At 52.7% G+C, this 180,207-nt stretch carries 142 protein-coding genes; 78 read left to right on the forward strand and 64 right to left on the reverse strand.

The genetic code is table 11. From position 1 onward, the window contains the following. The 3 genes from ABD920_RS24200 to ABD920_RS24210 all read right to left on the reverse strand — a co-directional run. The coding region (locus tag ABD920_RS24200) for an NAD-dependent epimerase/dehydratase family protein (RefSeq protein ID WP_345163469.1) at window positions 1-565 on the reverse strand (565 nt) is incomplete at its 3' end. Window positions 566-684: 119 nt separating this feature from the next. Further along, window positions 685-3,081, reverse strand: coding sequence for a polysaccharide biosynthesis tyrosine autokinase (locus ABD920_RS24205; RefSeq protein WP_345163474.1), 2,397 nt, complete (start codon window positions 3,079-3,081; stop codon window positions 685-687). A 28-nt stretch (window positions 3,082-3,109) separates the two neighbouring features. Further along, window positions 3,110-3,892: a polysaccharide biosynthesis/export family protein gene (locus ABD920_RS24210; RefSeq protein ID WP_345163477.1), complete on the reverse strand. Its 783-nt coding sequence runs from the start codon at window positions 3,890-3,892 to the stop codon at window positions 3,110-3,112. A 733-nt stretch (window positions 3,893-4,625) separates the two neighbouring features. Between ABD920_RS24210 and ABD920_RS24215 the strand changes: the two genes are divergently transcribed. The 3 genes from ABD920_RS24215 (at window position 4,626) to ABD920_RS24225 (ending at window position 8,619) form a co-directional block, all read left to right on the forward strand. After that, window positions 4,626-5,108: a hypothetical protein gene (locus tag ABD920_RS24215; protein WP_345163480.1), complete on the forward strand. Its 483-nt coding sequence runs from the start codon at window positions 4,626-4,628 to the stop codon at window positions 5,106-5,108. A gap of 324 nt (window positions 5,109-5,432) precedes the next feature. Beyond that, window positions 5,433-6,086 (forward strand): HD domain-containing protein, encoded by a 654-nt coding sequence (locus ABD920_RS24220; RefSeq protein ID WP_345163483.1) that lies wholly within the window; start codon window positions 5,433-5,435, stop codon window positions 6,084-6,086. A 535-nt stretch (window positions 6,087-6,621) separates the two neighbouring features. Continuing rightward, window positions 6,622-8,619 (forward strand): monovalent cation:proton antiporter family protein, encoded by a 1,998-nt coding sequence (locus ABD920_RS24225; RefSeq protein ID WP_345163487.1) that lies wholly within the window; start codon window positions 6,622-6,624, stop codon window positions 8,617-8,619. A gap of 571 nt (window positions 8,620-9,190) precedes the next feature. Here the strand turns inward: ABD920_RS24225 and ABD920_RS24230 are convergent. Beyond that, window positions 9,191-9,778 carry a DUF4136 domain-containing protein gene (locus ABD920_RS24230; protein ID WP_345163490.1) on the reverse strand — a complete coding sequence of 196 codons (588 nt, stop codon included), beginning with the start codon at window positions 9,776-9,778 and terminating at the stop codon, window positions 9,191-9,193. A gap of 304 nt (window positions 9,779-10,082) precedes the next feature. On the opposite strand from ABD920_RS24230, the gene ABD920_RS24235 reads away from it, so the two are divergent. From ABD920_RS24235 to alr, 6 genes are all read left to right on the forward strand, one after another. Then, window positions 10,083-11,372 (forward strand): acetyl-CoA hydrolase/transferase family protein, encoded by a 1,290-nt coding sequence (locus ABD920_RS24235; RefSeq protein ID WP_345163492.1) that lies wholly within the window; start codon window positions 10,083-10,085, stop codon window positions 11,370-11,372. Window positions 11,373-11,448: 76 nt separating this feature from the next. Beyond that, entirely contained in the window at window positions 11,449-12,279 is an 831-nt protein-coding gene (locus ABD920_RS24240) for a DUF1206 domain-containing protein (protein WP_345163494.1), read from the forward strand. Between the two features lie 406 nt (window positions 12,280-12,685). Then, the gene (locus ABD920_RS24245; RefSeq protein WP_345163497.1) at window positions 12,686-14,044 is read left to right on the forward strand and encodes a sigma-54-dependent transcriptional regulator; all 1,359 of its coding nucleotides are present in this window, start codon (window positions 12,686-12,688) and stop codon (window positions 14,042-14,044) included. A 232-nt stretch (window positions 14,045-14,276) separates the two neighbouring features. Continuing rightward, complete coding sequence (locus tag ABD920_RS24250) at window positions 14,277-18,926, forward strand: PAS domain-containing hybrid sensor histidine kinase/response regulator (RefSeq protein WP_345163500.1); 4,650 nt, start codon at window positions 14,277-14,279, stop codon at window positions 18,924-18,926. Window positions 18,927-19,147: 221 nt separating this feature from the next. After that, on the forward strand, window positions 19,148-20,308 hold the full coding sequence (locus tag ABD920_RS24255; protein ID WP_345163503.1) for an amidohydrolase: 1,161 nt from the start codon (window positions 19,148-19,150) through the stop codon (window positions 20,306-20,308). 6 nt (window positions 20,309-20,314) lie between these two features. Then, window positions 20,315-21,466, forward strand: a complete 1,152-nt coding sequence (gene alr, locus ABD920_RS24260; RefSeq protein ID WP_345163506.1) for an alanine racemase — start codon at window positions 20,315-20,317, stop codon at window positions 21,464-21,466. A gap of 42 nt (window positions 21,467-21,508) precedes the next feature. On the opposite strand, the gene ABD920_RS24265 is transcribed toward alr, so the two are convergent. The 14 genes from ABD920_RS24265 to ABD920_RS24330 all read right to left on the reverse strand — a co-directional run bounded on the left by ABD920_RS24265 (window position 21,509) and on the right by ABD920_RS24330 (window position 39,157). Further along, window positions 21,509-22,345 carry an ion transporter gene (locus ABD920_RS24265; RefSeq protein ID WP_345163509.1) on the reverse strand — a complete coding sequence of 279 codons (837 nt, stop codon included), beginning with the start codon at window positions 22,343-22,345 and terminating at the stop codon, window positions 21,509-21,511. Between the two features lie 86 nt (window positions 22,346-22,431). Next, entirely contained in the window at window positions 22,432-23,772 is a 1,341-nt protein-coding gene (locus ABD920_RS24270; protein ID WP_345163510.1) for a DUF2254 domain-containing protein, read from the reverse strand. Between the two features lie 767 nt (window positions 23,773-24,539). After that, on the reverse strand, window positions 24,540-25,460 hold the full coding sequence (locus ABD920_RS24275; RefSeq protein ID WP_345163512.1) for a universal stress protein: 921 nt from the start codon (window positions 25,458-25,460) through the stop codon (window positions 24,540-24,542). Window positions 25,461-25,628: 168 nt separating this feature from the next. Continuing rightward, window positions 25,629-26,270, reverse strand: a complete 642-nt coding sequence (locus tag ABD920_RS24280) for a sulfite exporter TauE/SafE family protein (RefSeq protein WP_425568694.1) — start codon at window positions 26,268-26,270, stop codon at window positions 25,629-25,631. A 74-nt stretch (window positions 26,271-26,344) separates the two neighbouring features. Further along, window positions 26,345-26,815, reverse strand: a complete 471-nt coding sequence (locus ABD920_RS24285) for a FixH family protein (RefSeq protein ID WP_345163518.1) — start codon at window positions 26,813-26,815, stop codon at window positions 26,345-26,347. Window positions 26,816-26,880: 65 nt separating this feature from the next. Beyond that, on the reverse strand, window positions 26,881-28,284 hold the full coding sequence (ccoG, locus tag ABD920_RS24290; RefSeq protein WP_345163521.1) for a cytochrome c oxidase accessory protein CcoG: 1,404 nt from the start codon (window positions 28,282-28,284) through the stop codon (window positions 26,881-26,883). A gap of 300 nt (window positions 28,285-28,584) precedes the next feature. After that, complete coding sequence (locus tag ABD920_RS24295) at window positions 28,585-29,793, reverse strand: c-type cytochrome (protein WP_345163524.1); 1,209 nt, start codon at window positions 29,791-29,793, stop codon at window positions 28,585-28,587. Next, a complete protein-coding gene (locus ABD920_RS24300; RefSeq protein ID WP_345163527.1) occupies window positions 29,790-29,984 on the reverse strand; it encodes a hypothetical protein in 195 nt (64 codons plus the stop codon). The genes ABD920_RS24295 and ABD920_RS24300 overlap by 4 nt, the downstream gene beginning before the upstream one ends. An 82-nt stretch (window positions 29,985-30,066) precedes the next feature. After that, window positions 30,067-32,253 (reverse strand): cytochrome-c oxidase, cbb3-type subunit I, encoded by a 2,187-nt coding sequence (gene ccoN / locus ABD920_RS24305; RefSeq protein WP_345163530.1) that lies wholly within the window; start codon window positions 32,251-32,253, stop codon window positions 30,067-30,069. A gap of 167 nt (window positions 32,254-32,420) precedes the next feature. Continuing rightward, window positions 32,421-32,600 (reverse strand): cbb3-type cytochrome oxidase assembly protein CcoS, encoded by a 180-nt coding sequence (gene ccoS, locus ABD920_RS24310; RefSeq protein WP_345163533.1) that lies wholly within the window; start codon window positions 32,598-32,600, stop codon window positions 32,421-32,423. Between the two features lie 140 nt (window positions 32,601-32,740). Beyond that, the gene (locus ABD920_RS24315) at window positions 32,741-35,146 is read right to left on the reverse strand and encodes a heavy metal translocating P-type ATPase (RefSeq protein WP_345163536.1); all 2,406 of its coding nucleotides are present in this window, start codon (window positions 35,144-35,146) and stop codon (window positions 32,741-32,743) included. Between the two features lie 593 nt (window positions 35,147-35,739). Further along, window positions 35,740-36,165: a helix-turn-helix domain-containing protein gene (locus tag ABD920_RS24320; protein WP_345163539.1), complete on the reverse strand. Its 426-nt coding sequence runs from the start codon at window positions 36,163-36,165 to the stop codon at window positions 35,740-35,742. Window positions 36,166-36,804: 639 nt separating this feature from the next. Further along, on the reverse strand, window positions 36,805-37,362 hold the full coding sequence (locus tag ABD920_RS24325; RefSeq protein ID WP_345163542.1) for a plastocyanin/azurin family copper-binding protein: 558 nt from the start codon (window positions 37,360-37,362) through the stop codon (window positions 36,805-36,807). 52 nt (window positions 37,363-37,414) lie between these two features. Next, a complete protein-coding gene (locus ABD920_RS24330; protein ID WP_345163545.1) occupies window positions 37,415-39,157 on the reverse strand; it encodes a L,D-transpeptidase family protein in 1,743 nt (580 codons plus the stop codon). 457 nt (window positions 39,158-39,614) lie between these two features. Here ABD920_RS24330 and ABD920_RS24335 point away from each other — a divergent pair, with 457 nt between their 5' ends. After that, window positions 39,615-41,417: a M1 family metallopeptidase gene (locus tag ABD920_RS24335; protein WP_345163548.1), complete on the forward strand. Its 1,803-nt coding sequence runs from the start codon at window positions 39,615-39,617 to the stop codon at window positions 41,415-41,417. 147 nt (window positions 41,418-41,564) lie between these two features. On the opposite strand, the gene ABD920_RS24340 is transcribed toward ABD920_RS24335, so the two are convergent. Next, the gene (locus ABD920_RS24340; protein ID WP_345163551.1) at window positions 41,565-42,056 is read right to left on the reverse strand and encodes a YciE/YciF ferroxidase family protein; all 492 of its coding nucleotides are present in this window, start codon (window positions 42,054-42,056) and stop codon (window positions 41,565-41,567) included. 322 nt (window positions 42,057-42,378) lie between these two features. Here ABD920_RS24340 and ABD920_RS24345 point away from each other — a divergent pair, with 322 nt between their 5' ends. Further along, window positions 42,379-43,269 carry a cyanophycinase gene (locus tag ABD920_RS24345; protein ID WP_345163554.1) on the forward strand — a complete coding sequence of 297 codons (891 nt, stop codon included), beginning with the start codon at window positions 42,379-42,381 and terminating at the stop codon, window positions 43,267-43,269. A gap of 98 nt (window positions 43,270-43,367) precedes the next feature. Here the strand turns inward: ABD920_RS24345 and ABD920_RS24350 are convergent, their stop codons facing one another. Beyond that, a complete protein-coding gene (locus tag ABD920_RS24350) occupies window positions 43,368-44,303 on the reverse strand; it encodes an isoaspartyl peptidase/L-asparaginase family protein (RefSeq protein ID WP_345163557.1) in 936 nt (311 codons plus the stop codon). 165 nt (window positions 44,304-44,468) lie between these two features. On the opposite strand from ABD920_RS24350, the gene ABD920_RS24355 reads away from it, so the two are divergent. After that, window positions 44,469-44,840: a DUF3127 domain-containing protein gene (locus ABD920_RS24355; protein ID WP_345163560.1), complete on the forward strand. Its 372-nt coding sequence runs from the start codon at window positions 44,469-44,471 to the stop codon at window positions 44,838-44,840. A 318-nt stretch (window positions 44,841-45,158) separates the two neighbouring features. Beyond that, window positions 45,159-45,779, forward strand: a complete 621-nt coding sequence (locus ABD920_RS24360) for an AlbA family DNA-binding domain-containing protein (RefSeq protein WP_345163563.1) — start codon at window positions 45,159-45,161, stop codon at window positions 45,777-45,779. A 76-nt stretch (window positions 45,780-45,855) separates the two neighbouring features. On the opposite strand, the gene ABD920_RS24365 is transcribed toward ABD920_RS24360, so the two are convergent. Then, on the reverse strand, window positions 45,856-46,338 hold the full coding sequence (locus ABD920_RS24365) for a toxin-antitoxin system YwqK family antitoxin (RefSeq protein ID WP_345163566.1): 483 nt from the start codon (window positions 46,336-46,338) through the stop codon (window positions 45,856-45,858). Window positions 46,339-46,614: 276 nt separating this feature from the next. Between ABD920_RS24365 and ABD920_RS24370 the strand changes: the two genes are divergently transcribed. Continuing rightward, entirely contained in the window at window positions 46,615-48,045 is a 1,431-nt protein-coding gene (locus ABD920_RS24370) for a PhoH family protein (RefSeq protein WP_345163569.1), read from the forward strand. Between the two features lie 118 nt (window positions 48,046-48,163). Here ABD920_RS24370 and ABD920_RS24375 read toward each other — a convergent pair whose 3' ends face one another. After that, window positions 48,164-48,694 (reverse strand): DinB family protein, encoded by a 531-nt coding sequence (locus ABD920_RS24375; protein ID WP_345163572.1) that lies wholly within the window; start codon window positions 48,692-48,694, stop codon window positions 48,164-48,166. After that, window positions 48,678-49,262, reverse strand: a complete 585-nt coding sequence (locus ABD920_RS24380) for an SRPBCC family protein (RefSeq protein ID WP_345163575.1) — start codon at window positions 49,260-49,262, stop codon at window positions 48,678-48,680. Before ABD920_RS24380 ends, ABD920_RS24375 begins: the two co-directional genes overlap by 17 nt. Window positions 49,263-49,552: 290 nt before the next feature. Here ABD920_RS24380 and ABD920_RS24385 point away from each other — a divergent pair, with 290 nt between their 5' ends. Further along, window positions 49,553-49,921, forward strand: coding sequence for a YkvA family protein (locus tag ABD920_RS24385; RefSeq protein WP_345163579.1), 369 nt, complete (start codon window positions 49,553-49,555; stop codon window positions 49,919-49,921). A gap of 61 nt (window positions 49,922-49,982) precedes the next feature. Here the strand turns inward: ABD920_RS24385 and ABD920_RS24390 are convergent, their stop codons facing one another. Both ABD920_RS24390 and ABD920_RS24395 read right to left on the reverse strand, forming a co-directional pair. After that, complete coding sequence (locus ABD920_RS24390) at window positions 49,983-50,864, reverse strand: alpha/beta hydrolase (RefSeq protein WP_345163582.1); 882 nt, start codon at window positions 50,862-50,864, stop codon at window positions 49,983-49,985. Window positions 50,865-50,990: 126 nt separating this feature from the next. After that, window positions 50,991-51,368, reverse strand: a complete 378-nt coding sequence (locus ABD920_RS24395) for a hypothetical protein (RefSeq protein ID WP_345163585.1) — start codon at window positions 51,366-51,368, stop codon at window positions 50,991-50,993. 405 nt (window positions 51,369-51,773) lie between these two features. Here ABD920_RS24395 and ABD920_RS24400 point away from each other — a divergent pair, with 405 nt between their 5' ends. The 9 genes from ABD920_RS24400 (at window position 51,774) to ABD920_RS24440 (ending at window position 63,989) form a co-directional block, all read left to right on the forward strand. Beyond that, on the forward strand, window positions 51,774-52,355 hold the full coding sequence (locus tag ABD920_RS24400; protein WP_345163587.1) for a TetR/AcrR family transcriptional regulator: 582 nt from the start codon (window positions 51,774-51,776) through the stop codon (window positions 52,353-52,355). Between the two features lie 210 nt (window positions 52,356-52,565). Further along, complete coding sequence (locus tag ABD920_RS24405; protein ID WP_345163590.1) at window positions 52,566-53,894, forward strand: TolC family protein; 1,329 nt, start codon at window positions 52,566-52,568, stop codon at window positions 53,892-53,894. A gap of 22 nt (window positions 53,895-53,916) precedes the next feature. After that, window positions 53,917-55,053, forward strand: coding sequence for an efflux RND transporter periplasmic adaptor subunit (locus ABD920_RS24410; RefSeq protein WP_345163592.1), 1,137 nt, complete (start codon window positions 53,917-53,919; stop codon window positions 55,051-55,053). A gap of 29 nt (window positions 55,054-55,082) precedes the next feature. After that, window positions 55,083-58,283, forward strand: coding sequence for an efflux RND transporter permease subunit (locus ABD920_RS24415; protein WP_345163595.1), 3,201 nt, complete (start codon window positions 55,083-55,085; stop codon window positions 58,281-58,283). A 378-nt stretch (window positions 58,284-58,661) separates the two neighbouring features. Further along, a complete protein-coding gene (gene nirK, locus ABD920_RS24420) occupies window positions 58,662-60,143 on the forward strand; it encodes a copper-containing nitrite reductase (protein WP_345163598.1) in 1,482 nt (493 codons plus the stop codon). Between the two features lie 12 nt (window positions 60,144-60,155). Further along, a complete protein-coding gene (locus ABD920_RS24425; RefSeq protein WP_345163601.1) occupies window positions 60,156-60,977 on the forward strand; it encodes a formylglycine-generating enzyme family protein in 822 nt (273 codons plus the stop codon). Window positions 60,978-61,003: 26 nt separating this feature from the next. Next, the gene (locus ABD920_RS24430) at window positions 61,004-61,651 is read left to right on the forward strand and encodes an SCO family protein (protein ID WP_345163604.1); all 648 of its coding nucleotides are present in this window, start codon (window positions 61,004-61,006) and stop codon (window positions 61,649-61,651) included. Between the two features lie 98 nt (window positions 61,652-61,749). After that, window positions 61,750-63,168 carry an alginate export family protein gene (locus ABD920_RS24435; protein ID WP_345163607.1) on the forward strand — a complete coding sequence of 473 codons (1,419 nt, stop codon included), beginning with the start codon at window positions 61,750-61,752 and terminating at the stop codon, window positions 63,166-63,168. Between the two features lie 191 nt (window positions 63,169-63,359). Further along, window positions 63,360-63,989 (forward strand): hypothetical protein, encoded by a 630-nt coding sequence (locus ABD920_RS24440; protein WP_345163610.1) that lies wholly within the window; start codon window positions 63,360-63,362, stop codon window positions 63,987-63,989. 81 nt (window positions 63,990-64,070) lie between these two features. On the opposite strand, the gene ABD920_RS24445 is transcribed toward ABD920_RS24440, so the two are convergent. Further along, window positions 64,071-64,946: an SDR family oxidoreductase gene (locus ABD920_RS24445; protein WP_345163613.1), complete on the reverse strand. Its 876-nt coding sequence runs from the start codon at window positions 64,944-64,946 to the stop codon at window positions 64,071-64,073. A 122-nt stretch (window positions 64,947-65,068) separates the two neighbouring features. Between ABD920_RS24445 and ABD920_RS24450 the strand changes: the two genes are divergently transcribed. After that, window positions 65,069-65,476, forward strand: a complete 408-nt coding sequence (locus tag ABD920_RS24450; RefSeq protein ID WP_345163616.1) for a nuclease A inhibitor family protein — start codon at window positions 65,069-65,071, stop codon at window positions 65,474-65,476. A 274-nt stretch (window positions 65,477-65,750) separates the two neighbouring features. Here the strand turns inward: ABD920_RS24450 and ABD920_RS24455 are convergent, their stop codons facing one another. Further along, window positions 65,751-67,205 (reverse strand): phytoene desaturase family protein, encoded by a 1,455-nt coding sequence (locus ABD920_RS24455; protein WP_345163620.1) that lies wholly within the window; start codon window positions 67,203-67,205, stop codon window positions 65,751-65,753. A gap of 238 nt (window positions 67,206-67,443) precedes the next feature. Between ABD920_RS24455 and ABD920_RS24460 the strand changes: the two genes are divergently transcribed. The 3 genes from ABD920_RS24460 (at window position 67,444) to ABD920_RS24470 (ending at window position 70,266) form a co-directional block, all read left to right on the forward strand. Then, window positions 67,444-68,271, forward strand: coding sequence for an SDR family oxidoreductase (locus tag ABD920_RS24460; RefSeq protein WP_345163623.1), 828 nt, complete (start codon window positions 67,444-67,446; stop codon window positions 68,269-68,271). 219 nt (window positions 68,272-68,490) lie between these two features. Next, window positions 68,491-69,717 carry a BaiN/RdsA family NAD(P)/FAD-dependent oxidoreductase gene (locus ABD920_RS24465; protein WP_345163626.1) on the forward strand — a complete coding sequence of 409 codons (1,227 nt, stop codon included), beginning with the start codon at window positions 68,491-68,493 and terminating at the stop codon, window positions 69,715-69,717. Between the two features lie 96 nt (window positions 69,718-69,813). Next, window positions 69,814-70,266: a ferritin-like domain-containing protein gene (locus ABD920_RS24470; RefSeq protein ID WP_345163629.1), complete on the forward strand. Its 453-nt coding sequence runs from the start codon at window positions 69,814-69,816 to the stop codon at window positions 70,264-70,266. A gap of 324 nt (window positions 70,267-70,590) precedes the next feature. On the opposite strand, the gene ABD920_RS24475 is transcribed toward ABD920_RS24470, so the two are convergent. Next, on the reverse strand, window positions 70,591-72,417 hold the full coding sequence (locus ABD920_RS24475) for a DEAD/DEAH box helicase (RefSeq protein WP_345163632.1): 1,827 nt from the start codon (window positions 72,415-72,417) through the stop codon (window positions 70,591-70,593). A gap of 666 nt (window positions 72,418-73,083) precedes the next feature. Between ABD920_RS24475 and ABD920_RS24480 the strand changes: the two genes are divergently transcribed. The 6 genes from ABD920_RS24480 to ABD920_RS24505 all read left to right on the forward strand — a co-directional run bounded on the left by ABD920_RS24480 (window position 73,084) and on the right by ABD920_RS24505 (window position 84,001). Continuing rightward, window positions 73,084-73,620: a hypothetical protein gene (locus tag ABD920_RS24480; RefSeq protein WP_345163634.1), complete on the forward strand. Its 537-nt coding sequence runs from the start codon at window positions 73,084-73,086 to the stop codon at window positions 73,618-73,620. A gap of 454 nt (window positions 73,621-74,074) precedes the next feature. Then, complete coding sequence (locus tag ABD920_RS24485; protein WP_345163637.1) at window positions 74,075-77,476, forward strand: UvrD-helicase domain-containing protein; 3,402 nt, start codon at window positions 74,075-74,077, stop codon at window positions 77,474-77,476. A gap of 319 nt (window positions 77,477-77,795) precedes the next feature. Then, window positions 77,796-80,054: an ATP-binding protein gene (locus ABD920_RS24490; protein WP_345163640.1), complete on the forward strand. Its 2,259-nt coding sequence runs from the start codon at window positions 77,796-77,798 to the stop codon at window positions 80,052-80,054. 240 nt (window positions 80,055-80,294) lie between these two features. Beyond that, a complete protein-coding gene (locus ABD920_RS24495; RefSeq protein WP_345163643.1) occupies window positions 80,295-80,729 on the forward strand; it encodes a VOC family protein in 435 nt (144 codons plus the stop codon). A gap of 46 nt (window positions 80,730-80,775) precedes the next feature. Beyond that, the gene (locus ABD920_RS24500; RefSeq protein WP_345163646.1) at window positions 80,776-81,057 is read left to right on the forward strand and encodes a hypothetical protein; all 282 of its coding nucleotides are present in this window, start codon (window positions 80,776-80,778) and stop codon (window positions 81,055-81,057) included. Between the two features lie 37 nt (window positions 81,058-81,094). Further along, a complete protein-coding gene (locus ABD920_RS24505) occupies window positions 81,095-84,001 on the forward strand; it encodes a PD-(D/E)XK nuclease family protein (RefSeq protein ID WP_345163649.1) in 2,907 nt (968 codons plus the stop codon). Between the two features lie 171 nt (window positions 84,002-84,172). Here ABD920_RS24505 and ABD920_RS24510 read toward each other — a convergent pair whose 3' ends face one another. Beyond that, window positions 84,173-85,726 (reverse strand): S8 family peptidase, encoded by a 1,554-nt coding sequence (locus ABD920_RS24510; protein ID WP_345163651.1) that lies wholly within the window; start codon window positions 85,724-85,726, stop codon window positions 84,173-84,175. Between the two features lie 481 nt (window positions 85,727-86,207). On the opposite strand from ABD920_RS24510, the gene ABD920_RS24515 reads away from it, so the two are divergent. The 3 genes from ABD920_RS24515 (at window position 86,208) to ABD920_RS24525 (ending at window position 88,875) form a co-directional block, all read left to right on the forward strand. Next, window positions 86,208-87,311 (forward strand): FUSC family protein, encoded by a 1,104-nt coding sequence (locus ABD920_RS24515; RefSeq protein WP_345163654.1) that lies wholly within the window; start codon window positions 86,208-86,210, stop codon window positions 87,309-87,311. Between the two features lie 180 nt (window positions 87,312-87,491). Beyond that, the gene (locus ABD920_RS24520) at window positions 87,492-88,370 is read left to right on the forward strand and encodes a helix-turn-helix domain-containing protein (protein WP_345163657.1); all 879 of its coding nucleotides are present in this window, start codon (window positions 87,492-87,494) and stop codon (window positions 88,368-88,370) included. Between the two features lie 94 nt (window positions 88,371-88,464). Next, complete coding sequence (locus ABD920_RS24525) at window positions 88,465-88,875, forward strand: DUF983 domain-containing protein (RefSeq protein WP_345163660.1); 411 nt, start codon at window positions 88,465-88,467, stop codon at window positions 88,873-88,875. Between the two features lie 138 nt (window positions 88,876-89,013). On the opposite strand, the gene ABD920_RS24530 is transcribed toward ABD920_RS24525, so the two are convergent. Further along, a complete protein-coding gene (locus ABD920_RS24530; RefSeq protein WP_345163663.1) occupies window positions 89,014-89,838 on the reverse strand; it encodes a ZIP family metal transporter in 825 nt (274 codons plus the stop codon). 416 nt (window positions 89,839-90,254) lie between these two features. On the opposite strand from ABD920_RS24530, the gene ABD920_RS24535 reads away from it, so the two are divergent. After that, window positions 90,255-91,307, forward strand: coding sequence for an N-acetylmuramoyl-L-alanine amidase family protein (locus tag ABD920_RS24535; protein ID WP_345163666.1), 1,053 nt, complete (start codon window positions 90,255-90,257; stop codon window positions 91,305-91,307). 120 nt (window positions 91,308-91,427) lie between these two features. Here the strand turns inward: ABD920_RS24535 and ABD920_RS24540 are convergent, their stop codons facing one another. Beyond that, complete coding sequence (locus ABD920_RS24540; protein ID WP_345163669.1) at window positions 91,428-92,174, reverse strand: SDR family NAD(P)-dependent oxidoreductase; 747 nt, start codon at window positions 92,172-92,174, stop codon at window positions 91,428-91,430. A 621-nt stretch (window positions 92,175-92,795) separates the two neighbouring features. Here ABD920_RS24540 and ABD920_RS24545 point away from each other — a divergent pair. Beyond that, window positions 92,796-93,398 (forward strand): hypothetical protein, encoded by a 603-nt coding sequence (locus ABD920_RS24545; protein ID WP_345163671.1) that lies wholly within the window; start codon window positions 92,796-92,798, stop codon window positions 93,396-93,398. 62 nt (window positions 93,399-93,460) lie between these two features. Here ABD920_RS24545 and ABD920_RS24550 read toward each other — a convergent pair whose 3' ends face one another. From ABD920_RS24550 to parS, 3 genes are all read right to left on the reverse strand, one after another. Beyond that, the gene (locus tag ABD920_RS24550) at window positions 93,461-94,720 is read right to left on the reverse strand and encodes an alkaline phosphatase family protein (protein ID WP_345163674.1); all 1,260 of its coding nucleotides are present in this window, start codon (window positions 94,718-94,720) and stop codon (window positions 93,461-93,463) included. An 85-nt stretch (window positions 94,721-94,805) separates the two neighbouring features. Beyond that, window positions 94,806-95,273 (reverse strand): RES family NAD+ phosphorylase, encoded by a 468-nt coding sequence (locus tag ABD920_RS24555; protein WP_345163677.1) that lies wholly within the window; start codon window positions 95,271-95,273, stop codon window positions 94,806-94,808. Next, window positions 95,270-95,692 carry a type II RES/Xre toxin-antitoxin system antitoxin gene (gene parS, locus ABD920_RS24560; RefSeq protein ID WP_345163679.1) on the reverse strand — a complete coding sequence of 141 codons (423 nt, stop codon included), beginning with the start codon at window positions 95,690-95,692 and terminating at the stop codon, window positions 95,270-95,272. Before parS ends, ABD920_RS24555 begins: the two co-directional genes overlap by 4 nt. Before the next feature lie 598 nt (window positions 95,693-96,290). Here parS and ABD920_RS24565 point away from each other — a divergent pair. From ABD920_RS24565 to ABD920_RS24580, 4 genes are all read left to right on the forward strand, one after another. Further along, window positions 96,291-97,001, forward strand: coding sequence for a tetratricopeptide repeat protein (locus ABD920_RS24565; RefSeq protein WP_345163682.1), 711 nt, complete (start codon window positions 96,291-96,293; stop codon window positions 96,999-97,001). A 78-nt stretch (window positions 97,002-97,079) separates the two neighbouring features. Continuing rightward, window positions 97,080-97,808 (forward strand): tetratricopeptide repeat protein, encoded by a 729-nt coding sequence (locus ABD920_RS24570; RefSeq protein WP_345163685.1) that lies wholly within the window; start codon window positions 97,080-97,082, stop codon window positions 97,806-97,808. A 99-nt stretch (window positions 97,809-97,907) separates the two neighbouring features. After that, window positions 97,908-98,789 carry a methylated-DNA--[protein]-cysteine S-methyltransferase gene (locus tag ABD920_RS24575; protein ID WP_345163688.1) on the forward strand — a complete coding sequence of 294 codons (882 nt, stop codon included), beginning with the start codon at window positions 97,908-97,910 and terminating at the stop codon, window positions 98,787-98,789. 119 nt (window positions 98,790-98,908) lie between these two features. After that, window positions 98,909-99,787, forward strand: coding sequence for an OmpA/MotB family protein (locus tag ABD920_RS24580; protein WP_345163691.1), 879 nt, complete (start codon window positions 98,909-98,911; stop codon window positions 99,785-99,787). Window positions 99,788-100,080: 293 nt separating this feature from the next. Here ABD920_RS24580 and ABD920_RS24585 read toward each other — a convergent pair whose 3' ends face one another. Further along, the gene (locus ABD920_RS24585; RefSeq protein ID WP_345163692.1) at window positions 100,081-100,575 is read right to left on the reverse strand and encodes a DUF2062 domain-containing protein; all 495 of its coding nucleotides are present in this window, start codon (window positions 100,573-100,575) and stop codon (window positions 100,081-100,083) included. Between the two features lie 455 nt (window positions 100,576-101,030). On the opposite strand from ABD920_RS24585, the gene ABD920_RS24590 reads away from it, so the two are divergent. Beyond that, on the forward strand, window positions 101,031-103,853 hold the full coding sequence (locus tag ABD920_RS24590) for an outer membrane beta-barrel protein (protein ID WP_345163694.1): 2,823 nt from the start codon (window positions 101,031-101,033) through the stop codon (window positions 103,851-103,853). 462 nt (window positions 103,854-104,315) lie between these two features. Here ABD920_RS24590 and ABD920_RS24595 read toward each other — a convergent pair whose 3' ends face one another. Beyond that, window positions 104,316-105,410 (reverse strand): AI-2E family transporter, encoded by a 1,095-nt coding sequence (locus ABD920_RS24595; RefSeq protein WP_345163696.1) that lies wholly within the window; start codon window positions 105,408-105,410, stop codon window positions 104,316-104,318. 194 nt (window positions 105,411-105,604) lie between these two features. On the opposite strand from ABD920_RS24595, the gene ABD920_RS24600 reads away from it, so the two are divergent. The 4 genes from ABD920_RS24600 (at window position 105,605) to ABD920_RS24615 (ending at window position 111,772) form a co-directional block, all read left to right on the forward strand. After that, window positions 105,605-106,984: a DEAD/DEAH box helicase gene (locus ABD920_RS24600; protein WP_345163698.1), complete on the forward strand. Its 1,380-nt coding sequence runs from the start codon at window positions 105,605-105,607 to the stop codon at window positions 106,982-106,984. A 262-nt stretch (window positions 106,985-107,246) separates the two neighbouring features. Continuing rightward, window positions 107,247-108,239: a zinc dependent phospholipase C family protein gene (locus tag ABD920_RS24605; RefSeq protein ID WP_345163701.1), complete on the forward strand. Its 993-nt coding sequence runs from the start codon at window positions 107,247-107,249 to the stop codon at window positions 108,237-108,239. 174 nt (window positions 108,240-108,413) lie between these two features. Further along, entirely contained in the window at window positions 108,414-109,748 is a 1,335-nt protein-coding gene (locus ABD920_RS24610; RefSeq protein ID WP_345163704.1) for a DNA recombination protein RmuC, read from the forward strand. A gap of 191 nt (window positions 109,749-109,939) precedes the next feature. After that, window positions 109,940-111,772: a M2 family metallopeptidase gene (locus ABD920_RS24615; protein WP_345163707.1), complete on the forward strand. Its 1,833-nt coding sequence runs from the start codon at window positions 109,940-109,942 to the stop codon at window positions 111,770-111,772. 80 nt (window positions 111,773-111,852) lie between these two features. Here ABD920_RS24615 and ABD920_RS24620 read toward each other — a convergent pair whose 3' ends face one another. The 9 genes from ABD920_RS24620 to ABD920_RS24660 form a co-directional block, all read right to left on the reverse strand. Beyond that, window positions 111,853-113,121, reverse strand: coding sequence for a pyridoxal phosphate-dependent aminotransferase (locus tag ABD920_RS24620; RefSeq protein WP_345163710.1), 1,269 nt, complete (start codon window positions 113,119-113,121; stop codon window positions 111,853-111,855). A 398-nt stretch (window positions 113,122-113,519) separates the two neighbouring features. Continuing rightward, window positions 113,520-113,864 carry a 50S ribosomal protein L20 gene (gene rplT, locus ABD920_RS24625; RefSeq protein ID WP_345163713.1) on the reverse strand — a complete coding sequence of 115 codons (345 nt, stop codon included), beginning with the start codon at window positions 113,862-113,864 and terminating at the stop codon, window positions 113,520-113,522. Window positions 113,865-113,947: 83 nt separating this feature from the next. Then, the gene (gene rpmI, locus ABD920_RS24630; RefSeq protein WP_345163716.1) at window positions 113,948-114,142 is read right to left on the reverse strand and encodes a 50S ribosomal protein L35; all 195 of its coding nucleotides are present in this window, start codon (window positions 114,140-114,142) and stop codon (window positions 113,948-113,950) included. A 23-nt stretch (window positions 114,143-114,165) separates the two neighbouring features. Next, window positions 114,166-114,729, reverse strand: coding sequence for a translation initiation factor IF-3 (gene infC, locus ABD920_RS24635; protein ID WP_345163880.1), 564 nt, complete (start codon window positions 114,727-114,729; stop codon window positions 114,166-114,168). Between the two features lie 79 nt (window positions 114,730-114,808). Next, the gene (gene thrS, locus ABD920_RS24640) at window positions 114,809-116,746 is read right to left on the reverse strand and encodes a threonine--tRNA ligase (protein WP_345163719.1); all 1,938 of its coding nucleotides are present in this window, start codon (window positions 116,744-116,746) and stop codon (window positions 114,809-114,811) included. 7 nt (window positions 116,747-116,753) lie between these two features. Continuing rightward, the gene (locus ABD920_RS24645) at window positions 116,754-117,851 is read right to left on the reverse strand and encodes a tetratricopeptide repeat protein (RefSeq protein WP_345163721.1); all 1,098 of its coding nucleotides are present in this window, start codon (window positions 117,849-117,851) and stop codon (window positions 116,754-116,756) included. Between the two features lie 130 nt (window positions 117,852-117,981). Beyond that, window positions 117,982-118,770 carry a tetratricopeptide repeat protein gene (locus ABD920_RS24650; protein ID WP_345163724.1) on the reverse strand — a complete coding sequence of 263 codons (789 nt, stop codon included), beginning with the start codon at window positions 118,768-118,770 and terminating at the stop codon, window positions 117,982-117,984. Between the two features lie 65 nt (window positions 118,771-118,835). After that, window positions 118,836-121,589, reverse strand: a complete 2,754-nt coding sequence (locus tag ABD920_RS24655) for a DNA gyrase/topoisomerase IV subunit A (RefSeq protein ID WP_345163727.1) — start codon at window positions 121,587-121,589, stop codon at window positions 118,836-118,838. After that, entirely contained in the window at window positions 121,582-123,447 is a 1,866-nt protein-coding gene (locus ABD920_RS24660; protein ID WP_345163730.1) for a DNA topoisomerase IV subunit B, read from the reverse strand. The genes ABD920_RS24655 and ABD920_RS24660 overlap by 8 nt, the downstream gene beginning before the upstream one ends. A 343-nt stretch (window positions 123,448-123,790) precedes the next feature. Between ABD920_RS24660 and ABD920_RS24665 the strand changes: the two genes are divergently transcribed. The 5 genes from ABD920_RS24665 (at window position 123,791) to fbaA (ending at window position 130,882) form a co-directional block, all read left to right on the forward strand. Beyond that, window positions 123,791-124,927 carry an AI-2E family transporter gene (locus tag ABD920_RS24665; RefSeq protein WP_345163733.1) on the forward strand — a complete coding sequence of 379 codons (1,137 nt, stop codon included), beginning with the start codon at window positions 123,791-123,793 and terminating at the stop codon, window positions 124,925-124,927. A gap of 123 nt (window positions 124,928-125,050) precedes the next feature. Then, on the forward strand, window positions 125,051-126,466 hold the full coding sequence (locus ABD920_RS24670) for an exonuclease domain-containing protein (RefSeq protein ID WP_345163736.1): 1,416 nt from the start codon (window positions 125,051-125,053) through the stop codon (window positions 126,464-126,466). Window positions 126,467-126,909: 443 nt separating this feature from the next. Then, on the forward strand, window positions 126,910-127,884 hold the full coding sequence (locus ABD920_RS24675; protein WP_345163739.1) for an ABC transporter ATP-binding protein: 975 nt from the start codon (window positions 126,910-126,912) through the stop codon (window positions 127,882-127,884). Further along, the gene (locus tag ABD920_RS24680) at window positions 127,881-129,440 is read left to right on the forward strand and encodes an ABC transporter permease/substrate-binding protein (RefSeq protein WP_345163742.1); all 1,560 of its coding nucleotides are present in this window, start codon (window positions 127,881-127,883) and stop codon (window positions 129,438-129,440) included. Before ABD920_RS24675 ends, ABD920_RS24680 begins: the two co-directional genes overlap by 4 nt. Before the next feature lie 362 nt (window positions 129,441-129,802). Further along, a complete protein-coding gene (gene fbaA / locus ABD920_RS24685; RefSeq protein WP_345163745.1) occupies window positions 129,803-130,882 on the forward strand; it encodes a class II fructose-bisphosphate aldolase in 1,080 nt (359 codons plus the stop codon). A gap of 134 nt (window positions 130,883-131,016) precedes the next feature. Here the strand turns inward: fbaA and ABD920_RS24690 are convergent, their stop codons facing one another. The 6 genes from ABD920_RS24690 to ABD920_RS24715 all read right to left on the reverse strand — a co-directional run bounded on the left by ABD920_RS24690 (window position 131,017) and on the right by ABD920_RS24715 (window position 140,199). Continuing rightward, window positions 131,017-131,961 carry a 1-phosphofructokinase family hexose kinase gene (locus ABD920_RS24690; RefSeq protein ID WP_345163748.1) on the reverse strand — a complete coding sequence of 315 codons (945 nt, stop codon included), beginning with the start codon at window positions 131,959-131,961 and terminating at the stop codon, window positions 131,017-131,019. A 78-nt stretch (window positions 131,962-132,039) separates the two neighbouring features. Next, entirely contained in the window at window positions 132,040-134,442 is a 2,403-nt protein-coding gene (locus ABD920_RS24695; protein WP_345163751.1) for a glycoside hydrolase family 65 protein, read from the reverse strand. Next, window positions 134,435-135,268, reverse strand: coding sequence for a trehalose-phosphatase (otsB, locus tag ABD920_RS24700; protein ID WP_345163754.1), 834 nt, complete (start codon window positions 135,266-135,268; stop codon window positions 134,435-134,437). Before otsB ends, ABD920_RS24695 begins: the two co-directional genes overlap by 8 nt. Window positions 135,269-135,274: 6 nt before the next feature. Next, window positions 135,275-136,033, reverse strand: coding sequence for an HAD family hydrolase (locus ABD920_RS24705; protein WP_345163757.1), 759 nt, complete (start codon window positions 136,031-136,033; stop codon window positions 135,275-135,277). Window positions 136,034-136,263: 230 nt separating this feature from the next. Then, complete coding sequence (locus tag ABD920_RS24710) at window positions 136,264-137,034, reverse strand: HAD family hydrolase (RefSeq protein ID WP_345163760.1); 771 nt, start codon at window positions 137,032-137,034, stop codon at window positions 136,264-136,266. Between the two features lie 417 nt (window positions 137,035-137,451). Beyond that, window positions 137,452-140,199, reverse strand: coding sequence for a cation-translocating P-type ATPase (locus ABD920_RS24715; RefSeq protein WP_345163763.1), 2,748 nt, complete (start codon window positions 140,197-140,199; stop codon window positions 137,452-137,454). Window positions 140,200-140,580: 381 nt separating this feature from the next. Between ABD920_RS24715 and pgi the strand changes: the two genes are divergently transcribed. Both pgi and ABD920_RS24725 read left to right on the forward strand, forming a co-directional pair. Next, window positions 140,581-142,227, forward strand: coding sequence for a glucose-6-phosphate isomerase (gene pgi / locus ABD920_RS24720; protein ID WP_345163765.1), 1,647 nt, complete (start codon window positions 140,581-140,583; stop codon window positions 142,225-142,227). A 128-nt stretch (window positions 142,228-142,355) separates the two neighbouring features. Then, entirely contained in the window at window positions 142,356-143,930 is a 1,575-nt protein-coding gene (locus ABD920_RS24725) for a hypothetical protein (RefSeq protein WP_345163768.1), read from the forward strand. 62 nt (window positions 143,931-143,992) lie between these two features. Here ABD920_RS24725 and ABD920_RS24730 read toward each other — a convergent pair whose 3' ends face one another. Further along, window positions 143,993-144,994, reverse strand: a complete 1,002-nt coding sequence (locus ABD920_RS24730) for a 2-hydroxyacid dehydrogenase (protein ID WP_345163771.1) — start codon at window positions 144,992-144,994, stop codon at window positions 143,993-143,995. A 173-nt stretch (window positions 144,995-145,167) separates the two neighbouring features. Further along, complete coding sequence (locus tag ABD920_RS24735) at window positions 145,168-146,250, reverse strand: DNA topoisomerase IB (protein WP_345163774.1); 1,083 nt, start codon at window positions 146,248-146,250, stop codon at window positions 145,168-145,170. A 160-nt stretch (window positions 146,251-146,410) separates the two neighbouring features. On the opposite strand from ABD920_RS24735, the gene ABD920_RS24740 reads away from it, so the two are divergent. The 6 genes from ABD920_RS24740 (at window position 146,411) to lepB (ending at window position 154,401) form a co-directional block, all read left to right on the forward strand. Then, window positions 146,411-146,815 (forward strand): hypothetical protein, encoded by a 405-nt coding sequence (locus ABD920_RS24740; protein ID WP_345163777.1) that lies wholly within the window; start codon window positions 146,411-146,413, stop codon window positions 146,813-146,815. Between the two features lie 83 nt (window positions 146,816-146,898). Then, on the forward strand, window positions 146,899-149,748 hold the full coding sequence (locus ABD920_RS24745; protein WP_345163780.1) for a M16 family metallopeptidase: 2,850 nt from the start codon (window positions 146,899-146,901) through the stop codon (window positions 149,746-149,748). Window positions 149,749-149,978: 230 nt separating this feature from the next. After that, window positions 149,979-150,815: a M48 family metalloprotease gene (locus tag ABD920_RS24750; RefSeq protein WP_345163783.1), complete on the forward strand. Its 837-nt coding sequence runs from the start codon at window positions 149,979-149,981 to the stop codon at window positions 150,813-150,815. A gap of 50 nt (window positions 150,816-150,865) precedes the next feature. Beyond that, a complete protein-coding gene (locus ABD920_RS24755; RefSeq protein ID WP_345163786.1) occupies window positions 150,866-152,005 on the forward strand; it encodes an App1 family protein phosphatidate phosphatase in 1,140 nt (379 codons plus the stop codon). An 879-nt stretch (window positions 152,006-152,884) separates the two neighbouring features. Next, window positions 152,885-153,157 carry a Sec-independent protein translocase subunit TatA/TatB gene (locus tag ABD920_RS24760; RefSeq protein WP_345163789.1) on the forward strand — a complete coding sequence of 91 codons (273 nt, stop codon included), beginning with the start codon at window positions 152,885-152,887 and terminating at the stop codon, window positions 153,155-153,157. Between the two features lie 137 nt (window positions 153,158-153,294). Then, window positions 153,295-154,401 carry a signal peptidase I gene (gene lepB, locus ABD920_RS24765; protein ID WP_345163792.1) on the forward strand — a complete coding sequence of 369 codons (1,107 nt, stop codon included), beginning with the start codon at window positions 153,295-153,297 and terminating at the stop codon, window positions 154,399-154,401. Between the two features lie 65 nt (window positions 154,402-154,466). Here the strand turns inward: lepB and ABD920_RS24770 are convergent, their stop codons facing one another. Beyond that, the gene (locus tag ABD920_RS24770; RefSeq protein ID WP_345163795.1) at window positions 154,467-154,922 is read right to left on the reverse strand and encodes a YybH family protein; all 456 of its coding nucleotides are present in this window, start codon (window positions 154,920-154,922) and stop codon (window positions 154,467-154,469) included. Beyond that, the gene (mtgA, locus tag ABD920_RS24775; protein WP_345163798.1) at window positions 154,912-155,646 is read right to left on the reverse strand and encodes a monofunctional biosynthetic peptidoglycan transglycosylase; all 735 of its coding nucleotides are present in this window, start codon (window positions 155,644-155,646) and stop codon (window positions 154,912-154,914) included. The genes ABD920_RS24770 and mtgA overlap by 11 nt, the downstream gene beginning before the upstream one ends. Before the next feature lie 186 nt (window positions 155,647-155,832). Here mtgA and ABD920_RS24780 point away from each other — a divergent pair, with 186 nt between their 5' ends. Together ABD920_RS24780 and ABD920_RS24785 are read left to right on the forward strand one after the other, a co-directional pair. Further along, complete coding sequence (locus ABD920_RS24780; RefSeq protein ID WP_345163801.1) at window positions 155,833-156,468, forward strand: LON peptidase substrate-binding domain-containing protein; 636 nt, start codon at window positions 155,833-155,835, stop codon at window positions 156,466-156,468. A gap of 151 nt (window positions 156,469-156,619) precedes the next feature. Beyond that, the gene (locus ABD920_RS24785; protein WP_345163804.1) at window positions 156,620-157,846 is read left to right on the forward strand and encodes a metallophosphoesterase; all 1,227 of its coding nucleotides are present in this window, start codon (window positions 156,620-156,622) and stop codon (window positions 157,844-157,846) included. Here the strand turns inward: ABD920_RS24785 and ABD920_RS24790 are convergent, their stop codons facing one another. Then, entirely contained in the window at window positions 157,847-158,758 is a 912-nt protein-coding gene (locus ABD920_RS24790) for a diacylglycerol/lipid kinase family protein (RefSeq protein ID WP_345163807.1), read from the reverse strand. Window positions 158,759-158,989: 231 nt separating this feature from the next. Beyond that, window positions 158,990-159,790 carry a M48 family metalloprotease gene (locus tag ABD920_RS24795; RefSeq protein ID WP_345163810.1) on the reverse strand — a complete coding sequence of 267 codons (801 nt, stop codon included), beginning with the start codon at window positions 159,788-159,790 and terminating at the stop codon, window positions 158,990-158,992. A 295-nt stretch (window positions 159,791-160,085) separates the two neighbouring features. Between ABD920_RS24795 and ABD920_RS24800 the strand changes: the two genes are divergently transcribed. Continuing rightward, the gene (locus ABD920_RS24800) at window positions 160,086-160,277 is read left to right on the forward strand and encodes a hypothetical protein (RefSeq protein WP_345163814.1); all 192 of its coding nucleotides are present in this window, start codon (window positions 160,086-160,088) and stop codon (window positions 160,275-160,277) included. Between the two features lie 103 nt (window positions 160,278-160,380). Here ABD920_RS24800 and ABD920_RS24805 read toward each other — a convergent pair whose 3' ends face one another. Further along, entirely contained in the window at window positions 160,381-161,205 is an 825-nt protein-coding gene (locus ABD920_RS24805) for a murein L,D-transpeptidase catalytic domain family protein (protein WP_345163817.1), read from the reverse strand. 268 nt (window positions 161,206-161,473) lie between these two features. On the opposite strand from ABD920_RS24805, the gene ABD920_RS24810 reads away from it, so the two are divergent. Then, window positions 161,474-161,875, forward strand: a complete 402-nt coding sequence (locus tag ABD920_RS24810; RefSeq protein ID WP_345163820.1) for a hypothetical protein — start codon at window positions 161,474-161,476, stop codon at window positions 161,873-161,875. A 36-nt stretch (window positions 161,876-161,911) separates the two neighbouring features. On the opposite strand, the gene ABD920_RS24815 is transcribed toward ABD920_RS24810, so the two are convergent. After that, on the reverse strand, window positions 161,912-162,310 hold the full coding sequence (locus ABD920_RS24815; RefSeq protein WP_345163823.1) for a hypothetical protein: 399 nt from the start codon (window positions 162,308-162,310) through the stop codon (window positions 161,912-161,914). Window positions 162,311-162,622: 312 nt separating this feature from the next. Between ABD920_RS24815 and ABD920_RS24820 the strand changes: the two genes are divergently transcribed. Beyond that, the gene (locus ABD920_RS24820; RefSeq protein ID WP_345163826.1) at window positions 162,623-162,856 is read left to right on the forward strand and encodes a hypothetical protein; all 234 of its coding nucleotides are present in this window, start codon (window positions 162,623-162,625) and stop codon (window positions 162,854-162,856) included. A gap of 91 nt (window positions 162,857-162,947) precedes the next feature. On the opposite strand, the gene ABD920_RS24825 is transcribed toward ABD920_RS24820, so the two are convergent. After that, window positions 162,948-163,406, reverse strand: a complete 459-nt coding sequence (locus ABD920_RS24825; protein WP_345163828.1) for a DUF4199 domain-containing protein — start codon at window positions 163,404-163,406, stop codon at window positions 162,948-162,950. Window positions 163,407-163,477: 71 nt separating this feature from the next. Beyond that, a complete protein-coding gene (locus ABD920_RS24830) occupies window positions 163,478-163,948 on the reverse strand; it encodes a DUF4199 domain-containing protein (protein ID WP_345163831.1) in 471 nt (156 codons plus the stop codon). A gap of 329 nt (window positions 163,949-164,277) precedes the next feature. Between ABD920_RS24830 and ABD920_RS24835 the strand changes: the two genes are divergently transcribed. Both ABD920_RS24835 and ABD920_RS24840 read left to right on the forward strand, forming a co-directional pair. Next, window positions 164,278-165,903, forward strand: coding sequence for an ABC-F family ATP-binding cassette domain-containing protein (locus tag ABD920_RS24835; protein ID WP_345163833.1), 1,626 nt, complete (start codon window positions 164,278-164,280; stop codon window positions 165,901-165,903). A gap of 33 nt (window positions 165,904-165,936) precedes the next feature. After that, a complete protein-coding gene (locus tag ABD920_RS24840) occupies window positions 165,937-166,662 on the forward strand; it encodes a hypothetical protein (RefSeq protein WP_345163836.1) in 726 nt (241 codons plus the stop codon). 72 nt (window positions 166,663-166,734) lie between these two features. Here ABD920_RS24840 and ABD920_RS24845 read toward each other — a convergent pair whose 3' ends face one another. Next, entirely contained in the window at window positions 166,735-166,884 is a 150-nt protein-coding gene (locus ABD920_RS24845) for a lmo0937 family membrane protein (protein ID WP_115566706.1), read from the reverse strand. 59 nt (window positions 166,885-166,943) lie between these two features. Then, complete coding sequence (locus tag ABD920_RS24850; RefSeq protein ID WP_345163846.1) at window positions 166,944-167,096, reverse strand: lmo0937 family membrane protein; 153 nt, start codon at window positions 167,094-167,096, stop codon at window positions 166,944-166,946. 403 nt (window positions 167,097-167,499) lie between these two features. Between ABD920_RS24850 and ABD920_RS24855 the strand changes: the two genes are divergently transcribed. Then, on the forward strand, window positions 167,500-168,393 hold the full coding sequence (locus ABD920_RS24855) for a 3-hydroxybutyryl-CoA dehydrogenase (RefSeq protein WP_345163849.1): 894 nt from the start codon (window positions 167,500-167,502) through the stop codon (window positions 168,391-168,393). A 112-nt stretch (window positions 168,394-168,505) separates the two neighbouring features. Here the strand turns inward: ABD920_RS24855 and ABD920_RS24860 are convergent, their stop codons facing one another. Next, on the reverse strand, window positions 168,506-169,318 hold the full coding sequence (locus ABD920_RS24860) for a 2,3,4,5-tetrahydropyridine-2,6-dicarboxylate N-succinyltransferase (RefSeq protein ID WP_345163850.1): 813 nt from the start codon (window positions 169,316-169,318) through the stop codon (window positions 168,506-168,508). Window positions 169,319-169,369: 51 nt separating this feature from the next. Here ABD920_RS24860 and ABD920_RS24865 point away from each other — a divergent pair, with 51 nt between their 5' ends. The 9 genes from ABD920_RS24865 (at window position 169,370) to ABD920_RS24905 (ending at window position 179,580) form a co-directional block, all read left to right on the forward strand. Next, window positions 169,370-170,506: a glycosyltransferase family protein gene (locus ABD920_RS24865; protein ID WP_345163853.1), complete on the forward strand. Its 1,137-nt coding sequence runs from the start codon at window positions 169,370-169,372 to the stop codon at window positions 170,504-170,506. Window positions 170,507-170,582: 76 nt separating this feature from the next. Further along, the gene (locus ABD920_RS24870) at window positions 170,583-171,581 is read left to right on the forward strand and encodes a 3-oxoacyl-ACP synthase III family protein (RefSeq protein ID WP_345163857.1); all 999 of its coding nucleotides are present in this window, start codon (window positions 170,583-170,585) and stop codon (window positions 171,579-171,581) included. A 158-nt stretch (window positions 171,582-171,739) separates the two neighbouring features. Then, the gene (locus tag ABD920_RS24875; RefSeq protein ID WP_345163860.1) at window positions 171,740-172,396 is read left to right on the forward strand and encodes a metal-dependent transcriptional regulator; all 657 of its coding nucleotides are present in this window, start codon (window positions 171,740-171,742) and stop codon (window positions 172,394-172,396) included. Window positions 172,397-172,649: 253 nt separating this feature from the next. Further along, on the forward strand, window positions 172,650-174,533 hold the full coding sequence (locus ABD920_RS24880; RefSeq protein ID WP_345163863.1) for an Nramp family divalent metal transporter: 1,884 nt from the start codon (window positions 172,650-172,652) through the stop codon (window positions 174,531-174,533). 209 nt (window positions 174,534-174,742) lie between these two features. Continuing rightward, entirely contained in the window at window positions 174,743-175,333 is a 591-nt protein-coding gene (locus ABD920_RS24885) for a thioredoxin family protein (protein ID WP_345163865.1), read from the forward strand. 286 nt (window positions 175,334-175,619) lie between these two features. Then, a complete protein-coding gene (gene mnmE / locus ABD920_RS24890) occupies window positions 175,620-176,999 on the forward strand; it encodes a tRNA uridine-5-carboxymethylaminomethyl(34) synthesis GTPase MnmE (protein ID WP_345163868.1) in 1,380 nt (459 codons plus the stop codon). A gap of 241 nt (window positions 177,000-177,240) precedes the next feature. Continuing rightward, entirely contained in the window at window positions 177,241-177,831 is a 591-nt protein-coding gene (locus tag ABD920_RS24895; protein WP_345163871.1) for a helix-turn-helix domain-containing protein, read from the forward strand. Continuing rightward, a complete protein-coding gene (locus ABD920_RS24900) occupies window positions 177,828-178,988 on the forward strand; it encodes a site-specific integrase (RefSeq protein ID WP_345163874.1) in 1,161 nt (386 codons plus the stop codon). The genes ABD920_RS24895 and ABD920_RS24900 overlap by 4 nt, the downstream gene beginning before the upstream one ends. Window positions 178,989-179,238: 250 nt before the next feature. Then, window positions 179,239-179,580 (forward strand): helix-turn-helix domain-containing protein, encoded by a 342-nt coding sequence (locus ABD920_RS24905; protein ID WP_345163877.1) that lies wholly within the window; start codon window positions 179,239-179,241, stop codon window positions 179,578-179,580. Window positions 179,581-180,207: the final 627 nt, after the last annotated feature.

Consider the following 180,207-nt stretch of genomic DNA (forward strand, 5'->3'; position numbering starts at 1 on the left):
AGCGGCGCAGCAGGGCCGGCAGCACGTGCGAGTTCTGCGGGTGGTAGTTGTCGTTGTAGCCGTAGAGGTTGGTGGGCATCACGCTCACGAAGTCGCAGCCGTACTGGTCTCTATAGGCCTCGCAGAGCTTGATGCCGGCGATCTTGGCCACGGCGTAGGGCTCGTTGGTCGGCTCCAGCTCCCCGGTCAGCAGGTACTCCTCCTTCAGGGGCTGGGGGGCTAATTTAGGGTAGATGCAGGAGGAGCCCAGGAACATCAGCTTCCTTACCCCCGCCTCATAGGCGGCGTGGATGAGGTTGACCTCGATCATCAGGTTCTCGTAGAGGAAGTCGGCCCGGTAGGTGTTGTTGGCGATGATGCCCCCCACCTTGGCGGCGGCCAGGAAAACGTACTCCGGCCGCTCCTCTGAGAAGAAGGCCCGCACCGCCGCCTGCTCCCGCAGGTCCAGCCCGGAGGAGGAGCGCGTCACGATGTTGGCATAACCCGCCGCCTCCAGCTTCCGCACGATGGCCGAGCCCACCATCCCCCGGTGCCCCGCCACGTAAATCTTTGATTTTTTTTGCATATAGGTAGTGAGTCCTGTCATTTCGACCATAGGGAGAAATCTGGGTACTTAGAAAAACATTATTATAAGCAGATTTTTCTATATGGACGAAATGACAAACGTTTAATCAAAAATTTAACTTATACTAGTCGCTTCCACCAAACCTTTTGCTGTGCATCTTCGGCATAATACCCATATCCATAGCCATAGCCATAGCCATAGCCATACCCATAGCCATAGCTAAGCTTTTCATAATCCACATCATTAAAAAGAATCGCAGTGTTTCTGATCTTGCCAGACTCATACTGCTGCTGAATACTTTTCAGGAAAGCTTTCTGGGTATAACCCTGCCGAACCATAAAAATGCTGGCATTTGCAATCTGCATCAATTCAAAACCATCTGATAGAATCCCAACAGGCGGAGTGTCCACGATAATATAGTCGTATTGGATTTTGAGTTCGGACATAAGGTCTTCCATTTGTTTGCTGAGCAATAACTCGGAAGGATTAGGCGGTATCTCACCAGAGGGCAAAATATATAAATGTTCCTGTAAGGTCGGATGAATGATCTCATCGAAGCCGGCATGCCCCGCCAGAAAGTTGCTAAGGCCCAGGCTGCTAGTCACTCCGAAATCAACATTGCTGTTCGGTTTACGCATATCAGCGTTGATAAGCAGGGTACGCTCACCCGAAATCGCCAGTATATAAGCTAGGTTTTTAGCTGAAAAAGTTTTGCCTTCCCCACTGATGGAAGAAGTAACTACATAAATTTTACCGTTAGAGCCTGCCTGTGAGGAGGCTCCTGTCATAAAGCGCAGGTTAGAACGTACCGTCCGGAAGGCCTCAGACATGGCTGATTTAGGACTCTGATCAATCAGGTTTTTATCCTCGGCTTTATTATGGCCTACCATCCCTAATAATGGAATATTAGTCAGAGCGGCAATATCTTCTGCTGTAGTGACTTTGTTATTCAGAAAGTCCTTTAGAAACAGGAAAGCAATAGGTATAGCCAACCCTAATAAAATGCCCACGATGTAATTCTTAGAATCATTCGGGGATACTTTGTTCCCCTTAGATGCTTCTGTCAGAATGGTGACGTTTGAAGTGTTGGCTGCTTTGGCGATCCCTGCCTCTGCCTTTTTTTGCATTAGCAGCACATACAGGTTTTCGCTCAGGTTATACAGGCGATTTATATTCACAAGTTGCCGCTCAGCGGCTGGTAACCTGTTTAGGGTAGCAGACTCACGAGCAATTTGTTGATTAAGCCCCCGCAATGCAATTCGGTTTGCTGCCTCAGTATTCGAAAGGCTTTCCAGCAAGTTCTGCTTCAGTTCCTGCAATTGCTGCTGCTTCACCCGTAATTGACTTATTAACAATGGATTGCTTTGGTTCTGATTCTGTTTCAATACAGTGATCTCTGCCTGCAAAGAAACTAATTCCCCGATCAACCCATTCAGAACAGGGTCTGTTATCCCAAAACTTGATGGTACGACTACTCCCCCCTCGTCCTCACTACTTCCAAGATAGTTACGTAAATACTTGTAATACTGCTCGTTCAACAGAAGTCCTGCTTTCTGTTGTTCCAGTTCTTCTACTCGCTGCGAGATCCTGCCTCCTCGAGCGCTTATATCAACAGCAGCATTATTTTGTTTGAAAGATTCTAACCTGCTCTCAATAAAATAAAGAGAATCACTTATTTGCTGTAACTGTTCATCAATAAAATTAATAGTATTGACGGCATTGATATTTTTTGTATCCAGGTTATACTGCCGGTAGGTTAGCATGTGCTGATTCAAAAAATCAACTTCTTTTTCTGGAGTTGCACTGATCAGACGCAATTGCAGCACAGAAGCCCCTTGTGCATTAGGACTTACATTTAAAGCACCAGCATACTGCCTCGCTAACTGATCTAAATTATTGATTTTGAAAAGCTGTTCGCTTTCATCATTGTGAAGCTCTCTTTCTTTTAAAGCTATACTAAAATTAAAGCCGTTAATATTGTGCGGTTTTTCATAAGCAAATCTTTTCCCTTCCACAAATTTGTTCCAACCAGGATTTTCGGAAGAAAGCTGGAAGTAACCATCTAGTGCAATAATCTTAAAGAGAATATTGTAAGGAAGATTAGAGGAACTGGTATCAACAGTAACTTTATAAGGTGCCCCAAATTTATATAGTTCTGTTAGTTTAATATTGCCTTGTTGTAAATATGAAACATCAAAATCAAGCTTTTGGAGCGTCTGCAGGGTTAGCGCTTTAGTTCTCAAAGTGATTGCCTCATTTGTGAGACTGTTGGAACTTTGGAAAAGCTCATTTCCATATAGTAATGCAGTAGCTGAAGAGGCTTCGCTTACAGATTCGCTTAACATTACGGATGAGTTTACTTCGAACTGCGGAATAGTATACCTATTGGTCAAAAAGGCCACTAATATACCTATAAGCAAACAAACTGATATAAGCAGCCAGTTCGCAACTAGTTTATTAAGCAGTTTAAGTATATCAAGCCCAACTTCCTGCTGCTTTTGATGATTTGTCTCCAAGTTCGTTTTTTAATGTATATGTACTTCTTTATTGCAAAAGTCGTATTATAATAAAAGTCAGGGTGGATACCAGGGAAAGAGTAAGTGTCGCATTTGCCAAAAGATTCTCTCGCGCAAATTTAGCAGGTAATGGATCTACTACAATCATGTCATTTGGCTGCAGGTAGAAGTTGTTTTGAGCTAGTATGTCATCATCCAGCATACTGAATTTATAAAGCTTGGCCACCCCGTTCTCGTAGCGAACAAGTTTTATGCTGCTTCGGTTCGAGTATGGGCTAAATCCCCCTGCTGTTGCGATGGCCTCCATCACGTTGATATTGTCCTGGTACGTAGTGTACTGCCCCTGGCCTGGAACTTCGCCTATAACTGTATAGCGGAAGGTCAACAGGCGCAGATTAACTGTAGGATCTGACAAGAAAGGTTGTAAGGCCTCTGTTACTTTGATTCGAGCTTCTGGCATGGTAGAACCGCTCAACTTTACTTTACCAACAGCTGGCAATAATATATTCCCATCTGCATCTAGGGTATAGCCGCTCAGCACCGGATCCTGTGCCCCAAAAGTTGTGGTACCGGATGCCAGGAAGTCAAATTCGGCGGGTGTGGTGCTCTGCACTCTTAAAGACAACACATCACCCGGCTTTAAAGCGTATGCCAGAGGCTTCAGGTCAAATGTTCGTAGCAGTTCATCGGCACTCGATTGATTCTTTACCTCCGGATTCTCCTGTAGCAGTACTATTTTCTTCTGTGGCACACAAGCGGAAAAGAGAAAGATCCCGATAAAAAGCCACAAAGCAATAAGGGTGTTGCGCATCTTAATTAACTACACGTTTTTAGCAAAAGGTGGCGTCATATTGCACCGGTTACTTCTTTTCAAAGGGCAAAATTAAGTAAATATTGTTTGAGTCCGCTGCTTAAATCTGAAATATATTATGCTCCTTCCACAGAACTGCACCTGCACGCCATTCGAGACAGCGTAAACAAACCTAGTGTTGGGCACTACCGGCTCATCCTCGAAGGGGTAGTTGAAGTTGGTGCGCAAACTAAACCTGCTGGTCAGTTTCACCTGCAGTGTTACCTCGCCACTCAAGCGGTTGCGGAAACGGCGAGACCCCTCATAGATACCGCCTGGTAATTAAAATTCCGTCGATACTCATCTGCTTGCTCAGTTTTGCTTTTATATCAATGTAATTCGTGAATTTCAATGCATCTGAGTGCATGAAGTTTTTGTACTGCGCCGCATCCTTCTACTCCTCTTGCTCGTGCATAAGCCATTTGTAGCCAATGCTTTAGTGCTAAGCAGAAAATTAAAAAAATCAAAACACAGGCACTCAATTTAACTAGTACTGAACATATTGCAAAGCGTACAGGTACTATATAGGAGCAGTTGAGGCAGGGGTTTATTTTACACGCTGCTCTTGACTGAAACAATTCAGCAATTATAATTCTTTATATGTTAGGTTTATAAAGAGATAGACTCCATTATTTTGATTTGAGGCCACACAATGTAGAGAACACGCAACCTGAAAATCTAACTTCACTTACTTATGGCAAGAGCTTCCATTCAACTCATACAGGCGCTCCGGGAGACAGCACGGCGCCTCGCGCAGGGCGACCCCTACCAGTGGGGCCATATGGGCAGTTGCAACTGCGGGCACCTGGCGCAAACCATCACGCACTTTAGCAAAGACACCATCCACGGCGCGGCCATGTGGCGCCACGGCGATTGGCGGGAGCAGTTGCGCGACTACTGCCCGCAGAGCGGCCTGCCTATGGATGAAATCATTGACCATATGGTGGACTTTGGCCTGACGCGGGATGATCTGACGCATCTGGAGCGGCTGTCGCACCCAGCCATCAAGCAGCGACTTCCGCAAAATCGGAAACACCTGCTACATAACCGTCGGGATGATGTGGTGCTTTACCTGGAGACATGGGCCTTGATGTTGGAGGCGGAACTCCAAAAGGAGGCGCGGAAAGGCACACCGGTTGCTCAGCGCAAGCCACAGGAAGTGCTGATTCCAGCATAATGACAGCCTGCTGATTAAATATCTTTTTACTATGATGTTTCAAAGGCTACATAAACTATTCTATTACAAGTGGTTAGCACTTTCCTCTTTCATTGCATAGTCTGCTTCTGCTGTTCTCTTAGCCTCTGCTTTGAAACGATAACCTGACCTCATCGCTTTCGCAGCGCCTGCTATTGTCTGACCCGGCGCCTGACGCTCGCGGGAGCTGCGCACGCTGCGAGGTCTTTTTTATTTACCCCTTCATTGCTGAACAGCACGTTAAAAAAGCTTGCGCCTGCCACGATTTATCCTCAGTTTTGAAGACACAAAATTTCAACCTGAAGGATGACTGAACAGGAAACCCTTGCTGCTACCGCTGCCTATGTACAGGAACTGCTGAACGGGGAGGGCTCCGGGCACGACTGGTGGCACATCTACCGCGTCTGGAACAATGCCAAACACATCGCGGCGCATGAAAACGTGGATCTCTATATAGTGGAGCTAGCGGCGCTGCTGCATGACATCGGCGACCATAAATTCCATAACGGTGACGAGACGGTGGGTCCGCGCATGGCCCGGGAATGGCTACTTACATGTGAAGTGAACGCTGAAACAACAGACCATATCTGCGAGATCATCAAAGATTTATCATACAAGGGAGCGGGTACTTCTTCTGAGATGAAAACCTTGGAGGGCCGTGTGGTGCAGGATGCCGACCGGCTGGACGCCATCGGCGCCATTGGCATCGCCCGCACCTTTGCGTACGGGGGGTATAAAAGCAGGGAGTTGTACAACCCGCACGTAAAGCCGGAGTTGCACGACTCTTTCGCGCAGTACAAGGCTAGCACCGCTCCCACCATCAATCATTTTTACGAGAAGCTTTTGTTGCTGAAAGACCGTATGCATACGGACACAGCCCTTCGGCTTGCAGAAGAGCGCCACCGCTATATGGAAGTCTTCCTGGAGCAGTTTTACGCGGAGTGGAACGGGGAAAGGTAGATATCAACTGGTTGAATGGGCTGCAAGACTAAAGGTGCCAGCGAAGGTATAACCCTGGTTACGATTACATTGCTTTGTTAAAAAAAACCACCCCTGCCCCTCCGAGGAGAGAAATAAACTACTCCTGAAGAAGATTCCCCTCCTCGGAGGGGTTAGGGGTGGGTTCAAGTAGCGTACAAAATATTGAACAGCTTCATTGCGCATTTTTAATTGATAATGGTATTACATGTATATAGCAGTTATGGTCCTGTATTAGGCTATATATAACTATAAATCAGCAATAACCAAACTGAAAACTTTTGTAAATCATCATGGTAAGTGATTTTACTTCCTATGAATGAACTAATACAAGCAGCAAGGGCATAGATGCAGTAGAAGACAAGCTGCTTCTTGTGCCGTAAGGGGCTTGTTTCGCATCAGGAATCAGCCTGTTTACCTGCTTTCTTCACATAGGCATGCTACTTATATAAATAGCGCTTAAATTACCTTTGTTACCAAACAGTCGTTGCGCAAGTCACAAATTCAAAGTTAATCGATGGAGATACCTTTACTCTCAGACATAGTCATCATCCTGGGGCTGGCTGTTGTAGTAATTCTGCTGTTTCAGCGATTCCGGTTCCCCACCATCCTGGGATTCCTGGCCACTGGCGTAATTGCCGGTCCACACGGGCTAAGCCTGATCAACGCCACCCACGACATTGAGATCCTCGCCGAAATAGGCGTCATTCTGCTGCTCTTCATCATCGGGATGGAGTTTTCGCTCCGGAGCCTCGCCCTGATCAAACGCACGGTGCTGCTGGGCGGCACTACGCAGGTGCTTGCAACGATCGGTTTGGTGTGGCTGGTGATGCTGCTGCTTGACTTCAGCAATGCGGAAGGGATCTTCATGGGTTTCCTTGTCGCCCTGAGCAGCACCGCCATTGTGCTGAAACTGCTACAGGACAAAGGTGACATCAATGCGCCACAGGGCCGGGTTGTACTGGGCATTCTTATCTTCCAGGATATCATCGTGGTGCCGATGATGCTGCTGACGCCATTGATGGCCGGTGGATCCGAGGATGTCGGGACTGCTTTGCTCTTGATGGCCCTGAAGGGAGCCTTTGTGATTATATTCGTGTTGATCAGTGCCCGTTACCTGGTGCCGATGCTGCTTTATGCGGTAGCCAAAACAAAAAGTAAGGAACTCTTTATTTTGAGTGTGGTCGTGATTTGCTTTGCGGTAGCATGGCTTACTTCAAGCTTAGGTTTATCCCTGGCACTGGGGGCCTTTATGGCGGGATTGATCATTTCCGAATCAGAGTACAGCCACCAGGCTACCAGCAACATTCTGCCTTTCCGGGAGATATTCACCAGCTTTTTCTTTGTGTCGATCGGGATGCTGCTGGATTTTAGCTTCATGCTGCAGCACCTGCCCATCATCCTGTTCTTTACGCTGCTCACTTTCCTCATCAAGGGCACCGTGGCGACGCTGGCGGCCCGGATGCTGCAGTTCCCCCTCCGCATCTCGCTGCTGGTGGGGCTGTCCATTTTCCAGGTGGGTGAGTTCGCGTTCATCCTCTCCAAAACGGGCATTGAGTTTGGCTTATTATCTGAAGAAACATACCAGTATTTCCTGTCCGTGTCGCTGCTGACGATGGGCGTCACGCCTTTTGTGGTGGAATACTACCAACGCATAGCCACTTTTATTGGCGCCCCTTTTTCATCCGGGAAGGAGGCCATGCCGTTCAACCCCGCCCCCGCAGGGGAGCATGCCGAGTTTCCGCCCCTCGATGACCATATCGTGATTATCGGCTACGGGATTAACGGGCGTAATGTGGCCAGGGCCGCCCGGCATGCGAAAATACCTTATGTTATTGTAGAGCTGAATGCGGTTACCGTGAAGCAGGAACGCAAGTTGGGCGAGCCGATCATCTATGGCGACGCGGTGCACCCGGTGATTCTGGCGCATATCAACATCCAGCGGGCGCGTGTGGTGGTGGTGGCTATTTCTGACGCGGAGGCAACGAGGCGCATCATTGCCAGCATCAGGGAAGTATCAGACAAGGTACACATCATTGTCCGCACGCGCTTTGTGCAGGAAATGGAGGAAAATTACAGGATCGGGGCCGACGAGGTGATTCCGGAGGAGTTTGAGACCTCTATTGAAATTTTCACCCGCGTGCTGAACAAATACCTGATGCCGCGGGACGAGATCGAGAGCTTTACCCAAACGATCCGGTCCGACAACTACGATATGCTGCGGAGCATGGCGGGCCGGAAAAACAGCCTTACCTCCACCATCGACCTTGAACTGCCGGAAATAGAGGTCGCCAGCCTGCGCGTCTATACGAATGATGCTGAGATCATCGGGAAGCCATTGATGGAGTCTGGTGTCCGGCAGCGTTTTAATGTAACTGTGGTAGCCATCAAGCGGGGCAGCGAGACCCTCCTTAATATCAACCCCAACACCTATATAAAACAAGGAGACATTTTATATGTGGTAGGCAAGCCGAATGAGGTGATGCGCTTCAACAATTACCTGAAGGCAGATTAGGTTTATATATAACGATCCCTACCACTGATTCTTGAAAGTATAAGAGAAAGTTGTGCTTCATGTAACGGAACCAAATAAACTGCTCAAAGTAAAGTTCCTGGTATCTCGACCGGCCCAAAGAATATTTGCTTCAAAACAAGGCACTGTACTGACTAATAGAGAATCAAGCCGTCCTACCCCAGTAGGGACAGGTCGCGACCTGTCCAATCGTTCCCGATCCAATCGTTCCTGAACCAATCATCCGCTTACCAGTCTGTGCAGCATCCTCCCCCCACTATTCATACACGCGCCATCATGGGCTAAATACCTCACTCCAAAGCGATTGTTTAAGGATCAGTTATATTCGCGGCAGTAAAAAAGGCATTGCTGGATGATCGGCCGATGCGCGGACAGGTCGCGACCTGTCCCTACGAAGGGAGGTTTATATCAGCTGAATTTTGCGTATCAATACGCAAAAGTTGCTGGATCAGGGGTGCTTAACGATCAGGCATATAAGTCCTTCCACTGAGGTCAACTGTGAACCTGATTCAGAGCCTTATGAAGCCTGGCGCAGGAGATGTCGTAAAAATTTCTACAATTTCTCCAGCACCTCCTCCACCTGGCTGTGCACACTGTTGTAGCCGGCCTTGAAATTACTGATGCCTCCTTCGGCCCATCCGCGCCATAGCAGCATGTTCGACTGCGGGTGCACCAGGTCGATGATCAGGGTGCCTTGCTTGAAGAGGTCAACGCTGCGGTATCCGGGCATATCGGCATGGCCGTAGTTGTAGCGGTAGCCAGCCATATAGCCATAGCTGTAGCCAAAGCCCGGGCGCGCCTTAGATGACTTGTCCTTCTCCTCCGGCACCGACACGCTCACATCATAGGCCACCAGCACATCCGGCTTCTTCGTGTCCTTGCGATAGCCCCGCTCCTGCAACTCCTCCTCTACTGCCCGCAGAATATGCTCGTTCAGATCCTCATTATAGCCCTTGTCGTAGTCCGGTTTGTCGGCCGGGGCAGGCTGGTACCAGTCGTAGGTCTTGTACCTGTCGGGCGTGGCGTAAGGTGTTTTAATGGCCGTAGCCCCCATGGACCCGGAGGTGGTTACGCAGGAGTTCAGCGAGAGGGCCACTGCAAACAGGCAGAGCAGTTTCAGCAAACGGGAGGTCATTTTCATAGTTTAAAGACATATGGGTTTGATACGGACGCAGGCACAGCACCGGTGACAAGCGTCATTTTTTTGCCTGCTGCCAGCCTTTACATTTGTCGCAGTTGTGCCCTGCAAAGGTATAACGAAGGCTTGAGCATCGCAAAAGCATATATAACGTTATGCAGCAACTTCAAGTAAACAGGGAAACAAGCGCGAAGCGATGCATTTGCCTTGACATAAACGTAAAAAAAGGGACACAGATTTTTAAAGCCAATTCGCCTTGTGTCTTTATTATATAACTTTCTAACAGCTACAGCTTAACAACCTATATATGCCTGACAACACCGCCATCTATAAAACAGCTGAAGAAGCACTTTCCGTCATCCGATCGGGAGACCGTGTTTTTATCCAGGGCAGCGCCGCCACCCCACAGTACCTGATCCGGAAGCTGGCGGAGCGGGCCGATGAGCTCCGGAACGTGGAACTGGTGAGCATTACCACCTACGGCGAGATTCCGCTGGCCGAGGAGCGCTACAAGAACTCCTTTTTTATCAATTCCCTGTTTGTGTCAGCGAACGTGCGCGACGCCGTGAACTGTGGCCGCGGCGACTATGTGCCGATTTTCCTGAGCGAGATCCCGCACCTGTTCCGGTCGGGTATATTACCCCTGGATGTGGCCATCGTGCATGTATCGCCCCCCGATAAGCACGGCTATTGCTCGCTGGGGGTTTCGGTAGACGTGACTCGGGAAGCAGTGGTGAGCGCCAAACACGTGATTGCGCAGGTGAACCCCCGCATGCCCCGCACGCACGGCGACGGCCTCATCCACGTCCGGCGCTTTGATGTGCTGGTGGAGGTAGACGAGGAGCTGCCGGAGGTGGATTACAGCGCGCGCATCACCAGCACAGAGGAAAAGATCGCCCATTATATAGCCGAAATGGTGGAGGACGGCGCCACCCTGCAAATGGGGATCGGGGCGATACCGGATGCGGTGCTCGGCAGCCTCACGAACCACAAAGAGCTGGGCATCCACACCGAGATGTTTTCGAATGGCGTGATGCCGCTGGTGGAGAAGGGCGTGATCACAAACGAGCACAAGTACCGGCACCCGGGCCGCATCGCCACCGGCTTTATCGTAGGCAACCGGAAACTGTATGATTTCGTGGACGATAACCCGCTCATTCTGATGCAGCGCACCGACTATGTGAACGACACAGCCATCATCCGCTCTAACCCGAAAGTGACCGCCATCAACAGTGCCATCGAGATAGACCTGACGGGTCAGGTAGTGGCTGACACCATCGGGACGTACCAGTACTCCGGGATTGGCGGGCAAATGGACTTTATGCGGGGAGCTGCTCTGTCGAAGGGCGGCAAGCCGATCATCGCGCTTCCATCCGCTACCAACAAAGGCATCTCGCGCATTACCCCTTTCATCAACCAGGGAGCAGCCGTCACTACCACGCGGGCGCATGTGCATTATGTGGTGACAGAGTACGGCGTGGCTTACCTCTACGGTAAGAACCTGCGCCAGCGCGCCAAGGCCCTGATCGAAATCGCGCACCCGCATCACAGGGAGCGTCTGGAGGAGGAAGCCATCAAGCGGTTCAGGTATATATAAGCCGGCTATTACAACGATAATATGATTTTTACGTGTATGAGAGGAAATGAAGTTCTAAAAACATAATTCTACTCATATGGCTGACATCTCTTATCATGTACCCTCTGCCCCGCCAGAGTGGGTAAAAAACTTCGCCAAAGTTGGTCTCACCGCCAAGGGCATCGTCTATTGCCTGGTGGGCATTATTGCCTTTATGGCGGCGTTTGAGCTTGGCGGGCAATCGACACAGGGAGCCGGCAAATCCGGCGTTTTTCAGTTTATCCTGGAGCAGCCTTACGGCAAGTGGATGCTCGGGCTGGTGGCGCTCGGTTTGCTGTGCTACGCGATCTGGCGTTTTATTCAGGCCGTGCAGGACACCAGCCACGAAGGCTCGGACGCCAAAGGCTCCGCGAAGCGCCTGCGGTATGCTTTCAGCGGGATCATCTATGCCGGTCTGGCGTTTCTGGCTGCCAAGCTGGCGCTGGGTAACGGCGGCGGGGGCGGCGACTCCCGGCAAACGCTGGTGCGTGAGCTGCTGCAGCAGCCGTTCGGACAGTGGCTGGTTGGCATTCTGGCAGTAGCCATCATGCTGACAGGTGTGTACCAAATCTACTTCGGTCTGTCGGAGAAATATAAAAAGAAGATCAGTGGCGCCGGCCTGAAGAGCGACATCGAAAGCAAGATGATCAAGGCCGGGAAATTGGGGTATGTCGCGCGAGGTATTGTTTGGCTGGTGATCGGGTACCTGTTTCTCAAAGCAGCGATGCAGTCCAATGCCGAGCAGGCGGGCGGCAGCAGCAGCGCGTTTGCCTTTTTAGAGAATTCCTCCTACGGCTCCTACGTTTTGGGCGCCGTTGCGCTGGGCCTCATTTGCTACGGCGTGTTTATGTTTATGCGCGCCAAGTACCAGCCCATCTATTCCAGGTAACGCACCTTCAGCGTATCTGCAGCCAGCCCTGCCCTGTACCCGCCCCGGATGACAGGGCAGGGCTGGCTGTTTAATGCGACGGCAGCCGGTGCTCCCGGCATGTGTCCCAGCTCCTCTAACAGGAGTTATATATAGAATTAGTACCATTCCTCTTCCTGATTATGTCAATTATAACACAATAACTACCTCACTTTTTCTTTTCAAATCTTCACAAATATTTCAATTACTATATAGGATTATATTTTTCATATTATCCTCCATAATCTTCTAAAAATAAACTTTTTAGAAATGAATTATTAATTCCTGCCGATTAACTTTGGATCAGAGCTGCAATCCACCTAATGTTATAGATGCTCGGCGATGCAGCAGGTGCCAGGTGCAGCCAATCCTTTTAGTGCAATTTGCGATGAAGAATACGCCTTTTAAGATTTATATATTAGATGACGATGTCTGGTACAGCGAGTTACTGGAGTATCATCTCTCGTCTAACCCGGATTACGAGCTCACAAAATTTCACGCTGCCAAAGACTGCCTCAGCAGCCTGTACCTCCGCCCGAACGTGGTGACGCTGGATTATTCCCTGCCCGACAAGACCGGTGCCGAGGTGCTGAAGAAAATTAAAGAACTAAGCCCTGACACGCAGGTGGTGGTGATCTCAGGCCAGGAGGATGTGGCCACAGCCGTGGACCTGCTGAAGAAAGGGGCCTACGATTATATAGTCAAAGACGAAGACACACCGGAACGCCTCTGGAACGCCATTAACAAAATCCGTGAAAACGACTCGCTCCGCAAGGAAATCGACCACCTGCGCGAGGAAATCGGCCAGAAGTATGATTTCTCGAACTTTATCATCGGCAACAGTGAGGCCATGAAGCGGGTGTATATGCTGCTGGACAAGGCGGCCAAAACAAACATCACCGTGTCGGTTACCGGGGAAACGGGCACAGGCAAAGAACTGGTGGCAAAAGCGGTGCATTATAACAGCACCCGCAAAAAAGCGCCCTTTGTGGCCGTGAATGTGGCAGCCATCCCCCGCGAACTGATCGAGAGCGAGCTGTTCGGCCATGAGAAGGGGGCTTTTACAGGGGCGCTCTCACGGCGGCTGGGCAGGTTTGAGGAGGCGAACAAGGGCACAATTTTCCTGGATGAGATCGGGGAACTAGACATAAGCCTGCAGGCCAAGCTCCTGCGCGTGCTGCAGGAAAAAGAGATTACCCGGGTGGGTGGCAACAGCATCGTGCCAGTGGATGTGCGCATCATTGTGGCTACGCATAAAAACCTGGCCGAGGAGGTAAAGAAAGGCGTTTTCCGGGAGGACCTGTACTACCGCCTGCTGGGCCTCCCCGTGCAGTTGCCCCCTTTGCGCGAGCGTGGGGGCGATGTGCTGGTGCTGGCGAAATCCTTCTTGCAGGGCTTTATCAAAGAGAACAGCTTGCCTAAAAAATCACTCTCGGCTGGAGCGCAGGAGAAACTGCTCTCCCACTCCTACCCCGGCAACGTGCGCGAACTGAAGGCTATCATCGAACTGGCCGTGGTGATGGCAGACGACGCAGTGATACAGGCGGATGACATCCTCTTTATGGTAGAGTCGAAAGAGGTGCCTTACCTGGCCCGCGAGAAAACGCTTAAAGCCTACACCACAGAAATCATTCAGCGCTTCCTCAACAACTACAGTCACAATGTGCTGCTGGTGGCCGAAAAACTGGATATCGGCAAGTCAACCATTTACCGCATGATCCAGGACAAAGAGCTGAAGGTAGATTAAGCGCTTCTATCTACTGGGGATGCAGGACATAAAAGCTCACAGAACTGTCATATAGGGCTATGGGACAATGCCATTGCAGTTTATATATAGATTGTGCCATATCATCCTTTAGCAAAGCCAGGAAAGTGCGCATGCGGCAGGCATCTGCGCGGGGCAGTATTCGTTTTAAAAGCAGGAGCAGCTACAGTCTTACTTCAACAGGAGCACAGTATATCATTATCAACCAGACATTATGAACACAATAATGGAGGAGGCGCTGCTCCACGAGCTGTCGGCAGAACGCAAGGCACGACAGGCAGCAGAGAAACTTGCAGCAGACCGGGAACGGGAACTTAAGCAACTGCATGTAGCAGCTACGCCTCCGGCCCGGCCGTCACTGGAGCGGGAGAAGCTGCCGCTGTACCTGCAGGCCCCTGCGCTCACAACAGATGCGGATGAAAAAATTGTGCTCCTGAATGCTGCTTTGCACACTTTGCTGAAGCTTCCGCAGCCAGCAGAGTTTTATACAGGCATCGCGTTGCAGGAATTTGAGCGCACGACGCTGCTCCGGCCCCAGCAGGGCTTGCCTGAACTGGCCCGGTTTACAATTACATATAACGGAGAAGCGCAGCAGAAGCGCCTGGTGCTGGAGCGTGAACGCGTGCCGCTGGCGGAAGGCGGCGAAGCCTATGGAGCCATGTGGCTTTACCGCGACGTGACCCTGAAGCACCTGAAACAGCGGGAGCTGGAGATGCAGTCGGAGCTGCAGGAAGAGTACCCCAACCCTATCCTCCGCCTCAGCTTCTCCGGGGAGCTCCTTTTCGTGAACGTGGCCGGCACCGAACTCTTAAACTCGCTCACCGAGCATCGGCTGGCGGGCTTCCGGCGGCTGCTCCTGCTGCACATCAGAAAACTCGGCATGGATACAACGTCCAAACCTGGTTCCTTCGAATCCCATATAGCCAGGCGCTATTACGCCACCCTCATCACGCCACGGCCGGACAAAGGGTATTTCAATATCTACATGTCTGACATCACCACGCGGAAAAATGCCGAGCAGGCCCTGCAGGAGTCGCAGAACCTGGCGCGCACCATCACGCACACCATCCCCAACATGGTGTATATATATGACCTGGAAGATGGGATGCATGTATTTGCGAACGAGCAGGTAAGGCATGTGCTGGGGTACACCCTGGAGGAAGTCGCCGCGCTTGGCGACAACGTGCTCGCGTCGCTGGTGGTGCCGCAGGACCTGGAGAAGGTGTATGCCCACGTCTGCAGCATCATGCTTGCCAGCGACGGCGACATCGTAGAATTAGAGTACAGGGCCCGCTGCAAAAACGGGGACACCAAAATAATGCACTGCCGCGAAAGCGTGTTCAAGCGACGGGACAACGGGCAGGTGAAGCAGGTGATAGGCTGCGCAGAGGACGTGACGCGCGTACGGCAGCAAAGCATGGCACTGCGGCAGCAGAAGGAGTTTTACGAAGCCATCCTGAATCATATCCCCTCTGATGTGGCCGTATTTAACAAGCAGCTGCAGTATTTATACCTGAACCCGGCCGCCGTGGGCGACGCCGCGCTTCGCCAGTGGCTGATCGGGAAGACAGACGAGGAATACCGCCTTCACAAGGGGTACCCGGAGGAGCGCATGCAGGCGCGCAGAAAAGGGCTGGCACAGGTGCAGCAAAAAAAACTGCTCGTAGAGTACGAGGAGCAACTGCAGGATAAAAACGGCCATACCACCTCGTCGCACCTGCGCCGCCTGAATCCGGTATTTGACGAAACCGGCGAGCTGCAGTATATCATCGGGCATGGGCTCAACATCACCGAGCTGAAGCGCGCGCAGGCGGTCATCTCCGCCAGCGAGGCAAAGAACAGGGCCATCCTGGCCGCCATCCCCGACCTTATTTTCATTGTCAATGACCAAGGCGTCGTGGTTGACATGAACGATGTGGACCAGAAACACCTGAACGTGCCCAAAGGCGAGGTGATCGGTGGAAACATCAGAAGGCTGCTGCCTGAGCAACTGACCCAGGAAATGATGGCGCTGCTGCAGAAAGTGCTCCGGACGGGGCATCATGAGAAAAAAGACTATGAACTGAGCCTGGCAGAAGGCACCCGCTACTACGAAAGCCGCATTGTAAAATACAGCGAGCGCGAAGTGCTGGCCATCATTCGCGACACCACCGAGGAGCGCCATGCCACGCTGGAGGTAAAGGCCAAGAATGAATTTATCCAGCTGGTGCTCGACGCCAGCCCCAGCCTGATCTATGTGAAAGACGGGGAGGGCAATTTTATTCTTGTGAACGATGAGTTTGCCGCGCTCTTCGGCCTGACAGTGGAAGAGGTGGAAGGCCGGAAAGCGGCAGACTTCTACCCGAATCAGAAAGAAGCGCGCTTTTACCTCGACACGGACCAGCAGGTAATCAGGGAGCACAGGGAAATAAAGCTGCAGGAGCGCTTTACGGGCAGCAACGGCGATGTGATCTGGTTCAGCACCACCAAAAAGCCCCTGGTGACGGCCGACGGACAGGTGCATGTGCTGGGCATCTCCACGAACATGACGGAGCAGCGCCTGGCGAACAAGCGCCTGCAGCACAGCGAGGAGCTGCACCGCCTGCTCTCCGAAAACTCCAGGGACCTGATCAGCCTGCACAACCCGGACGGCAGTTATATATACGCATCCAAAGCCGTGGAAGAAATGCTGGGCTACGCGCAGATCGAGCTACTCTTGCTGGAGGCCTTTAAAGTCATTCACCCCGAAGACCGGGACATGGTGCGCGAACAGGGCTTCCAGGAGGCGTTGCGGCAGAAAGTAAGCGTTACGAGGCAATACCGGCTGATCCATAAGAACGGCACAACCTTTTGGGTGGAGACAAACCTGAAGCCCATCCTCGACGCAGCAGGGAACGTGACGAAGATACAGTCTGCAACGCGCGACATCACTTCCCGCAAAAAAGCCGAGCAGGCCCTGCAGAATAGCGAGAAGAAATACCGCGAGCTGATCAACTACAGCCAGGCCTTTATCTGCACCCATGACCTTGATGGCAACATACTGGCCGTAAACCCCTACCTCCAGAATATGCTCGGATATACCGCTGACGAGATGATCGGCAAGAGCCTGAGTGCCTTTTTCCCTGTCAACCATCAACCGCTGATGGAGAGCTACCTGCGCCAGTTTGACGCCAACAAGGTGGTGGATGGCGTGCTGACCATCCTGAACAAGGAAAAGGAGGAGCGGAACCTGTTTTACCAGAACTACAAGGTGGAAGAGCCGGATACGGCACCCTATATCATCGGCATCGCCCAGGACATCACCGACCGCCTGCGCACCGAGCAGCACCTCAAGAGCGCCAAGGAGGCAGCCGAAGAGTCGGCCCGGGTGAAGGAGAATTTCATGGCCAACATGAGCCACGAGATCAGAACCCCGATGAACGGCATCCTGGGCATGGCGGGGCTGCTGCATAAAACAGGCCTGGATGATGCGCAGCAGAACTACCTGAACATCATTCAGCAGTCAGCGGACAACCTGCTGGTAGTCATAAACGACATTCTGGACATTGCCAAGATAGAATCCGGCAAAATGGAGCTGGAGGAGATCCCGTTCGACTTGGCGGAGGCGGTAAAGGGGGCTTTCCAGACATTTATTTACAAAGCGGAGGAAAGGGAAATCGCTTATGTGCTGCATCCGCTGCAGTTGCCAGGCACCATGCTACTCGGCGACCCGTACCGGCTGCACCAGGTGCTGCTCAACCTCCTCAACAATGCCATAAAATTCACAGAGGATGGCGCTGTGACCCTCTCCTGCCAGGTGCTGCAGGAAACGGAGGAGGACCTGACAGTTGAGCTAGCCGTGACGGATACCGGGATCGGGATTCCAGAGTCAAAACTACACATGATCTTCGACGGCTTTACCCAGGCCTACTCCAGCACGACCCGGAAATACGGCGGCACCGGCCTTGGCCTGAGCATCTGCAAAACACTGGTCGAAATGCAGCAGGGCAAGATTGTGGTCGAGAGCGAGGAAGGCAAGGGCAGCTCGTTCAAAGTGCAGATCACGTACCCCAAAACGCAGGAGCAGGTGCTTTTACAAAAGGAGGAGAACATAGACTATAACAGCCTCAGCCATATAACGCTATTGCTGGCAGAGGACAATGAGGTGAACATCTTTTTGGCCCAGTCCATCATTGAGGGTTGGGGAGCAAAGGTGGATGTGGCGCGCAACGGCCGGGAAGCCGTGGACATGGCAGACCTTCGGCTTTACGATGTGATTCTGATGGATATACAGATGCCGGACCTGAGCGGGATTGACGCGACGCAGCTAATACGCCAACACACTGACAAGGCAAAGGCCAGCGTCCCTATCATCGCCCTGACTGCCAATGCCCTGAAGGGAGACGCCGAGAAATACATCAGCGCCGGGATGAATGATTATATATCCAAACCGTTCGAGGAGGAGAAACTGTTCCTGAAAATCGCGTCGGTGCTGCCGCAGCCTATCGTGGAGCGTATTGACGCAGCAGATTCCCCGTCGGCGGCACCGCAGGCGCCGGACGAGCCTTTGTACGACCTGGCCGTGCTTCTGAAACTGTCCCGTGGCAACGAGGCTTTTATCCAGCGGGCGCAGCAGCTGTTTATCGAAACCGTGCCCGTTACCGCGACTGACATGCAGCAGAAGCTTGTAGCGGTTGACTGGCCCGGCGTGAGTGCCGCAGCCCATAAGTTAAAGTCAACCATCGACACCATGCGCATCGAATCGCTGAAGGATGCAGTACGGCGCATCGAAAGCAACGCCAAACAGCAGACTGACCTGCTCACGGTGGACCAGGACGTTTCGCAGGTGAAGGAGGTGCTGGAGCGGGTAGTATCGCAGATGAAGGTTAACCTGGAAACTGTTTAAAACTTCCTATTCAAGATAAGTTACACGATTCTTTTCTTTCATTCAAGCAGCCTTAGCTATATATAAATATACGCGAAGGCTGCTTTCCTATATGTAAAGAAAACTCCCGTGTCTGCCTTTCCGGCACCTTCTCCCCCGGTTGCTATAACATAAAGGCTCGATTTCGTATCTTATGATAGCCGCTTTGCATAAGCGGCTATATAGGCTAACGAGATGTATATATGCCCCCCTTCAAGCTGACAGACTTACAGCCGTTCACCCAACTTCGCCACGACCTTCACCGGCAGCCGGAACTTTCAGGCAAGGAAAGCGAAACGGCAGAACGCATTGCCGCCTTTTTGCAGCCATACCGGCCAGACCAGCTTATCCAGGGATTGGGTGGCACAGGCGTCGCCGCCATTTTCCAGGGTGTTGTGCCGGAGGGGCCGGTGGTGCTTTTCAGGGCAGAGTTAGATGCCCTGCCCATCGCTGAATCCAGCGGCGCCCTATATAAATCTGAGCGTAATGGAATCGGGCACCTGTGCGGCCACGACGGGCACATGGCTATCCTGGCAGCGCTGGGAAGCATGCTGCACCAGCAAAAAATGAAGCGGGGCAAGGTGGTTCTTCTGTTCCAGCCAGCCGAGGAGACAGGGGCCGGGGCCTGGGATGTATTGCAGGACGAGCGGTTCGGACGGCATATAAAGCCTGATTATGTGTTTGCCTTGCATAATCTGCCGGGCATGCCCCTGCACCAGGTGGTCATGCGGCAGGAAGTATTTGCGGCGGCCTCCACGGGTATGGTGATTGAGTTGTTCGGCAAATCCTCTCATGCGGCAGAACCGGAAAAAGGGCTAAACCCCGGGCAGGCCATGGCTGAGCTGATCCTTTCATTCAACCGAATCATATCAAAAAAGGAGCAATTCGAAGACCTCACCCTGCTCACGGTCATACACGCCCGCCTCGGCGAAGTAGCCTTCGGCACAAACCCGGGATATGCCACCGTCATGGCTACCCTCCGCTCCTACAGCCCCGAAGATCTCCAAAAGCTGAAGCACCTTGCGCAGCAGGCTGCAGCAGAGGTCGCGGCTAAACACCAGGTGAGGCATGAGCTGCGTTTTGTGGAAGAGTTTCCGGCAACAGTCAACCTTGCGGAGGCGGTTGAACTGGTAAGGCGCGCAGCAGGAAAGTTGTCTCTGGAGGTGCAGGAGGCGGAGCAGCCCTTCCGTTGGTCAGAGGACTTCGGCCATTTCACGCACTTATATAAAGGAGCCCTCTTCGGGCTTGGTTCGGGGGAGTCGCAACCCCAGCTGCACCACGCCGATTTTGATTTCCCGGATGAACTCATCCCGACCGGAGCGGCCCTGTTTTACCAGATCGCTTCCGACATACTGAACGAATAACTCCTTATGCTCCACTCATCTTATATAGAAATAAGTAAATCCGCGCTTCAAGCAAACCTCGACTTTATCAGGCGGCAGGTAGCACCCGGGGTGCAGGTTTCGTCTGTGATCAAAGGGAATGCCTACGGGCACGGCATAGAGCAGTTCGCGCCGCTCGCACAGGACTGCGGCATCGGTCACTTCTCTGTTTTCAGTGCCGACGAGGCCCAACGGCTGCTGCAGTCCCTTACTGCTCCGGCCACTGTTCTCATCATGGGCTATATAGGTAATGCAGCACTGGAATGGGCTGTAGCGGAAGGAATCGAATTCTATGTCTTTGACCTGGACCGGCTGGCAGAGGCTGCCCAGGTTTCGGAAAGGTTAGGCAAGCCCGCGAAGATACACCTGGAGCTGGAAACCGGGATGAACCGGACTGGCTTTGCCCCTGCCGACCTGAATGCTGTGCAAAAAATGCTTCACAAAAACCGCCGGCACCTGGTGCTGCAGGGCTTATGCACCCATTTTGCTGGCGCAGAAAGCTATCAGAACCACGAGCGCGTGCTGACACAGCTCAGTAGATTTCAGGCGCAGCGGCAACGCCTGAGTCAGAGCGGAATTATCCCCAAGCAGCTGCACACGGCCTGCTCGGCGGCGATGATGCAGTACCCGGACACGCACATGGATATGGTGCGCATCGGCATCATGCAGTACGGCTTCTGGCCCAGCCCCGAAACGTACAGCGCTTTCAGGAGCCGGCACCCCGAAAGCCCCGACCCATTGCGCCGCCTGATCAACTGGAAAAGCAGCATCATGAGCCTCAAGCATGTTCCGCAGGGGGAGTATGTCGGCTACGGCACCTCCTTCCAGGCTCCCCGCGACATGGTGCTGGCGATGGTGCCGGTAGGCTACGCCTGGGGCTACAGCCGCACCCTCAGCAACCAGGGGCAGGTACTCCTGCACGGGCAAAAAGCCAATGTGGTGGGCATCGTGAACATGAACGGGATGATGGTGGATGTGACCGATATACCGGCGGCGCAGAAAGGCGATGAGGTGGTGCTTTTAGGAAAGCAGGGCGACCACAGCATTTCGGTCGCCTCCTTTGCGGAACTGAGTGAGCAGCTCAACTATGAGCTGCTTACGCGCCTCCCGCTCAATATCCCCCGGTTTATCATCGACTAACGCTTTAAGCAAAAGCCGGTATATGACAGCCTTTGAGGACTATTAGTTCAGACCTGCATTCTTTCCAAACTCATACCCGCAGTTAAAACAGTAGTTGGCATCTAGCTGGTGGCCCTCCTTGTGGCAGTTGGGGCAGGTGCGGGTTGTGGCTATCTCCCGGTCTGAACGCGCCATCTCTACGGACACAATCCCGGTGGGAACCGCAATTATCCCATAGCCCATCACCATGATAAAGCTGGCGAGTATCTGCCCTAAGGGGGTGACCGGTGCTATATCCCCGTAGCCAACGGTGGTCAGGGTCACGATGGTCCAGTAAATGCTGATCGGGATGCTGGTAAAGCCGCTTTCGGCCCCCTCAATAATGTACATCAGCGACCCCACGATGACCACCACCGTCAGCACCACACCCAGAAAAACCATGATTTTGGTCACACTTGCCCGCAGTGCCCGCGACAGCACCTGGCCCTCGTTGATGAAGCGCGTGAGCTTGAAAATCCGGGCGATGCGGAGCAGCCGCAGTACCCGCACCACCAGCAGGTACTGGCTCCCGATCACTAGCAGGCTCAGGTAAGTGGGGATAATAGAAAGCAGATCAACTATCCCGAAGAAAGAGAAGATATACTTCAGAGGCCTGGGCGTGCTATAGATCCTTAGCAAGTACTCGATGGTAAAGATGATCGTGAAGGACCACTCTAAAAAGCGGAAAAGCGGCAGGTACTGCTGGTTAAGCTCCGAAATACTTTCAAGGGTCACCACCAGCACGCTCGACAGAATCAGCACCAGCAGCACGACATCGAACACCTTCCCTTCCACCGTTTCGGCTTCGAAAATGATTTCGTAAAGTTTCTGGCGGTAAGTGCCCTTCAGTTGGTGTGTCATGTAGCAAGAGGTTGAGCTGCCTGTGAATAACCATTATACGCATATCAGGTTCTGAAACATAGCTTTGAAAGGAGCTATGTCCACTTCTATTCCACCTGCAGCAGCGGCAACTCCTTTTCCAGCACCCTTGTTTCGTTCAGTTCCTGTACCTTTAAGTTGATCTTGCGCCTGTCGCCGGGATTGCAGATGGCCTCCCCGGCATCATGCAGCACCAAAGCGGCATCCTTGTAGAGCACCGGTTTCAGGTGCGGATAGGCCGGAACTTTATAGAGCAGGCTGCGCACCAGGTACAGCAAGCGCAACACGATAGTGGCATCGCCCTTGCCATATAAGCGGATCGGGCTCAGGCACATAGCAGACAGGTCTTCGAATGTTTCATGCTGAAAGGCAATCCTGGCTGCGCCCTTGCTGTCGTAAAGCACCTTTTCATCCGTCAGTTGCATGCGCAGCGCAAACAGGGCACTGAGATACTCAATGGCTTTGAGGGCAGTGCCTGGGTCGTTAATGCCCGGGCTCAGCGCTTTCACGGCGCTTTCGGTAATATGCTTAAAGCCGAAAATGTAATTGACACTTGGCCGCTCCTCCCTATAGAAACTCACATGGCCAAAGAAATTCTCTGTAAACTCCTCCATGTTCTCAAGTCGCCTGCTCACCCGCGCAAAGGGAGTACCCTCCAGGAGGAAGGTGCCCAAAGGCTGTTCAAAGTAAAGCACCACGTCATACTCGCAGCAGATTTCCAGCACAGCGCCCTCGTCCAGGCTTTGCAGGTATCCGGTTTTAGGGCTCTGCAGTGTCTGCCAGTTAGCTGTTTGCGCGAACACATTCGGGATACCCGGCCCCTTGTCACGCTTTATCTCCTCCTTCAGCTTCTTTTGCGTCACGGCATATATGCTGTCCAGGATGCTCTCGATCTGTATAGCCTGCGAAATAGAATGGATGAAATAGACGAAAAAGCCAAGACAGACAATCGTGAAGCACATTGCCAGGAAAACCGAGAACCCGGGCAGCGTGATACTGTAATACTCCGCCCGCACGTTCACCATGATCACCAGGGTATAGATGAGCGTGCCCAGATAAAGGCCCAGCACCCGCTGGTTCGATTTATAGGAAATGAGTCCGGGAATGACGCGGGGCGTAAAATTGGCAGCCGCCTGGTTCAGCACCAGCATCACCATGGTAAAGGAGAAAACGGTCAGGGAGATGATGCCGGTCGTAATGGAGCTGAGTATGAGCCGGGCTGTTTCATGGTTCGTGATGATCATGAAAGGCAGGTCATCCAAAACCCTGTTGCTGAGGCCGTGGGCCTCCAGGTACAGCATCAGGAGCGCAAACGCAAAGAAAAAAACAGAAATGAGGGTGGTATGGAAGCCAATGCTGTTAACGATGTAGGTGTAAGCGAATTTTATCCGGCTGATGATGGTGTTCATGGGCGCGTCTGAGTGCTGCAGTTTAGCAGCTTTATTTGCTCATGTACTTGTACCGGGCCCTATAGGTTATATCGTGTTGCTGCAGCACCGCCGCCGCCTTATATATATGAGGGCTGGCTTTGGTCCTCTCTTTTATCTTTGATGCACGGAGCTGTAAAACAGCCTCTCCCCCTATCTCTTCCTGTAACAATGGAGGAGGCAGGGGGAGAGCCCGCATCTGAGTTTTACCGATCAGTTAATATTTAAGGATAAGCCTTTTCCCGAAGCTAATGTTTAAAAAGTACGCTTTGGGTGATGTTCATCTAATACTCCTATCACCTTCATACGGCGCACAAACCCCTTTTAAAGAACCCACCCCTGCACCTCCAGGGAGGGGAATCCGCAGTCAGACTAAATTTTAAGTGCATAAACCAAATGATATGGGTGTTAAGGAAGGTGTAAATTGCTTCAATATAAGAACACATTCATCCTTCGGTAGTGATAAAGAAGTAATGTTATGCCCTCGCTCGCCTCTGGCGAGTGTGAGTTATCAGGAGGCGTCCCGCCTCGTTTAACTCTATATTATGGTTGCTCAGCGGCCAGAGACCGACCTATAGCTCACACTCGCCAGAGGCGAGCGAGGGCAGCCGTAGCTGTATTTTTGAACCAGCATTACTTCTTTATCACTACCCACCTTCATATATAAAAAAGCCATATATCCGTAAAAAGATTTCCTACTGACCTCCCCTTTTATATAATATATACTTCGTTTCTCCGCTACTATTAAATCAGAGCAGTGGGAGTTGCAGAGGAGTAGTCTCCTGATGCTCTTGCTTAGCTTTTTTGCATGCCGTACAGCAACCTGAACAGGGTTTGCTTTTGTGCTGCCGGTAAGTGAGCAGCGGAATGTGGGTATGGTAGGCTTTCATTTCTATATATGCCTCGCTGAAAAGGCGCTGCATCAGGTAGCTGTCCTGGGTAGCCAGCACCACCAGGTCTGCCTGCTCGCGCTCTGCAAAGCTGCTGATGCCCTCCAGGGTGTCTTCTGCCTCCAGCAGTTGCAGCGAAACCTTCCGGCCGCCCAGTTGCTTTTCGATGCCGGCCTTGGCCTCCTTCATTTGGTTTAGCTGGCCCCGCTCCGCCGCACTGTATACCTGCACCAGCGACATAGCTGCGCCCGCCTGATCCGCAAAATGCTTGATCTGTGCCAGCACCTTCGGGTCTGAGTCGGTGAAGTCGGTAGCGAAAACCAGGTGCTTCATCCTTTTGAAAGGCTGTGCGGTCGGCACGACCATGACCGGACAGCTCACCTGTTCCATAACCCCCGCGGCATTGTTAGCGGCTCCTACTTTGCCTGCCTCCGGGTAAGCCTCCGCCTGCATGAGCACCAGGTCTACACCGGCCTCCTGCACCACCGCTTTCACGCCATCCTTCAGTTTGCCCGGCCGCACGAGGCAGTCGAAAGGCACAGCTGTATTGTTAGTAGGGAGCCTGCCCAGCACCCGCTGCCCCAGCGTGCGGAGATGGCTCAACTTACGGTTTTGCTCAGGAAGCGTGAGTTCTTCCGTGTTCGTTGAATGCAGCAACAGCAGCCCTGCCCCGAACACGGCGGCAAACTGGCCGGCATAGCTAAGCAGCAGTAAGCTTTCAGCCGGTTTGTCGACTGCAATGGGTACCAGTACTTTCTGTAAGGAATTGCTTGTGTCCATGTTTTCTCCAGTTTGATTGTTGCTATATAGGTCTTGTTCTAAGCAATAGGCGCATCAGATCCTCAAATCTTTATTTGATATTTCTGCTTAACAAAGTAGGGCTGGTACCTATATGGGTAGCCTGCCATTTTTTACTCACTTCTGTTAACTTTAATAGATTGCCTGCTGCTACTCTGGTTTGGTGCAGCAGGTAATTTCGGTGGTATGTGCGGTGTGCGTGATTTCCGGGCTCAGGTACGGAATGCCCAGACTTAAACCGCGCATGATAAACAAGATGGCCAGCGTCATGCCTATATAGGGTACCGCCCTGTTAAAGACGCTGCGCATTCTCAGGCTGATCAGTTTGCCGGACAGCGACACCAGGAACATCAGCGGGAAAGTGCCCAGGCCAAAGAGCACCATATAGCCCATGGCCCCGCTTATGCCCGGCGCGCTGATGGCGCCCGCCAGCGCAATGTACACAAAACCGCAAGGCAGCAGGCCGTTCAGCAGCCCCACCATAAACAGGGCCCCCAGGGAGTTCTTCTGGAAGTAAAACCCCAGCTTTTGCCTTACCCAGGTCATTAGTATATCGGTACCCATCATACTGGCATACCGGCCTTTCAAAGTAGCGGGCAAAACGAGCAGCAGGAGTATGAGCAACCCGGACACGATGGAAACGGTTTGCTGCAGGCCCGCCATCTGCAGGGTCTGTCCAAAAGCGCCGGCCAGCGCACCTAATGAGGCATAGGTTACGATACGGCCGCTATTGTACAGGAGCCGGCCAGCATAATAGCGCCAGCCGGAACTCCCGACAAAGGGTAGCGCCATTGCTATTGGACCGCACATCCCGACACAATGAAAACTACCAACTAACCCAAATAAGAAACCAGCCCAGATCATGCCTATTTTACCTGAATGGTTTGCTCTGCGTAATACGATTCACTTTCCGCCGTAAAGCTCACACGCACTTTCCAAAGTCCTTTCTCCAACGCAGCTGCTTCAATCAGCTGGCTCTGGTCGCGGCCTAGCTGCAGGGGCAGTTCCTGGTCCAGTTTGTCGTTTGACGGGCGGAACAGGGTAATCGTGCCGTTCACTGCCTGCCCTTTGAAGCTCTCCGGTAGCTGCAGCAGGATATGCTGCGCTTCCTCGTTGTATGCCATGGCCACATCGCCGGCGGCCTTAGTTCTGCCTACCTTGTTCATGTGGTCCTGGTACTGGATCTCCTGCTCATAGTAGTTCTTGCTCACCAGGTCTACCTCCAGGTTCATCGCTTTATACACGAACATGGCTATATAGCTCATGAACAGCACCATGGCCACGACGATGGCATAGGGCCAGAGGGTAAAGCTTTTGTTTTTATCTGTAGTTGTCATTTTTGTCTTGTTTATGGCTGCTCAAGTTGGATGGTCTGCCGTGTCGCTCCTGTTTTATTCCTATACTACTTCGCCGGGCCCAGGAACTTGGTGTCCTGCGTGGTGATCAGTTCTTCACCGTGGTACACCCCTATCTCTATTTCAGAGTTCAGACCGGTTAACATCTCTTCGGGGATCTCAGTGAAGAACACGCCCTCTACAATCCCCTGGGCTGGCAGCACCAGCTCGTTACCGATCACTTTTATCGTTCCTTCCTTGTCCAGCAGCTTTAGCGTCAGCGGCATTTCGTGGTTGGTTTTGTTGATGACGGAGATGTTGTACAGGTTCTTGATGTGCCCGGCCTCTGTTTTCTGGTAGAGTTGCCCCGGTGTGCGCAGGATCGTTGCCTCCGCCTCATCCCGGGTCAACAGCAAAGTGGTAAGTGCCGTCAGCAGCACAGCCAGCACAGCGGTGTAGCCCATAACACGGCCTGTGAAAAACCTCCATTTCTTGCCCTCGGCTATTCCTTCCTCCGACTCATACCGGATCAACCCTTCCGGCTTGTCTATCATGCGCATGATGTCATTGCAGGCGTCGATACAGGCGGTGCAGTTGATGCACTCCAGCTGCTGCGCCCCGTTCCGGATGTCGATACCAGTTGGGCACACCTGCACGCACTGGTGGCAGTCGATGCAGTCGCCCTCGGTGCGTACCTGATTTTTGCGCAGCTTTCCGCGTGGCTCCCCACGCACATAATCGTAAGCCACCACCACAGTTTTCTTGTCCTGCATCACGCCCTGAAGGCGGCCGTAAGGGCAAACAATGGTACATACCTGCTCCCGGAAAGAAGCAAACACCCAGTAGAACACCCCTGTGAAAGCTATCAGTGAACCAAACCCGGCCAAGTGGTTAAGGGGGCCCTCCGTTACGATCTTCTGCAGTTCGTCTATGCCAATGATATAGGCCAGGAAAATGTTCGCGATGAGGAAAGAGATCAACAGGAAAACAGCTGTCTTGGCTCCTTTCTTCAGGATCTTCTCGGTGTTCCAGGGCATCTTGTCCAGGGCGCGCTGCTTTGTGAAATCCCCCTCAATGGCATACTCAATGCGACGGAACACCATCTCGAGGAAGATCGTCTGCGGGCATACCCAGCCGCAGAACACGCGGCCATATACCACCGTGAACAGGATGATGAACACGACAAGCGCCAGGAAAGCCAGCACCAGCAGGAAGAAATCCTGTGGCCAGAACAGCACCCCGAATATCACGAACTTGCGCTCCACCACGTTCAGCATGAGCAGCGGCAGTCCGTTGATCTTGATGAAAGGCCCTGCGACAAACAGCGCAAGCAGTACATAGCTCACGTATTTGCGGTAGTTGTAGAGTTTGCCTTTCGGCTTTCTTGGATAAACCCAGACGCGTTTACCCTGGTCATCTACAGTGGAAATATGATCCCGAAATTCATCGGTCGGTTTTGCTTTCGTTGCCATGGCAGTGGTAATTTGTGCGGAGATTAGTCCTGCCGGTTAGTGTATGTAAAAATTCAGACCGCAGCGATTGATGCAATCTGCTTTTACAAAATTCCGAAATCTGCCCCCGTTAAAAGATGACCTAAGTCATCTATGATGGTGATTGTCATCAACAACGTCTCAGTTTTGCCACTCCTGCCCCAGCTTTTAATATATGGCTGGCAGCACGGGTTATGTATAAACAAAAAGTTGCAGGCTGTTATATGCCTGCAACCCACTTTGTGGCCTCTACTTCAATTACCTGTATATAGCTGCTCTTCCTTACTCCTTCTCGCCCTGCGGCTCTTTGGCGTTGGCGGGGTTCGTGCCTTGCAGACTCAGGATATAGCTGGACACTTCCAGCATCTGTTCCTTCGTCAGCTTGCCCTGCCAGGGCACCATGCCTTTGGCCGGTACGCCGTACTTCACGGTTTTGAAGATTTCATTTATATCGTCGCCGTGCAGCCAGTACTCGTCTGTCAGGTTAGGGCCTACAGTACCCTGGCCTTCCTGGCCATGGCAGGCGGCGCAGTTAGTGTCAAATATAGACTTGCCGGATGCTAAAGCTGCGTCGTCTGTCAGTACCTCGAAATCTGTAACGGCGTTCGGGTCATCCGGCGTCAAGGCTGCAAGCAAAGCCGCCTGCTCCATCTCCGTTTCGTACTCCTCCGTCTGCAGCGCCCCGGTCCTGAACACGTGGTAGTGCAGCATATAGGCCACCGAAAATACGATCGTCACATAAAACATGGTCTTCCACCAGGGGGGCAGGTCGTTGTCGTATTCCTGTATGCCGTCGAAGTCATGGTGTGAGTGGATCACATCCTTTGCTTTGCCTGTCACGATCGTGGTATCGCCTTTCAGCAGCAACAGCAGCCTCCCGGCAAACGAGTGGCGGAAAGACTCGCTGTAGATCGAGTCGCCCATCATCGGCACAAGCAAGCGGAACAGCATCACCAGAACGACGATGACAAGCAGCACGATGGCCCCTGTCAGGGCAAGCGTGAACAGCAACATAGGCGGCAGGTCCAGGAAGGGGACTTCTTCCACCGCCACCGGTGCCCCTCCGGGCGCACCAGGTGCAGGTGTTGCCGGCACTTCAGCCACCGCTTCAGCAGGCTTTTCGCTTTCAGCTTTTATATAGGCGATGACGTTGGAGATGTCCTCGTCTGAGAGCGAGCCGCCGAATGCCGGCATCGGCACCTTGTTGAACTTCTCAAACAAAACGACGGCGTCTTTATCACCGGCCTGCACCATTTCCTGCGAGTTCTTAATGAAACTGACGAGCCATTCATCGCCGCGGCGCTTGTGGACGTCCTTCAGGGCAGGACCCACGATATCAGCCTCCAGGCTATGGCATGCCGTGCAATTCCCTTCAAAAATGGCCTTTCCGGCAACGGCATCCTGCGCCTGCGCCGCCGGCGAGCCCACCAGGAGCAGGCCGGCCACCAGGGCCAGGCTGCTTTTTCTGAAAATGTGCTTTAATGAGATCATCGTTTCTCTCTGTCTAAAGTGGTCTCCTCGTCTTCGTCGCCGCAGGCAATGCTGCTCATCGTCTGGGCATAGGTCTTGTCCATCAGGGCAACGTACACAATCAGCCCCAGGAAAAACACGAAGAAGATGCTGAATGAGATAAGCGGGTATATTTCGATGCCGTCGATGGCTTGCAATACGTTCTTATACATGTCTATATTTTTTGATGATGGATTCCAGCGATCAGGTGTAGGAGCCTTAGAGGGTTGCTATCTGTCGCCGCACATCTGCCTGCTAATTTTCCTCTTTCACTTTTATATCCGTTCCCAGGCGCTGCAGGTAGGCGATCAGGGCTACGATTTCCTTTTCAGGGGCCACTTCAATGCCTTCTTTAGCCAGGTCGGCAGACACGCCTTTTGCCTGTTGCATCAGCTCTTCGTTGGCGTTGGCGATATATTCGTCTTCGTAAGGCACGCCAAGCTTCTTGAGCACTTCCAGCTTTGTCTGTGTGGTGCTCATGTCCACATCCTGCTCAAACAGCCACGGGTAAGCCGGCATTATAGAGCCAGGCGACATGGAGGTAGGGTCCATCATGTGGTGGTAGTGCCACGAGTGCGGGTACTTCCCTCCCACGCGGTGCAAATCAGGTCCGGTGCGCTTCGAGCCCCACAGGAAATTGTGGTCATACACGAACTCCCCAGCTTTGGAGTACTCGCCGTAGCGCTCGGTTTCGGAGCGGAACGGACGAACCATCTGGGTATGGCAGTTCACGCAGCCCTCCTTTATATATAAGTCGCGGCCCTGCAACTCCAGCGAAGTATAGGGCTTCACGCTGGCAATGGTCGGCACGTTGGACTTGATCACGAAAGCCGGGATGAACTCGACCAGGCCGCCGATCAGGATCGCAACGGTCGCGAAGACAGCCATTTGTGTCGGGCGCTTCTCGATCCAGCTGTGCCAGTGGCCGGCGTTGCTGCTTTCAGTAGGCACCACCACAGGGGCCTCGGTGCGCTCGTTGGCAACCAGCTTACCTGATTTAGCCGTTTTGTACAGGTTGTATACCATCAGGAACACGCCGCTCAGGTAAAGGATGCCACCTACGCCCCGCATATAGTACATGGGCACAATCTGCAGCACTGTCTCCAGGAAGTTAGAGTACTGCAGTGTTCCTTCGGGAGTAAACTGTTTCCACATCAGGCCCTGCGTGAAACCTGCCCAATACATGGGGATGGCGTAGAAGAGAATGCCCAGCGTCCCCAACCAGAAGTGCGCATTTGCCAGCTTCTTGGAGTGCAGTTGGGTTTTATACAGGCGCGGGAACAGCCAGTACAGCATCGCGAACGTCAGGAAGCCGTTCCAGCCTAGGGCCCCCACGTGTACGTGCGCCACGATCCAGTCCGTGAAGTGGGCGATGGCGTTTACGTTCTTCAGCGACAGCATCGGCCCCTCGAAAGTAGCCATCCCGTACGCCGTGATCGCCACCACCATGAATTTCAGCACCGGCTCTTCCCGTACCTTGTCCCATGCCCCGCGCAGCGTCAGCAATCCGTTGATCATACCGCCCCAACTCGGCGCCAGCAGCATGATGGAGAAAACCACACCCAGCGACTGCGCCCAGTCAGGCAGGGAGGTATAAAGCAAGTGGTGCGGGCCGGCCCATATATAGATAAAGATGAGCGACCAGAAGTGAATGATAGACAGTCGGTAAGAGTATACCGGGCGGTTCGCGGCCTTCGGCAGGAAGTAGTACATCAGGCCCAGGAACGGCGTTGTGAGGAAGAACGCAACGGCGTTGTGACCATACCACCACTGCACCAGCGCATCCTGTACCCCGGCATAACCGGAATAGCTCTTGAACAGGTTTACCGGCATCTCATATGAGTTTACGATGTGCAGCACAGCCACCGTCAGGAAAGTGGCGATATAGAACCAGATGGCCACATACATGTGCTTCTCGCGGCGCTTGGCCAGCGTGCCGAACATGTTCCAGCCAAAAACCACCCAGATCAGCGTAATGGCAATGTCAATCGGCCACTCCAACTCCGCGTATTCCTTGGAGGTGGTCATTCCCAGGGGAAGCGTGATGACCGCCGCCACAATGATGAGCTGCCAGCCCCAGAAGTTGATCTTGCTGAGCAGGTCGCTGTACATACGGGCTTTGCAGAGGCGCTGCAACGAGTAGTAAACGCCCATGAAGATGGCGTTGCCCACGAAAGCGAAAATCACCGCGTTGGTGTGCAGGGGCCTCACGCGGCCGAAGGTGGTGTACTGGTTGCCCATGTTCACATCCGGGTTTGCCAGCTGGAACGCGATGATCACCCCGATTAGCATCCCGGCAATTCCCCAGAACACGGTGGCTATCCCGAAATCCCGTACAATCTTATTGTCATAAAAGAACGTGTCGATGATCCCCTGGTCCCTGCCTTTCGGCACTTCCCGGTCGGGTGCGTTCTTTAAGACTTCAGCTACATTAGTTGACATGTGCGGTGTCCTCCATTTTGTTAAAGTGTATGATGTGTTTGTTGTTGATTCTTTCGTTGTTTTCAACCCTACAAAATTGTGAAAGCGCAGGGACTGAAAAGATGATGAAAATCATTTCCAGGATTGATTGATATCAGCAGCAGGAGCAGCCAGGGCATTCGGTTCGCTTACTCTTTCGCTTTAGCCTCTGCTTTCCTGCCCTCGGGAACTTCGTTCTCGAACAGCATCCTGACGGCGGGCGTATAGTCGTCCTCGTACTGTCCGGAGCGCACTGCCCAGAGGAATGCCACCAGAAAAAGAGCGGCTACTGAAACACTTATGGCGATCATCAAAAAGATTATATACATGGCAAGAGCATCTTAGATTTATATATAAATGATGTGGTTCGAGCTTATAGGACCCGCCTTTTCAGCACGCCCCGTGTGCGTGAGGTTCAGAATCCACCAGCCGCTCGAGTGGGCTGCGCCCGCTTAGAGGTCTTTTGTCGTTACAGCCCGGCCCTTTTCGCCGCCAGCCGTACCGAAAGGGTCGCGAACACGATGACGCTGATGGAACTGATGGGCATGAGGATAGCTGAGGCAATCGGCGTGAAAAGCCCTTGCACCGCCAGCGAAAGCCCCACCACGTTGTAGACCAGCGACAGGGCAAAGCTTGCCAGGATAATGCGCATGCTCTTTTTAGAGAACCCGATAAACTTGCTCAGCTTTTCAAAAGCAGTGGCATCCAGAATCGCGTCGCAGGATGGCGAGAAGTTGGTGATGCTGTTGGTGAGCGCGATGCCGGCGTCGCTCTGCTTCAGGGCGCCTGCGTCGTTCAGCCCGTCGCCGACCATCAGCACATGCCGGTGCTCGCTTTTCAGGCGTTGTATATACTCCAGTTTCTGCACCGGCGACTGGTTGAAGTTCAACTCAGCCCCCGTGCCCAGCAACTCTTTCAGCCGGGCCTCCTCATGGTCATTGTCGCCGGAGAGCACCGCTATCTTTTTGTCGCCAAGCTGTTGCAGCACCTGCCGCAGCCCCGCACGATACACGTTGAAAAAGGTATAGTATCCCAGGATCACCCCGTTCACCGAAACATATACCGAGGTATGAAGCGCTTCTTTCACCTTCTCAACCGAAACGCCTATATAGGAAGCAGATCCGATGCGCACCAGCTGTCCGTTCACCTCTCCTTTCAGTCCTTTCCCGGCAAACTCCTTAAAATTGGTCACGGCCATAGTCTCCCCTGACAAGTGCTGGAAAATGCGCTGGCTGAGCGGGTGCGTGGAATGGCGCAGCACAGATTTGATGCTTAGCTGCTGGATTGCCGTCAGCGCTTTCCCGGTATAGGTCAGCTCAGAGGCGCTCGGCTCAGTGAGCGTACCGGTTTTGTCAAAAACGACGGTGTCAATTTTTGCCAGTGTTTCTACCACGGCGGTGTTCTTCAGGTAAAACTTGTTCTTGCCGAAGATGCGGAGCGTGTTGCCATGCACAAACGGGGTAGACAGAGACAAGGCGCAGGGGCAGGCTATAATCAGCACGGAGGTGAAGGCTTTCATGGCCATATCCATGTCACGGGGCACCCAGAACAGGAGCGCACCGGCTGCCACCAGCAGTGTGACGATGATAAACCACTTTCCGGCCACATTCGCATACGACTCCATGCGCTGCCCCTCGTTTTTAGAGAAGACGTTGTCGTTCCAGAGTTGCGTCAGGTAGCCTTGCGACACCTCCTTCACCACCTCCAGTTCCACGCTTTCCCCCACCTGGCGTCCACCCGCATAAATCACCTCGCCCACTACTTTCTCCACCGGCTCCGACTCCCCGGAGACGAAACTATAGTCGATGAGGGCACTGCCCTGCAGCAGCATCGCGTCTGCGGGGATCAGTTCCTGGTTACGGATGCGGATGCGGTCTCCGACCTTCAGGTTGCGCACCGCCACCGCCTCTTCTTCCCCCTGCTCCCGCAGCACCGTTACCGACACAGGGAAATATGAGGTATAGTCCCTGTCAAATGAAAGCGTGTCGTAGGTCTTCTGCTGGAAGTACTTCCCGATGAGCATGAAGAACACCAGGCCGGTAAAAGAATCGAGGTAACCGGGACCGGAACCGGAGACGATCTCAAAGGTGCTCACGCAGAACAATGCCAGCAGCCCCGTTGCAATCGGTATATCGATGTTGACCATGCGCTGCCGGATGCCCTGCCAGGCGGAAGTGAAGAAGCCCCGGGCGCTATAGAAAAACACGGGCAAGGACAGCAGCAGGCTCAGGTACCCGAAGAATGGACCATAGTCCCGCTGTACCTCCTCGCCCAGCGCCAGATAATCAGGGAAGGCCAGCAGCATGACGTTGCCGAAGCAGAAACCAGCGATGCCCAGCTTATAGGTGAGTGCGTTGCTTTGCTTGCGCTGCTTCTTCCCATCCGTGTCAGCGAGTGTGATCGCGGGTTCATAGCCAATGCGCGCCAGCAGTTGCACCACTTCACGAAGCGATGTTTTCTGATGATAATACGTGAGGGACACTTCCTTGCGCAGGAAATTCACGGTGGATTCCGCTACGCCCGGGTTAAGCTTGAAAAGGTTCTCCAGCAGCCAGATACAGGAGCTGCAGTGCATCTGCGGTATATAAAAGGTGAGTTTGCAGATGGCATCGCTCCGAAAGCTGATCAGTTGCGCCTCCACCCCGGCATCGTCCAGGTAAGCAAAGCGCGACTCCGCTAACGGCTTTTTGCCAGTGATACCCGGATTTTGTTCCAGGTTATAATAGGTGCAGAGGTTGTTCTCCTCCAGCAACTCATATACGGTCTTGCATCCGGTGCAGCAAAATGCCTTGTCGTCTGCTTCTATCAGCTCATCTATGCAGCTGTCACCACAGTGGTAGCACGTCTGAACATTGGGTTGGAGTGCGGTTTCCATCTCAATTTCATTTATAAGGTCCTGTACAAAAGTAGCGGAAGCCCTACCAGCGAAAGATGACGGAAGTCACCTGCTTATATGATTCTTGTCACTGCACTTTAGCCGCTAAAACGTGCCCGCTTGAACAGAAAGAAGGGAAAGTACAAGCTCGGCTATTAGTTGAATCTGGGATGCTGTATTACTGACAGAATTACCCGCAAGAGAGATCTGAAGCTATGTCCATTCGTAGCATGGAGCCAGCATCGGACAAGCTGGTAGTTCATGCTGGGCAGGCACAAGGCAGCAGGATTGCAGCTCTATGGCTGCTGTTAAAGCCAGCAGATACAGTATATGGTAGGTTATAAAATGGAGTTGCAGCTTCGGACAGAACGCAGACAGAATACTCTGTTTTACATTCAGCCTGCCTGCCAAACCTTAAGCTAATCAATAGGATGAAATACTTTAATCTATTGCATTAGAAGTTATGGCTTTATATATTATTAGTTCCTGATACCTTGTGTTTCTGTGAATCATACTCAGGAAAGAAATCATATCCCGCATATATTAAAGAAGGATGGACTGCCCCCGCTTGCCTTCTGATTTTTATTAAGGCTTTAGGAAGAGGGCCTGTAAGTGGTGAAGGACTTATCGCTGTAGAATATCATGACCTGCTCAATCGATCTTTCAGGTGCGGCAGGCTTTTTTTCAACAGAAGGTGCTTCTTGTACTTTTTCTACTGACGGTGCTGGCATAGGAGCTTCTTCCTGCACGGCAGAAGCCCTTTCAGCAACAGGTGGTTGCGGTTCTTTTTCCTTAACTGCTGAAGCTAAACTCATTAGCATGCTCCCCTCCCCCAACAACAGCCAGTTCCTGTCCACATCACGGTAGGTGCTCACGATCTTCAGAATCACGTCCAGACTCGGCTTGTTACGGCCACTGAGGATATGGCTGACAATCGCGCGCGGCACTTCAATGCTGTCAGCGAGTTGTGTAGAAGTCAAGCCCTTGTGCTCCATTATTTGCCGGATACGCTCCACCATACTGCATGAATTTATCTGATTCTATAGGTTACATTTGTAATATACATAATGTTTAAATAAGAACAAGCGCTAAAGGAAAGGATATAACAACGATCTACTTTATCTTCGTTAAAATACTGTAAACGATTTATTAACAACGCTTTATAATGCATCTATATTAGTCTGTGTTTCCTGTTTACAAATGTATATACAATTGTAAACAGGAAACACAGACTGAGGGAAACAGATCTGTATCAAATAGGGTTGGCGCAGGAGCAGGTAGCTGTAGAAGTTAAATTGAGAGAGGTGAAAATACTGCTTTTAATCAAACGGAATTTGATTATGTGACACAATGTCAGGACAAAGCGATGCGTTTGTGGATAACTCGAGTTATCCACAAACGCATCGCTTTCAACAATTTAAGCATATCAGCTTTACCTAATGCTCACATCGTTTAAAAGGTGACACTTACTTGCAGTGACAAAAATGGTGGCTAAGGGGTGCCCTAAAGAAGGCATGGCGCATTTTTACCAGTAATTGAACTTTATTGTTAGAACTCTTTTGATTCAGCTCAAATCATAGCAATAAGGAGGCCCCTGCCCAAAGAAATAATTTCCCTGGGCAGGGGCCTCCGTATGTCTCTAAAATTCTAAAAGTTTGTTATTTCACCAGCAGTATCCCATGCATGCGCTGCCAGTGGTCAGGGTAGGTACAGACAAAGTTATAGGCACCGGGTTTGGTAGGCGCCGTAAACTCCATCTCAATGGTCTGCCCTGGTAAGACCATAGGCGAGGCCGCGATCACAGCCGGCATTTCCGGCACATAGTTGCCAGAAGCCCCCAACTTTTCTCCGGCTACCGCAACCTGCTTGTATTTGTCGGGAGTCGTGAAAACAACATTGTGTACCATCGGCATGTCAACCCCTTCGTTGATAAAAGTTAACTTCACGAGCGACATCGCTTTTACCTCCAGCGTATCTTCGCTGAAAGCGATCTCCTCCAGCGTATTTCCGGTAGCCCGCAGGGTTATCTCTTCTATCTCCTGCAAGGTAGTATCCGTCTTCTCTTCCACCACAGGTGCACTGGAGGCTGTGGAAGTGTCTTCGATTGCAGCTTCTTCTGCTTCTGAAACCGCAGCCTCGTCTACGGTTGCCTGGTTGCAGTTCCAAAGCAGGAGGCAGCTGCCCGCAAGGCATAATTTATAAATGCGTCTGATCATTTCAAGGGTTTATCGGGTAAGAAAATGGTATGGTTTGAGATAAATAGCTTCTCTACCCAAAATACTCCTGCTCTAATTTTTTGTCGTGCCCATAGATATCATCCCGGAAGTGAATCACCCCATTCTCATCTACCCAACTGGTAAAGTACACGATGTATACCTGCACCTTGTTCGGCAAGGTGACCCAAGTTTCCTCATCCCCCGTCATGGTGCTCCTTATTTCAGACTCACTCCATTCGGACTGGTCCTGCAACAGGTATTTCGCCAGTTCTACCGGGTACTCAACCCGCACGCAGCCATGGCTGAAGTCACGTGAAGTCTGGCTGAACAAGGCGTCAGCCGGCGTATCGTGCAGGTAAACGGCATACTCATTCGGGAACAGAAACTTGATGGAGCCGAGGGAGTTTTTCGGACCCGGCTTCTGGCGCACGAGGTAATTGAAGTTCTTCTCCGTCACGTTCTCCCAATCAATCGATGCGGGCGACACGGGCTTTCTGGCCTTGTCGCGGGTAACGACTTCCATATTCTGCGTAGCCAGCCAATTTGGATTCGTCAGCATATGCGGCTTTATTTCAGCCTCAACAATAGTATTGGGTACATTCCAGTAAGGCGCCATGACCACATACTCGAGCTTATCGCTGAAGATAGGAGTTGAATGCATGGTTTTGCCCACGATCACCCGCATATCCATCACCTGCTTATACTGGCGCTCGGCGTCCGGCTCCCCGTCCGGGTCTTCATAAATATAAAGCTTGTACTCGGGTATGTTCACCCATATATACTTTTGCTCCAGGCTTTTAGGCACCATACGCTTCGGTATCCAGCGCCAGCGCTCCATGTTGATCATGATCTGCCGGATACGGTCCTCAAGGGGAATATTGAGCGTGGCGAGGGTTTTGCCTCCTAAAATGCCATCTTCCGCCAGGCCATTTTGCATCTGAAACTGCTTTACCTGCTGCACAAGCTTCTCATCATACTTCCGCATGTTGGGGTCAGCGGCATTTAGCTTGATCTCGGGGTCCAGGCGCTTGCGGAGCGTGACCACCACGGCTCCGGTGTCACCGGGTTGCAGCGTCTTGCGGTTGCCCAGTTCCACTTTTGGCCACCCCCCTTTTTCCTGCAGTGCACGGTATACCTGCAGCTTGTCGCGCAGCCTCGTATAGCCGGCGTGGAGGGCTTCAAATTCATAATAGGGGTAGGTGCTTTCGCGTTCCTTCAAAATCGTCTGAAGGGCCTTGTGTAGCTTTATTTTGTTCTTCTTCACATCCCACGTCACCTCGTTGGCATCGTCCGGGTTTACGCGGCCCCGGTAAAAGTCGGAGGCGTAGTTGAAGTAAGAGGCAGTGAGGGCCAGATCGATCTTTTGCTGCAGTTCAAGCCGCGCGGTATCGCTCGGCTCTAGGGCCTTGTACTGCCCCAGCATCTTATCGATTTCAGGCAGACGGTAATTTTTAGGGTCAAGCCCTTCCTTTGACGCATTGTCAATGGCGGCCATGAACTTCTGCGTCTCCGGCACCAGCTCATTCTCGCGGAACCAGGCCAGCTTGTAATCCCGATCGCCATAGAACAGAAACATCAGCTCCTCCTGTTTCTTGAATTCCGGCTTTTGCTGAATAAAGTTCTTCACAAAAACGCTGTCGGTGGTGGCCTGCGGCAGCTCTTCACTTCCGAACAAGCCGGATGTTATGCTTTTCTCCCCCTCCTCTGAACCAGACTGGTTGCAGCTAACCGCGGCAAAGAGGCCTACAACGGCCACAAGAGGAACAGACAGGTACTTTTTTATATAAGGGTTCATATTTAGGTTTACTGGTTTAGTTGCTGCTTCAGAACCGGAGTTTAAAGCCTGGCGCTGCTGCGGCGAGTACCACAACGATCTTGGTAATATCCAATTATAAAACAGCGTTATAGGTTTATTCAGGCATAATATCTCTTAGTACTTCAAAAGAACACAAAAAGTTATAAGGCTTCACCGGCCTTCCCTCTTATAAAAGGCTTGGTTGAACTGCCTGCAAAAAGCTCTCCATACTTTCTACTAAAACAGGAACAAACCAAGTAGTGTTAGATTTCGAGCGCTAGAACTGGCAGGGTGCTTGCGCAGGTTGATGGGAATCTTAATTTATGCTTACTTTACATTTCAAACCCCCTTTACCACCTATATGATCCGTTACCATCGCTTTTTAATGGGGCTGAGCATGGCCGGCAGCCTGCAGCTTGCCTCCTGCTCCACTCAAAGTAACATACATGACCAACCTATGACACAAGAACATATCGCGGCAACGGCGGCCCCCGCCGATGTGCACAGTTACGCACAACCGGAAGAAGCCGTGACTCGGCACCTGGACCTGGACCTTGCTGTAGACTTTGACAAAAAAATGCTGACAGGGCAGGCTTCCTACCTGATTGAAAACAAAACCGGCACAGACGAGATCGTGTTTGACACCCGGGGCCTGAACATTGAGCTGGTGTGGCTGGGAGAGGCGATGGAGGAAACCACCTTCCGGCTGGGTGAGCAAGACAAACTTCTGGGACGGCCACTGACGGTGCGCATCAAACCTGACACAAAAAAAGTGACGATCCGGTATAGCACCTCGCCCGATGCGGCTGCACTGCAGTGGCTGAACCCACAGCAGACCGCCGGAAAGGAGCAACCTTTCCTGTTCACCCAGTCGCAGGCTATCCTTGCCCGCACCTGGATCCCGATCCAGGACAGCCCTGGAATCCGGATCACCTACAACGCAAAGGTGACCGTGCCGCAGGAACTGCTGGCCGTGATGAGCGCCTCTAATCCCATGCAGAAGAACGACAGCGGGGTATATACTTTTGAGATGAAGCAGCCGATCCCGTCTTACCTGATGGCACTTTCGGTAGGTGACCTGGCCTTCCGGGAGATTGGCCCGCAAACGGGTATATATGCCGAACCCGCCACGATAGAAGCTGCGGCATATGAGTTTGCGGAGATGGACCAAATGCTGGCGGCCGCCGAGAAAATCTACGGCAAATACCGCTGGGACCGGTATGACCTGCTGGTGCTGCCTCCCTCCTTTCCCTTTGGCGGCATGGAGAACCCGCGGCTGACTTTTGTGACCCCCACCGTACTGGCCAAAGACCGATCGCTCACCAGCCTGATCGCGCATGAGCTGGCGCACAGCTGGAGCGGCAACCTGGTAACGAACGCCACCTGGGGCGACTTCTGGCTGAACGAAGGCTTTACTGTTTATTTCGAGCGGCGCATCATGGAAGAGCTATATAGCAAAGAATACGCGGACATGCTGAACGTGCTGGGCTACCAGGACCTGACCAATACCCTCGAAGAACTGGGCCGGGACAGCAAGGATACACGCCTGAAGCTGGAACTGGAGGGAAGGGATCCGGATGAGGGATTAACTGACATCGCCTATGAAAAGGGAAATTTCTTTCTCCAGAACATTGAGCGGGCGGTGGGGCGTGAGCAGTTTGACAAATTTGTGAACGCCTATTTCAGCACCTTCGCCTTCCAGAGCACCAGCACCGTGAAATTTCTGGACTTCCTTCGATCGGAACTAATTAAAGGGGATGAGGAACTTGCTCAGAAAATCAATATCGAGGGTTGGGTGTATACCACTGGCCTGCCGCAGGATTTCGTGGTGCCGACAAGTAGCCGCTTCGGCAAGGTTGAGGAGGCTTACCAGCAGTGGCAAAACGGCAAGTCCGCAGCGCAGCTTACCACCAAGGACTGGTCGAGCCACGAATGGCTTCATTTTATCCGGATGCTCCCCGAGCAGATGAGCCGGCAGCAGATGGCGGAACTGGACAAGGCCTTTGCTTTTACAGCCTCCGGTAATTCTGAAGTGTTGGCAGCCTGGCTCCTGCACGCCATCCGCAATAACTATACGTCCGCCGACGAGGCCCTCGAAACGTTTCTAACGCATGTTGGCCGCCGCAAATTCCTGGTGCCACTCTACAAGGAGCTGATCAAAACACCGCAAGGCAAGGAAAAAGCACTGGCTATATACGCGAAGGCAAGGCCAAACTACCATGCGGTGTCCACCGTTACGCTGGATGATCTCCTGAAGTAAGTAAGGGCAAAAAAAAAGGGGCAGCTATTTTATAGCTGCCCCTTTTTTTGTTTTGTTATTCGAAGTGAAAGACTCTGTTACCTTCATACCTGCTGGTTGAGCCAGGCGAAGGTACAGAGCCTTCCTTATGCTGTTACGATGGCCGCTTTATTTTTCGGCCTGAATATTCACCGTTTTTTCTGCAATTTTCGTTAACAAGGCATCTGTCTTCTTCTCTTCTTCCAGTGTCATTAACAACTGCTCGAGCACATCATTCATTCCGAGCTGCTTTGCATACGTACAAAGAGTACCATATGCCGCAATTTCGTAATGCTCGACTCTCTGAGCAGATCCAATGAGTGCGGCGTCCATTACACTCTTGTCGGCTTTTTCGCTCATCATAGATTCAGCCTCTTTGATGATGCCTTCCATGGCCTTGCACTTCTCACCCTTTACCTTTTCGCCCATCAGTTCAAAAACCTTTTCAAGGCGCTGAATCTGCTGCTCTGTTTCCTGCAGATGAGTTTCAAACGCCTGCTTTAGTTTATCAGACGAAGTGGCTTTGATCATCTTGGGAAGCGCTTTCGTGATTTGATTTTCAGCACTGTAAACGTCTTGGAGTTCGTGGAGCAAAAGGTCCTTTAAATTGTTTAGTTTCATAGCTTAGAAAGGTTACGCGTTAAAATAGTAAGTGGCTTTGCAGCCTTCTGTACATCCTATACGGCACACCATGCCCTGAGTTTACATATATGATTTTTTATTAGCAAAGCACCCTACATTTTATGCCATCACAGTATATAATATAACATTATTCATATAATAAAATGTAACTACACCTTTACTACTTTTTAATATTCGGGAATTACAGGCGCAGCAGGCGCATTTATGAAACGAATTTACATGAAAGGGGTACTCTTAGGGAGGCGAAGCAGCAGAATACTGCCCGGTTTAACAATTACAAATAACAACGTTATAGCATTCAGTGGATATACCCAAAGGAAAACTTATTGCCATCGGCGGGAATGAAGACAAGGGAACCTATCCGAACCCCAGGTCAAAGAGAAAGTATTACCTCGACTTTTTCGAGTTGGGAATCCTAAAGCGCTTTCTTCAGGAAATCCCGACCAAGAAACCTAAGATAGAGGTCATCACCACGGCTTCCATGATCCCGGAAGAGGTGGGCGAGCGCTACCTGAGTGCCTTCGGCATTCTGGGAGTGGAGGATGTGGGCCTGATGCACATCCGCACCGAGGAAGACGCGCTGGTGCCCGACTACCTGGCTCGGCTGAAAAAGGCGGACGGGGTAATGTTCAGCGGCGGCGACCAGTCCCGTATCACGCGTATGTTCCTGAACACCCAATTGCTGGAGGTGCTCCGGCACCGCTACTGGCACGAAGACTTCGTGATAGCCGGAACTAGCGCCGGAGCCATGGCCATGTCCCGGGTCATGATCAAGGGGGGCAGCGCCACGGAGTCGCTGCTGCGGGGGGCAGTCAAAATCGGGGATGGGCTTGACCTGATCAGCGGCGTGATCATTGATACGCACTTTGTCATACGCGGCCGGTTTGGCCGGCTGTTAGAGGCTGTGGTGACGCACCCTAAAACGATCGGCGTGGGGTTAGGTGAAGACACGGGGATACTTCTGACAGAGGGCCATTTGATCGAAACCATAGGCTCGAACCTGGTTGTAATCGCTGACGGGCATCATGTGCAGTACACCAACGTGCATGAGATAGAGAAAGGTAGGCCCCTTTCCATCGATAACATGGTGATGCACGTGCTCGCCAAAGGCAACCTCTACGACTTCAGTTCCAGGCGCTTTTACCAGAGCCACGAAGCTTACCAGCAGGCACAGTTGCAGGAGGTAAAATAACCTGCCAAACACCCAGCCTGTGCTGCCCGCGGCAAACCCGACGTTCTATAGTCAACTTCTGTTGAAGTTGCTGATAAGAAATGTAGGCCTCAAATACTTCATGCCTCTTTATATATACCGACAAACGTCCCTTCGCTGTTCTTCTTGCTGGCCCTGTACATGCCCTCTGAGTTGAAGGGTAGCGCCAACTCGCCTGCCCCGTTCACTGCAATCAGGCCACCTTCTCCCCCAAACTGCACCAGTTTGTGCATCACCACCTCGTCGCAGGCCTCCTGCAGCGTATACCCCTTGTACTCTACCAGGCAGGAGACATCATATGCCACCACGGCACGCATGAAAAACTCGCCGTGCCCGGTGCAGGATATGGCGCAGGTCTTGTTGTTGGCATAGGTCCCGGCCCCAATGATCGGGGTGTCCCCGATCCGACGATAGCGCTTGTTCGTCATGCCGCCGGTGGAGGTAGCAGCCGCCACATTTCCATCCTTGTCCACGGCTACCGCCCCCACCGTCCCGAATTTGTTATCCGGCTGCTCCGTGTGGTCCAGCATATATCCGTCAGAGTCGCGTACGTCGCTCCACTGCCTGTACCGAAAGGCGTCAAAGAAATAACTCTCCGGCGCAAAGGGGATGGAGTGGTTACGGGCGAACTCTTCTGCCCCGCCCCCGCTCAGCAGCACGTGGTCAGAGTGCTGCATTACCGCACGTGCCAGCGCCACCGGGTTCCGGACGCCCTGTACGCCCGCCACAGCCCCGGCATCGAGTGTTTTGCCGCACATAATGGCAGCATCCATCTCATGCTTCCCCTCCTTGGTGAAAACAGAGCCGCGGCCGGCATTAAATAATGGGCTGTCCTCCAGGAGCACCACCGCCAGTTCCACGGCTTGCAGGGCTGTCTTGCCTTCCTGCAGCAGCCGGTGCCCCGCCTCCACAGCCTGCTGCAAGGCTGCCCTGTACCCTTTTTCCTGCGCTGGCGTCAGGGACGACCGGGTGATGGTGCCGGCTCCTCCGTGTATGGCAATGGCGATGTCTTTCATAGGTATGCTGCTGTGATAATGGTTCCGCTACACTTTACGCCGATACCCAGGCGGGCGTTATTCCGACGCAAATTTTATCGATTATGCAGGCGTAAATGGAGCAAAGGCAGCAGAATTTTCGTTATCTTTGTTCTGATCTAGATAACTTATTTTAACAATTTTATTATGTCGTTTGATATTCAAGGTAAGCTGTACGAAACGTTTGAGGAGCAACAGGTAAGCGATAAATTCAGGAAACGTGAGTTTGTGCTGGAGATCCCGGATGGCTCTTTCACCCAGTATGTGAAATTCCAGCTAACGCAGGACAAGTGCAACCTTTTAGACCCATTCAAAAATGGCGATGAGGTGAAAGTGACGTTCAACCTGACTGGCAAGCCCTTCACAAAGAACGGCACCACGATGTACTTCACAAACCTGCAGGCCTGGAGACTTGAGCCAGCCGCCGGCAATGCCGGTGCACCTGCCGGTAACGCGCCGATGCAGCAGGACGCCCCGTCCTTCTACAGCAGCGACGCAGACAACGATCTGCCTTTCTAAAGCATATAGTAATTCAGCATAAGGAAGCGGGCTCTGCAGAGCCCGCTTTTTTTACGGCCGCCTGTTCTAATGTTAAGTCGCCAAAGAGTTTGATATCACTTGATTAATGCCATATCTATTTTAGCCGTTGCATGTGCTCTGTATGAAAGCTATAAGGAAGCAAGAGGCATATTCACTGGCTTTATTGGAATCAGTGATCTATCAAATGGTGTTATAACGTAAGGGCAATATTCGACAGCAGTAGCAGTAGTTTCTGTTTTGTGGCATCTGCCCTTTTTCTTCACTTTACGTTATATATAGCGCTCTGCACCGCAACCTATGGAAGAATTACAGCGCCTCATTCTCCAGGGCGAAAACGACAGGCTTGATTTTAAGCAACGCGTTACGCAACCGGAGAAGATTGCCCGCACGCTCGTCTCCTTCGCGAATACAAGAGGGGGTGTGATCCTGATCGGCGTCAAAGACAACGGCACCATTTCCGGCATTGACCCTGAGGAGGAGAAGCACACCCTGCAGTTGGCGGCGGACTTCTATTGCGACCCGCCCGTGAAAGTGCAGTACGAGGAAGTGGAGGACGACAACCGCACCGTGCTGAAAGTAATTATACCGGAGAGCACGCATAAACCGCACTATGCCAAGGTGAAGACAGACGACTGGCGGGGGTATGTGCGGGTAAAGGATACCAGCGTGCAGACAAGTAAAATTGTGGAAAGGGGACTTGCCCTGGAGCCGCCGCAGTTTGAGCCCCTTCCCCTCGACCGGCACGAGAATGCAGTACTGGTTTACCTGCGGGAGAGCCCGCGCATCACCCTGAAGCAGTATATGAAGCTGGCAAACCTTTCTGAGCGCCGCGCCTACCGCACCCTTGTGAAGCTGGTGATACACGGTTACCTGCGCCTGCACGATAAGGAGAAAGAGGATTTTTACACCCTCAGCTAAAGCCCTGGTTTCACCATAATGGAAATAGTATTTATATAGAGGGGCAGCAGGTATATAGTCCTGCTGCCCCTTCTGCTTATTCTTTCAACAACAACCGGTTTCCGTTCACATAGTACTCAGTGTGGCTGAAGTTCCCGCTGTCGTCATATACTTTCCACTCGCCAAACCAGAAGTAGCGGATTTTCTCTTTGGTATCCTCCACCCTCGCCTGTCCTTCCTTTTCAAGCGACCCGTTCTCATAATAGCGCTTCACGGGTATATAATCCAGCTTGCGCTTATGCCGCTCCACCATATATAAATTGCCGCTGGGATAGTAGAAGTAGCGCCAGGTGCCTACTTCCCGGCCATGCCGGAAGCGCCCCTTCCGGAGCATGGTCTTCTCATCGGGGCCCATGATTTTCCACATGCCATGGAACCTGCCGTTATCATCAAACCGGTTAATGCGAAAAGGCCAGATGCCCCGACCGTACGACTCCTTCGGCGCTCTGGCGATCAGTTGTGCCTCGGCCAGCAATGGCAGCAGCACGAAAGCAGAGAGAAAACATAACCTGATAAGCATATAGCTGAATTTTTTAAAGGTGGAGATCTTTACGAATTTAAAAATTATTTTATATCAACTAAGCATTTAGTTATACAGCGTTTAGCTTACTAAAGTTTTGAAAATTAACCTTGTATATCCAGGCGGGAAAGTGTAATATACCTAGCAAATGAACGCCCCTCCTGCTTCGCCTGCTGCTGGCGTAGCCGCCCCTCACAAACTCACGTAAAAAGGCTGAAACAGGAGCACCGAAACGTAAAATCAGCTATCACAAGTTTCACCCTTAGCCCTTAGCCTATGGCAAGCACAAAAACCTCTTCTGCCGCTTCCGGCAATTCGAAAGTCTCAAAATCCAACGCCACTGTCAGGAACAGTAAAACAGCCAGGGTGAAGCCAGGCGCCACAGAAGCAGGAACCAAAAAGGTATTCGTGCTCGATACTTCCGTGATCCTCTACGACCACAGCGCCGTCCAGAATTTCATGGAGCATGATGTGGCCATCCCGATTACGGTGCTGGAGGAACTCGACAACTTCAAGAAGGGCAATGATATCAAAAACTTTGAGGCCCGCGAGTTTATCCGCTATATAGACAAGCTGTCGGCGGAACACAAGCTGCAGGAGTGGCTCCCGCTGAACGGTAAAAACAAAGGCGCCTTTAAAGTGCTGATGAACGAGGCCACGTCCATGGATGCCACCACCATCTTCGGTGACAAAAACGACCACCGCATCCTGAACTCGGCCCTCACGCTGAAGCAGGAAATGCCCGGGAGCAAGATCGTGCTCGTGACCAAGGACATTAACCTGCGCCTGAAAGCCCGCGCCCTCAACCTCACCGCCGAGGACTACGAAACAGGCAAGATACAGGACGTGGCCGGCCTCTACTCCGGCAACGACACGGTGGAGGATGTGCCGGCGCCCGTGATCAGCGAGCTGTATGAGAAGGGGGTCTGCGATCCGGAGAAGGTACTACAGGCTGTTCCGAAGGACAACCACTTCTTTATCCTGAAAAGCTTTAAAAGCTCTTCGTTAGCGTTTTATAACGCGGCAGAGAAACAACTGGAGCGGGTAGACAAGCCAACTGCCTTCGGCGTAAAACCGCGCAACGCGGAGCAGACCTTCGCGCTGCACGCCCTGCTGAACCCGGAGATCAAGCTGGTATCGGTACAGGGCGTGGCAGGCACCGGCAAGACGCTGCTGGCGCTGGCCTCCGCCATTGAGCAGCGCCGCGAGTATAAGCAGATCTATCTGGCGCGCCCCGTGGTGCCGCTCAGCAACAAGGATATCGGCTACCTGCCCGGCGACATCAAATCGAAACTGAACCCCTATATGGAGCCGCTGTGGGATAACCTGAAATACATCCAGAACCAGTTCGCGGAAACAAGCAAGGAGTTCCAGAAGATCCGCGACATGGTGGACCTGGAGAAGCTGGTGATTACGCCGCTGGCCTATATCCGCGGCCGCAGCCTTTCGAACATTTACTTCATCGTGGACGAGGCCCAGAACCTGACGCCCCACGAGGTGAAAACCATCATCTCGCGCGCCGGCGAAAACACCAAGATCGTTTTTACGGGCGATGTGCACCAGATCGACACCCCTTACCTCGACTCGCAGAGCAACGGCCTCTCCTACCTCATCGACCGGGCGAAGGACCACCCGCTCTACGCGCACATTACCCTGCTGAAGGGCGAACGTTCGGAACTGGCAAACCTGGCCAACGAGCTTTTATAGGAAAGCCCCCCATTTGTATATAACAGCAAAGCCTGCGCTATGGACGCAGGCTTTGCTGTTATATATCTATAAGCTAAATAGTTAATGCGCTATATCTTTATTTTTGGTTTGATGATTCCTACTTCCGCTTCAGGTAACGGTCCTGTAAGATGAGCATGTGGTGGAGTTCATGCGCGGCCATCACATGGATGACGCCCCGCACGGAGATACGCCGGCCGTTCGCCACGCCGAAGTTATTCATCATCTCGTAGGTAAAGCTGCGGAACATGGCCATGTTGGAGCGGCGCGTCAGTTCATACTCATCCAGTATGTTTTCCAGGGGCCTGATGTTGGCCAGTGAATTGTACACGTATTTGTTTTCGTCCCAACCCGGCAACTCCACCTCCTCGTAACGGCTGATGCAAAGGGCTCGGTACCCGAAAATGCGCTCTGCGTCAATGAGGTGCTGCAACACCTCTTTCATCGTCCATTTGCCTTCGGCGTAGGTTTCCTCGGCACGTTCGTCCGAAATGTTCCTGAACATATACCGCAGGTCCACGGCCTGCTTCTCGAGCAAATACAAAATGTCCCCCTCCGGCAGCAGGCTCATGTAATCCTGGTAGATGGCCGGATATTCTTCTGCGGTTGGTCTGTTAATGGTGGTCGGCATAAGCGGTTCTTGTTTTAACTGCTTTTTTCTTACTGTTATTGAGGAGTAAGGTTTTAAGGCCGAGGAGCCCTTTCTCCACTTCATCCTGCTTGCGGTATTTCTGTACTGCGCCCAGCACCTTTTGCCAGGGGCTCTGCCCCACCACCGCCTGCTGCTTCCACACGACCTGCGTGCCGCCCGCCACAGGGGCCAGCGTAAACGAACCCAGGATGTTTTCCGCCGCTCCGTTCTCGCTTTGCCTGTAGGTAAGAGAGGAAGGGCTGATGCTCTCCGTGAAGACCACTTGGCCGTTCCCGACGCGGTCCCCGCTCCACTGCATGCGGGCGCCGGCACCCGCCATGGGTCCGCCGTACAGGTGGATCATCGAAGGGTCCTCCTGCTTATTCAGCACACTCCACTTCTGCCACTCCATCGGGTTATCCAGCAGTGCATACACCTCTTCCGGCGGGGCTTGCAGCACAATAGCCTGCTGAACCTCCAGCTCGGCCGGGAGCAGGTAATACGCAGCACCGGCCGCTGCCGCCAACAGCACAGGCAAGGGTAAAAGCACTTTGAACAGCAGCTTCATAAGAAGGAATGGGTTTAAGGTTTTATCCAGCCAGACGGCTGATTTCTACACCAAGTTAAGTTAGCTTTTAGGTAGGAATCAAGCAGGAAGCTATATATATTTTCAGGCGTGAATGGCCTGAGAAAGGGGGCCATTACGGCCGGGGCAGCCTAATAGATCTTTCGCACGTAGAGGGAAAGAAGAGACTATACAAAAAATATAAAGCAATGATACAAGATTGGATAACAAAGGGATTTAAATACTCTCAGAATCCTATATTTAAAAAGTTTCTCGGCAAAGCCGGCGGCTATATGACGAAGCCCCTTAAGCTGGGTGTGCTGCTGACATCGGCGTACGGCAAACTGGTGGATACCGACAGCAAGCAAAGCGGCTTTGACCAGCTCAAGGAATTCATGTTCACTTTTATCCGCCTGATAAAGGCATACTTCCGCGGCGACTACCGCCAGGTGGCGAACAAGTCTTTACTGATCGGCGTGGCGGTGCTCCTGTACCTGGTGACCCCGCTGGACATTATCCCGGACTTTATCCCGGGCATCGGCCTGCTGGACGACATCAGCCTGATGGCCTGGTTTGTGGATGCGTTCCAGAAAGAGATCACCCGCTTCAAGGAGTGGGAGGCTGACCGCAACTTTGACCATTCGCGCATCGGCACCTTCTAAGGGAGAGAACTATATATAAAAAGCCCCGCTTGCAGCTGCAGGCGGGGCTTTTTATATATAGTTAATGCTGATGAAAGGTTTTGGAGACGAAGGCGAGCACCTCGGGCAGCGCCTCGCGCCAGTAGGTCCAGTTGTGGGCGCCGTCACGTACGCGGTACTGGTGGGGAATATCTTTTTTACGCAGAGCAATATGCGCCAGGGCGTTGCCCTCATACAGGAAATCGTCGTCGCCGCAGTCTATATACCAATTCACCTGCTTCACAGAGTCGGCCGGCATGGTTTCGATTAACTCAAGGGCGCTGTGCCGTTTGTAGTAAGCCTCCACCTGGGCATCAGTCGCCGTCACCTCCTTGTTTCCGATGCGGGCCATGAACGTCTTCGCGTCCGCCAATGACAGCGGCCCCACCGCGGCACTCAGCGGGCAGGCCGACGAGAACAGCTCCGGGTGATGCAGCGCGTACATAAAGGAGCCCCCGCCCCCCATCGACAGGCCGGCAACAGCGCGGTAGCGCTTCTCGCCCTTGATGCGGTATTCCTTTTCTATATAGGGCATAAATTCCTCGAAAAAGAAATCCTCATAACGCCACTCGCCGGTGGCATCGTTAAAATAGCCGCGCTGCCCGGTGTTGGCGTCCGGCATCACAATCACCATGGGCGTGGCCGTGCCGTCTTCGATGGCTTTGTCCGTAATCCGGAGCACCTCCCCGAACTGCACCCAGCCGGTCTGGTCGTCGCCGGCACCGTGTAGCAAGTACAGCACCGGGTAGCTGCGCTGTGAGCTGTCGTAGCCCGGTGGCAGGTACACGGCGTACTTCCGGTTGCTCTTCAGGATCTTGCTTTTCACAGACAGGTTATCCATCACTTTTCCGGTTGTCTGGGCAAGGAGCGTAGCGGGGTAAAGCAGGCACGCCGCCAGTAGGCCGATCAGGTAATTTTTTCGCATAGGGTTCGATTTATATATGAGCTAAGATTTTCAGGGTTGGTGATAATTTTTTTCCGGTAGCCTGCGGGAGCAGCGGGTGCAGAAATCTATATAAAACTGTGCTGCTGCCTTCTATTGGATTCTATCTTATTCATGGATCCAGTAAAAGTCTGTTTCCTGCCCCTCCTCCACCATATTTACCTTTACTTTGAACAGTTCGTCAAACGCCAGCGCTGTGGAAGAAGCGTCCAGCCCCGGCACAATGATGTACGCCGCCGGGATCTTCAGTTTATCCATGCCCAAGAGTTTCTGGTCCTTCAGGTGGTTCAGCAGCGTTTTCACCTCGTCCTGTGGCGTATCACCCTCCTTTGCGTGCCAGATAAAGTCCTGTCGCTCATCCTCGTCTTCCGGGTCATATATCACGGTACCTGCAACACATTTCTCATCCTGGTACATCCACCGCACATGGCAAGCGCCCAAGGCACTGAAAAACGTTTCCAGAAACACCTGCCTCTTATTCTTCATTGGTTTTATCAAGTTGCTGGATTTAAGTTTAAACCTGCTGCCCTATGTATATATAAGCAGTTACCTTATATAGTATGCATTTATTTACGGTGTCGGTTGCCACTGAAACTGATTTCTGTTGCTCCCGCAGCCTCCGCAAATCAACCGGTAGCTAATATAGCCAATTCCACTAATTAAACAGAACTCATCCCTAATTCAAACTATACCCCATACGGCCTGTATAGTCTGCTATATATGGCTACACAATCCGGAGCATCTTTCTCCCCAAAGGACAACTCTAAGGCTTGTAAGCAGAACGGGTGTTAAGGCCCTCTTTCCTCCTTCTTGAAAATCTTTTTAGGACTATAGGGGCAAAACGTAAAATTAACCTACCTTTGCGGACCGAATGAACATTCAATTGAACGCATGAGCGAGACAGAGCAGTTAGCAGACAAGAAGAAGGCGATAATGGAAAGTACACTCGAGTTGATAAAGGAGAATGGCTTTCACGGCACACCGATGAGCCTGGTGGCGAAGGAGGCCGGCGTGGCCGCAGGCACCATTTACCATTACTTCGAGAGCAAGGAACGCCTGATCTGTGAACTGTATTCCTACGTAAACAGGCTGCGGATAGAGGCCGTACAGCAGGGCGACAACCCTGATCTGCCCTACACCGAGCGCTTTTTCTCCATCTGGCTGCGTCTTTTTAACTACTACCGCGACAACCCGAATGTGCTGCAGTTTTTTGAGCAGTTTGTGAACTCCCCTTACAGTGCGAAAAACCCGGAAAAAGGCTATGATGCCTTCTATGAAAAGCTGTTCAGGTTCTGTAGGAAGGGGATCGAGGAAGGTTACCTGCGGCCCGCCAACCCGGAGATATTAGGGGTGCTGGCGCATGGCAGTATCATCACCACCGCTAAAATACACCGCTACGGCAAGATCAAACTCGGGGATGAGGAACTAAGGCAAATTGCCCAGATCATGTGGGACGGGCTGTCGGTGCGGTAGGATGATTATCAAATGCCACGACTTAAAGGGCGTTTGGTCATACCAAGGCGGCCTTTCAAGCTAATCAACATTTTGAGTGCATTTACGATACCATAACCTATACCAAAACTATGACAAAGCCCCATTCCACACGCTTCCCGCAGCCGACCAGGCAATGCAGCGAAAATTCAGACTACCTCTCACAGCTCTAATTTATTACGTTATATTTTCATGAAATTTTTGAATAGACTAAAGCCACTGCTGCTTGGCCTGCTGCTGTTCCCGTCCCTGCTGCAGGCACAGGACAGTACCGCGACCGCCCCTGGTAAACTTACCCTGGAACAGTGCGTGGATTACGCGCTGACGAACAGGGCGGCGGTTGAGCAGGCGGTGATCGATGAAGAAATCGGGGAACACCAGATCAAGTCGAACCTCTCAGGCTGGTACCCCCAGATCTCGGCCAGCTACGCGGGCACCAAGTTTCTGAAGCTCCAGCAGCAGCCATTCGGTGACCAGCTTGTAACCTTAGGCCGCAACTATTCCTCCAACATCCTGTTTCAGGCGACCCAGAATATCTTCAGCAGTGATCTGCTGCTGTCTTCCCGGGCGGCGCGATATGTTAGAAGGGACCTGGATCTCAATACGCTGAACACCCGGATCAATACGGTGGTGGAGGTGAGCAAGGCCTATTACGACCTGCTGCTCACGCTGGAGCAGATCCGGATTCTGGACGAGAACCTTGTGCGGCAGGAGAAGCAGTACAACGACGCCCGGAGCAGGTTTGAGGTTGGCCTCGTGGACAAGACCGACTACCAGCGCGCCTCTATCACGCTGGCTAATATCCGCAGCGACCGCAACAGGGCTGCTGAGGCCGTGAAAGCCAAGCAGGCGTACCTGAAGCAACTGATGGGCTTCCCGATCGAATCGGAGGTGAACCTGGACTATGATTATGAAACCATGGCGCAGGCGGTGCTTCTGGACACGACCGAGCTAGTGGATTTTGCCAACCGGGTAGAACTGCAGCAGTTAAAAGTGCAGCAGGAGCTGCTGAGCCTGAACACCAGCTACAACAAGTGGGGCTTTCTGCCGACGGTGTCGGCTTTCATCAACCATAACTCCATCTTCTTTAACAACGATTTCTCGCAGCTGTACGACCAGTCCTACCCCACCTCGGCAGTGGGGCTGCAGGTTACGGTGCCTATTTTTCAGGGGACCAAGCGGATACAGAACCTGAAGATAGCCCAACTGGAGGAGCAACGCGCGGAGGTGGAGGTTGAAAACGCCCGCAAAGCCATCAACACGGAGTACCAGACGGCCCTCGCCAACTATAAAAGCGACTACTACGAGTGGGTGACGCTGCGGGACAATATGCAGGCGGCCCAGGAAGTATACGACATCATCCGGCTACAGTACGACGAAGGCGTGAAGGCCTATGTAGACCTGATCGTGGCGGAGACAGACCTGCGCACCACCCAGCTAAATTATTACAATGCCCTTTTTAGCGTGCTCGCCAGCAAGCTAGACTACCAGCGCGCCATCGGGGACATTGATATCAACTAATCATACAGAAATCATATATAGAATGAAAAGGAATTTATCTTGGCTGCTGGCTGCCCTGGTCGGGCCGTTTGTACTTGTATCCTGCGGTGGCGACCAGAATGCCCAACAGCAGAACCCTGCCGCCGCCGCAGTGCCTGTCAATACCTATACCGTAACCGAGGAGAGCGTTACCGGCACCGACACCTACCCTGGCACCGTAGTGCCCCTGAAGGAGGTGGAGCTACGGCCCCAGGTGTCCGGTTATATCACCAACATCTATGTGCAGGACGGGCAGCGGGTAACCAAAGGCCAGCGCCTGTATGAGATAGACCAGAGCAAGTACCAGGCGACGTACCAGCAGGCGCAGGCAAACCTGCAGAGCGCCAAGGCGAACCTGGAGCGTGTGAAGAAGGACCTGGAGCGGTACGAGCGCCTTGCGGAGAGCGAGGCGATTGCCCGGCAGCAGCTGGACTATGCCCGCACCAACGTGCAGACGGCGCAGGCGCAGGTAGCGGCGGCGCAGGCACAGGTAAACAGCGCCTCCACCGACCTTGGCTATGCCACGATTAATGCGCCATTCGATGGCACTATCGGTATTTCGCAGGTGCGGGTGGGCGCGCAGGTGTCGCCGGGGCAACCGCTCCTGAACACCATCTCCTCCACCGACCCGATCGCCGTGGATTTTGTGATCAACCAACAGGAGATCAGCCGCTTTAGCCAGCTGACCCAGGGCCAGCAGCCAGACTCGCTGTTCATGCTCATGCTCAACAACAGTACCACTTACCCCTATCCAGGCAAGCTCATCGTAATTGACCGCGCCATCGGCCGGCAGTCGGGTACCACCACCGTCCGGTTGCAATTCCCGAACCAGGACCGCACCCTGATCCCCGGCATGACGGTGAACGTGCGTGTCCTGAACGAGGATATCGGCGAGCAGGTGGTGATCCCTTACAAATCGGTGACGGAGCAGCTCGGGGAGTATTTCGTGTATGTGGTGCAGGGGGATTCCGTGGTGCAGCAGAACGTACAGCTCGGTACCCGCTTTGGGAGCAGCGTGGTTGTGCGCGAGGGCCTGGAGCAGGGCAAAACCATTGTGGTGGAAGGCTTGCAGAAGCTCCGCCAGGGCGCGAAGGTACAGACAGGGTCACAGCAATCCGAACCCGCCGCAGCGGCAAGATAATTTTCTAAAGCAAGACTTTCCAGCGTAACATGATATCAGAAGTATTTATAAGAAGGCCGGTCACCTCCATCGTGATCTCCGTGGTGATCGTGCTGGTGGGGCTACTGGCAATGATGAACCTGCCGGTTACCCAGTACCCGAATATCTCCCCTCCCGTCGTGTCTGTGACGGCCAACTACACGGGCGCGGATGCCTTGACGGTGGAGCAGACAGTGGCCACTCCTGTGGAGACGCAGATCAACGGCACGCCGGGCATGGCCTATATCACTTCCACCAACACCAGCACCGGGCAGATGAACATGGCCGTTACCTTTGAGTTAGGCACTGACATCGACATCGCCACGCTCGACGTGCAGAACAGGGCAAGCATCGCTGAGCCGAGCCTGCCGGAGGAAGTAAGGCGCCTGGGCGTGACCGTGCGGAAGCGAAACCCCAGCATCATGATGGTGGTGGGCATCTTCTCTCCAAAGGGGACGCATGACATTGAGTACCTCGACAACTACACGAACATATATGTCCGCGATGCACTGTTGCGGGTGAAGGGTGTCGGGGATATAAATGCGCTGGGCCAGGACTTCAGTATGCGCATCTGGCTGCAGCCGGACAAGCTCGCCCAGTACAGCATCAGCGCCAGCGAAATCACGGGGGCCATTCAGGAACAGAACCTGCAGGTGGCCGCCGGTACGGTTGGGGCGAAACCGCAGTACGATACTCAGGCGTTTCAGTACCCGATCACGGTAACCGGCCGCCTGTCAACCCAGGAGGAGTTCGAGAACATTATTGTGCGCACCAATCCGGCGGATGGCTCGCTCGTGTACCTCCGGGACGTGGCAAGGATTGAGTTTGGACGTTTTGACTACGGAAGGGCGGCTACCATCAATGGCAAGCCATCAGCGATCCTGCTGATGTACCAGGCACCGGGCAGCAACGCCCTCGAAACAGCGGAAGGTATCTACGCTGCCCTGAACGAGCTGAAGGAATCGTTTCCGGCCGATGTAGACTATGTGGTTTCCTTCGAGACGGTGTCTGTGGTGCAGGTGTCCATCAACGAGGTGGTACACACGCTGATCGAGGCCCTCATTCTCGTGATCATCGTTGTGTTCCTGTTCCTGCAAAGCTGGCGGGCCACGCTGGTGCCGATTTTGGCCATTCCGGTGTCGATCATCGGCACGTTTATCTTTTTTATCCCGCTTGATTTTACTATCAACACCCTGACCTTGTTTGGTTTCGTGCTCGCCATCGGTATTGTGGTGGACGATGCCATTGTGGTGGTGGAAGCGGTGCAGCATTACATAGATCATGAGCGGTTGTCGGCACAGGAGGCCACCCGGAAAGCCATGAAGGATATCACGGCCCCGGTTATAGCCATTGCGCTTATCCTGGCTGCGGTGTTTATCCCCGTGGGCTTCATCCCGGGTATTGTGGGCCGGCTGTACCAGCAGTTTGCCATCACCATTGCCATCTCGGTGCTGATCTCGGCGTTTGTGGCGCTGACACTCACGCCTGCGCTGTGCTCGCTGATGCTGAAGCCCATGAACGTGAACAAGAAATCGCGGGGGCTGAACAAGTTTTTCTACAAGTTCAACAACTGGTTTGCTAGAACCACGGAATCCTACTCGGGCGGAGTGCGCAGAAGCATCAAGACGGCTCCGCTTGTGCTCGTGCTGCTGGCCTGTTTATATGCGGGTACGGTCGGGCTGTTTGCCGCTAAGCCCACTGGCTTTATCCCGACAGAGGATGAAGGGCGTGTCTTTGTGTCCATTGAGTTGCCCGAGGGCTCCTCTGCCACCAGAACGGAAACCGTACTGGCAGAAATGGGCAAAATCATGGCAGATATTCCGGCCATCAAGAACTACACGGCCATTGGCGGCCTGAATGCCATTAACTTCTCCTTTAAATCGAACAGTGGCACCATTTTCATTCAGTTACACCCCTGGTCAGAGAGAGAGGAGGCATCGGAGCAGTTGGCTGGTGTGATGACTACGCTCAATCAGCGGCTTGCCGTCATGCGCGAAGCGAACGTGGTGGTAGTGGCTCCTCCGGCTATTCCGGGTTTGGGTAACTCCGGCGGATTCAGCTTTATGCTGGAACAACGCGCCGGGGGTGGAGACCTGAAGCAGTTCGAAGCCGTGCTTGGGCAGTTTCTGGGAGCCGTGAACCAGCGCCCGGAAATCGCGATGGGTTACAGCTTCTTCAACACCCGCACGCCCGGCTACCATGTGGAGGTGGACAGGGAGAAGGCAAAACAGCTGGGCGTGAATATCGCGGATATATACGCGACCATGTCTTCCCTGATGGGAAGCCGGTACGTGAACGACTTCACCCGCTACGGCCGTAACTTCCGGGTGGTGGCCCAGGCCGACACGGCGTACCGCATGGATATTGAAAGCCTGCGGCAGTACTACGTCATCAACAGACAGGGCGGGTCCGTGCCACTGAGTGCCCTGGTAACTTCGCGCGTCGTGGAAAATGCCGCGGTTATATCCCACTACAACCTGTTCCGCTCCGCTGAAGTACTGGGTAGCGCTGCGCCGGGCTACAGCAGCGGCCAGGCACTGGCCGCCCTGGAGGAAGTGGCGGCAGAGGTGCTGCCAACAGGGTACGGCTACGACTTTTCCGGCCTCAGCCGTGAAGAGAAAACCGCCGGCAGCAGCACCATCTATATCTTCTCGCTGTCCATCATCCTGGTGCTCCTGCTGCTGGCCGCCCTGTACGAAAGCTGGTCGGTGCCGTTCTCTATCCTGTTTGCGATACCGCTGGGCATGTTCGGGGCCATCCTAGCGCTCACGTTCCTGCCGAAGCTGGACAATAATGTCTATGCCCAGATTGGTATGATCACCCTCATCGGTCTGGCAGCGAAAAACGCCATCCTGATCGTGGAGTTCGCCAAGGAGCGCGTGGACCGTGGCATGGACCTGATCGAGGCGACGATTGAGGCTGTAAAGCTTCGTCTACGCCCGATTATCATGACCTCGCTGGCTTTCATATTAGGCGTGGTGCCCCTGGCCATGGCCACAGGCGCCGGTGCCGTATCGCGCCAGACAATCGGGTGGGTGGTGATCGGCGGTATGCTGGCGGCCACGTTCCTGGCCATCTTCGTGGTGCCGGTGCTCTTCGTGGTGATTACGAGAGTAGCCTATGGTAAAAAAGGATTAGCTGAGCTCCGCGATAAAAATTATACAGCTGAAGAGGACGAAGGGGGTGATCCGAGCTATGTAAGTCCGCACTAGGTTTTACTGACTACCTTTTATATATAGCCCCGGCTCATTCAGTCGGGGCTATTTTATTTTTTATTAAAGGGGCAAAATCAATATCAAAGTCTGCTGGTTTACGAGCTTCCACAATACAAAGCTAGAGCGCCGCTTTATATATGGCTATCATATAATCACATGCTGCATATATAAAAGCAGCTAATTTTCCCGGCTAACTATATATAAATCTGAGAATATTTTCAGCGTCTGAACATCAAATAATGCTATAGGCCTATGTAAAATACAGTATATGTAAATACAGTGATATAAGTCACTTATGCAGCTGATGCAAGTCATAAGAAAGGTGGAGGTCGTGCAATTAATTAGCATAAAAAAACAACCAAAATTCCACAACTTATGAAACGGTCACCTATACACAACGCAGTAGTGATGGCAGCGCTGGCTATATATAGCGCTGGCATTCTCAGTTCCTGCAGTACGCAAACATCGAAGGCCGAAACCACCGCCTTGACAGACAAGGCGGCTACTCCCCTTGAGTTGCCCATCGTCAAAGCAGAGCTCACAGACGCCCCCCTTGTTCCAGCCCCTATCACCCGAAAGCACGCGGCTAAAGTTGTGGTGCAGTTGGAAGTGACCGAAGTCGTTAAAAAGATGGCCGATGGTGTGGACTACACCTTCTGGACCTTCGGCGGCTCCGTGCCCGGCAAGTTTATCCGAATCCGCCAGCATGACGAGGTGGAGTTTCACCTCATGAACCACCCTGACAGCAAAAACCCGCACAACATCGACCTGCACGCCGTAACCGGACCGGGCGGAGGAGCGGCCTCTACGTTCACAGCCCCTGGCCACGAAACGGTCTTTAACTTTAAAGCCCTGAACCCCGGACTATATGTGTACCACTGCGCTACTGCTCCCGTGGGCATGCACATCGCCAACGGCATGTACGGCTTGATCATGGTGGAGCCTGAAGAGGGACTTCCTGCAGTAGACAAAGAATACTACGTGATGCAGGGTGACTTCTACACCAAAGGAGCATTCGGAGCACCCGGCCTTCAACCGTTCGATATGGAAAAAGCCCTGGATGAAAATCCTTCTTACGTGGTGTTTAATGGCTCTGTGGGCTCCCTGACAGGAGACAATGCCCTTACTGCCAAGGTAGGTGAGACTGTTCGCCTGTTTGTGGGTAACGGCGGCCCTAACCTCATTTCCTCCTTCCACGTCATTGGTGAGATCTTCGATAATGTATATGCGGAAGGCGGTTCTACTGCCAACAAGAACATCCAAACAACTCTGGTACCGGCCGGAGGCGCTGCCATTACAGAGTTTAAAGCAGATGTTCCTGGCAACTATGTGCTGGTAGACCATTCCATCTTCCGGGCATTCAACAAAGGTGCCCTGGGTATGCTGAAGGTAGAAGGCGCGGAAGACAAGAAGCTGTATTCAGGCCAGATTGTACAGAAGATCTACCAGCCGGAAGGCTCTACGGTGCAGGAAATGCCCATGTCTAAAACCCCGTTAGCGGCCGTGGCCTCCAGCAAAGACATGCGGCTTGAACTAGGAAAGACACTGTATGCACAGAACTGCCAGGCTTGCCACCAGGCAGAAGGCCAGGGCATCAAAGGCGCCTTCCCTCCGCTCGCGAAGTCTGATTACCTGAACGCTGACGTGAACAGAGCCATCGGGGTAGTCGCCCACGGCCTGGAAGGCCAGATTAAAGTGAATGGCGAGCTCTACAACAGCACCATGCCAAAGCTGAAACTCTCAGACGAAGAGATCGCCAACGTGATGACCTATGTGTTGAACAACTGGGGCAACAAAGGCGGCGAGGTGACACCTGCCCAGGTACGGTCAGCGCAAGCCACTGCAAGCAGCCACTAAAAGCTTAAAATAATGCTCTCCAGACTACTGATAGTACTGATGATGGCTGGGGTCTGCTATAAAGCGCAGGCACAAAAGTCGTTGCCCCAAAACATGGTAAATGTAAAGGGCGGCACTTTTGTGCCCCTTTATGGTGATGAGAATGGGCCGGTGGAGGTACAGAGTTTTCTGCTGGATGCTTATCCCGTGACAAATGCCGAATACGCGGCCTTCCTGGAAAAGAACCCGAAATGGAATAAGGGGGAGGTAAAGAAGATCTTTGCAGATGAAAACTACCTCCGCCACTGGGCAAACGGGCAAAACATTGGTCCGGACGCCGGGAAAATCAGCAACAGCCCTGTCGTGAATGTGTCGTGGTTTGCGGCCAAAGCTTACTGCGAGTGCCAGGGCAAGCGCCTGCCCACCGTAGCGGAATGGGAATACACCGCCCTTGCCAGCGAAACCAAAGCCAACGCGGCGAACGATGACAAGTTCTACCAGCGCAGCCTGGACTGGTACAGCCAGCCGAACCCCAAGTACCTGCCGCCGGTGCAGCAAGGCTTCCGGAACTACTACGGCGCCTACGGCATGATTGGCCTGGTATGGGAATGGACACAGGACTTTAACTCTGCGCTGCTGATCGGTGAGTCCAGGTCAGATGCCAGCCTCGACCGCCAGCTGTTCTGCGGCTCGGGTTCCAGCGGGGCCAAAGACGTGAAAAACTATGTGGCTTTTATGCGCTACGCCTTCCGCTCCAGCCTGAAAGCGAACTACACCGTTGGCAACCTCGGCTTCAGGTGCGCCCAAAGCAAAAAAAACGCATCTATAAAGCCAGCTAAAAGGCCCGCTATTTAATTTTTGTAATCACTTACCAAAGCATTATGAAACGCTATCTCACTATCCCTATACTTCTTAGCCTGGCACTCACGGCCTGCACTTCAGACGAAAGTCCCAGTTCTGCCCCACCAGAAACAGCGGCCCACGCGGCGCACCTGACGGCCGGTGGCGCGGCAGGTCCTGAATCTCTGGGCACAGTAACAGACATGTCTTTATATAATCTGGAATCAGATTGGAAAACGCAGGCCGGGGAAAGCATCCGCCTAGTGAACCTGAAAGGGAAAGTGCAGATCGTGGCGATGGTATATACCAGCTGCACCTATGCCTGCCCCAGAATTGTGGCCGACCTGAAGCGCATTGAAACCTCGCTGGAGAAAGTAAAGCGGCAAGACGTGGGTATCGTGCTGGTAACAATGGACCCGGCCAATGACACGCCCGCACAATTAAAAACGTTTGCCGCAGCCAACAAACTGGAAGCTGACAGGTGGGTGCTCTTAACGGGTGAGGATGCTGCCATACAGGAACTCGCCGTGCTGCTCAACATGAAATACAAAAAAGCACCCAATGGCGATATCGCCCATTCTAACATCATCTCGGTGCTGAACGCCAACGGGGAAATCATTCATCAACAGGAAGGGCTGGGTGTGGAGCCCGATGAGACAGTGAAAGCCATAGAAGGATTGCTGCTCTAAGGTTAACCCCGGCTAATTGTTCTCCTGCAATCCCTCCTGACACCTATATATAAACGCCTTTATTTCTGATATATAAACGCCTTTATTTCTGAAGTGATATGAAAGGAAAATTACTACAAAAGCTGCTCCTGTCCGGGATGGGTGTCGTTATTATCCATACCTCCTCCCTGGCCCAGGTGTCGCTTACGGGGCAGATCAGGACGAGGACAGAGCTTCGGGATGGCCAGGGAACGCTTCCTGCCAAAGATGCCAAAGCCAGTTTCTTCACAACCCAGCGCACCCGTTTAAACTTAGGCTATGCGGCAGAGCGCTTCCGATTTTTAACCTCGGTGCAGGAGGTGCGGGTCTGGGGTTCCGATCAGTCCACGATCAGCAACCTGGAGGGGAGCAAGTTTTTCCTGCACCAGGCCTGGGGCGAACTTATCCTGAGTGACTCGGTTACCATAAAAGTAGATAATCTCTCTGTGAAAGCAGGCCGGCAGGAAATCATATATGACGATTCCCGCCTGCTGGGCAACCTGGACTGGCTGCAGCAGGCCAGGCGCCACGATGCCGTGGTGATCAGATTCAGCCACAAAGGCTGGATAGCGGACGCGGGATTCGCTTTCAACCAAAACCACGGACAGGACACGCCAAACAAGAGCGGCAGCCTATATAACGGTATTCCGACAGCACCTGTGGTGCCAGGTACCAACGGCATCGGCATGCTGTATAAGTCCATGCAATACGGTTACTTCGCCAGAACGGGAAAGCTGGGGAAAGCAAGTCTCCTTTTCTTTAAGGATGATTTCCAGAAAACGACGACGGTAGAGAACACAACCACCTTTGTTCCGGGTGTAAACAGCCGTGTGACTGTGGGCGCAGCCGTATTCGCCACCCCTTCCGAGCATATCAAACTAACCTCTGCAGCCTACTACCAGGGCAATCAGGACAAACTCGGGAATCCGCTGGAGGCATATAACGTCACAGCCGCCGCTGCTTTTAAGGTCTATAAATTTACAACGAATCCAGGATTTGATTTTCTCTCCGGCAACAACACTGCCAGGCAAGGAAAAGTAAACCGCCGCTTTGATCCGCTCTACGGCACGCCGCATAAATTCTGGGGCATGATGGACTACTTTTATGCCGCAGATCAGTTTGGAGTGGATGGCAGCCTCTCCCGCTCCCCCGGTTTGCTGGATATATACCTAAAGAACACTTTTGCGGCGAAAGAGAACCTGGTATTTACCTTAGACCTGCACGAGTTCTATGCTGGAAACAAGGTCGCTGCTGCAACGGAAGGAGCAACGGCAGAAAAAACCGCTGCAGGGCGTTTAGGCACAGAGATCGACTTTGTGGTAAATTATAATATCCTTAAGAACGTGAACATCGAGGCAGGCTATGCCACCATGCTCGGAACTACAACACTGGATTTGCTGAAAGCACCCGCTGCAAACAAACAGAACACAGGGCAGTGGGCTTACCTCATGCTGAACTTCGCCCCCGATTTCCTGGCCAAAGCCAATCCGGGAAAATAATGCTTCCAAGCCCGGGTTATTTATAAGTTAACTTTTCCTTCCCCTTCTTTCCGTGAAGCAGCAAATTGGGTAAAGTAGCTGGAGAATGCTTCAGCATCGCAACCTGAACATTAATTTTTGTATCACTATATATTTATTTGTTATTTATATAATATGTGATACTTTTGGATTTCTATTCCACTACTTCTACCATGAAAACAAACACCCCATTTTTAAAAACTAATCTTTTGTTCAGTTTCCTGTGCCTGGTTTTGTTACAAGCAGTTCAGGCACAGGACACTATCACCAAACGATCCGGGGAGAGTGTGCAGGCTAAAGTGCTGGAAATTACACCGGGCGAGGTGAAGTACAAGCGGTTCGACTTGCTGGAAGGCCCCACTTATTCTGTAGCCAAAGCAGATGTCTTGTTGATACAATATGAGAATAAGACAACCGAAGTGTTTGAACTTGCTTCTTCGGAGCCCGCAGATGTGACAGCTTCTACCCAGGCAGCGCCGCCCGTAGCAACCGGCGCTAACCTCTATGGGCAGGGCCAGATGGACGCGGGCAACTACTACCAAGGTTATAAAGGAGCGAGCACAGGCACACTGGCAGTAAGCCTTCTGTCGCCACTGGTAGGGCTTATTCCTGCCATCGCCTGCTCAAGCACTACTCCTAAAGACAAGAATCTCGACTACCCAAGCCACGAACGGATGCAAAACCCTGATTATGTGAATGGGTATAAGCAGAGTTCCCGCAAAATCAAGTCCCGCAAGGTCTGGACAAATTGGGGAGTTGCATTAGGTGTAAATATTGCGCTGGTGTATATGCTCTCCCAATAAATAGTTTCAGAATACCTTTACCCAAAGCAAAAGCGCAGTTCACAGGCTGCGCTTTTGCTTTTATATATATCTAAGATAAGGCTATTGCCCCTTTCCGCGCATCTGCTTTTCCATGGCGTCCCACATTTCCTGCGGGATCTGGTCGAAGGCGTTGAACTCGCCGGCGCCATACAGCCACTCCCCTCCGTCTATGGTCACCACTTCCCCGTTAACAAAGGCCGCATAGCCTGATACCAGGTAAGCAGCCAGGTTGGCCAGTTCCTGGTGTTCCCCGAATCGCCCGACAGGAATTCGCTTCACCGGGTCCAGCTTCTCGGCCAGCTGTTTCGGGAAAAGGCGCGTCCAGGCCCCCTCTGTCGGGAAAGGGCCGGGAGCAATTGCGTTGGAGCGAATGCCATATTTCGCCCACTCCGAAGCGAGTGAGCGCGTCATGGCCAGCACGCCCGCCTTGGCACAGGCCGATGGCACCACATACCCGGAGCCGGTCCAAGCGTAGGTTGTCACGATGTTCAGAATGGCGGCCTCCTGCTTTTGTTCTATCCAGTGTTTGCCAAGGGCAAGGGTGCAATTATAGCTGCCCTTCAGCACGATGTCTGTGATCACATCAAAGGCTTTAGGGCTCAGCCGCTCGGTGGGGCTCACAAAATTGCCGGCAGCGTTGTTAACCAGCACATCCACCCTGCCAAACCGCTCCAGCGTCGCCTGCAGCATGGCTTCAATCTCATTATATTTGCGCACATCGCACGCAACAGGCAGCACCTGCCCACCCGTCTCCTGCTCCAGCTCCTTCGCCGATGCCTCCAGCACGTCCAGTTTGCGGCTGCAGATGACGGCATTCGCGCCGAGTTCCAGGAAATATTTCACCATAGAGCGACCGAGGCCCGTGCCGCCCCCTGTGACGATGATAGTCTTGCCTTTCAGGGCGCCTTCTTTCAGCATTGGTTCTGCTTTGATCATTTCTTTTACCTTTAGGTGCTATGTAAGGAATAACGTAAACGTAATAAAACACGACGTATAAAATTAAATGAACAGCAGGATATAATCAGATGGATTTCGTATTCCTTTGAACCTAAATTGATATGAAGATGGACTTACAGCAAATAGAATCTGAACTGAAGCAGGCCGTGAACGGGCTCCTGATGCGGAGCGAAACCGACGAGCCTTTCGAATTTTACTATGATGAGCAGCAGGATGGCGAAGCGCTGAACGAGGACACCGTGCACAAACTGTCAGGCATGCCGGCGCAATACCCGATGGAGGTGGTGGAGCTGGATTACTTCTTCCGCAACCAGACCCGGGCGGCAGAAGAAACCCCGGAGGAGCTTGCACGGGCCGAGCGGTTCCAGCAGCTGCAGGCAAAACTGAAGGAACTGCTGCCGGACGTGAAAGTGTACCGCATCGGCGAGAACCGCATCACGGCCTTCATCCTCGGCACCACACAGGAGGGGAAAATAACAGGGTTGAAAACGGTGTTGGTAGAAACCTAATCTATTTATCCCCTTCAGGCGCGCTTGTTATATAGTGTTTATATATGACTGCTGCGTCTGGAGGCCATGTTTAATCATACATAAACTCAGGTTGCGTTTCGGTTACTTAGTCAAAGGTTGCCCCACGCCTGCCCCGCCAAGAAGGGCAGGCGTGGGCTATCGGTCATGAAAAAATTAACAAGACATATTGCAACTGTAGTTATATATAAATAGCGTGAAGGGATAAACGCTTCCGCAGGTAGACCTTCAGGTAGGCATTGTCTGCCAAAATTGTCTAAAAGTGATCCTGAAGCAGTTTCTCTACGGCTATGATCCCGCTGAGGCAAACACCCACTATGCCCTGCCCCGGATACACCGTATCGCCGCAGAGATAGGCACCCTGGTGATCGAGTCGGGCGTCTTTCATTTGCCAGGGTTTTATGTGGCGGAATTGCGGGTAGCCTCCCACGGCACCGTAGGCGCGCCCGGTCCAGAAAATCCAGGCACCAGGCGTGGCCGACTGCTGCAGCTTTATATGCTCGCGCTGGATGAGCCCCTGCTGTGCCAGGGCGTCCACGATTGCCTCCTCGATCACCGCCTTGTCCTGTATATGGTTTTGCTGCGGGTGCTGCACATGCGTACTGATGCTGGCAACCAACTCCCCTGCCGGCGCCCGTAGCCTGTCCTCGGGGTGGCTGAAGCTTATAAAGATGCTTTTGCTCCCGATTACCGGCAGCCCCCCCGGCACGTGCACCTGGTGATGCAGCACCGCCGGCGGCTTTTGCCCCTGCAGTACCAGCCCCATCGTAAAAGCCCCGTTCAAGTGCGCAGAGGGTAGGATGTGGCGCTTCAGGCGTCTCCGGGTAGCTGCCTCCTCAAAAAGCTCCAGCGTGTTGTTCAGGGGAACCCCACTGATAACGAACCGGCTCTCAAAAGACCCTTTGCCCGTGCTGACCTGGTATCCGCCCTCCATCCGGCTGATGCGCTGCACCTGCTGCCCGTACTTTATATCCCCGCCTTTTCGGGTTATATAGTCCACAACAGGTTTCACGAGATTGATCAGCCCGCCTGGCACATAGTAGTTGCTGTATAAGGTGTAGCAGAGAGCGGTGGCCCCGAACAGCTCATTCACCTCCTCTAAGTGGTTTTGCGCCGTGATCAGCAGCTGTTCGTTCACAAAATCGACAAATACCTGATTAGTATGCAGGTCGTACTGTAGCAGCACGTCCTGCATGGTGCGAAAAGCGCCCCTCAGGAGCCGTAGCTGCGCCGGCCGCACATGTGCCGCTGACAGCAAGAGGTCCTTTAGGTTTGAAAACGGAAAGCTCCGTTGCTGCAGCGACGTGCGCCACACCGCCTGGCTGACTTTGTAGCAGTGTTCCCAGAACGGCCGCTGGTTGTGCTTCCCGAAAACTCGTTCTGCCTCAGCAATCCATCTCTCCAGGCTTTTATACCGCGTCAGAACCTCTCCGCCTGCCAGGTGAACCTGCATAGAAGGCTCCAATTGCTGCACCGGCACCGTGATTCCCGTGGCATCGAGCAGGTAGCGCAGGGGCATGTCCTCATCCAGCCCCACCAGCGTCGTTGCGCCCGTTTCAAACCAGTAGCCTTTGCGCTTAAAGGAAGAGGCGCATCCGCCGGGGTACTTCGCCTGCTCCAGTACGCACACCTTCAGCCCGCGTTTTGCGAGCAGTGCCGCAGCGGTCAGTGAACCAAAACCGGAGCCAACCAGTAGGACATCGTACCTCATTTATCTGTTACTTTACAGCGGCTATCACAGCGCAACCGCCGCACCTTAAACAGCAGCGCCTTCTAATTGTTAATCCAGAAATCAGGGTAACTGAATTGTGCGTGTTGGTGTGGAGTCGATAGTGTATTGTACCAGCAAGTCAAAATGATGCCTATCAAATCAACTAAGTACTTCATCTGCTTTATATAAGAGGGATATACCACACGTATGGCAGGAACAGGATATATAGTTTAACAATATGAGTGAAAAAGAGAAGATCAGCATCATGGGCTGCGGATGGCTTGGTCTGCCATTGGCCGCGCAACTTGTAAAGGCCGGCTATGAGGTAAATGGCTCGACCACCTCCCCGGAAAAGCTGGAACTGCTGCAAACGGAAGGCATAAGCCCCTACCTGTTGAACCTGCAAAGGGAGGCATCGGATTCAGAGGCTTTACAGCATTTCCTTCAGTCGAAGGTGCTGGTCCTGAACATACCGCCGCACCTGCGCTCCGACGGGGGCGAAAGTTATCTGAAACAGATGCACCTGCTGGTGAAGGCTTTGGCCTCGTCTCCGGTAAACCGCGTGCTGTTTGTCTCCTCCACCTCCGTATATCCAGATCTGAACCGCGTTGTGACAGAGGAAGACATTGCGTTTACAGCGGAGCAGCAGCCGGAAAACATGCTGCTACAGGCCGAAAAACTGTTTCAGCGCGGGGACGGCTGGATGACAACGATCCTGCGTTTCGGCGGTCTGGTTGGGGAAAACCGTAAGCCGGGGCGCTTCCTGGCAGGCAAGAAACATGTTCCAAATGGGGATGCTCCGGTCAACCTGATACACCTGGACGATTGCATCCAGATCATATACCGCATCATTGAGCAGGAGAAGTGGGGGGAGGTATACCATGCCTGCGCCGATCAGCACCCGCTCCGCAGGGAATTTTACACACAGGCTGCCCATGCGCTTGGGCTCACACCCCCGGAATTTGACGACATGCAGGATACCCACTTCAAGCTCATCAACAGCCAGAAATTGAAAGATGCCCTGTCCTACTCCTTCCTTCACCCCGACCCGATGAACTTCTTTTAGTATCTTTGCAAATAGTTGTTGGTTGCTGCTGGCAGCAAGGTTAAGGTATAATTTGCACTTGATGTAGCAGATAATGCCGTTGGGTTGTTTCCTGAAACCTTCTGTACGAATAAGTTTTTAGATTGAAATACCAACAGCAGCAGGCATATGATCTTTTCTATCATTTAATATATAGCGCTTATCAAGCAACAAGCATCAACAAGCAAACCTACCGTAGTAGTGGTAGGTGGTGGGGCGGCTGGTTTTTTTGGGGCCATCACCTGCGCCCAATTCAACCCGGAGGCAACAGTGTTGTTGCTGGAAAAATCAGGGAAACTGCTCTCAAAAGTGCGGGTGTCGGGCGGAGGACGGTGCAACGTTACCCACCATTGCTTCGTTCCGACGGTGCTGTCGCAACAATATCCCCGGGGTGGCAAACAGCTGAAGGAGGCGTTCAAGCTTTTCGGGGCGCAGGAAACCATCGACTGGTTTGCGCAGCGTGGGGTGCCGCTGAAGGCGGAAGCTGATGGCCGCATGTTCCCGGTAACGGACAACTCTGAAACAATCGTCCACTGCCTGATGCAGGAAGCACAGCGGGTGGGCGTGCAGATCCGAACGGGGGCGGGTGTAGAACGCATCGCCGCCGAACCTTCAGGTAACGGACAGTCGCTTTTCAGCCTTAAGCTGAGCTCGGGCGAATGCGTTATGGCAAACAAGGTGCTGGTATGCACGGGCGGCAATCCGAAAACCCAGGGCTATGACTGGCTGCGGGAACTGGGGCATGCCATCCAGGAGCCGGTGCCCTCGCTGTTCACCTTTAATGTGCCCGCCTCCCCTTTAAAGGAACTGCAAGGGGTGTCGGTGCCGCGGGCGAAGGTGCGCGTGGCGGGCCAGAAACTGGAGTATGAAGGGCCACTGCTGATTACGCACTGGGGCTACAGCGGGCCCGCCGTGCTGAAGCTATCAGCCTGGGGGGCGCGTTTTTTCCATGAGCAGCAGTATAATTTCACGGCACTCATCAACTGGATACCGGACTTTACGGAAGAAACCCTTCGGGAGCACCTGCAGGCTTACCGGCAGGCACACCCTAAAAAGGTGGTGAGCGCCAACCCACTGTTCGGCTTGCCACAGCGTCTTTGGAAGGTCCTTGCCGCTCTGGCCGAAGTAGCTGCTGAAACCCGCTGGGCCGAACTGCCCGGCAAGAGCACGAACAAACTGGTGGAGGCACTGCTTCGCATGCCAATGGAAGTAAAGGGCAAGACAACGTTTAAAGAGGAATTCGTAACCTGCGGTGGCTTGGACCTCAGTTCGGTGCACATGAAAACAATGGAGAGCCGTGTGCAGCCGGGTCTTTACTTTGCGGGCGAGGTGCTGGACATTGACGGCGTTACGGGTGGGTTCAATTTTCAGGCTGCCTGGACAACCGGTTACCAGGCCGGAAAAGCAATGGCCGAAAGCCTCGCGTAGTCAGCATCCTATATGCACCATGGCAACTATTTTGAAAAAATAGCAGTACATCAGCATAACAGAAACTGAAACCTTGAAAACAAAACCTATAAAACTATGGCAATCAATAAAGAAATAGGATCAACCATACATCACCTCATCGAGCGTTGTAAAGACGGTGCCAAAGGCTACCTGACTGCTTCTGAAGACGTGGAGGACAAAGACCTGAAAGACCTCTTCAAGAAGTATGCCGTGCAGCGCGACAGCATGATTACAGAGCTGCAGGACCAACTGGTGAAAATGGGAAGCCTGGATGATGAGTCAAGCTCAATCGAAGGAACCGTGCACCGTGCCTGGATCGACCTGAAATCTGCGCTGTCCTCACGAGACAGAAGGCGTGTACTGGAAGAGTGCGAGCGCGGTGAGGATTACGCGGTAAAGGCATATAAGGAAGCACTTGACAAAGACCTGCCAGCCACCCTCAAGCAAATCGTTCAGCAGCAATACGAAGATGTGAAAAGGGCGCACGACCATATCCGGTCGCTGCGCGATGCGGCTAAAACGCATTAAATTGCATCCGTTATAAATCTGAAAGGGGGCTTCGGCTCCCTTTTTTTATGATCTTCTAGAGGCAGCATAAAAAAACAAGGGCAGCACCCGTCTGATGTTACCCTTGTGACGGCCAGCTGTCTCACAACAGCCAGCGTTAATCTTCCAACCTTTTTATGCTTATTTTTACGTCCTGCTGCTGCAGATGTTGCGCCAATTGCTTTGAAGCGGGCCAAAACAAAAAGGCCGACATTTGAAGCCGGCCTTTTCTATCAGTTTTAAAGCTTTTCACACCTTAACCCTGCATGATTATATATACGGGGGAGTAAAAAGAAAGTTATTTTTTTAGAATCTTCTTTTGCGGAATCCACCGCCGCCGCCGCCACGGTTTCTGTCACGGTCGAAGCCGCCGCCGCCTCTGCGATCACCTCCTCTGCTGTCGCCGCCGCGGTCTCTGTCTCTGAAAGAGCCGCCTCCGCCGCCGCGGTTCCTGTCACGGTCGAAGCCGCCGCCTCTGCGGTCGCCTCTGTCGCCGAAACCGGTGTCATCTCTGTCGCCACGGCCGCCTTCACTGCCAGCGCCTTTCTTCTGCGATTTCTCAACCACCACAGATCGGCCCTGGTATTCGATGCGCCCCAGGTTAGCAACTATCTCTGCCGTATACTCAGAGGGCACTTCCACAAAGCTGAACTTGTCATACAGGTCGATATCCCCTACCCTTCCGGCCGGTATGCTGGCGTTCTGGGCAAGCAGGTCGATCAGGTCTTTCGGATGCACCTGGTCTTTCTTCCCGATGGTGATGAAGAGACGGTCCATGCCATCCTTGGTAGCGCTGAGCCCTTTTTCGGCCTCGGCACCTTTCTCCTTCACTTTCGCCTCTTTCATGCTCATCTTCAGCAAAGCAGACGCCACGTCAAGCGGCGTATAGCCGTCTGTCTCGTTCACGAAACGCTCAATGCGGGCAACCTGCTTGGCGAGGTGGCCTTTCTCCAGCACTTCTTTCACCTTATCAAAGAAAAGAGTGGTGCGGATTTCATTAACATCTTCCAGGGAAGGAACCTGCTGCAACACAATTTTCGCTTTGGTAAAGCGCATGATGTCTTTTATCTTGTACCCGTCGGTACGGCCTCCAACAAAGGAGAACGCCTTACCAGACTTACCGGCACGGCCTGTACGGCCAATGCGGTGCACATATGACTCTTCGTCCTGCGGAAGGTCATAGTTAATGACAGCCTCCACGTTTTCCACGTCGAGGCCGCGGGCAGCCACATCCGTCGCCACCAATATCTCGAGGGTTCCGTTGCGGAACTTGCCCATCACATTGGAGCGCTGGTTCTGGTTCAGGTCGCCGTGCAGGGCATCAGCGAAATAGCCGCGGGCCTGCAGGCCGCCTACCAGCTCATCCACCATACGCTTGGTATTGCAGAAAATGATGGCGGACTTCAGGTTATACATGTCGATCAGGCGTGAAAGCACGTCCTGCTTCGCGCTGCTGCGCACCTCGAAATAAACCTGGTCGATGTTGGTCACGGTTAGCTCCTGGTGTACCACTTTCACGATAACAGGGTCTGTCTGGTAACGCTTCGTCATCTCCATGATCGGCTTCGACATGGTGGCAGAGAAGAAAATCGTCTGGCGGTCTTCGGGGATGCGCTCAAGCACAAACTCAATGTCCTCGCGGAAGCCCATGTCCAGCATTTCGTCCGCCTCGTCCAGGATGATCTTCTTCACGTTGTCCAGCACCAGGGTACCGCGCTGGATGTGGTCCATTACGCGGCCGGGCGTTCCGATCACGATCTGCACTCCCTGCTTAAGGGCGCGCAGTTGGCGGTCATAGGGCTGCCCGCCATATATAGGAACCACGCTGATGCCAGTCTTGTACTTGGCCAGCTTCTGGATCTCACCTGAAACCTGTATCGCCAGCTCACGCGTCGGGCACAGGATCAGCGCCTGCACCCTGCGGTCAGTCGGGTCAATCTGTTCAATGGTCGGGATACCAAAGGCGGCCGTTTTACCGGTGCCTGTCTGGGCCTGACCAATAATGTCTCTTCCTTCTAAAACTACCGGGATGGCTTGGGTCTGGATGGGAGAGGCTTCTTCGAAGCCCATGTCAGCGATAGCACGCTGTACTTCCGGCGAAAGCGGAAGCTCATCAAATCTAATTTTGTTCATCTAAATTACTTATATACTTCAATACCTGGTGCAGTCTGCTATTCAACCTTATCTCCGTTTGTAAGAGAGAGCGACTCAAAAACGATAAACAACCAGGTTAGCCTACAGTGGGAGTATCTAGTTATCAGTAATTCAGACTGTTCCAATTCTGCTGCAAAAGTACGAAATAACACTCATTAAAGCTAAAGATGCCGCGAATTAAAAAATATATATTTTTTGTACTGTTTCAAGAGCATTCCGGCAGAATAGGTAGTACTCCCCTTAATCATTATATTTTGTTAAGTTGGTGTGGATTAACAAAAAACTCGTAATTATATAATTATAAAATTTCTTTTAAAAATAGCAACATAGAACACGTTCACCCGTTACATCAACCAGTTTACCCGCTCTATAAGCACATATACAATAAATGGAACTAAATCACGATTTCTTTGCAAAAAGTTGCCGTAATTAATTATTCTAAAGCAAGCGACAGCAGCGAATGCCGCAAAGTTCAAGCGCAATAATTGAACACAATATAGCGCAATTATATGCTTTACCCATTTGTAGCCCTGACAGATATCCAGTTTGTGCTGTTTTTTTAACAGCTTGAGGTATAGACGCTACTGTTAATGCTTGATGAAAAAGAATGTAAAAGATATACCCTAACCCTTAACACCATTCCACATGCTACACTTCTCCAAAATCTCATCACACGGAAAAGACTTCAATCTCATCGCTTCGGGTGCGCTGGCGTTTAAAATCCACAACAAAATTCTGAAGGACGAAAGCTTTCAGCAGAATTCGAAAATCCATCGCAACATGCTGCTCGGAAGCGCTCCCGCAAAGGCCGTGAACAAAGATCGCTGCAATGTTTTCTATGTCATCCTCTCCGACCTGGACAAAACGAACATTGAATCGCTTTGCAGTATGATTTCACAGGAACGCGCTAAAGGAAGTTACGCCGTTTGCCAGGTGATACCGGCCTATTACAACGAGCCTTCGTTCAAAGCCCTTAAAACCCTGCGGCAGAATTTTGATGAAGTAATTGAACTGAGCAAATTTAACCTGGGCAACAGCAAGGCCCTCATGAGCGCGGAGCAACAGCAATGCCTGATCACAGAATACTCGCTGTCTATGGCCCGTATCATGTACCATGTTTGCGTCAATGACTCCACCGGTTTCAATCATCAGCCAACCGGGCAATTAGCGTACGCTAGTTAATTTATCAACTAAATCGATCAACACCGGGACATCAAAGCCTATGGATTAAGCCGATACAGTGGCTTAATCCATAGGCGCAAAGTTTTCATCTCTACCTGAAGGGCATGTGGAAGCTATGCTGACATACGCCTCCTGCGTTTGGTCCAAATAATTTGCATTCTATTCTTTGGAAAGGATTGCTGTTCCAGGGAAAGAATCACATTGCCTTAAGGCTTGTTCCGCTATCAATAGAAAAGCAGATCCATCGCTTATATATAAACTGAATTACTATTCACTTGCCCTTGCCGTTATCTAAAGGGTTGGCATCACCTTATATAGTAATGCTGTTCCCCTTGTAGCTGTACAGAAAATGCAGGAGAGCGGGCATTCCCCCTGTCGCAAATCAAGGAAAGAATTTTTTCAGTGCTTGCCTGAAGGCGCTTCTATGCTGTATCTTTAGGAGACAGATACAGCGATGCCCTCTACCTTTAAGATCTACTCCTCCTCTGCCGGCTCCGGCAAAACGTACCACCTGACAAAGGAGTACCTGAAGCTGGCGCTGCACACGCCCAACCCGGACTATTACCGTTCCATCCTGGCCATCACCTTCACCAACGATGCCGCCGCGGAGATGAAGGAGCGGATTCTCGGGGCGCTGCGCCATTTTAATGACGTTACCCTACCGGAGAAGGACAAGGCGAAAAGCGAGCTGCTGCTGGCGGGCATAACAGCAGACCTACAGGACGAGTACCCGGAGGAGCAGCTTGACAAGGAGGAGGTGCGCCAACGCGCGGCAGCTTTGTTCCGCCAGATCCTGTATAACTACAGCGACTTCTCCGTCAGCACCATCGACTCATTCGTGAACAAGATCGTGCAGGCTTTTACACGCGAGCTCAACATACCCCACAACTTTGAGGTGGACCTGGACTCTAATACGCTGGTGAGCACGGCGGTGCAACTGCTGCTGGACAAGGTAAGCGACCAGAAGGGAGACCTGCTGTCGGAGACGCTGGAGCAGTATGCGCTGGAGAAAGCCCGCGAAGGCAAAAGCTGGACCATGCTGCCCGACGACCTGATGGACTTCGCGAAGAACCTGCTGAACGAGCAGGTATATGAGGCGGTGACGGACCTGCAGCAACTGACGCTGGAAGACTTTAAAACGGTGCGGGCTGAACTGGCGCAGGTCGTGCAGGACGTGGAAGCCGCCGTGAGAGAAACAGCCACACAGGCGCTGACGGCCATACATAGCGCCGGCCTCTCCCCCTCCGACTTTTACCAGAGCACACGCGGGCTCTACAGCTACTTCAACACGTTTGCGCGCACCGTGGACCTGAACTACGGCAACAATTTCGCCCGCCAGACCGTTGAGGACGACAAATGGTACGCCGGCAAGATCAACACCGCCACCAAGGCCCAGATAGACCAGGTGAAGCCGGAACTGACGGAGCTGTACCAGCAGCTCGAACACATCAAGGAACAGTACGCCGAAACCTTCACGCTGATCCAGGCGATCGTGCCGCACCTCTACAAAGTGTCGGTGCTGAACGAGCTGGAGAAGTGCCTGCAGGAGATCAAGCGCGACAAGAACACGGTGCATATATCGGAGTTTAACAAGCGCATCATCGACATTGTGCTGCAGGAGCCGGTGCCGTTTATATATGAGCGGCTGGGTGAGAAATACAACCATATCCTCATCGATGAGTTTCAGGACACCTCGGTGCTGCAGTGGAACAATCTGCTCCCGCTCGTGGACAATGCGCTGGCCTCTGGCCACTTCAGCATGGTGGTGGGCGACGCGAAGCAGGCCATCTACCGCTGGCGCGGCGGCGAGATGGAACAGATCCTGCACCTCTACAAAAAGACAACGGAGCACCTGTACCGGAACCGCCGGCACGGCCACCTTATCGAGGAGCGCTACCAGACGGTGGACCAAGCATTGGAGCCTGCCGGCCTGAACACAAACTTCCGGAGCCGTGCCGAGATCATCGACTTCAACAACGAGCTGTTTACCTATATAAGCAAGGGCCACCCCGGCTTCGGCGTGTTCACGGCTATATATGACGAGGCGTTTCAGCAGCAGGTGCCGCCGGGCAGCGACAAACGGGGCGGCCACATCCAGATCATGTTCACGCACCCCGAAGACACCAACTTTATATATGACCTGAACAGCTGCGGCCGCACGGAGAAGCTATACGACGGCTACACCCGACCGGAGATTCTGAGCTACGACGAGAGTACCCTGAACATGGTGCTGCAACTGGTGCGGGAGGCGCAGGCGGAGGGATACCAACTGCAGGACATGGCAATCCTGTGCCGCACCAACATCAAGAGCAAGCTCATCGCCAACTTCCTGAAAGAGCGAAAGTTCCCCATCATTTCCCAGGACTCGCTCTCGCTGCAGTTTGCCGAGGTCATCAACCTGATCGTCTCCCTGTTCCGGGTCTTTAACCGGCCAAATGACACGCTGGCCAAGTCGGAGGCCCTGTACCTGGTGTGCAAGGTGGCGCTGGAGACAACCCCGACCACAGAGATGACGCAGACCATCGCCGCCATCGCCAACGAGCCCGACAGCCAGCCGTTCTTCGACCAGCTGCGGGTGTTCGGCTTCGATGTGCAGGAGCGCCAAACGGGCAACCTCTCCATCTACGAACTCACTGAAAAGCTCATCCGCATCTTCAGCCTGCTGGACAAGAACAACGAGAGCGAGTACCTCTTCCGCTTCCTGGACCTGGTGCTGGAGTATAGCCTCAAGCACAGCAACAACCTCAACAACTTCCTCGGCTACTGGGACGTGCAGAAGGAGAAACTCAGCATCAACACGCCCAAGAACAGGAACGCCATCACCATCACCAGCATCCACAAGTCCAAGGGCCTGGCCTACCCGATCGTCATTATTCCCTTCGCCGACTGGAGCACCGAGCCGATGAACCGCGCCCTGATGTGGAGCCAATTGCCGGAGGAGGTGCGCGTAACGGGCAAGCTGCGGAGCGTGGCAGTTAACATAAGTTCTAAACTGGAGAAAACCATACTGGCGGAACAGTACAGCACGGAGGTGGAGAAAACGTTCATCGAGAACCTGAACATGCTGTACGTGGCCCTCACCCGCCCCATCGACCGGCTCTACCTGATCGGCAACAGCAAAGACCTGCTAGAGGAGAAAAAAGCGGCGCGCGCGCTGGAAGGTCCTGCTAAAAATATAAGTCACCTGCTGTACCGCTACCTCGTTTACAAAGAGCTCTGGGAGCCGGGCAGGTTCTGTTACCAGCTGGCCAAAGGGACAGCACAAGTGACACACACCGCCGATGCGGACAGCCATACCTACTCCCTCGACCACCTGACCTCGACGGACTGGGAGCAGCGCCTGAAGATAAAGCAGCACGCTAACAACGTATTCGACTTTGAGACGCAGGCCATTCAGCGTCAGCAGAACCGCAAGCTGCATTATGCCCTCGCCCGCATCGCATTTGCCCCCGAACTGGACCAGGTGCTCCGCCAGATGGTGTACGAAGGCATTATCAGCGACAGGGAAAAACCGGAGCTGAAGCAGAAACTCATTCGGGTGCTGCAACACCCGAAGCTGCGCCATTACTTCACAAACAAGGTCGCTGTGGAGCATGAGAAGGAGGTGCTCGATGCGCGGGCATACCTCTACAAGCCCGACCGCATTGTATTTGATGGAGCGGCTGTGGTGCTAATGGAGTTTAAAACGCCGCCACCGGAGCCGGAGCATCGCAACCGCCTCGACCACTATGCCGTGCGTTTCCGGCAGCTGGGATATGAGCAGGTGAAATGTATCCTTTACTATTTCGAGACAGAGGAGGTGAAGACCTGGAAGTATAGCGGCAAGAAAACGGAGCAGCTGGGGCTGGGACTTTAAGGGCCACTACTGAGACCAAAGACATCTTCTATATATGGCTTTAAACTTATGGGAGCGGCATTCCTCTGGGAAAGAAAATGAATTTTAATTTGTCTTTTGGATACCCTTGGCATGGGCTACCTCCGTATGTACTGCGGTATATTTAACGGATAATTTGCCGATGCCTGCCTCCTGAGGCTCCTCTTAGAACCGGGTATGAGATTGATTTAGAAAAAGTGGTTCGTGCGCGTTGGTTTCAGCCACCCTTGCCTTGCTTGCGCTCGCAGCAAGGCAAGGGTGGCGTGATGGAGACCATGCCGCCCGGTTCCTTTATTGAATTATGCAGAATTACAACAACCTGAAGGTAGACCTGTCCAACTGCGATACAGAGCCTATCCATATCATTGGCCGGATACAGCCACACGGCTTTCTCGTCATCATGGACGAGGAGACCCTGCAGATAGAGCAGGTAAGCCAAAACACCGGGCAGTTTCTTGACCTGTCCCCGACAGCTATAGTTGGAAAATCCATTCAAGAAGCTATATGCCGGGACGGGGAGCGGGAGCAGTTGGAAGTGCAGTTAACCAAGGCAAAAAAAGCCAGTCCGCAACTGCTGGAACTGCAGGGGAAGCAATACTTTGGCTTTGTGCACCGGTCAGAAAAAAAACTGGTGCTGGAGTGTGAGCCCGTGGCGCAAACCACAGGCCAGCGCAGGCTCGACAACTCCCTTGCCTTCTGCCACTTCCAGTATGAGCTGAACGAACTGGAATCGCTCCAGGCCCAGGCCAACCTGCTGGTGGAGTTCGTACAGGAAGTGCTGGCATATGACCGGGTGATGCTCTATGTCTTTGACCAGGACTGGCATGGCGAGGTGATCGCGGAGAAAATAAGGCCCGGGGTCCGCTCCTACCTGCACCACCACTTCCCTGCCTCAGATATACCGGGGCCGGCCAGGGCGCTGCTCATCAAAAAGCATATCAGGCAGATACCGGATGTGGATGCCGCCGCTGTTGACATCATACCCTATCTGAATCCAACAACGGGCGAGCCGTCCAACATCATCCGTTCAGAGCTCCGCAACCCCTCCGAAATACACATGGAATATCTCCGGAACATGGACGTCGGTGCGACCCTTTCCTTTTCCATCATGGTGCGCAACAAGCTGTGGGGGCTGATCGCCTGCCAGCACAAAACCCCGCTGTTTATAGATTACTGGAAGCGAATGACGTGCAACCTGGCTGCCATGGCCTTCTCCAACGCGGTGGTCGCTAGCCGCGAGAAGCGGGATGTGCAGGCTTTTGAGCGGCTGAAACAGGTTGAACAAACACTCATCAGGCAAATAGACAGCGCCGGCGATTTATTCGAAGGGTTGTTTGAGCGGGAACAGCAACTCCTGCACCTGGTAGCTTGTGCGGGAGTGGCCGTTCACTTCAACCAACACCTGGTTACCGCGGGCAACACCCCGGACAATAGCCAGATAGAGGAAATAATCGACTGGCTTTCGGAACAAAAGGTAGAGGGGGTTTTTGCCACGAGGGAACTCTCGAAGCTGATGCCCTCTGCAGACAGCTACCGCCACGAGGCCAGCGGCCTGCTTGCCATGGAAATCTCGCGCTACAGCAAGGAGTATATCCTGTTCTTCAGGCCAGAGATACAGGAAACGCGCATTTGGGCCGGCGACCCTGAAAAGCCCAACGCCAGCGCTGACTTGCGGGTTCACCCGCGCAAGTCGTTCGACCACTGGAAAGAGACGGTGCAAGGCAAGTCGCAGCCCTGGTCGCTGAACGAACTGGAGATAAGCCAGGTACTGCAAAAGGATATCACCGCTATTCTGCTGCGCAACCAGGCCCGCAAACTGAAAGACTTGAACCATGAACTGGAGGCCTCCTTTGAGGAACTGCGAGTGAAAAACAACCGGCTGGAGGATTTCGCCCACATCATCAGCCATAACCTGCGCTCGCCCATGAGCAACATCAAGGGGCTGCACGACCTCTACGAGGCAGAGCCGACGCAGGAAAACGCCGCGGTGGTGATGGAAAAGATCAATGTGATGATTGACAACATGTCGGACACCATCCAGGACCTGAACCTGATCCTGAACATGACCCTCGACCAGCAGCTTCCGCGGGAAAGCACGTCGATAGCACCCTTGATCGAAAAGCAGGTGCAGAACCTTCAGGCCGTGATAATGACCCGCCAGGCAACCATCGAGACAGACCTGCAGGTGCGGGAGATCCTGGCCCCGAAAGTATATATCGAAAGTATCCTGCACAACCTGCTGTCCAATGCGCTCAAGTACAGCGCAGACGGCAGGCCGCCCCGCATCAGGATCAGCACCTGGCAGCAAGGCAGCTCCGTTTTTTTGGCGGTTGCGGATAATGGCATGGGGATGGACCTGGAGAAAGTGGGGAACAAGCTCTTCGGCCTTTACAAAACCTTCCACCAGAACCGCGACTCCAAAGGCATGGGGCTTTACCTCACGAAGTTGCAGGTCGAGTCGATGGGTGGAGAGATAACGGTGGAAAGCGCGCCCGACCAGGGGACCACCTTCGCCGTCAGGTTTGAAGCGGATCCCCAACAACCGGATCGGAAAAGCTAATGCTAAGCCATTTACCGGCTCGTGCCCGGCTTCTGTTAAGCGGCAGCCCGTGAGCAGCATCCGGCGCTATTGGGTTTAGGAGGATGAGGTGAACGGCTCTTTTCCCCGCTAAAATCAGGGACATAGCCCGTTGGTATCGGCTTTATCCTTAAATTGAGCAAGCGATACACAGGGCGCTGCCTGCCTGACTCCAGGCGGTATGGCTTACAGGCTTTGATCATCAACAACTTAATACAGATTATGGAACCACGGTTAACCCTCATCACCCTCGGCGTGACAAACCTGCAGCGGTCAAAGGCCTTTTATGAGCACATTTTTGGCTGGCAACCGACGTCCATGAGCAACGAGTCCATTGTTTTCTTTCAGTTGAACGGCATCCAGCTGGCCCTTTTCCCGCAGGAGTCCTTGGCAGACGATGCAGGCGTGCCGGCCGACGGAAAGGGCTTCCGGAGGTTCTCGCTGGCCTATAATGTGCAATCGGAGCAGGAAGTGGACGAACTGGTAGCGGCGCTGGCGGCCAAAGGCGTCAAAGTGCTGAAGCAGCCGGAGAAAGTGTTCTGGGGCGGTTACAGCAGCTATATAGCCGACCCCGACGAAAACCTGTGGGAAATAGCCTATAACCCTTTTATCCCGCTGCAGGGCAAGGATGATTTCGAGAACCCATCTAAACGCTAACCTGGAGGAACACTTATTTTATATATAATTATTAAATTAAGTCTCCATGTTTAGAAGAATTGGTATCGTAGCTCTCTATGTTATAGTACCTTTATGCTTATTTTTTTGGTTCAACCTGCAAGTGAGTTATAAGTATGAAGTTGATCACCAAAAAACGTTCGTTGCTATTGATGATAAGCTCACACCTTTAGAAAAAGCAGATATATACAAGGAGTTAAGCGTATTAGAGAAAGATATCAAACGGCAGTCTAATTTTATGCTTCTCGGGGCTGCTGTTGCGTTCTTTTTAGCAACCATCCTTGTCATGAGCACTACTGAAGAGCCTTAATAGTATTCCCTCAAATACTCATTCAACCGTACCACCCTTGCAGACTTTTTTAGAGCTCTCAGCGAAATACGTTTACGAAAAGCACAAAGAGAACATCAGCGACCTGTGCATTGTGCTGCCGTCGCGCCGGGCCAGTTTTTTCTTTAAGAACGCGCTGGCGCAGGCGGCCACTGAGCCGATCTGGTCGCCGGAGGTGTCGGCGATGGAGGACTTTATATGCCGGCTGGCTAAGACGGACGTGCTGGAGCCGATCAATTTACAGCTGGAGCTATATGACCTGATGCGCGAGCAGGACCCGCTGCTGGATTTCGACCAGTTCGTGACCTGGGCCGGCACGCTCCTCGACGACTTCAGCCGCATCGACCAGAACCTGGTGCACACGGGCAAGCTGTTCGAGTACCTGGGCGAGGCCAAGGCGCTGGAGCGCTGGGACCCGAAGTTCCTCGGCAAGGAGTTCTCCCCCACCCTCCGCAAATACTTCAGCCTCTGGGACAACATCGAGAAGACCTACCACAACCTCAAAGCGCGCCTGCACGATAAAAAGCAAGCCTATACCGGCATGGCTTTCCGTAAGGCAGCCGACAACATTGAGCAAATTGCCAAAGACGCTGCCTGCGCCCAGTATATCTTCATCGGCCTGAACGCACTGACAGCCTCGGAAGAAAAGATCATCAAAACGCTGCTGAAGCACGACAAGGCCGAGGTGCTGTTTGACTCCGATGACTTTTACATGGAGGAAGGCACCCCGAACCGGGCGGGCAGCTTTCTGCGCAAATACAAGACCACCTGGAAGCTACCGGAGTGGCGCTGGCAGCAGAACATGCTGCTGACGGATGAAAAGGAGATCAACGTGATCGGTGTGGCCAATGCCAGCATGCAGGGGAAACTGGCGGGGCAGTTGCTGCAGGAAATACGGGCGCAGGACAAACATGCGCAGGTAGCCATCGTGCTGCCCGACGAAACGCTGCTGCTGCCGGTGCTGCACTCCATCCCGGAGGATATCCCGAACTATAACGTGACGATGGGCCTGAGCTTCAAGGGCACGCCCCTCTTCAACCTCATCGACCTGCTGTTCGAGGTGCACCTGACAGGCATCAACCAACTGCAGGAGTCGGGCTACAAAGTGTACCAGTACCACCACCTGTCGGTCACGAAGCTGCTCACCCACCCGTTCATACGCCGCTACGAACTATATATAAACGACCAGCCGGAGCAGGCCAAATTCCACGGCATTATTCAGCAGGTGCTCGACAAGATCGTGCAGGACAATCGGGTGCTGGTGTCGGCGCAGGAGCTCCTGAAACTGGGCCAGCACCACCCGCTCTTCGAGGTGCTCTTCAAGACCTGGCGCGACTGCGACGACATCATCGCCAGCCTATATAACCTGATCGAATTGCTGCGCACGGTGTACAGTCACGGCCGCAACTCCATCGAAACGGAGTATCTATATATCTTCTACACCATCGTGAAGCGCCTCGACACCATCTTCGACTGCCGCGAGCAGAAGATATCGGTGCGCAGCTTCCGCAAGTTTATATATGAGCTCATCTCCTCCACCCGCCTCCCCTTTAGCGGTGAGCCTATCTCCGACCTGCAGATCATGGGTATGCTGGAGACGCGCGCGCTGGATTTCGAGAACCTGATCATCCTGTCGGTGAACGAGAACACCCTGCCGGCACCCAAGCGCCACGAGTCGCTGATGCCTTACGACGTGCTACGGGAGTTCGGGCTGCCGACCTACGCCGAGACGGAGAGCACGATGGCCTACAATTTTTACCGCCTGCTGCAGCGCGCCAAACGCGTGAACCTGCTCTACGTGCTGCCCTCCGACACCTACGGCTCCGGCGAGAAAAGCCGCTTTGTCCTGCAACTGCAAAACGACCTCGCGCTTCGTAACCCCAAAATTAAGTTCAGGGATATGACAGCCTCCGTGGAGCAGAAACAGCTGCGGGAGTACAGCGAGGAAATCCTGATCGAGAAAGACGCCCAGACGATCGCGCAGCTGAAGCAGGAGTTGCAGCGCGGCCTCTACCCATCGCACCTGAACATGTACATCAACTGCTCCCTGCAATACTATTTTACCCGCATCGTCAAAATGCAGGAGGCGGAGGAAGTGGAGGAACAGCTGGGCGCGGACAAGTTCGGCACGCTCGTGCACCAGGTGCTGGAGGATTTCTTCCGGGAGTTTGAACAGTCGGGCAAACCCATCGAGACCTCGGATGTGGAGCTCATGCTGACGCAGCTGCCCGGGCAGGTGAAGATGGAGTTCAGCCGCGTGACGCGGGGGGCGCTGCCGGAGCGGGGCATGAACCGCCTGCTCTACAAGGTGGCGGTGCAGGTGCTGGAGAAATACCTGCAGAACCTGCTGTACTCGCCTGAACTGCCGCTCTACGTGCTCCGCCTCGAGGAAACCTTATCAGCCACTTTGCCCGTGCAGGTGGGCGACGAGCTGCTACAGGTGCGCATCGCCGGCAAAGCCGACCGCATTGACCTGGCGGGTCACGAGCTGCGCGTGATTGATTACAAGACGGGTAAAGTGGAGCCGGGGCAGCTGAAGGTAAAGCCGGAGGAAGTGGAGCTGCAGTTCACCACCGACCCCACCTATGACAAAGCGCGGCAGTTGTGGCTGTACCAGTACGTGCTGCAGCGCACGCTGCAGGAGCAGCCGGAAACGATTCTGCGCAACGCGAAGCACGTGGAGCCGTGGAGCATACAGCCAAAATCCGGCATCCTGTCGTTCCGCAACCTGGATGCCGGCGTGATGACATCCGAATTCAACTTCACCGAAGCCGACGGCAGCACCCCCAAAGATTTCATGGCCGCTTCTGAAGCTCTCCTCTCCGACTTCGTGCGCCGCATGCTGGACCCGCAGGAGCCGATCCGCAAAACAAATGACCTGGACGTGTGCCAGTGGTGCCCGTATAGGGGGATTTGCGCGAGGTAATCAGCAGGATGTAATGATTCGCGACATCTTATATATACTGAGTATAGAATAGTAAAACCAGTGGCTTTGGAAGATTTAATCGCTGAGGCTGCGGAGGTTATATATGAGACAGGCCCATCCTTTACCAGATGGGCCTGTCTCATATATACATTCAGTTGTGGATTAAGCTGGCTACCGTGCGACTGGCTTTCCTTTTGCCAAGGACTTACTATTCTTAGCGGGAGTCGCCGGGACTTTATTCCCTATCACAGCATAATAAGCGTTCACTCTTCCATGGCCGTAGAAAGGGTCGCGACCTGGTTTTCCTAAGTCTTCGGCGGTTGTTCTCAGGATGGTCTCCACCTGCGAGGGTTTCATCTCACCACCACTCTTGCCGATAACAAGCGCCGCAACGCCGGAGGCGTGCGGAGCAGCCATACTTGTTCCGGCCGACCAATACCAGCTTTGCTCACTACCGGTGCTGAACACCATGTCGAATACCCACACTGGGGCTGTCACAAAGCCAATGGTCACCTCCTCCTCACCAGGGTAACTAAAATCGCCGCCTGGGGCAGCCAGATCAACCTCAGGAGTGCCGTAGTTGGTGTAGGAAGCCGGGTAATCGAGGAAAGCGTTGAAAGGATCCAGTGCCCAGCCCCTTGGCGCGGTGGCAGAGACAGAGATCACATGCGGTGCATCAGACGGTACATGTACCAGAGAGCGGTCTCTGTTCCCGTTTATAGCATCGTTTCCGGCGGTGGATATGACGGTTACCCCATGTTGGTAGGCATATGAAGTAGCTTGTTTTAGCGCGTTTATAAGCTGTTGCGCTGCTTTTGCATCATGTACCACATTTCCCTCTTCATCCAAGAATTTCCCGTTATGTGGTATATAGGCACCTAAACTCATATTGATCACATCGGCATTCTGATTCACCGCATGTATAATGCCACTTATTATCCAAGAAAAGGCTCCAGACCCCTCGTCACTTAACACCTTAACCAATATCAGTTCTGCCTCGGGCGCTACGCCAATCGTGCCATAACCATTGTCTGCTGCGGCAATAGTGCCGGCTACGTGCGTGCCGTGGCTAAAGGGATCAGGCAAGTCATATTGCAATTCCTCCCAAGGCACAAAGCTTTTACTGGCAGCAAGGTCAATATTTGGCTCCAGGTCCGGATGCGTCAGATCAAAGCCTGTATCTAAGACAGCTACTCTGGTGCCCGCTCCTCTGTAGCCCGCGTTCCAGGCTTCGGGGGCATCAATCGCATCGTGCCCCCATTGCAGGTCGAAGAAGAAGTCATCGTCCCCACTGGCTGGTGGGTTGCCGTAAGTTGCCTCCACCTGAATCCCTTTTTGCTTAGCCGGGTCGAACCACTGTATCTGAAAATCATGCATGACAGCGCTAACACCTTTTATCTTAGAGGCTTTTGCAATAAAATCCGGGTCTGATGAAGTTGCAGTAGCAATTCCGGCTTGTTCCATGGTAGCTGTTAGTTTTCCTTTCATGGCCCCCATCTGGCTCTTCAACTCTGAGGGAATCGAATTAGAGGCCGAAATAATAATATAACGGTCAGACAGTATTCTTATGCTAGAGCCGGCGTCCACTCCTTGTGCTTGGCTTGCTACGCTTTGCCTCATACTGTCTTCAGGCATTATTTCCTCATCCTCTACGGAGCACCCAAATGAGGCGGTCATAATCAAAGAAAAGGCATAAATCACTTTCGTTGCGTACTTTGTTTTCATACTTAAAATGGTTAAAGACTAATTCTCAAGGTTTTGGCTGTGCACCTTGTAAATTTGATAGGGCCAAAAGAAAATCTATGTCAGCAACTAAAATAAGCCTTAAGCAATATGCTGCTGACATCAAAGCGGATAAAAATATTGATTATTTTATATTATATGTGATTAATTAAACGGAATTCGGGTAGTTATGTTGAATTCTCTCACTCTAATATTAAAGGCGTTGACGTCACAAATTTTACTGTTGGTAAAAATAAAGAGTGGCTGTTGAAGCTTTGTTTAGCTTACTGTGCATTCCTCCTGTAAATCAAATCCGTTTCCGGTACTGGCAAGCCTTTGGATACAGGAGGAGTTAAACCATAGGCTGCGGTTATAACGGCAGACACCTGTATTTTTCCAATGGCAGGCACAGCATCATCCTTAATATAACAGTAACTTTGCATGCTTTCGCTCACGAAAAGCTTTTTAACATATCGGATCTACATTGAACAGAGGTGCAGAAATTTTTGCCCGCTTTGGGCTAACGCTTCAGATATTCAAAACAGCCCTGGCGGCGGCGCTTTCCTGGTTTGTGGCCACGAGCCTGCTGCACGGGGAATATCCTTATTTTGCCGCCCTAGCCGCTATCCTGACGGTGCAGGTGACGGTGGCGGACTCCGTAGACAAAGCCACCCAGCGCATTATTGGAATTGTAGGCGGAGTGATGCTGAGCATGCTGCTGGGGTTCTGGTTCAAAATCGGGGCCATATCCATCTTCTTTGTGATCCTGCTGGGCATGGGCATTGCGAAGGCCCTTCGGATGAACCCGCAGATTATCTCGCAGGTAGCTATCAGTTCCTTCCTGGTACTTGCCTTCGGGCAAAATGAGGAAGGATACGCTTTTGCCCGCATCATCGAAACCATTCTGGGCTCCGGCATTGCCGTTCTGATCAACGCGCTGATTGTGCCGCAGAATGCCATACCGGATGTGGAGCGCAGCATCATCAGCACCAGCAGCCTGGCTGCCACCACCTTAAGGAGCCTCAACATGCTTTTGGATACTCACTTCATGCAAGGCAAAACAGGCCGCACTGAAGTGAATGCCCTCATCGTTGGTACAGAGAAATGCCAGGATACGCTGAAACTGGCCGAGCAAAGCCTGAAATACAACCCTTTTCTGACGCACAAGCGTACGCATCTCAGCCGACTTTCCGTTAGCATCAGCAAGTTGGAGCATATTACGGTGCAGATAAGAGGGATTCGCCGAAGCCTGCACGATCTGCAACAGAACCAGGCGTTCCAGGCAGAGTATGCGAACATTCAGCAGTTGCAAAGAACATTAGAGGCCACCGCAGACTGCATCGCCATTTTTGGAAAAACGATAGTCGACTCGTCAGAGGAAAACCTGTCGGCGCTGCGGACACAAATACAGGTGGCGCGCGCGGAGCAGGCACGGTGCCTGATCGACTTCAAGAATGTGGCCTCGCCGGAAGTGCTGCGCGACACTGGTAGTGTGCTGACAGACCTGAGCCGCATCGTGAAAGAAACCGAGCGGCAAAACACGGAGAAGCAATACAGCAGGGTACGGGAAGGGAATATTGGTAGCTGACCATCCGTTGAAATTCAGAAAGAGGTGCGAAAGAAGTGGGGATGATGTTGGGTACACAATTTATACCCGTACTTATGTAGGGGCGCTTCTATTTACTGCTTTACACGTCGCGCCGTCAGAAACAGTACCTTGGCTTTACATGATGCGTGCTTTCATTCACCCTTACTTTCCAGAGGTCCAATGCCTGAAGAACATTTGCCTATATACCAGATCGGGGACTTTGATGCGCAGGCACCCAGGGAGCGGTATTTCTACCTGAATTCCTTTGCTGCTCACCTGCGGGAGCACCTGTTCATCCAGAAGCCGCACAAGCACAACTTCTACATCCTGCTGTTTATCAGCAAGGGGCACGGCACGCACAGTATCGATTTTGAAGAATATCCTGTACAAGCCAACGCCGTTTTTTTCCTTGCGCCGGGGCAGGTGCATAGCTGGCAGCTCTCGGATGACACCGATGGCTATATCATCTTCTTTACCGCGGCCTTTTACCGGCTGGAGTACCCGCATCAGAAGCTTGCCCGCTTCCCGTTTTACCAGGCGGTGTACCGCCAGCCCCAGCTCCTGCTAAGCAATCCCGATAAAGACGCCATTCTGCCAATCATGCAGCGCATGCAACAGGAGCACGAGGGAAAGAAAGCAATGGCAGAGGATGTGCTCCGCGATTACCTCGATATCCTGCTAATCCTGCTGAAGCGCCTGTACCAGGAGCAAAACCCCTCAGAACAGATTCCGTCAAAGCTTCTGCCCCAGCTACAGGCCCTGGAGCACCTTATCGATCAGAACTACAGACAGCACCAGCCCGTGCGCTACTATGCTGACCAACTGCACGTGACGACAAAGCAGTTAAACGATGCCTGCAGGCGCGCCATCGGCAAGACGATCAGTGAACTGATTCAGGAACGCGTGTTGCTGGAGGCCCGTCGGCTACTGGTGCACTCGCACCTTACCATATCGGAGATTGCCTCCTCGTTAGGCTACTTCGATAATGCGTATTTCTTCCGTTTCTTTAAAAAACACACAGGCCAGACCCCGGAGCAGTTCAGGGTCTCCCAAAGCTAATCTGGTTGGAATGTCCATAATTCCGTATGATATGTCCAGTAAGCGGACGTTTTTTACCAATTATCTTTGCAGGACAATAGAAGCATAGGACGATATGAGCTGGAAGGAAACAAAGCTTTATAGCATTTTGAACACCAAATGCCCGAGGTGCCACGAGGGAGATATGTTCCCGAAGGGCACGCTTTACGATCTGCGGAAATTCTCAGAGATGAACGAAAAGTGCTCCTGCTGCGGACAGGTATTTGAGCCTGAGCCGGGCTATTATTACGGGGCTATGTTCGTCAGCTACGCCTTCAGCACCGCCATCTTCGTGGCCGTCTGGATCGCGCTGAGCTATCTCGTGGAGGAGGTTACCTTAGCCATGATGATTGGGGTACTGCTGGTGGTGGTAGTCGGGTTGCTCCCCATCAACTTCCGGCTCTCGCGCAGCACCTGGATCAACTTCTTCATCCGGTACAAAGGGCCCTGCCAGCATACCAGCGAGTCAGGCAGTCGCTCACGCTAAGTCATGTACGGGAATACATTTCCCATACCCCAAGCAAGAAAATCCCTCCGTTATGGGCTAGGATGTAAATTTTATTGGTGATGGAGGATAGAAGCCTGGCAGGCTATATATACTTTGCTCTTCTGTTAATCACGTTTTTTAGCCGAAGGCGACATCCAGCACCATCATCAGCACAAATCCACCCACCAGGCCCAGTACAGCTAAGTCTGTGTTTTTGTCGCGCTGCGTCTCCGGTATCACCTCCTCCACCACCACAAATATCATGGCACCCGCCGCGAAAGCAAGCGCGTAAGGCAGGATGGGCTCTATACTGATCACCGCCCAGGCACCCAGCACACCGGCAACAGGCTCCACAATTGCCGACAGCTGGCCATACCAGAAGCTTTTTCGCCGGCTCACGCCCTGCCTGCGCAACGGCATCGCCACCGCAAAGCCCTCCGGGAAGTTCTGCAGCCCGATACCGAATGCAAGGGTAATGGCAGCCGCATACGTGACGCCGTCTGCGCCGTTGGCCGCCGCCCCGAACAGCACGCCCACAGCCAGCCCCTCCGGTATATTGTGCAGCGTGATGGCCAGGATCAGCAGCGTTGTCTGGTGCCACTTTGTCTTTACCCCTTCCGTTTCGTCCTCTCTGAAGTTGATGTGCAGGTGCGGCGCCAGCTTGTCGAGCCCGAAGATGAACAAGGCCCCGGCCACAAACCCAAAAGCTGCAGGCATCCACGGCATATCCGGGTATTCCCTTTCGGCCAGTTCGATGGAAGGGCTCAGCAGCGACCAGAAACTGGCCGCCAGCATCACTCCCCCGGTAAATCCCAGCATCACATCCTGCCATTTCCTGTTCATCGTCTTAAAGAAGAAGATCATGCCCGCCCCCAGCATGGTGACAAACCAGGTAAAGAGCGTCGCCAGCAGCGCAGCGTTGATAGGGCCTATCTCTTTGCAATAATTTTCAATCGTCTCCATATAGATGAACCGGGAAGCAGGTTGAGCGCCGGCTAAAGCGCCAGCGTTTTCGAGCGAAACTATATATCCGCTTGGGCTACACCGTTTGCAGTACGGAAGCAATCCGTACTAAGATACCATGCCTGCCATCCGAAACGTTTGTATATATAGGCCCGCGGGCGAAGCGATCGGTACAGGAGAACTATACACACTCTCTTTGGTTGGATCATGATAAGGAAACAACATGTGCACTTCTCCGGAGGAAGTTTTTGTGAAAAAGTCAAAGGGGCTGCTATGGCCCTGTACTGAAATTCAGCATTTTTGTAAAGCCTATAAAGCAGCCATATAGCCCGCTATCGCTTCGGGTGGTTTTCATCCTAGCGATAAATTTTGTACTATAGCAGTGCTTCCTATTTTTGTTGTTTAAATTTGATGTTGTGAGGATCAGTTTTCTTCTTCTCTTTTCGCTTACTTTTTTTACAGAGGTCTTCGCCCAGCAGGAGGCGTACCCGCAGGTGGTTGCCAGGTCGGGTGATGGCATCTTCCTGCTGCTGCGCCGGCACGGCCTCGACCCCTCGCTTCACCTGGCCCCGTTTCTGGAGCTTAACAAGGAGAACATTGGCAAGGGCAACAGCCTGTATACCGGCAGAAGGTACCTGCTCCCGGTTGTTTCCGCTGCTCCGGCAAGTACTGCCGAGGCGACGCCGGCCGACGCCGCCAGCACGCCAGCGGCATTAAAATCAGCACCGGGACTGACCGCTAACTTCCCCCTATTCGGTGAAAAATATGCCCGGGTGGAGATGCTGGACCAGCAACTGAAAGGAACGGTTTATTACCTGGTGTCTGGCCACGGCGGACCGGACCCTGGGGCCATCGGAAAGTACGGCTCTCACCTCCTGGCCGAAGATGAATATGCCTACGATGTCACTATCCGGCTGGCGCGCAGGCTGATGCAGCATGGGGCCACCGTTTATATGATCATACAGGATGAGAACGACGGCATCCGGGACCAGGCCATCCTGGAGATTGACCGCGACGAGGTAAACTACCCCGATCACAAAGTTTCCCTGAACCAGCGGGAGCGGCTACGCCAGCGCACCGCCGCGATAAACGAGCTGCACGCGAAACACAAAGGCGCTTACCAGCGCATGCTCTCCATCCATGTCGACAGCCGCAGCAAAGGCCAGAATATCGATGTGTTCTTTTATCACCACAGCAACAGTGCGTTAGGTCAGAAACTGGCGCAGACCATACACCAGACCTTCACCACAAACTACAGCCGGCATCAGCCCAACCGCCATTATTCAGGCAACGTGTCCGATCGCAGCAGTTTATATGTGGTTAAATACAGCCACCCGCCTACCGTGTTCATCGAGCTCGGCAACATCAAAAACGACCTGGACCAGCGGCGCTTCGTGATCCCTAACAACCGGCAGGCACTCGCCAACTGGATATCGGAGGGCATCATCGCGGATTACCGTTCGAAGTAAGGCTGCAGAAGGCCACCGCTTATCCTCGCGCGCTCAATTGGCTCTAAAAAATCGAGGCTATATATGTCTACCTCTTAATGCCGCGTAGATTGTTTTCAGGCTTGAAGCGGTATATATAAACTAGGCCATTGCTCCTCCGTCGATGGCCAGGTGGGTGCCGTTGCAATAACTCGAGTCGTCGGATGCAAAGTATAAGAAAGCTTTGGCGATCTCCTCTGCCTTGCCCAATCGTTTGGCCGGAGTTCCTTGCATCCAGCGCCTGTGCATTTCCATAGGGGCGGCGTGCAGCATGGGTGTATCGGTATAGTAAGGGCAGATGGCGTTGGCGCGGATATTTTTATCTGCGTATTGTACGGCAATATTTTTTGTGAGGCCCAGCAACCCGTGTTTGGCAGCGGTATAAGGTGCGAGTCCGCGTTCGGCCACAAGGCCCGCCAACGACGACATGTTGACGATAACGCCACCTCCCTGCCTCAGGAACTGCTGCAGTTCGTATTTGACGCAAAAAAATTGCCCCGTCAGGTTAACAGCGATGATCTTCTCCCACACTTTCTCATCCAGATCATGAATGCCGGTATAGGTGCCACCGATGCCGGCATTGTTCAGGGCAACATCCATCCGGCCAAACTTCTCTACCGTGGCGCTGATGGCATTCCTCACGCTCGCCGCATCCGTCACATCTACCGGGACAAACAATGTTTCAGCGCCATGGCCGCCGATTTCCTGCATCGTTTCCGCATGATCAGACATGGCCAGATCAGCTACCACGACCTTAGCGCCCTCTCTGGCAGCCTCTATGGCGCAGGCCTTGCCAATACCTGAATTACCACCTGTGATAAATACTACTTTGCCGTCTAATCTCATCATAGTAAAACTGAATGGTCTGAGTAGGTTGATACGACAAAGCTCCACTGGCAGTCGGTGCAAATGTAGGGTTTAACAGGCCATCCCTTCCTGAACTCACTTCCTGTAGAAGAAAACACTTGTATAAAAAGCCCCCACTAACGTACCTGCTCCCCTCCTTTTGCCGCTCTGCCCATGCTTAAAAGGTCGGTCTTGATAAGGGGTCCCGCAGAAGCAATGCTTCTGGAATCAGAGCTGTAAGCGGTCACCAATTCTCAAATGAAGTGCAGGATAGTGACTTTGTGGTTTCAGTAGACAGGCAAATCAATCGCTACAGCTACAAGTTTGGCCGAGCGTTTACAGGTACGCTCTCATAAGGCAGGATAATTTGGGGGGACTTTTTCGATTCCTGTGGAATAGCCTACAACCAAATGGGCAGTTGCCTCAGAAATCAATGCAATAAAAGCTACTGTTGCATCTCCCGCGTCTATGGAATCACTTGCCCCATATAGCTGCAATTTTACAGGCATATAATTGACATTTAGCGTATTATATTAAACATATATAGACTGCCAGCGTTTATAACAACACCATCTACGTCCATCATTTGGGTACAATTACTATGAACTTCTAAAGCACACAGCTATGAAAAAACTATTATTCCTTTCGACATTACTTTTTGTATTTACCTTAGGAGCAGCGGCTCAGGACCTTGAAGACATCCAGACTCCGCAAACTACGGCTGCGGTAGCAGATGAAGCCGTGCAACAGGGCAACTGGCTCGTGGGGGCAAACATCGGCAACATCGGCTTTAATTTTAAGTCAGATAATTTTGGTATTGATATTAACCCCCGGGCGGGTTATTTTATCAGCGACAATGCAGCCGTCGGAGCCGAAGTGCAGCTTGGGCTGTCTATATATGATGGCGGCGAGGAATTCAGGTATGGGTTTACACCGTTTGCGCGCTACTATTTCCCGGAGGGTGCCGCTCCCACACACCGGTGGTTTGGCGAAGCCCTGGCAGGCTTTGCAGGCAGTTCGCTGGAGGATAGCGAGGGCGATGCCGTTTTTTCATCGGTATTAGGGCTCAGAGCCGGCTACGCGCACTTTGTTAGCGAGAACATTGCCGTGGAAGGAATACTGGGTTTTACCCGTACCAGTGCAGATATCAGCGTGGGCAATGGGAGCTCAGGCCTCAACTTTGGGCTGGGGTTCCAGATTTACCTCCCCGGCCGCGGAAACAGATAATCTATCTACAGAAAGCGCCGCGTGGAGGATTCCGCGCGGCGCTTTCTATATATGCTACTTTTTTATTTGAGCACTTTCTTCACCAGTATTGGTTTTCCGTCAATCTGGTGGTGGTATTTCAGGCCGAGAATTTCCGCCACGACCGGGTAAACATGTATGTTCCGGAAGGATGGAATCTTCGTGCCTTTCCGGAAAGCGGGGCCCCAGGCATAAAAGGTGGCGTGCATATCTTTGACGGTAGCCGGATCGTAGCCATGCGCCCCTGGGGCTGGCTTGCGCGATGAGAAATGAAAGACCCGAGGCGCTTCCGAAAGCAGCAGGATATCCCCGACGCGGTTATAGGCATCCTCTTTCGCCCCGTAGTGCAGGTGCTTCGGCATGTTCTTCTTGCGGTATACCTGGTAACCTTCTGCTTCCTTCTTCAGCTTTCTGTAGGTGCTTTTGATGGCGCTCCTGTCTTTGGCATGTAGCTCTACCACCATCCCCCCGCCTGATATATGGAACCTGGCCGTATCCACAGCGGCTGGCAGGGGCAGTGTGTTTCCCGTGTCGATCTCTGTCATGCCGTGGTCGGACACGAAGATATAATTCACTGGCAGCCCCGTTGCCGCGACTGCCTCAGTCAGCTGTTGCAGGTTGGCGTCCAACTCCTGCACCGCCGCCCTCGTCTCCGGAGCGTCCGGCCCGAAGCGATGGCCGGCGTGGTCTACCTCCGGCAGGTAAAACGTGATAAGGTGCGGGCGCCGCTCCTCCGGCAGTTGCAGCCAGTTCACGACCGTCTCCACCCTGTCCTCAAAAGCAATACCTTCGTTGTACAGGTAATAATAGGTGGGCCGTATGCCTTTAATGGGCGCTTCAGACCCGACCCAGTAATAACTCGCCGCAAGCATGTTTTGCTGCTCGGCCAGCACCCACAACGGCACGCCGCCGTACCAGCTGCTGTCCTCCACCTTGCTCTTGTCCCGCATGGTGTACGTTTCTTTCCGCTGCGGGTCGTAGAAGTGGTTGTTGACGAGCCCGTGCGTGGCCGGGTACATGCCCGTCACGAGGGTGTAGTGGTTCGGGAATGTTTTGGAGGGGAACGACGGAATCATCGACGCAGCCTGCACGCCCTGTCCACGCAGCGCCTGCAGGTGCTTTGCGTCGTATTTATCCGCGTAATCATACCGGAAACCATCTGCCGAGATCAGGATAAGGTAGGGCTTTTCCTGCTGCTCCGGGCTGTTGCGCCGGTAAGGTGTTACCTGTTGTGCGGTGTCTACCTGAGCGGAGGCGGAAGCCGCAAGCAGGAAAAAACAGAGGAGAAAAAGATGCCTTATCATATTGCAAAGGTAATTTCCGGCAGTCACTGCGGCACCATCCAGGGTTTTAATTCTCTATAAAGCCGCCCTCCGAAGTAGCTTTCACCTATGATTCTTTCACGAACAGGCGCTTGTCAAACTCAAAGGGGGTGGTTGTGGTAATGCGCACGTCCCGGAAGCCCGGGTGGCGCGGGTTCAGGAGATAATTGTAGGTGCCTTGCACGGTGGCCGAAGGCACTTTATAGACCAGGTACTCCCCACCGAGCACAAAAGCGTCACCGATTTCCTGCGTGCTGTTGGCATGCGGAAAGGTTTTCCAATCGGCCGGGAGGTCCCCAGAACTTAGTTCGAGCAAGGGGGCATCATCCGGCACCTCGATCTGAATAAGGTGATAATCAGCGGGGACGATGCCAAGCGGCATATGCACCGCTATCTCCACGGTGCAGAGCGCGATCGACTCGCTGGTGTAAAGCACGGCAACGCCTTTGCTGTTCCAGCGGCCGCCTGCCAGCTCGGCCCCACGCCCCGAGAGGTCGTTTTTGAACTTGCCCCTGCTGAGGCGGTATACGATCATGCCAGCACGCCGTGCTCAATGCGTGTCAACTCGTCTTTCAGCAGCCCGATGCCGAAGGTGCTGTCTAAAAGCTCTTTCGGCTTGATGCCGCCTAAGGCCACATTCTTCGCGCTTAGCCAGGCGTCGAAATTGGCCTTGTCTCCGAACACCTCTACCCCTTTGTTATAGACCAGCGTGATCTCTAGTATCTTTTCGGAGTGCAGCGGGTCGAAGGTGCGCCTGTCTTTTTTATAGCGCTGGAATGTGCGCTCCGACAGATGCAGGAAGTTTGACCACTCGGTGGTGCTGAACGGGCTCTTATCGGCGATGTTCTGGAACAGGCCGTATTTTATCCCCTCCCGCACCGTGCCAATGAGCATGAACACGTCCCGGTCGTCAATTTGCTTATAGCTAAGGTTGCTGCTGAGTACCTGTCCCATGGCTGAATAATTTTAGAAGTCAAATATAACGAAAGTTGTCATATTTAAAACGCCAATTGTCGCAAAATAGTTTTCGGGATCTGCTTTATCCAATACGCAATGGCAAGCCGTAGCGTCTCTGAACAGGTGGTTCTTCTCCTTGCACAACACATAGAGGAGGTAAGCCTGTGGAGAGACAGAGGATACAAGCTGATCACCCCATTTACTATTGGCTTTTCCATTGCCTTCTTTCGCTCCCTATATGATCCGCTCCTGAAACAGAAAGCAGTAAGTCACTGGATGGAACCTCTATTCCCGTCCCGGCCAGACAGGAAACCGGCTACAGTGGTAAAGGCTGAAGCGGAGATAAGCGGTTACTTCCGTTAAGCTTATCCATAGATCCTCAATCTATATATGGTCTCGTTATACAGTAAGATAATAGCCATATATAGCGGCAATCTTGCCTTAGAAACTAACTGTAAAACCCAGGATTTGCCAGTTTTAGTACGATGCTGGATTATAAATTACGCTGGGCTTGGACGCTTAAAGCACTAATTAAAGAGCGGAAGCGTTAGGTATCTTTAACAAGAGAACTAATTCCATGCGAAGATATATGGGAATGGCAGTTGGCCTGGCTTTGGGTCTAAGTGCCTGCAACACCCAAAGCGCCCTTACGGAGCACCAGCAACTGCCACCCGCACCTGTGCTCACCCTGGCCGATGTGGTGCCGGTGACACAGCCGGCGACACCAGAAGCAAAGGCAAACCAGGAGAAATTCATGCAGGAGAACATTACCCGGTTCAGGAGCCGCGCGTTGGCCAGCGCGTACTACGTGCTGCAGGCGCAACGCGCGTTCAGGGAAGAGAAGCTCGACTCAGCCACCCACTTCTTTAGCCGCGCCTACCTGATGGACAGCACCAACAACGACATCTTCCGCGGATATGGCTTGGTTTATGGGCAACAGCAGCGGTATGATGAGGCGCTCTTTGTGCTCTATCACGCGCTGGAAAACGATAGAGACAACCCGCTCCTGCTCAACGATATTGCCACCAGCCACCTGAGTCGCTTCTATATAACCAGCAACCCCGAGGATCTGCTGCAGAGCAGGAAGCTGCTGGAGAAGGCCGCGCAGCTCTCGCCGGATGAGGCGGATGTCTATTATAAACTGGCCATCAACAGCTATTACCTGCAGGAGTACGGAAATGCCTGGAGCTATCTGCACAAAAGCCTGCGCCGCAACAGGGCCGTAGCGGACAAAGCCTTTATTTCGGCACTGCTGGAGAAGCAGCAGGACCCGCAGGGCGAGTTTACCCCAGAGCTCGGCCAGTAGGCTTGCGAAAGAGGTAGCATTCAATTACTTTTATCCTTCAGCAGACAAACACAACGTACCCTATCGACAGATACAGAGATGAAGAAAGTACTAGTAGCCGTGGCCTTCCTATGCGCCACCACCCTTGGCTTTGCACAGGAGCAGCCGGCAGAGCAGAATATACAGGTGCAGCCGATGTTCGGAGGAAAGCAGAAGACCGAGGCGCAGCAGAAAAAGGATGAGAAGTTCCTGACCAGCTGCGACAAGAGCTTCACCAACAGGCAGGAAGCCAGCAAGTTTTTTGTGGAGCGCGGCTGGGAATACCTGAACGAGGGACAGGTGGACACTGCCGTTTACCGCTTTAACCTGGCCTGGCTCCTGAACCCCGACAACAAGGACACGTACTGGGCCTTCGGGTTGGTGACCTCCGCCAAAGGCGAGGAACAGAAAGCCATTGAGTTTTATGAGAAAGCCCTGGCGTACGAGCCAAAGAACTCGCTGCTGCTTTCAGACATTGCCTCTTCCTACCTGAAGGTATATAACGAGGGCAAAAAGAAGAAAAAGGATCTGAAGAAAGCCAGCAGCTACCTCAACGACGCTGTCAACGCGGACTCGACGAACGCCTTCGCGCTGTACAACCTTTCCAAAGTAAAGTTTTATGAGAAGAAGTACAGCGATGCCTGGAGATACCTGCACAAGAGCCGGTCAATTGACCTGACGCAGATTGACTATAGTTATATAGCGGAACTCACTGCCCAGATGCCGGACCCGAAGGGCTTTTTCCGATCCGCGGACGCAGCCCCTGCCACCACCACAACCAAAGAGTAAAAGGAAAGCCCCTGCCGAAAAGCAGGGGCTTTTTCATGCCCGCACAAAATCAGCAAGAATCGGGTTGAAAGTAAGGCTGTCTTTTCGGTACTTCACCGCATGAACCATTACGAAATAGTGGCCGAAGCCTTGCGCTATATCCGGGCGAACGCCCGGCAACAGCCAGACCTGGAGGAGATCGCCGCGCATGCCTGCATGAGCCCGTTCCATTTCCAGCGGGTATTCACAGAATGGGCTGGCGTAAGTCCAAAAAAGTTTCTGCAGTTTCTCACGCTGCGCCATGCCAAAACCACGCTCGCACAGGCAGCCTCGTTAGAGGCGGCAGCCGGCAGCAGCGGCCTCTCCGGCACCAGCCGCCTCCACGATCTTTTCCTGCAGATAGAGGGCATCACCCCCGGGGACTATAAAAAGCAGGGCGCAGAACTGCAACTGAACTACAGCACCGGCCGCTGCCAGTTCGGGGATTATATCGTCGCCTCCACCTCAAAAGGAATCAGTCACCTTCATTTTTACCAAGACGGGCAGCAGGCGCTGCAGGAGTTACGGGACCTGTGGCCAAAGGCGAACCTCGTGCCGCAGCAGGATGTTCTGCATCAGCAGGTACAGCAGTTTTTCAGCAATCATTTCGCGCCCCAAGCGCAAAAGTTGCCGCTGCACCTCCGTGGAACCCCTTTTCAGCTGAAGGTGTGGGAAGCGCTGCTCCGCATTCCGGAAGGACGGCTTGCCTCCTACGCCACCCTCGCCCAAAAAATCGGCCACCAGAAAGCCAGCAGGGCCGTGGGCACAGCCATTGGCAGCAACCCCATCGCCTTCCTCATTCCCTGCCACCGGGTTATCAAAAGCGTGGGCGGCATTGGCGAGTACCGCTGGGGCAGCGAGCGCAAAATGGCGATGATTGGCTGGGAGGCGGCTGCGCAGCAACAGGCAACAGCAGCAGATATTTCATACAGGGAGCTTCCGCTTTTTCAGGGAAAGGTGTAGGCGCTGCTACTTAGATTTTCTGAAAAACGGCAGAAATTGTTTAGAGTCACTCTTTCTCTATATCATATATTAGTTATATTTGTTCATCACCCTTTGATTAAATTTTAGCTAATCTATATATGAAGAAGAATTTACTGAGAGCCTCTGTGTTCCTGTTGGCGGGCAGCATGACCTTGTCGTCTTGCGTGGTGTCGAAGAAGAAGTACGAGGACCTGATGGCCCGCAAAAATGCGCTGGAGGTAGACAAGTCTGGACTGGAGAAGCAGAAAGCAACGCTGGAGCAGCAGAAGGCAAGCCTGGAACAGGAAAAATCGAACCTGGAGCAGGAACGGGCGAAACTGGAGCAGCAGAAGGCCGAGTACGAGCAAAGCCTGGCGCAGGCCCTGAAAGAGGGAAAATCCCTGGGCGAGAACTTGAACATGAGCAAATCACAGATTGAGCGGCTGAACGCCGACCTGAAGGCGCGGGAGCAACGCCTGGCCGAGTTGCAGCGCGTGCTGGATGAGAAAGAAAAGGCAGTAGCCAACCTGCGCAACAGCGTGAGCAAAGCCCTGCTGGGCTTCAACGATAAGGACCTGACTATTGACGTGCGCAACGGAAAAGTATATGTGTCGCTGGCAGAGCAGTTGCTTTTTAACTCCGGCTCTACCAAAGTGGACCCTAAAGGGGTAGATGCGCTGAAGAAGCTGGCGGCCGTTCTGAAAGAGCAGCAGGATGTGAACGTGCTGGTGGAAGGCCATACCGATGATGTGCCGATTGCGAGAGGCACGGTGGGCATGCAGGACAACTGGGACCTGAGTGTGTTGCGTGCCACAGAAATCACGCGCATCCTGGCAAACGCCGGCGTGGACCCGCAACGCGTGACACCATCCGGCCGCTCCAAATATGTGCCACTGGATGGGGCAACCACCAAAGAGGCGCGCCAGAAAAACCGCCGCACCGAGATCATTCTGACGCCGAAACTGGATGAACTCTTCCAGATACTGGAAACCACCTGATGCATCACAGCATTTCAAAAGTCAGAGGGCCAGCTTATATATAAGCTGGCCCTCTGACTTTTAACCTTATTTATATATAGTCAAGCTTCATTAATAACAAGTTATACCAGATCCCTATCACAGTAGGTTCTCACTCCTTCATTTCTCAAAAGGATAAAGCCACATATGGAAAGGGGGTTAAGCAGCTTGGTATTGATCTGTATAACTGACTTTCTATATAGATCAGGAAGCCCCTCTATATCAAAAGTAAAAAGCAGATCTGAGGCTTTCCGGAGCAGTTTTATAAAATCTTTTTAAACTCTTACCTCCTGCGGCTGCGGGAGCACCTTTTTAAAGAGGGGCAGCAGGAGCAGGTAGAGTAACCCGCCCAGCGGCAGGGCCAGCAGCGCCCAAACTGAAAACCCAGCCAGGTTCGCCATCCAAAGTTTGTTCAGCGCATCCAGCCAATCGGCTTTGAACATGGCAATCATCTCGTCCAGCGACAGGCGCAGTTCGGACAAACCAAAAACAAAGATACCCAAACGGATAAAAGGAATAGCCAGCAGAAGCTGCAAGGGATGCACCAGGTAACCCACCAGAACGGTAGCGGCGATGTTCAGCCGGAAGCGCGCCGCAATGGCGGTGCTGATGGCCGAACTCACCCCAAAGGCCGGCACGATGCCTACCACCGTACCCAAAGCCACCGTAGCGGCCAGCTTTCGGGGCGTCATCCCCTGCGTCAGCAGGTTGCGCGCAGGCTGCACCAGCCTGCGTTTGAAAAAACCCGAAATTACGCTAATAGCAGACAATGGCTTTAGAAATGAGAGGTGACACTACAGAAACGGCAATTACGAAATATAAGTGCAAAAATAAGGCACACTTTTCTGAGGATAGCCGAAAATACTGCTTTTGATACGCTTTCCGGCTAGAAGTAACCTTAGGTAGCTTCCTTAGTTTTGGGCATCGGGTGCTATGTATCGGATAATTGCTTCTATATGAGTGAGTACCGAAAATCCGGTCAATAAAATATGCCTGACGCTTTGCCCTGCTTTTTTACCATAATATTGGAGAAGCAAAAATATTGGAGAAGCAAACAAAAGTCTCCAATCCATATACTAAGCAGGTTATAGATGCTGAAGCACAAACTTTATCGCTGAAGGAGTCTTTTATTATGATTTTATAAAAAATCAGAAAGCTGATTAAACCAATTAGCAAATGGCAGGTCTAAACCCCATACTATCTTTCTTCTCTTTGCTGAACCTGCATGAAAAAATTACTACTTACGCTGTGCCTGCTGATAACCGCCTTTCAGGGTTTCGCGCAATCAGCGGCCTTGTCCGGCACGGTGAAAAGCGCGGTGGGTGCGTCAGCCTTGCCTGGTGCCACTGTTTTACTAAGTAATCCCGCTACCGAAGCCCCTCCCACTGCTACGATAACCGATTCAGAGGGTAACTTTCGCTTTGAGCGGGTGGCTCCCGGGCAATATAACCTGCAAGTGAACTACCTGGGGTTTCAGAACCTGAGCCAGCCCGTAAAGATGGAGGGCGTTTCGCAAAACCTGGGCACGTTGCAGTTACAGGAGGAGTCCACGGCGATCAAGGAGGTGCAGGTGGTTGGGCGGGTGCCGCTCGGCACACAGAAAGGCGACACCGCGGTGTACAATGCCGGCGCCTTTAAAACGGCGCCTGATGCGAGTGCCGAGGACCTGGTAACGAAAATGCCCGGTGTCACCATCCAGGACGGCAAGGTGCAGGCCCAGGGCGAAGACATCAAGCAGGTTTTCGTAGACGGCAAGCGCTTTTTCGGGGACGATGCCGATGCCGCCCTGCGCAACCTGCCTGCCGAGGTGATCGATAATGTGGAGATTTTCGACAGGAGAAGCGATGCCTCCCAGATGAGCGGCTTCGACGATGGAAACAGGGAAAAGACCATGAACATCGTGACCAAGAAAGACCGCCGGAGCGGGCAGTTCGGCAAAGTATCCGCCGGCTACGGCACCGATCAGCGCTATATGGTGGGGGCCGCCGTCAATTTTTTCAACAACGACAGGCGAATTACCGTCACCGGCCTCACCAACAACATCAACATGCTGGACTTCTCGGTGGGTGAAACCCCGGGCGGTGGCATGCGAGGCAGGCGGGGCGGCTGGGGAGGCGGAACACCCAACGGCATCATCACCACCAACACCATAGGCGTCAACTACAGCGACATGTGGGGCGAGAAAATGGAAGCAAGCGGCAACTACTCCTTCACGAGCAGGGAGTATGACCAAAGCCGCTATACCTTCAGGGATTATGTGCAGGCTGCCTATGCTGGACAGGAATATACCGAAGACGTGAACAGCGTCAATACCGAGAATGTCCACCGGTTTAACATGCGCCTGGATTATAAAATGAACGAACGCAACAGGTTGCTCATCACGCCTAATATCTCAATCCAGCAGAACAGCGTCAGTTCCAGCTTATTCGGGCAAACCTTATGGGACGAGGGGATGCTGAATGAGACCGAGAACAACTCCGAATCTGACAGGGCGAACTACAACTTCAACAACAACATTTACTACAGTCATAGCTTTGAGAAGGAGGGCCGCACTTTCTCGACCAGGCTCAACGGCAACTACAGCGCAGGCAACGGCGACAGCTATCTCTTATCGAACACGATATTCACAGACAATGCCGCCCAGAACGAATACCGGAACCAGTTTACGAATACAGACAGAACCGGGTATTCCTGGGAGGGAAACGTTTCCTACACCGAGCCGGTGGGCGAGAACAGCCGCGTGCAGCTGGAGTACGAGATAGGGAACCGCGTTGATGATTCGGACAGGCTCACCTATAACTTCCTGCAAGACCTGGGAACCTACAGTGCCCTTGACACCATCCTAAGCAACACCTTTAAAAGCGAATACCTGACACAGGAAGGGGAGATCGGCTACCAGTACAACACCGATCAGGTTAGAATGCAGGTGGAGGTAGAGTACCAGGAGGCGAAGCTGCAGAATGACCAGGTGTTCCCGGAGACCTATAACCTGAACCGCACGTTTGGCAGCATCCTTCCTTCCGCGCAGCTGGAATATAAATTCTCTGAAACCAGGACGCTCTTCCTCGATTACCGCGCCGATACAGACGCCCCCTCCATCGACCAGCTGCAGGACGTGATCGACTACTCGAACACGCTGCAGGTAAGCGTGGGCAACCCAAACTTAGACCAGTCTTTCGAGAACCGGCTAATGATGCGCTACAGGAACTTCGACAAAGAAACTAACAAAGTGTTTTTTGCCTTCCTGATGGGCTCCCTTACCCAAGACTACGTGACGAACAGCACGCTGCTGGTGCAGGACTCGTTGCGGCTGAGCGATGATATCGTGCTGGGAAGCGGCGCCACACTTTCGCGCCCCGTTAACCTGGACGGCTACTGGAATGTGAGGTCCTTCTTCAACTACGGGCAGCCTGTAAACTTCATCAACTCTAACTTTAACGTGAACGGCGGCTTTGGGTACTCCAGGATGCCGGGCCTCATCATTAACCAGGAACGGGAGACGAACGAGGTGAATTACGCCAATGAGACAAACTTCCGGTTGGGTGTTTCGCTCAGCAGCAACATCAGCGAAAAGATTGATTTCAACATCTCCACCCGTTCCAGCTTTAGCTTAGTGGACAATACGCTGCTGACGCAACAGAACAACAATTATTTCAACCAGTCGACGCAGCTGCGCTACAACTGGATTTTCTGGAAAGGACTGGTGTACCGCACCGAGTTGAACCACCAGTTTAACTCCGGATTATCGGAGGGCCTGGACAATAATTTCGTGCTCTGGAACATGAGCATCGGCAAGAAGATATTCAAAAACCAAAAAGGGGAGGTTAGCCTGAGCGTGAACGATTTGCTAAACCAGAACGTGAGCGTGCAGCGGAATGTGCGCTCTAATTACGTGGAGGACGTGCAGACAAACATCCTGCAGCGCTACTTTATGCTGACCTTCACCTATAATATCCGCAACTTCAGCGGCGGCAAGCTACCTGAGGACTTACAGCCTGACCAGGACCGCAACCGCGGGGACTGGGGCGGGCGCCCGCGCCGCGATTAAGGCATATATAATTTCAAAACAAGCGGCCCGGCATCTGATGCCGGGCCGCTTGCATGCTATAGCTACTGTCAACGCATCCTGCCTTATACTATTATCAATTGACTCCTGCGCACGAAGGTGTTCTATAAAACCCACCCCGCCCGGGAGGGGAATCCGCAGACGGGTAAAATTTCATTTGCATAAACCAACTGCATAAACCAACTGATAGTGGTATCAACTCATATATCAATTTTATATATAAATCCAGCTCCAACATCCCTGTGTCTATAGCTAAGGTCATAATGCCGCTCCCTGTCTTTCAAAAGGGTGAAGCCCTATATGGAGAAATTTTAGGCGACTTTGGTATAACTGTTTGCCAAATCCTTTATGAGCTACCACTGAAGATCCGGAAGTTATATAGGATGGCAACGAGGTGATTGGCAGCGTGGCTTTGGAAAGGATTTGCTCCATCTTTAGCTGAAATCACTTAAACAACTGCTTTATTTTGCTAAATGTAAGGGCATGCTCCTCTGTTCCTTCTGTTCCTAAAAGATAAGACCATGCGCGCAAACCGTCATTGTTGTCGCAATACACTTTGAACATCCCCAGCAGCGGCACAGCCACAAACATTCCGGGCAGCCCCCAGATCATCCCCCCCACGATAATGCTCAGGATGGTGAACATGGGGTTAATGTTTACCTGGCTTCCCGTTATATTGGGTGTCAGGATGTTGTTCTCAGTAAACTGCACCAGCAGGAAAAGCAGCAGCACCCAAAGCGCCTTCTGCGGGGAGCCTTGCACCATCAGGGTATAGGTCAGCGGAATGGCGGCGCCTATGAGCGTTCCGAAGTAAGGGATAAAGTTCATGAGGGCAGAAAGCACCCCCAGCATGATGGCATACTCAACCCCGATGAGCAGGAGCCCAAGCGAGTTCACAAAGCAAAGGATCAGGACCACCATCACCACGCCCCGCATATAGTGCTTTGTCACCAGGGAGATCTCATCGATGATGCGCTTCGCTTTCGGGTGCTGGTAAGAGGGCAGCTGCCGGTAAACGACATTCTCAAACTTGTTGCGGTAATAAAGCATCAGGAATATATACACGGGCATCAGCCCAAATTTGGTAAGGGTGTTCGTCATCGACATCAGCAGATCCGTTATAAAGCTACTGCTCAGCTCGAAGGCGTTGTTCACCTGGTGCCGCAGCCACCGCTCGTCCTCCGGGTGGCCTGCCCCGAATTCTTCATCTATGCTGTGCTGCAGCTTGTCAATGTTGCGCAGTGCCTGCTCCTGCAGCGTCGGGAAATCCCCAAGGAAAACAGCAAGTTGCCTGTAGAGCAGGACGATAAAGGTGATGAACACCGCCATGGCGGCGATAATGGTGATAAAGTTTGCGAGTATCCGCGGCAGCCCCCACTCCTCCAGCGTTTTTACCACCGGGTAGAGCAGGTACGAAAACAGCAGCGCCAGGAAAATGGGGTACAGGAAGTTCCGTGCCTCTACCAGCACATATACCAGCAGCACCCCACACAGCAGGATATATGTCAGTTGCTTCAGCCTGTCTTTCTTCCTCCTCATATCCCCTACTACTGCTTTTCAGGCAGTTTTTGTTATGCTTATTCCGGTGAGCCGCAGAAACGGGATATAAATGTGCAGAGTAGACCCAGCAGCGATATTAAAACACCTACAGCAAGTGGCTTTTACAGTACGATGACCAGAATACAAGAGCAAGCAGTTCGAATTGCGTATCTTTGCACTTCAAACACCTCGATATGACGACTTTCAACGACCTACAGCTGAAACCGGAACTGTTAGCCGGATTGCAGGAACTCGGCTTCACGATCCCCACCCCAATTCAGTCCAGCGCCATTCCGCTGCTGTTGCAGGGGCACGATGTGGCCGGGCAGGCCGAAACCGGCAGCGGGAAAACGGCTGCTTTCGGCCTGCCATTGCTGCACAGCCTGAATACCGAACTGCAGCAGGTACAGGCGCTGGTGCTGGTACCCACCCGCGAGCTGGCGGTGCAGGTACGTCAGGAGCTGAAGCAGTTGGGCAAGCATATAGGCAATCTCAAGATCAGCGCCTTCTACGGGGGACACGCTTTCTCGCAGGAGCGCGCCTCGCTTGCCCACCCTCCACAGGTGCTGGTGGGCACACCTGGCCGCCTCACCGACCATTTAAACCGGAGAACCCTGGATTTAACCCATGCCAAACAACTTGTTCTGGACGAAGCAGATAAGCTGCTGGAGATGGGGTTTGAGGAAGAGGTAGACCAGGTGGTGGCCGCACTACCGCCATCCCGCCAGACAATCCTCTTTTCTGCGACGATGTCTGAGGGGGTTAAGGAGTTAATTGCTGACTCGCTTCAGCATCCGAAGTTTGTGAAAGCGACGGCTACCACTATCCCCGACCAGGTCAAGCTAGTGGGCATTAAGGTGGAGCATCTTCAGCGGCAGGAGGCGGTACTGAACCTTGTACAAGGCATAGCCGCATCGGGCACCGTGGTGTTTGTGAACACGCGCGCCGCCGCCGACCAACTGAGTGCTTTGCTGCAGGCAAAGGGGCTAGTGGCCCGGACGCTGCACGGCGGCATGGAGCAGCCCGACCGCGACAAGGCCATGACACTCTTCCGCAACGGCACTACCCAGATTCTGGTGGCAACCGATGTCGCTGCCCGCGGACTGGATATTGATGCGCTGCGGCATATCGTGCACTTTGAGCTGCCCATCGATGCGGCCGCCTACCTGCATCGCAGCGGGCGCACCGGAAGGGCAGGCAAGAGCGGCACCGTGTATACCCTTGCTACCCCCGGAGACGAGCAGAAGCTGCGCGACTGGGAACTGCAGCAAATGGACGAGTGGCTGAAAGCAGATAACCTCCCTAATGCCTCCAGTAAGAAACTGGCGGCAGACAAAGCCGCCTTCGCCACCATCCACATCAGCGGTGGGCGAAAAGATAAGATCAGCCCGGGGGATATAGTAGGTGCACTGTTAGCCGAAACCGGCCTGAAGGCAGCCGAGGTCGGAAAGATAGAAGTGCAGGACCGACAGAGCTTTGTCGCCGTTCCCGCCGCAGCCACCCAGGCAGTGATCGAGCGCCTGAGCAACAGCAAAATCAAAGGCAGGAAATTCAAAGTGAGTATTATTAAATAAGCCGAAGCATCTGTTTATATATATGCTTTACTTTAGAAATCAGCAACTTACACCTCATTAACAAAGTAACAGACTAAGTCAATACAGGCATAAGTCATTGTCCGCTCCTGCCCTTTTAACTTGTGGAATTGAGATGTGATCTTAGAGCACTTTTATCTATAGTGGATATCAGGGTCTCTTCGTCCTGAAACTTTCCCCAGGCGCTTGCGTCGAATTGGCGCGGAAGCGCTACTTTTGCAGCTGATTTATACCATTACCTTACATGAAACGAATCACGCTTATCGCTGCAGCGCTTCTCTTTTGCAGCGCCCTCTCCTATGGCTGGGGCTTCTTCGGCCATAAAGTCATCCACCAGCTGGCCATATATAACCTACCGAAGCAGCTGCAGGGCTTTTACTTCAAGCACCATAATTACCTTATCTCTAAGTCCGTGCGACCGGACGAGCGGCGCAATGACGACCCGGCTGAGGCGCCGCGCCATTACATCGATATTGATGTATATGGGGATGAGGCAATTAACACCATGCCCGAAGCCTGGGAAGCCGCCGCTGCCCGGTACACCGCTGATACGCTGCTGAAATACGGCATCGTGCCCTGGCATGTGGTGGTGGTGCAGGAGCGCCTGACGAATGCCTTTAAGGAGCAGAACGCAGACAGCATCCTGTACTACTCCGCTGACTTAGGACACTATATAGCGGATGCGCACGTGCCGCTGCACACTACCGTGAACTACGATGGGCAACTGACGGCTCAGAAAGGGATGCACAGCCTTTGGGAATCGAAGCTGCCGGAGTTGTTTGCGCAGACATATAAACTGCAGGGCAAGAAGGCAACGTACCTCCCGGATACGGAAAAACAGATATGGCAGGTCGTGCGCCATACCTACTCTCTGATCCCGCAGACACTAAGCTATGAGTTGGAGGTAAGTAAAGAATTTACCCCCGAAGCAAAGTTCGACCAGGTGGAGCGAAACGGTAAAATGCGCCAGTATTATTCCGATGCCTTCGCCGAAGCCTACCAGCAGAAGTTAGGGAGCATGGTAGAGGATCAAATGCGTGCCGCCGCGCAGCAGGTAGCCAGTTTCTGGTACACCGCCTGGGTAGACGGCGGCAAACCGGACATGGACAAGCTCATGTTTCAGGCGCTCACCAAAGCAGATAAAAAGCAGCTGAAGCAGGAAAAGAAAGCCTTTCGGAGAGGGCAGCTGTTTGAGAAATGCCTGGTGGTGGCAGCAAAAGGCCAAACAAAAGAATAATCAAACGTACTGCTGTATCTAAAATGGCTATACCCACATAGGTATAGCCATTTTATTTTGTGCCGGTTTTCCCGCCGTCTTTCAGCGCCCATTTGACGGATCTGATCGTCAATTACAGCTAATTACATTAGCATGGCGTGAACAGCATATACTAAAAAACATTACCTTTACCCAATGGAGATAACGGTAGGAATAGCGGCATTCTTGGCTGGCCTGGTGGTGGCTTACCTGGCGCTGAAAGGGAAACTGAACACCCTGCAGCAGACGGCAAACCAGAACGCCGTCACGCAGGGTGTACTGGAGGGGCAGGCAAGGCAACGGGCGGAGGAGTCGGAGCAACTGAAGGCGCAGCTGCGCGAAGCCCAGTCGGAAACCATGGAGCTGACCAACGCCCTCACCAAAACAGAGACAGATTACGACCATTTAAAGCTGCGCCTGCAGGAGCAGGGCCGGGAGTTGGAGCAGTTGCGGGAGAAATTCCTGCAGCAGTTCCAGAGCATCTCCAACCAGGTGCTGATGACAAACGCCGAGCACTTCAACAAAGCCTCCTCCGAAAACCTGGAACGCATCCTCTCGCCGCTGAAAGAGCGCATTAAAGAGTTTGAAGCGAAGGTTGAACTCACCTATGAGAAGACCTTGAAAGACAGTGTTTCCCTGAAAGAGCAGATCACGCAGCTTGCCTCCCTGAACCAGCAGATGAGCCAGGACGCCCTGAACCTGACCCGTGCCCTGAAAGGCGAAAGCAAGACGCAGGGAAACTGGGGCGAGTACCTGCTGGAGAGCCTGCTGGAGAAGTCGGGGCTTCGCAAGGGCGTGCATTATGAGCGCGAGGAGGTGCGCCAGAACGACGAAAGCAGGATATACCGCCCCGACGTGGTGGTGCGCCTGCCAGACAGCAAGCACCTCATCATCGATTCCAAAATGTCGCTCGTGGCTTATGAGGCGTATTGCAGCTGCGAGGATGAGCTGCAGCAGGAAGCGTACCTGCGCAGCCACATTAACTCGGTCCGCACGCATTTCGCTGACCTGGGGCGCAAGAACTACCATCGCCTCGCCGGCATTAACTCTCCTGATTTTGTGCTGATGTACATCCCTATTGAGCCAGCCTTTAGCTTGGCACTGCAGCACGACCACGACCTGTTCACCGACGCCTTCGACCGCAACATCGTACTGGTTACAACCTCTACCCTCCTCGCCACCCTGCGCACGGTTGCCGGGGTGTGGCGACAGGAAGACCAGAAACGCAACGTGCTCCGCATTGCCGAGGAAAGCGGCAAGCTCTATGACAAATTCGTTGGCTTTGTAGATGACCTGAAAACCATCGGGAAGCACCTGGAGAACAGCCAGAGTTCTTACAACGCCGCCATGAACAAGCTCACCGAAGGCAAAGGCAATCTTATCCGGCGCGTGGAGATCCTGCGGGAACTGGGAGCCAAAACAAGTAAGACACTGGATGAATCCCTGCTGCAGGAAGCGCAGCTGACGGAGCGGCCGGAGGAACTGAATTGATCAGGATCAACAATCAGGCCCTGACAACGTTCTTAATGATAGTTCTATATATAGTTGAAGCTTATCCAATAACCGCGCTGAATACTAAACAACTATAGCTAACCTCTATATGCTTTTTTAAGTAAGACAGCAGGATATGACTATGGTACCGTTTTGACATTTACTTCTTACCATCATATTAGAACCGACGGATGAAAAAAATAATCATGACCGGCCTCACCGCCGCCATTTTCCTCACCTCCTGCCAGGAGCCACCCTCCGGCACCACCGCCGCAACCGAGACAGCCGCGGTAAGTGTGCCCGTGCAGCAGCAGGCACAGACATTCTTGGATAGTTATTCCGTAACGTACCAGAAACTTTACACAAACTCTGCGGAGGCGGAATGGGCCTCCAACACCAAAATTGTAGAAGGGGACTCGACAAATGCCGTGGCCACCCGCAAAGCCAATGAAGCCTTTGCCGCTTTCACCGGAAGCGCCGAGAACATTGCCCAGGCCCGCACGTTCCTGGAGCAGAAAAGCCACCTCACCGACTTGCAGGTGAAGCAGTTGGAGGCGATCTTATATGCCGGGGCCAATAACCCGCAGATCATTCCGGACGTGGTGAAGGCGCGCATCAAAGCCGAGACAGAGCAGACGGAGAAGCTCTATGGCTTCGACTACCGCATCTATGAAAAGTCCGTCAGCACCAACGACATCGACAATATCCTTAAGAGCGAGAAGAACGTGAAGAAGCGCCTGGATGCCTGGCAAGCCAGCAAAGAGGTGGGCCCGCAGCTAAAAGAAGGCCTGCTGAACCTGCGCCAGCTGCGTAACCAGACGGTACAAAGCCTTGGCTACGATGACTACTTCACCTACCAGGCCTCTGACTATGGCATGACGCGCGAGGAGATGATGGGCCTAATGAAGCAGCTGAACGAAGAGCTGCTCCCCCTCTACCGCGAACTGCACACCTACGCCCGCTATGAGATGGCTAAACAATATGGCGTGAAACAAGTGCCGGATTACCTTCCGGCCCACTGGTTGCCTAACCGCTGGGGCCAGGACTGGAGTGCCATGGTGGAAGTAGAGGGCATTGACCTAGATGGGGCCCTGAAGCCGAAAGGCGCCGAGTGGCTGGTGCAGCAGGGTGAACGGTTTTATACCAGTTTAGGCTTCCCGGAGATGCCGGAGACCTTCTACACCAGGTCGAGTCTTTATCAGCTGCCGGAAAGCGCCGGCTATAAAAAGAACAACCATGCCTCGGCCTGGCATATGGACCTGGACAAGGACGTACGCAGCCTGATGAGCGTGGAGCCAAACTCGGAGTGGTACGAGACCACGCACCACGAGCTGGGCCATATCTACTACTATATGACGTACACGAACCCTGATGTGCCGGTGCTGCTGCGGGCGGGAGCCAACCGTGCCTACCACGAGGCGATCGGAAGCCTGATGGGGCTTGCCGCCATGCAAAAGCCTTTCCTGGCTGAGCTCAACCTGATCGATAAGGACGCAAAGACGGATGAGGTGCAGACATTGCTGAAAGAAGCGCTGAGCTATGTCACCTTCATCCCTTTTTCAGCGGGGGTGATGAGCGAATGGGAGCACGACTTTTACGCCCAGAACCTGCCGGCCAACCAACTGAACAAGCGCTGGTGGGAGCTGGCCAAAAAGTACCAGGGCATTGTGCCACCGTCTGATCGTGGGGAGAATTACCTGGATGCCGCCACCAAAACGCATATAAATGACGACGCGGCACAGTATTATGACTATGCCCTCTCCTATGTGATCCTGTTCCAGTTGCACGACCACATCGCCAAAAACATTTTAAAGCAGGACCCGCACGCCACCAACTACTATGGCAAAAAGGAAGTAGGCGATTTCCTGCGCGAGATCATGTACCCGGGCGCTTCCGCTGACTGGCGCCTGATGCTGAAAGAGAAGACAGGCGAGGAACTCAGTGCCCGCGCCATGGTAGCTTACTTCCAGCCACTGATGGACTACCTGAAAGAGCAGAATAAGGGCAGAAAGCACACGATCTAAGAATTTCAGGTAGATTTATATATGGCAAAAGCCGCAACGGTTTCCGTTGCGGCTTTTGCCATATATAAAGTCAGGCCGATTTACTCCAATACCTGAACCGACAACGAAAGCACCGGATCTTTTTCTGTGCTCGATTTTGGTGCCTGTTTATAAGTGCTTAGGAATAGGGCCATTTTATCCACCGTCTGGCTCAGGACTTCCACTGGTGGCAGGTACACAATCCGGAAATGATCGGGCTTGTGCCAGTTAAAGCCACTCCCTTGCACCACGAATATATGCTGCGCCGCCAGCAGGTCAATCACAAACTGCTGATCATTGTGGATCGCAAATTTTTTGGCGTCAATTCTGGGGAACATATAAAAAGCGCCCATTGGCTTAACGCAGGATATACCCGGAATAGCCGTCAGTTTGTCATAGCACACTGCCCGCTGCTGGCCAAGGCGCCCGGTAGGCAACACCAGGTCCCGAACCGAGGGTGTGCCTTCCAGGGCCACCTGTATGGCGTACTGCGCCGGCACATTGCTGCAAACGCGCAGGCTGGCCAGTGTGTTCAGCCCGTCTATATAATCCGCTGCCTTTGCTTTTGCCCCGCTCAGCAGCATCCACCCCGCCCTGAAACCGGCTGCCAGGTAGTTCTTGGAGAGTCCGCTCATCGTGATGCACAGCACCGCATCTGTCAGCGTCGCCGTGGGTATATGCACAGTGCCATCGTACAGAATCTTATCATAGATCTCATCAGAGAAAATGATGAGGTTGTGCTCCTCCGCCACATCCACAATCTCCTGCAGCAGTTCCTTCGAATAAACGGCCCCAGTCGGGTTGTTTGGGTTGATGAGGACGATAGCCTTGGTCCTGAGCGTAATTTTGCTCCTGATATCGGAGATGTCCGGGAACCAGCCTGATGCCTCGTCGCAAATGTAATGTACGGGCTTACCGCCGGAAAATGACACGGCAGCAGTCCAGAGCGGGTAGTCCGGGGACGGTATCAGCATCTCATCGCCGTCGTTCAGCAGCGCCTGCACCGCATGCATGATCAGTTCGCTCAGCCCATTGCCCAGGAAAATGTCATCAGCCTGCACTCCCTGCAGCCCAATTCCTTCATAGTAGCGCTTTACGGCCTCGCGCGCGCTTAAGAGACCTTTATGGTCAGAGTATCCCTGTGCATTGCCAAGGTTAAGCGCCATGTGCTGAATCACTTCGGCCGGGGCGTTAAACCCAAAAGGTGCCGGGTTGCCTATATTGAGGTTGGTGACTGTATGCCCCCGTCGCTCAAGCTCTTTCGATTTCTCATATACCGGCCCACGCAGTTCATAAGTAACGTTGTGAAGCCTGTCGCTTCGATGTATCATGCTCACAAAATTTTTCCAATATACTATTGCTAACTGACTTATTTGTCATTCCCAGCAGATGAATTCTGCAGGAATAGCAAACATCCGCCGTATTAGTTGCCTATATGATAAATTAAATAGCAGCTCCAATTTTAGGCTTCCTGCACTATCGGGCTATTGACTGCCTGCTAAATGTGGCAAATCCGTTTAATTATCTATCACAAATTCGCTGGTGCCGCTTAATTTCATGCCGCGCCGTAGTCTGCAGGCGCTCGGCCAAGGTGGCGTTGATCCTATTTTTCAGAAAATGAACGACGCTGCCATTGCTCAGTATAACTTATATAGGAGTGCATTCGGGATATAAACAAAAAGGGCTTAGCAACACGCTAAGCCCTCCAGTATCTATATGTTCGAGTAAATTACTTTACCTTCTCAACGATGCTTTTGAAAGCTTCCGGATGGTTCATCGCCAGGTCAGCGAGTACCTTGCGGTTCAGGTCGATGTTGGCCTTCTTCAGGGCTCCCATCAGCACTGAGTAAGACAGACCGTGCTCACGGGCACCGGCGTTGATACGCTGGATCCAAAGCGCTCTGAAGTCTCTCTTCTTTGCTTTTCTGTCGCGATAGGCATAGCCCAAGCCTTTTTCAACTGCGTTTTTCGCAACTGTCCAAACGTTTTTGCGACGGCCAAAGTAACCTTTGGCCATTTTCATTATTTTCTTTCTTCTGTGTCGTGCTGCTACGACATTGACTGATCTAGGCATTTCTTTTGGTTTTAGCGACTGGTGATTATAGAATCTTTAAAAGACCAGGCACTGGGTTCGTACTGATAATTAACCTGTAATAATTAAATGTTAAGCATTGCTTTCACTCTGTCGGTGTCAGCTGAGCTAACAAGGCCGATGTGAGTAAGGTTGCGCTTCTGCTTCGTCGTTTTCTTAGTCAGGATGTGGCTTTTGTAAGCGTGCTTACGCTTGATTTTGCCAGTACCTGTCAAAGTAAAACGCTTCTTTGCACCAGATTTAGTTTTTACTTTTGGCATGGGTATATAATTGATTTAAAAATTTACTTCTTGGCCGGAGGCGCCACCTTCGGCGACAGGATCAGGAACATCCTTTTCCCTTCCAGCTTTGGCAGTTGCTCTACCTTCGCCACATCCTCCAGCGCCTGCGCAAACTTGAGCAGCAGGATCTCGCCTCTTTCCTTGAAGACGATGGAACGCCCCACAAAGTGGACGTAGGATTTTATTTTGAAACCACTCTCGAGAAAGCCTTTTGCGTGCTTCAGCTTGAACTCAAAGTCGTGATCATCGGTGTTCGGACCAAACCGAATCTCCTTGATCACCACTTTCTGGGCTTTCGCCTTCATCTCGCGCGTTTTCTTCTTCTGCTCGTACTTGAATTTCGAGTAGTCGATGATGCGGCATACGGGAGGATTAGCTGTGGGCGAAATCTCGACCAGGTCAAGATTCTGCTCGTTGGCTATGCGTTGTGCATCTCTTGTCGAGAACACACCTTGCTCTACATTGTCTCCAACTAGCCTTACTTCTCGGGCAGTTATTTTTTCATTGACTTTGTATGGCTCCTCCACTTTACCTCGTGGGATGTAGCGCCTATTTTGAGTAGCTATAGTTTTGCCTCCTTAGTTTAGTTTTTACAATCAGACTGCGAATATCGCAATTTATATATTAAAATGAAAATTACTTTGCTTATTTGTTCAGTAACTCGTCTACTTTGCCCTGGAAGAAGCTGATGAACTCCTCCACGCGCATGGTGCCGACGTCGCCTTCGCCATGCCTGCGCACCGACACCGTCCCATTCTCCTGCTCCTTCTCCCCCACAATCAGCATATAGGACACCTTCCGCATTTCTGCGTCGCGTATCTTACGGCCAATCTTCTCATCGCGGTTATCCACAAAACCGCGGATGTCATCCTGCTGCAGGCGCTCATACACCTCCTGCGCAAAATCCTGGTACTTCTCGGATATCGGCAGGATGGCGAACTGCTCCGGGCTCAGCCACAACGGGAAATTACCGCCGCAATGCTCGATCAGCAGCGCCACAAAGCGCTCCAGGGAGCCAAACGGTGCCCGGTGAATCATCACCGGCCGGTGTTTCTGGTTATCGGCACCAATGTAATCCAACTGGAACCGTTCTGGTAAGTTATAATCTACCTGAATAGTTCCGAGTTGCCATTTGCGTCCCAAAGCATCCTTCACCATGAAGTCGAGCTTAGGTCCGTAGAACGCAGCCTCTCCCAGTTCGGTTACAGTGCGCAGGCCTTTCTCGGTGGCAGCCTCAATGATGGCGGTCTCCGCTTTTGCCCATGCTTCATCGCTGCCTATGTATTTGCCTTTGTTCTCCGGGTCGCGAAGCGAGATCTGGGCGGTGTAATCCTCAAAGCCCAACGCCTTGAATACATACAGTACCAGGTCGATCACTTTGATGAACTCCTCCTTTACCTGGTCGGGGCGGCAGAAGATATGGGCGTCGTCCTGGGTAAAGCCGCGCACGCGCGTTAGCCCGTGCAGCTCGCCGCTCTGCTCATAACGGTACACCGTCCCAAACTCAGCCAGGCGCACCGGCAGTTCCTTGTAAGAGCGCGGGCGCGTCTTATATATCTCGCAGTGGTGCGGGCAGTTCATTGGCTTCAGGAAAAACTCCTCCCCTTCGTTCGGCGTCTTGATCGGCTGGAACGAATCGGCCCCGTACTTTTCATAATGGCCCGAAGTGACGTAGAGTTCTTTGCTGCCGATGTGGGGCGTCACCACCGGCTGGTAACCCGCGCGCATCTGCGCCTTGCGCATAAACTGCTCGAGGCGCTCCCGCAGCAAAGTGCCTTTCGGCAGCCACAGCGGCAGCCCCATGCCCACCTTTTCAGAGAAAGCGAACAGTTCCAGTTCTTTTCCCAGCTTGCGGTGGTCGCGCTTCTTAGCCTCTTCCAGGCGCTCCAGGTACTCCGTCAGCTCCTTCTGCTTCGGGAAAGTGACGCCATAGATGCGGGTTAGCTGCTTTTTTGACTCATCACCGCGCCAGTAGGCGCCCGCCACGTTCATCAGCTTTGCGGCTTTGATAAAAGAGGTGTTCGGGAGGTGCGGCCCACGGCATAGATCCACAAATTTTCCCTGCTCATAAAAAGTGATGGAGCCGTCGGCCAGATCCTTGATCAGGTCCAGTTTATACTCATCTCCTTTCGCAGTAAAGTATTCTATCGCTTCCGCTTTGGACACTTCGCGCCGGGTAAACTCATTTTTATTTCGCGCTAACTCCAGCATCTTCTGCTCTACCTTCGCAAAATCGTCCTGTGAAAAAGTCCTGTCTCCCAGGTCCACATCATAGTAGAAGCCGTTTTCCACGGGAGGGCCGATTCCGAATTTAATGCCCGGGAACAGTTCTTCCAGCGCCTCGGCTAACAGGTGGGCAGAGGAGTGCCAGAAAGTGTTCTTCCCCAGATCATCATTCCAGGTGAGCAGTTGCACGGTTGCATCCTCGTCTATGGGCCTTGACAGGTCCCATACCGTATCATTTACTTTTGCAGCAAGCACGTTCCGCGCCAGGCCTTCGCTGATGCTCTGCGCAATCTCAAAGCTTGTTACCCCTTTCTCATAGGGGCGAACGGAGCCGTCCGGCAGTGTAATGTTAATCATGTTTTATCTATTGTTCTATCTGGACCTGTTGCACTCCCGTGTTTTCAGGCCTTGGTTTGGCAATTTTATTTTTCAGGCGGCTGATGGCCTGATAAGCATACGTGTTATTCGGTGCCACCTGCAACAGGCGCCGATACGCCGCCAGCGCGTTGATGTTTTGGCCGCTGCGCTCGTAGGCGCTGGCCAGGGTACTCAGATATTTAGGCTCCCCGCCATAAGCAGGCGATGCTTTCTGCAAATGGAAGATGGCAGCCTCATTTTCCCCCAGCTTATGCTTTTGAAGCCCCAGCCAATAGTGCGCACCGGTTAAGGTGTCATTTAGGGCAACTGCCTTGCCATATGCTACTAAAGCGCTATCCTGCTTTTGCGCTGCCTGCAGCACTGTGCCCCTGAAATACCAAAGCTGCGCATCTTCTGGCGCCAGGCCTTGAGCGGTGTTTATATAGGGCCTGGCCTCCTCAAACCTATTCTGGGCCACAAGCAAACCGCTCAGCTCCCGCATCGGCTCCATGAATGCAGGAGCCTGCTGCAGCGCAAGGCGGTAGTTCTTCAGCGCACTTGCAGTGTCGCCGGTCGCCTCCGCTACGCGCCCTTTGTAATAAAAAGCGAACTCATCATGCGGGGCCAGTTCCTGCGCCTTGATCAAAAACATTTGCGCCTGCTCGTATTGTCCCTTCTGCAGGTTCAACTCGCCCAGGAGCACATAGAGCGAAGAACTCTGATAGGAGTTCCGCTCAGCCTGTAAGGCAAGTGGCAAGGCCTCCTCCTGCCTGCCTAGAGCCCGCAGCGCCTGCGCCTTCACAAAAAGACTCGAAGGCTCGTTTCCCGTTAGCTTCACAGCCTTGTCGGCATCATTTAACGCCTCCTCTAACTGCCCCTTGCGCAGCAGCACAACTGCCCGGCGGGCATATAAACTACCGTCTCCGGCACTCTGCCCAATAGCTGTCGTGAGGTGCTTCAGTTGTGCTTCCGGGTCGTCTTTCACCTCCTGCAGGTCCACCATCTGTTCCCTGTTGCCTTCCTTCAGGTTGCAAGAGGCAAAAAGCAACGGCACTACCAACATCATCAATCGGCGGGAAAAACGCACTGTGTGCGGCTGCATCATTTTTAAAAGGCACATCTTAAACGCTAAATTAAAACTTTTTAACCAAACGACACCAACGCACTGCCGCAGCTTAAAAACAAAAAGCCTGCCACCGGTCCGGGAGCAGGCTTTTATATATAGCGTATGTTACTTATATTCTCTGTTGCTGCTGTAGCATTAGCTTACAGCGCCTGCTTAGTTCCAGTTCCTCTTTCGTCTCGTAGGTGAGCGAAATGGCTTTTTCCAAAGTGGCGATGCAGGCAGATGAGTTTTTCATTTCGGCGTACACACTCGCGAGTTCATAATAGTACTGAATGTTCCCGGGATCAAAAGTAACGGCATTTTCAAGGGCTTTCGCGGCATCCTCGTTTGTGGCCACACCGCAGACGCCATCAAAAAGCATTTTAGAAGCGATCTTTTCTGCCAGGTTGAGGTTGGCCATTTTATAATACCAGCGCCCCATGATATGCCACGCACCGGCGTGCCGGTTATCACGCGCAAGGGCTGCATCTACAAAGCCCTTTACTTCGTTGATGTCGATCAGGCGCTGGCGCGGGCCGGAAATCATCGCCTCGCAACCGGTGGAGAGCGCCATCACATAATTGGACTCTGCTTCATCCGGGTTCAAGGCATATGCCCGCTGCGCATACTGCTTCGCTTTCAGGTAATGGTTGATCTTGGAGGTCTCGTCGGTAAACCGCTCACCGATGCGGCAGTGCAAAAAGCTGGCCTTGCAGAGGGCCTCGAAGTTATCGGGAGCAAGCTCCAGCACCTGTTCATACAGTTGCAGCGCTTCGCTGTCTTTGTAACTGTTCAGGAGTTGCTTGGCCTGTTGCAAGAGCAGCTCGGAGCCGGCAGCAGATTCTCCTGCCGCCATAGCGGCAGGAGAACTGATGCAGAGCGTGGCTGCAAATATAAATGTGCTAAAAAGTCTTTTCATACGTAATCTCTCACTCTACAAGCTACGGAATCAAAAGGACTTCTGCAAATAAGGTAATTTAGTATCTAAAAAAGATCCAATTGCTTTTTGCGTTTAAGTTCAGCTTTTGCCGCGGATTCGTCTGTATCCGGTTCTACGTGATCGGCTGCAAGAGGTTGAACATTACTAAGACGGGCTGCCTCTGCTGCAAGTTCCTTTAACTCAGTGGGTAAGGCAGCAGCACCTTTTTTGGCAACCGTCTTCTTTCCCTTCGACTTTTCCTCCTCCGGATGCGCAATCGACTCCATCTTCGGCAGCGTTACGTCCAGCACCTTATAATAGTTAAGTTTATTGCCCAGCGCTTTCCAGCCTTTCACATCTATAAACTCGCTCAGCAGCAGCTTTTCCGTCTCTTTCTCGCTGCGCCTGTCACGCTTGAAGGAGATGGTTGCGAGCGGCTCCGGATGCGTGGAAACCGCCTCCAGGCGAGATCCTTTTGTCTCCGTGATGAAGGCGAAGCGCTTGCCTACCGTAGAAGTCTCCACTTTGAAACGCTTCACATAATAGGTTTTATTGTCTCCTTCATAATAGATGGCAGATATGACTAGTTCCGGATCATATTTCTGCAGCACCTTGATCTTTTCCACGCTGTAATGGTTCGCCAGATCGAAGGAGGTGAGTTCGTAGCTGCCGTCCTCATAGACCACCAGAATCGTGTCATCCGTATTGAATGAGCCCAGGTAGCGGCCACGGCCTTCGGTGTTCAGTCGCCCGATCACCTCGTCATAGAAGATTTCTCGGCCTCCAAGTGTTGATTCACCCAGGCTCTTCTGCACCACCTTCTTCACCGGGTACTTCGTTACTATATTCCCGTTCGAGCCCTTTCCTTTGATCATCAGCTCCGCGAAATCATAGTCCAGCACCTTCACGCGTGCCGTGGATTGAGGCGCTAGCGTAATCGTCACCACCTCTGACTCAGAATTCGGGTTGGCTGTGAGGTAATGCACCTTGGAGCCTTTCTCCCCTTTCGTCAGGTCGTATTCCTTATCGCGTGTTATGGATTTAACGGAGAAGCGCTTGGCATACGACACCCCGGACTTGCCATCGAGGTATATCATGTTGTACACCATGTGCTCGTCGTTTTTGTTATATACCCCGGCCATGAGGATGTCCTTGCCCACAAATGTCTTCTCCGCCACCTTCGTCACTGTAAATTTGCCATCTTTGCGGAATACAATTATGTCGTCCATATCGGAGCACTCGCACACAAACTCATCTTTGCGCAGGCCTGTACCGATGAAGCCGTCTTTGGCGTTCATATAGAGCTTCTGGTTGGCGATGGCCACGTTCTGCGCGTTGATCACATCAAAGGTTTTCACCTGCGTCTTGCGCTCTCGCCCCTGCCCGTACTTCTTCAGCAGCCCCTCAAAGTAAGAGATGGCGTAGCGGATGAGGTGCGCCAGGTGATCGTCCACCTCAGCCATCTCCTCTTCCAGTTTCCGAATATATTCGTCTGCTTTAAAGGAGTCGAACTTGGAGATGCGTTTGATCCTGATCTCCGTCAGCCGGATGATGTCCTCTTCGGTCACCTCGCGGCGCAACAGCGGCTTGTAGGGGTCCAGGCCTTTGTCAATCGCATTAAGTACCGCCTCCCACGTCTCACACTCTTCGATGTCGCGGTAGATGCGGTTCTCAATGAAGATTTTCTCCAGCGAGGAGTTATGCCACTTGTCCTCCAGTTCGGCTTTGCGGATCTCCAGCTCCCGCTTCAGCAGGTCCACGGTTTTGAACGTAGAGATGCGGAGCAGCTCATCCACGTTGAGGAAATGCGGCTTGTCCTCGATGATCACGCAGGTGTTCGGGGAGATGGCCACTTCACAGTCGGTGAAGGCATATAGCGCGTCAATCGTCAGGTCAGGCGACACGCCTGGCGGCAGGTGCACCTGTATCTCCACATCAGCCGCTGTGTTGTCGATCACCTTCTTGATCTTGATCTTGTTGTTCTCGCTCGCCTTGACGATCGACTCCATCAATCCGGTCGTCGTGATGCCATAAGGTACGTCCCGGATGATGAGCATTGATTTATCTGCCTTCTCAATGGTGGCGCGCACACGAATCCTTCCGCCGCGCATGCCGGCGTTGTAGTTAGTGATATCCACCAGGCCCCCGTTCGGGAAATCCGGCAGGAGCTGTGTGGTACGGCCTTTCAGGACATCGATTGAGCCTTTGATCAGCTCGCGGAAGTTGTGCGGCATGATCTTCGTGGACAAGCCCACAGCGATCCCCTCCACACCCTGCGCCAGCAGCAGCGGAAATTTCACAGGCAGCGTCACCGGCTCGTTCTTGCGGCCGTCGTAGCTCAGCTGCCACTGCGTCGTCTGCGGGTTAAACACCACATCCAGCGCAAACTTGGAGAGGCGGGCCTCAATATAACGCGGGGCGGCCGCGCTGTCGCCGGTGCGCACATCACCCCAGTTTCCCTGCGTCTCGATCAGCAAATCCTTCTGCCCCAGGTTCACCATGGCATCGCCGATGGAGGCGTCTCCGTGCGGGTGGTACTGCATGGTTTGCCCGATCACGTTCGCCACTTTGTTGAAGCGGCCGTCGTCCATCTCTTTCATGGCGTGCAGGATGCGCCGCTGCACCGGCTTGAGGCCGTCTTCGATGGCTGGCACCGCACGCTCCAGAATTACATAAGAGGCATACTCGAGGAACCAGTTTTCATAAAGGCCGGCTACCGGGGTAACATTATGGATCAACTCACCTTCTCCATCAGAAAAGGTGACTTCCAGATCGTCTTCGTGGTTTAATTCTTCGTTGTTCAGCTCGTCGTTATGCATATAATTCCTCTACTATATCTTTCTCAATCTTCAGGTTGTCGATAATGAAGCCCTGTCGCTCCGGCGTGTTCTTGCCCATGTAATAGCTCAGGATTTTCTGTATCGTCGTGTCTTTGTGCAGGATCACCGGCTTCAGCTTGATGTTGTCGCCGATAAACTTCCCGAACTCTTCCGGAGAGATCTCCCCTAGCCCCTTGAAGCGGGTAATCTCCGGGCGCTTGCCCAGCTTGCTGATGGCTTCCTGCTTCTCCGTCTCGTTGTAGCAATAAATAGTCTCTTTTTTGTTGCGCACCCTGAACAGCGGCGTCTCCAGTATATATACATGGCCGTTCTTTACCAGGTCGGGGAAGAACTGCAGGAAGAACGTGAGCAGCAACAAACGGATGTGCATCCCATCCACGTCGGCATCGGTGGCGACCACTACGCGGTTATAACGCAGGCCTTCGAGGCCTTCCTCGATGTTCAGGGCGTGCTGGAGCAGGTTAAACTCCTCGTTCTCATATACCACTTTCTTCTTCAGGCCATAGCAGTTGAGCGGCTTACCGCGCAAGCTGAATACCGCCTCCGTGTCCACGTTGCGGGACTTGGTGATGGAGCCGCTGGCCGAGTCGCCCTCCGTGATGAAGAGCGTGGACAGCAGCGCGTTTTCATGCTTGTCTTCGTTGAAGTGCATGCGGCAGTCGCGGAGCTTGCGGTTGTGCAGGTTTGCTTTCTTGGCGCGCTGGTTGGCAAGCTTTTTCACGCCGGCCATATCCTTTCGCTCCCGCTCGCTCTGCTCCACGCGCTTCTTCAGCGCCTCGGCTGTTGCCGGGTTTTTGTGCAGGTAATTGTCGAGGTGCTCCTTTACAAAGTCGTTTATATAGGCGCGCACCGCCGGGCCTTCCGGCCCCATGTCAATAGAGCCCAGTTTCGTCTTGGTCTGCGACTCAAACACCGGCTCCTGCACGCGCAGCGAGATCGCGCCCACAATGGAGCCGCGTATATCCGCCGCATCATAGTCCTTTTTATAGAAATCGCGCACTGTTTTCACCACCGCCTCGCGGAAGGCCGCCAGGTGCGTACCGCCCATGGTCGTGTACTGGCCGTTCACAAAAGAATAATACTCTTCGCCGTAGTCGTTGCCGTGCGTGATGGCGATTTCGATGTCTTGCCCCTTCAGGTGAATGATCGGGTAGCGCATGCTCTCCTCGTCTGCCTTGTTACGCAGCAGGTCCAGCAGGCCGTTCTCCGAGTAGAACTTCTTGCCGTTGAAGTTGATGGTGAGGCCGGCGTTCAGGTACACGTAGTTCCACATCTGGTTCTCGAGGTAATCCGGGTTGAACTGGAAGTTCTTGAAGATCGCCTCGTCCGGCATAAAGGAAGTGAGCGTGCCGTTGCGCTGGTTCGTCTCCTGCAGGTCGTAGTCCTGCGTGAGCACCCCCTGCTCAAACTCAGCCACCTTCATCTGCCCGTCGCGCACCGACTGCACCCGAAACTGGCTGGAGAGCGCGTTCACCGCTTTCGTACCCACCCCGTTCAGGCCCACCGACTTCTGAAAAGCCTTGCTGTCGTACTTGCCGCCGGTGTTGATCTTGCTCACACAGTCAATCACCTTGCCCAGCGGAATGCCACGGCCATAGTCCCGCACCTGCACTTTATGGTCAGAAATCTTGATTTCAATGGTTTTGCCATGCCCCATCACGTGCTCGTCAATGGAGTTATCGACCACCTCTTTCACCAATATATAGATTCCGTCATCCGCCGATGACCCGTCACCCAGTTTGCCGATATACATACCAGGGCGCAGCCGGATGTGCTCGCGCGGCTCCAGCGACCGGATACTGTCTTCGTTGTAGTTATTTTGCGCTAACTCTGCCATTCTTTAAGCGTAAGTGTAGTTGTTGAGGTAAAATCAATCGGAAATATAGAAAATTATAAGGGACCAGACACCAAAATTAGTTCCTGCCTCCCCGCAAAAGCGAAAAGCTCCCCCATGAATACTAATTTTATTAGTCAAATATACAAATTCTGTAGCTTCCAAGCAAATTTAACCCTAAATTTGACCCAGAAGTTCACATATACTTTATAAAATCGCTCCAGTAAAAACTAATTTAATTAGCACTCTTAGATATGAATTTATATATGTGTGTGCCGCATCTTTTGCTTTACTTTGGGGAGCAACTTTAATACCTGACTGTACCTGAAGAGCAAGAACCACGTAAATGGAGATAAAATTACCTAATTATTTTAAAGCTGTCATTATCCTGCTGGGTCTTATCCTGCTGATCTGGCTGCTGCAGATGTTCAAGTCTGTTTTTGCCCCCCTGGCTTTCTCGCTGCTTTTCGCCCTGCTGCTGCTTCCGCTGAACCGCGACCTTGAGAAATTCAGGATCCCGCGGCCCATCGCGATCATCACCAGTATCATCCTGGTGGTGACGGTGCTGGGGCTCCTGATCTGGTTTCTGTCGTCGCAGCTCATGGGCCTGACTTCAGAGCTCGATACGATCAGCGGAAACATCAGCGACCTGGTTATGCGCGTTCAGGGCTTTTTGTATGAGAGGTTCGGCATCCAGCCCTCCAACCGCACGGACCTCGTCCGCAACATGATCACCAGCCTGCAGGACATCGCCACCACCTTCCTGGGCAGCACCATCTCCCTGACAACCGGATTCCTGGCGGCTTTCACAGTTGTACCCATCTATGTGTTTTGCCTGCTCTATTACCGCGACCACCTGGAGCAGTTCCTGTTCAAGCTGGTATCGAAAGACAAGCGCGGCGGCCTGATCCATACCATCATCGACATCCAGCGCGTAGTCCAGAGTTATATCTCCGGTCTGATGATCGTGATCGTGGTGGTGTCGCTGCTGAACTCGGCGGGCCTGCTGCTGCTGGGCGTCAAGTATGCCATCTTCTTTGGCGTGTTCGCCTCTATCCTGACCATTATCCCTTATATAGGCATCCTGATCGGCTCGCTGCTGCCCGCGCTGATCACGCTGGCCACCACCGGCCACCTCTTTGATGCTATCCTGGTAGTGGCGGTTTTCGCGTTTGTGCAGTTTCTGGAGGGCAACTTCATCACCCCCTTCATTGTGGGCTCCAAGGTGAGCATCAACCCATTCGCGGCCATCGTGGCGTTGCTGCTGGGAGGTGAGATATGGGGGGCCGCTGGCATGATCATGGCCCTGCCCGTGATTGCGATGCTCAAGGTGATCTTTGACTCTTACCCGCCGCTGGAGCCACTGGGCTTCCTACTGGCAGACATAGATGACGTGAACAGGAAAAAGCACAAAGGCAAAGTGAAGGGCTTCTTTTCCGAGGTGTTGAACGGGCTGGGGCGCGGCAAAAAAAGCGGGGACTGAGATGCGGTTAAATGCATTTTGGCATTGCGGCCGTTTTGAAACGGAATACTAATTAAATTGGTTAGCATAGAAGCTGCCGGCTTTTGCCGCTGCTCCTATTCAGAAGCCCAAAACATTAGCAACTTGTACGCTATCATAGACATTGAGACCACGGGCGGCCAGCCTGCTCAGGATAAAATCACGGAAATTGCCATTTTCATCCACGACGGACAGAAAATTGTAGACCAGTATAATACGCTGATCAACCCCCAGCGCCCCATCCCCTATTTTATTTCCAACCTGACCGGCATAACGGACGAGATGGTTCGGGACGCACCCAAGTTTTACGAGGTGGCGAAGGAGATCGTGGAGTTTACGGAGGGCAAAGTGTTTGTTGCCCACAACGTGCGCTTCGACTATTCCTTCATAAAGAAAGAGTTCGCAGACCTGGGCTACACTTTCCAACGCAAAACGCTCTGCACCGTTCGCCTCAGCCGCTCGCTTATTCCGGGGCTGCCCTCTTACAGTCTGGGCAAGCTCTGTAAAAGCATCGACATTGACTTAAAACAGCGCCACCGTGCCATAGGCGACGCCGAGGCAACGGCCGTGCTTTTTGATAAGCTCCTGAAGATTAATCGCCCGATGGTGGACGGCAACATGAACATGGCCGCCGATCATACGACGCAGGTACTGAAGGAGGAGATTAAAACCTCGCTGCTGCCCCCGGCCATCCGCCGGGAGCAGGTGGATGCGCTGCCGATGGTGCCGGGCGTATACTACTTCCACAACGAGGCGGGCGAGGTGATTTACGTCGGCAAGAGCATCAACATCAAAAAGCGGATCATCCAGCACTTTAACATCGATTACAAGAGCCGGAAATCGCTGGACTTTAAGAACAGCATCGCCGACATTACCTACGAGGTAATGGGAAACGAGCTGGTGGCTTTGCTGTTTGAGTCGGCGGAGATAAAGCGGATGAAACCGCAGTATAACCGGCAGCAGCGCCGCTCGGTGTTCAATACCGGCATATTTGTATATGAAGACGGCAACGGGTATAAGCGCCTGTCCTTCGGCAGCGTGAACAAAGCAGCCAATGTGAGCCTGACGCCCATCATCGCCCTTTCGAACCAATTTAAGGCGAAAGGGTTCCTGTACCACAAAGTAGGCAAGTATAACCTTTGCCAGAAACTCTGTGATTTGTATAAAACGAACGGCGCCTGCTTCGATTACCAGGTGCACCAGTGCAACGGCGCCTGCATCGGCCAGGAGAGCCCGGAGGAATATAACAAGCGCGTGGATGCCGCTATTGAGTCTTTCACTTTCGAGCACAACAGTTTTGTGATTATAGGCAAAGGCCGTGAGCCCGGGGAGAAATCTGTGGTGGTGGTTGAGCAAGGCACTTACCTCGGCTTTGGTTTCGTGGATGAGACCTTCGCTGCGCACTCCTTCGAAGACATGAAAAGCGTCATCAAGCGGTACAACGACAACAAGGATATCCAGCAGATCATCCGCGGCCATATGCGCAGCAAGCACAAGGATAAGGTTATTGTTTTTGACTGATAACAGGTATCTAACACATTTAACTTGATATAAATGGGCGTATGGCAATATAGATAGTTTTCATAACTGCCGTTGTTCAGGTTATATGATCAAGGCCAACTTGAATTTACCTACTTAAACTATCAACTACCCCAACCTCTGCAAGGAGATAAATAAACGACTCCTGCGGAAGATACCCTTTAGGTTGGTGCCAGGGTGGGTTTACGATCTAAAAAATCAACCAGCTATATATAGCTACTTGGGTTATATATAAAGCCCACCACCAGCCACTGCCCGTCAGGTTGCCCCTTCCGCCCGCTTCGCCAGAGTCCCTGGAAACTTTTGATACGGAACCAATATAATGTCTGAAATTTCACTTTTAATCTAAATCACCGGGTGTCATTCAGCAAAATTGGCCTTCTTCCGTAAAAGGTTCAGTATATATAAATCAGCACCAAAACAGCATGATCCGGCTCCGCAATGTAACAAAACGATATGGTGAAACAGCCGCTGTGGATGGGGTGACGCTGGAGGTGAAAGAAGGTGAAACGGTGGTGCTGCTGGGCACCAGCGGCTGCGGCAAAACCACCACCCTTAAACTCATCAACCGCCTCGAGAACCTTTCATCCGGGCATATAGAAGTAGCCGGCGCAGACATCAGATCGCAAAAGCCGGAGGAACTGCGCCGGAAGATCGGTTATGTCATTCAGGGAGCCGGGCTGTTTCCGCATTATACCGTACAGGAGAATATCGCGGTGGTGCCGCGCCTGCTGCGCTGGGATAAAACCGATACGAAAGCACGCACGCGGGCGGTGCTGGAGTTGCTTGGGCTGCCTCCGGAGCAGTTTCTCTTCAAATTCCCGCACGAGCTGAGCGGCGGGCAACAGCAACGGGTCGGGCTGGCCCGGGCCCTGGTCACGGACCCGCCCGTGATCCTGATGGATGAGCCATTCGGGGCGCTCGACCCTATCACGCGCAACAACATCCGGCGTGAATTCAAAAGTCTGGAGGCGCTGCTGCATAAAACTACAGTGCTGGTGACCCACGACGTGCAGGAGGCTTTTGAGCTGGCAGACCGCATCTGCCTGATGGACGCCGGAAAGGTACAGCAGTTGGGCACGCCGCAGGAGCTCGTGTTTCAGCCCGCCAATGCTTTCGTGACACACTTCCTGCAGGAGCACCTTTTTCAGCTGCAGCTACAGGTGCTGCGCCTGCACCAGCTCCGCCCTTTTTTACCCCTTGCGCCTTCGGATTGTGCTCCAAACACGATTATTTTACCGGATACTGCCAATGTGTTAGAGGCCATGCAACGCTTGTCAGCTGCGGGTAAGCCGCAAGACCTTTTTCTGCAGTCTGCAACCGATGCCCCTGCCCGGTCCGCTTCCGTTTCAGAGCTGCTGTCCGCAGTAGCCCGGCTCACTCCTACCTTGCGCTTATGACACTCCTGCAGGACCTTTGGGCTTTTTTACAGCTGCAGGCCGGGAAGTTGCTGGAGCAGGCACTTGAGCATATCGGCCTTACGTTTATATCCCTTGGGCTGGCGGTGCTGATCGGGCTGCCCCTGGGCCTGCTCATCACGCGCTATAAAAAAGCAGCCGGGGCCGTGCTGGGGGTGGCGGGTATTCTGCAAACCATCCCGAGCATCGCATTGCTCGGCTTCCTGATCCCGGTGCTGGGCATTGGACCGGAGCCCGCAATATTTGCACTATTCCTGTACTCGCTGCTACCCATCATCCGCAATGCTTTTACGGGGGTAACACAGGTCGATGCGACGGTGAAGGAAGCTGCCCGCGGCATGGGCATGACCGACTGGCAGCTGCTGACGCGGGTGGAGTTGCCACTAGCGCTACCGGTGCTCTTTGCCGGTATCCGCACCGCTGCGGTGCTGAATGTGGGCGTGGCCACGCTGGCGGCTTATATAGCGGCGGGGGGCTTGGGTGAGTTCATCTTCGGGGGTATTGCCCTGAACAACACCCCCATGATCCTGGCCGGCGCAATCCCGGCTGCCCTGCTGGCCGTGCTTGTGGATTTTCTGCTTGCACGCCTGCAACATATGCGGCTGCATTTCCTGCGCCCGGTTTCGCTGTTGCTTTTCCTGGGATTACCGGCGCTTTCCTCATTTTACCTGTTGCCGAACAAAGACAAATTTGAGGCGGGTCTCAGCCCGGAGTTTGCCGGCCGCGCCGATGGTTATCCCGGGCTGAAAGCTACATACGGACTCAAGCTCAATACCGTGATCATGGCGCCTGCGCTGGTATATAAGGCAGTATATGAGGGAGACGTGGATGTGATAGACGGCTACTCCACAGACGGCAAAATCAAAACATACAAGCTGCGGGTGCTGGAAGACGACCAACTTTCTTTCCCACCCTATTATGCGGCCTTCATGGCACGCGAGCCGGTACTGGCACAACACCCGGAACTGCTGGAGGTGCTCCACATGCTAAGCGGCACCATCAACGATTCCACGATGACAGCCCTCAATTACCAGGTCGATTTTGAAAAGGAATCGCCGGAGCAGGTGGCGCAGCGGTTCCTGCAGCATCGGGGACTGTGGCGGCCCTCGCGCAACGGGGCAGGCGAAACCATCCGGCTGGGCTCCAAAATCTTTACCGAGCAATACATTCTCACCGAAATGCTCACCCAACTGATCCGGGGCTACACCGACCTGCAGGTGACGGCGCAAACCGGGTTAGGCGGCACTAAGATCTGCTTCGATGCACTGGCGGCAGGCGAAATAGACATATACCCCGAGTACACCGGCACCGGCCTGCAGGTGATTCTGAACACGCCTCCGGCCTTGGCAACAACTTTGTCAGCAGACAACAACGCTGTATATAAGTATGTCGCGGGGCAGTTTAAGGAGAAGTACCATATCATATGGCTGCCGCCCCTGGGCTTTAACAACACGTATGCGTTGATGATGCGAGAGGAGCAGGCGGCGAAACTTAACATCCGCACTATATCCGACCTGAAAAACCACCTTGCCCCTTAGCAACGCCTACGCTCGTAGAACCTATGATGGGTACAAGCCCCTTAAAGAAAGACACTCTCTGGTACTTTATCAGAGTCTTCCGCGATATCACCAGAGACAGCCCATCCGAATGACAGCGTCTCCTAATTGCGTTGGCGGTAAAACCGCTAAAGAGTAGTTCAAATGTTTTCAGACAGAAGCCGCTTTGCAGTTATATATAAACCCTCCTTACCGGCAGGTGGCAGCTGCCGTTAATATAAATCAGGGGCTGATTTCCTTAATTCTAAACTATATAGTAAATTTACGGGTAGTTGATTCCTTAGCAGCATCGTAAGAAAGAATAGGATCAATTGAAAATGTCAAAACTTTAATCATTATAAACTGTGAGCGAAACAAAAAAAAGATTCAGAGCTGGCGTATTGTACGGGGAAGAAGTAACAGAACTGTTCAAGTATGCCAATGAAAATAACTTTGCCTTACCGGCAGTAAACGTCATCGGCACAAACTCTATCAATGCTGTGCTGGAAACGGCAAGAGAGGTGAATTCTCCTGTGATTGTGCAGTTCTCGCACAGCGGTGCGCAGTTCTATGCCGGCAAGGGGCTGGCAAATGAGTTGCAGAAGTCCGCTATCGCCGGCGCTGTTTCAGGTGCGCACCACGTGCACATCATGGCAGAGGCTTACGGCGTTCCTGTGATCCTGCACACGGATCATGCCGCCAAGAAGCTCCTGCCCTGGATAGACGGTCTGCTGGATGCAGGTGAAAAATACTTCCAGGAGCACGGCAAGCCGCTGTTCAGCTCGCACATGCTGGACCTCTCCGAAGAGCACATCCAGGAAAACATCGAAACCTGCGCCAAATACCTCGAGCGCATGAACAAGATCGGCATGACGGTAGAGATTGAGCTTGGCGTAACTGGCGGCGAAGAAGACGGGGTGGACAACTCTGATGTAGACAGCGCCCGCCTATATACGCAGCCGGAAGAAGTGGCCCTTGCCTATGAGGAGCTGAATAAAATCAGCGACCGCTTTACCATTGCGGCTGCGTTTGGCAATGTGCACGGCGTATACAAGCCCGGTAACGTAGAGCTGCGCCCTGAGATCCTGAAGAACTCACAGCAGTTTATCCAGGAGAAGTACGGTAAAGGACCGAACCCGGTGAACTTTGTGTTCCATGGCGGCTCCGGCTCTGAAAAGGCGAAGATCACGGAAGCGATCGAGTACGGCGCCGTAAAAATGAACATTGACACGGATATGCAGTGGGCATTTTTAGAAGGTATCCGTGACTATATAGACGCCAAGAAAGATTACCTGCAGACACAGATCGGCAATCCGGAGGGAGAGGATTCTCCGAACAAGAAGTTTTATGACCCGCGTGTATGGCTGCGTGAAGGCGAGAAGACTTTCATTACCCGTTTAAAAGAGGCTTTCACAGACCTGAACGCGATCAATCGCAACGCTTAATTCTACAGTCCTATATAAAACAGAAAAGGTGGAGCTTGGCTCCACCTTTTCTGTTTTATATAGGACTGTTTCTTCTAATGAACCTATATCTGTTTTGCCTCCCTCTTTACTACAGGTACATCTGATTGTTCAGGCTACTTGTGCTCTAAAAGCCACTTGTAGATTTCCTCTGTGTCTTCCCTCTTACAGAGTTCAGACCCTGGCGTCATGGTGGCAGCTGTGCCGGCTGCCACACCGTACCGCACCACCTCATCCAGGCTGCAGCCTCTTATCAGGCTAAGCACCATGCCGGCCACCATGCTGTCGCCGGCCCCCACGGCGCTCTGCTGCTTCACGGCAGGCGACACGATATAGCTGACATGCCCGTCCTTGCTGACGAGCATGGCCCCGCGCGGCCCCAGTGAAACAACCAGCACCTGGCATTTGCCCTCGCTCACCACCTGTTTTGCGATCTGTTCCTGCTCCAGCGCCGAAACCTCCTCTTTCCCGACCAGGGTAGGCAGTTCCTGCATGTTGGGCTTCAGCAGGTACACACCCTCCCCTGCCGCTTTTACCAGCGCCTTGCCCGAGGTATCCACGATCAGGCGAAAGCCCCGGCGGTTGGCGATTTCCGCCACCTGCAGGTAAAAGTCGTCCGGTACACCCGGGGGGAGGCTTCCGCTGGCCACGACGTATTTGGGCAGCTCTTCGTCTGCCATTTCCTCCAGCCAGTTCAAAACTTGACGCCACTCCTCTTCAGCCACCTCGGGGCCCGGCATGCCAAAACGGAACTGGTTGCCAGAGTTCTCCTCCATCACCATCAGGTTCTCACGGGTCCAGTTCTTGATTTTTACAGTTTTGAAATGCACACCTTCTTTCTGAAGCAGCTCGCAGAGCTTTTCTCCTGAAGGCCCGCCCGCCAGTAACCAGGCACAGGAATTTCCGCCCAGTTTTTTGATGGCGCGTGACACATTCACGCCGCCACCGCCCGGCTCATAAAAGGGGTTTTTGCAGCGCATCTTTTTCTCCGGCTGCACATGCTTCACATAGGTGCTTTTATCTAAAGCGGGGTTAAGTGTGATGGTGATGATCTCGTTCATTCGTTAGTTATATATAAATCAATGCCGTTTTGCTGAAATCCGAAAATGGAAACAGGCTGCGGCTCTTACATTTCTTCGTTAGCTGATTTCGAACTCCTTCCGGTCTCCCGTCGTGAAGGTGTACACCTTTCCCTTTACACCGATCAACACCTCTTTGAACCAGCCTTTGTCAACACTGATTAAAACTTTCTCGTGGGTAACTTTCAAGGAGATCCAATGGCCGCGGTATCGCAGCTGAAATTCCAGACAGCTGATTTCCTCTGGTAGAACGGGATTTAGCCATAGCACGTTGTCGCGTATCTCTAAACCTGTAAAACTTCGTTGCACCAGGTCTACAGTACCTGCCATTGCCCCCAAATGGATCCCCTCTGCGGTGGTGCCTCCCTGAATATCCTCTACATCGCTCATCAATGCTGTCTGAAAATTATTCCAGGCTCGCTTGCGATCAGAGCGGGCCAGTACCCACGAGTGCACAATCTTACTGAGGGTGGAGCCATGCGAGGTGCGCTGTGAATAGTAGGCCACGTTCTCTGGGATGCTTTCCGCTTTGAAGTCATATTGCAGGAGCTCGAATATATGCAGGAGTTCCTCAGAGGAGAACAGGTAGAAAAGCATTAGCACATCAGCCTGCTTACTCGCTTTGTACCGGTTCACGTTATCGCCCTCACTTTCCAGAATGCGGTCCAGCCGCATAGCTTCGCCGTATTTTTTCTTGTACACTTCCCACGGAAACTCCTTCAGCTGCTCATAGCCGTCGAACTGGGCGATGATGTTGCTCTGCCCGATGAAGGGCACGTACATTCTGAGGCTGATGTCACGCCAGCGTTCGATGTCGGCATCAGAGATATTCCGCTTCTGGAAGAGCTCTCCGAGGCGCGAGTCGTCAATCATCTGGAAAAGCTGGAGCGCACGCTGGATCACCCAAACGGCCATGATATTGGTATAGGCGTTATTCTTCAGACCTGACTCCTCAGAATCCGGGTAATCCGTGTGGTATTCATCCGGCCCCACCACTTTGTGTATCTCATACCGGCCGCTTTCCTTGTTCAGCACCGCGATGGTAGACCAGAACTGGGCAATGTTGAAAATCATTTCAGCACCCACGAACGTCATGAACTCCATGTCTTCCGTTGCCTGGTAATATTGCCAGACGTTGTAGGCGATGGCCGCACTGATGTGCCGCTGCAGGTAGGTATGGTCCGCGAGCCAGCGCCCAGACTTGGGGTTCAGGTGGATGACCTGGCTCTCCTCGCGACCGTTGCTGCCGCTCTGCCACGGAAACATAGCGCCACGGTACCCTGCTTGCGAAGCGGCAAATATAGCCTCGGGCATACGCCGGTAACGGTAAAGCAGCAGCTCGCGCGTTAATTCTGGTAAGCGGAGGTTCAGAAAAGGAAAGATGAACAGCTCGTCCCAAAAAATATGGCCCCGGTACGCTTCTCCGTGCAGCCCCCGGGCAGGCACGCCCACATCCATGCCGATGGTGTTTGACGAAACTGTTTGCAACAGGTGAAAGATGTGCAGTCTCAGAATATCCTGCGCCTGGTTATTGCAGGCAATCATCAGGTCACAGCGATTCCAGAGACGCTGCCAGGCGCGTTTGTGCTGCTCGAGCAGGTGTAAAAAGCTGCCTTGCCTTTCTATGTTCTTGCAGGCCTCCTGCAGTGGCTCCGTGATCGCCTTGTCGCGGGAGGTATGGATTTGCACGACCTTCTCCACGCGCACAGGCTGCCGCTGCTCGCAAGCGACATCAAAAAGCTGGGCTATATACCCCTGCTCTTGCTGCGTGGAATAATTTACTGACTGACCATCCGGCTGTATATATACCCGCGTGCGGGCAGCCTGGGCCATAAGCAGTTTAGACTGGATCGTTTGCACTTCCAGAAAGACGATATGATCGTTCTGATGCCCCTGTTGCAGCGGTTCGTGATGCTTGCTGGCGAGTGCACGGTACCGCGCCACGCCGCTGTTAATCACACGGCCATCCAGCGCGCTCTTAATTTCGATTCTGCCGGACCAGTTAATCGGCGTCAGTTCCCACTCCAGCGCCGCCACATGCGGATTCGCCATGCTCAGCAAGCGCCGGCTGTGGAGTGAGGTCTCACGGCCCGCGCTATCCCTGAAGTGCATTCTTCGCTCCAGTAGCCCTTGCTTCATATCCAGCTCCTGCCGAAAGCTGATCAGCTCCGCCTTCTCCAGATCAAACCACTCCTCAGCGTCTTTATGCCGGAATGTAAGGGGCAGCCAGTTGGGGCAGTTCACGAGGTCTTCGTTCTCGATCTTCCGATCCGCCACCTCAGACATCAGCCTGTTATACCCGCCTGCCAGGTAAGTGCCCGGGTAGTGCACTTTCTCGTCGGCTGTGGTTTCTTCAAAGGCCCCGCGGGTGGCGATGTATCCATTTCCTAAGGTACAGAGCGCTTCCCGCAGCGGCTGCTCTTCCGGCACCCAGTTTTCATATATGATTTTCCAGTCATACATGCGGCTGTTTCTTAATAGTTTGTGTCAGCGCCTCCAGAAATACCTGTACTTCGTCCACATCCTCGAGGCGGTACTCTGCAGCAGTCTGCTCATCGTGCTCCCCAACCATCACGCCGATGCCCTGGCCCTGCAAAGTGGCAAAAGCGTCCTCATCCGTGATATCATCCCCGATGTAGATCGGCAGAATGTCCGGCTGGTTCAGGTCTAGCTCCTCCATCAGCCAAAGCACCGCCTTGCCTTTATGCCAGTCGAGGTTCGGCTTCAGCTCCATGATTTTCTTCCCGGGGCCTTTCTTCAGCTCCGGATGCTGGGCAATCACCTCCTCTGTTACCTGCAGCACGCGATTTACCTGGTCCTCGGGCACGTTGCGGTAATGCACGGCGATGGCATAGCGCTTCCGCTCCACCAGCACCCCCTCCACGTCCTTCAGGCGCTCGTCCAGCGTTATATTTGCCTTGTCGAGGGCAGGAATGGCTTCTTTAGCCCCTCCAGGCTCGGTGTGCATGTTGTTGGGTCCGGAGATATCAAAGCCGTGGGAGCCGGCATAATACAGGTTATCCAGTTGCACCAGTTTCTCGACGTTGGCGCGGTCGCGCCCGCTGACCACAGCGACGCTGCAGACATCAGCGAGCCGACGCAGGGTATCGCGCATCTCCTCCGTCATCACGGCTTTGTCAGGGTCTTTCACAATGGGGCTCAGGCAGCCGTCATAGTCCAGAAAAACAGCCGGCTTTTTACCGTTTATCAGCTTCGCCACATCTGCCAGGGCAGAGGGAAGGTCTTTTGCCTCGTATCTCTGAGCGAAAGAGTTTGGTTGGTTTTTCATAAGTATTTATTCTGTAGGAAATTTATCCAGCACCAGATCGGCACCGTGTTCGGTTAATTCTTTTGCTTGGCCTGTTCTGTTGATGCCCACCACCAGAGGGAATCCACCCGCCTTGCCTGCCAGTACCCCTGAGATGGCATCCTCAAAAACAGCCGACTCATGGACAGGCACCCCCAGTTGCCGCGCAGCCTCCAGAAAAATGTCGGGGGCTGGTTTCCCCTTCAGCCCGAGTTCAGCCGCCACGACGCCGTCTACCCGCACCTCAAAAAGTTCCTCCAGCTGTGCTGCTGCCAGTATTGCCTGGCAGTTCCTGCTTGCAGATATCACTGCCGTGCGGAAGCCCTGCGCTTTTTTTTGTTTCAGAAAAAGCACGGTGTCGGCATATGCTTCTACTCCGCCCTGCTGCACCAGTTCCTGGAAATACAGGTTTTTACGATTACCCAAACCAGCCACTGTTTCAGTGCCGGGCACATCCGCCGCTGCTCCCTCTGGCAACACGATCCCTCGGGAGGTCAGGAAATTGCGCACCCCGTCGTAGCGCGGGATGCCGTCTATATACTGCCTGTAATCTGTGGCAATCTGCAGCGGTTCATATATCTTTCCCTCCTCCTTGCCACGTTGCAGCAGGTAGTCATCAAACATCCGCTTCCAGGCTGCGGCATGTAGTTTAGCCGTTTGCGTAATCACCCCATCCATATCCAGAATCAGGGCTTTAATATTTTTCTCTTTAAGTAACCGCGCTAACGGATCAGAAGTCATCAGCATCGCCGGCAAAATTTATCACTGTCAGTACCTTTGTAAATAGTACCTCTTTCAACTGCTTTAAGTTGTTTCTTGGTCCTACTCTTTGTCCTCTTCTTCCCTGCCAATTATTTCAAAAAGCAAGAGCCACTAGTGTTTAAAACTAACAAGGCCTCTTTATTGAAGAGGCCTTGTCTATACTAGTGAACAGGTTCAGTCTGCTGTAAATGCTGGGCGATAGGTTGTGGATGAGTTTAAGCTGTGATGTCCTGTGCCTGCAGGTAAGGCGTAAAGCCCTGAATCACAAGATCAGCCCCTTTCGTCTCCAGCACCTCTTTGCGGGCGCCGTGATCTACACCGACAACCAGCCCGAAATGGCCAGCTTTCGCTCCCTCTATACCGGCAGCGGCATCCTCAAACACAGCGGCTTCCTGTGGCTCCACGCCTAACTGGCGTGCTGCCTCCAGGTATATATCCGGGGCAGGCTTGTTCTGCAGGCCCAACTCATTCGAAACGACTTTGTCCACCCGCACCTCAAACAGTTTCTCAAGGTTTGCGCGGCGTATAATGGTGAGGCAGTTGCGGCTGGCGGAGACAATGGCTGTTTTTAAGCCTTCCTGCTGCTTTTCTTTCACCCACTGCACAGCTCCGTCAAATACGACAACACCGTTTTGCTTCAGCAACTCATGAAAATAAAGGTCTTTCCGCTCGCCAAGCCCCACGATCGTGTTTTCGTTGGCGTCATCCTCCGGCTCTCCCTGCGGCAGATCGATTCCGCGTGACTCCATGAAGTTGCGCATGGCCTCCAGACGCGGCACCCCGTCTACGTAATTGCGATAGTCCTCCATGAAATCGAAAGGCTTATACGTTTTGCCGTCCTGTTCGCTGCGCTGTTTGAGGTAGGAGTCGCACAGCGTTTTCCATGCCTCCGCGTGTAGCACGGCGGTGTTGGTGATCACCCCATCCATGTCCATGATCAGGGCCTTAATGTTTTTTTCCTTGATAAGCTTATTCAGATCGCTCATTATAGTTTATATTTTGTTCTTACAATGGTTAATGCTGTCTTAATCACAGCAGTTTCACGGGTTGTGCAGGCAGAGGTGGCGCATATAGGCAAACTGCCCGGTCATAGCCATGTCGCTGCCATATAAGGAGACCTCCTCACCGTTCAGGCGGTGGCTGCGTTCCCTATAATTTTGTATACGTACACCGGGTGAAATATTTCTGTAGCATCCGTTTTCATTCCTTACACCATCCCGGGATAATAGTTGCCACCTTATATAGAAATTCGGGAAATGACTCCGGTTATATATAGCAACTCCTACCAGCCCTGAAAAACTTTTCGTCCCCATCAAATATAATAAAACACCTATCTAAATGCCGCATTCCCGCCTGCTTAATTTCAGTTGGGTTTCAATCCGCAATGAGCTGCTCACAATATATTATTTTTGCTCCCGGGCCTGCTTCCTCCCAAACCGGAAGTACTTATATACCTCCGCCCCCCATATAACGAGGCTGGATAAACCCAGGAGCACCAACAGGTCAACAAGAGGCAGTTCCTCAAAACGGAACAGCCCACTCAGAAGGGGCGTGTAGATCACGACCAGTTGCAGGGACAAAGACACTACAAATGCAATGTTCACGTATTTGTTGCTGAACAGGCCGATCGAGAAGACGGAACGCTCCAGGGAGCGCATGTTAAACGTATTAAAAACCTGTGTCATGGCCACTACCAGGAACACGGCGGTGCGTGCTGTCTCCTCACCCTGCGGGAGGTAGTACGCAAACGCGCCTAAAGCCAGCCCCAGCATGATGCTGCTCATCAGCAGGATATAGGGTACGACTTCTCTGTCCAAGATGCTGGCGTCGCGGGGCACCGGCTTCTGTTTCATGATGTCGCCGTGGCCGCGCTCTGTGGCAAGCCCAAGTTCCATTACACCGTCGGTCACTAGGTTTACCCACAGGATTTGTGTGGCCGTGAGCGGGAAAGGCCAGCCGATGGCAATGGCCACGATGAAAACGGCAACCGCGGCAAAGTTCGTGGTCAGGAGGAAATAACTGGTCTGCCGCACGTTCTGGAACACGATCCTTCCTTCCTGTATCGCCCGCACGATGGTGGCGAAATTGTCGTCCGACAGCACGATCTGGGCAGCGTCTTTGGCCACGTCAGTGCCCCGGATGCCCATGGCAATCCCAACATCGGCCCTTTTCAGGGCAGGTGCATCGTTCACGCCGTCGCCTGTCATGGCAATCAGGTGCCCCTTGTCCTGCAGTGTCTCGGCAATGCGCAGCTTCGTGTTCGGGCTTACCCGCGTAAACACGGATACCTGATCCACCATCCTGCTGAACTCCTGATCGTCCACCTCCAGTTCGTCCTCCTGCAGTGCATCACCGTAGCTTGTATCGTTGGCCAGCCCGTCTAGTATCCCCACTTCGCGTGCAATGGCCGCACCGGTTTTCTTGTGGTCGCCTGTCACCATCATTACGCGTATGCCCGCCGAACGGCAAGCGGCCACAGCCTCTGGCACCCCTTTCCGGGGCGGGTCCACGATGCCTGTGATCCCTACCCACACCAGGTCCCGCACATCATCTGCCACGGCCTCTTCTGAGGTACCGTCGGAGGGGCGATAAGCAAGCGCCAGCACCCGCATAGCCTCTTCCGCCCAGCTGTCCATCTTCTCCCACACTTCTTGCCGCAGCTCATCTGTCAAATCCTGTGGGCCTTCAGCCGTCAGGATACTGGTGCTAAGCTTCAGGATCTTTTCAGGGGCACCCACCGCCATGAGCACCCGTTGCCCCTCCACCTCGGCCAGCAATCCCCTGAATTTCTGCTCTGAGCTGAAAGGCAGGTCATCAATTTGCCGCACCTCGGGCAGGAGGCCCTCATTTTTTGTCGTTATTTTCTTTGCCAGCACCAGGAGCGCCACCTCTGTGGGGTCTCCCATCACGCTTGGCTCTCCCTTCTCGGCCCCCTCCTTCCCTTCACCCGGCTGCTCCCCAAGCTTCGCGTTGTTACAGGCACCCGCAATCAGGAGAAGCTGGCGCAGCACAGGGCTGTCTGATGGGTTCACCTCCTGTTCATTTTGAGTAAGGCCGCCTTCCACAGCATAGCCCGTGCCGGTTACCGCGTATTCCGACCCGTCGCCGAGGAAAATGCGCTTTACTGTCAGGATGCTTTTGGTCAGGGTGCCGGTCTTGTCCGTCATGATCACGGAGACAGACCCCAGCATTTCCGTTGCGGAGAATTTGCGGATGATTGCATGCTGGCGCGCCATGCGCTTTGCCCCGATGGCCAGTACGATGGATATGACGGCAGGCAGGCCCTCGGGGATAGAAGACACCAGCGTTGCCACGGTTACCAGCAGCACCTCCTCAAAAGGATAATCCCGAAGGAAATAACCCAGCACGAATACCACGAGCGAGGTGAGGATGGAGATCACCGCCATCTGTTTGCCAAGGCGGTCCGTTTTCTTGCGGAAATTGGTGGTAGTTACTTTTATCTCGCCCAGTGAGGACGAGATTTTGCCTAATTCCGTATGGGGGCCAGTCGCGGCCACCACAGCCTGCGCCGTGCCGCGTGCCACATGGGTGCCTTTCCAGATCATGTTGGTGCGGTCGCCCATATGCACCTTCTCCTCCAGCGGTGTAACTTTTTTGGTCACGGGCAGCGACTCCCCCGTGAGAGAGGCTTCAACGGTCTGCAGGTTTTTGGCTTGCAGCAGCCTGGAATCTGCCGGGATGCTGTCTCCTTCCTCCAGGATGATCACATCGCCCGGCACCAGTTCGCGGGCCTCGATTTTTTTTGCTTTCCCGCCCCGCCGCACGGTGGCCTCCTGCTTTATCATGCTTTTGAGTGCCTGTATGGCTTTCTCTGCGCGGTACTCCTGAAAGAAGCCCAGCACGGCGTTGAACATGATCACGCCCATGATCACATACACATCCACCATATGCCCGGCGTACCAGGCCACACCAGCCGCAATAAATAGGATCAGGATCAGGAAGTCTTTGAACTGCTTCAGGAACAGTAGCAGGGGGTTCATGCCCTCGGTCCCGGTCAGTTCATTGGGACCGATTTCCTCCAGACGCAGCTGTGCCTCCTCATCCGTCAGTCCGCTTGCCCGCGACTGCAGTTTCTCAAGCGCTTCCTCTGCCCGAAGGCTGTGGTATGGGTATTTTTGTTCTATTTCCATGGCGCCTGCTTTGCTTTACATATATCAAATCAAAACAATGGCAATAACCTGCTGTAAGTCCATCAGCCCGGGAGCCACCGTCCTATATACGCCTTCTTTGTCCTCATTTGTGCCAGTGCTCCCTGTCCGGGAAATAAAAAGAGCTTTTATGGGATAGACAAAAACGATTCTGTGAAACAAGCTGATTATGTATGATGATGTTAATTTAAAATAAATTCCTGTTATTGATTACGGAAAGTTTTCCGTCAAACATTATTAATTTCTAATTTTGAGCTTAAAATAACGTCAGCTTAAGACACACCTAATCATTGAACGGATACCGGCTTTCCTGCAGCGCCCACTGATTACAGGAAAGCCGGGAGCCCCTAAGGGAAAAACACCATGCAGAAAAACAACTCGCCAATAGAAGCCAAAGCCTGGCAAAAACTGGAAGAACATTATCATGAACTCGCGCCGAAGCACCTGCGGGAGCTGTTTGCGCAGGACCCGCAGCGTTTCGAGAAATTCTCGCTGCACCTGGAGGACATGCTGGTTGACCTCTCCAAGAACCGCGTGACGGAAGAGACCATGCAACTGCTCACAGACCTGGCGGAGGAACTGGCCTTGCCTGCTGCAATCGAGGAAATGTTCCGGGGAGAGCCCATCAACGCCACAGAAGGGAGAGCGGTACTCCATACGGCGCTCCGCAACTTCACCGATGAAAGCCTGGAGGTAGCGGGCGAAAACATCTTGGAAGAAGTGCGCAGTGTGCAGCAGCAGATGAAAGTATTCTGCGAGAAGCTGCACAGCGGCGCATGGCTGGGCTACACAGGCAAGCCGATCTCGCACATCGTGAACATCGGCATCGGCGGCTCCGACCTGGGGCCGCAGATGGTGTGCGAGGCGCTGAAGAGCTATCAGAAAGAGGATCTGCGAATCAGCTTTGTCTCCAACGTAGACGGCACCGACGCCGCCGAGACGCTGCGCCACCTCGACCCTGAGACCACGCTTTTTATTATCGCATCCAAAACTTTCACCACCAAAGAAACCATCACCAACGCGAAAACCGCCCGGGAGTGGTTCCTAAAAAAAGCTGCTGACAAGGAGCATATCAAAAAGCACTTTGTGGCGCTCTCCACCAATGTGGAGGCGGTGGTGGAATTCGGAATTGCACAAGAGAATACGTTCCGTTTCTGGGACTGGGTCGGGGGCCGCTTCTCGCTGTGGTCCGCCATCGGGCTTTCCATCGCCTGTGCCGTGGGGTACGACAAGTTCGAGGAATTGCTAAAGGGCGCCGAAGCCATGGACAAGCACTTTAGGGAGGCGCCGCTCCGCCAGAACATTCCGGTGCAGCTGGCACTGCTGAGCATCTGGTACACCAACTTCTTCGGCTGCCAGACACACGCCGTACTTCCCTATGACCAATACCTGCGCCTGCTGCCCGACTACCTGCAGCAGCTGATGATGGAGAGTAACGGCAAGAGCACCGACCGGAATGGCAAGCGCGTCGATTACCAGACGCAACCCGTTATATGGGGCGCAGCCGGCACCAACAGCCAGCACTCCTTTTTTCAGCTCATTCACCAGGGCACTGTGCTCATCCCTTCTGATTTCATCGCGCCGGCACAGAGCCATAACCCGCTGGGGCAGCACCATGCCTTGCTGCTCTCGAACTTCTTCGCGCAGACAGAAGCCCTGATGAAAGGCAAGACAGAAGCTGAGGTAAGAGAAGAGCTGCGATCCAAAAACCTGGGCAGCGAAGAACTGGAGCAACTGGTGCCGCATAAAGTGTTTGAAGGCAACAAGCCCTCCACGTCCATCATGTTTAAGCACCTGACCCCCTATACCCTGGGCAAGCTCGTTGCCATGTACGAGCATAAAACCTTTGTGCAAGGCGTTATCTGGAATGTGTACAGCTTTGACCAGTGGGGGGTGGAGCTTGGCAAACAGCTGGCCGGTGCCATCGAACCGGAACTATTGGGCGATGCCAAGGCCACACACGACAGCTCCACGACTGGCCTGATCAACTACTATAAAAATAACCGCTAACTAGCCGGGGAATGCTGCGTTAAAAGCGAAACGTGCCAGGTAAGACGGTATGTTTCGCTTTTATGTTTTATAACCTTTCCCCCTTTATATTGAGAGTACTGGTACCACAAAATCATAGGCAATGGTTGATGCTGCTGTTGTGCAGCCTGTGCCTCAGCAGCTGCGTCGATCATGATTTTTTCCAGGAAGACGCACGGGCTACAGCAGCTGAACTGGACGGGAACGCTCCTGCTGGACAGGATAGTGTATGGGCAGTGGCAGGGCGCCATTACGACCGGAGCGGCTTTCACCGCTTCTTTTGGGGCGACCATAACCGTACGGTCTGGACCACCCCTGTCAAGGTTCCCGTGCTCCACCTGGACTCGCTTTACGGGGGGCTGACAGTGGAGGAAAAAGGAGGCGGCTTCCAGACCACCAGCTTTACGCTGCAGGACAGCCTGGGCCGCCTCTACGCCCTGCGCTCCCTCGACAAAGACCCGCTGGAAGTATTGAGCCCCTTCTGGCGAAAAACGTTTGCCGCCAACATCGTGCGCGACCAGACTTCTGCCGCCAACCCGTATGGGGCGCTGGTTGTACCCGCGCTGGCAGAGGCAGCCGATGTCTATCACGGCAACTCCAGCATTTATTATATATCCCCGTCAGATACAAGCTTCGGCGAGTATGCGCCCGCAGTGCAGGGAAAGCTGTTTCTGCTGCAGGACAAGTTTGAGAGTCCCGCAGACCTCCTGCCCTCCTTCGGCGCTGCCGTAGATTTTGCCGACTCTGACGATGCCTTGCTGAACCGCTTCGAGCACAACACGCACCACTTCAACCAGGAAGCCTTTGCGCGTGCCCGGCTCCTGGACCTGCTCGTGGGGGATTGGGACCGGCACAAGGGACAATGGGAATGGGCGGTGGAAAAAAATGGCAGCGAGACTATTTACTACCCCATTCCCAAAGACAGGGATCAGGTGTTCCTGAAGATGAATGATGGCCTGATACCGGCTATCGCCACGAGTAAGTTTGTCGTACGCAAATTTCATAGCTTTGATGAGGATTTTGACGATGTGCAGGCCTATATGATCAACTCCGAGTTTATGGATGCGCGTTTATTACATGCCTTGAGCTTGCCTGAATGGCTACAGATAGCCGGCAACATGCAAGCTGCGCTAACAGACGCAGTGATCGAGCGGGCAGTTCGACGGCTTCCGGCGCCTGTTTATAAGCAGTTGGGGGAAGATTTGGCGGATAACCTGAAAAGCCGCCGCGATAAATTGCCTGAAATTGCCGAAAAGATGTACAGGATTCTGGCTGAAGAGGTAACCATTCCGGGTACAGATGCTGCCGAGCATTTCCTGGTTAACCGACTCGACAATTTGCAAACTGAAATAAGCGTGTACCGGAAACTGGACAACCATAGAAAAGGCAGGCGATTTTACCACCGCGTTTTCAACAGGAAAGACACGAAGCAGATTACGCTGCACGGGCTGGCAGGCGACGATTCCTTTGAGGTGAAGGGAAGTGTGCAGGACGGAATCCTGGTTAACATATATGGGGGCTTAGGCGAAGACACCATTGCCGACAGTTCTGAAGTAGCTGGCCTGAAAAGGAAGACACGCATATATGACACGCCACGTGGCAACGAGCTTTACTTTGGCACCGAGGCCAAAGACATGACCACAGACGACGTGCGGGTGCACGCCTATGACCGGGAGGGAAACTGAGGGAACCCGGAGATCAATCTACACCATGCTCTATATGTTCTTCCTTCCTATAGCATCCTTGGCTAAGCCTGTTGTGCGCTCTTTACTTCATTCAGGCTGGCATTGGCAGCAAAGGCCGCAATGTTCTCCAGGGTAATCTCTGCTATTTTATGCAGCGCATTGCTGGTAAAAAATGCCTGGTGGCCGGTTATCAGCACATTATTGAAAGATAGAAGCCGCATAAAAATATCATCCTGTATCACTTTCTCGGAGAGGTCCTCAAAGAAAAGGTCGGCCTCTTCCTCGTAGACATCAAGGCCAAGGTAACTGATCTGCTCGCTTTTTAACCCGTCAATCACGGCTACCGCATCAATAAGCGCGCCTCGGCTTGTGTTAATGAGCATGACCCCTTTCTTCATTTCACTGATAGAATCTGCGTTGATGATATGGTATGTGGCAGGCGTTAGCGGGCAGTGCAGCGAAATAATGTCAGATTCGGCATATATGGTCTTCAGGTCTGTAAATTCAATGCCGATGCGCTCACACTCTGCAGGCTTGGCAATGTCGTATCCCAGCACCCGGCAGCCAAAGCCCTTCAGGATTTTTGCGGTTACCAGCCCTATCTTACCCAACCCGATCAACCCGGCTGTCTTCCCATGCAGGTCGAACCCCATCAGACCGTTTAAGGCAAAATTCCCCTCCTTCACCCTGTTGTAGGCCCGATGCGTCTTTCGGTTTAGCGTAAGGATGAGCGCCAGCGTATGCTCCGCAACGGAGTAAGGGGAATAAGCCGGCACCCGAACCACCTTCATGCCCAGCGCTTCGGCCGCTTTAAGGTCCACGTTGTTGAAACCGGCACAGCGCAGTGCAATCAACTGCACCCCTTGCTCCGCTAGAATCTGCAGGACCTCCGCGTCTACGGTGTCATTCACAAACACACATGCTACCTTGTATCCCTTGGCTAAAATGGCCGTGCTTTGCTGGAGGTGCACCTCCAGAAACTTCAGGTTATAGCCGAACTCCTGATTGGCCCGGGCGAAGAACTGCTCGTCGTAAGGCTTTGAGCTAAAAAAAAGAACATCCATATCAGTGAAAATTAAGTGAGGAAGCCAAGTGCCTCCATGCTAAAACATTAGCTGCTCTACTACTTATATGGTGTGAAAGCAGAATTCTTTTTTATATCCTTTTGACCCATCGATCAATCAAATTCTTCTCAGCTGGATAGCTTTACCAATATAGCTCGTGATGCAACTTAAACTCAACCGGCTTTTTTCTCCTTTGCCACCCGTTGCAGCATCTTCAGTACCAGTTCCTCGGTGCCGGAGAGGTGCGCTGTGGTAGAAGACGCTGCGTCGTGGCGCTTCAGGTAAGTCAGCAGTTTATCTTCCCGGAAAAGGTTTACAACTTCCGGGTGGATATAATATTTGCTGCAAACGCTGGGCGTGTTACCCAGGCCCTTGGCCACATCTTTCACAGCCGCTTTGATGCTTTTTTCCTTGTCCAGGTCCGGGTCATTTTCCAACACACTCTCCAGGCACTCCACCATTTTCACGGTGCCGCCCCAGGTCCTGAAATCCTTGGCGGTGAAATCCTCCGCTGTTGCCTCGCGCAGGTACTCGTTCACGTCCCCGGACTCCAGTGTCTGCCGCTCTCCGTTCTCGTCGAAATACTGAAAGAGATCGTAACCCGGAATGTCGCGGCACTTTTTCACGAGGCGCGCCAGGCGGCGGTCCTCCAGGTCAATTTCATGCTCCACGCCTTTCTTCCCCCTGAAAGAGAAGCGGATGTTGTTGCCGTTGATTTCCACGTGCTTGTCGCGCAGGGTGGTGAGGCCGTATGATTTGTTTGACTTAGCGTAATGCCGGTTACCAATGCGGATAAGGGCATTGTCCATCAGCGAAAGCACAAGCGCGGTCACCTTCCGGCGGTCCAGTTTCCGGGAGTTTATATCCTGCTGGATGCGCTCCCGCAGCTGCGGCAACTGCTTCCCGAACTCGATCATGCGGCCGAACTTGGTGAGGCTGCGGGCCTCGGCCCACTGCGGGTGATAGATATACTGCTTGCGCCCTTTCTCGTCCCGGCCCGTTACCTGCAGGTGTCCTTTCGGGGATTTGCATATCCAAACGTCTGCCCAAGCGGGCGGAATCACCAGCGCTTTCAGCCGCTCCAGCACCTTTTCATCCGTTATGCGCTCACCCTTATCATCGAGAAAGGAAAATCCCTTGCCTGACTTCTTGCGGGTATAACCGGGTTTTTCATCTGTGGTGTACCTTAAACCTGCCCATGCCGCTGATTTGGACGGATCGGCGTATAATTCGTGAAACTCGTTTCTCTTTGCCATCTTCTGAGGCCTCCTCTTCGCTGCTTACCTCAGCACTACATACTTCAGATCATGGTAAAAGTTGTGCCGCCTGTTGTCTCTTGCTGCCTCCAAACAGGGCTTATTTGATATTCTCCTGTATCTTTGCCGCAACACTTCACGCTAAAACGCACCACACGCAATGTATAAGAACCTTTCCTATCTATATGCTTTTTTCGGCTTCTTTATGCTGGCCTGCGGCGTCGTGGCCGTTGACCTGGCCGGCGAGCAGGCTAACACGGCACTTTTCACAGGAGCTGCGGGCGGACTTTTAGGGTTGACCGCCGGCCATTTCCTGAACCGGGGCAAGCGCTGGGGCTTTATGCTGGGAACGCTCGAGGCCGGGCTGCTGACGCTACTGCTTGGCTGGCGCGCGGCCACCTATTTCCTGCGCCTCCTGGGCATGATGCAGCAGCCGCAGAACACGGCCTCCACCGAGACGGCGGGCATGGCGTTTCTGCTCACGACGGCCATGCTGGTGATTGCGCTCCTCACATTTACAGTGTCTGTCATGTTCGGAAAACAAGTGTTAAGAGAGACAAAGTGAGCGTTGGTATATATAATTTCCCATTCTGCTTGGCATCCAGTATCTTGACTTGTTCTATTATCTCCAATTAACCCTCAGCAAACATGCGATATAAAATCGGTTTGAGTATCGTTCTTACGGCAAGCCTTGTGAGTGCTGCCGAGGCTCAGACAAAACTCGTAGAGAAGGTGTCCCGCCAGGGCGACGAACTGGTGATCCCTTACAGTAAATACAAGCTGGCAAATGGCCTCACCCTGATCGTACACGAAGATCATTCAGACCCGGTGGTGCATGTGGATGTCACGTACCATGTGGGTTCTGCCCGTGAGGAAGTCGGGAAATCTGGCTTCGCCCACTTTTTTGAGCATATGATGTTCCAGGGTTCCGACAATGTGGCGGATGAGGAGCACTTCAGGATTGTGTCGGAGTCGGGGGGCACGCTGAACGGCAGCACCAACCGCGACCGCACCAACTATTACGAGACCGTGCCGAGCAACCAGCTGGAAACGGCGCTGTGGCTGGAGGCGGACCGCATGGGCTTTCTGCTGGACGCCGTAACGCAGCCGAAGTTTGAGGTGCAGCGCGAAACAGTGAAGAACGAGCGCGGCCAGAACTACGACAACCGCCCATACGGCCTGGTATATGAGATGACATCCAAGAATCTCTACCCCTATGGCCACCCTTACTCCTGGACCACTATCGGGTACCTGGAGGACCTGAACCGGGGAGACCTCAACGACCTGAAAAACTTTTTCCTGCGCTGGTATGGCCCGAACAACGCTACCCTGACAGTAGGCGGCGATGTGAAGCCGGAAGAGGTGGTGAAGCTGGCTGAGCAGTATTTTGGCTCGATCCCTGCCGGCCCTGCCGTGCAGGACATGCCGCCTGTAATGCCAACCCTCACGGCAGACCGCTACGTGTCTTACGAAGACAATGTGCGCTTCCCGATGCTGCGGATGACGTACCCGGTACCGGAAGCGGGCCACAAGGACGAGCCGGCGCTGGATGTGCTGGCGGAGGTGCTGGGGCAGGGCAAGAACTCCATCTTCTACAAAAACTTTGTGAAGCCGCAGAAAGCCATGAGCGCCTCCACCTTCAACTCCACATCTGAGCTTGCTGGTGAGTTTGGCATCAGCATCATGGCCTATCCGAACACCAGCCTGGCTGAGACGGAGAAACTGGTGCGCGAATCGCTCGCTGAGTTTGAGAAACGCGGAATCAACGAAGAGGACCTGATCCGGTTCAAGGCTACCGCAGAATCGAGCCTCGTGAACCGCATGGCCAGCGTGAGCGGCAAGGTATCGCAGCTGGCTTACTACGAGACCTTCCGCAACAACCCCAATTATATACAGGAGGAGCTAAAGCGCATCCAGTCGGTGACGAAAGAGGATGTGGAGCGGGTATATAACCAGTACATCAAGGGAAAGCCTGCCGTGATATTGAGTGTGGTGCCAAAGGGCAAAACAGATCTTTTGGCCAAGGAGAATAACTACACCATATCTGAAGAAGGCTTTACACCGGCAGCAGACACGTACAGCGGCCTGCAGTATACCAAAGCGGTTGATACCTTCGACCGCAGCAAGCGCCCAGCCTCCGGCGCCAACCCGGTGATCAGCGTGCCCAACTACTATAACACCAGCTTCAAGAACGGCCTGAAGGTGATCGGCACAAAGTCGGATGAGATACCGACCGTAACGCTGCAACTGACCATCGACGGCGGGCACCGCCTTTCGGCAACAGAACCGGGCAAAGCCGGCATCAGCACCCTCACCGCCGACATGATGAACGAAGACACCGAGAACTATACCTCGGAGCAGTTCAGCAACGAGCTCGACAAGCTGGGCAGTTCCATCCGCATCGGCTCCGGCGCAGACGAAACCTATGTGTATGTCCAGTCGCTGAAGAAGAACCTCGATAAGACACTGGCCCTGCTGCAGGAGCGCTTGTTCCGGCCAAAGTTTACGCAGGAGGATTTTGACCGCCTGAAGAAGCAACAGCTGGAAGGCATTGCCAACCAGGCCACGCAGCCGACTGCCATTGCCAACAATGTTTACAATAAACTGCTATATGGCGAAGGCCATATCATGGCGGTCCCCACTTCCGGCACAGCCGAGACAGTCGGGAATATAACCCTGCAGGACGTGCAGGGCTTTTACCAGAAGTACTATTCTCCTACTGTTTCCAGCCTGGTGGTTGTAGGCGATATCTCTGAGAAGGAAATTCTGGGCAAGCTGGCCTTCCTGAAAGACTGGAAAAAGAAGAACGTAAAAATTCCGGCTGACACAAAGGCCCAGGCCATCGACAAAACCCGCCTCTACTTTGTAGACAAGCCTGATGCAGCGCAGTCTGAAATCCGGATCGGGTATATGGCCATGCCCTTTGACGCGACAGGCGAGTATTACAAAGCCGGTCTGATGAACTATGTGCTGGGAGGCGCTTTCAACAGCCGCATCAACCTGAACCTGCGCGAAGACAAAGGCTATACCTACGGCGCCCGCTCTTACTTCGACGGCAGCAAGTACGCGGGTCCGTTCACGGCTTCTGCCGGTGTGCGTGCCGATGCCTCCGCTGCCTCCGTCACAGAGTTCATGAAAGAGCTGACAAGCTTTCAAAACGAGGGCATTTCGGAGGAGGAGGTAAAATTCATGAAGAACTCCGTCGGGCAATCGGATGCCCGCAAGTACGAAACGCCTTCCCAGAAAGCAGGCTTCCTTGGCCGCATCGTCGACTATAACCTCAAGAAGGATTTTGTGAAAAAGCAGACCGATATCCTGATCGGCATCACCGAGAATGACATCGACGCACTGGCAGCCAAACACCTGCCGGTGAACAACATGCACATTGTGGTAGTGGGAGACAAAAAGACGGTTATGCCCCAACTGGAGGCACTGCAGTATGAAGTAGTGGAACTGGATACGGATGGCAACCCCGTTGGCAGCTCGTCTACCAAATAGAAGCAGCATGCATCCTGAACAAAGGCCCCTGAGAAGTCAGGGGCCTTTGTTTTTCCCCGTGCAGGAGCAGTCGCCGCAGAAAAGGACGCAACCCTGCCGAAGCAAACTTCCGTAATGCAGTAAACCCTGCCGCCGCGTTCATATATCCTTTCAGGATTAGAGGATACATGCGCGTGGGATTAACACGGTTGGGGGCACAGGAAATTTAAGGTGTAATTCTGATCTGAACCATGATAAGCATATATAATTACCGCAAGTACTTGCTGGCACTGCTCTGTATGTTCGTACTCAGCAGCTGCAAAGACAATGACGGCGTTATCTTCTCAGTGGAGGACGATATAAACCTGGGCCAGCAGGTGTCCCATGAGGTTGACTCCACGTACCGGGCGCAGGGCAAACTGCTCGAGCGCAGCAACAGCAATGCGAACGTGCAGAAAGCCTACCAGAACCTCGACCGTATTGTGAACCGGATACTTAACTCCGGCCAGGTAAAGTATCAGCAGGAGTTCCCATGGTCGGTGAAAATCATTCAGGATGAGGAGACACTCAATGCCTTCGCCACCCCCGGAGGCCATATATACGTGTACACAGGCCTGATCAAGTACCTGGAGCGTGAGGACCATTTCGCCGGTGTGCTCGCCCACGAGATTGCGCACGCTGACAAGCGACACAGCGTGAAGCAGCTGCAGCGGGACTATGGCATTGCCCTGCTCCTTTCGGTGGCGCTCGGCAACGACCCCGGTACCCTGCAGCAGATCGCGGCACAGTTAACCGGTACGCTGACTGGGTTGAAATTCAGCCGTGACGCTGAAACAGAAGCCGACAACGCCTCAATCGAGTACCTGGCCGGCACCAACTTTTACGCCTGCGACGGGGCAGCCGGCTTTTTCCTGAAGCTGGAGCAGGACGCGCAGCAGGGCGGCGCGCCGCCGGAGTTTCTGAGCACCCACCCAAGCCCTGATAACCGTATACAGAACATCCGGCAAAAGGCGGAGCAGAAGGGATGCAAAACAAGCGCCGCGCCTGACACGGACTTTGACCAGCTGAAAAGTGCTTTGAACCTTTAAAACGACAGAAATGCCTGCCTTAAACTGCAGGCATTTCTTCTGACACAACTATGAAAAATCTCAAGAACCAGGCTGCCAAAGCCATCCTGAAGGCCGAAGCGAAAGTCGATTACCTCACCTTTGAGCTTAAAAACAAGCTGGGCATGAACCGCCCGCTGCAGATCGTAACCTACCGCAGCTACGGCACTCCTGGCAGATTGTATGTAAAAGGACGCGTTCTGGTGAACAAAGGCATCACCCGCTCGGAGGAGAACGATACGCTCTGGGAAAACCTCCTGAACATGTACCGCCGCTTCGAGAGCGATGAAGTGCCGAATGCCCGGGTGCAACTGACGCTGCAGGGGCAGGAGCACGACATTACCACCGACGGGGAAGGCTACTTTGTGCTGAACATCGAACCGAAGGAACCACTGCACCTGGAGGATATATGGCACAAGATCGATATCCGGTTGATCGATGCGCCGGTGAAACTGGAGGAAGAGGTGCGCGAACCAGCCTATGTGCTGGTGCCGCCGCCGGACGCGGAATACGGCATCATCTCCGACATCGACGATACGATCGTCCGGACAGGCGCCACCAGCATGCTGGAGACCGGCAGGAACGTACTGCTGAACAACGCCCATACCCGCATTCCGTTTCATGGCGTTTCGCAGTTTTACCGCTCCCTGCAGCTGGGCCGCAACGGCAAGCGCAACAACCCCTTCTTCTACGTGTCGAGCAGCCCCTGGAACAATTACGACCTGCTTTACCACTTCCTCGAGCTGAACGGGATTCCGCAAGGCCCGCTCCTGCTCCGCGACTTTGGCATCGACGAAAACAAGCTGGGCCACTCGGACCACATGAGCCACAAATACAAAGAGATTGAGAACATCCTCATCACGTACCCCAAACTCAATTTTATCCTGATCGGTGACAGCGGCCAGCAGGATGCCGTCATTTACCGCGAGGTAGTGAAAAACCATCCCGGGCGCATCATGGCCATCTATATACGCGATGTAAAGGTCGAGGCCCGTACCAAAGCTGTTACCACGATCGCAGATGAGCTGAAGCAGGAAGGCGAGGTAGAGCTGGTGCTGGTAAATGAAACTACCGCCGCCGCAGAGCATGCCGCCAATTGTGGTTTTATCTATACAGAGGAAGTGGAGGAAGTAAGCCGGGAGGCCGAAATAGACAAAGAAGGCGATAAATGAGGAGGCAAAAGCCTGCGCAAAGTATTCGTTGACCCTGCCAAACCTGCTAATTAGGCTCTCGGCGTATAGAATGCATATATAAAAAGAGGGGGCAAAATTGCCCCCCTCTTTTTATATATGCCATATTTTTACTTGGAGAACATGATGGTATCGATAGCGGCAGAGCCAGCGGGATTACCCGTATTTTCACCATCCAGCACCACCTCCAGGCGCATCACACCCCGCGTAGCACCCAGGTCCACCACCTGCACGGAATTGTTGCCCCAGGCAGGGATTTTTTCTCAAGGAGCAATTTGTTATTGTGTCCATATAGGCGCACAAACGACATGTCCTCATACCCATCGATGTCCAGCACGGTAATTTCCTTCAACTTCACTCCTCCCACAGAGGAGAAATCAAGGCTTATTATTCCGCCGTATTGATTGTCGTCTGGCGTGCTTTCGGCGTTCTTGTTGATGATGAGGACCTTGACCAGATCAAATTTGTGCCCGGGGCCGGTATATAGATTAGTCGTCAGGTGCGAAGCGCCTCACAGGTTTGGCGGTATCTGGTTACATACGCTGTGATAGTTAGCAAAACATACTGCCAAACACCTGCATCTGAATCCCTTCTACCTGTTGTTTAGTTACTTACGGCAGCACGTTAATATAATTTCAAGAAGATTTAAAATGGTGGGTGTCGCGTTAAAAGACAACAGCGAATTAATAATTTAATCAAGCGAATTACCAGCCCCAACTGCCTAAACGACCCGGAAATATTTGTTACTGTAGGTGTAAAAACGTAACTTTAATATTTAACGGCAACCTGCTGTCGCAATCCATTTGCCTGCGGCACTCGTTTATGTAGACTCAACCTTTGAACTCATTTAATTTTATGACTATGGCATTCAACAATATTTTAGTTTTTTTAGGCGGCCTCGGAGGCACCGAAGTGATCTTAATCCTGGTGGTGATCCTGCTCCTTTTCGGCGCCAAGCGCATCCCGGAGTTGGCAAAGGGATTGGGCCGTGGCATCCGCGAGTTTAAGGATGCCACCAACGAGATCAGAAATGATATAGAGAACCCTAAAACAGAGAATAAAAAGCCAGCGGACGAAGTGCGCAAAACGGAAGTGCACACCACGGATACCAGACCAGAGAAGGCCACATTGTAAAGCAATCACTGGAGACTCATAGCTGAAGTAATTTTTAAAGCATCTTCAGATTTCTGAGCAATAATTTTTCAAGTATCAGCTATACTTTCCTGGCATAGCCGTAGTTATATATACATGTTTTATATATAACTGCGGCTATGTCATTTAAAGCAAGATTCTGGAAAAGGAAGGCACCGCTGCAACAACCGACACCCAAAAAAAGCCTCACGCGGGAATGGGCTGATGCGGTGATGTTTGCCCTTGTGTTCGCCAGCCTGATCCGCTGGGCTACGTTCGAGGCTTACGCAATCCCGTCTTCCTCAATGGAGAAGTCGCTGCTGGTGGGAGACTACCTGTTTGTGAGCAAGCTGCACTACGGCCCCCGCACCCCAGGCACCCCGCTCCAGGTCCCGCTAACGCACCAGACCGTGTGGGGCACCAGTCTCCCCTCCTACTCCGATGCGATACAACTCAGCCCTTACCGCCTGCCCGGCTTTTCGGAAGTCAAGAGAAACGATGCCGTGGTGTTTAACTTTCCGGCTGAGCAAGGGCATCCCCTCGACCTGAAAACCTACTATATAAAGCGCTGCATTGGGGTAGCCGGAGACACCGTGGCTATCAAACGCGGGCAGGTATATATCAACGGCACCGCCACGGGTAACCCGGATGATATGCAGTTAAGGTATTTGCTGACAACGGACAGGGTGCTGGATGAAAGCTTTTTCCTGGACCGCGACATCACCGACAGCTACCGCACCCGGGCGGGGTATATGGTACATGTAAGCCCGGAGAAGGCCCGGCAGCTGGCAAGCCTTGAGTTTATCAAAACAGTAACACGGCAATTGGCTTCACCACAAATGGCAGAAGCAGGCATTTTCCCCCACGCGTCGGATCTGTACAAATGGAACAAGGATAATTTCGGCCCCTTATATATCCCCGCACAGGGCATGACGGTGGCCATTACGCCGGAGACGCTGCCTTTGTACGAAAAAGTGATTCTGGAGTATGAGCATAACGAGCATGCGGAGGTGCGTGACGGAAAGCTATATATAGATGGGCAGGAAGCCAATCGGTACACCTTTAAGCAGGACTACTATTTTATGATGGGGGACAACCGCGACAATTCCCTCGATTCACGCTACTGGGGATTTGTGCCGGAGGATCACTTGGTAGGTAAAGCCGTGTTTGTGTGGATGTCAGTGAACCCGCACGGCAAATTCCTGGACAAGATCAGGTGGAGCCACCTGTTCAGCAGGATCGACTAAGCACTATATAACCTGCAGTTGTAGTTGACATATAGCAGCTATCACTGCATGAATTTTGATTTTCACTAACTAGAGTGGTCGGCAATGATTTTCCAACCGTCCTCAAACTTACGGAAGATCACGGAAAAGTGCCCTTCCAGATCGCCTGCATCCACCTTCCGCGCCAGGTGCCACTTCCCCACCACCAGCATTGTTTCCGGCGATAGTTCCCGCATCTCCTTCACTTCAAACATAAGCTGGCCCATGGCAGCCGCGTCAGGGTAGCCGCGCCGGTAGTTATCAAGGGTCTGCTGCCACCCGTAGGTCAAGCCCCGGGAGCCCACAAACAGCAGTGAGTCAGATCTCCAGTAGCCATGCATAAAGCACTCCAGGTCGCCCTGGCTCCAGCAAAGGCTCTGCTCCGTCAGCACCTGGCGCACCGCTGCCTTCGCCGCACCGGCTGTCTGCGGTTGTATTGCCCGGGTGCAGGCAACGGTAAAACCCAGGCACAAGCCCAGTACAAGCAACAGGCTATTTCTCATCTTTCTCCGGAAGTATATCCTTTAAATAGTTGGTGCCGCCCAGGCTGCTCATGGCGCGCGCAATGCGGTAGCGGCGGCGCAGCACGTAGGCAGAGGGGCGCTGAGCCGAGAACTTGATAGGGTTGGGCAGCACCGCCGCCAGCAAGGCAGCCTGTTGGCGGCCGACTTCTTTGGCTGGCTTCTTAAAGTACTTCTGGCTGGCAGCCTCCACCCCGAACACGCCGTCACCCATTTCGGCTATGTTCAGGTAAACCTCCAGGATGCGCTCCTTCCCCCACAGCGCCTCAATCAACATGGTGAAATACGCCTCTACGGCTTTCCGGAAGTAGCTGCGGCCGTGCCACAGAAATACGTTTTTGGCCACCTGCTGGCTTATGGTGCTTCCGCCCCGGATATTGCCCCCTTTACGGTTGCGCTTGATGGCATCCAGGATGGCGTCCACGTCAAAGCCATTGTGGTCCGGGAAGCGCTGGTCCTCGGAGGCAACAACCGCCAAAGGCAGCTGCTCCGACATTTCCTCCAATTGGACAAAACTATAGCGAATCTGGGGGTTCTCTTTATCCGCCGCACCAGCCTCAGCCCGGCGCTTCAGCATATGGAGCGTGGCAGGAGGCGCCACCCACCGGTATAAAAGCACCCACGCAATGCTCAACAGGAACAGGCTCAGCACTAACCTCACCAGCAGCAGCTTCACCACCCTTAGCCCCAATCGCTTTTTACTCATTTTTGTACTATCGCTTCAAGGTCGCAAAGGTAACGAGTTCTCAAGATTTAGCAAGCCGGCTGCGCCCCCTCCTGCTCCTCCCGTGGCTAACACCAGCGCCTGAAGTGCGTAAGCGATGGTAATAAGAGTAATTTCTGAGCACAAAAGGCCGGCTTGGCTGTTAGCTTTTAAGAAGACACTGATCATATGGCAAGATACCTCCCCCTTTTCCCGCTCAGCATTGTGGTTTTCCCGGGCGAAAAGCTGAACCTGCACGTGTTTGAGCCCCGCTACAAGCAACTGGTGCTGGAGTGCGTGGCGCAGGAAAAAACGTTCGGCATCCCGACTTTTATCCAGAACGGGGTTGGCGCGTACGGTACCGAGATGAAAATTCTGGGTATTGAGAAAAAATACCCCAACGGGGAGATGGACATTCGTACAACAGGGTTAAAGGTGTTCAAAATCCTGCAGTTCGATAAAATGGCGCCGGGCAGGCTATATGCCGGCGGCGAAGTAGAGGATGTGGATTACACGGATGACGAGGACATCGTCACAAAACTGAAGATAACGGAGCAGCTGAAAGTCCTTTACGAATCGCTTGGCATCAACAAGTTGCTTCAGGAGCTGCCGGCTGACTACAAAAGCTTCGACGTGGGGCATCATCTCGGCCTGACCCTTGAGCAGGAATATGCCCTGCTACAACTAAAAAACGAGTCTGAACGCCAGGAGGTGATCTTACAGCACCTGCAACACATCATGCCGGTAGTGCAGGAAACGGAGCGGCTCAAGGACCGGGTGCGCCTGAACGGACACTTCAAGAACCTGCTCCCCCCTCACTTTTAGAAATGGCTTGATATATTGAAGATTACAAAGCAATTTTTTTTTGAAATCTGGTGTGGCTGTGCTTTATAAAGGCTTACACAATAGCTGTAGCTTAATGTAGTGTTACCTGGCATTTATGCCATTTTATATTTTCTAAGCTGATCTACTTTATATGCTGATCTACTTTCTCGTCATTATCCCCACACTGCTGTTCGCCTTTCTGGCATTCAGCTACTGGCAGGAGCGTAAGTACCGACGCAAGCCCTTTTACAAACTGGCAGATGTGGGTTGGCAGCGTTACACGCCGCCGCCGGATGCGAAGCTGGTGCACTCAGTTGCGATGCTGGGGGATGTGGGCGCGGTAGCAACCGATGGCAGTGACCCTGTGCTGCGGCTCTTCGAGAAATGGCAAAATTCAGTGGGCGAAGCAAGCACGGCCGTCTTTCTGGGTGATAATCTTTACCCCATTGGCCTGCCGCCAGAAGACCACCGCCTGCGCAAAGCCGCCCAGACCCGCCTCGACCTGCTGCTGACCCATATCAGCAACTACCCCGGCAAGGGAATCTTCCTGAGCGGAAACCACGATTGGTTGAAAGGCAGGGAGGGCGGCTACGAGCAGATGCTGCGCCAGGAGCGCTACGTGCTGGACAGGCTGCAGGACGCGGACAGCTACCTGCCGCGCCATGGCTGCCCCGGCCCCGTGAGCATACAACTGGCTGAAGGGCTGCTGCTGGTCATCATTAATACGCAGTGGTTTGTGCAGCGCGGCGAGAAGCCCCTTGGCAGCGAATACGGTTGCCCCTATAGCGACATTGAAGAGTTTTTCATAGAGTTCAACAACCTGCTGCGCCGCAACACGCACCAGCGGGTGTTCGTGGCAGCCCATCACCCCCTCTACAGCAATGCCCTGCATGGCGGCAAATTCACGATGAAGCAGCACATTTTCCCGCTCACTGCCGCGCACAAACGCATCTATATCCCCTTGCCCATCTTCGGCTCTCTCTATCCTTTCTACCGCAAACTGTTTGGCGCGTACGAAGACATGTCGCACCGCAAATACAAGAAGATGCGCAAGCGCTTGCTGCGCATCATGCACAGATACAGCAACATTATATATGTGGCCGGGCACGACCACAACCTGCAGCATTTTGAGGTGCGGCAAAACCACTTCATTGTAAGCGGCTCAGGCAGTAAGACTGCTTTTGTGAAAAAAGGGGGCAGGGCTACCTTTACGCTCGAGGAACTGGGCTTTTTCGTACTCAACTACTACAGCAACGGAGAGGTTTGGGTGGAGGCGCTTGCCGCTGCTGAACCTGACGAGGAGATGGTCGTGTTCCGCAAAAAGCTTGACAGTGTACTTTTACCTGCCCCTGCCCCGGAACAGACAACAGAAGTTTAGCTACAGTTCTTTCTCGTTCTGGGTGGGTGGCAGGATTACTTTCAGGCTCTTAGGGTGCATTTCCACCGTCACCTCGGTGCCTAAGTCTATGGGCTCGCCATCAATGTGCATCACTTCACCATCCAGATTATAAATTTTGGCCCACTTGCAGCTTAGTCGGCGGGTATAGACAGAGGTGTCGATGCTGTCGGTGTAAAGCTTATATAAAATGCCGATGCCGGCCGCTTTTGGAAAGGGCTCGATGAGGCAGATCTCGAAGCGGCCGTCGTTTAGGATCCCGTTCGGGTTGATATTGGCGTTGCTTCCAAACGCGTTGGCGTTGGCGATGGTCACCATAAAGGCAGTGCCTTCAAACACCTCCGCGTCTGTCTCTATCCGGTAGTTCTTCGGCTCATAGCTCATGTACTCCTGCATGGCGATCCAGGCATAGGAGCCGGGTCCGCGGGTTTCTCCGGCGCAAAACCTTTCAACCACGAGCGCATTAAAGCCCAGGTCGCTGAGGTGGATGGACGGATGCCCGTTCAGGGTGATGGTGTCAATGTTGCGAACTACATGTTCGTGCACCAGTTCCAGCGCCTCCTCCGTGTCCTGCGGGATAATGAGGTCTTTCGAAAGGCCGTTACCGGAACCCAGCGGGATGATGCCCAGCGGCGTATCAGTATGAATCAGCAGGCTAGCCACCAGGTTAACGGTGCCGTCGCCACCAACCGCGTACACGCTGTCGAATTCTTTAGTCTGTATTTTTTGACGGATGATCTCTTTATCGTCCTCGCCTGTGGTACGGTATATCTCACAGTGGATGTCATGCGACGAGCATTCTTCCCTAATTTCCTCCTCCAGCTCCTCTTTGTCAATATCGCCGGCAATTGGGTTGATCACGAACAGCAGTCTGTTGTGCTTTTTTTCTTCCATAGTGGTGCTTCTTACGCTTATTTAGCTATCCTTTGATACGATATCCGCAATGGAAAGTAACCAAAGAACTAACATGTCTGACTTTAATGCGTTGCTTCTCCGGCATACCAAAAAAATAAGATCAGATACGCGGCACAGATGCGGCTTACGCTGCACCTTTTTATAACAAGATGATGCACAAGCCCCCTCATACCTCACCTGCCGCGGGCAAACAGGCTTTTACTGCATGTTTTACTGCTGCAATCCTTCGGGCAGCCCATCCGGGTATTCCTCTTGTATGGCCTGCTCAATTTCTGCTACGCGGTTGCCTGGGTTGGGGTGCGTCTGCATAAATTCAGGGCCTCCTCCTGCCCCGCCGCCAGCCTTCTCCAGTATATGCATCACCTCGATCATGGCCCGTGGGTCATAGCCGGCTGCGCCGGTCAGTTGCACCGCCAGCCTATCAGACTCCAGTTCATCCTCGCGGCCGTAGCGCATGTTCACCAGCTTGCCCACCATGGCTGCCACCACGGCCCCTCCCTGGCTGGCAGGGTTTTCCGGGTCGTAGGTGGCGATCGCCGCCGCGCCGGTGAGACCCTGCGTCAGTTTTGCCTTTGCCAGCTGCTCAGCAGAGTGCCTTGCCACCACATGTCCGATCTCATGACCCAGCACGCCGGCTAACTGCGCTTCTGAGGAGAGTTGTTTCAACAGCCCCGCCGTAATAAACACCTGCCCGCCGGGCAGGGCAAAGGCATTCACCGTTTGCTCATCGGCCAGCAGGTGAAAGTCGAACTGATAGGGCGTGCTGCTCACTTTTGTGTTCTGAACCAGTTTCTGTCCGATTGCCTTCACCTCCTGGGCTGCCTCCTGGTCCGGGTGCAGGCCGCCGTACTGCTCCGCCATTTGCGGAGCCGCCTGCAGGCCAAGGGCTATCTCCTGCTCCACGCTCATATCCACGTGCTGCGACTCGCCGGTAAATTCATTTTCCTGCGTGTTGCACCAATAAGTCACCAGGGACACTGCCGCAATCAGCAGGGCTACTATAAACTTCATTATGGCTCTCATCGTTTTTTTCTAAAGGAGGTTACGGCGCATCTACGACGTGCAGACGCCTTGGTAACAGATGAACGACACAGCTTATACTGTGGTTGCCCATAATTAAAGCGCCGCCCGCTATCAGGGTGAGTGCCTGCTGGCAGCCTTACGCTTACTCCTTTTATGTATTACCAAACCACATTTACACAGGCCTTATAAGGTATATAGCTACTTTTTAAAGGCATTACCGTAGTAAAAGAAAAAAAGCTGCCTGCAAGGCAGTACGTTTAGAATTAAACTAAAATCTATGAATATGAAACGAATATTCGGTGCTGTGCTGACTATACTGGGTATTATAGGCATCATCTGGGGGGCCTATGCCTTCCTGATGGGAGGAGATGGCGCTATGGTTGGCAAATTTACCTCTGCCGTGCCTTTTGTAGTTGGGTTGATCTTTTTCTTTGCAGGTATCAACCTGGTTAAAACAACAAAGGACACTGTATAGGAAGTAACGATAAGAACAAGAAAGAGAAAGCCCCTGCAGTAGCTACTGCAGGGGCTTTCTCTTTCTTGTATACCTACTCAGCGATCAGAAACAGCTAAGCAGTCTATAGCGTGGCGATTCCCGACTCTGTGAGGGCATTCTGGGCATAGGCCTCCACCGCCTCGGTAGGGTTCAGGTAATCAGAGGTATAGTTGCTGTCGTTGCCGTGAATGTACATCACCGTTTTGTCTTTGATCGCCATGATAATTTCTTTAGAAACTTCCTGTGGTACGGCAGGGCAGCCAAGGCTCCGGCCGAGGCGGCCATACTGCTTCACAAAAGAAGCCGTTGCGTAATCTGCTCCGTGCATCACAATGGCGCGTGCCATGGCATTGGAGTTATAGTTGCCATCCATCCCGCTCAGGCGAAGCGAAAGGCCGTGCTTACCAAAATAAGTGGCATCGGTCAGGTAAAAGCCAAGGCTGCTCATATAGGAATTGGGCTGGTTCGAGAACTTCAGGGCTCTGTCCTCGCCGGTGTTGCGTCCATGCGCCACAAGCGTGTTGAACAAGACTTTTTTGGAATCCAGGTCTATTATCCAGAGGCGCTTCTCCCTACTAGACTTTGTGAAATCTATGACCGTCAGGATAGACCTCTCCTGCGACGTGTTTTGCTGCCGCTTCATATTCTGAAAGCCTATGAATCCCTTCTCGAATACATCCAATGACAGGCCTTTTTCGCGTAGGTCCGCCTCATTGTAAATATCCAGCATATAGTCGTTGAAAGCAGCTTGTTTTTCGGAAAAGTTCATAGCTGTCGCGTTTCCGCCTGCAAGCGCAGCCGTGGCTTCCGCTTCAAGGGCGGGTGAGGAGGAAACAGCAGTCGGGGAACCTGGAGATGTAAACGATAACAGGCCGAGGGCAAGGGATGTTAGGGTTACTCTAAGCATAGGTTTCTTTTGTTCAGTTGAAAGATTCGTCTAAGCAACAGGTGCAGCAGTGAAAATTGTTCCGTTAGTACCGGACCGGAGGACCATTTGCTATAGCTAACGATTCCCAATTAAGGTCTATTGTGTGTAAAATCAAAGCTTTTGAAACCAGAGGCGCATTATTACAGCAAATTTCTTTTGGGCTGGCACAGCAACAAAATGCCTTTTTTGAGGTTTGGCTTGTGTGGCACCGTTACATGCTGCACCTTTGAGGTACTATATGATTTGTATGCTGAAGCGCTTTATACTTCCCCTTGTGCTTGCTCTGGTGCTGCTAACTTCCTGCAGCACCCCGGATAGCCTGAAAAACTTCGACAGCGAAACCTGGAAAGATGATTCCTTTGCCTGTGCAGGCAAACGAAGTGAGATGGTCGACGACTTTGAAAAGATCAGGAAAGAACTCTATGGCAAAAAAGAATACGTGCTGCGCACCGTGCTGGGAAGGCCAGACAGTGAGGAACTGCTTGAAAGGAATCAGCGCATTTATTACTATTACATTGAACCCGGTAAGCAGTGCACTGATCGCACTGCCCTCTCAGAAGCCAACCGTGTGGAGGTGCGCATAGGGGCTACCGGCAAAATATCAGAGGTCGCCTATCACCACCCCTATAATGCAACGAAGCCTGAATAAATCAGGCTTCGCATGGTATGTTGTTAGAGAAACGGGTTAGTTCTCTTCGTTTTCGGAGACGAACGGAGTATTAAAACGGCCTTCCAGTTCCAGGTAGCGGTGCATTTGCTTCTCGTCCAGCACCTGCTTCAGCGTCTGGTCGCTTTCTATGGCGATGCTTCGGAAGGTTTTGGAGCGGAGAACTTCATTCTGCACATATAACTGCTCCGCTTCGAGCATTTTTTGAAAGCGCTCCTCATTCAGCCGTGCAATCCGGGCGTATTGTTCCGGGGTAAGCTGCAGTTCCTGCTTCATCTCCAGGTTGGCCATCTCCTGGCCATCCATATCCACGGCCAGCACTATTTTGTCGAGTCCGTCGTCTGTCAACGACATGTGTTGCGCATAACTGGCTGAGCCAAATACGAGCATTATCAGCAGGAGTATATTCTTTTTCATGCGCTATAGGTTCATCAACTTCATCACAAATTATTCTTCAGGTACTTTAACGGATTTAATCACGGCAGGTTAGGTTGAGTTCTATAATTTATTAAACTTTTTATATATAAAGTTTCACTAATTACAAAGCCTTTTTTTGCCCCCTGAAATTCACTTGTTTGCTCCTGCTTCAGGTAGATTTAACCGAAAAAGAAAAATGTGTAACCTATGCAGCCGGAGCCGGTATACTTAACGGACAAGCGAATTGTATTTTTTATTCAAACATTAACCTGAACCTGCAACTAGCTGCAGTTCCGTTTTAACAAAAGCAATATGAGGACTACCCATTACAACCCCAGTAAACTTGAAGTGAATTTTGCCAAGGCATTAGAGGAGTTGACTCCGCTGTTGGAGAAAAGGCTGGAGGACGGAGAGCGGGTAGTGGATATAGAGGCCATTCACGATGCCGATAACCCTATGGTTATATATAAACTCGAGGACAAGGAAGGGGATCCACATGAGGTTGTTGTCCAGATTATTCAGCGCCCGGACCATATCGTAAAATAGGCTTAACCGTCGCTACGCATCTCAAAGAACAGGAAGCGCCCGGCCATATATGGCCGGGCGCTTCCTGTTCTTTGAGATTTAAAACTTTGCATCAGGGGCTATTAGGTGTTTTGTGATCGCGGCGCTTAAAGTACTGCATGGCAATAAACGAGATCATAAATCCGGAGATAATGCCCTCGAGCAGCAACACAGAGAAAATGACGATGCCGGGTGTAGACTCCACCCGCTCGCCGAAGTAACGCTCTGCCGATAACATTTCAATCAGTTCCCCTCCCGCCATTTTAGCGTAAATCACCATGAAGGACGCGAATAGCACAGTACCCACCACCGCTGTAATCATGCCGGTGCCTATGCCCCTGAAATAACTGAATTCGCCTCCCAAAACGTTTTTGCAGGCCTTGATCGCAAGCGCAACGCCGACTGCCATGATGATGCCGTTCAAAAAGCGCAGTTCCACCACATGCATCAGCCCGACCAGCTTCATCAACAGGAAATACGCTACCAAGCCAGCAGCGGTCAGCAAGCCATATTTTAAACCAATCTTTTCCATTGTCTGATTACAGGTCTTTTATATAGAAAGAGGCCATATAGAAAGGAGCGCCATATTGCCCCGCCGCCATATTACATCTGGCCGGGCATCTGGTGGTCGCGGCGCTTAAACCACTGCATCGCGATAAATCCTATCAACAGACCCGGCACAGTGCCATATATGATGGTGATGATAAAGAGCGAAAGCATCGAAAGACCCTCGGGGAAGAGGGCGCTGGCCTGTAGGTTCTCGAGGTAGCCCGTACGGAACACGCCCAGGAAAAGCATAAGGAACAAAGCCAGAATGACAGATGACACCACCCCCACGGTAGCGCCAATGCCAAGCCCTTGCAAATAATGCAGCATGCCGCCCCTTAGTTGTTTGAACCTGGAAATAGCCACAATGATGCCGATCACGAGGAACAAGCCGCTTATGAAAGACAGCTCAATTACTTCGAGGAGGCCAAATATCCACATCAGCACGAAATAAATGATGTGTGCCAATCCTACCAAAATACCATATTTAATTGCGACGCTTTGGTAAGAAACGTTAGAAGATGCCATATGATGAGTGTTTAGTTTTTTCAATAGTTTATTTAAGGAACAGATTAGTCATAGAAATGGTTAAAGAAAGGCAGCACCCCATGGAAGATGGGCTTCCTTCACAATTCACATGTATATTATCAAAATTATATACTAAAGAAACCAGCGTGGCGTTGTGCTTTGCCGGATGTTTTTTGAGATATGCACGGCAATACCCTGAATTTTAAACAGATGCAGGCAGCCTCAAAGCACGGCCCTATCTAGCAGGAAGCTGCCAACTGTGGCAAAAGCACGTTTAAATTTCGTAGCTTTGCACCCGAATCAGTATTCATCATCATTATCGAGTTTCTATGATCAGCACGAACAATGTCAGCCTGTCGTACGGCAAGCGCACATTATTTGAAGACGTTACCATAAAGTTTGTTCCCGGCAACTGCTACGGCCTTATTGGGGCCAACGGTGCCGGAAAATCCACTTTTCTTAAAATACTTTCCGGTGAGATAGACCCTAACACAGGCACGATCGACAAGCCGGCCAATGCCCGCCTCGCCATCCTGAAGCAGAACCAGTTCGAGTACGACGAGTACCCTGCCCTGCAGACGGTGATCATGGGTCACAAGCGCCTGTACGAGATTATGCAGGAGAAAGACGCCATCTACGCCAAGCCTGACTTCTCTGAAGCCGATGGTATCAGAGCCGCAGAACTGGAGGGGGAGTTTGCCGACATGGAAGGCTGGAACGCGGACTACGAGGCAGCCGAACTGCTGAGCGGCCTTGGCATCAGCGAAAACCTGCATTACTCGCTCATGCGAGACCTGAGCGGTAGCGAGAAAGTGCGTGTGCTGCTGGCGCAGGCCCTGTTCGGCAACCCGGATATCCTGCTGCTCGATGAGCCGACCAACCACCTGGACGCAGAGTCAATCATGTGGCTGGAAAACTTTCTCGACAACTTCCAAAACACGGTGATCGTGGTTTCCCACGACCGCCACTTCCTCGACGCGGTGTGTACGCACGTGGCCGACATCGACTTCGGGAAGATCCAGATGTTTGCCGGTAACTACAGTTTCTGGTACGAGTCGAGCCAGTTGGCCCTGAAGCAGCGCTCCGACGCCAACAAGAAGACGGAAGACAAGCGCAAGGAACTGGAGGAGTTCATCCGCCGCTTCAGCGCCAACGCGTCCAAGTCGAAGCAGGCGACTTCGCGTGCCAAGCTACTGGAAAAACTGACCGTGGACGATATCAAGCCTTCCTCGCGAAAGTACCCGTACATCGCTTTTAAGCCGGAGCGCGAGGCAGGAAACCAGTTGCTGCACGTAGAAAACCTGAGCAAGTCCGTGGATGGCGTCACCATTTTCCAGGACGTGAGCCTGATGGTGAACAAAGGAGACAAGATCGCCGTGATTGGCCGTAACGACATTGCCGCCTCTACCTTCTTCAAGTTGATCATGGATGAGCTGCAGCCGGATTCCGGCAGTTATAAGTGGGGCACTACCATCACCGCCTCCCTGTTCCCGAAAGACAATGCAGAATTCTTCGATACCAACCTTAACTTGGTGGACTGGCTGCGCCAGTTCTCGGTAGAGAAGGACGAGAGCTTTATCCGGGGTTTCCTGGGCCGCATGCTGTTTTCCGGAGAGGAGTCTTTGAAGAACGCCAATGTGCTGTCGGGTGGCGAGAAAGTGCGCTGCATGTTCTCGCGCATGATGCTGCAGTCCGGCAACGTGCTGCTGTTCGACGAGCCGACCAACCACCTGGACCTTGAGTCGATCACGGCCCTAAACAATGCCCTCCGCGACTTTGACGGCACCATCCTGTTCTCGTCTCATGACCTGCAGTTCGTGGACACCATCGCAAACCGCATCCTGGAGCTGACCCCGAACGGGATCATCGACAAGCGCATGTCGTATGAGGAGTATCTGTCGGACGACACCATCCGGGACCTGCGCAAAAAGATGTATGCCACTGAAATGGTCTGACAACCTATATAACCTGATGTAAACGCCAAACCTATGCGAAAGCTAACGCTTTTCATTTATGCCTTTATATGCCCCCTCCTGCTCCTGCTGCTGACCAAGACGGCCGCGCAGGCGCAGGTAGAGCCGGACACTACGCAGCGACAAAAGCAGGAGCTGCCCACCGGGCCTCCCATGCCCACGGAGCAGCCGCAGCCACAGCAACGGCCTGAGATAAACCAGCGGCCTAAGCCGCAGCAACAGCCTTCGCAGACATTCCCGCGATCAGCGGAACAGCAGGAAGCAGAGGCACCCCTCCGGCACATCGACCGGATGTACTTCGGCGGAAGCTTTGGTTTACAGTTCGGCACCTACACCAACATATCGCTGCTGCCTATCATCGGGTATAAAGTGACGGAGAAGTTTAGTGTTGGCACCGGGGCCGTGTACCATTATATCGGTTTCCGGGGAAGTTCTTACAGCAGTTACGGTGCCCGGGCATTTACGCAGCTGGAGTTTTTCGGCATCGGCGAAGGATCAGTTCTCGGCCATGCCGAGGTGGAGTTTCTGAATACCAAATACGAAGACAACTACGGCTATATCGGGGATGACCGCAACCTGCTGACGCTGCCGTTAGTCGGTGTCGGCTACCGTCAGCGCATCGGCAGCAAAGCCTCGCTCGACATGCTCTTGCTTTACAACGTGAACACCAATGTTGTAGGAAACCCTTACAGTAACCCGGTGTTCCGGGTTGGTTTCAACATTCCGTTCACAAGTAGGTAAAAGCCAGGTTGAAGCACATAAAAAAGGGGCTGCCGAAAAATTCGGCAGCCCCTTTTTTATGTTTATTTAGTTTTAGCCTCGTATGAGTCGTAACAGTACTACGATGATGGCGATCACCAACAAAATGTGAATCAGACCACCTACTGCATCAGGGAATCCTAAGAAACCGATCAGCCAGATAATTACAAGTACAACAGCTATAATATACAATAAATTTCCCATAGTTTTATTTGTTTAGTGTGTTTTGTTACTGAATGTATTACGCAAAATGCCTGCTGAGGTTAAGCACTCCTGATAAGACGAAGCAAAACCGCAATCACGGCCAATACCAATAGTACATGGATGATCCCACCCACGGCATCCGGGAAACCCAGAAATCCTACGAGCCAGAAAATAACCAGCACTACGGCTATTATATAAAGTAAATTTCCCATTGTTTTTGTTTTAGTACATTAGTTAGGGACAGCCATTATTAAGTTGTTAAGCGTCTCCTGTTGTTGCATTTTTCAATAATTACTGCTTTTTACGGCAGCTATATATAAAGGATTTATATTTATTTATTAGTTTATATAACAAACTGCATCATACATCATACTACCAGGCGAAATGCTTCGTCTTACATCCTGAAAAATAGCCTGTTAGCGAATATTAAGCAGAAAAAACATCTGAAGGACAATAATTAAAAATTCATACACGTGGAGTATTTTGCAGCTATATCCATGCCTTGCCTTTTACCTTGACAGGGCGGAGAGTCGTTAAAGAACCATCGACCGTGGCAAGTGTGAATACTTAAAACTGTTAGCTTTGTATTATGAACCTAACTTCACAGATAGCCTTATGAAGAAAGTTGCAGTTATTGGATCCGGCACGATGGGCAACGGCATAGCGCATGTGTTCGCGCAAAACGGTTTCGCCGTTTCACTCATTGATATTTCGGAAGAGGCCCTGCAGAGAGCCGTCGGAACAATCGCCAAGAACCTGGACCGCATCATCGCCAAGGGCAACCTGACTGAAGAGCAGAAAGAGAGGACGCTTGAGAACATTACCACTTACACCAACCTGCAGCAAGGGGTGCAGGACGCGGATTTGGTCGTGGAGGCAGCCACAGAGAACGCAGACCTGAAACTAAAGATTTTCCGCGACCTCAGCAGCTTCACGAAGCCCGAAGCCATCCTGGCCTCCAACACCTCTTCCATATCCATCACTAAGATCGCAGCGGTTACCGATCGTCCGAATAGGGTGATCGGCATGCACTTCATGAACCCGGTGCCGGTGATGAAACTGGTGGAGGTTATCCGCGGCTACTCCACCTCCGATGAGGTGGCGAACCAGGTGGTGGCACTGTCGAAGCAACTTGGGAAGGTGCCGGCCGAGGCAAACGACTATCCCGGCTTTGTGGCCAACCGCATCCTGATGCCGATGATCAATGAGGCCATTTACACCCTTTTCGAAGGCGTGGCGGGGGTGGAGGAAATTGACACCATTATGAAACTGGGCATGGCGCACCCCATGGGCCCTTTGCAACTGGCAGACTTCATTGGCTTGGACGTGTGCCTGTCTATCCTGAACGTACTGCACGAAGGATTCGGCAACCCGAAATACGCGCCTTGCCCGCTGCTGGTGAACATGGTACAGGCAGGGCACAAAGGCATAAAATCCGGGCAGGGCTTCTATTCCTGGTCTCACGGCACGAAAGAGCTGGTCGTAGCCGACAGGTTCAAAAAACATTAATCATTTAACAGTTGACATTTATCAAGTAGCATTAGTTATATATAAAACGCCTCTACCGTTAGTTTGGCAGAGGCGTTTTATATATCCCATCAATGATAAACGAAAAACGAACCTACACCGCTACGGCGTGATCGCGCAGCACGTCGTTAAGCGATGTCTTCAGGTCAGTGCTTTCCTTGCGTTGCCCGATGATAAGGGCGCAAGGCACCTGGAACTCTCCGGCAGGGAATTTCTTGGTGTATGAACCCGGGATCACGACGGAGCGCGGCGGCACATAACCTTTATAGATTTTCTCTTCGCTGCTGGTGACGTCGAATATTTTGGAACTGCCGGTAATAGTAACGCCTGCGCCAATCACAGCCTCTTTGCCAATGCGGCACCCTTCCACCAATATGCTTCTGGAGCCGACGAAAGCCCCATCCTCAACGATAACCGGCGCTGCCTGCACGGGCTCCAGCACGCCGCCGAGGCCCACGCCTCCGCTCAGGTGCACATTTTTGCCGACCTGCGCACAGCTGCCTACCGTAGCCCAGGTGTCTACCATCGTGCCGGAGTCCACGTAGGCGCCAATGTTCACGTAGGAAGGCATCATCACCACGCCTCTGTTCAGGAAAGCACCATAACGTGCAATGGCATGCGGAACCACACGCACACCCAGTTGCTCATAATTGCGCTTCAACGCGATCTTATCGTAGAATTCAAACGGGCCCACTTCTATCGTCTTCATCGACTGGATGGGGAAATACAGCAGCACCGCTTTTTTTACCCACTCGTTTACCTGCCACTCATCACCCTTCGGCTCCGCCACGCGCAGCTGCCCTTTGTCCAGTTCCTCGATCACGGCCCGGATGGCCTCTATCGTGTTACCATCTTTGAGCAACTCACGGTTGTCCCAGGCTTGTTCTATTATTTGTCTAAGCTCCATATCTGTTGTAGGTTAATTGAAACTGAAGTGTAAAAGTATTAAATTTAGCCGATGTCTGAAAAGAGAATCCTGATTGCTTCGCTGCTAAAACCCATCAACGACACGCGCATGTACGAGAAACTGGGACTGTCGCTCAGCAAGCTGCCGCAGGTGCAGGTGCATATTGCTGGCTTCAAGGCACCCCCTCCCTCCGCAGCACCCTCCAATGTCTATTTTCACCCCCTCTTTCAGTTTCAGCGGTTGAGCCTGAGGCGCGCCGCCGCACAGGTGGCTTATTATAAGCTGCTGCAGGAACTAAAGCCATCCCTGATCATCGTCTGCACGCATGAACTGCTGCCGGCCAGCCACTTGTTCTGCCGCCTTCATACCTGCAGGTTGCTATATGATGTGCAGGAAAATTATGCCCTCAACCTGACCTCGCAGGATAATTACCTTCCCCTGCTTCGCCAGCTGCTGGCCTTCGGGGTCAGCAGCATGGAGAACAGCCTTGCCCGGCACGTCGCCCACTTTCTCGTGGCTGAGCGGAGCTACCTTTTGGAGCTGCGTTTTCTGAAAGCGCGGTACACGTTGCTTGAAAACAAGTACAAGCCCTCCGCCGGTTATATATGCCCCGCTGTGCCGGTACAATTGCAGGAAAAACCCCTGCGCCTGCTCTACTCCGGCACCATTGCCCGGCTATATGGTATTTTTGACGCCATTGCACTGGCAGAGAAGCTGCACCAGCTGGAGCCGCGAACCACGCTCACCATCATTGGCTACTGCGCAGACAGGGCCACGTACCAGCAGGTGCTCGAGCAGGTGCAGGCGCGGCCCTACATAGACATGGTGGGCGGAGACCGTCTTGTGCCACACGAGCGCATTGTCCGGTCCATCTTGGAGAGCAACGTGGGGCTCCTGCCCTACCAACCGCACCGAAGCACCTTCCGCTGCATCCCCACCAAGCTCTACGAATATGCCGCACACGCCCTGCCCATGGTGGTGCAGCATAACCCTATATGGCATACTTTCCTCCAACAGCACCAGGCAGGTATATCCATAGACTTCGCTTCACCGGATGCCGGGCGGCTGCTGCTGCAAATCAGGGAGAGGCAGTTTTATAAACCCGGGGTGCCATCTGGCGTATTTTGGGATAGCGAAGAACAAAAATTAATGGCTGTTGTTAAACAGCACCTGCCTCAGATTAGCTAAAAATGCAGAATATATTTTTAGACTAATCTAAATTTAAATTTAAAACACTACTTTTGTAAAATTAAAGACAACTTATATGCGTAACTCTAAAATTGCTGGTGTAGGCCATTATGTGCCTGAGCAAGTTGTAACTAACAAGGATCTGGAGAAAATAATGGATACCTCTGACGAGTGGATACGGGAGAGGACCGGGATTGTGGAGCGCCGCTATTTTCAGGAAGGAGTCGACACCACGGCTAACATGGGGGCCGAGGCAGCTCGAAGGGCGCTGAAAAAGGCCGGAATGGAGGCAAAGGATATTGACATGATTATATTCGCCACCCTGAGCCCGGATTATGTGTTCCCTGGCTCGGGCGTGTTGTTACAGCGTGAGTTGGGCCTGAAGGAGATTCCCGCGCTGGACGTGCGCAACCAGTGCTCCGGTTTTATATATGCCCTGTCGGTGGGCGATCAATTCATCAAAACCGGCATGTACGACAACATCCTGGTGGTGGGCTCTGAGATCCACTCCAGCGGGCTCGACTTCTCTACGCGCGGAAGAGGCGTGTCAGTGATTTTTGGGGACGGTGCGGGTGCCGCTGTGCTCACCCCTTCCGAGAGCAACGACCGGGGCATCCTTTCCACGCACCTGCACGCAGACGGGGAGTTCGCAGAGGAGTTGGCGGTGCTCGCCCCCGGTTCCAATAAAAAGGATCGCCTGACGCATGAGATGCTCGATAACGGGGATATTTTCCCTTACATGAACGGCAACATGGTGTTTAAGCACGCGGTTACCCGTTTTCCGGAGGTAATACAGGAGGCGCTGCAAAAGAACGGATACAAGCCCGAAGACATCGATATGCTGATTCCGCACCAGGCCAACCTGCGCATCACCTCCTATATACAGCAGAAAATGGGACTGCCCGCCGAGCGCGTGTTCAGCAACATCCACAAATATGGAAACACGACAGCCGCCTCTGTGCCTATTGCTCTGAGCGAGGCTTTGGAAGAAGGCCGCATCAAGGATGGCGATCTAGTTTGCCTGGCTGCTTTCGGAAGCGGTTTCACCTGGGCCTCCGCACTCATCAGGTGGTAAAACAATGATGAAGCATATATAACTGAATACTGCATATAGACAGGGAAGTCACGGAAAATATAATTGTTCCTGATGTCCCTGAAAATGCAGTGTTCAGTTATTGCTTCTTGAGCATTTAAATCGATTAGGGTTAATCGTTCATTCAAAATCAAGAGTCTGTGCACAGCTTTACAGAGGAAAATTATATCAAGACCATCTTTAAATTATCCGCAAACGGAACGCAGGAAGTGAATACCAATGCGATAGCCGAGGCCCTGGAGACGAAGGCGGCTTCTGTGACTGACATGCTCCGGAAGCTGAGCGGAAAGCAGCTGGTGCACTATATAAAATACCGTGGGGTGTCGCTCACCGAAGAAGGGAACCGCGTGGCCCTGCAGGTCATCCGGAAGCACCGGCTCTGGGAAGTTTTTCTGGTGGAGAAGCTGAAGTTTAGCTGGGATGAGGTGCATGATGTGGCCGAGGAGCTGGAACACGTGAACTCGGCCCTGCTCACCCGGCGGCTCGATGAGTTTCTGGGTCATCCGCAGTTTGACCCGCACGGTGACCCGATCCCTTCCGAAAACGGCGAGATGAAACTCAAAAAGCAAAGGCTGCTGGCAGAAATGAACGTGGAGGAGACGGGCGTGGTGGTAGGCGTAAACGACTCGCAGCCGCTGTTTCTGCAGTACCTCGACAAGCTGGGCATCTCGCTGGGCACCAGGATCAGGGTATTGGAGCGGTACGCGTATGACAACTCGCTCGAAATTTCCCTTGAGGACCAGAAACAGTTGCTTGTGTCGACTGAGGTCGCGAAGAACATTTTTTTATCAGCGTAGCAACAATGACGCCGCACAGCCTCCCAGAACATTTTTCACTCCAACCCAAGCCTTTAGGAGGTGTAGCCCACGAAAGCAAGGTAAATTCTAAGCTGCAGAAACACTGGTTTTTGATGATTGGATAACATTGAATCCCACCATGAAAATGTCCTGGACTCCCCTTCTTCACCTATATAACACGATATAAAGTGTGCCCCTAAACAAACAGGAACGTTGCAGAAATAGCAGGCAATAAGATTTACGGTAAATAAATATGTTAAAACAGGAGCCATCATCAAGCAAGTCATTAGAGGAAGTGCATTCTTCTATTGACACCACTACCCGCACCGGTTTCTGGAAAAAGCTGTTCTCATTCCTCGGCCCGGCCTACCTGGTGAGCGTAGGCTACATGGACCCCGGCAACTGGGCAACCGACATTGCAGGCGGCAGCCAGTTCGGATATAAACTGCTGTGGGTGCTGCTGATGTCAAATATTATGGCTATCCTGCTGCAGAGCCTGAGCGCCCGCCTCGGCGTTGTGCGGGGCAAGGATCTGGCGCAGGCATCCCGCGAGTCGTACCCGAAGTTCATCAACATCCCGCTTTATATATTGGCGGAGATTGCCATTGCCGCCTGTGACCTGGCGGAGGTACTGGGAATGGCTATTGGCCTGCAACTGCTGTTCGGGATACCGCTGCTATGGGGCGTTTGCCTCACCGTGCTCGACACCTTCCTCCTGCTCTTTCTCATTAACAAGGGCATGCGCAAAATGGAGGCCTTTATCCTGGTGCTGGTCAGCATCATCGGCGGTGCTTTTGTATTGGAGATGATCTACGCCAAGCCTGATATGGGCGAACTGGTATCGGGGCTTGTGCCGTCTATTCCCAATAGCAACGCCTTATATATAGCGATCGGCATCATAGGCGCCACCGTAATGCCGCACAACCTGTACCTCCACTCGTCACTGGTGCAAACCCGCAAGATCGAGCGCACGCCTACAGGGATTTGGAGCGCCATCAAATATAACTTCATCGATTCGGCCGTGGCCCTGAACCTGGCCCTGTTTGTGAATGCCGCCATTCTCATCCTGGCTGCCGCGGCGTTTTACAAAAACGGCTATTTTAATGTGGCTGAGATCAGCGATGCGCACAAGTTCCTGGAACCGCTGCTGGGCAACAAGTGGGCGCCTATCTTATTTGCCGTGGCCCTGATTGCTGCCGGCCAAAGCTCCACGCTCACCGGCACGCTGGCAGGCCAGATCGTGATGGAAGGCTACCTGAACCTGCGCATACAGCCGTGGCTGCGCCGCATGATTACCCGCTTGCTGGCAGTGGTGCCAGCCCTGTTCGTTATCATTTACTTCGGCGAGGACCAGACTGGCGAACTGCTCGTGCTGAGCCAGGTGATCCTGAGCCTGCAGCTTGGTTTCGCCGTCATTCCCCTTATACACTTTGTCAGCGACAGGCAGCGCATGGGAGAGTTTGCGATCGGCCCCTGGCTGAAAACCGGAGCCTGGCTTATTGCTGCCACCATCGTGACTCTAAATGCCAAACTGGTGTGGGACCAGGTGGCAGAATGGCTGCTGATAGTAGATAACCCAAGGGTGATCTGGCTTACGGTGGTGCCGGTGGCGGTGGCCTGTCTGGCGCTGCTCCTTTACATCCTGATGCAGCCCTTTGTCTCGGGTGCGCTGGCAAGCCACTCGCTGCCGCAGCACTACCGGCCGGTGCAGTTACAGCCGTTGGAGAAACCTAACTATCGCCGCATTGCGGTGACGCTTGATTTTTCGGAGGCGGATCAGCATGTGCTCAACAATGCGCTGACCATTGGCTCGCCGGGAGCGGAGTTCCTGCTGATACACGTGGTAGAATCAGCGGGCGCACTGATGATGGGACAGGATATTCAGGATTACGAGACGAGCTCTGACAGGAAAAACCTGGAGCGCTACGCCAGCGACCTGCGCAGCAAAGGCTTTATCGTGCAGGTGGAACTGGGCTTCGGCAGCCCGAAACGTATCATCCCAAAGCTGGTAAAAGCCTTTGACGCAGACTTGCTCGTGATGGGCTCACACGGGCACCAGATGGTGAAGGACCTTATCTTAGGCACCACGATCAACACGGTGCGCCACGCTGTCCGGATTCCGGTGCTGATTGTATAATCACTTTATTATCATTATATAGGACCATTCACTCGACGGAAGTATAAATTGGAGTCGCTGCAACGGGTATAATTTCTAATATAGCGGGCAATTCATATATCCTTATTTAAATGCCTATATACCGGCTTTTCTCCTGGCTGAACTTTCCTGACCAAACGGCTTGTTGCGGTAGCAGCTCCCATGAACACCTTAATAAATTAAGAAAATCCATGTTGCATAAACTCCTGCTTGTCCTGCTACTGTCATTTACTGTTGGGCACAGTTCCTGCTCGCCGGGTACACCCGAAGCGGATAATATTTCAGTACGATCTGCTACTACACCGGCCTTTCTGACTGTTGCCGATATGCGTCCTGCTCCCAAAATTCATTGGCTCACAATTGAGCAAGCCGAAGAGAAGTTAAAGCAGGAGCCGCGCAAGGTGCTGGTGGATGTGTACACAGACTGGTGCGGCTGGTGTAAAAAAATGGACAAGAGTACCTTTACGGATCCGGAAGTGGTGGCGCTGATAAATAAAAACTTTTACGCGGTGAAACTTGATGCCGAAGGAGATAGACCGATTACGATCAAGGGCCAGACTTTCACCTTCAAGCCAGAATACAAAGCCCACGAGCTCGCAGTGGCGCTGCTGAACGGCCAGATGAGCTTCCCTACCACCGTTTACTTAGATGAGCAGCTGAATATGCTGACGCCAGTGCCCGGGTATCTCGACGCGAAGAACATGTCAAGCATACTGAGATACTTTGGTGAGAACCATCATCAGATGATGACGTGGCAGGAATTTGAAAAAACCACGAAGTAAATAATAGCATATACACCTGTTCTTTTCCATTAGGGAAAACTGCTATTCCGAACTCCTATAAAACATGCTTTAGCTGAAGCTATATATATCCTAATCAAAACTATAAGTTGTATTCGTTGTTTTCCCTCTCCTGAATTCAAGAAAGTGCCGGGAAAGGTGAAACTTACCTATATGTCCATGAAGGCACCATATAACCTATTTCCGACAGATCAAACTTCTGGCTTCCCTTTGGTTATTATATCCTCATACAATACCATAAATTTGCCAATCAGAAAGCAGACTCATTTTGATTAACAAGTTCCATCATACCGATACCATTGTTGCCGTAGCTACCGCACCCGGGGTAGGCGCTATTGCAGTTATCCGCTTATCCGGCCCGGAAGCGATATCTATCACGAACACTGTTTTTAAGGGCAAAAACCTCCTGAAGGAAGCCAGCCATACCATTCATTTCGGCACTATCCGCGACGATGAAAAGGTGCTGGACGAGGTGCTGGTGTCTTTGTTTGTGGCGCCTCACTCTTACACGAAGGAGAATGTAGTGGAAATCTCTTGCCACGGCTCTGACTTTATTGTACAACAGATCATGAAGTTGCTCCTGAAACACGGCGCACGCCTGGCCAACGCCGGGGAGTTCACCAAACGCGCTTTTCTGAACGGTCAATTCGATCTGGCGCAAGCCGAGGCTGTGGCCGATCTGATTGCCTCCGACTCCGCCCTCTCTCATGAAGTGGCCATGAAGCAGATGCGGGGCGGTTTTTCGCAGGAGATAAAGCGCCTGCGTGCTGAACTGGTACATTTTGCGTCCATGATAGAATTGGAGCTCGACTTTGGCGAGGAAGACGTGGAATTCGCTGACCGTGCTCAACTTCGCAGCCTCATTCTGAACATACAGCACATTATTCGGGAGTTGCTGAAGTCCTTTGAGCTTGGAAACGTAATCAAAAATGGTGTGCCAACCGTCATCGTAGGCAAACCGAACGCTGGAAAATCTACGCTCCTCAATAAGTTGCTGAACGAGGAGAAAGCCATTGTGTCGGATGTACCCGGCACCACCCGTGATCTGATAGAGGATGAGATCAACATTGAAGGCATTTCATTCCGCTTCATCGATACAGCGGGCCTCCGTGAAACCACTGACAAAGTTGAAGCCATTGGGGTGGAGCGCACCATGCAGAAACTCAGCCAATCGTCGCTGATTATATACCTCTTTGACATCACCGAAGTTACCGCCGCTGAGGTAAAGGCCGAGTTGGACAGGCTCAACCCGAAGAAGTTGCCGATAGTGGCAGTTGCCAACAAAATAGACCGTGCCCCTGCCGATAAGGTCGCTGCATTTGAGAGTATAGAAGGGTTAGTGACCATTTCCGCCGCAGAAGGCGCCAACCTGGAGGAACTGAAGCAGGCGCTGGTAAAGAAGGTGAACCTGGGTAAGTTGAATACCCGAAGCCAAACAATCGTCACAAACCTTCGTCACGTCGACAGTCTGAATAAAACTTACGCGGCCCTCGATGATGTACTTAACGGCCTGTCCCTCGGCATCAGCAACGATTTAGTAGCCGCCGATATCCGCCGCGCGCTGTATTCTTTAGGAGAGATAACCGGAGAGATTACCACAGATGATCTGTTGGAAAACATTTTCACCAAATTCTGCATCGGCAAATAAGACCTCAATTTATACAAAAGCATTACCACCTGAAAAAGACCATATACGGCGCGTATACGGTCTTTTTTTGTGCTTTAAATACATATCCGAATTCCTGCCATCTTCGTATATTTTAACTACATCTGTACCTCACTTGTATCGGGTACAGGAATTTTATACATTAAAACATGTGTAAGGGGAAATTATGCAACATTTTGCAACAAAAAGCTACTAAAAGCAACAAAGAGAAACAGCAGGCATCATGAGTTCCAACATCACTATACAACGGATCTGCCAGCACTGCGGCAAGGAATTCACCGCCAGGACCACGGTCACACAGTACTGTGGGGATGCCTGCGCTAAGCGGGCCTATAAGGCAAGGCAGAAGGCAGCCAAGGTGGAAACCAGCAACAGGCAGACAAAGGCTATCAAAGAGAAGCCGATGGAGGACCTGAAAGCAAAAGCTTTCCTGAGCGTCGCGGACACCTGCCAGCTCCTGGGAATCAGCAGGTGGACATTGTGGCGCCTCATTAAGAGAGGCGAGCTGCCAGCTGCGAAATTTGGGAGAAGCATCCTTATCAAACGCGCAGATATTGACAGCCTCTTCCAGCTCACCCCGCTCGAGTTTCCTGCCGAGTCGCTTGACCAGGATACTTTCAACCCGGAAGACTGCTACAGCCTGTCGGAAGTACAGGCCCTGTACCGCATTTCGGAGAAGGCCCTGCATGAATTGATCAAACGTATCGGTATCCCCAAATACAAGCAGGGGATTTATGCCTATGTGCCCAAGGCTCACATAAGGAGCTTGCTTGGCCCCCAATCAGATAAGGAAACAAAAACAAGAGAGCTATGACAAAAGTAAAGCTACGCCGCAAGCCTATCTCCCAGGGGCGCCAGACGCTCTACCTGGATTTCTACCCTCCCATCCCGCACCCGGACACAGGCAAGCTGACCCGCCGGGAGTTTCTGAGCCTTTACGTGTACGAGAACCCAAAGGCCCCATTTGACAAGCAGCACAACAAGGAAACGCTGCTCCTGGCAGAGAATGTGCGCGCCCAGCGGCAGCTGGAAGTGCAGCACAGGCAGTACGTCTTCCTGTCGGCCGAGCAGCGGAACCGCCGGCTGCTGGATTATTACCGGGAACAGGCTGACAAGCGAACCGGGTCAAACAGCGGCAACTGGCAAAGCTCTAGCTATTATGTGGAGCAGTTTTTCAATGAGGGGGTCAAACTCTCTGAACTCAATGTGGCCGCCTGCGATGATTACAAACGATACCTGCTCACAGCAAAAAGCCAACGCAGCCGGAAAAGAACCCTGTCCCGGAACACGGCCCTCTCCTATTTCAACAAGTTCGAAGCTACGCTGCGCCAGGCCTACAAGGATGACCTGCTCAAGACGGACCTGAACTACAAGATTTCCTCCATCAGGGCCGCAGAGACAAAACGGGAGTACCTGACGCTGGAGGAGCTGCAGGCGCTTAGCGACACCGAATGCACCCTTCATATTCTGAAGCAGGCAGCAATCTTCTCGGCCCTCACGGGGCTGCGTTTCTCCGACATCCGGAATTTGACCTGGGGAGAGCTCCAGCAAAGCAAGGCGGAAGGGCACTATCTGCAGTTCAGGCAACAAAAGACAAAAGGCGTGGAAGTGCTGCCGATCCCGGAGCAGGCTGTGCGCCTTTTAGACGAAAAGGGAGCGCCAACAGAAAAAATATTCAAGGGGCTGGAATACTCTGCTTACAACAACACCCTACTAAGGGAATGGGTGAAAGAAGCGGGAATCACCAATTATATTACCTTCCACTGCTTCCGCCACACCTATGCCACCCTGCAGCTGTCCCTGGGGACAGACATTTACACGGTATCAAAGCTCTTAGGGCACCGGGAGCTTAAGACGGCCCAAATTTATGCTAAAGTCTTAGACAAAGTGAAAAGGGAAGCGGCTGACAAAATCAGGCTGGACATTAGAAAAAAGATAATGAGAACATTTTATATTCTACCGGAAGAATGAGTGGCGGAACATTAGGGGCAAGTTGATCGGCTGTAGCCAGAACCCCTGCCACCAGGTTACTTCAAGCAATCATTTTTCCCGACGTTGAGCTTTGTAAGTCAAAATCTTAGAATTAGGAGAAGCCAAAACAGCGCCTCTATAATGGCCACAATCTCTGAAACAAGAAAAGCCACAGAATCGGGTGAGAAAGCCTCCAGCTATCGCAAAAAGATTATTATCATTGCAGTTTTAACTTTAAATTAAATCAGTTATGGAAACGTACACATTCGAACAATTGCCGCAGGCCGTGAGCCTGCGGCATGAAAAACTCAACCGGATCGAGCGACTCCTGCTGGAACGGCAGGAGCAGCAGAAGCCAGACGAAATTTTCAACTCGGCCCAGGCCGCGGCATTTATTAACGTATCTGTTGCCACCATGTACGGTAAGGTCTGCAACCAAGAATTGCCAGTAAACAAAAGGGGCAAAAGGCTTTATCTTTACAGATCTGAGCTGGAGGAATGGATCAAGGGAGGCAGAAAGAGAACTGCAGATGAACTGCGCTTGGTACCACAGGAACATATAAACAAAGGTAAGAAGTATAGGCGGTTCTAATCCTTGGACATTTATAAGGCTACAGGGTTTCCTCTATATAAACCACAGTTCTACTCTCAGACTTGTTACATAAAAGCCACTCAGTATGTATAGAGTGGCTTATTGTTTACATTCAAGGCTCTAACTGTTCTCCTGCTGATGTACTTCAGGTTTTAAGGTATATCAAGAGTTGAGAGCTTGTGTTCTTCATACAAGGAAAGAAATCAGTATACAAAAAGCACTGCTCTCAAAAGTTATCACACAACAGTTAGTGAGGGATTTTCCCACTTATCGTAAACCATTTATAATCAATAACTTGATCCTTACAAAAGGCTTGGGTATCCGAATTTGTACCCTTAAAAAATCTATTGAATTTCCAAGCTCAAAAGTAAGCCTTAAGATGCAGAAAATCAATTACAAAGAGAACGCAAGTAGAGAATGACTCTTTAATTACGGAAGGCACATGTTTAGCCTCTGCAAAATCTCCTCGTCAGCAATAAAGGTGGTTTGTAAGTATAAGCTTCTGCTTTAGGTAAGCATGAAGGGGGCTCCTTTTTTATATTAACTGAGATGCTCTAATAATCAAGGACAGTCGATTTGCTTACCTTAGCAAATCAAGATGAAAGAGAAACCAGTAACCGTTAGTCG

Origin of the sequence: Pontibacter saemangeumensis, assembly GCF_039541895.1 — a bacterium.
Lineage (GTDB): Bacteria > Bacteroidota > Bacteroidia > Cytophagales > Hymenobacteraceae > Pontibacter > Pontibacter saemangeumensis.

Excerpts from the sequence above, each read along its gene's own strand:
- ABD920_RS24210 (WP_345163477.1), bottom strand. The coding sequence starts at position 3,892 with ATGCGCAACACCCTTATTGCTTTGTGGCTTTTTATCGGGATCTTTCTC.
- ABD920_RS24215 (WP_345163480.1), top strand. The coding sequence starts at position 4,626 with ATGGCAAGAGCTTCCATTCAACTCATACAGGCGCTCCGGGAGACAGCA.
- ABD920_RS24220 (WP_345163483.1), top strand. The coding sequence starts at position 5,433 with ATGACTGAACAGGAAACCCTTGCTGCTACCGCTGCCTATGTACAGGAA.
- ABD920_RS24225 (WP_345163487.1), top strand. The coding sequence starts at position 6,622 with ATGGAGATACCTTTACTCTCAGACATAGTCATCATCCTGGGGCTGGCT.
- ABD920_RS24230 (WP_345163490.1), bottom strand. The coding sequence starts at position 9,778 with ATGAAAATGACCTCCCGTTTGCTGAAACTGCTCTGCCTGTTTGCAGTG.
- ABD920_RS24235 (WP_345163492.1), top strand. The coding sequence starts at position 10,083 with ATGCCTGACAACACCGCCATCTATAAAACAGCTGAAGAAGCACTTTCC.
- ABD920_RS24240 (WP_345163494.1), top strand. The coding sequence starts at position 11,449 with ATGGCTGACATCTCTTATCATGTACCCTCTGCCCCGCCAGAGTGGGTA.
- ABD920_RS24245 (WP_345163497.1), top strand. The coding sequence starts at position 12,686 with ATGAAGAATACGCCTTTTAAGATTTATATATTAGATGACGATGTCTGG.
- ABD920_RS24250 (WP_345163500.1), top strand. The coding sequence starts at position 14,277 with ATGAACACAATAATGGAGGAGGCGCTGCTCCACGAGCTGTCGGCAGAA.
- ABD920_RS24255 (WP_345163503.1), top strand. The coding sequence starts at position 19,148 with ATGCCCCCCTTCAAGCTGACAGACTTACAGCCGTTCACCCAACTTCGC.
- alr (WP_345163506.1), top strand. The coding sequence starts at position 20,315 with ATGCTCCACTCATCTTATATAGAAATAAGTAAATCCGCGCTTCAAGCA.
- ABD920_RS24265 (WP_345163509.1), bottom strand. The coding sequence starts at position 22,345 with ATGACACACCAACTGAAGGGCACTTACCGCCAGAAACTTTACGAAATC.
- ABD920_RS24270 (WP_345163510.1), bottom strand. The coding sequence starts at position 23,772 with ATGAACACCATCATCAGCCGGATAAAATTCGCTTACACCTACATCGTT.
- ABD920_RS24275 (WP_345163512.1), bottom strand. The coding sequence starts at position 25,460 with ATGGACACAAGCAATTCCTTACAGAAAGTACTGGTACCCATTGCAGTC.
- ABD920_RS24280 (WP_425568694.1), bottom strand. The coding sequence starts at position 26,270 with ATGGCGCTACCCTTTGTCGGGAGTTCCGGCTGGCGCTATTATGCTGGC.
- ABD920_RS24285 (WP_345163518.1), bottom strand. The coding sequence starts at position 26,815 with ATGACAACTACAGATAAAAACAAAAGCTTTACCCTCTGGCCCTATGCC.
- ccoG (WP_345163521.1), bottom strand. The coding sequence starts at position 28,284 with ATGGCAACGAAAGCAAAACCGACCGATGAATTTCGGGATCATATTTCC.
- ABD920_RS24295 (WP_345163524.1), bottom strand. The coding sequence starts at position 29,793 with ATGATCTCATTAAAGCACATTTTCAGAAAAAGCAGCCTGGCCCTGGTG.
- ABD920_RS24300 (WP_345163527.1), bottom strand. The coding sequence starts at position 29,984 with ATGTATAAGAACGTATTGCAAGCCATCGACGGCATCGAAATATACCCG.
- ccoN (WP_345163530.1), bottom strand. The coding sequence starts at position 32,253 with ATGTCAACTAATGTAGCTGAAGTCTTAAAGAACGCACCCGACCGGGAA.
- ccoS (WP_345163533.1), bottom strand. The coding sequence starts at position 32,600 with ATGTATATAATCTTTTTGATGATCGCCATAAGTGTTTCAGTAGCCGCT.
- ABD920_RS24315 (WP_345163536.1), bottom strand. The coding sequence starts at position 35,146 with ATGGAAACCGCACTCCAACCCAATGTTCAGACGTGCTACCACTGTGGT.
- ABD920_RS24320 (WP_345163539.1), bottom strand. The coding sequence starts at position 36,165 with ATGGTGGAGCGTATCCGGCAAATAATGGAGCACAAGGGCTTGACTTCT.
- ABD920_RS24325 (WP_345163542.1), bottom strand. The coding sequence starts at position 37,362 with ATGATCAGACGCATTTATAAATTATGCCTTGCGGGCAGCTGCCTCCTG.
- ABD920_RS24330 (WP_345163545.1), bottom strand. The coding sequence starts at position 39,157 with ATGAACCCTTATATAAAAAAGTACCTGTCTGTTCCTCTTGTGGCCGTT.
- ABD920_RS24335 (WP_345163548.1), top strand. The coding sequence starts at position 39,615 with ATGACACAAGAACATATCGCGGCAACGGCGGCCCCCGCCGATGTGCAC.
- ABD920_RS24340 (WP_345163551.1), bottom strand. The coding sequence starts at position 42,056 with ATGAAACTAAACAATTTAAAGGACCTTTTGCTCCACGAACTCCAAGAC.
- ABD920_RS24350 (WP_345163557.1), bottom strand. The coding sequence starts at position 44,303 with ATGAAAGACATCGCCATTGCCATACACGGAGGAGCCGGCACCATCACC.
- ABD920_RS24355 (WP_345163560.1), top strand. The coding sequence starts at position 44,469 with ATGTCGTTTGATATTCAAGGTAAGCTGTACGAAACGTTTGAGGAGCAA.
- ABD920_RS24360 (WP_345163563.1), top strand. The coding sequence starts at position 45,159 with ATGGAAGAATTACAGCGCCTCATTCTCCAGGGCGAAAACGACAGGCTT.
- ABD920_RS24365 (WP_345163566.1), bottom strand. The coding sequence starts at position 46,338 with ATGCTTATCAGGTTATGTTTTCTCTCTGCTTTCGTGCTGCTGCCATTG.
- ABD920_RS24370 (WP_345163569.1), top strand. The coding sequence starts at position 46,615 with ATGGCAAGCACAAAAACCTCTTCTGCCGCTTCCGGCAATTCGAAAGTC.
- ABD920_RS24375 (WP_345163572.1), bottom strand. The coding sequence starts at position 48,694 with ATGCCGACCACCATTAACAGACCAACCGCAGAAGAATATCCGGCCATC.
- ABD920_RS24380 (WP_345163575.1), bottom strand. The coding sequence starts at position 49,262 with ATGAAGCTGCTGTTCAAAGTGCTTTTACCCTTGCCTGTGCTGTTGGCG.
- ABD920_RS24385 (WP_345163579.1), top strand. The coding sequence starts at position 49,553 with ATGACGAAGCCCCTTAAGCTGGGTGTGCTGCTGACATCGGCGTACGGC.
- ABD920_RS24390 (WP_345163582.1), bottom strand. The coding sequence starts at position 50,864 with ATGCGAAAAAATTACCTGATCGGCCTACTGGCGGCGTGCCTGCTTTAC.
- ABD920_RS24395 (WP_345163585.1), bottom strand. The coding sequence starts at position 51,368 with ATGAAGAATAAGAGGCAGGTGTTTCTGGAAACGTTTTTCAGTGCCTTG.
- ABD920_RS24400 (WP_345163587.1), top strand. The coding sequence starts at position 51,774 with ATGAGCGAGACAGAGCAGTTAGCAGACAAGAAGAAGGCGATAATGGAA.
- ABD920_RS24405 (WP_345163590.1), top strand. The coding sequence starts at position 52,566 with ATGAAATTTTTGAATAGACTAAAGCCACTGCTGCTTGGCCTGCTGCTG.
- ABD920_RS24410 (WP_345163592.1), top strand. The coding sequence starts at position 53,917 with ATGAAAAGGAATTTATCTTGGCTGCTGGCTGCCCTGGTCGGGCCGTTT.
- ABD920_RS24415 (WP_345163595.1), top strand. The coding sequence starts at position 55,083 with ATGATATCAGAAGTATTTATAAGAAGGCCGGTCACCTCCATCGTGATC.
- nirK (WP_345163598.1), top strand. The coding sequence starts at position 58,662 with ATGAAACGGTCACCTATACACAACGCAGTAGTGATGGCAGCGCTGGCT.
- ABD920_RS24425 (WP_345163601.1), top strand. The coding sequence starts at position 60,156 with ATGCTCTCCAGACTACTGATAGTACTGATGATGGCTGGGGTCTGCTAT.
- ABD920_RS24430 (WP_345163604.1), top strand. The coding sequence starts at position 61,004 with ATGAAACGCTATCTCACTATCCCTATACTTCTTAGCCTGGCACTCACG.
- ABD920_RS24435 (WP_345163607.1), top strand. The coding sequence starts at position 61,750 with ATGAAAGGAAAATTACTACAAAAGCTGCTCCTGTCCGGGATGGGTGTC.
- ABD920_RS24440 (WP_345163610.1), top strand. The coding sequence starts at position 63,360 with ATGAAAACAAACACCCCATTTTTAAAAACTAATCTTTTGTTCAGTTTC.
- ABD920_RS24445 (WP_345163613.1), bottom strand. The coding sequence starts at position 64,946 with ATGATCAAAGCAGAACCAATGCTGAAAGAAGGCGCCCTGAAAGGCAAG.
- ABD920_RS24450 (WP_345163616.1), top strand. The coding sequence starts at position 65,069 with ATGAAGATGGACTTACAGCAAATAGAATCTGAACTGAAGCAGGCCGTG.
- ABD920_RS24455 (WP_345163620.1), bottom strand. The coding sequence starts at position 67,205 with ATGAGGTACGATGTCCTACTGGTTGGCTCCGGTTTTGGTTCACTGACC.
- ABD920_RS24460 (WP_345163623.1), top strand. The coding sequence starts at position 67,444 with ATGAGTGAAAAAGAGAAGATCAGCATCATGGGCTGCGGATGGCTTGGT.
- ABD920_RS24470 (WP_345163629.1), top strand. The coding sequence starts at position 69,814 with ATGGCAATCAATAAAGAAATAGGATCAACCATACATCACCTCATCGAG.
- ABD920_RS24475 (WP_345163632.1), bottom strand. The coding sequence starts at position 72,417 with ATGAACAAAATTAGATTTGATGAGCTTCCGCTTTCGCCGGAAGTACAG.
- ABD920_RS24480 (WP_345163634.1), top strand. The coding sequence starts at position 73,084 with ATGCTACACTTCTCCAAAATCTCATCACACGGAAAAGACTTCAATCTC.
- ABD920_RS24485 (WP_345163637.1), top strand. The coding sequence starts at position 74,075 with ATGCCCTCTACCTTTAAGATCTACTCCTCCTCTGCCGGCTCCGGCAAA.
- ABD920_RS24490 (WP_345163640.1), top strand. The coding sequence starts at position 77,796 with ATGCAGAATTACAACAACCTGAAGGTAGACCTGTCCAACTGCGATACA.
- ABD920_RS24495 (WP_345163643.1), top strand. The coding sequence starts at position 80,295 with ATGGAACCACGGTTAACCCTCATCACCCTCGGCGTGACAAACCTGCAG.
- ABD920_RS24500 (WP_345163646.1), top strand. The coding sequence starts at position 80,776 with ATGTTTAGAAGAATTGGTATCGTAGCTCTCTATGTTATAGTACCTTTA.
- ABD920_RS24510 (WP_345163651.1), bottom strand. The coding sequence starts at position 85,726 with ATGAAAACAAAGTACGCAACGAAAGTGATTTATGCCTTTTCTTTGATT.
- ABD920_RS24520 (WP_345163657.1), top strand. The coding sequence starts at position 87,492 with ATGCCTGAAGAACATTTGCCTATATACCAGATCGGGGACTTTGATGCG.
- ABD920_RS24525 (WP_345163660.1), top strand. The coding sequence starts at position 88,465 with ATGAGCTGGAAGGAAACAAAGCTTTATAGCATTTTGAACACCAAATGC.
- ABD920_RS24530 (WP_345163663.1), bottom strand. The coding sequence starts at position 89,838 with ATGGAGACGATTGAAAATTATTGCAAAGAGATAGGCCCTATCAACGCT.
- ABD920_RS24540 (WP_345163669.1), bottom strand. The coding sequence starts at position 92,174 with ATGATGAGATTAGACGGCAAAGTAGTATTTATCACAGGTGGTAATTCA.
- ABD920_RS24545 (WP_345163671.1), top strand. The coding sequence starts at position 92,796 with ATGAAAAAACTATTATTCCTTTCGACATTACTTTTTGTATTTACCTTA.
- ABD920_RS24550 (WP_345163674.1), bottom strand. The coding sequence starts at position 94,720 with ATGATAAGGCATCTTTTTCTCCTCTGTTTTTTCCTGCTTGCGGCTTCC.
- ABD920_RS24555 (WP_345163677.1), bottom strand. The coding sequence starts at position 95,273 with ATGATCGTATACCGCCTCAGCAGGGGCAAGTTCAAAAACGACCTCTCG.
- parS (WP_345163679.1), bottom strand. The coding sequence starts at position 95,692 with ATGGGACAGGTACTCAGCAGCAACCTTAGCTATAAGCAAATTGACGAC.
- ABD920_RS24565 (WP_345163682.1), top strand. The coding sequence starts at position 96,291 with ATGGCAGTTGGCCTGGCTTTGGGTCTAAGTGCCTGCAACACCCAAAGC.
- ABD920_RS24570 (WP_345163685.1), top strand. The coding sequence starts at position 97,080 with ATGAAGAAAGTACTAGTAGCCGTGGCCTTCCTATGCGCCACCACCCTT.
- ABD920_RS24575 (WP_345163688.1), top strand. The coding sequence starts at position 97,908 with ATGAACCATTACGAAATAGTGGCCGAAGCCTTGCGCTATATCCGGGCG.
- ABD920_RS24580 (WP_345163691.1), top strand. The coding sequence starts at position 98,909 with ATGAAGAAGAATTTACTGAGAGCCTCTGTGTTCCTGTTGGCGGGCAGC.
- ABD920_RS24590 (WP_345163694.1), top strand. The coding sequence starts at position 101,031 with ATGAAAAAATTACTACTTACGCTGTGCCTGCTGATAACCGCCTTTCAG.
- ABD920_RS24595 (WP_345163696.1), bottom strand. The coding sequence starts at position 105,410 with ATGAGGAGGAAGAAAGACAGGCTGAAGCAACTGACATATATCCTGCTG.
- ABD920_RS24600 (WP_345163698.1), top strand. The coding sequence starts at position 105,605 with ATGACGACTTTCAACGACCTACAGCTGAAACCGGAACTGTTAGCCGGA.
- ABD920_RS24605 (WP_345163701.1), top strand. The coding sequence starts at position 107,247 with ATGAAACGAATCACGCTTATCGCTGCAGCGCTTCTCTTTTGCAGCGCC.
- ABD920_RS24610 (WP_345163704.1), top strand. The coding sequence starts at position 108,414 with ATGGAGATAACGGTAGGAATAGCGGCATTCTTGGCTGGCCTGGTGGTG.
- ABD920_RS24615 (WP_345163707.1), top strand. The coding sequence starts at position 109,940 with ATGAAAAAAATAATCATGACCGGCCTCACCGCCGCCATTTTCCTCACC.
- ABD920_RS24620 (WP_345163710.1), bottom strand. The coding sequence starts at position 113,121 with ATGATACATCGAAGCGACAGGCTTCACAACGTTACTTATGAACTGCGT.
- rplT (WP_345163713.1), bottom strand. The coding sequence starts at position 113,864 with ATGCCTAGATCAGTCAATGTCGTAGCAGCACGACACAGAAGAAAGAAA.
- rpmI (WP_345163716.1), bottom strand. The coding sequence starts at position 114,142 with ATGCCAAAAGTAAAAACTAAATCTGGTGCAAAGAAGCGTTTTACTTTG.
- thrS (WP_345163719.1), bottom strand. The coding sequence starts at position 116,746 with ATGATTAACATTACACTGCCGGACGGCTCCGTTCGCCCCTATGAGAAA.
- ABD920_RS24645 (WP_345163721.1), bottom strand. The coding sequence starts at position 117,851 with ATGATGCAGCCGCACACAGTGCGTTTTTCCCGCCGATTGATGATGTTG.
- ABD920_RS24650 (WP_345163724.1), bottom strand. The coding sequence starts at position 118,770 with ATGAAAAGACTTTTTAGCACATTTATATTTGCAGCCACGCTCTGCATC.
- ABD920_RS24655 (WP_345163727.1), bottom strand. The coding sequence starts at position 121,589 with ATGCATAACGACGAGCTGAACAACGAAGAATTAAACCACGAAGACGAT.
- ABD920_RS24660 (WP_345163730.1), bottom strand. The coding sequence starts at position 123,447 with ATGGCAGAGTTAGCGCAAAATAACTACAACGAAGACAGTATCCGGTCG.
- ABD920_RS24665 (WP_345163733.1), top strand. The coding sequence starts at position 123,791 with ATGGAGATAAAATTACCTAATTATTTTAAAGCTGTCATTATCCTGCTG.
- ABD920_RS24675 (WP_345163739.1), top strand. The coding sequence starts at position 126,910 with ATGATCCGGCTCCGCAATGTAACAAAACGATATGGTGAAACAGCCGCT.
- ABD920_RS24680 (WP_345163742.1), top strand. The coding sequence starts at position 127,881 with ATGACACTCCTGCAGGACCTTTGGGCTTTTTTACAGCTGCAGGCCGGG.
- ABD920_RS24690 (WP_345163748.1), bottom strand. The coding sequence starts at position 131,961 with ATGAACGAGATCATCACCATCACACTTAACCCCGCTTTAGATAAAAGC.
- ABD920_RS24695 (WP_345163751.1), bottom strand. The coding sequence starts at position 134,442 with ATGTATGACTGGAAAATCATATATGAAAACTGGGTGCCGGAAGAGCAG.
- otsB (WP_345163754.1), bottom strand. The coding sequence starts at position 135,268 with ATGAAAAACCAACCAAACTCTTTCGCTCAGAGATACGAGGCAAAAGAC.
- ABD920_RS24705 (WP_345163757.1), bottom strand. The coding sequence starts at position 136,033 with ATGCTGATGACTTCTGATCCGTTAGCGCGGTTACTTAAAGAGAAAAAT.
- ABD920_RS24710 (WP_345163760.1), bottom strand. The coding sequence starts at position 137,034 with ATGAGCGATCTGAATAAGCTTATCAAGGAAAAAAACATTAAGGCCCTG.
- ABD920_RS24715 (WP_345163763.1), bottom strand. The coding sequence starts at position 140,199 with ATGGAAATAGAACAAAAATACCCATACCACAGCCTTCGGGCAGAGGAA.
- pgi (WP_345163765.1), top strand. The coding sequence starts at position 140,581 with ATGCAGAAAAACAACTCGCCAATAGAAGCCAAAGCCTGGCAAAAACTG.
- ABD920_RS24725 (WP_345163768.1), top strand. The coding sequence starts at position 142,356 with ATGCTGCTGTTGTGCAGCCTGTGCCTCAGCAGCTGCGTCGATCATGAT.
- ABD920_RS24730 (WP_345163771.1), bottom strand. The coding sequence starts at position 144,994 with ATGGATGTTCTTTTTTTTAGCTCAAAGCCTTACGACGAGCAGTTCTTC.
- ABD920_RS24735 (WP_345163774.1), bottom strand. The coding sequence starts at position 146,250 with ATGGCAAAGAGAAACGAGTTTCACGAATTATACGCCGATCCGTCCAAA.
- ABD920_RS24740 (WP_345163777.1), top strand. The coding sequence starts at position 146,411 with ATGTATAAGAACCTTTCCTATCTATATGCTTTTTTCGGCTTCTTTATG.
- ABD920_RS24745 (WP_345163780.1), top strand. The coding sequence starts at position 146,899 with ATGCGATATAAAATCGGTTTGAGTATCGTTCTTACGGCAAGCCTTGTG.
- ABD920_RS24750 (WP_345163783.1), top strand. The coding sequence starts at position 149,979 with ATGATAAGCATATATAATTACCGCAAGTACTTGCTGGCACTGCTCTGT.
- ABD920_RS24755 (WP_345163786.1), top strand. The coding sequence starts at position 150,866 with ATGAAAAATCTCAAGAACCAGGCTGCCAAAGCCATCCTGAAGGCCGAA.
- ABD920_RS24760 (WP_345163789.1), top strand. The coding sequence starts at position 152,885 with ATGGCATTCAACAATATTTTAGTTTTTTTAGGCGGCCTCGGAGGCACC.
- lepB (WP_345163792.1), top strand. The coding sequence starts at position 153,295 with ATGTCATTTAAAGCAAGATTCTGGAAAAGGAAGGCACCGCTGCAACAA.
- ABD920_RS24770 (WP_345163795.1), bottom strand. The coding sequence starts at position 154,922 with ATGAGAAATAGCCTGTTGCTTGTACTGGGCTTGTGCCTGGGTTTTACC.
- mtgA (WP_345163798.1), bottom strand. The coding sequence starts at position 155,646 with ATGAGTAAAAAGCGATTGGGGCTAAGGGTGGTGAAGCTGCTGCTGGTG.
- ABD920_RS24780 (WP_345163801.1), top strand. The coding sequence starts at position 155,833 with ATGGCAAGATACCTCCCCCTTTTCCCGCTCAGCATTGTGGTTTTCCCG.
- ABD920_RS24785 (WP_345163804.1), top strand. The coding sequence starts at position 156,620 with ATGCTGATCTACTTTCTCGTCATTATCCCCACACTGCTGTTCGCCTTT.
- ABD920_RS24790 (WP_345163807.1), bottom strand. The coding sequence starts at position 158,758 with ATGGAAGAAAAAAAGCACAACAGACTGCTGTTCGTGATCAACCCAATT.
- ABD920_RS24795 (WP_345163810.1), bottom strand. The coding sequence starts at position 159,790 with ATGAAGTTTATAGTAGCCCTGCTGATTGCGGCAGTGTCCCTGGTGACT.
- ABD920_RS24800 (WP_345163814.1), top strand. The coding sequence starts at position 160,086 with ATGAAACGAATATTCGGTGCTGTGCTGACTATACTGGGTATTATAGGC.
- ABD920_RS24805 (WP_345163817.1), bottom strand. The coding sequence starts at position 161,205 with ATGCTTAGAGTAACCCTAACATCCCTTGCCCTCGGCCTGTTATCGTTT.
- ABD920_RS24810 (WP_345163820.1), top strand. The coding sequence starts at position 161,474 with ATGCTGAAGCGCTTTATACTTCCCCTTGTGCTTGCTCTGGTGCTGCTA.
- ABD920_RS24815 (WP_345163823.1), bottom strand. The coding sequence starts at position 162,310 with ATGAAAAAGAATATACTCCTGCTGATAATGCTCGTATTTGGCTCAGCC.
- ABD920_RS24820 (WP_345163826.1), top strand. The coding sequence starts at position 162,623 with ATGAGGACTACCCATTACAACCCCAGTAAACTTGAAGTGAATTTTGCC.
- ABD920_RS24825 (WP_345163828.1), bottom strand. The coding sequence starts at position 163,406 with ATGGAAAAGATTGGTTTAAAATATGGCTTGCTGACCGCTGCTGGCTTG.
- ABD920_RS24830 (WP_345163831.1), bottom strand. The coding sequence starts at position 163,948 with ATGGCATCTTCTAACGTTTCTTACCAAAGCGTCGCAATTAAATATGGT.
- ABD920_RS24835 (WP_345163833.1), top strand. The coding sequence starts at position 164,278 with ATGATCAGCACGAACAATGTCAGCCTGTCGTACGGCAAGCGCACATTA.
- ABD920_RS24840 (WP_345163836.1), top strand. The coding sequence starts at position 165,937 with ATGCGAAAGCTAACGCTTTTCATTTATGCCTTTATATGCCCCCTCCTG.
- ABD920_RS24845 (WP_115566706.1), bottom strand. The coding sequence starts at position 166,884 with ATGGGAAATTTATTGTATATTATAGCTGTTGTACTTGTAATTATCTGG.
- ABD920_RS24850 (WP_345163846.1), bottom strand. The coding sequence starts at position 167,096 with ATGGGAAATTTACTTTATATAATAGCCGTAGTGCTGGTTATTTTCTGG.
- ABD920_RS24855 (WP_345163849.1), top strand. The coding sequence starts at position 167,500 with ATGAAGAAAGTTGCAGTTATTGGATCCGGCACGATGGGCAACGGCATA.
- ABD920_RS24860 (WP_345163850.1), bottom strand. The coding sequence starts at position 169,318 with ATGGAGCTTAGACAAATAATAGAACAAGCCTGGGACAACCGTGAGTTG.
- ABD920_RS24865 (WP_345163853.1), top strand. The coding sequence starts at position 169,370 with ATGTCTGAAAAGAGAATCCTGATTGCTTCGCTGCTAAAACCCATCAAC.
- ABD920_RS24870 (WP_345163857.1), top strand. The coding sequence starts at position 170,583 with ATGCGTAACTCTAAAATTGCTGGTGTAGGCCATTATGTGCCTGAGCAA.
- ABD920_RS24880 (WP_345163863.1), top strand. The coding sequence starts at position 172,650 with ATGTTAAAACAGGAGCCATCATCAAGCAAGTCATTAGAGGAAGTGCAT.
- ABD920_RS24885 (WP_345163865.1), top strand. The coding sequence starts at position 174,743 with ATGTTGCATAAACTCCTGCTTGTCCTGCTACTGTCATTTACTGTTGGG.
- ABD920_RS24895 (WP_345163871.1), top strand. The coding sequence starts at position 177,241 with ATGAGTTCCAACATCACTATACAACGGATCTGCCAGCACTGCGGCAAG.
- ABD920_RS24900 (WP_345163874.1), top strand. The coding sequence starts at position 177,828 with ATGACAAAAGTAAAGCTACGCCGCAAGCCTATCTCCCAGGGGCGCCAG.
- ABD920_RS24905 (WP_345163877.1), top strand. The coding sequence starts at position 179,239 with ATGGAAACGTACACATTCGAACAATTGCCGCAGGCCGTGAGCCTGCGG.